General features: G+C 71.0%; 207 protein-coding genes, 1 tRNA gene and 3 rRNA genes (2 of these 211 cut by a window edge). 178 read left to right on the top strand and 33 right to left on the bottom strand.

The genetic code is table 11. The features are described 5' to 3' along the window. From ABG090_RS08925 to ABG090_RS08840, 18 genes are all read left to right on the top strand, one after another. Positions 1–243, top strand: partial view of a F0F1 ATP synthase subunit B gene (locus ABG090_RS08925; protein ID WP_347754132.1) — the end only. The gene continues 300 nt to the left of window position 1, outside the view; only the last 243 of its 543 coding nucleotides appear in the window; its start codon lies off the left edge, out of view; its stop codon occupies positions 241–243. Then, complete coding sequence (locus ABG090_RS08920; RefSeq protein ID WP_347754131.1) at positions 243–1028, top strand: F0F1 ATP synthase subunit delta; 786 nt, start codon at positions 243–245, stop codon at positions 1026–1028. Before ABG090_RS08925 ends, ABG090_RS08920 begins: the two co-directional genes overlap by 1 nt. A gap of 26 nt (positions 1029–1054) precedes the next feature. Then, positions 1055–2689, top strand: a complete 1635-nt coding sequence (gene atpA / locus ABG090_RS08915; RefSeq protein WP_347754130.1) for a F0F1 ATP synthase subunit alpha — start codon at positions 1055–1057, stop codon at positions 2687–2689. Between the two features lie 20 nt (positions 2690–2709). Beyond that, the gene (locus tag ABG090_RS08910; protein ID WP_347754129.1) at positions 2710–3594 is read left to right on the top strand and encodes a F0F1 ATP synthase subunit gamma; all 885 of its coding nucleotides are present in this window, start codon (positions 2710–2712) and stop codon (positions 3592–3594) included. A gap of 18 nt (positions 3595–3612) precedes the next feature. Beyond that, entirely contained in the window at positions 3613–5076 is a 1464-nt protein-coding gene (gene atpD, locus ABG090_RS08905; protein ID WP_347754128.1) for a F0F1 ATP synthase subunit beta, read from the top strand. Beyond that, positions 5076–5336: a F0F1 ATP synthase subunit epsilon gene (locus tag ABG090_RS08900; protein WP_347754127.1), complete on the top strand. Its 261-nt coding sequence runs from the start codon at positions 5076–5078 to the stop codon at positions 5334–5336. The genes atpD and ABG090_RS08900 overlap by 1 nt, the downstream gene beginning before the upstream one ends. Next, positions 5333–6064 carry a peroxide stress protein YaaA gene (yaaA, locus tag ABG090_RS08895; protein WP_347754126.1) on the top strand — a complete coding sequence of 244 codons (732 nt, stop codon included), beginning with the start codon at positions 5333–5335 and terminating at the stop codon, positions 6062–6064. Before ABG090_RS08900 ends, yaaA begins: the two co-directional genes overlap by 4 nt. Positions 6065–6208: 144 nt before the next feature. Beyond that, positions 6209–7807: a DUF222 domain-containing protein gene (locus ABG090_RS08890; RefSeq protein WP_347754125.1), complete on the top strand. Its 1599-nt coding sequence runs from the start codon at positions 6209–6211 to the stop codon at positions 7805–7807. Beyond that, positions 7740–8995, top strand: a protein-coding gene (locus ABG090_RS08885) for an IS3 family transposase (protein ID WP_347754124.1) whose coding sequence is annotated in 2 segments (ribosomal slippage) — positions 7740–8010 and positions 8010–8995 — 1257 coding nt in all. Because the reading frame shifts where the segments join, the coding sequence is not laid out codon by codon here. The genes ABG090_RS08890 and ABG090_RS08885 overlap by 68 nt, the downstream gene beginning before the upstream one ends. Before the next feature lie 249 nt (positions 8996–9244). Further along, positions 9245–9637: a TfoX/Sxy family protein gene (locus ABG090_RS08880; protein ID WP_347754123.1), complete on the top strand. Its 393-nt coding sequence runs from the start codon at positions 9245–9247 to the stop codon at positions 9635–9637. Positions 9638–9778: 141 nt separating this feature from the next. Beyond that, entirely contained in the window at positions 9779–10504 is a 726-nt protein-coding gene (locus ABG090_RS08875) for a response regulator transcription factor (protein ID WP_347754122.1), read from the top strand. Further along, positions 10501–11940, top strand: a complete 1440-nt coding sequence (locus ABG090_RS08870) for an ATP-binding protein (protein WP_347754121.1) — start codon at positions 10501–10503, stop codon at positions 11938–11940. Before ABG090_RS08875 ends, ABG090_RS08870 begins: the two co-directional genes overlap by 4 nt. Positions 11941–12087: 147 nt before the next feature. Further along, positions 12088–13005, top strand: coding sequence for a phosphodiester glycosidase family protein (locus ABG090_RS08865; RefSeq protein ID WP_347754120.1), 918 nt, complete (start codon positions 12088–12090; stop codon positions 13003–13005). A 2-nt stretch (positions 13006–13007) separates the two neighbouring features. After that, a complete protein-coding gene (locus ABG090_RS08860) occupies positions 13008–14108 on the top strand; it encodes a glycosyltransferase family 2 protein (protein ID WP_347754119.1) in 1101 nt (366 codons plus the stop codon). Next, the gene (locus ABG090_RS08855) at positions 14105–14674 is read left to right on the top strand and encodes a DUF4956 domain-containing protein (RefSeq protein WP_347754118.1); all 570 of its coding nucleotides are present in this window, start codon (positions 14105–14107) and stop codon (positions 14672–14674) included. The genes ABG090_RS08860 and ABG090_RS08855 overlap by 4 nt, the downstream gene beginning before the upstream one ends. Then, positions 14671–15444, top strand: a complete 774-nt coding sequence (locus ABG090_RS08850; protein ID WP_347754117.1) for a polyphosphate polymerase domain-containing protein — start codon at positions 14671–14673, stop codon at positions 15442–15444. The genes ABG090_RS08855 and ABG090_RS08850 overlap by 4 nt, the downstream gene beginning before the upstream one ends. Beyond that, positions 15441–17153, top strand: a complete 1713-nt coding sequence (locus ABG090_RS08845; RefSeq protein ID WP_347754116.1) for a carbohydrate-binding domain-containing protein — start codon at positions 15441–15443, stop codon at positions 17151–17153. The genes ABG090_RS08850 and ABG090_RS08845 overlap by 4 nt, the downstream gene beginning before the upstream one ends. A gap of 45 nt (positions 17154–17198) precedes the next feature. Continuing rightward, the gene (locus tag ABG090_RS08840) at positions 17199–18152 is read left to right on the top strand and encodes an aldo/keto reductase (protein WP_347754115.1); all 954 of its coding nucleotides are present in this window, start codon (positions 17199–17201) and stop codon (positions 18150–18152) included. 4 nt (positions 18153–18156) lie between these two features. Here the strand turns inward: ABG090_RS08840 and ABG090_RS08835 are convergent, their stop codons facing one another. Genes ABG090_RS08835 through ABG090_RS08825 form a run of 3 tightly spaced genes read right to left on the bottom strand, consistent with a single transcriptional unit; the run spans position 18157 to position 23041 of the window. Further along, a complete protein-coding gene (locus ABG090_RS08835; RefSeq protein ID WP_347754114.1) occupies positions 18157–19158 on the bottom strand; it encodes an LCP family protein in 1002 nt (333 codons plus the stop codon). A 9-nt stretch (positions 19159–19167) separates the two neighbouring features. Next, the gene (locus tag ABG090_RS08830; RefSeq protein ID WP_347754113.1) at positions 19168–20889 is read right to left on the bottom strand and encodes a gamma-glutamyltransferase; all 1722 of its coding nucleotides are present in this window, start codon (positions 20887–20889) and stop codon (positions 19168–19170) included. Between the two features lie 25 nt (positions 20890–20914). Next, entirely contained in the window at positions 20915–23041 is a 2127-nt protein-coding gene (locus ABG090_RS08825) for a heavy metal translocating P-type ATPase (protein ID WP_347754112.1), read from the bottom strand. 135 nt (positions 23042–23176) lie between these two features. Here ABG090_RS08825 and ABG090_RS08820 point away from each other — a divergent pair, with 135 nt between their 5' ends. The 9 genes from ABG090_RS08820 to ABG090_RS08780 all read left to right on the top strand — a co-directional run bounded on the left by ABG090_RS08820 (position 23177) and on the right by ABG090_RS08780 (position 40422). Further along, positions 23177–24241 carry a hypothetical protein gene (locus ABG090_RS08820; RefSeq protein WP_347754111.1) on the top strand — a complete coding sequence of 355 codons (1065 nt, stop codon included), beginning with the start codon at positions 23177–23179 and terminating at the stop codon, positions 24239–24241. Next, positions 24238–25422: an FAD/NAD(P)-binding oxidoreductase gene (locus ABG090_RS08815; RefSeq protein ID WP_347754110.1), complete on the top strand. Its 1185-nt coding sequence runs from the start codon at positions 24238–24240 to the stop codon at positions 25420–25422. The genes ABG090_RS08820 and ABG090_RS08815 overlap by 4 nt, the downstream gene beginning before the upstream one ends. Before the next feature lie 59 nt (positions 25423–25481). Further along, positions 25482–26324 (top strand): protein phosphatase 2C domain-containing protein, encoded by an 843-nt coding sequence (locus tag ABG090_RS08810; RefSeq protein ID WP_347754109.1) that lies wholly within the window; start codon positions 25482–25484, stop codon positions 26322–26324. Continuing rightward, positions 26324–27685 carry a serine/threonine-protein kinase gene (locus tag ABG090_RS08805; protein ID WP_347754108.1) on the top strand — a complete coding sequence of 454 codons (1362 nt, stop codon included), beginning with the start codon at positions 26324–26326 and terminating at the stop codon, positions 27683–27685. Before ABG090_RS08810 ends, ABG090_RS08805 begins: the two co-directional genes overlap by 1 nt. After that, a complete protein-coding gene (locus ABG090_RS08800; protein WP_347754107.1) occupies positions 27682–33408 on the top strand; it encodes an Ig-like domain-containing protein in 5727 nt (1908 codons plus the stop codon). Before ABG090_RS08805 ends, ABG090_RS08800 begins: the two co-directional genes overlap by 4 nt. Positions 33409–33425: 17 nt before the next feature. Further along, complete coding sequence (locus ABG090_RS08795; RefSeq protein ID WP_347754106.1) at positions 33426–34376, top strand: MoxR family ATPase; 951 nt, start codon at positions 33426–33428, stop codon at positions 34374–34376. A gap of 1 nt (position 34377) precedes the next feature. Then, on the top strand, positions 34378–35556 hold the full coding sequence (locus ABG090_RS08790; protein ID WP_347754105.1) for a DUF58 domain-containing protein: 1179 nt from the start codon (positions 34378–34380) through the stop codon (positions 35554–35556). Beyond that, positions 35553–37700: a transglutaminase domain-containing protein gene (locus ABG090_RS08785; RefSeq protein WP_347754104.1), complete on the top strand. Its 2148-nt coding sequence runs from the start codon at positions 35553–35555 to the stop codon at positions 37698–37700. The genes ABG090_RS08790 and ABG090_RS08785 overlap by 4 nt, the downstream gene beginning before the upstream one ends. A 67-nt stretch (positions 37701–37767) precedes the next feature. Continuing rightward, the gene (locus tag ABG090_RS08780) at positions 37768–40422 is read left to right on the top strand and encodes an FtsK/SpoIIIE domain-containing protein (RefSeq protein WP_347754103.1); all 2655 of its coding nucleotides are present in this window, start codon (positions 37768–37770) and stop codon (positions 40420–40422) included. On the opposite strand, the gene ald is transcribed toward ABG090_RS08780, so the two are convergent. After that, positions 40389–41501: an alanine dehydrogenase gene (gene ald / locus ABG090_RS08775; RefSeq protein ID WP_347754102.1), complete on the bottom strand. Its 1113-nt coding sequence runs from the start codon at positions 41499–41501 to the stop codon at positions 40389–40391. The two genes, ABG090_RS08780 and ald, sit on opposite strands and share 34 nt — an antisense overlap. Beyond that, on the bottom strand, positions 41501–42835 hold the full coding sequence (locus ABG090_RS08770) for an aminotransferase class III-fold pyridoxal phosphate-dependent enzyme (protein WP_347754101.1): 1335 nt from the start codon (positions 42833–42835) through the stop codon (positions 41501–41503). Before ABG090_RS08770 ends, ald begins: the two co-directional genes overlap by 1 nt. A gap of 113 nt (positions 42836–42948) precedes the next feature. Here ABG090_RS08770 and ABG090_RS08765 point away from each other — a divergent pair, with 113 nt between their 5' ends. Both ABG090_RS08765 and dxr read left to right on the top strand, forming a co-directional pair. Beyond that, positions 42949–43449, top strand: a complete 501-nt coding sequence (locus ABG090_RS08765) for an OsmC family protein (protein ID WP_347754100.1) — start codon at positions 42949–42951, stop codon at positions 43447–43449. 68 nt (positions 43450–43517) lie between these two features. Next, positions 43518–44585: a 1-deoxy-D-xylulose-5-phosphate reductoisomerase gene (gene dxr, locus ABG090_RS08760; protein WP_347757573.1), complete on the top strand. Its 1068-nt coding sequence runs from the start codon at positions 43518–43520 to the stop codon at positions 44583–44585. 27 nt (positions 44586–44612) lie between these two features. Here the strand turns inward: dxr and ABG090_RS08755 are convergent, their stop codons facing one another. Further along, positions 44613–45233 carry a peptidase M23 gene (locus ABG090_RS08755; protein WP_347754099.1) on the bottom strand — a complete coding sequence of 207 codons (621 nt, stop codon included), beginning with the start codon at positions 45231–45233 and terminating at the stop codon, positions 44613–44615. 47 nt (positions 45234–45280) lie between these two features. On the opposite strand from ABG090_RS08755, the gene ABG090_RS08750 reads away from it, so the two are divergent. Further along, positions 45281–46609, top strand: a complete 1329-nt coding sequence (locus ABG090_RS08750) for a site-2 protease family protein (protein WP_347754098.1) — start codon at positions 45281–45283, stop codon at positions 46607–46609. A gap of 183 nt (positions 46610–46792) precedes the next feature. On the opposite strand, the gene ABG090_RS08745 is transcribed toward ABG090_RS08750, so the two are convergent. After that, a complete protein-coding gene (locus tag ABG090_RS08745; protein WP_347754097.1) occupies positions 46793–47863 on the bottom strand; it encodes a ribonuclease HI family protein in 1071 nt (356 codons plus the stop codon). A 138-nt stretch (positions 47864–48001) separates the two neighbouring features. Between ABG090_RS08745 and ispG the strand changes: the two genes are divergently transcribed. The 9 genes from ispG (at position 48002) to ABG090_RS08700 (ending at position 57381) form a co-directional block, all read left to right on the top strand. After that, positions 48002–49144: a flavodoxin-dependent (E)-4-hydroxy-3-methylbut-2-enyl-diphosphate synthase gene (gene ispG, locus ABG090_RS08740; protein ID WP_347754096.1), complete on the top strand. Its 1143-nt coding sequence runs from the start codon at positions 48002–48004 to the stop codon at positions 49142–49144. A 38-nt stretch (positions 49145–49182) separates the two neighbouring features. After that, positions 49183–50442, top strand: a complete 1260-nt coding sequence (locus ABG090_RS08735; protein ID WP_347754095.1) for an MFS transporter — start codon at positions 49183–49185, stop codon at positions 50440–50442. Positions 50443–50506: 64 nt separating this feature from the next. Next, positions 50507–51514, top strand: coding sequence for a MoxR family ATPase (locus tag ABG090_RS08730; RefSeq protein ID WP_347754094.1), 1008 nt, complete (start codon positions 50507–50509; stop codon positions 51512–51514). 8 nt (positions 51515–51522) lie between these two features. Further along, positions 51523–52410, top strand: a complete 888-nt coding sequence (locus tag ABG090_RS08725; protein ID WP_347754093.1) for a DUF58 domain-containing protein — start codon at positions 51523–51525, stop codon at positions 52408–52410. After that, on the top strand, positions 52397–52885 hold the full coding sequence (locus tag ABG090_RS08720) for a hypothetical protein (RefSeq protein ID WP_347754092.1): 489 nt from the start codon (positions 52397–52399) through the stop codon (positions 52883–52885). Before ABG090_RS08725 ends, ABG090_RS08720 begins: the two co-directional genes overlap by 14 nt. Then, a complete protein-coding gene (locus tag ABG090_RS08715) occupies positions 52876–53865 on the top strand; it encodes a hypothetical protein (RefSeq protein WP_347754091.1) in 990 nt (329 codons plus the stop codon). Before ABG090_RS08720 ends, ABG090_RS08715 begins: the two co-directional genes overlap by 10 nt. Further along, positions 53865–54857, top strand: coding sequence for a VWA domain-containing protein (locus ABG090_RS08710; RefSeq protein WP_347757571.1), 993 nt, complete (start codon positions 53865–53867; stop codon positions 54855–54857). Before ABG090_RS08715 ends, ABG090_RS08710 begins: the two co-directional genes overlap by 1 nt. Further along, positions 54854–55597, top strand: a complete 744-nt coding sequence (locus tag ABG090_RS08705; RefSeq protein WP_347754090.1) for a hypothetical protein — start codon at positions 54854–54856, stop codon at positions 55595–55597. Before ABG090_RS08710 ends, ABG090_RS08705 begins: the two co-directional genes overlap by 4 nt. Before the next feature lie 20 nt (positions 55598–55617). Beyond that, positions 55618–57381: a proline--tRNA ligase gene (locus ABG090_RS08700; RefSeq protein ID WP_347754089.1), complete on the top strand. Its 1764-nt coding sequence runs from the start codon at positions 55618–55620 to the stop codon at positions 57379–57381. A 63-nt stretch (positions 57382–57444) separates the two neighbouring features. Here ABG090_RS08700 and ABG090_RS08695 read toward each other — a convergent pair whose 3' ends face one another. Continuing rightward, positions 57445–58920: an alanine/glycine:cation symporter family protein gene (locus tag ABG090_RS08695; protein WP_347754088.1), complete on the bottom strand. Its 1476-nt coding sequence runs from the start codon at positions 58918–58920 to the stop codon at positions 57445–57447. A gap of 152 nt (positions 58921–59072) precedes the next feature. Here ABG090_RS08695 and nusA point away from each other — a divergent pair, with 152 nt between their 5' ends. From nusA to rbfA, 3 genes are all read left to right on the top strand, one after another. Beyond that, positions 59073–60062: a transcription termination factor NusA gene (nusA, locus tag ABG090_RS08690; protein ID WP_347754087.1), complete on the top strand. Its 990-nt coding sequence runs from the start codon at positions 59073–59075 to the stop codon at positions 60060–60062. Between the two features lie 585 nt (positions 60063–60647). Continuing rightward, positions 60648–63392: a translation initiation factor IF-2 gene (gene infB, locus ABG090_RS08685; protein WP_347754086.1), complete on the top strand. Its 2745-nt coding sequence runs from the start codon at positions 60648–60650 to the stop codon at positions 63390–63392. A 67-nt stretch (positions 63393–63459) separates the two neighbouring features. Beyond that, a complete protein-coding gene (rbfA, locus tag ABG090_RS08680; protein WP_347754085.1) occupies positions 63460–63894 on the top strand; it encodes a 30S ribosome-binding factor RbfA in 435 nt (144 codons plus the stop codon). Between the two features lie 141 nt (positions 63895–64035). On the opposite strand, the gene ABG090_RS08675 is transcribed toward rbfA, so the two are convergent. Further along, entirely contained in the window at positions 64036–65448 is a 1413-nt protein-coding gene (locus ABG090_RS08675) for an RNB domain-containing ribonuclease (RefSeq protein ID WP_347754084.1), read from the bottom strand. A gap of 163 nt (positions 65449–65611) precedes the next feature. Next, positions 65612–66484 (bottom strand): A/G-specific adenine glycosylase, encoded by an 873-nt coding sequence (locus ABG090_RS08670; RefSeq protein WP_347754083.1) that lies wholly within the window; start codon positions 66482–66484, stop codon positions 65612–65614. A 37-nt stretch (positions 66485–66521) separates the two neighbouring features. Between ABG090_RS08670 and ABG090_RS08665 the strand changes: the two genes are divergently transcribed. After that, positions 66522–67829: a DUF418 domain-containing protein gene (locus ABG090_RS08665; protein WP_347754082.1), complete on the top strand. Its 1308-nt coding sequence runs from the start codon at positions 66522–66524 to the stop codon at positions 67827–67829. Positions 67830–67876: 47 nt separating this feature from the next. Continuing rightward, on the top strand, positions 67877–68578 hold the full coding sequence (locus ABG090_RS08660) for a uridine kinase (RefSeq protein WP_347754081.1): 702 nt from the start codon (positions 67877–67879) through the stop codon (positions 68576–68578). Between the two features lie 154 nt (positions 68579–68732). Here the strand turns inward: ABG090_RS08660 and ABG090_RS08655 are convergent, their stop codons facing one another. After that, on the bottom strand, positions 68733–69737 hold the full coding sequence (locus tag ABG090_RS08655) for a 2-dehydropantoate 2-reductase (RefSeq protein WP_347754080.1): 1005 nt from the start codon (positions 69735–69737) through the stop codon (positions 68733–68735). 33 nt (positions 69738–69770) lie between these two features. Between ABG090_RS08655 and truB the strand changes: the two genes are divergently transcribed. The 8 genes from truB to ABG090_RS08615 all read left to right on the top strand — a co-directional run bounded on the left by truB (position 69771) and on the right by ABG090_RS08615 (position 76957). After that, the gene (truB, locus tag ABG090_RS08650) at positions 69771–70664 is read left to right on the top strand and encodes a tRNA pseudouridine(55) synthase TruB (RefSeq protein WP_347754079.1); all 894 of its coding nucleotides are present in this window, start codon (positions 69771–69773) and stop codon (positions 70662–70664) included. A gap of 9 nt (positions 70665–70673) precedes the next feature. Beyond that, positions 70674–71045: a hypothetical protein gene (locus tag ABG090_RS08645; RefSeq protein ID WP_347754078.1), complete on the top strand. Its 372-nt coding sequence runs from the start codon at positions 70674–70676 to the stop codon at positions 71043–71045. 120 nt (positions 71046–71165) lie between these two features. Beyond that, the gene (locus ABG090_RS08640; protein WP_347754077.1) at positions 71166–71570 is read left to right on the top strand and encodes a hypothetical protein; all 405 of its coding nucleotides are present in this window, start codon (positions 71166–71168) and stop codon (positions 71568–71570) included. Further along, positions 71567–72520, top strand: a complete 954-nt coding sequence (locus ABG090_RS08635) for a bifunctional riboflavin kinase/FAD synthetase (RefSeq protein WP_347754076.1) — start codon at positions 71567–71569, stop codon at positions 72518–72520. The genes ABG090_RS08640 and ABG090_RS08635 overlap by 4 nt, the downstream gene beginning before the upstream one ends. 118 nt (positions 72521–72638) lie before the next feature. Further along, the gene (gene deoC / locus ABG090_RS08630; RefSeq protein ID WP_347754075.1) at positions 72639–73649 is read left to right on the top strand and encodes a deoxyribose-phosphate aldolase; all 1011 of its coding nucleotides are present in this window, start codon (positions 72639–72641) and stop codon (positions 73647–73649) included. A 7-nt stretch (positions 73650–73656) separates the two neighbouring features. Beyond that, positions 73657–75096, top strand: a complete 1440-nt coding sequence (locus ABG090_RS08625) for an aldehyde dehydrogenase family protein (RefSeq protein ID WP_347754074.1) — start codon at positions 73657–73659, stop codon at positions 75094–75096. Beyond that, positions 75096–76007 (top strand): aldehyde dehydrogenase family protein, encoded by a 912-nt coding sequence (locus ABG090_RS08620; RefSeq protein WP_347754073.1) that lies wholly within the window; start codon positions 75096–75098, stop codon positions 76005–76007. Before ABG090_RS08625 ends, ABG090_RS08620 begins: the two co-directional genes overlap by 1 nt. Before the next feature lie 8 nt (positions 76008–76015). Further along, the gene (locus tag ABG090_RS08615) at positions 76016–76957 is read left to right on the top strand and encodes a cation diffusion facilitator family transporter (RefSeq protein WP_347754072.1); all 942 of its coding nucleotides are present in this window, start codon (positions 76016–76018) and stop codon (positions 76955–76957) included. A 365-nt stretch (positions 76958–77322) separates the two neighbouring features. On the opposite strand, the gene ABG090_RS08610 is transcribed toward ABG090_RS08615, so the two are convergent. After that, complete coding sequence (locus ABG090_RS08610) at positions 77323–78636, bottom strand: M20/M25/M40 family metallo-hydrolase (RefSeq protein WP_347754071.1); 1314 nt, start codon at positions 78634–78636, stop codon at positions 77323–77325. Positions 78637–78660: 24 nt separating this feature from the next. Here ABG090_RS08610 and ABG090_RS08605 point away from each other — a divergent pair, with 24 nt between their 5' ends. From ABG090_RS08605 to ABG090_RS08560, 10 genes are all read left to right on the top strand, one after another. Continuing rightward, the gene (locus ABG090_RS08605; protein ID WP_347754070.1) at positions 78661–79461 is read left to right on the top strand and encodes a HemK/PrmC family methyltransferase; all 801 of its coding nucleotides are present in this window, start codon (positions 78661–78663) and stop codon (positions 79459–79461) included. Positions 79462–79507: 46 nt separating this feature from the next. Beyond that, positions 79508–80377, top strand: coding sequence for a tryptophan 2,3-dioxygenase family protein (locus tag ABG090_RS08600; RefSeq protein ID WP_347754069.1), 870 nt, complete (start codon positions 79508–79510; stop codon positions 80375–80377). Beyond that, the gene (locus tag ABG090_RS08595; RefSeq protein ID WP_347754068.1) at positions 80374–81405 is read left to right on the top strand and encodes a hydrolase; all 1032 of its coding nucleotides are present in this window, start codon (positions 80374–80376) and stop codon (positions 81403–81405) included. Before ABG090_RS08600 ends, ABG090_RS08595 begins: the two co-directional genes overlap by 4 nt. Further along, positions 81402–82646 (top strand): aminotransferase class V-fold PLP-dependent enzyme, encoded by a 1245-nt coding sequence (locus ABG090_RS08590; protein ID WP_347754067.1) that lies wholly within the window; start codon positions 81402–81404, stop codon positions 82644–82646. The genes ABG090_RS08595 and ABG090_RS08590 overlap by 4 nt, the downstream gene beginning before the upstream one ends. 201 nt (positions 82647–82847) lie before the next feature. After that, positions 82848–84272 carry an aspartate ammonia-lyase gene (locus tag ABG090_RS08585; RefSeq protein ID WP_347757569.1) on the top strand — a complete coding sequence of 475 codons (1425 nt, stop codon included), beginning with the start codon at positions 82848–82850 and terminating at the stop codon, positions 84270–84272. 44 nt (positions 84273–84316) lie between these two features. After that, on the top strand, positions 84317–85579 hold the full coding sequence (locus tag ABG090_RS08580) for a PrsW family intramembrane metalloprotease (protein ID WP_347754066.1): 1263 nt from the start codon (positions 84317–84319) through the stop codon (positions 85577–85579). Positions 85580–85699: 120 nt separating this feature from the next. Then, the gene (gene rpsO / locus ABG090_RS08575; protein WP_347754065.1) at positions 85700–85969 is read left to right on the top strand and encodes a 30S ribosomal protein S15; all 270 of its coding nucleotides are present in this window, start codon (positions 85700–85702) and stop codon (positions 85967–85969) included. Positions 85970–86251: 282 nt separating this feature from the next. After that, positions 86252–88513, top strand: coding sequence for a polyribonucleotide nucleotidyltransferase (locus ABG090_RS08570; protein WP_347754064.1), 2262 nt, complete (start codon positions 86252–86254; stop codon positions 88511–88513). A gap of 85 nt (positions 88514–88598) precedes the next feature. Next, entirely contained in the window at positions 88599–89972 is a 1374-nt protein-coding gene (locus ABG090_RS08565) for a pitrilysin family protein (RefSeq protein ID WP_347754063.1), read from the top strand. Between the two features lie 70 nt (positions 89973–90042). Next, positions 90043–90645 (top strand): histidine phosphatase family protein, encoded by a 603-nt coding sequence (locus ABG090_RS08560; protein ID WP_347754062.1) that lies wholly within the window; start codon positions 90043–90045, stop codon positions 90643–90645. 103 nt (positions 90646–90748) lie between these two features. Here the strand turns inward: ABG090_RS08560 and ABG090_RS08555 are convergent, their stop codons facing one another. Continuing rightward, a complete protein-coding gene (locus ABG090_RS08555) occupies positions 90749–91213 on the bottom strand; it encodes a GNAT family N-acetyltransferase (protein ID WP_347754061.1) in 465 nt (154 codons plus the stop codon). Positions 91214–91290: 77 nt separating this feature from the next. Here ABG090_RS08555 and dapB point away from each other — a divergent pair, with 77 nt between their 5' ends. From dapB to dapF, 17 genes are all read left to right on the top strand, one after another. Continuing rightward, positions 91291–91995, top strand: a complete 705-nt coding sequence (gene dapB, locus ABG090_RS08550) for a 4-hydroxy-tetrahydrodipicolinate reductase (RefSeq protein WP_347754060.1) — start codon at positions 91291–91293, stop codon at positions 91993–91995. After that, on the top strand, positions 91992–92474 hold the full coding sequence (locus ABG090_RS08545) for a hypothetical protein (protein ID WP_347754059.1): 483 nt from the start codon (positions 91992–91994) through the stop codon (positions 92472–92474). Before dapB ends, ABG090_RS08545 begins: the two co-directional genes overlap by 4 nt. Then, entirely contained in the window at positions 92474–93292 is an 819-nt protein-coding gene (locus tag ABG090_RS08540; RefSeq protein ID WP_347754058.1) for a thymidylate synthase, read from the top strand. The genes ABG090_RS08545 and ABG090_RS08540 overlap by 1 nt, the downstream gene beginning before the upstream one ends. Positions 93293–93318: 26 nt before the next feature. Next, on the top strand, positions 93319–93894 hold the full coding sequence (locus ABG090_RS08535) for a dihydrofolate reductase (RefSeq protein ID WP_347754057.1): 576 nt from the start codon (positions 93319–93321) through the stop codon (positions 93892–93894). Positions 93895–94071: 177 nt separating this feature from the next. After that, positions 94072–95043 carry a 4-hydroxy-tetrahydrodipicolinate synthase gene (gene dapA / locus ABG090_RS08530; protein WP_347754056.1) on the top strand — a complete coding sequence of 324 codons (972 nt, stop codon included), beginning with the start codon at positions 94072–94074 and terminating at the stop codon, positions 95041–95043. A 174-nt stretch (positions 95044–95217) separates the two neighbouring features. Next, a complete protein-coding gene (locus tag ABG090_RS08525; RefSeq protein WP_347757567.1) occupies positions 95218–96804 on the top strand; it encodes a ribonuclease J in 1587 nt (528 codons plus the stop codon). Between the two features lie 340 nt (positions 96805–97144). Further along, entirely contained in the window at positions 97145–99886 is a 2742-nt protein-coding gene (locus tag ABG090_RS08520; RefSeq protein ID WP_347757565.1) for a DNA translocase FtsK 4TM domain-containing protein, read from the top strand. Between the two features lie 26 nt (positions 99887–99912). Next, positions 99913–100515, top strand: coding sequence for a CDP-diacylglycerol--glycerol-3-phosphate 3-phosphatidyltransferase (pgsA, locus tag ABG090_RS08515; protein ID WP_347754055.1), 603 nt, complete (start codon positions 99913–99915; stop codon positions 100513–100515). Next, positions 100512–101102, top strand: coding sequence for a CinA family protein (locus tag ABG090_RS08510; RefSeq protein ID WP_347754054.1), 591 nt, complete (start codon positions 100512–100514; stop codon positions 101100–101102). The genes pgsA and ABG090_RS08510 overlap by 4 nt, the downstream gene beginning before the upstream one ends. Before the next feature lie 121 nt (positions 101103–101223). Further along, positions 101224–101553 carry a helix-turn-helix transcriptional regulator gene (locus tag ABG090_RS08505; RefSeq protein WP_347757563.1) on the top strand — a complete coding sequence of 110 codons (330 nt, stop codon included), beginning with the start codon at positions 101224–101226 and terminating at the stop codon, positions 101551–101553. Positions 101554–101562: 9 nt separating this feature from the next. Then, positions 101563–101784, top strand: coding sequence for a DUF3046 domain-containing protein (locus tag ABG090_RS08500; protein WP_347754053.1), 222 nt, complete (start codon positions 101563–101565; stop codon positions 101782–101784). Positions 101785–101993: 209 nt separating this feature from the next. Further along, positions 101994–103070: a recombinase RecA gene (recA, locus tag ABG090_RS08495; protein ID WP_347754052.1), complete on the top strand. Its 1077-nt coding sequence runs from the start codon at positions 101994–101996 to the stop codon at positions 103068–103070. Next, positions 103067–103648, top strand: coding sequence for a regulatory protein RecX (locus ABG090_RS08490; protein WP_347754051.1), 582 nt, complete (start codon positions 103067–103069; stop codon positions 103646–103648). Before recA ends, ABG090_RS08490 begins: the two co-directional genes overlap by 4 nt. Positions 103649–103729: 81 nt before the next feature. Further along, entirely contained in the window at positions 103730–104242 is a 513-nt protein-coding gene (locus ABG090_RS08485; protein ID WP_347754050.1) for a hypothetical protein, read from the top strand. A gap of 70 nt (positions 104243–104312) precedes the next feature. Continuing rightward, positions 104313–105812 (top strand): tRNA (N6-isopentenyl adenosine(37)-C2)-methylthiotransferase MiaB, encoded by a 1500-nt coding sequence (gene miaB, locus ABG090_RS08480; RefSeq protein ID WP_347754049.1) that lies wholly within the window; start codon positions 104313–104315, stop codon positions 105810–105812. Continuing rightward, complete coding sequence (miaA, locus tag ABG090_RS08475) at positions 105809–106717, top strand: tRNA (adenosine(37)-N6)-dimethylallyltransferase MiaA (protein ID WP_347754048.1); 909 nt, start codon at positions 105809–105811, stop codon at positions 106715–106717. The genes miaB and miaA overlap by 4 nt, the downstream gene beginning before the upstream one ends. Next, entirely contained in the window at positions 106714–107592 is an 879-nt protein-coding gene (gene dapF, locus ABG090_RS08470; RefSeq protein WP_347754047.1) for a diaminopimelate epimerase, read from the top strand. The genes miaA and dapF overlap by 4 nt, the downstream gene beginning before the upstream one ends. On the opposite strand, the gene ABG090_RS08465 is transcribed toward dapF, so the two are convergent. Then, a complete protein-coding gene (locus tag ABG090_RS08465) occupies positions 107576–108181 on the bottom strand; it encodes a methyltransferase (RefSeq protein ID WP_347754046.1) in 606 nt (201 codons plus the stop codon). The two genes, dapF and ABG090_RS08465, sit on opposite strands and share 17 nt — an antisense overlap. Before the next feature lie 27 nt (positions 108182–108208). Between ABG090_RS08465 and hflX the strand changes: the two genes are divergently transcribed. Further along, complete coding sequence (hflX, locus tag ABG090_RS08460; RefSeq protein WP_347754045.1) at positions 108209–109708, top strand: GTPase HflX; 1500 nt, start codon at positions 108209–108211, stop codon at positions 109706–109708. Positions 109709–109775: 67 nt separating this feature from the next. Here the strand turns inward: hflX and lexA are convergent, their stop codons facing one another. Then, positions 109776–110399 (bottom strand): transcriptional repressor LexA, encoded by a 624-nt coding sequence (lexA, locus tag ABG090_RS08455; RefSeq protein WP_347754044.1) that lies wholly within the window; start codon positions 110397–110399, stop codon positions 109776–109778. Positions 110400–110654: 255 nt separating this feature from the next. On the opposite strand from lexA, the gene ABG090_RS08450 reads away from it, so the two are divergent. From ABG090_RS08450 to ABG090_RS08425, 6 genes are all read left to right on the top strand, one after another. Then, positions 110655–111050, top strand: coding sequence for a hypothetical protein (locus tag ABG090_RS08450; protein ID WP_347754043.1), 396 nt, complete (start codon positions 110655–110657; stop codon positions 111048–111050). A 73-nt stretch (positions 111051–111123) separates the two neighbouring features. After that, positions 111124–112203 carry a histidinol-phosphate transaminase gene (locus tag ABG090_RS08445; RefSeq protein WP_347754042.1) on the top strand — a complete coding sequence of 360 codons (1080 nt, stop codon included), beginning with the start codon at positions 111124–111126 and terminating at the stop codon, positions 112201–112203. Positions 112204–112213: 10 nt separating this feature from the next. Next, positions 112214–112813 carry an imidazoleglycerol-phosphate dehydratase HisB gene (gene hisB, locus ABG090_RS08440; protein ID WP_347754041.1) on the top strand — a complete coding sequence of 200 codons (600 nt, stop codon included), beginning with the start codon at positions 112214–112216 and terminating at the stop codon, positions 112811–112813. Then, positions 112813–113466 carry an imidazole glycerol phosphate synthase subunit HisH gene (hisH, locus tag ABG090_RS08435; RefSeq protein ID WP_347754040.1) on the top strand — a complete coding sequence of 218 codons (654 nt, stop codon included), beginning with the start codon at positions 112813–112815 and terminating at the stop codon, positions 113464–113466. The genes hisB and hisH overlap by 1 nt, the downstream gene beginning before the upstream one ends. 77 nt (positions 113467–113543) lie before the next feature. After that, positions 113544–114293: a bifunctional 1-(5-phosphoribosyl)-5-((5-phosphoribosylamino)methylideneamino)imidazole-4-carboxamide isomerase/phosphoribosylanthranilate isomerase PriA gene (priA, locus tag ABG090_RS08430; protein WP_347754039.1), complete on the top strand. Its 750-nt coding sequence runs from the start codon at positions 113544–113546 to the stop codon at positions 114291–114293. A gap of 8 nt (positions 114294–114301) precedes the next feature. Next, a complete protein-coding gene (locus ABG090_RS08425) occupies positions 114302–115129 on the top strand; it encodes an SseB family protein (RefSeq protein WP_347754038.1) in 828 nt (275 codons plus the stop codon). Positions 115130–115133: 4 nt separating this feature from the next. Here ABG090_RS08425 and ABG090_RS08420 read toward each other — a convergent pair whose 3' ends face one another. After that, complete coding sequence (locus ABG090_RS08420) at positions 115134–115493, bottom strand: DUF1844 domain-containing protein (protein WP_347754037.1); 360 nt, start codon at positions 115491–115493, stop codon at positions 115134–115136. Positions 115494–115716: 223 nt separating this feature from the next. On the opposite strand from ABG090_RS08420, the gene infC reads away from it, so the two are divergent. From infC to der, 39 genes are all read left to right on the top strand, one after another. After that, on the top strand, positions 115717–116835 hold the full coding sequence (gene infC, locus ABG090_RS08415; RefSeq protein WP_347757561.1) for a translation initiation factor IF-3: 1119 nt from the start codon (positions 115717–115719) through the stop codon (positions 116833–116835). A 9-nt stretch (positions 116836–116844) separates the two neighbouring features. Next, positions 116845–117039 (top strand): 50S ribosomal protein L35, encoded by a 195-nt coding sequence (gene rpmI / locus ABG090_RS08410; RefSeq protein ID WP_347754036.1) that lies wholly within the window; start codon positions 116845–116847, stop codon positions 117037–117039. A 36-nt stretch (positions 117040–117075) separates the two neighbouring features. Next, on the top strand, positions 117076–117462 hold the full coding sequence (gene rplT / locus ABG090_RS08405) for a 50S ribosomal protein L20 (protein WP_347754035.1): 387 nt from the start codon (positions 117076–117078) through the stop codon (positions 117460–117462). Position 117463: 1 nt separating this feature from the next. Beyond that, entirely contained in the window at positions 117464–118276 is an 813-nt protein-coding gene (locus ABG090_RS08400) for an RNA methyltransferase (protein WP_347754034.1), read from the top strand. A 76-nt stretch (positions 118277–118352) separates the two neighbouring features. Further along, positions 118353–119090 carry an amino acid ABC transporter ATP-binding protein gene (locus tag ABG090_RS08395; protein ID WP_347754033.1) on the top strand — a complete coding sequence of 246 codons (738 nt, stop codon included), beginning with the start codon at positions 118353–118355 and terminating at the stop codon, positions 119088–119090. Positions 119091–119122: 32 nt separating this feature from the next. Beyond that, positions 119123–120001: a glutamate ABC transporter substrate-binding protein gene (locus ABG090_RS08390; protein ID WP_347754032.1), complete on the top strand. Its 879-nt coding sequence runs from the start codon at positions 119123–119125 to the stop codon at positions 119999–120001. 71 nt (positions 120002–120072) lie between these two features. Next, positions 120073–120723: an amino acid ABC transporter permease gene (locus ABG090_RS08385; protein ID WP_347754031.1), complete on the top strand. Its 651-nt coding sequence runs from the start codon at positions 120073–120075 to the stop codon at positions 120721–120723. Next, on the top strand, positions 120720–121658 hold the full coding sequence (locus tag ABG090_RS08380; RefSeq protein ID WP_347754030.1) for an amino acid ABC transporter permease: 939 nt from the start codon (positions 120720–120722) through the stop codon (positions 121656–121658). The genes ABG090_RS08385 and ABG090_RS08380 overlap by 4 nt, the downstream gene beginning before the upstream one ends. A gap of 20 nt (positions 121659–121678) precedes the next feature. After that, a complete protein-coding gene (gene pheS, locus ABG090_RS08375) occupies positions 121679–122725 on the top strand; it encodes a phenylalanine--tRNA ligase subunit alpha (protein ID WP_347754029.1) in 1047 nt (348 codons plus the stop codon). Further along, positions 122725–125211, top strand: coding sequence for a phenylalanine--tRNA ligase subunit beta (gene pheT / locus ABG090_RS08370; RefSeq protein ID WP_347754028.1), 2487 nt, complete (start codon positions 122725–122727; stop codon positions 125209–125211). Before pheS ends, pheT begins: the two co-directional genes overlap by 1 nt. A gap of 34 nt (positions 125212–125245) precedes the next feature. Next, a complete protein-coding gene (locus ABG090_RS08365; protein WP_347754027.1) occupies positions 125246–125932 on the top strand; it encodes an SIMPL domain-containing protein in 687 nt (228 codons plus the stop codon). A 10-nt stretch (positions 125933–125942) separates the two neighbouring features. After that, a complete protein-coding gene (argC, locus tag ABG090_RS08360; protein WP_347754026.1) occupies positions 125943–126989 on the top strand; it encodes an N-acetyl-gamma-glutamyl-phosphate reductase in 1047 nt (348 codons plus the stop codon). Then, the gene (gene argJ / locus ABG090_RS08355; RefSeq protein ID WP_347754025.1) at positions 126986–128149 is read left to right on the top strand and encodes a bifunctional glutamate N-acetyltransferase/amino-acid acetyltransferase ArgJ; all 1164 of its coding nucleotides are present in this window, start codon (positions 126986–126988) and stop codon (positions 128147–128149) included. The genes argC and argJ overlap by 4 nt, the downstream gene beginning before the upstream one ends. Then, positions 128139–129107: an acetylglutamate kinase gene (argB, locus tag ABG090_RS08350; RefSeq protein ID WP_347754024.1), complete on the top strand. Its 969-nt coding sequence runs from the start codon at positions 128139–128141 to the stop codon at positions 129105–129107. The genes argJ and argB overlap by 11 nt, the downstream gene beginning before the upstream one ends. After that, entirely contained in the window at positions 129104–130033 is a 930-nt protein-coding gene (argF, locus tag ABG090_RS08345; RefSeq protein WP_347754023.1) for an ornithine carbamoyltransferase, read from the top strand. Before argB ends, argF begins: the two co-directional genes overlap by 4 nt. Continuing rightward, the gene (gene argH, locus ABG090_RS08340) at positions 130030–131475 is read left to right on the top strand and encodes an argininosuccinate lyase (RefSeq protein WP_347754022.1); all 1446 of its coding nucleotides are present in this window, start codon (positions 130030–130032) and stop codon (positions 131473–131475) included. The genes argF and argH overlap by 4 nt, the downstream gene beginning before the upstream one ends. Before the next feature lie 9 nt (positions 131476–131484). Continuing rightward, positions 131485–132807 carry a tyrosine--tRNA ligase gene (gene tyrS / locus ABG090_RS08335; protein WP_347754021.1) on the top strand — a complete coding sequence of 441 codons (1323 nt, stop codon included), beginning with the start codon at positions 131485–131487 and terminating at the stop codon, positions 132805–132807. A 697-nt stretch (positions 132808–133504) separates the two neighbouring features. Then, a 16S ribosomal RNA gene (locus ABG090_RS08330) occupies positions 133505–135027 on the top strand. 402 nt (positions 135028–135429) lie between these two features. Beyond that, positions 135430–138540, top strand: a 23S ribosomal RNA gene (locus ABG090_RS08325). Between the two features lie 112 nt (positions 138541–138652). After that, positions 138653–138769: ribosomal RNA gene (rrf, locus tag ABG090_RS08320) — 5S ribosomal RNA — on the top strand. The 16S, 23S and 5S rRNA genes sit together here, the layout of an rRNA operon. A gap of 133 nt (positions 138770–138902) precedes the next feature. Then, positions 138903–139892 (top strand): hypothetical protein, encoded by a 990-nt coding sequence (locus ABG090_RS08315; RefSeq protein WP_347754020.1) that lies wholly within the window; start codon positions 138903–138905, stop codon positions 139890–139892. Further along, complete coding sequence (locus ABG090_RS08310; RefSeq protein WP_347754019.1) at positions 139808–140860, top strand: hypothetical protein; 1053 nt, start codon at positions 139808–139810, stop codon at positions 140858–140860. The genes ABG090_RS08315 and ABG090_RS08310 overlap by 85 nt, the downstream gene beginning before the upstream one ends. Further along, positions 140860–141882, top strand: a complete 1023-nt coding sequence (locus ABG090_RS08305; protein ID WP_347754018.1) for an HAD-IIA family hydrolase — start codon at positions 140860–140862, stop codon at positions 141880–141882. The genes ABG090_RS08310 and ABG090_RS08305 overlap by 1 nt, the downstream gene beginning before the upstream one ends. Positions 141883–142115: 233 nt before the next feature. Further along, positions 142116–142457: a hypothetical protein gene (locus tag ABG090_RS08300; protein ID WP_347754017.1), complete on the top strand. Its 342-nt coding sequence runs from the start codon at positions 142116–142118 to the stop codon at positions 142455–142457. A gap of 29 nt (positions 142458–142486) precedes the next feature. Beyond that, positions 142487–142639, top strand: coding sequence for a hypothetical protein (locus ABG090_RS08295; RefSeq protein WP_347754016.1), 153 nt, complete (start codon positions 142487–142489; stop codon positions 142637–142639). Between the two features lie 11 nt (positions 142640–142650). Then, complete coding sequence (locus ABG090_RS08290; protein WP_347757559.1) at positions 142651–143433, top strand: TlyA family RNA methyltransferase; 783 nt, start codon at positions 142651–142653, stop codon at positions 143431–143433. Next, entirely contained in the window at positions 143430–144332 is a 903-nt protein-coding gene (locus ABG090_RS08285; protein WP_347754015.1) for an NAD kinase, read from the top strand. Before ABG090_RS08290 ends, ABG090_RS08285 begins: the two co-directional genes overlap by 4 nt. Continuing rightward, positions 144329–146050, top strand: coding sequence for a DNA repair protein RecN (gene recN, locus ABG090_RS08280; protein ID WP_347754014.1), 1722 nt, complete (start codon positions 144329–144331; stop codon positions 146048–146050). The genes ABG090_RS08285 and recN overlap by 4 nt, the downstream gene beginning before the upstream one ends. A 119-nt stretch (positions 146051–146169) precedes the next feature. Then, the gene (locus ABG090_RS08275; RefSeq protein WP_347757557.1) at positions 146170–147840 is read left to right on the top strand and encodes a CTP synthase; all 1671 of its coding nucleotides are present in this window, start codon (positions 146170–146172) and stop codon (positions 147838–147840) included. A gap of 10 nt (positions 147841–147850) precedes the next feature. Then, positions 147851–148489, top strand: a complete 639-nt coding sequence (locus ABG090_RS08270; protein ID WP_347754013.1) for an NUDIX hydrolase — start codon at positions 147851–147853, stop codon at positions 148487–148489. Continuing rightward, positions 148486–149418, top strand: coding sequence for a site-specific tyrosine recombinase XerD (locus ABG090_RS08265; RefSeq protein WP_347754012.1), 933 nt, complete (start codon positions 148486–148488; stop codon positions 149416–149418). The genes ABG090_RS08270 and ABG090_RS08265 overlap by 4 nt, the downstream gene beginning before the upstream one ends. A 54-nt stretch (positions 149419–149472) precedes the next feature. Beyond that, positions 149473–149868, top strand: coding sequence for a VOC family protein (locus ABG090_RS08260; protein WP_347754011.1), 396 nt, complete (start codon positions 149473–149475; stop codon positions 149866–149868). 307 nt (positions 149869–150175) lie between these two features. Next, a complete protein-coding gene (locus ABG090_RS08255; protein WP_347757555.1) occupies positions 150176–151024 on the top strand; it encodes a ParA family protein in 849 nt (282 codons plus the stop codon). A gap of 80 nt (positions 151025–151104) precedes the next feature. Further along, on the top strand, positions 151105–151929 hold the full coding sequence (locus ABG090_RS08250; protein WP_347754010.1) for a segregation/condensation protein A: 825 nt from the start codon (positions 151105–151107) through the stop codon (positions 151927–151929). Further along, entirely contained in the window at positions 151916–152560 is a 645-nt protein-coding gene (gene scpB / locus ABG090_RS08245) for an SMC-Scp complex subunit ScpB (RefSeq protein WP_347754009.1), read from the top strand. Before ABG090_RS08250 ends, scpB begins: the two co-directional genes overlap by 14 nt. Continuing rightward, positions 152557–153303: a pseudouridine synthase gene (locus ABG090_RS08240; protein ID WP_347754008.1), complete on the top strand. Its 747-nt coding sequence runs from the start codon at positions 152557–152559 to the stop codon at positions 153301–153303. Before scpB ends, ABG090_RS08240 begins: the two co-directional genes overlap by 4 nt. Positions 153304–153317: 14 nt before the next feature. Continuing rightward, entirely contained in the window at positions 153318–154397 is a 1080-nt protein-coding gene (locus tag ABG090_RS08235; protein WP_347754007.1) for a prephenate dehydrogenase, read from the top strand. Further along, positions 154394–155080 carry a (d)CMP kinase gene (gene cmk, locus ABG090_RS08230; protein WP_347754006.1) on the top strand — a complete coding sequence of 229 codons (687 nt, stop codon included), beginning with the start codon at positions 154394–154396 and terminating at the stop codon, positions 155078–155080. Before ABG090_RS08235 ends, cmk begins: the two co-directional genes overlap by 4 nt. After that, positions 155073–156635 (top strand): ribosome biogenesis GTPase Der, encoded by a 1563-nt coding sequence (gene der, locus ABG090_RS08225; protein WP_347754005.1) that lies wholly within the window; start codon positions 155073–155075, stop codon positions 156633–156635. The genes cmk and der overlap by 8 nt, the downstream gene beginning before the upstream one ends. A 125-nt stretch (positions 156636–156760) precedes the next feature. On the opposite strand, the gene pdxY is transcribed toward der, so the two are convergent. The 4 genes from pdxY to ABG090_RS08205 are packed head-to-tail and all read right to left on the bottom strand — an operon-like array spanning position 156761 to position 159776. After that, positions 156761–157627, bottom strand: coding sequence for a pyridoxal kinase PdxY (pdxY, locus tag ABG090_RS08220; RefSeq protein WP_347754004.1), 867 nt, complete (start codon positions 157625–157627; stop codon positions 156761–156763). 55 nt (positions 157628–157682) lie between these two features. After that, positions 157683–158153: a DUF2017 family protein gene (locus ABG090_RS08215; RefSeq protein WP_347754003.1), complete on the bottom strand. Its 471-nt coding sequence runs from the start codon at positions 158151–158153 to the stop codon at positions 157683–157685. Between the two features lie 38 nt (positions 158154–158191). After that, positions 158192–158515 (bottom strand): ATP-dependent Clp protease adaptor ClpS, encoded by a 324-nt coding sequence (locus ABG090_RS08210; protein WP_347754002.1) that lies wholly within the window; start codon positions 158513–158515, stop codon positions 158192–158194. After that, positions 158502–159776: an MFS transporter gene (locus ABG090_RS08205; RefSeq protein WP_347754001.1), complete on the bottom strand. Its 1275-nt coding sequence runs from the start codon at positions 159774–159776 to the stop codon at positions 158502–158504. Before ABG090_RS08205 ends, ABG090_RS08210 begins: the two co-directional genes overlap by 14 nt. Positions 159777–159890: 114 nt before the next feature. Between ABG090_RS08205 and ABG090_RS08200 the strand changes: the two genes are divergently transcribed. The 7 genes from ABG090_RS08200 to ABG090_RS08170 all read left to right on the top strand — a co-directional run bounded on the left by ABG090_RS08200 (position 159891) and on the right by ABG090_RS08170 (position 166684). Then, positions 159891–160688, top strand: a complete 798-nt coding sequence (locus tag ABG090_RS08200; protein WP_347754000.1) for a siderophore-interacting protein — start codon at positions 159891–159893, stop codon at positions 160686–160688. Between the two features lie 103 nt (positions 160689–160791). Beyond that, positions 160792–162234 (top strand): glyceraldehyde-3-phosphate dehydrogenase, encoded by a 1443-nt coding sequence (locus ABG090_RS08195; protein WP_347753999.1) that lies wholly within the window; start codon positions 160792–160794, stop codon positions 162232–162234. Positions 162235–162375: 141 nt separating this feature from the next. Then, a complete protein-coding gene (locus ABG090_RS08190) occupies positions 162376–162867 on the top strand; it encodes an FBP domain-containing protein (RefSeq protein WP_347753998.1) in 492 nt (163 codons plus the stop codon). 66 nt (positions 162868–162933) lie between these two features. Further along, a complete protein-coding gene (locus tag ABG090_RS08185; RefSeq protein WP_347753997.1) occupies positions 162934–164130 on the top strand; it encodes an acetyl-CoA C-acetyltransferase in 1197 nt (398 codons plus the stop codon). 22 nt (positions 164131–164152) lie between these two features. After that, entirely contained in the window at positions 164153–165640 is a 1488-nt protein-coding gene (locus tag ABG090_RS08180; protein ID WP_347753996.1) for a peptidase S10, read from the top strand. Between the two features lie 72 nt (positions 165641–165712). Continuing rightward, positions 165713–165786, top strand: a tRNA-Pro gene (locus tag ABG090_RS08175). A gap of 166 nt (positions 165787–165952) precedes the next feature. Then, positions 165953–166684, top strand: coding sequence for a hypothetical protein (locus tag ABG090_RS08170; RefSeq protein ID WP_347753995.1), 732 nt, complete (start codon positions 165953–165955; stop codon positions 166682–166684). Positions 166685–166867: 183 nt separating this feature from the next. Here ABG090_RS08170 and ABG090_RS08165 read toward each other — a convergent pair whose 3' ends face one another. Then, positions 166868–167761, bottom strand: a complete 894-nt coding sequence (locus tag ABG090_RS08165; RefSeq protein ID WP_347753994.1) for an Lrp/AsnC family transcriptional regulator — start codon at positions 167759–167761, stop codon at positions 166868–166870. Positions 167762–167970: 209 nt separating this feature from the next. On the opposite strand from ABG090_RS08165, the gene ABG090_RS08160 reads away from it, so the two are divergent. From ABG090_RS08160 to ABG090_RS08130, 7 genes are all read left to right on the top strand, one after another. Then, entirely contained in the window at positions 167971–169308 is a 1338-nt protein-coding gene (locus ABG090_RS08160; protein WP_347753993.1) for an MFS transporter, read from the top strand. Then, complete coding sequence (locus ABG090_RS08155; protein ID WP_347753992.1) at positions 169305–170921, top strand: thiamine pyrophosphate-dependent enzyme; 1617 nt, start codon at positions 169305–169307, stop codon at positions 170919–170921. The genes ABG090_RS08160 and ABG090_RS08155 overlap by 4 nt, the downstream gene beginning before the upstream one ends. A gap of 50 nt (positions 170922–170971) precedes the next feature. Then, the gene (gene speB / locus ABG090_RS08150) at positions 170972–171931 is read left to right on the top strand and encodes an agmatinase (RefSeq protein ID WP_347753991.1); all 960 of its coding nucleotides are present in this window, start codon (positions 170972–170974) and stop codon (positions 171929–171931) included. A 91-nt stretch (positions 171932–172022) separates the two neighbouring features. Then, positions 172023–173750, top strand: a complete 1728-nt coding sequence (locus tag ABG090_RS08145; protein WP_347753990.1) for a carbon starvation protein A — start codon at positions 172023–172025, stop codon at positions 173748–173750. Between the two features lie 4 nt (positions 173751–173754). Beyond that, the gene (locus tag ABG090_RS08140; protein ID WP_347753988.1) at positions 173755–174051 is read left to right on the top strand and encodes a cory-CC-star protein; all 297 of its coding nucleotides are present in this window, start codon (positions 173755–173757) and stop codon (positions 174049–174051) included. Next, a complete protein-coding gene (locus ABG090_RS08135) occupies positions 174042–175016 on the top strand; it encodes an ArsA family ATPase (RefSeq protein WP_347753987.1) in 975 nt (324 codons plus the stop codon). Before ABG090_RS08140 ends, ABG090_RS08135 begins: the two co-directional genes overlap by 10 nt. A gap of 130 nt (positions 175017–175146) precedes the next feature. Next, complete coding sequence (locus ABG090_RS08130; RefSeq protein WP_347753985.1) at positions 175147–175992, top strand: formate/nitrite transporter family protein; 846 nt, start codon at positions 175147–175149, stop codon at positions 175990–175992. Positions 175993–176028: 36 nt separating this feature from the next. Here ABG090_RS08130 and ABG090_RS08125 read toward each other — a convergent pair whose 3' ends face one another. Beyond that, the gene (locus ABG090_RS08125; RefSeq protein ID WP_347753984.1) at positions 176029–176283 is read right to left on the bottom strand and encodes a glutaredoxin domain-containing protein; all 255 of its coding nucleotides are present in this window, start codon (positions 176281–176283) and stop codon (positions 176029–176031) included. A 75-nt stretch (positions 176284–176358) separates the two neighbouring features. On the opposite strand from ABG090_RS08125, the gene ABG090_RS08120 reads away from it, so the two are divergent. The 3 genes from ABG090_RS08120 to ABG090_RS08110 all read left to right on the top strand — a co-directional run bounded on the left by ABG090_RS08120 (position 176359) and on the right by ABG090_RS08110 (position 178656). Next, the gene (locus ABG090_RS08120) at positions 176359–176799 is read left to right on the top strand and encodes a DoxX family membrane protein (protein ID WP_347753983.1); all 441 of its coding nucleotides are present in this window, start codon (positions 176359–176361) and stop codon (positions 176797–176799) included. A 41-nt stretch (positions 176800–176840) separates the two neighbouring features. After that, entirely contained in the window at positions 176841–177818 is a 978-nt protein-coding gene (locus ABG090_RS08115) for a zinc-binding dehydrogenase (RefSeq protein WP_347753982.1), read from the top strand. 76 nt (positions 177819–177894) lie between these two features. Then, entirely contained in the window at positions 177895–178656 is a 762-nt protein-coding gene (locus tag ABG090_RS08110; RefSeq protein WP_347753980.1) for a phosphatase PAP2 family protein, read from the top strand. Positions 178657–178676: 20 nt separating this feature from the next. Here ABG090_RS08110 and ABG090_RS08105 read toward each other — a convergent pair whose 3' ends face one another. Beyond that, positions 178677–179090, bottom strand: coding sequence for a DUF3054 domain-containing protein (locus ABG090_RS08105; RefSeq protein WP_347753979.1), 414 nt, complete (start codon positions 179088–179090; stop codon positions 178677–178679). Between the two features lie 268 nt (positions 179091–179358). Between ABG090_RS08105 and ABG090_RS08100 the strand changes: the two genes are divergently transcribed. Continuing rightward, entirely contained in the window at positions 179359–181329 is a 1971-nt protein-coding gene (locus tag ABG090_RS08100) for an ATP-binding protein (RefSeq protein WP_347753977.1), read from the top strand. Positions 181330–181332: 3 nt separating this feature from the next. On the opposite strand, the gene ABG090_RS08095 is transcribed toward ABG090_RS08100, so the two are convergent. Together ABG090_RS08095 and ABG090_RS08090 are read right to left on the bottom strand one after the other, a co-directional pair. Then, positions 181333–182520 (bottom strand): PLP-dependent aspartate aminotransferase family protein, encoded by a 1188-nt coding sequence (locus ABG090_RS08095; protein ID WP_347753976.1) that lies wholly within the window; start codon positions 182518–182520, stop codon positions 181333–181335. Between the two features lie 64 nt (positions 182521–182584). Continuing rightward, positions 182585–183829 carry a hypothetical protein gene (locus ABG090_RS08090; RefSeq protein WP_347753974.1) on the bottom strand — a complete coding sequence of 415 codons (1245 nt, stop codon included), beginning with the start codon at positions 183827–183829 and terminating at the stop codon, positions 182585–182587. Positions 183830–183952: 123 nt separating this feature from the next. Between ABG090_RS08090 and ABG090_RS08085 the strand changes: the two genes are divergently transcribed. Both ABG090_RS08085 and ABG090_RS08080 read left to right on the top strand, forming a co-directional pair. Next, positions 183953–185923: an NAD(P)-binding protein gene (locus tag ABG090_RS08085; protein WP_347753972.1), complete on the top strand. Its 1971-nt coding sequence runs from the start codon at positions 183953–183955 to the stop codon at positions 185921–185923. 83 nt (positions 185924–186006) lie between these two features. After that, entirely contained in the window at positions 186007–186432 is a 426-nt protein-coding gene (locus tag ABG090_RS08080; protein ID WP_347753971.1) for a VOC family protein, read from the top strand. Positions 186433–186455: 23 nt separating this feature from the next. Here ABG090_RS08080 and ABG090_RS08075 read toward each other — a convergent pair whose 3' ends face one another. Further along, positions 186456–186638, bottom strand: coding sequence for a hypothetical protein (locus ABG090_RS08075; RefSeq protein WP_347753969.1), 183 nt, complete (start codon positions 186636–186638; stop codon positions 186456–186458). Positions 186639–186781: 143 nt separating this feature from the next. Here ABG090_RS08075 and ABG090_RS08070 point away from each other — a divergent pair, with 143 nt between their 5' ends. Then, a complete protein-coding gene (locus ABG090_RS08070; RefSeq protein WP_347753967.1) occupies positions 186782–187960 on the top strand; it encodes an acetyl-CoA C-acyltransferase in 1179 nt (392 codons plus the stop codon). Positions 187961–188046: 86 nt separating this feature from the next. Next, positions 188047–189045: an LLM class flavin-dependent oxidoreductase gene (locus ABG090_RS08065; RefSeq protein WP_347753965.1), complete on the top strand. Its 999-nt coding sequence runs from the start codon at positions 188047–188049 to the stop codon at positions 189043–189045. Between the two features lie 3 nt (positions 189046–189048). Here the strand turns inward: ABG090_RS08065 and ABG090_RS08060 are convergent, their stop codons facing one another. Genes ABG090_RS08060 through ABG090_RS08050 form a run of 3 tightly spaced genes read right to left on the bottom strand, consistent with a single transcriptional unit; the run spans position 189049 to position 191515 of the window. After that, positions 189049–190182 carry a glycerate kinase gene (locus ABG090_RS08060; RefSeq protein ID WP_347753964.1) on the bottom strand — a complete coding sequence of 378 codons (1134 nt, stop codon included), beginning with the start codon at positions 190180–190182 and terminating at the stop codon, positions 189049–189051. Beyond that, positions 190179–190880, bottom strand: a complete 702-nt coding sequence (locus ABG090_RS08055; protein WP_347753963.1) for a gamma-glutamyl-gamma-aminobutyrate hydrolase family protein — start codon at positions 190878–190880, stop codon at positions 190179–190181. Before ABG090_RS08055 ends, ABG090_RS08060 begins: the two co-directional genes overlap by 4 nt. A 14-nt stretch (positions 190881–190894) precedes the next feature. Beyond that, positions 190895–191515 (bottom strand): DNA-3-methyladenine glycosylase I, encoded by a 621-nt coding sequence (locus tag ABG090_RS08050; protein WP_347753962.1) that lies wholly within the window; start codon positions 191513–191515, stop codon positions 190895–190897. A 57-nt stretch (positions 191516–191572) separates the two neighbouring features. Here ABG090_RS08050 and ABG090_RS08045 point away from each other — a divergent pair, with 57 nt between their 5' ends. From ABG090_RS08045 to ABG090_RS08025, 5 genes are all read left to right on the top strand, one after another. Next, positions 191573–192301: an AzlC family ABC transporter permease gene (locus tag ABG090_RS08045; protein ID WP_347753960.1), complete on the top strand. Its 729-nt coding sequence runs from the start codon at positions 191573–191575 to the stop codon at positions 192299–192301. Next, positions 192298–192612, top strand: a complete 315-nt coding sequence (locus ABG090_RS08040) for an AzlD domain-containing protein (RefSeq protein WP_347753958.1) — start codon at positions 192298–192300, stop codon at positions 192610–192612. The genes ABG090_RS08045 and ABG090_RS08040 overlap by 4 nt, the downstream gene beginning before the upstream one ends. 142 nt (positions 192613–192754) lie before the next feature. After that, positions 192755–193210 carry an FHA domain-containing protein gene (locus ABG090_RS08035; protein WP_347753957.1) on the top strand — a complete coding sequence of 152 codons (456 nt, stop codon included), beginning with the start codon at positions 192755–192757 and terminating at the stop codon, positions 193208–193210. Further along, positions 193207–193890: a MerR family transcriptional regulator gene (locus ABG090_RS08030; protein ID WP_347753955.1), complete on the top strand. Its 684-nt coding sequence runs from the start codon at positions 193207–193209 to the stop codon at positions 193888–193890. Before ABG090_RS08035 ends, ABG090_RS08030 begins: the two co-directional genes overlap by 4 nt. A gap of 161 nt (positions 193891–194051) precedes the next feature. Further along, on the top strand, positions 194052–194615 hold the full coding sequence (locus ABG090_RS08025) for a MerR family transcriptional regulator (protein ID WP_347753953.1): 564 nt from the start codon (positions 194052–194054) through the stop codon (positions 194613–194615). A gap of 50 nt (positions 194616–194665) precedes the next feature. Here the strand turns inward: ABG090_RS08025 and ABG090_RS08020 are convergent, their stop codons facing one another. Then, positions 194666–195601, bottom strand: a complete 936-nt coding sequence (locus tag ABG090_RS08020; RefSeq protein WP_347753952.1) for a ParA family protein — start codon at positions 195599–195601, stop codon at positions 194666–194668. A gap of 63 nt (positions 195602–195664) precedes the next feature. On the opposite strand from ABG090_RS08020, the gene ABG090_RS08015 reads away from it, so the two are divergent. Next, positions 195665–199069 carry a pyruvate carboxylase gene (locus ABG090_RS08015; protein ID WP_347753950.1) on the top strand — a complete coding sequence of 1135 codons (3405 nt, stop codon included), beginning with the start codon at positions 195665–195667 and terminating at the stop codon, positions 199067–199069. After that, positions 199066–199557 (top strand): peptide deformylase, encoded by a 492-nt coding sequence (locus tag ABG090_RS08010; RefSeq protein ID WP_347753948.1) that lies wholly within the window; start codon positions 199066–199068, stop codon positions 199555–199557. Before ABG090_RS08015 ends, ABG090_RS08010 begins: the two co-directional genes overlap by 4 nt. A gap of 51 nt (positions 199558–199608) precedes the next feature. On the opposite strand, the gene ABG090_RS08005 is transcribed toward ABG090_RS08010, so the two are convergent. Continuing rightward, on the bottom strand, positions 199609–201444 hold the full coding sequence (locus ABG090_RS08005; protein WP_347753946.1) for a long-chain fatty acid--CoA ligase: 1836 nt from the start codon (positions 201442–201444) through the stop codon (positions 199609–199611). Between the two features lie 141 nt (positions 201445–201585). Between ABG090_RS08005 and ABG090_RS08000 the strand changes: the two genes are divergently transcribed. Both ABG090_RS08000 and ABG090_RS07995 read left to right on the top strand, forming a co-directional pair. Continuing rightward, positions 201586–202293: a lysophospholipid acyltransferase family protein gene (locus ABG090_RS08000; protein ID WP_347753945.1), complete on the top strand. Its 708-nt coding sequence runs from the start codon at positions 201586–201588 to the stop codon at positions 202291–202293. Positions 202294–202357: 64 nt separating this feature from the next. Next, on the top strand, positions 202358–203755 hold the full coding sequence (locus tag ABG090_RS07995; protein WP_347753944.1) for a 3-deoxy-7-phosphoheptulonate synthase class II: 1398 nt from the start codon (positions 202358–202360) through the stop codon (positions 203753–203755). 16 nt (positions 203756–203771) lie between these two features. Here ABG090_RS07995 and pknB read toward each other — a convergent pair whose 3' ends face one another. Beyond that, positions 203772–205682, bottom strand: coding sequence for a Stk1 family PASTA domain-containing Ser/Thr kinase (gene pknB / locus ABG090_RS07990; RefSeq protein WP_347753942.1), 1911 nt, complete (start codon positions 205680–205682; stop codon positions 203772–203774). A gap of 78 nt (positions 205683–205760) precedes the next feature. Here pknB and ABG090_RS07985 point away from each other — a divergent pair, with 78 nt between their 5' ends. Then, positions 205761–206123, top strand: coding sequence for an Rv2175c family DNA-binding protein (locus ABG090_RS07985; protein ID WP_347753940.1), 363 nt, complete (start codon positions 205761–205763; stop codon positions 206121–206123). Between the two features lie 30 nt (positions 206124–206153). On the opposite strand, the gene ABG090_RS07980 is transcribed toward ABG090_RS07985, so the two are convergent. After that, complete coding sequence (locus ABG090_RS07980; RefSeq protein WP_347753939.1) at positions 206154–207266, bottom strand: polyprenyl synthetase family protein; 1113 nt, start codon at positions 207264–207266, stop codon at positions 206154–206156. Positions 207267–207352: 86 nt separating this feature from the next. On the opposite strand from ABG090_RS07980, the gene ABG090_RS07975 reads away from it, so the two are divergent. From ABG090_RS07975 to dnaE, 21 genes are all read left to right on the top strand, one after another. Continuing rightward, entirely contained in the window at positions 207353–207733 is a 381-nt protein-coding gene (locus ABG090_RS07975) for a DUF3040 domain-containing protein (protein ID WP_347753937.1), read from the top strand. 296 nt (positions 207734–208029) lie between these two features. Beyond that, positions 208030–208461 (top strand): division/cell wall cluster transcriptional repressor MraZ, encoded by a 432-nt coding sequence (gene mraZ / locus ABG090_RS07970; protein ID WP_347753936.1) that lies wholly within the window; start codon positions 208030–208032, stop codon positions 208459–208461. A 96-nt stretch (positions 208462–208557) separates the two neighbouring features. Then, entirely contained in the window at positions 208558–209562 is a 1005-nt protein-coding gene (gene rsmH / locus ABG090_RS07965) for a 16S rRNA (cytosine(1402)-N(4))-methyltransferase RsmH (RefSeq protein ID WP_347753935.1), read from the top strand. Next, the gene (locus tag ABG090_RS07960) at positions 209559–210194 is read left to right on the top strand and encodes a hypothetical protein (protein ID WP_347753933.1); all 636 of its coding nucleotides are present in this window, start codon (positions 209559–209561) and stop codon (positions 210192–210194) included. The genes rsmH and ABG090_RS07960 overlap by 4 nt, the downstream gene beginning before the upstream one ends. Positions 210195–210304: 110 nt before the next feature. Beyond that, positions 210305–212089 carry a penicillin-binding protein 2 gene (locus ABG090_RS07955; RefSeq protein WP_347753931.1) on the top strand — a complete coding sequence of 595 codons (1785 nt, stop codon included), beginning with the start codon at positions 210305–210307 and terminating at the stop codon, positions 212087–212089. 93 nt (positions 212090–212182) lie between these two features. After that, entirely contained in the window at positions 212183–213769 is a 1587-nt protein-coding gene (locus ABG090_RS07950) for a UDP-N-acetylmuramoyl-L-alanyl-D-glutamate--2,6-diaminopimelate ligase (RefSeq protein ID WP_347753929.1), read from the top strand. Positions 213770–213782: 13 nt separating this feature from the next. Further along, positions 213783–215186: a UDP-N-acetylmuramoyl-tripeptide--D-alanyl-D-alanine ligase gene (gene murF / locus ABG090_RS07945; protein WP_347753928.1), complete on the top strand. Its 1404-nt coding sequence runs from the start codon at positions 213783–213785 to the stop codon at positions 215184–215186. Then, positions 215186–216274 (top strand): phospho-N-acetylmuramoyl-pentapeptide-transferase, encoded by a 1089-nt coding sequence (gene mraY, locus ABG090_RS07940; RefSeq protein ID WP_347753926.1) that lies wholly within the window; start codon positions 215186–215188, stop codon positions 216272–216274. Before murF ends, mraY begins: the two co-directional genes overlap by 1 nt. Then, on the top strand, positions 216274–217773 hold the full coding sequence (murD, locus tag ABG090_RS07935; protein WP_347753925.1) for a UDP-N-acetylmuramoyl-L-alanine--D-glutamate ligase: 1500 nt from the start codon (positions 216274–216276) through the stop codon (positions 217771–217773). Before mraY ends, murD begins: the two co-directional genes overlap by 1 nt. Continuing rightward, entirely contained in the window at positions 217736–218995 is a 1260-nt protein-coding gene (gene ftsW, locus ABG090_RS07930) for a putative lipid II flippase FtsW (protein WP_347753924.1), read from the top strand. Before murD ends, ftsW begins: the two co-directional genes overlap by 38 nt. Positions 218996–218998: 3 nt before the next feature. After that, the gene (gene murG, locus ABG090_RS07925) at positions 218999–220081 is read left to right on the top strand and encodes an undecaprenyldiphospho-muramoylpentapeptide beta-N-acetylglucosaminyltransferase (RefSeq protein ID WP_347753922.1); all 1083 of its coding nucleotides are present in this window, start codon (positions 218999–219001) and stop codon (positions 220079–220081) included. Next, positions 220078–221493, top strand: a complete 1416-nt coding sequence (murC, locus tag ABG090_RS07920; protein ID WP_347753920.1) for a UDP-N-acetylmuramate--L-alanine ligase — start codon at positions 220078–220080, stop codon at positions 221491–221493. The genes murG and murC overlap by 4 nt, the downstream gene beginning before the upstream one ends. Next, complete coding sequence (locus tag ABG090_RS07915; protein WP_347753919.1) at positions 221490–222707, top strand: FtsQ-type POTRA domain-containing protein; 1218 nt, start codon at positions 221490–221492, stop codon at positions 222705–222707. Before murC ends, ABG090_RS07915 begins: the two co-directional genes overlap by 4 nt. A 179-nt stretch (positions 222708–222886) precedes the next feature. Then, a complete protein-coding gene (gene ftsZ / locus ABG090_RS07910) occupies positions 222887–224059 on the top strand; it encodes a cell division protein FtsZ (RefSeq protein ID WP_347753918.1) in 1173 nt (390 codons plus the stop codon). Between the two features lie 10 nt (positions 224060–224069). Next, positions 224070–224744 carry a YggS family pyridoxal phosphate-dependent enzyme gene (locus tag ABG090_RS07905; RefSeq protein ID WP_347753917.1) on the top strand — a complete coding sequence of 225 codons (675 nt, stop codon included), beginning with the start codon at positions 224070–224072 and terminating at the stop codon, positions 224742–224744. 28 nt (positions 224745–224772) lie between these two features. Then, positions 224773–225240, top strand: coding sequence for a cell division protein SepF (sepF, locus tag ABG090_RS07900; RefSeq protein WP_347753916.1), 468 nt, complete (start codon positions 224773–224775; stop codon positions 225238–225240). A 4-nt stretch (positions 225241–225244) separates the two neighbouring features. Next, a complete protein-coding gene (locus ABG090_RS07895) occupies positions 225245–225547 on the top strand; it encodes a YggT family protein (protein WP_347753914.1) in 303 nt (100 codons plus the stop codon). Between the two features lie 129 nt (positions 225548–225676). Then, entirely contained in the window at positions 225677–226483 is an 807-nt protein-coding gene (locus tag ABG090_RS07890; protein ID WP_347753912.1) for a DivIVA domain-containing protein, read from the top strand. Between the two features lie 8 nt (positions 226484–226491). Then, on the top strand, positions 226492–227115 hold the full coding sequence (lspA, locus tag ABG090_RS07885) for a signal peptidase II (RefSeq protein ID WP_347753911.1): 624 nt from the start codon (positions 226492–226494) through the stop codon (positions 227113–227115). Continuing rightward, positions 227115–228035, top strand: a complete 921-nt coding sequence (locus ABG090_RS07880; protein ID WP_347753909.1) for an RluA family pseudouridine synthase — start codon at positions 227115–227117, stop codon at positions 228033–228035. The genes lspA and ABG090_RS07880 overlap by 1 nt, the downstream gene beginning before the upstream one ends. A gap of 46 nt (positions 228036–228081) precedes the next feature. Continuing rightward, positions 228082–230686 carry the 5' portion of a DNA polymerase III subunit alpha gene (gene dnaE / locus ABG090_RS07875; protein WP_347753908.1) on the top strand. 905 nt of this gene lie beyond the right edge of the window, so the window shows 2605 of its 3510 coding nt (coding positions 1–2605); its start codon is at positions 228082–228084; its stop codon lies beyond the right edge, outside the window.

The following is a 230686-nucleotide window of genomic DNA, read 5'->3' as shown; positions in this document are numbered from 1 at the left end:
GCCAAGATCGAGGCCGACCTCAAGGCACGTGCCGTCGAGGACGCCGAGCGCATCACCGCGCAGGCGCAGCAGCGCATCGAGCAGGAGCGCCAGGCGGCGTTCTCCTCGCTGAAGTCCGAGGTCGGCACGCTCGCCCTCGACCTCAGCGAGAAGGTCGTCGGCGAGTCGATGGACGACGCGCGCTCGGCGAGCATCGTCGATCGCTTCCTGGCTGACCTCGAGCGCGAGGGAGCGAAGCACTAGTGGGCAGCGCGACCAGCCAGGCACGAGCCGGCATCGACGAGGCGCTCCGGGCGCAGCCCCAGGCCGGGCTCGAGGACGCACGGGAGCTCTTCCGAGCCTCGCGCGCCATCGAGCGCAGCCCGCAGGTGCTCTCCGCGCTCGCCGACTCGGTCTCGACGCCGGATGCGCGTGCGGCCCTGGCCGAGCGCGTGCTCGGGCAGCTGGGGTCTGCGACGGTCTCGATCGTCGCGCACCTGGCCCGCCAGCGCTGGTCGAGCGCCGACGACATCCTCACCGCGATCGACAGCGCGGGCATCCGCGTCGCCGTCCAGGCTGCGGGGAACGCGGATGTCGCGGGTGAGATCGCCTCCTTCCAGCGGATCGTCGCGTCCGACCCCGAGCTGGAGCTGGCCCTCGGCGGCCTGCGCGGCTCGGGCGACGACAAGGCACGGCTCGTGGAGCGCCTGCTCGCGGGCAAGTCGAGCGACGCCGCCGCGACGATCCTCGAGCACCTCGTGCGCACACCGCGCGGCCGTCGCATCGGCGCGCTGCTCCGCGGTGCGGCCACGGAGGTGGCCTCGGCCGCCGGCCGCTCGCTCGCGACCGTCACGACGGCTCGTGAGATCCCGGCCGGGCAGCTCGACCGACTCCGCGTCGGCCTCGAGCAGCAGTACGGCCGCTCGCTGCAGCTGCAGCAGATCGTCGACCCGGCAGTCCTTGGCGGACTCCGCGTCGCGATCGGCGACGACATCATCGACGGCACCGTCCGTTCCAAGTTCACCGACCTCCGCCTGAAGCTCGGCTAGGTCGAAAGCCCCAAAGAGGAAGACACATGTCAGAGCTCACCATCAGCCCAGACGAGATCAAGGGCGCCCTCGCCGACTTCGTCTCGTCCTACGAGGCATCCACCTCGACGACGGCCGAGGTCGGTCACGTCCTCGACGCCGCCGACGGCATCGCGCACGTCGAGGGCCTGCCCGGCGTCATGGCGAACGAGCTCGTCCGCTTCGCGGACGGCACCCTCGGTCTCGCGCAGAACCTGGACGAGACCGAGATCGGCGTCGTCGTGCTCGGTGAGTTCGACGGCATCGTGGCCGGCATGGAGGTGACCCGCACCGGTGAGGTCCTCTCCGTCCCGATCGGCGAGGGCTACCTCGGGCGCGTCGTCGACCCGCTCGGCATGCCGATCGACGGCCTGGGCGACATCGCGTCGAGCGGCCGTCGCGCCCTCGAGCTGCAGGCGCCCGGCGTCATGCAGCGCAAGTCGGTGCACGAGCCGCTGCAGACCGGCATCAAGGCGATCGACGCCATGATCCCCGTCGGCCGCGGGCAGCGCCAGCTGATCATCGGCGACCGCCAGACCGGCAAGACGGCACTGGCGATCGACACGATCATCAACCAGAAGGCCAACTGGGATTCGGGCGACGTCAACAAGCAGGTGCGCTGCATCTACGTCGCCGTCGGCCAGAAGGGTTCGACCATCGCCTCGGTGAAGGGCGCCCTCGAGGACGCCGGCGCGATGGAGTACACCACCATCGTCGCCTCGCCCGCCTCCGACCCGGCCGGCTTCAAGTACCTCGCCCCCTACACGGGCTCGGCCATCGGCCAGCACTGGATGTACGAGGGCAAGCACGTCCTGATCATCTTCGATGACCTGTCCAAGCAGGCAGAGGCCTACCGCGCCGTCTCGCTGCTGCTGCGCCGCCCGCCGGGCCGCGAGGCATACCCGGGTGACGTCTTCTACCTGCACTCGCGTCTGCTCGAGCGCTGCGCGAAGCTCTCCGACGAGCTCGGCGCCGGCTCGATGACGGGTCTGCCGATCATCGAGACGAAGGCCAACGACGTCTCGGCGTACATCCCGACCAACGTGATCTCGATCACCGACGGCCAGATCTTCCTGCAGTCCGACCTGTTCAACGCCAACCAGCGTCCCGCGGTCGATGTGGGCATCTCGGTCTCGCGAGTCGGTGGCGACGCGCAGGTCAAGTCGATCAAGTCGGTCTCCGGAACGCTCAAGCTCGAGCTCGCCCAGTACCGCTCGCTCGAGGCCTTCGCGATGTTCGCATCCGACCTCGACGCCACGTCGCGTCGTCAGCTCGCTCGCGGCGCTCGCCTCACCGAGCTGCTGAAGCAGCCGCAGTACTCGCCGTACCCGGTGGAGGAGCAGGTCGTCTCGATCTGGGCCGGCACCAACGGCAAGTTCGACGACGTCGAGGTCAGCCAGGTGCTGCAGTTCGAGTCCGAGCTGCTCGAGCACCTGCGCAACAACAGCACGCTGCTCGGCACCATCCGCGACGCCGCCAAGCTGGACGACGAGACCAAGGCTCAGCTCGAGTCCGAGGTCGACGAGTTCGCCAAGAACTGGCAGGGCAAGGATGCGCCGAGCATCACCGATCCCGGCACCGAGGCCAACAACCCGATGGTCGAGGACGTCAACCAGGAGCAGATCGTCAAGGGTCGTCGCTGACCTACGCTTAAGGAGGCGTCATGGGAGCCCAGCTCCGGGTCTATACGCAGAAGATCAAGTCTGCGCAGTCGACCAAGAAGATCACGAAGGCGATGGAGCTCATCGCTGCATCGCGCATCCAGAAGGCACTCGTGCGCGTGAAGGCGTCGAACCCGTACGCTCGCGCGCTCACGCGCGCCGTCAGCGCGGTCGCCACGTACTCGAACGAGGCGCACCCGCTAACCGTCGAGCGCGATGAGCTCAAGCGTGCCGCGATCGTCGTCCTGACGAGCGACCGCGGCCTTGCAGGAGCGTTCAACTCGCAGATCATCCGCGAGGTGGGCGAGCTGCGGGCGAAGCTTGAGTCTGAGGGCAAGGAGGTCGACCACTACCTGATCGGCAACAAGGCCGTCGGCTACTTCAAGTTCCGCCAGCGCCCCTACATCAGGGAGTGGACGGGCATCTCCGATGTCCCGACGCCCGAGGTCGCGCAGGAGATCGCGGAGGCGGTGCTCGAGGCATACGTCTCGGAGCAGGTCGACGAGATCCACGTCGTCTACAACCGCTTCGTCAGCATGATGACGCAGGACCCGACGTCGGTCCGCCTGCTGCCCCTCGAGGTCGTGGAGGCGGAGGACGCCAGCACTGCCGAGCACCTCCCGCTGTACGAGTTCGAGCCCGAGCCGGCCCAGGTGCTCGACGCACTGCTGCCGGTCTACGTCGAGAGCCGCATCTTCAACGCGCTGCTGCAGTCGGCTGCCGCCAAGCAGGCCGCCACGCAGAAGGCGATGAAGTCGGCCTCCGACAACGCCGACAAGCTCATCACCGACTACACCCGCCTGCGCAACAATGCGCGACAGGCCGAGATCACGACGCAGATCTCCGAGATCGTGGGCGGCGCGGACGCCCTCGCCTCGGCGAAGTAGCCACGAAAGGCAATCACCATGACCATCACTGACACCCCCGCTGCCTCGCAGACGCAGGCCGGCGTCGGTCGCGTCGCTCGCGTGACCGGGCCCGTCGTCGACATCGAGTTCCCGCACGACGCGATCCCCGGCATCTACAACGCGCTCAAGACCACGGTCGACTTCGGCGACGGCACGCCGACGCAGGAGATCACGCTCGAGGTCGCGCAGCACCTCGGCGACGACCTCGTCCGCGCCATCGCCCTGAAGCCCACGGACGGCCTCGTCCGCGGCCAGGAGGTGCGCGACACCGGCGAGTCGATCACGGTTCCCGTCGGCGACGTCACCAAGGGCAAGGTCTTCAACGTCATCGGCGAGGCGCTGAACCTCGAAGAGGGCGAGACCCTCGAGGTCACCGAACGCTGGGGCATCCACCGCGCGGCGCCGTCGTTCGACCAGCTCGAGTCGAAGACGCAGCTGTTCGAGACCGGCATCAAGGTCATCGACCTGCTGACGCCGTACGTGCTCGGCGGCAAGATCGGCCTGTTCGGCGGTGCCGGTGTCGGCAAGACCGTCCTCATCCAGGAGATGATCCAGCGCGTGGCGTCCGACCACGGCGGTGTCTCCGTGTTCGCCGGTGTCGGCGAGCGCACCCGTGAGGGCAACGACCTCATCCACGAGATGGAGGAGGCGGGCGTCTTCGACAAGACCGCCCTCGTCTTCGGTCAGATGGATGAGCCCCCGGGCACGCGTCTTCGCGTCGCGCTGAGCGCGCTGACGATGGCGGAGTACTTCCGCGACGTGCAGCAGCAGGATGTGCTGCTGTTCATCGACAACATCTTCCGCTTCACGCAGGCCGGCTCCGAGGTCTCGACGCTGCTGGGCCGCATGCCCAGCGCCGTCGGCTACCAGCCGAACCTCGCCGACGAGATGGGTGTGCTCCAGGAGCGCATCACGTCGACCCGCGGTCACTCGATCACGTCGCTGCAGGCCATCTACGTGCCCGCCGATGACTACACCGACCCGGCCCCGGCCACGACGTTCGCGCACCTCGACGCCACGACCGAGCTCTCGCGTGAGATCGCGTCGAAGGGTCTCTACCCGGCCGTCGACCCGCTGACGTCGACCAGCCGCATCCTCGACCCCCGCTACCTGGGCGACGACCACTACCGCGTGGCGACGACGGTCAAGCAGATCCTCCAGAAGAACAAGGAGCTGCAGGAGATCATCGCCATCCTCGGTGTCGACGAGCTGTCCGAGGAGGACAAGATCGTCGTGAACCGTGCGCGCCGCATCCAGCAGTTCCTCTCGCAGAACACCTACATGGCGAAGAAGTTCACCGGTGTCGAGGGCTCCACGGTGCCGCTCAAGGAGACGATCGAGTCGTTCGACGCGATCGCCAAGGGCGACTTCGACCACGTGGCCGAGCAGGCGTTCTTCAACGTCGGCGGCATCTCGGATGTCGAGGAGAAGTGGGCGCAGATCCAGAAGGACAACGGCTGATGCCGCTCACCGTCAGCATTGTCTCCGCCGAGGACGAGGTCTGGACCGGCGAGGCCTCGCAGGTCATCGCCAAGACCACCGAGGGCGAGATCGGCATCCTGGCGGGTCACGAGCCGGTGCTCGCCGTGCTCGCCGATGAGGGTCAGGTCCGCGTGACCGACGCCTCGGGCACCGTGCACCGCGTCGACGCTGCCGACGGCTTCCTCTCGGTCGACCACGACCGCGTCGAGATCGTCGCTCGGAACGCCAAGCTCGCGTGATCGTCCTGCTGCCGCCCAGCGAGACGAAAGCGGCAGGCGGGATCGGCGCTAGCCTCACGACGGCCAGCCAGGGTCTTCCCAATCTGGGATTCCCCGGGCTGGCCGTCGCCCGTTCCCGGGCACTGGCAGCGCTCGACCGCCTGGTCGCAGCGGGGCAGGACGTCTCGACGCCCGCGAAGGCGCGCGCCGCGGCTGACAACGCCGCCGTGCGCACCTCGCCGACGATGCCCGCCATCGAGCGCTACACGGGCGTGCTGTTCGATGCCCTCGATGCAGCCTCGCTCGCCCCGGAGGAGCGCGCCTGGGTCGATGCCCATGTCGTGATCCAGTCGGCCCTGTTCGGCTTCGTGCGCGCATCCGACCCGATCCCGGCCTACAAGGTCTCGGCGACCTCGAAGCTGCCGGGGGAGCGGATGCGCGAGCTGTGGTCGGACGCCGGTCACGTGATCGAGGGCTTCGCGCTCGATCTGCGGTCGAAGGCCTACGCGCAGCTCGCGCCGGTGCCGGCCGCTGTGCCGGTGGACGTCGTCGCGCCCGATGGTGCGGCGCTGAACCACTGGAACAAGGCGGGCAAGGGTGCGTTCGTGCGTGCCCTCGCGCAGGCGGGCGCCCAGGCGGACTCCGCAGATGCGCTGGTGTCCTGGGCCGAGTCGGCCGACGTGCCGCTGTCGCGCACCACCACCGGCGTGCGCCTCACCGTCCACGACCCCCGCCTCGCCCCCGCCTAACCCCCCTCCGCAGGTCGAGGAGCGCACCTCCCCCGTAGGTCGAGGAGCGCGCGCCGCAGGCGCGCGCGTCACGAGACCGGTACCCGTGACCGGCCCCCTGTGGACAACCCGTCCCATGTCAGTGGCCCATGGTCTCCTTCGCCCATGGACACCCGGGAGATCGATGGCGAGGACTACATCGCCGCGGTCCGCGCGGGCGCGATCGACCCCTTCGGTCACACCGCGGCCGAGCTGCAGGCGTCGCTGGATGCCTACGACCGGGAGTGGGGTGAGCGGCTCGCGGCGCTGTCCGACGACGAGCTCGACGCGGTGGTCGCGGGCCGCATGATGGTGCCGCAGCTGCCGGGCCCTGCCGAGTCGGACTACACCGCCCATCTGCGGGCCGAGGCCGCGTTCGTGGGCCGCATGCGGGCGCTGGAGGCGCAGACGGCCCGGCTGGAGGCGGAGCAGCGGGAGGTCCTCGCCGCGCGCCTGTCGGCGGTACTCGCCGCCGGCGGCAACATCGACACCGCGCGCCGCGAGAGCGCGTCGGTGCTCGCGGCCGAGCTGCACCTGTCCGACCGCACGATCGAGCAGCGCATGACCGGCGCCTGGCAGCTCGTGCACGAACTCCCCGCCGCGCACGAGGCCCACAAGGCCGGCCGCATCACCGCCGGGCACCTGCGCACCATCGAGCAGGCCACCCGCACGCTGCGCCTCGACGACGCCGTCTCCGCGACCGACAGAACCCGCATCGAGGCCGAGCTCGTGGAGCTGGCAGAGCGGACCACGCCCGGCCAGCTGCGCTCGCGTGCGCCCCGGATCGTAGACCGGGTCCTCACCGCGCCGCTGCAGCAGCGGTTCGACGCCGCCCGCGAGCAGAGGGCGGCGTGGGTGTCCGACGCCGGCGACGGCATGGTCGACATCGGCGCGCGCGTGCCCGCCGCGTTCGGCTACGGCGTCTTCGACCGGCTCACCCAGGCCGCGCGAGGGAAGGCGAAGGACGATCCGCGCACGTTCGACCAATATCGCGCCGACGCGTTCCTCGAACTGCTGCTGTGCGGGCAGGTGCCAGAAGACCTCACCGGCGTCTCCGCGTTCACCGCCACCATCGCCGTCACCATCCCCGCCACCGCCCTCCTCCGCGATGACCCGCTCAATGCCGGCGCCGGCGGGGCCGACGGCGAGGGCGAGTCGGATCCAGAGCTGCGGTTTCCGGCCATGCTCGACGGCCGCATCCTGGTCGACCCCGACACCATCCGTGACCTCGCCACCGACACGGTCACCTGGGAGCGGCTCTTCCTCCACCCGGTCACCGGCATCCCCATCACCGTCGACACCTACCAGCCCACCCGCGCCATGCGCCGCTGGCTGAAAGCCCGCGATGGCCGCTGCCGCTGGCCCGGCTGCAACCACCCCGTCACCCGCGCCGACACCGACCACACCCGCGCCTACGCCAACGGCGGCACCACCGCCCTCACCAACCTCGCTCACCTCTGCCGGCGCCACCACACCATGAAGCACGCCACCCGCTGGACCGTCCAACAACTCGCAGGCGGCGTCCTCGAATGGACCAGCCCCCTCGGCGACACCATCCGCGACGACCCCGAGCCCCAAGGCCCACGCTTCACCACCACCCTGAACCGTCCCCTGTTTGATGCCGGTTCCTTTCGAGTCTGGAAGGAAGATAGTCATCATGCCGAAGCAGATCCCGGAGGAGACGAAGCAGCGAGCGATCCGGCTCGTGCTCGACCATCTCGATGAGTACCCGAACCTGACGACCGCGTGCGAGACGGTCTCGAAACGGCTCGGCTTCGGGGCCGAGTCGCTGCGCCGATGGGTGCGGCAGGCTCAGATCGACGCCGGCGAACGGCAGGGCGCCTCGACGAGCGAGTCGGAGCGGGTGCGGCGGCTTGAGCGGGAGAACCGTGAGCTGCGTGAGGCGAACGCGATCCTGCGCGACGCGGCGGTTTTCTTCGCCGGGGAACTCGACCCCCGACGCCGCTGATCGTCGGCTTCATCGACGAGCAGCGAGCCAAGGGCCGCGCGGTCGAGTCGATCTGCCAGGTCCTGCGGGAGCAGGGTGTGGAGGTCGCCGCGCGAACCTACCGGGCGTGGAAGCGCGCCCAGCCCAGCAACCGCGCTGTGGATGACGCGGTGGTGATCGACGCGCTGCTGGCGACGGTCGGCACGCCGGAGGGCATGTACGGGCGGCGGAAGATGACCACGCATCTGCGACGTGCCGGCCACGACGTGTCCCAGCGGCGGGTGGACCGGCTGATGCGGGATCTCGGCCTCAACGGCCGGGTGCGCGGGCGTGGCGTGCGCACGACCGTCCCGGATCGGAACGCCGAGCGCGCACCGGATCTGCTCGAGCGGGACTTCACCGCGCCCGCGCCGAACCAGCGCTGGGTGGCGGACTTCACCTACGTGCGCACCTGGGCCGGGTTCGCGTACGTGTCGTTCGTGATCGACTGCTTCTCACGCGCGATCGTCGGCTGGCAGGCCGCGACCACGAAGACGACACCGTTGGTGACCACGGCGCTGCGGATGGGCCTGTGGCGGCGCGACCGAGCCGGCCGCCCGGCGCTCGACGGACTGGTCCATCACAGCGATGCCGGGTCTCAATTCACGTCCGTGAGCTTCGCCGAGACGCTCGCCCTGGAGGGCATCGCTGCGTCGATCGGCTCGATCGGCGACGCGTATGACAATGCTCTCGCCGAGTCGACGATCGGGCTGTTCAAGACCGAAGCGATTCGCGACGACTCGCCCTTCCGGACCGGTCCGCTCAAGCAGCTGGAGGACGTCGAATGGGTCACCGCTGAATGGGTCGACTGGTACAACGCCAGGCGCCTGCATTCCACCCTCGGCGACGTCCCTCCCGAGGAGTTCGAGGCCGCGTACTACGCTGACCTCGAAACGCCATCACACCCGGTGCTGGCACCCGCATAGGAGCGGCAGAGAACCGGGGACGGTTCACCCCGGCGGCCGAAGACCAGCCATGGGGCACCCACCCCCGCGGCGAACCGGAACAATCGAACGCACCACCAGCGACCATGCCCTTCTGAGTTGCACGGCCTGTCGATGCGGGCAGACCCGCCCGGCCCGAGATCCGGACTCGACCCGAGCTCGAGGTCCGGACTCGACCCGAGCTCGAGATACGGACTCCACCCGAGCTCGCCTGCGTGCCATGCTCGCTGCATGCCGAACCGACCAGAGACGCTCGAGCGCATCCGGGAGGCGTTCGAGCCATTGCCGATCCGGCTGCATCCGTTGTTCGGCCAGCACGCCATCTACTGCGACGACCGCATCTTCGGCTTCATCTGCGACGACACGCTGCTGCTCAAGCTGGTGCCCGAGGCCACCGAGCTCACCGAGCACCTTCCGCGCGGCGAGGCCTACCCGGGCTCGAAGCTCTACGGCATCGTCGACGACGACGCGATCGCAGACATCGACTGGCTGCACGAGGTGGCGCAGACGATCGCCGCGACACAGACGTCGAAGCCGAAGCCGAAGCCGAAGCAGAAGCCGAAGGCGAAGCCAAAGCCGAAGCCGAAGCCGAAGCCGAAGCCTCAGAAGCGCCTCGACGGCTGAACCTCGGGCGACCGGACGCGCCCGCGCTTACCTCCCTCCAAGGAAGCGTGATGGTGGTGCTCGTGATCTCGCGGCACGATGCCGAACGGGATCCGCCTCCGGATTCCTCACCGACGCTTGAGAATCGGGTTGACTATGACCATGACTCCGCCGACGCCGCGCGCGACGCTCCTGCGCCCCGACGGCATGCCCGTGCGCGCTCTGGTCGTCGACGACGAGGCGAACCTCAGCGAGCTGCTGCGCATGGCCCTGGCGAACGAGGGCTGGGAGGCCCGCACGGCCGGCAACGGCCAGGACGCGCTCAACGCGGTGCGCGAGTTCCAGCCCGACATCATCGTGCTGGACATCATGCTGCCGGGGCTCGACGGCATGGAGGTGCTGCGTCGGATCCGCGCGAACGGCAGCACCGTGCCGGTGCTCTTCCTCACTGCCAAGGATGCGGTCGAAGACAGGATCGCCGGCATCGAGGAGGGCGGCGACGACTACCTCACCAAGCCGTTCAACCTCGAGGAGGTCGTCGCACGCCTGCGTCGCATGGCGCGCCGCCACATCGCGATCGCGGATGCAGACCCACGCCTGCGGGTCGGCGATCTGGTGCTCGACGAGGAGACCTACGACGTCGAGCGAGCCGGCACGACGATCAGCCTCACCGCCAAGGAGTTCGAGCTGCTGCGCTTCCTGATGCGCAACCCCCGCCGGGTGCTGAGCAAGGCGCAGATCCTCGACGGCGTGTGGAGCTACGACTTCGGCGGCAAGTCGAGCATCGTCGAGATCTACATCTCCTACCTCCGCAAGAAGATCGACGCGGTCGGTGAGCCGATGATCCACACCGTGCGCGGCGTCGGCTACACGATCAAGCCGGCGTGACGCTTCGTCGAGCCTGGACCCTGCGCCGCACACTCGTGACCGGTGCGGCCATCCTCGTCGCGCTCGCCTTCCTCGTCACCAGCATCACGACCGTGGCGACGCTCCGATCGGCCGTGCTGGAGCGCCTCGACGAGCAGGTGCTGGCCGGGCTCGACTTCGCGGCCGCCCCACGCGAGGAGCCGACCGACGGGCAGGGCGGACCGCCCGGCGGCAGCGAGGGGCCGGCGGCACGCGTCGGCACCCTGCAGGCGGTCTTCGACAGCGCAGGAGCAGTCGAGAGCGCCGCCTACACGGGGGTCGATGGCGAGGAGATCCCGCTCGCCACCTCGCAGATCGAGGCGCTGCGAGCGGCAGAGCTGACCGAGCGCACGCCGGTCACGCTCGATCTCGGCGGCGAGCTCGGCACCTTCCGCGTCGCCGCTGATACGCGCGGTGATCGCACCGTCGTCTCCGGCAGCTCGCTCGACGAGGTGGACGCGACCACCGGGGCGATCTCGGCGATCCTCGCCGGAGTCATGGGCGCCGCGCTGCTGCTGGTGGTGATCGGGCTGTCGGTCGTGGTCGCACGCGCGCTGCGCCCGCTCGACCGCGTGGCGCGCACCGCCCAGCGCGTCTCCGAGCGCCCACTGGACGTCGGCGAGGTCGAGCTGCCCGAGCGCGTGGCCGCTGCCGATACCGACTCGCGCACGGAGGTCGGCCGAGTCGGTCTCGCGCTCAACACCCTGCTCACGCACGTCGAGGCATCCCTCTCGGCTCGGCACCGCAGCGAGGAGCAGCTGCGACGCTTCATCGCGGATGCGAGCCACGAGCTGCGCACGCCGCTCGCCTCGATCCGCGGCTACGCCCAGCTCTCGCAGGGCGAGGGGGCTCCGATGACGCCCACGCAGGCGCGATCCCTCGACCGCATCGGCGCGGAGGCCGTGCGCATGAGCTCGCTCGTCGACGACCTGCTGCTGCTGGCGCGCCTCGACGCCGGCCAGCAGCTGCGGCGCGAACGCGTCGACCTCGCGCTGGTGCTCATCGACGCCGTGAGCGACGCCCATGCCGCCTCGCCCGACCACGAATGGCTGCTGGACGTCGAGGAGGCGGTCGAGATCATCGGCGACGAGGACAGGATCCGCCAGGTGATCGTCAACCTGCTCGGCAACGCGCGCGCCCACACCCCTGCTGGCACTGCCGTGACGGCATCGCTCACGCACGACGCTGCGCACGCCACCATCCGCATCACCGACGACGGACCCGGCATCGACCCCGAGCTGCGTGAGCGCCTGTTCCAGCGCTTCGCGCGCGGGGATCAGGCACGGCAGCGCAGCGAGGGCAGCACGGGGCTCGGCCTCTCCATCTCGCAGGCGATCGTGATCGCGCACGGGGGCACCATCGACATCGAGAGCGAACCGGGTCTCACGCAGGTCAGCGTGCACCTGCCGCTGCGCTGAGCCCAACTCGCCGTTCGCCTCGGCGCCGCCGCGCCATGGCGTGATAGGTGACGCACAGCGAACGCACTGCGCGCTGCTGTGAGCCGCTCATGCTGGACCAAGCATCGCTTCCGACCCGGTTAGGGCGCGGTGCGTATCTCTAGAGGTATGCACTCCGCACCCACCGCAGCCGCCGCCTCCCGCCGCCGCCGCTCGCTGCGCATCCGCGCCGCGATCGCCGCTGGACTGGTCGTCGGCACGGTCGCGACCGGTGGGCTCGCCTGGGCGCTCGACCGCTTCGTGGTCGAGCATGTCGAGCTGGTCGGCGCATCCTCCCTGCAGAGCGACTCGACCGCGACGGGTACGGAGGCGGCGAGCTTCACCGTCGCCACCGAGAGCATCGGCAGCGGGGCGGATGCCGCGGTCGTGACCACCGCGATCGTCGACCCCGACGACATGACGCAGCTGCGCAGCGCCTTCGCCGACGACGCCTACGGCGAGAACATCACCGAGCTGCCGAGCGTCATCGCCGAGCAGGTCGGCGCGAGCCTCGCGATCAACGGCGACTACTACGGCTTCCGCGACACCGGCATCGTCATCCGCAACGGCGTGCTCTACCGCGACGAGGGCGCGCGCGAGGCGCTCGTGCTCTACCGCGACGGGTCGGCTGCCATCGTCGACGAGACGACCACCTCCGGCGAGCAGCTGCTCGACGACGGCGCCTGGCAGACGCTCTCGTTCGGCCCGGCGCTGGTCGAAGACGGCGAGATCGTCGCGGGCATCGACAGCGTCGAGATCGACACCAACTTCGGCAACCACTCGATCCAAGGCGACCAGCCGCGCACCGCGGTGGCGATCCTCGACGACGGCAGCATCGCGTTCGTGGTGGTCGACGGCCGCAGCGACGCCAGCGCCGGCATGACGCTCACGGAGCTCGCCGACACGCTGCAGTCCCTCGGCGCCATCACCGCCTACAACCTCGACGGCGGCGGATCCTCCACCATGGTCGTCGACGGCGAGGTCGTGAACACGCCATCGAACGGCGGCGAGCGCGCCACCAGCGACATCCTCTACGTGGTGGGCTGAGCATGGCCGTCGTCCTGATCTGCGCGCTCGGCCCCGACCAGCGCCTGGTGGCCCTCGTCGAGGCACTCGCGCCCCGCACCGTGGTCGTCGTCGACGACGGCAGTCGGCCGAGTGCCGCCGCCGCCTTCACCGAGGTCGCCCGGCTGGGCGCCACGGTGCTCCACCACCAGCGCAATCTCGGCAAGGGAGCCGCGCTCCGCACGGGCATCGCCCACATCATGGCCGCCCACCCGGGCGAGCATATCGTCACCGCCGACTGCGACGGCCAGCACCGGCCCGACGATGTCGCGGCTGTCGAGATGGCACTCGAGTCGGGTGCGCACAGCGGCGCCATCGTGCTCGGGGAGCGATGCTTCACCGGTGTCGTGCCGGCGCGCAGCCGCATCGGCAATGCCGTCTCGCGCACCCTCTTCGCCCTCGCGTCCGGTGTGCGGGTGGGCGACGCGCAGACTGGACTCCGCGGGCTGCCGGCGGATGCCCTGCACTGGATCGTCGCCGTGCCCGGCGACCGCTTCGAGCACGAGCAGCGCGTGCTGCTCGACGCCGCGCGGCGCCGCGTGCCGCTGCACGGCGTGCCGATCGCAACGGTCTACCTGGATCAGAACGCCTCGTCGCACTTCCGCCCGCTCAGCGATTCCGCGCGGATCGCCGGCCCGCTGCTGGCTCCGATCGCGCGGTTCACCGCGCTCGGCATCTCCTGCTTCCTGCTCGACGCCGTGCTGGTCGTCGTGCTCACCGGCGTCCTCGGCGCTGCCGGGCTCGCCGCCCTGCTCGCGAGGGGCGTCAGCGCGACCGCGCACTTCCTGATCGGCCGTCGCTGGATCTTCCACGCGGAGGGCTCGCTGCGCGAGCAAGCCCGTCGCTACGCGATCCTGGCCGTGGTCGTCGCCGCTGTCGGAGCCCTCGCCCTGCAGATCGCCGTCACGGCAGGCGCCGCCCTGCTGCCGGCAAAGCTCGGCATCGACGCCGCGCTCGCCGCACTCACCTACCTGGCCCAGCGCTTCGGCGTCTTCAGCGTCGCGCCTCGACCGCGCGCCGCCGGTGCGCTGCAGCTGGCCGCTCTCCGTCCGACCGAACCGCAGAACCGCTTGGAGCTCCCGTGAACGACCTCATCATGATCGGCATCGACGCACTCGCCATCGCCGTGATGGCCTACGGCATCTACTTCCGACGCCACCGACGCCGTGACCTGCTGGTCGCCTTCGTCGGGGTCAACATCGGCGTCCTCGCCGTGAGCCTCGTGCTTGCCAGCGTCACGGCATCCATCGGTGTCGGTCTCGGCCTCTTCGGGGTGCTCTCGATCATCCGACTCCGCTCGACCGAGATCTCGCAGCGCGAGGTCGCTTACTACTTCGCCTCGCTCGCGATCGGTCTCGTCACCGGGCTCGGCGGCGACAGCCTTCCCATGGCAGTCGTCCTCGTCGCGCTCGTCGTCGGGGCGATGGCGATCGTGGATCATCCTCGGATGCTCGCCGCCGCTCGGCACCAGCAGGTGCGGCTCGACCGCGCGATCGTCGACGATGCAGAGCTCATCGAGCACCTCGAGCTGCTGCTGGGCGGCCGCGTGCGGCAAGCCACGGTGGTCGAGCTCGACCTCATCAACGACGCCACCCGCGTCGACGTGCGCTGGGATGCCCCGACGGTCGCGCGCAAGCAGGTGACGGCATGATCGCCACGGATCACGCGATCGACCGGCTCGACCCGGTCACGCTCGACGAGCTCACCGTGTCGGCCGCGCTGCTCACCAGGGTCGACCGCAAGTATGCGCTCGATCCGGCGGCCGCCGCACGCATGCTCGAGCAGCTGCCGACGGGCACGCGCGCGCTCGAGATCGACGGCGAGCGCTCGCTCGCCTACGCCTCGACCTACTTCGACTCCGACGACCTGCTCGCCTACCGGCTGGCCGCCCACGGCCGCAGGCGTCGCTTCAAGCTGCGCACGCGCACCTACGTCGACGCGAACCTCGCCTTCCTCGAGCTGAAGACGCGCGGCGGTCGCGGCACGACGGTGAAGGAGCGGATGCCGTACCCGCCGGAGCAGCGCGAGGTGCTCACGGCCGACGCGCGGGAGTACGCCGAGGAGGGACTGGCGGCAGCCGGCATCGACGCGCCACCGCTGGCCCCCGTGCTCGAGACCCGCTATCGACGCTCGACGCTGCTGCTGCCCGATGGCGGCACGCGAGCGACGGTCGACACCGACCTCGCGTGGCAGCTCGGCGACGGCACGACGCTCCGCACCCCCGGCCTCGTGATCGTCGAGACGAAGTCCGCCGGCGGGCCCGGCGCGATCGACCGGTTGCTCTGGCGAGCCGGGCACCGACCCGATCGCATCAGCAAGTTCGCCACCGGCCTCGCCGCGCTGCGGCCAGAGCTGCCCTCGAACCGCTGGCACGGCGTGCTGCGCCGCTGCTTCGCCGACGCCGAGCGGAGCGCCGCATGAACGCCGGCGACCAGACCACCACCAATACCCACATCCAGACCCAGACCCAGACCCAGACCCAGACCCAGGAGAACACCATGGAGACCAACGCCTTCCGACGACCCGCGCGCACGCGCATCCGCCGCCTCGCGCCCGTGATGGCCATCGTTGCCGGGGGAGTGCTGCTCGCCGGCTGCACCGCCGCGGGCACCGGCCTCGTGCAGGCAGCATCCGAGACCGGCTCGAGCGGCGCCACCAGCAGCACCGCATCCGCGGCCGTCAGCACCACGCTCGAGGAGCTCGCGAGCGCCAACCAGGACGGCACGGTCGTCCGGGAGGACGAGTGGTCGATCGACGACGCGATCGACGTGACGCTGAGCGGCAGCGCTGCGACCGCCGACAGCGGCGTCTCGAGCGCCGACGGCGTCGTCACCATCACGGAAGCAGGCGTCTACCGGCTCTCCGGCTCGCTCGACGGCAGGATCGTGGTCGCGGCGGCCGACGACGCGCAGGTCGTGCTCGTGCTCGACGACGCATCCATCACCTCGGGCGACGGGCCCGCGATCGAGGTGCAGACGGCCGACGACGTCGCCGTGCACCTCGCTGACGGCAGTCAGAGCACGATCGTCGACACGAGCGCCTATGGCGACGATGCGGACGCGAACGCCGCGATCTTCTCCGAGCAGGACCTGACGATCTCGGGTGCGGGATCGCTGAGCGTTGCGGCGTCGAACGACGGCATCACGAGCGAGGACGACCTGGCGATCATCGGCGGCACGATCGATGTCGTCGCGGCCGACGAGGCGCTGCGCGGCAAGGACTCCATTCAGGTCGAGGGCGGCACGCTCACGCTCGAAGCCGGCGGCGATGCGCTGCAGAGCGACAACACCGATGAGGCCGATCGCGGTTGGATCCGGGTGGAGGGCGGCACGATCTCGGCCGCGGCCGGTGACGACGGCTTCGACGCCGCCACCGACCTCCTGATCAGCGGCGGCACGATCTCGGTCGACGTCGCAGGCGACGGCCTCCACGGCGATGTCGCGCTCGCCATCGCCGACGGCACGGTCACCGTCGCGGGATCGAACGAGGGCCTCGAGTCGGCGCTCGTGCAGATCGATGGCGGCGTCATCGACGTGACCGCGGTCGACGACGGCATCAACGGCGCCTCGGGCGGCGGGGGACAGCCGGGCGCCGAAGGCGAGATCGACTCGGGCGAGCTCATCGCGATCACGGGCGGCTCCCTGACGCTGCACACCGACAGCGATGGGATCGACTCGAACGGCTCGATCGAGATCTCCGGTGGCGAGATCGTCGTGTGGGGCCCGACCACGGAGCGCGAGGGCGCGCTGGACGCGAACGTCGACATCACCATCTCCGGCGGCACCGTGCTCGCGGTGGGCGCGAGCGGCATGGCGCAGGCCCCGAGCGACACCTCCTCGCAGCCGTGGCTGCAGGGCCTCGCGACCGGCGAGGAGGGCTCGACGATCGAGATCCGCGGCACGGACGGCGAGGTGCTCGCGACCTACGCGGCGGAGAGCGCGTTCTCGAACGTCGTCTTCTCGAGCGCCGAGCTCTCCGGCGACAGCGCGACCGTGATGGTCGACGGGGTCGAGACCGAGGTCGAGCTCGGTGTCGCGGTCGGCGCCAGCATGGGCGGACCCGGCGGGGCAGCGGACGGCGGCATGGGCGGTCCCGGCGGCGCAGGCGGCATGCCGCCGGCACGACCCTAGCGTCGGCTGAGAGGCCTCGATGCACGCCGGATCTAGGGTGGAGCCATGACGCGCACACTCGGATCCAGCCGCATCGAGGTCTCTCCCATCGGCCTCGGATGCAACAACTTCGGCCGAAGGGGCACGCGGACCGAGGACCAGTCGGGCACCGACGCGGTCATCCACGCGGCCATCGATCACGGCATCACGCTGTTCGACACCGCAGACATCTACGGCAACCCGGCGACGACCTCGGAGGCGCTCATGGGCGTCACCCTCGCGAAGGCCGGCAGCGCTGCCCGCGACAAGCTGGTGATCGCGACCAAGTGGGGACACCAGCAGTTCGCGATCGAGGGCACCGAGGAGTGGGGCGCGAAGGGCGCCCGAGGCTACATCCGCAACGCCGTCGAAGCATCGCTGCGCCGCCTCCAGACCGATCGCATCGACCTCTACCAGATGCACACGCCTGACCCCGAGACGCCGATCGAGGAGACCGTTCGCGCCCTCGATGAGCTCGTCGACGAGGGCAAGATCCTCGCCTACGGCCACTCCAACTTCACGCCCGAGCAGATCGCCGCGGCAGCGGCGGTCGAGACGCCCAACGGCTTCGTCTCGGCTCAGGACGAGTACTCGCTCGTCGCCCGCGACGTCGAGCGCGAGGTGCTCCCGGCGGTGCTCGAGACCGGCATCGGCTTCCTGCCCTACTTCCCGCTCGCCAACGGCCTGCTCTCGGGCAAGTACTCCGGCGGCACGGGCCCGGCCGACGGGCGCCTGACGGCGCTCAAGCCGCAGCTGCTCGAGGGCGTGGACTGGGCGCGCATCGACCGCTACGAGCGGATCGCTCGCGATGCCGGCCGCTCGATGCTCGAGACCACATTCCAGTGGCTGCTCGCGCAGCCCGCCGTCACGAGCGTCATCGCCGGAGCCACGAGCCCCGAGCAGATCGCGCAAAACGCGGCCGCCGGCAACGGCTCGCTCGATGACGCGACCGTGGAAGAGATCAGCGAGCTCTTCTCCTAGGCGCTCAGTAGCCGGTGCCGTACCGGTCGACGTAGGGCTGGATGTCGCCCTGCCGCAGGGCGTCGCCGAGCGCAGCGGTCTGGGACTGATCGACGGTGTTGACCGATTGTCCGCCGATCGTGCCGAAGCCGGTGATCGGCGCCATCAGGCTGACGACGTCGTCGCGCTCGAGAGTGCTGCTCAGGTCGCTGAGCGCGAGCATGTCGTCGATCGACAGGCCGCCGGTGATCTTGAGGCGGGCGGCGAAGTGGCCGAAGACGGTCATGAGCTCCGCGGGATCCGCGGTCGCGATCTCGTCGATGCGCTCGAGCATCCCGATCACGGCGGATCGCTGCCGCTCGGTGCGGTCGAGGTCGCCCTGCGGCAACCCCTTGCGCTGCCGCACGTAGATGAGGCCGTCGGTGCCCGCGAGGTGCACGGGGTCCGCCGTGAAGTCGACCACCCGGCCGGTGCTGTTGACCGTCACCCGCGTGGGGTGCTGGTTCTCGGCGTCGAAGCCGTCGAGCGCGCGCGTGAGGGCGATGAACCCCTCGAAGTCCGACTGCACCACGTAGTCGATGTCGAGCCCGCCGAACATGGCCGAGACCGTCTCCACCATCACCGACGTGCCACCGCGGGCGAACGCGGAGTTGATCTTGCCGGAGCCGAGGCCGCCGGCGAGCGGCACCCAGGAATCGCGCGTGATCGACACGAGCGAGAGCGACTCGCGGTCTGCAGAGATCTGGGCGAGCATGATCGCGTCGGCCTGGCCGGTCATGCTGCCCGGGGTGCGGGAGTCGGTGCCCAGCAGCAGTGCGGTGACGGCGCCCTCTGGCAGCGGGTCGGCGGGCGCTGCCGACGTCGGAGAGGGAGTCGGCGTCGGAGTCGGCGTCGGCGTGGGGGCGACCGCGCTCGGTGTGGTCGACGACGTCGGCTGCGGCTGGCGATCCGGACCGCAGCCCGTGAGGGCGAGGGCGGCGACGAGGGTCAGGGATGCCCATCGTGCCGTGCGCGCGTGCCGGGTCATCGATCGCATCTAGCGCACGACCGCGTAGCCCTGCTCGCCCCGCGGATTGGCCGCCGCCCGGATCGTGCCGTCGGCGTCGAAGGAGGCGAACGACAGGCGACCGAGCGACCAGGGCCCGGCATCGGTCACGTCATGCCCGCGACGGCGCAGCTCGGCGATCGTCGCGTCGCCGAGCCGCGACTCGACGTGCAGGCCGCCCGGCTCCCACACCCGCGGCTCGAACGACGAGACGAGATGCGTGATGTGCCAGGCGGGCGCGTCGATCGCCGCCTGCGGGGTGAGGCCGAGCACGCGCATCCCCAGCAGCATCGAGAGCTGCCACTGATCCTGCTGGTCGCCGCCGGGAGTGCCGAGCGCCGCGACCGCGCCGTCATCGTCGACGAGCATCGTCGGCGACAGCGTGGTGCGCGGGCGGATGCCGGGAGCCAGGCTCGTGGGCAGACCCGGTTCCAGCCACAGCATCTGCGCCCGCGTGCCCAGGCAGAAGCCGAGCTCGGCGATCGCGGGGCTCGACTGCAGCCATCCGCCCGACGGCGTCGCCGAGATGACCATGCCGTCGCGATCCACGACGTCGATGTGGCATGTGTCGCCGCGCGTCGGCTCGCCCGCGCCGTCGGGTGTCTCCGCCTCATCCGCGGTCTGCACCCGCGGCATCCGCGGCTCGCCGCGCAGCGCGCCGGGCCGCAGCTCGAGCGACGCCTCCGCGCCGATGAGCGCTCGCCGCTCGGCGAGGTAGTCGGGCGCGAGCAGCCGCGACAGGTCAGCACCGTCGCCGAACCACGCGTCGCGATCGGCGAACGCGAGCTTCGCCGCCTCGGTCGCGAGGTGCACGAGGTCGGCATCGAACGCATCCGCCGTCTCGGGCAGCAGCGGCTCGAGCATGCCGAGCTGTGCGAGGAGCGCCGGGCCCTGTGACCACGCACCCACCTTGTGCACGGTCGTGCCGCGCCAGGGCAGCGCGAGCGTGTCCTCCCAGGTCGGACGCCAGGTGGCGAGGTCGTCGCCGGTCAGCAGTCCCGCGTGCGCGTCGCCGGAGGAGTCCATGGTGGCGGCGCGGCTGTGGCGGTCGATCGCCTCGGCGACGAAGCCCTCGCTCCAGGCGGCGATCGCCGCATCGCACGCGGCCTCGCGGTCCTTGCCGCGACCGGCGTCGGCCAGCCGGCGGTAGGTCTCGGCGAGCGCGGGGTTGCGGATCATCGCCCAGTCGGCAGGCGCGGGGTCTGCCCAAAGCTGTGCGGAAGCCGGCCAGTGCTCGCGGAAGTAGTCGGCGCGGCCCGCGATCGTGCGTGCGACGCGCGGCAGCACCCGATGGCCGCGGTCGGCGAGCTCGATGGCGAACGACAGCACGTCGGCCGGAGCCCAGGTGCCGTGCTCACGCAGCAGCGTGAGCCACGCGGGCACCGCACCCGGCACGACGGCGGAGAGGAGACCGGTGCCGGGGATGTGCTCGACGGCCTCGGCGCGCATCCGCTCGATCGTCGCGGCCGCCGGGGTCACGCCCTGGCCGCACAGCACCCGCGGCTCGGCCCCGGGGACGCGCACGATGAGCGGCAGGTCGCCGCCGGGGCCGTTGAGGTGCGGCTCGACCACGTGCAGCACGAAGCCCGCCGCAGCCGCCGCGTCGGCGGCGTTGCCGCCGCGCTCCAGCACCGCCATGCCGCTCGACGACGCGAGCCAGTGGGTGGAGGCGACGGCGCCGAAGGAACCGGTGAGCTCTGGGCGAGTGCGCATCACCCCACGCTAGCGACCTGGACTGCTAGCGATCTGCGAGCACCGACGCTGCCGAGCGCGCGGGATCGAGGTCGAGGCGACGCAGCAGCTGCGCGTTGAGCGCCACCACCACGGTCGACGCCGACATGAGCAGCGCGCCCACCGACATCGGCAGCACGAACCCGATCGGCGCCAGGATGCCGGCGGCGAGGGGCACGGAGATCAGGTTGTAGCCGGCGGCCCACCAGAGGTTCTGCACCATCTTCTTGGCGCTGGCCCGCGACAGCTGCACGACCGACAGCACGCTGCGCGGGTCGGAGCTTGCGAGGATCACGTCGGCCGACGCGATCGCGACATCCGTGCCCGCGCCGATGGCGAGGCCCACGTCGGCGCGAGCGAGTGCCGGCGCATCGTTCACGCCGTCTCCCACGAACGCCACCGTGCGGCCGGCCTCCTGCAGCTGCGCGACCTCGCGCTCCTTGTGCTCCGGTCGCACGCCGGCCGAGACGCGATCGATCCCGAGCTCCTTGGCGACCGACTGCGCCACCGCCTCGGCATCGCCGGTGATCATGCCGACCTCGATGCCCAGCGCGTGGAGCGCATCGACCGCCTGTCGCGACTCCGCTCGGATCTCGTCGGCCAGGCGCAGCGCCCCCGCGACCTCGCCGTCGACGACGACGTGCAGGATGATCGCGCCCTCCGCCCTCCATGCCTCGACCTCCGGCAGCTCGCTCGCGCGCTCCTCGTCGAGCATGTGGGGGCCGCCGACGCGCACGCGGTGGCCATCGACCGTGGCGGTGACGCCGACGGCGGGGGAGGAGGTGAAGTCGTCGGCATCGGCCACCGGCAGCTGCGCCTGCTCTGCCGCGCGCGTGATCGCCCTGGCCAGCGGGTGCTCGCTCGGCGACTCGGCGGCTGCGGCGAGCCGGAGGAGGCGGTCGGAGTCGCCGTCGACGGCGATCAGCTCGATCACCGCGGGCTCTCCTGCCGTCAGCGTGCCGGTCTTGTCGAACAGCACGATCTCCACCTGCCGCATGGTCTCGAGCGCGAGCCGGTCGGCGACGAGGACACCCCCGCGGGCGGCGCGCTCGGTCGCGATCGACACGACGAGTGGGATGGCGAGACCGAGGGCGTGGGGGCAGGCGATCACGAGCACGGTGACGGCTCGCACGACGGCGGCGTCGGGCATGCCGACCACCGTCCAGACGATCGCCGTGATGATGCCGGCGCCCAGCGCGAACCAGAAGAGCCAGCCCGCGGCGCGGTCCGCGAGCCGCTGCGCGCGGGAGCTGGAGGCCTGCGCGTCGGCGACGAGCTTGCGGATGCCCGCGAGCGCGGTGTCGTCGCCGACCGCGTCGACGCGCACGCGCACGCCGGAGTCGGTCGCGACGGTGCCCGCCACGACCCGATCGCCGACGCCGCGCGCGCTGGGCCGCGACTCGCCGGTGATCATCGACTCGTCGAAGCTCGCCGAGCCGTCCACGATCACCCCGTCCGCTGGCACTCGCGCGCCGGGGCGCACGATGACCACGTCGTCCAGGCGCAGATCATCGGGCGAGACCCGCTCGATGCCGCCATCGACGACGCGCTCGGCCTCATCGGGCAGCAGCGCGGCCAGCGAGTCGAGCGCGGAGGAGGTCTGGGCGAGCGAGCGCATCTCGATCCAGTGACCGAAGAGCATGATCGTGACGAGCAGTGCCAGCTCCCACCAGAACTCGAGCTCGTGGTCGGCGAAGCCGAGCGACGAGGCCCAGGACGCGACGAACGCGACCGTGATCGCGAGCCCGATGAGGAGCATCATCCCGGGCTTCCGGGCCCTGAGCTCGTCGACGGCACCGGTCAGGAAGGGCCGCCCGCCGACGACGTAGATGACGGTGCCGAGCACGGGCGAGATCCACGGCAGCCACGACCAATCGGGCAGGCTGTAGCCGACGATCGAGGCGAACATGCCGCTGAGCAGCACGGTCGGCACCGTGAGCGCCAGCATCCACCAGAACAGGCGCCGGAAGATGGCGACGTGGTCGCTGTGGTCGCCGTGTCCGCTGTGGTCGGTGTGATTGCTGTGATCGCCGTGATCGCCGTGATCGCCGTGATCGCCGTGGTCGGTGTGCGCGTCGCTGTCGCCGCGCCCGTGGTCGGCGTGCCGGAACGCGGATCGGTTGGTGTCGCTCATGGCGCGACCATATACCCCCAGGGGGTATGCCGCAAGCGATCATCGCGGGCAGCGTGGGGCGCCACAGCAGGGACTCTCCACAGGCGTCGCGCGGAGCGCAGCGAACCACGCCCGAGGTGGCGCATCCTGCCGCCCATGGAGACCGTTCGCCTTCGCACACCACAGTCCCTGCTGCGCCTGCTGCCGCGCCTCGTCGGGCAGGATGCGGCGCCCTCGCTCGCCGCACTGCCGTTCACGGCGGGCCGATCGGGCATGCCGATGCTGCTCGATCTTCCTGGCCGCCGTGATGTCGCCGTGACCGCGAACACCATCCGCGCAGCGATGCAGGGCGGCGACGCGGTGGTGCTCATCGCATGCCTCGATGCGCCGCTCGGCCCCGGCCCGCTGCCGCTGCGCATCGAGCTGCGCCGGGTGTCCGAGCGATTGGCACGCTGGGGCATCGCGACGCTCGAGCTGCTCGCGCTCGCCCCCGATGCCTGGGGCGACTACGCGCATCCCGACGGGGCTCGGGGGCCGCTGGCCGAGCTCGACCTGCTCGAGGACCCGCTGCCGACGGTGCCGGTGCCCGCGCCGATCCCCGGCGTGCCCGGCGACGAGTGCAGCGCTGCCACCTCGGCGGTCGCCGAGTGGCTGCAGCAGCTCGGGCCCGCCGATCTGGAGGCCGCGCACGCCGATCCGATCCCGCTGCTCGAGCGCGCCGTCGCGCTCTCGACGAGCCTCGACGGGGCGTCGGAGGCACTCGACCGGGAGGTCGCCAGGACGGTGGCGCTCGCGAGCATGCTCGTCGGCAGCCCCGCGATGCGAGACCTCGCCATCGAGCTCGCGATCGATGGCGAGGCGGCCGCGACGGCGACGCTGGCCGCGATCGAGCGGGGGTCGCCGCTCGCCGTCGAAGCCGCCGCGAATCGCTTCATGGGCACCGGACCCGCACCCGACCCGGCGATCCTGCACGATCGCCTGCGCCGCTGGGCGGCCATCGCCGCGGCGGTGCCGCTGGAGGCGCGCGCCCCGCTGCTCGTGATCGTGGGGTTCCTGCAGTTCTTCGTCGGCAGGAGCCGCACGGCCGGCCGCTGCGCCGAGCTGGCGATGGCGATCGACGCGACGCTCACGATGGCGCCGCTGCTGCGCGACCTCATCGACGCACGAGGCGCGCCGGACTGGGTGCTCACACAGCGCCGCGGGGGTAGCGTCGCGACATGACGAGCGAACACGTGCACGATGTCCTGGTGGTCGGCGGCGGCAACGGGGGGCTGTCGGCAGCGGCGCACCTGCTGCGCAGGGGAAGCGAGGACGTCGGCCTGATCGAGCCGGCCGAGCGGCACGTCTACAAGCCGCTGCAGCACTACGTCGGCACCGGCCTCGCCGACTTCGATGCGCTGTCGAGGCCGCAGGCCTCGCTGATCCCGGACGGGGTGGTGTGGCATCGCACCGCGGCGGTGTCGGTCGATCCGGTGCGTCGCGTCGTGCGCTGCGCCGATGGCAGCGAGGTGCGCGGGCGAGACATCCTGCTCGCGCCTGGCGCGCGCATCGACTGGGATCGACTGCCGGGCGCGGCCGAGGCCCTCGCCGCGGGCACGGCCATCACGACCTTCGTCGAGGACGGACTCGCGGACGCCCACGCGAAGATCGAGGCCATGACGAGCGGTCGCGCCGTGTTCCACGTGCATGAGCAGCCGGCGTCGGGGCAGGAGACCGCGTTCAAGCCGCTCTTCATCGCGTGCGACATGTGGCAGGCCGGGGGGGTGCTCGACCGCATCCACGTCGTGCTGGTCCATGAGGGCGCGCGGCTGCATGCCGTCGAGCCGATCGAGCGGGAGATCCGCCGGCACCTCGATGCCTACGGCGTCGACGTGCGCCTCGACACGCGCATCGAGCGCATCGATGGCGGTGCGGTCGCGCTCGCTGGGCCGGACGGCACCACCGTCGAGCATGCCGACTTCGTCGCGCTGCACCCGCCGTACGCCGCCCCGCAGCTGATCGCCGACTCCGGACTCGACGGCGAGCGCACCGGGGGCTTCATCGCGATCGATCCCGAGACGCTCCGCCACAGGGAGCACCCGCGCATCTGGGCCGTCGGCGACGGCGCCGACCTCGGATCCGGCCGCACGGGGGGAGCCCTGCGCGAGCAGGTGAAGATCGCCGTCGAGAACATCCGCCGCGCTCGCGGAGGACTGCCGCTGCAGCGCTACGACGGGTACACCGTCGCACCCATCGCGACCTCCAGGCGCAGCCTGTCGTTCGGCGAGTACGACCGGGCACTGCGCGTGCGGCACAGCCTGCCGGTGCCCGATCAGATCAGGTCGACGCCGCTGTGGCACGTGCTCGACCGCTACGCGCTGCCGCGTGCGTACTGGCATCGCATCCTGCAGGGGAAGCTCTAGCGCGAGCCCTGCCGCGCGCGATGCGCGGCGGACGCGCACGGCATGGGAGACTGGAAGACGTGACCCATATCGGAGCGGCGACCGGCGAGTACGCCACACAGGGGCCTGAAGGCACTCGGTTCGCCGTGCGCTGGGCAGGCATGACCGACACAGGCTTCCGCCGTCAGCACAACGAGGACTCCCTCGTGACGCAGCCGCCGATCTTCGCGGTCGCCGACGGCATGGGCGGGCACTCGCACGGCGACCTCGCGAGCCGGTCGGTCGCGGAGCACCTCGGCGAGCTGCAGGGCATGGACGCGGTCGAGCCGATCGACGTCGTCGACGCGCTCCGCCAGGCGACCGACGAGATCGAGAAGCTGGGCGACGGCGAGGGCGCGGCGGGCACGACCGTCACCGGCTGCGCGTTCGCGCTGCACGACGGCGCACCGCACTTCGCGGTGTTCAACGTCGGCGACTCGCGCACGTACGCGATGCTCGGCGAGCGTCTGACGCGCATCACGATCGACCACTCGGTGGTGCAGGAGCTGATCGACGCCGGTCTGCTCACCGAGGAGGAGGCGGAGACGCACCCGGAGGCGAACGTGGTCACGCGCGGCGTCGGCGCCGGCATCGATCCGGTGCCCGACTACTTCCTGCTGCCGATCATGCCGCAGCTGCGCCTGCTCGTGTGCTCCGACGGCCTCACCAAGGAGGTGCGCGACGTCGACATCGAGCGGCTGCTGTGGGAGCACGAGAACCCGGCAGACGCCGCGAGCGCGCTCGTCGCCGCTGCGCTCGACAACGGGGGTCGCGACAACGTGACCGTCATCGTCGTCGACGTCACGAAGGCTCCCACGGTCGACGACGTCGACCGCACGGTGCCGCGCACGACGCTGCGCGACGAGGAGACCAGGCGGTCCTGATGGCCAGGCGGCTCCCCTCCGCGCCGCCGGTGCTGCCCGGCTTCTCGCATCTCCACGTGCTCGGCACGGGCGGGTACGCCGATGTCTTCCTGTACGAGCAGGCGCTGCCACGGCGGCCCGTCGCCGTGAAGGTGCTGCTCGCCGAGCTCGTCGATGAGGAGGTGCGCAGCGCGTTCCGCTCGGAGGTCAACCTCATGGGCCGCCTCTCCTCGCACCCGGGCATCCTGACGGTCTACAGCGCTTCCGTCGCGAGCGACGGCCGCCCCTACCTGGTGATGGAGCTTGCGAGCCCCGATCTCGGCGAACGGTTCCGCACCGAGCCGCTCGCGCCCGAGGCGGCGCTGCGCATCGCCATCCGCATCGGCGCCGCCATCGAGACCGCCCACCGCGCCGGCGTGCTGCACCGCGACATCAAGCCCGCGAACATCCTGACCACCTCGTTCGGGCATCCGGTGCTGAGCGACTTCGGCATCGCGGGCCTCCAGCACGACGCCTCCGAAGCCGCGGGGGTCTCGGTGCCGTGGGCTGCGCCGGAGGTGCTGCGCGGCGAGACCGGCGGCACGGTCGCCACCGAGGTGTGGTCGCTGGCGGCGACCCTCTTCTCGCTCATCGCCGGCCGCAGCCCCGCCGAGCAGCCGGGGAGGACGAACAGCCACGACGCGCTCAGCGCTCGGATCATCGCCCACGACCTGCTGCCCTCGCGCAGCATCCCGCAGCCGCTGCGGGCGGTGCTCGACAAGGCGCTTTCCGCGAAGCCGGGCGACCGCTACGAGTCGGTGCAGGCGATGCTGGTGGCCCTGCAGGCCGCGCAGCGCGAGCTCGGGTTCGCCGAGACGCCGATCGAGGTCGAGATCGATGCGTGGGCCGCGGCCCCCGCGCCGGAGCCGACGCCGAAGACCGATCCGGATGCGCTCCGGCTGCGGCAGCGCCGCTCGCGGCGGTCCCCGGGCATCACCGGCAGCCGCGTGGACATCTCGCAGTCGACCGGCCGTCGGCAGCCGCAGAAGCCGAAGCGCATCGCGGTGGGCGTGGGCGTCGGCGTCGCGAGCGTCGTCGTGCTCGGCATCGTCGCGGTGGCGGCGATGGCGCTCTCGAGCGTCTCCCAGCAGATCCCGGTCGTCACCGAGATCGCGGCGGTGCCCGAGTCGGGCAGGGTCGTCTTCACCTGGACGGATCCAGGGCTCATCGACACCGACACCTATCACGTTCGCGTGCCCTCCACCGGGGATGCGCTCATCCAGGGCGGGCGCGACTTCACGCTCACGGGTGCCCCGGATGAACGGCTCTGCATCACGGTCGCGGTGAACCGCGACGGCTCCACGGGGGAGCCCACCGAGGCCTGCGCGGAGCCGCTGCCGTGAAGCGCGGCACCGCGGGCGCTGCGCTCGGCACGCTGCTCGTCGCCGGCGTCGTCGCCGGGGCTGTGCTCTCCCCGGGCTACGCGGCGGTCGAACCAGCGATCGACGGCTCGAGCATCTGGGTCGCGAACGACGAGCAGGGCGTGATCGGGCTGGCGAACACCGCCAACGCCACGATCGAGCGGGTCGTGCGCGTCGGTGTGGCCGACGAGGCGATCACCGCGGCCGACGGCACCGTCATCGTCGACCGTGACGCCTCCACCGTCCGGGTGGTGCGTGAGGGGGCGACGCAGGCGGGGCCAGCGGTGCCCATCGCAGCGGGCGCCGTCGTGGGCGTCCGCGACGACCGCGTCGTCGTCACATCGCCCACGACGGGCGATGTCTGGCGCTCGACGACCGGTGCCCTCGCCGAGGGTGCACCGCTCGGCGATCCCGTGGTCGCGCTCGGGCGCGGCGGTGTCGCGGTGCTCGCCGAGCAGGATCTGCTCGCCGCCTCGCCCGGGCTGGGCCGCGTGCTGCGCGTCGACCGGGCGGGAGAGATCATCGCGAGCGATCGCGCGCCGGTGTCTCCTGCGGCACCGTCCCTCCAGCTCACCGCGCTCGGCGACGACTGGGTGCTCTACGACGCGGGATCCGGGGTGCTCTCGACCAGCACCTGGCAGACCACGCTCGGCGCCACCGGCGTCCGCCTGCAGGCGCCGGGGGAGGCCTCCTCCTCGCTGGTCTACGGCACCGACGACTCGCTCGTGCGGCAGCAGCTCGGCATCGCCGGATCGTCGGTGCTCGCCTCGGGAGCGCGCGGCGCCGCGGCGAGTCCCGTCGTGAGCAACGGCTGCACCTTCGCGATCTGGCATGACGGCACCGCCTGGCGATCCTGCGAGGGGGAGGAGCCGGTCGTGCTCTCGCTGGACGGCGTGGCAGCGGATGCCGACCTGCGGATCCGACAGCGCGGCAGCGCGACCGCCGCCGTCGACCCCGGCTCCGGCGACAGCTGGGCGCTCGATCGCAACGGCGAGCGCATCACCGGCTGGCAGCTGAGCGACGAGCAGCCGGCACCGGAGACGCCTGCGGCGGGGGAGACGATCGAGGAGACGGTCGCTGCCGAGCCGCAGCCGCCGGTCGCGGTCGACGACGAGCTCGGCGCCCGCCCCGGCGCCGCGACGGTGCTCCCGGTGCTGCTGAACGACTCCGACGCGAACGGCGATCCGATCGTGATCACCGAGGCTTCCGTCGACCGCCAGGACGCCTCCGTGAGCCTGACGCCGGACGGCCGTGGCATCCGCCTCGCGGCCCCGGCGGAGGGGGACGCGGTCGTCAGGTACGAGATATCGGATGGCACCGACTCGGCCGCCGCGACCGCGACCGTGACGGTTCGAGCCGGGAACGATGCCCCCGAGCTCGTGCGTCCGCAGCAGGCCACGCTCGAGGCCGGCGGCGAGATCGTGCTCGACGCCCTCGACGGCTGGGTCGATCCCGACGGCGACCCGCTCGCGGTCGTCGCGGCAGAGGCAGAGGCGCCCGACCGGGTCACGGTGCGGCCAGACGGACGGCTGGAGTTCCGGGACGGCCGCATCGGGGCGCAGCGCGAGGTACTCGTGACCGTCACCGACGGCACCACCGAGACGACCGCGCCGATCCAGCTCACGGTGCACGCGGGCGCGGTGCCCATCAGCGCCCAGCCGGTGACCGCCACCACGCGCGCCGGGCAGGAGCTCGTGCTCGAGCCGCTGCTGTCGGCCCGCGGCGGCACGGGGGAGCTCAGCCTCCACAACGTCGTCGCGAACGATCTGCCGGTCGAGCCCAACTTCTCGGACGGCACGATCCGCGTGACCCCGTCCGAGCCGGGGCTGCTGCGCTTCGCCTACGTGGTCACCGATGGTGCGACGACGATGCAGGGCCGCGTCGTCGTGCGCGTGCTCGAGGGCGCCGACGCATCCTCGGCCCCCGTGACCCTTCCCGTCCGCGCAGCCATCCCCGCGATCAGCGCGATCGAGCTCGCTGTCGAGGACCTCGCCTACGACCCCGCCGGCGGCGTCATCGCGCTTACAGGGGCGAGCGACACCGCACCCGGGGTGCGGGCCGAGGTGATCGACGGCGAACGGCTGCGGCTGGCCCTCACCGACGACCTCGAGGCCGCGACCGCGATCGAGTACACCGTGACCAATGGCATCGCGACCTCCACGGGCGTGCTGCTGGCGTCGCAGGCGGGCGTCGCGGCCGTGCAGCCGCCCATCGCTCGCGACGACGTCGTCTCCGTGCGCCCCGGCGGTCTGGTCGAGATCCCGGTGCTCGCCAACGATGAGCAGCCCGACGGCCTGCCGATCGAGCTCGACCCGAAGCTGGTGACCGCACCAGAAGCCGGTCTCCTGTTCGCCGACGGCGACCGGATGCGGTACATCGCAGACAGCGAACCGGGCACGTTCACGGCTGCCTACGCCGTGATCGGACCGGACGGCCAGACCGCGAGCGCGGAGGTGACGCTGCGCGTGGTCGCCGCGACACAGACCACGAACGCCGCCCCCATCGCGCCGACCGTGGACGCACGCGTGATCGCCGGCGCGAGCGTCGACCTCGCGCTCCCGCTCTCGCACGCGGATCCGAACGGTGACCCCGTGCAGCTGCTCGGACCGTCGACCGCCCCGGCGCTCGGGTTCGTCACGCAGCCCGGCCGCTCCACGCTCCGCTATCAGGCGGGCGAGTACTCGCCGGGCACCGACGAGTTCCGCTACCGCATCGTGGACGACCTCGGCGCGGTCGCCGAGGGCACGGTGCGCGTCGCCGTCGTGCCGTCCGGTCCCGCCCTGCCGCCCGTGCTGGTCGCCGACGAGGCGCAGATGCGGCCCGACTCGACCCTCGTCGTGCCGGTGCTCGACAACGACCGCGACCCCGCGGGGCTGCCGCTCGAGATCGTCTCGCTCGAGGTCGTCACGCCCGGAGCCGCGGCCGAGCAGCGCGAGGACGCGGTGATGGTGACCGCGAGCGCCGACCCCGACGACATCGGCGTCCTCGTCACCGTGGCGAATGCCGCAGGCTCCACCTCCACCAGCTGGCTGCGGATCGACGTCGATCCCGCGGCGCCGCCCCCGGCGCCCGACGTCGACGACGTGCAGGTGGCCATCGAGTCGATCGCCCAGGCCGACAGCGTCGTGATCGATCCGCTCGCGCATGCGTCCGTGCGCGATGGGCGCAGCGACGTGCTGCAGGCGACGCTGCCGCTGCCGAGCCCCGGCGTGGAGCTGCGCGACGACGGGGCGCTGGAGATCGAGGTCGGCGACCGCACGCGCTTCGTGCCCTACGCGATCGCGAGGACCGACGATCCCGCCGCCGCGGCGATGGCCGTCATCGCCGTGCCTGGCCGACTCGATGCGCTGCCGCAGCTGCGCCCCGGCGTCGCCCCGCTGACGGTGCAGGCGGGCCAGACGCTGGAGATCGCGATCGATGACGTGGTCGCGACCGTGGACGGCGACGGCGCGCTGATCACCGACGCCAGCACCGTGGATGCAGCGCCCTCCGACGGCAGCAACCCGGTCATCGACGCCCGCACGCTCCGCTACGTGCCGCCAGCGGGCTACTACGGTCCCGCGAGCATCGCCTTCGAGGTCACGGACGGTGATTCGCCCACCGATCCGGACGGGCGCGTCGGCGCCATCGTGCTGCCGATCGAGGTGGTCGCGGGCGACGACGTGCCGCTGAGCGTGCTCGGCTCGTTCGTGCAGCTCGAGCCCGGCAACTCGCGCGACATCGATCTCGGCCGCATCACGAGGGCATCCGTCGAGACACGGCTGGCGGATGCGGTCTGGTCGATCGAGGGGGCGGTGCCGGCCGGGTTCCGCGCCTCGATCCAGGGATCGACGCTCACGGTCGAGGCGCTCGCCGACACGCCGCCCGGCACGGCGGAGCAGCTGCAGGTCGGAGTGAGCGACGCGGCCGGCGCCGGCGTGCCGGGGCCGATCAGGCTCGCGGTCATCACGACCACCAAGCCGAAGGTCGCGCCCGGCGCAGACACGGTCACCGTGCAGCGCGGCCAGAGCGCGACCGTCGATCCGCTCGTCAACGACGAGGCGTCGAACCCCTTCCCGTCGTCGCCGCTGCGCATCGCCGCGATCAGCGAGGACGGCGCTGCGGCACGCGGAGTGAGCGCGACCCTCAACGGCGACCGCGTCACGGTCTCCGTCTCGGACGGAGCGGTGATCGGCACCACGATCGTGCGCGTGCTGGTGCTCGACGTGACCGGTGACCCGCGGCGCGGCGTCTGGAGCCCGATCACGGTCACCGTGCAGGATGTCCCGGATGCGCCAGAGCCGCCGGTGCAGGCCTTCGACGAGCACATCGACGGCGTGGTAACGATGACGATCGAGCCTCCGGCGGCGAACGGCAGCCCGATCACTGGCTATCGCATCGTGGGCAACGGACTCAGCTATGACTGCGGCGCCGAGCCCCGATGCCGCATCGAGGGGCTGCCGGCGGGCGTCGAGCTCAGGCTGAGCGCCGTCGCTGTCAACGCGCTCGGCGAGAGCCAGCGCTCCGCGCCCTCCGATCCGGTGCACGCCGACCGACGGCCCGAGCTCGTCAGAGGCGTGACGGCGACACCGTCCGTCGCCCCGGGCTCGGTACGCATCGCCTGGCAGGGTGTGCAGCAGCCGCAGGGCGGCACGCCGATCGAGGGCTACCTCGTGCGCGTGACCGGCAACGGCGCCGATCGCATCATCCGCACCGGGGCGAGTGAGCGATCGACGGTGGTCAGCGACCTCAGCCCCGGCCTCGCCTACAGCGTCGCGGTGGCGGCCGTCAACGCTGCCGGTGTGCCCGACGAGGGCTGGCGGTGGCCCACCGCTCCGGTGCCGTTCACGGCCGTGGGCGAGCCTGCCACCACGACGGTGCTGATCACCGGCCGCACGGCGAGCACGGTGACCGCGACCTGGTCGCGGGTGGACGCGGGCGGCGCATCCAGCGTCGGCTACACCATGCGGATCGTGCCGGTCGATGATCTCGGATCGCTCACGTGCAGCAGTGCGGGCGGCGGCGCGCCCGCCGGCGGCGTGGGGCTGAGCGGCTCGCGGGCCGTGAGCGAGGGCTCTCGCGTGGTGGTCGCCGTCATCGCCGACAACGGCTGGCACTGCTCCGTCTCCACCTCCGATCCGGTCTTCGGCAAGCCCGCGCCGGTCGCCCCGTCGGCCGTCACGGTCGCCGCGGGAGCAGGCCAGGTGCGCGACGACGCCCTCGACCTGCGGCTCACGGCCGTGCCGACACTGCCGCAGGGCCAGTGGTTCGAGGCGCGCATCCGTCAGTCCCCGCAGGCCACGGAGCCGGTCTGGGCGCGCGTCAGCCAGGGGTCGTGGCTCACACCCACGACCACGTCGTTCGCCTACGGACGCATGGCGGCGGTCGACTTGCGGGTCTGCGCACCATCGGGCGCGGGCGACGGCTCGATCTGCTCCGACTCGACGACGGTCGGCAGCGAGATGCCGTTGAATCTGGAGGCCACCGTCGACGAGTGCGTGCCGCTCGTGCCGCTGCGCGCCACGGCGCCCGGCAACGCCGACCCGCAGATCCAAGCATCGGTCGTCGCCTCGTACCGGGTCAACGGCGAGTGGACGCCCGAGCAACCGGCATCCGAGCCCGTTCCGGCGGGGGCGACACAGGTGGAAGCCTGGGGGGTCGTAACCTATCTGGAGTCCGGGCCCCACCGAGACCTCGCGCCGACCGTCGCGGGCTGCGGGCTGTGAGCAGGGAGGAGCCCGTCGTGAACGTCGATGTCGCGAGCGTCCAAGAGCTGGCGGAGCTGATCGTCGAGCGGGTCGAGCGCGTGCTCGTCGGCAAGCCGCTCGCGGTGCAGCTCTCGCTGACAGCCATGCTCAGCCACGGCCACCTGCTGATCGAGGACAACCCGGGCACCGGCAAGACCTCGCTCGCCCGCGCGCTTGCGGCCACGATCGACGGCACCGCCAGCCGCATCCAGTTCACCCCCGACCTGCTGCCGGGCGACATTACGGGCGTGAGCGTCTGGAGCCAGGGGCGCAGCGAGTTCGAGTACCGACCGGGCCCCGTCTTCGCCAACATCGTGCTCGCGGACGAGATCAACCGCGCCAGCCCGAAGACGCAGTCCGCGCTGCTCGAGGTCATGCAGGAGGGGCACGTCACCGTCGACGGCATCACGCATGCCGTGCCGCAGCCGTTCATGGTGATCGCCACCCAGAACCCGATCGAGCATGCCGGCACCTACCAGCTGCCCGAGGCGCAGCTCGATCGCTTCGCGCTCAAGGCGTCCATCGGCTATCCCGACCACGCCTCGACCCTGCGCATCCTGACGGACTCGGGCGACGAGGTGCGACCGGAGGACATCGCTCCGGTGACGGATTCCCGGGCCATCCAGGCGATGGCCGCGACGATCCGCAAGGTGCACGTCGAGGCGTCGATCGTCGACTACGTCGCACGCTTGGTCGAGGCGACGCGCGAGGCCGACGAGGTGCGCCTGGGCGTCTCGGTGCGCGGTGCGCTCGCGCTCGTCCGCACCGCTCGCGCGTGGGCGGCCATCCACGGCCGCGACTACGTCACACCCGACGATGTCAAGGCGCTCACCGTGCCCGCGCTCGCGCATCGCCTGGTGCTGCAGCCTGAGGCGGAGTTCGACGACGTGCGCCCCGAGAGCATCGTGCAGCAGCTCATGCTGACCGTGGCGCCGCCCAGGCGCTGACATGCGCTGGCTCGACGCCGCCCTGCGCGCGATCACCCCGTGGGGGTGGACGCTGCTCGCGGTCGTGCTGGGGGGCACCGTGCTGGCGCGGACGATGGGGTGGACCGAGGCGATCGTGGCGGCCGTGGCCGCCGCCGTGCTCGTCGTCGCGGCGATCCCGTGGATCATCGGCGAGCGCTGGGCGCGTGCGCGCATCGGCCTGAGCGCCGAGCGCGTCCCGGTGGGCGCCGACGCGCTCGCCCTCGTGGAGGTCTCGCGCCCGACCCGCGCCGCCACCCCCACCCAGGTCGACCTCGACATCGGCGACGAGGAGGCGGTGCTCGAGATCCCGGCCATCGAGATCGGCGGACGCGTGGTGCGCACGGTGCCGCTCGACACCTCGCGCCGGGGCTTGCGGACCATCGGGCCGGCGACGATCATGCGCACCGATCCCTTCGGCGTGCTGGAGCGACGGCACCGGCTCACCGAGTCGCGCACGCTCGTCGTGCATCCGCGCGTCGTGCGCCTGCCCGGCGGCGCCGGCGGCATCGTGCGCGATCTCGACGGCGAGGCCGCGGCCGAGCGCACCGCCGACGACGTCTCCTTCCACAGCCTGCGCGAATACAGCCCCGGCGACGACCGGCGGCTCGTGCACTGGCGCTCCAGCGCCCGCCACGGCGCGCTGCTCGTGCGGCAGTTCGAGCCGTCCCGGCGCGCCGACACGCTCATCGTCCTCTCCACCGACCCGAGCGAGTACGACGGCGACGACTTCGAGCTCGCGCTCTCGCTCGTCGGCACGCTCGGCCTGGCCGCCATGTCGGATCGCCGCAGGCTGCGCGTCGTCGAGAGCCCGAAGACCGAGCGCGGCGAGGCTCCGGTCGTCGATGCCGTGACGCGCGACCGGCTGCTCGACGCGCTCGCGGTGCTCGAGCCGACGCGTCCGCACGGCATCGCTCCGGCCGCCCGCGCCTCCCGCGGCACCGCGGCCGGCAGCCTCGCCTGGCTCGTCACCGGCTCGCAGGTGTCGCCGCGCACGCTCCGCACGGCCGCGAACGGCATGCCCGCGGGCGTCGTCTCCGTCGTGGTGCGCGCCGCGGTCGGCGCGCTGCCGTTGCGCTCGCGGCTCGGGGATGCGGATGTCGTCACGGTCGGCGCGATCGAGGATCTCAGCCGCGGCATCGGGCAGCTGAGGCAGCGATGATCCAGCGCGCCCCCGCCGTCGGCGTCCTGCTGGTCGCGATCGCCGCCGCGTGCGTGCCGATGTGGTGGATCTTCGGCACGCTGCAGCTCGTCGTCGCCCTCGCGGTCGTGATGCTCGTCGGGACGGGGATCGCCTGGCTCGGTGCCGTGCGCAGGTGGAGCGCCCTGCTGCTCATCATCACCGGGTTGACGGCGATCGCGCTGCTGGCGGTGCCGCTGTCGGCGCCGCAGCAGATCCCGCGCGGCGCGTGGCTGCCCGCCTTCGGCGATGCGATGGCGGCGATCGTGCTGTCGTGGCGACGGCTGTTGACGATCGGGCTGCCGGTCGGCATCGGCGATTCGCTGCTCATGGCGCCCGTGGTGCTGGTGCTCGTCGCCACCGTGATCGGCGTCACCGTCGCGCTCCGCTCCAAGCGGGCGGAGACGGCGGCGCTCGCCCCGGCGCTGATCGGCGTGTGGTCGATCCTCTGGGGACCGCGCGACCTGCCGGAACCGTGGCTGAGCGGCCTCGTCATGCTGGTGCCGATCGCGGGCTACGTCGCCCTCGTGCGGCAGGCCCGCCGTCGCAGTCGCGCCCCCAGAGCGCTCTCCTCGCTCGCGCGACGCGTGGGCTCCGGCATCCTCGTCGCCATCCTCGCCGTCAGCGCCGCATCCGCCGCGGGCGCCGCCCTGCAGCTGCCGGAGCGGGTCGTGCTGCGTGGCGACAGCCCGACATCGGTCGACCTGCAGGGCGCGTCGCCGCTGTCCGCCTACCGCGCGTACTGGTCGGCGCAGGGGCGTGCCGCGACGCAGCTGACAGCCACCGGCCTCGAGCCCGGCGACCGCATCCGTCTGGCCGTGCTCGATCGCTACGACGGCGAGGTGCTGGGCGTCGGCCGCTCGCCGTTCGAGCGCGTCGCGGCAGCCGAGCCCGGTGATGGCCGGGTCGTCGGGGTCACGATCGGCGAGCTCTCGAGCCAGTGGCTGCCGGTCGTCGGCAGGCCGTCCGCGATCCGCTTCGTCGGCCCGCGCTCCGAGACGCTGGCCGCCGATCTGCATCGCAGCACCGCACTCAACGCCTACGTGATCGGCAGCGGGCTCGAGCGCGGGGACGGCTACCAGATGCTCGCCCAGTCGGCCGGCCCGGTCGCCGCGGCCGAGGATGTCGCGGCGCTCGAGCCCGCCGACCCGCGGCAGGGCTCGGAGACGCTCCCCGACGCGATGCTCACGGCGCTCGCCGGCTGGACCGGCGGCGAGACGAGCCCCGGTGAGCGCCTCGCGGCGATGCTCGCCGGCATCCGCGCCGACGGCTACGTCAGCCACGGCGTCGGCGACGAGGCGCCGTCGCGCCCGGGCCATTCGCTCGTGCGGCTCGAGGAGCTCTTCACCGAGCCGATGATCGGCGACGCCGAGCAGTACGCGACCGCGGCGATGCTGCTGGCTCGACAGCTCGACTTCGACGCGCGCGTGGTGGTCGGCTTCACGCCCGCGATCGAGAGCGGCCAGCCCACCGCGGTCGTGGGCTCGGATGCGGAGGCATGGATCGAGGTGCGCACCACAACCGGCTGGGTGGGCCTCGACGTCGTCCCGGACGTGCGCCCCATCCCCGAGCAGGAGCAGCAGGCGCCCACCGTCGTCGAGGAGCCGCCCGTGCTGCAGGCGCCGGCGCCCGCGCCCGGAGGTCAGATCGACGGCGCCGATCCCGCCGCGCCGAGCGCGCCGACCGATACCGACGACGGGGGAGCGCGGCTGCTGCGCGCGATCGCCGCGATCGGGGGCGTGCTGGGCCTCATCGCGCTGATCGCCGCGATCCCCGTCGGCCTCGTGCTCGCGAAGGTCGTCCGCCGTCGGCGGCGGCGCAATGCCGAGGCTCCCCGCGAGCAGGCCGAGGGGGCCTGGGCCGAGGTGGTCGACGGGCTGCGCGACCGCGGCGAGACACTGCCGCCATCTGGCACCCGGGTCGAGCAGGCGGGGGAGGACGGGCGCATGCGCGAGCTGGCCCACCGCGTCGATCGAGCCGTCTTCGCCGCCGCGCAGCCGACCGAGCGCGAGGTCGCGACCGCCTGGGAGCTGGGCGCCGCCGTGCTCGGCGAGCGCGACCGGCGCGAGGGCCAGCTGCGGCCCGTGCTCGCGAAGCTGAATCCGGCCTCGCTCGTGCAGCGCTGACGGCGCCTCTCCACAGCCCGCCGCCGCCTCGCAGCCGGGCGATCCCCGCGCGCCGCATGCTTCCGCCATGCAGACGCGCATCGACCTGCCCAGACCGCCGACCGACCCGGAGCCTGCCCCGTTCCCCCTGTTCGCAAGCCTCGCGCCCGTGCTGGGCGCCGGTGCCCTGTGGCTGCTGCTGCAGACGCCCACGGTGCTGGCCTTCGCGCTGCTCGGCCCCGTCATCGCCGTCGCGGGCCTCGGCGACGGCCGGCGCACGCGTCGCAGGCGACGCCGGCGCGAGGCGGACCGCTGGCGGGTCGAGCTCGCCGAGGTCGCCGGCTCCGTGGATGCTGCCCTCGACGAGCGGCGCGCGGCGCTGATCGCCGAGCACCCGGGACCGCGAGCGGTCGCCGCTCGCCCACCGCACGATCCGCACCGCTGGCGCCGCGCGGACGATGCTCCGGTGGCGGTGGTGCTGGGCACGGGACCGCTGCCGTCAGGGATCGCGCTGGAGGGCACCGTGCCCGCATCCGATCCCGCGGTGCGGCGACTGGCGGCTGCGCCGGCGGTGGATCGCCTGCGCACGGCCGCCGCCGTCGTCGACGGCCCGATCGTCGTCGATGCGCGGGAGGGGATCGGCGTCGTCGGCCCGCCGCTCGTGGCGCTCGCGCTCGCGCGCGCCGCGCTGGTGCAGATCCTGGATGCCGTGCCTCCCGACGCGGCGGAGGCGATCGTGCCCGACGACCCGCGCTGGGACTGGTTCGACGCCCTCCCGCACGTGCTGCATCGCGAGCCTGGCTCTGCGGTGCGCCTGGTCGGCGACGGGCTCGAGGTGACCGTCGCGCTGGCGGAGCGCGCCGACGGGCTGCCGCGCGAGTGCAGGGTCGTCGTGCACGCGGCACTCGACGATGCCAGGGTGGGCGAGCGTCCGTGCCGGCCGGTCGCGCTGAGCGAACGGGAGGCCCGAGCGGCGATCGAGACGCTCGCGGGCGCTGCCGCGCATGCGGGGTTCCGCCGCGCGGGCTCGCTGCCGGCGAGCGTCGGACTCGAGGAGCTGCCCGTCGCGCAGGGCGGGCTCTCCGCCGTGTTCCTCGTCGCTGACGAGCCGATCGAGCTCGACCTCGTGCGCGACGGCCCGCACGCGGTGGTGGGCGGCACGACGGGCTCCGGCAAGAGCGAGCTGCTGATCGCCTGGGTCGCGGCGCTCGCTGCGCGGCGCTCGACGGCCGAGGTGTCGTTCCTGCTGGTCGACTTCAAGGGAGGTGCCTCGTTCGCGCCGCTGCACGGCCTGGCGCACTGCGTCGGGGTCATGACCGACCTCGATCAGGCCGGCGCGCTGCGCGCGATCGAGAGCCTCCGGGCGGAGCTGCGGCGTCGAGAGCGGCTGCTCGCCGAGCAGGGCGTCAGGGCGATCGAGGCGGCGACGGGCGTTCCCCGGCTGGTGATCGTGGTCGACGAGTTCGCGGCGATGCTGCAGGAGCTGCCCGACCTGCATCGCCTGTTCGTCGACCTGGCGGCGCGCGGCCGCTCCCTGGGTGTGCACCTGGTGCTCTGCACGCAGCGGCCCGCCGAGGCGGTGCGCGACTCGCTGCTCGCCAACTGCGGCATCCGCATCTCGCTGCGCGTGACGGACGAGCACGATGCGGTCGCGGTGACCGGCTCGCCCTCGGCTGCGGCCATCCCGCTCGCTGCGCGCGGGCGCTGCGTGGTGCGCATCAGCGGCGGCGCGACCCGGTCGGCGCAGGCGGCGCTCGCGAGCCCCGAGCACCTGCGGGCGCTCGTCGCCGCCGCGGCCGGTCAGCCGCGGGCCGCGCGACCCTGGCGCGAGCCGCTCCCGCGCTCGCTGCCGGTCACGGAGGTGCACGCCGAGGGCATCCGTCTCGGGCTCGTCGACCGGCCGGCCGAGCAGCGCATCGCGCCCGTGGCCTGGCGCCCGGAGGTCGAGGGGCCGCTGCTGGTGATCGGCGGTGCGGCAAGCGGTCGGACGGCGCTCGCCGACCTGGTGGCGGGGCAGCTCGGCGCCGCCGTCGTCGACCGCGAGGATGCGCTCTGGGATGCGCTGCAGGAGCCCGGCCCGCTGGTCGTCGACGACCTCGACCTGCAGCTGGCGCGCCTCAGCGACGAGCAGCAGGCCTCGGCCGCGCACGCCATCGCCCGGCGGATGCGCGAGGGCCAGCCCGTCGCGGTGACCGCGCGGCGCGTCTCGACGGCCATGGGACCGCTGGCGGCGCTCGCCGAGCTGCGCATCCTGCTGCGGATCGCGAGCCGCCAGGAGCACCTCGTCGCAGGCGGGGAGGGGCGGCTGCACGACAGCGAACTGCCGGCCGGTGCCGGGTGGCTGCGCGACGAGCGCATCCAGCTCGCGCTGCCGGACGCGGCCGCGCCGCGCCGAGCACCCCGCTTCGTGCCGCTGCCGCGGGGCGCCGTCGCGGTCGTCCTCGGTCCGGGCGCGCGGGCGCCCGATGCGCTGGCTGGATCCGCGGCGAAGCCCGGCCAGGATGCGGGAGCGGCGCTCGTGATCGGCTCCGTCGCGGAATGGGAGGCCGCGTGGGGCGAGCTCGACCGGCTGCGCGCCGAGCGCTCCGTGGTGGTGCTCGGGGTCGACGAGCGCGCCCTGCGGCAGGTGCTCAGGCATGCGCCGCCGCCGCCGCCCATGCGCGAAGCGCCCGCCTGGGTGCTCCAGGACGGGCGCTTCGAGCGGGTCCGCTACGCCAGCAGCGACGCGACCGGGGTCGCCTGAGCGTCGAGTGCGGTGGCGACCGCACGGTTGCCGATGCGGCCGCCGGACGTGTTGAGCCCCTGCGCCAGGCCGTCGTCCGCCCGCAGCGCGTCGCGCCAGCCGAGATCGGCGAGCCGCAGGGTGGCGTGCAGGGTCGCGTTCGTGAACGCCTCGGTCGCGGTGCGGGGCACGGCGCCCGGAAGGTTCGCAACGCACGCGAAGACCGTCTCGTGCACGCGGAACGTCGGATCGTGATGCGTGGTGGGCACCGAATCCGCGAAGCAGCCGCCCTGGTCGATCGCGATGTCCACCAGCACCGAGCCGGGCCGCATGCCTGCGACCAGCTCGTTCGAGACGAGCTTCGGTGCTTTCGCGCCGGGGATGAGCACCGAGCCGATCACGAGGTCGGCATCCCGCACCGCCTGGTCGACGGTGACGCGGTTGGAGTGCAGCGTCTGCACGCGACCGCCGTAGACGGTGTCGAACTGGCGCAGGCGGGGGAGCGAGACATCCAGCACCGTGACGCGGGAGCCGAGTCCCACGGCCATCTCGACCGCTGCCGTGCCGGCGACGCCGCCGCCGAGCACGACCGTGTGACCGGCGCGGGTGCCCGGCACGCCGCCCAGCAGCAGGCCCGCGCCGCCGGCCGGTGCGGTGAGGAGGCGCGCGCCCTGCACGACCGACAGCCGGCCCGCGACCTCGCTCATGGGTGCGAGCATCGGCAGCGACCCGTCGGGCGCCCGCACGGTCTCGTAGGCGATCGCGGTGGTGCCGCGCTCGAGCAGCACCTGCGCGAGCTCGGGAGCCGCCGCGAGGTGCAGGTAGGCGAAGAGGGTGAGGTCGTCGCGCAGGAACTCGAACTCCCGCGCGATCGGCTCCTTCACCTTGAGCACGAGCTCCGCGGCCCACGCCTCGGCGGCGGTCGGGACGATGCGCGCGCCCGCCTCCTCGAAGGCCGCATCCGGGATCCCGCTGCCCACGCCGGCGCCGGACTCGACGACGACCTCGTGCCCGCGAGCGATCAGCTCGGTCGCGCCCGTGGCAGTGAGCGCGACCCGCGCTTCGTCGGCCTTGACCTCGCGCGGGACCCCGATCAGCATCAGCCGGCGCTCTTCACCGACTCGATGGCGCGGTCGATGACCTCGACCGCTTCGCGCAGCTGGTCATCGGTGATCTGCAGGCTGGGCAGGAAGCGCAGCACGTTGTAGTCGGTGCCCGCGGTCAGCACGAGCACGCCGTCCTTGCCAGCCGCCTGCGAGATCGGTGCGGTGGGGATGGGGGCGCCCGAGTCCGGGTCGATGAACTCGATCGCGAGCATCGCGCCCTTGCCGCGCACCTCGATGATCTCCGGGTACTTCTCGGCGAGGCCGTCGAGCAGCGGGCGCAGCACGCGCTCGACGCGCACCGCCTCACCGTTCAGGTCAGCGGCCTCGATCTGCTCGAAGACCGCCACGGCCGCCGCGCAGGCGACGGGGTTGCCGCCGAAGGTGCCGCCGATGCCGCCGGTGTGCACGGAGTCCATGATCTCGGCGCGGGCCGTGACGCCGGCGAGCGGCAGTCCGCCCGCGATGCCCTTGGCCGAGAGCACCATGTCGGGCACCCAGCCGAAGTGGTCGGAGGCGAAGGTCCTGCCGGTGCGGCAGATGCCCGACTGCACCTCGTCGGCGATCATGACGACGCCGTTCGCGGTGCACCACTCCTGCATGGCGGGCAGGTAGCCGTCGGCCGGCACGATGAAGCCGCCCTCGCCCTGGATGGGCTCGATGACGAGGCAGGCGAGGTCGCTCACGCCCACGTGCTTGTCGAGGTAGTACTGGGTGCGCTCGGCAGCCTCGGCGCCCGTCAGGCCGTCCTGCAGCGGGTACGAGCCCGGCGCGTGGAAGATGTCGGAGGCGAGCGGCCCCATGCCGGTCGCGTAGGGCGCCGGCTTGTAGTTCATGGTCATCGTCAGGTTGGTGCGGCCGTGGTAGCCGTGCTCGACGACGGCCACCGCGCGGCGACCCGTGAACTTGCGGGCGATCTTCACGCCGTTCTCGACGGCCTCCGAGCCGGAGTTGATGAAGAACGACTTCTTGTGGTGGTCGCCGGGGGTGTGCTGCTGCAGGTACTCGGCCACGCGCACGTAGGGCTCGTAGGGCGTGGTGCCGAACAGCGAGTGGGTGAGCTTGCCGACCTGCTCGCGCACCGCGGCGACGACAGCGTCGTTGGTGTGGCCGACGGTGGTGACGCCGATGCCGCAGCCCAGGTCGATGAAGCGGTTGCCGTCGACGTCGGTGATGATCGCGTCGTGCGCCTCGGCGATGAAGACCGGCAGCTGGTGCGGGATGCCCTGCGCGACCGCCTGCTCCTTGCGCTCCAGGAGCGCACGAGAATTCGGGCCGGGGATCTCGGTCACGAGGGAGCGGGAAGCAGCGGGAGCAGCGATGTCAGTCATGCTCGAATCCTACGCCGAGCGGGATGCTTCCCGACAGCCGACGGCGATGGCGAGTCGTCGGTGCCGCCCGCCCGTCCGCGCCGCTCGCAGCCGCTCACGCCTAGGCTGGCTGCATGCCGATGCAGCACGCGTACACCGTCGAGGTGGAATGGACCGGAGCGGGCGAAGCGGGCACCGCCACCTACCGCTCGTACACGCGCGATCACGTGGTCCGCATCGAGGGGCTGCCCGACATCCTGGGCTCCGCCGACAAGACCTTCCGCGGCGACGCCGCGCGGCACAATCCCGAGCAGCTGCTGGTGACCGCGCTCGCGCAGTGCCACATGCTCAGCTACCTGCACCAGGCGGCCAGCCGCGGCATCGTCGTGACCGCCTACAGCGACAGCGCGATCGGCACGATGGAGACGGCGGGCACGGGCGGCCGCTTCACCCGCGTCGTGCTGCGGCCGGTGGTGACGATCGCGGATGCGTCGCAGGCGGCGGATGCGCTGGACGCGCACGTGCAGGCCGGCACCGACTGCTTCATCGCATCCTCGGTGAACTTCCCGGTGCTGCACGCCCCCACGATCGTCGCGGACGGCGAGACCGTCGCCGCGGGGGAGGCCCACACATGAGCACCGCACAGGCATCCGCGAGCGGCCCGGCAGCCGACGCCCGCGACGCTCCCGGCCGCCGCCGCGTCATGCTGCTCGGCTCCACCGGCTCCATCGGCGTGCAGACGCTCGACGTGATCCGCGCGAACCCCGACCGCTTCCAGGTCGTCGGCCTCGTCGCCGGCAGCGATCGCGCCGGGCTCGAGGCGCAGCAGTCGGAGTTCGGCGGCGAGGCGGCGCTCGGTGCGGACGCCGCGGTCACGATGATCGAGTCCGTCGAGTGCGATGTGGTCGTCAACGGCATCACCGGCTCCGTCGGCCTCGCGCCGACGCTCGCCGCCCTCGACGCCGGTCGCACGCTCGCGCTCGCCAACAAGGAGTCGCTCATCGCCGGCGGCGACCTCGTGATGGCCAAGGCGCGGCCGGGCCAGATCGTGCCGGTCGACTCGGAGCACTCGGCCATCGCGCAGTGCCTGCTCGCCGGCACGCACGGCGAGGTGCGCAGGCTCGTGCTGACGGCATCGGGTGGCCCGTTCCGCGGGTGGAGCCGACAGCGGATGGCCGATGTCGCCCCTGCGGCGGCGCTCGCGCATCCGACCTGGGACATGGGGCCGATGGTCACCACCAACTCGGCGACCATGGTGAACAAGGGGCTCGAGGTGATCGAGGCGCACCTGCTGTTCGACGTGCCGTTCGATCGGATCGCCGTGACGGTGCACCCGCAGTCGATCGTGCACTCGATGGTCGAGTTCGTGGACGGCTCGACGATCGTGCAGGCCTCGCCGCCCGACATGCGGCTGCCGCTCTCGCTCGGCCTCGACTGGCCGAACCGCATCGAGGGCGTCGGCGCACCGCTCGACTGGACGACCGCGTCGAGCTGGACGTTCGAGCCGCTCGACGAGGAGGCGTTCCCGGCGGTGGCGCTCGCGAAGCGCGTCGGGCGGCTGGGCTCGACCTACCCGGCGGTGTTCAACGCGGCGAACGAGCAGGCGGTGCATGCCTTCCACCGGGGCGACATCGGCTTCCTCGACATCATCCCCACGATCGAGCGGGTGCTGGAGCAGCACGAGCCGGGCGAGCTGACGCTCGAGCGCGTGCTGTCCGCCGAGCGCTGGGCGCGCCGCGTCGCCGACGAGGTCGCCGGCGTCAACCGCTAGCCCGCCGCGCGCGTCACGAGACCGGAACTACGCCCGCGGCTCCACCACGACCACCGCGCCCGAGCGATCGATCGCCGCCACCACATCCCCTGCGTCAGCCCACCACCTCGCGTAGTGCTCCGGATCCCGGTTGATCTGCACCGCATGCGCGACCCTCGTGGGCGCGAGCCCCTCCCGCCCGTCGAGCCGCGCGAGCGCGCGGTAGAAGAGCACGGCCGAGCCGTACGCATCCATCCGCACCTCGTAGTCGCCCCACCCGGTGCGCTGCTGGAACAGCCCACGCGAATCCGGCCCCGCCTCGTCGCCGAAGTCGACCACGCGCAGGCTCGATTCGCCCATGGCGGTCATGACGCCGATGCGCACGTCGCGCTCCGACAGCCCAAGGTCGCGCCCCGCCTGCATGACGATGGCCGCGTTCTCGAGCTGCCGCCCGCTCCACTCGCCGACCGAGCCGGGCAGCGTGCCCTCCACGTGCGCCGTCTGCGCGACCGGGTCGGGCGCGGGGCGGGTCACGATCCACGCCAGCACCACGATCAGCAGCACCCCGATGGCACCCAGCACGATGCCGCGTCCGTCGGATGCCGTGCGAGACACGCGCTCCGTCGCGGGCCGCCGAGCGGCGGGGCGTCGCGCAGGGCTGGGGGACATGCTCGCCAGCGTAGGCACATTGCCTATGGCATTAGCCTTGACCGCTGATGGACGCCGTTCTCCTCTACATCGTTGGCGTGCTCGTCGTCGTGGTCGGCCTTGCCGTCTCGATCGGCCTGCACGAGCTCGGGCACCTGTGGCCCGCGAAGCTCTTCGGCGTGCGCGTCGGGCAGTGGATGATCGGGTTCGGGCCGACGATCTTCTCGTTCCGCCGCGGCGAGACCGAGTACGGCATGAAGTGGATCCCGCTCGGCGGCTACATCTCCATGTCGGGCATGTTCCCGCCGCTGCGACCAGGCGGGGAGTCGAGGGATGCGTCCACGGGCTTCCTCGACACGCTGGTGCAGGATGCACGGGACTCGAGCGCCGACACGATCCACGACGGCGAGGAGGAGCGGGCCTTCTGGCGCCTCGCGACCTGGAAGCGCATCATCATCATGCTCGGCGGACCGTTCATGAACCTGGTGATCGCGGTCGTCCTCTACGGGGTCGTGCTCTCGGGCTTCGGCATCGCCGTGCCGTCGACCACGATCGCGAGCGTCTCCGAGTGCGTCATCGCCGCATCCGCCGACCGCACCGAGTGCGAGTCGGACGATCCGCTGGCGCCCGCCGCCGAGGCGGGCATCGAGCCGGGCGACACGATCGTGCAGATCGCGGGGCAGCCGGTCGATGACTGGACCGCGATCCAGACCGCGATCCGCGATCTGGCCGGGCAGCGGGTTCCGTTCGTGGTGGAGCGGGACGGGCAGCAGCTGGCGCTGCAGGTCACGCCGCTCGAGACCGAGCGCTACGTCATCGACGACGTCGGGCAGATCGTCGAGGCCGGAGGCGAGCCGGTCACCGAGACGATCGGGTTCGTCGGCGTGGGCCCGCAGTACGTGGTCGAGCAGCAGCCGCTCAGCGCCGTGCTGCCAGCGGTCGGCGACAACGTGGCGCGCGTGGGCGAGCTCATCCTCAACCTGCCGCAGCGGCTCGTGGATGTGGCGGAGGCGGCCTTCGGGCCGGGCGAGCGCGACCCGAACGGGCCCATCTCGGTCGTGGGCGTCGGGCGCATGGCGGGCGAGATCGCCTCGCTCGACCAGGTGCCGATCCTCGAGCGCATCAGCGCCATGGTGCAGCTGCTGGCGAGCCTGAACGTGGCGCTGTTCGTCTTCAACCTCATCCCGCTCATGCCGCTCGACGGCGGCCACGTGCTGGGTGCGCTCGTCGATGCGGTGCGACGGGGCTGGGCGAAGCTGCGCGGCAAGGTCGCGACGCCGCTCGACACCGCCAAGTGGGTGCCGGTGACGCTCGCGGTCACGGCGGTGCTCGGCGTCATGAGCGTGCTGCTCATCTACGCCGACATCGTCAAGCCCGTCAGCATCTTCGGCGGCTGACGCGACCGCCGCCGCGAGCTGCGCCCGGCGCGTCACCGGCGGAGGACAGATCCGCGATCTGCGCCGAGCAGAGGACGCATTGTCCTCTCCTGGGCACATCTCCTCGATTCGGAGCGCGCGTGCGCGTCGCGTGGCGCGGCGGCCTGCGCGGCGCGCGGCCTGCGCGGCGCGCGTGCCCCGCGCCTACGCCTCGCGCGTGCCCTGGTGGAAGCGCTGCAGCCACCGGGTGCCGGAGCGCTCCCACAGCGAGCTGCGGAGGGCCGGTGCGTCGCCGACGGATCGCCAGACCAGCAGGCACGCGTCGTGCGAGAGCTCGTGGGTCGACAGCAGCTCGAGCTCGACCGGCTGGGGCAGGGGAGCGATCTCGGCGAGGAGCTCCTCGCGGCTCCAGCGCCTGCCGGATGCGCCGATCTCCTCCCACTGCGGATGCAGCAGCGCCGCCACCGACGCCGGGTCGGAGCGCACCTCGTCGGTGAGCAGCGCGCGCTCCAGCCGCACCGCCTCGGCCTCGACCGGCTCGTCGGCCAGGAAGTCGAAGCCGTCGAAGAGGTCTGGGTCGGATGCGGTCTCGTGATGCGATCGGCCTGCGACCGAGCGCTCCTCGACCTGCGCGTGCGGGGCGGATGCGGTCTTGTGACGCGATCGGCCTGCGGCCGAGCGCTCCTCGACCTGCGGGTCGGGTGCGGCGCCGCCGTCGGTCGAGGAGGCCGGCGCAGCCGGCCGTCTCGAGACCACATCGGCCGAGCCCGCCGCCGCATCCGCCGAGAGCCCGGCCACCGCATCCGCCGAGAACCCCGGCCCCGCATCCGGCACCGCACCCCGCTGGTACGCGACCGCGGCGCCGTTCGCCAGCCGATCGGCCGCCTCGTTCAGCGGATGCCCCGCGTGCCCCTTCACCCACTCGAAGCGCACGGCGCCGCCCGCCGCCCGCCGCGCCGACATCAGCTTGTCGAGCTCCTGCATCAGCTCGCGGTTGAGCACCGGCTTGCCGTCGGCCTTCTTCCAGCCCTTGCGCTTCCAGCCCGGCATCCACTTCGTGATCGAGTCGATGACGTACTTGCTATCGCACAGGATCAACAGCTCGTCGACGTCGCCGGTCTGCTGCAGCAGGTCGATGACCGCCGACAGCTCGCCGATGTTGTTCGTGCCCTGCCGCTGCCCGCCCGCTGCCCAGCGCTCGTCGTCGATGTACCAGCCCCAGCCGGTCGGGCCAGGGTTGCCGAGGGAGGAGCCGTCTGCCGCTGCGGTGATCACCCGACGATCCTGCCAGCCCTGCCGACGCCCGTCCGTCAACCGGCCCTGTGGCGTGGCAAGCGAGTATTCCGGCCGCCGCACCACAGGCCCGGTCGACGAACACGGCGGGCGGAGGCGGGGGCCGCGTAGGCTGGGGGCATGGCAGCCATCAACCTCGGCAAGCCCGAGCCCCTCACGCTCGCGCCCCGCCGCAAGAGCCGACAGATCAAGGTCGGCAAGGTGCTCGTCGGCGGCGACGCACCGGTGTCGGTGCAGTCGATGACCACGACGAAGACCACCGACATCAACGCGACCCTGCAGCAGATCGCCGAGCTGACGGCCACGGGATGCGACATCGTGCGCGTCGCCGTGCCGAGCCAGGACGACGCCGATGTGCTGCACATCATCGCGAAGAAGAGCCAGATCCCGGTCATCGCCGACATCCACTTCCAGCCCAAGTACGTCTTCCAGGCGATCGACGCGGGCTGCGCCGCAGTGCGCGTGAACCCCGGCAACATCCGCAAGTTCGACGACAAGGTCGGCGAGATCGCGAAGGCCGCGAAGGACGCGGGCACGTCGCTGCGCATCGGCGTGAACGCCGGCAGCCTCGACCCGCGCCTGCTGGAGAAGTACGGCAAGGCGACGCCCGAGGCGCTCGTCGAGTCTGCAGTCTGGGAGGCGAGCCTGTTCGAGGAGCACGACTTCCACGACTTCAAGATCTCGGTCAAGCACAACGACCCGGTGGTGATGGTGAAGACCTACCGGATGCTGGCGGAGCGCGGCGATTGGCCGCTGCACCTCGGCGTCACCGAGGCCGGGCCCGCGTTCCAGGGCACCATCAAGTCGGCGACCGCGTTCGGCATCCTGCTGGCCGAGGGCATCGGCGACACGATTCGCGTCTCCCTCTCGGCACCGCCGGTGGAGGAGATCAAGGTGGGCATGCAGATCCTGCAGTCGCTCAACCTGCGCGAGCGCAAGCTCGAGATCGTCTCCTGCCCGTCGTGCGGCCGCGCACAGGTCGACGTGTACTCACTGGCGGATGCCGTCACCGAGGGCCTCAAGGACGTGCAGGTGCCGCTGCGCGTCGCGGTCATGGGCTGCGTCGTGAACGGACCGGGCGAGGCTCGCGAGGCCGACCTCGGCGTCGCCTCCGGCAACGGCAAGGGGCAGATCTTCATCAAGGGCGAGGTCGTCAAGACGGTGCCGGAGGCCGATATCGTCGCCACGCTCATCGAAGAGGCGCGTCGCATCGCCGACGAGGAGGGCCTGCCCTCGGGCGAGGCCGAGATCGTCACGGCCTGACCGGGCGTGGCGAGCGGAACCGGCGCGATGATGCGCGCATGACGGCGGTGTCCGACGTCGACGTCCGTGCCGTGCAGCGGCGCACGCTCGCCGTGCTCTCCGCCGGGCAGGCGCTGGGCGGCCTGTCGAACGGCGTCGCGCTCGGCGTCGGTTCGCTGCTGGTCGAGCAGGTGACGGGCGATCCCGCCCTCGCCGGTCTCGCCGCCACCATGCTGACGCTCGGCGGTGCGCTGCTCGCCGTGCCGCTCGCGCGGCTCGCCGACCGCCGCGGGCGCCGCATCTCGCTCACCACCGGCGCCCTCATCGCGCTGCTGGGGGCCATCACGCTCGTGGTCGGCGGATCACTGAACAGCGCGCTGATCGTGCTGCCGGGCTTCGCCATCCTCGGCGCGAGCATGGCCATCAACCTGCAGTCGCGCTTCGCCGCCACGGACCTGTCGTCGCCCAAGCGCCGCGGCCGCGACCTCTCGCTCGTGGTGTGGATGACCACGATCGGCGTCATCGTCGGGCCGAACCTGATCCCCGCGGGCGATGCGCTCGGCACCGCACTCGGCCTGCCGCACCTCGTGGGCGCCTACCTCATCTCCGCGGCGACGCTCGTCCTCGCTGCCGTGATGCTCTGGGCGGGGCTCCGACCCGACCCGCTGCTGACGGCACGCGGCATGGTCGCGCCGACCGACCGCGCCATCCCGCGCCTGCGCCTGCTGCAGCATCCGCGCGCCCTCGCCGCGGTCATCACGATCGCCGGCGGCCAAGCGGTGATGGTCGGCGTGATGGCGCTCACCCCCGTGCATCTCGGCCACGACGGCCACGGCTTGCCGATGATCGGGCTCACGATGAGCGCGCACACCGCCGGCATGTACGCGCTCTCGCCGGTCTTCGGCTGGTTGACCGACCGGATCGGCGGACGCAGCGTGGTCATCGCCGGAGCCGCCATGCTCACCGCTGCCGTGCTCTCGGGCGTGGCGCTCGACTCCGGCCTGGCACCGATCCCGCTGGCGCTGCTCGGCCTCGGCTGGAGCGCGGTGACCGTCGCGGGATCGACCGTCGTCGCCGGTGCCGTGCCCGCCGATCTGCGGCCCGCACTGCAGGGCCGCAGCGACCTCTTCATGGGGCTCGCAGGCGCATCCGCGGGCGCGCTCGCCGGCCCGGTGCTCGGCCTGGTCGGGTATGCCGGGCTGAACCTCTCGATGCTGCCGGTGATCGCCATCATCGTCATCGCGGCAGTCATGGCGACACGCGCCGCGCCCGTCAGCAGTGACTCCACAGCGGCCACCGTGGACGAGCAGATACCGTGACCGAGGCGAGAGCCAGTCAGACCCAGCCGCGGCGCCCGCGGCGATCGAGCCCAAGGAGCAACGCGTGACCTCTGCAGTCCCCGGACGCGACCCCATCACGCCAGAGGAGCTGGAGCGCGCGAAGGCGATCATCCGCTCGATCGAGCAGGCCTTCCAGTCGACGGTCGTCGGCCAGCACCAGCTGCTGCGCTCGCTGCTCGTCGCGCTCCTGACGGGCGGCCACGTGCTCATGGAGTCGGTGCCAGGCCTTGCGAAGACGACGGCCGCCGCCACCCTCGCGCGGTCCGTGAACGCCTCGTTCCACCGCATCCAGTGCACGCCCGACCTGCTGCCCAGCGACATCGTCGGCACGCAGATCTACGACCAGCACTCGGGCGAGTTCCGCACGCAGCTGGGACCGGTGCACGCGAACTTCGTGCTGCTCGACGAGATCAACCGCTCGAGCGCCAAGACCCAGTCGGCGATGCTCGAGGCGATGCAGGAGCGGCAGACCTCGATCGGCGGCGAGACGCATCCGCTGCCGGCGCCCTTCATCGTGCTCGCCACGCAGAACCCGATCGAGCAGGAGGGCACGTACACGCTGCCCGAGGCGCAGCTCGACCGCTTCCTGCTCAAGGAGGTGCTCACCTACCCGTCGCCGACGGAGGAGGCCGAGATCGTGCGCCGCGCCGAGGCGGGCGTCTTCGACGACGGGCACGATCAGCCCGTCGCGACGCTCGAGGACGTGCGCTTCCTGCAGGGCCTGGTGAAGCGTGTCTACGTCGATCAGGCGATCACCAACTACGTCGTGCAGCTCATGTACGTGACCCGCCACGCCCAGGACTACATCGGAGCCCAGCTGGCCGGCTACATCGAGTACGGCGCGAGCCCCCGCGGGTCGCTCTCGTTCGCGCAGGCATCCAGGGCACTCGCGCTCGTGCAGGGCCGCGACTGGGTGATCCCGGAAGACGTCAAGGACCTGCGGCACCCGATCCTGCGCCACCGCATCATCCTCGGCTACGAGGCGGAGGCGGATGGCGTGAGCAGCGAGCAGATCATCGACGCCGTCTTCGGCGCCGTGCGGACCCCGTAGGACTCGCCATGGAGCGGCGGCTGCGCAAGGTGAAGACGACCATGTCGATTCACGCGCATCGTCGCACCCTCGAGCTGCTCGACGGCGAGTACGCGTCCATCCACCACGGCCGCAGCCACGACTTCGACGACCTCCGCGAGTACCAGCCGGGCGACGATGTCAAGGACATCGACTGGAAGGCCACCGCGCGCAGCCACGTGCCGCTCGTCAAGCGCTACATCGCCTCCCGCCAGCACAACGTGCTACTGGTCGTCGACTCCGGCCGCAACATGGCGGCGACGGCGGAGTCGGGGGAGTCGAAGCGCGAGCTCGCGATCCTCGCCGCGGGCATCCTCGGCTACCTGGCGACGCGCCACGGCGACCGCGTCGCCCTGCTCATGGGCGACCGGGAGCGGCGGCAGGACATGCAGGAGGGCGGCTCCGAGGCGCACCTCGAGCGCATGCTGCGGCGCATCCACGAGGCGATCGCCGTCGACGGTCCGCACTCCGACCTGGAGGCGGTGCTCGAGCATGCGGTGCGACGGATGCGCCGGCGCTCGCTCATCATCGTGATCGCCGACGACCTCGCCTACACGCACGACCTCGACGTGCACCTCGGCCGCCTGCACGCACGGCACGAGGTGCTGTGGGTGTCGGTCGGCGACGCCGATCTGATGGCGCGCGCGGGCGACCACCGCGAGCTCGTCGGCGTCGACACCGGCGTCGGGCTGCCCGCGTTCCTGCGCCGCGATCGCGGCCTGCGCCGCGCCTTCGACGGCGCGAGCGCCGAGCGGCGCGCGCGGCTCGAAGCCGGGCTCCGCTCCCTCGGCATCGCATCCACCCGCATCGCATCGTCGACCACCACGATCGCCGCGCTCTTCACGCTGCTCGAGAGGCACCGCCGTGCGCGCCGCTGACCTCGCGCTGCTGCCAGCGCCCGACACCTACGGGCCGTTCGGCTACGGCCCGTGGTGGGTGCTGGGCGCGAGCGCGATCCTGCTCGTCGTCGCCGCCTACGCCTTCGGCTGGCTGTGGACGCGGCCGCGCGGCATCCTCGAGCCGCCGCCGCCGCCGCCCGTGCCGATCGACGTGCGCAGCGTGAAGGAGAAGTACCTGGGCCTGATCGATGAGGTCGCTGCCGAGCACGCGGCCGGCGACCTCGGCCCGCGCGAGCTGGCACAGCGGCTCAGCCTGGTGCTGCGCTTCTTCGCGCACGAGTCGACCGGCGTCGTGGCGGAGGTCATGACGCTGCGCGACCTCGGTGAGGCCGACCTCCCCTCCGTCGAGGGCGCGGTCTCGCAGTACTACCCGTCGTCGTTCCGCCGCGCCGCCAAGCACGACCCGGACGCCGCCATCTCGGCCGCCAGGCAGGTGGTGGCGACATGGATGTGATGCTGCTGTGGCCGTGGATGCTCGGCGCGCTCATCGTCGTGGCGATCGTGCTCGCGGCGCTCGGCCTCTGGCTGCCGCGCCGCAAGCGCGATCAGGGCCTGCCGGTCGCGCACGTCGATCGGATGACGGCGCTCGCCGCCTTCCGCAGCGCGCTGCTGCGCTATCGGCTGTGGATCGGCGGTGCGCTGCTGCTCTCGCTGCTCGGCGCGGGTGTCGCGGGCACGGTCGGCGCCCGGCCGTCGGGCATCCACGCCAACCAGGAGGACGACTACAAGCGCGACATCATGCTCTGCCTCGACGTGTCGGGCTCGATGGTCGACGTCGATGCCGAGATCCTCGGCGTCTACCAGCAGATCGCCTCGGAGCTCGACGGTGAGCGCATCGGCATGCGCATCTTCGACGCCTCCAGCGTCATGTCGTTCCCGCTCACGAGCGACTACGACTACATCGCCGACCAGCTGGGCCGCTACCAGCGGGCCCTCAGCGGCACGCTCGGCCCCGACGAGCAGTTCAACTACCTCGCGGGCACCGCGAACGGCCTCGGCGCCTCGCTCGTCGGCGACGGCCTGGCCTCCTGCGTGCTCGACTTCGCCGACCTGGAGGCGAGCGAGCGGCCGCGGTCGATCATCCTCGCCACCGACAACGTCGTGAACGGGCAGCAGATCTTCTCGCTGCCGCAGGCGGGCCAGCTCGCCGTCGACCACGAGGTGCGCGTCTACGCCATCAACCCCTTCGACTGGGGCGGCGACATGGAGTCGCAGGAGCTGCGCGACACGGCGGAGGGCACCGGCGGGGCGTACTTCGCACTCGACTTCGCGCAGACCGTGCCGCAGATCGTCGACCGCGTCAACGCCATCGAGGCCGGCTACATCGAGACCCCGCCGCAGATCCAGGTGGTCGACCGTCCGGGCTCGCTGCCGCTGGTCGTGCTCGTCATCGTGGCCGCGCTATGCGCCGTGGCCTGGAGGGTGCGCCTGTGATGCTCTCGTTCGAACCCACGCTCCCGATCCTGGTGGCCGTCATCGGCGTGCTCGCGCTCGGCCTCTGCGCGTGGCAGCTCGCCGTCGCCCGCGGCCGCAGGCTCGCCTGGATCCGCCGCACCCTGCTCGTGCTGCTGGCGATCGCGATGGCCTTCCGGCCGGCGCTGCCCGGCGGTGAGGTGCCGACCGCCTCGATCCAGGCGCGCGTGTTCGTGCTGGTCGACACCTCGCAGTCGGTCGCCGCCGAGGATTGGGGCACCGATCCACGCCTCGCCGGCATGCAGGCCGACGTCGTCGAGATCGCCCGCTCGTTCGCGGGCGCCGACATCTCGGTCATCTCCTTCGACTCGCAGGCGACGCTGCGCGTGCCGCTCACCGACGACGGCTCCGCGGTCATCGAGATGGTGCGGGCGCTGAAGCCCGAGATCGCCCAGCAGTCGCGCGGCACCTCGGTCGCGGCCGCCCACGACCTGCTGCTGTCCGAGCTCGAGCGCACCGAGGCCGCGGATCCCTCCTCGCCCGCGATCGTGTTCTACCTCGGCGACGGCGAGCACACGGCCGACGGGGAGCCGCAGTCGTTCGCGGATGTCGCCGGTCACGTCGACCGCGGCCTGGTGCTCGGCTACGGCACCGAGGAGGGCGGCCGCATGCGCGTCTCCAGCTTCGATCCCGCGCAGCAGGAGCAGTACCTGCAGGATCCGGCCGGCGGCGACGCCGTCAGCCGCATCGACGAGGGGCGGCTGCGCGGCATCGCCGACCAGCTCGGCATCAGCTACCTGCATCGCGCGCCCGCACTGCCGATCGAGGATGCGCTCGGCCCGATGGCGGCGCTCGATGGCGAGGCCGACCTGAACCGCACCGAGGAGGCGCGGCTCGAGGTGGCGTGGATCCTCGGGATCCCGATCGCGCTGCTGCTCGCCGCGGAGGGCTTCAGTCTCGCCCGCTCGCTGCGCACGACGCGGGGTCTGACCGAGCGGCAGGGCGTGCGATGAGCCAGCCCCGGGCCCCGCGCCGCGCGCTCACAGACGCGCGGCGCCGCACGCTGCGCTGGTGGATCATGCTCGGCCTGATCCCGGTGGCCATCGCCGCGCTCGTGCTCGGCGGCAAGCTCATCAGCGTGAACGTGCTCTCCCAGTCCACGATCGACCGCTTCGACTCGCGCGCCTACGCCCAGGGGGCCGAAACCGCGCGCGGGCTCGAGTTCTGGAACTGGGTGGAGCCGTGGAAGGCGCCCTTCGCGCTGGGCGTGCACCTCACGATGGCCGGCACGCTCGACGAGGGGCGCGCCGCGATCGAGCAGGCGCTCGCGCTGCACGGCGAGCCGGAGACCGCGGGAGAGCTGCACGAGCACTGCGTGATGATCGCCTCGCTCACCACGGCGATCGAGAAGCAGGGTGACGTCGCGCGCGAGGCGCAGGACACGCAGACCGCGAACGGCCTCTACAGAGAGGCGCTCGCGCTCATCGACGCGCAGCCGGAGGGCTGCTTCGACGAGCCGCTGCCTGCCGAGGCCGACACCGCAGCGCAGTTCGAGGCCGCGGTGCCGCGCATCGAGTCGAAGATCGAGGACGGGTCCGGCGACGGCGAGGGCGAGGAGCAGAGCGAGGAGACCCCGCAGGACCAGCTGGAGGAGCAGAACCAGGAGGCGCAGGAGGAGCAGCAGCAGCAGGATCAGTTCGACGAGGGTGAGCCGGGCGAGGGCGGAGGCCCCAGCGTCGAGCAGCCCTGGTGAGGCGATCTAGACTCGGGGTCGTGATCCGCCTCTCCCAGCTCTTCTTCACGACCCTGCGCGAGGACCCGGCCGAGGCCGAGGTTGCGAGCCACCGCCTGCTGCTGCGCGCCGGCTACATCCGCCGCTCCGGTGCCGGTCTCTACTCGTGGCTGCCGCTGGGCCTGCGCGTGCGCCGCAATATCGAGCGCATCGTGCGGGAGGAGATGGAGGCGGCGGGCGCCCAGGAGGTGCTGTTCCCCGGGCTGCTGCCGCGTGAGCCCTACGAGCGCACCGGCCGCTGGACCGAGTACGGCGACGGCATCTTCCGGCTGCAGGACCGCAAGGGTGCCGACCACCTGCTCGCGCCCACGCACGAGGAGGTCTTCACGCTGCTCGTGCAGGACCTGGTCTCGAGTTACAAGTCGCTACCGCTGACGATCTTCCAGATCCAGGACAAGTACCGGGATGAGGCGCGGCCGCGCGCCGGGCTGCTGCGCGCCCGGGAGTTCTCGATGAAGGACGCGTACTCGTTCGACATCTCCGACGAGGCGCTCGAGGCCAGCTATCAGCGCCAGCGGGACGCCTACGAGCGCATCTTCGACCGGCTCGGCCTCGAGTACGTCATCGTCGCCGCCGACGCGGGAGCGATGGGCGGCTCGAAGTCGGAGGAGTTCCTGCACCCGACGCCGGTCGGCGAGGACACGATCGTGCGCTCGGCCGGCGGCTACGCGGTCAACGTCGAGGCGTTCGAGACGGTCGCGCCCGCAGCGCTGCCCATCGAGGGGCAGCCAGCGGCGGTCGTGCGCGAGACGCCGGACACGCCGACGATCGATACGCTCGTCGCCGACGCCAACGCGCGCTTCCCGCGCGAGGACGGCCGCGACTGGACCGCCGCGGACACCCTCAAGAACGTCGTGCTGCGCCTCACGCACCTGGATGGCACGCGCGAGCTCGCCGTCGTCGGCATCCCGGGCGACCGCGAGATCGACGAGAAGCGCGTCGAGGTCGCCTTCCAGCCCGCTGCCGTCACGGCCGCGGACGAGGACGACTTCAAGGCCAACCCGGGGCTCGTCAAGGGCTACATCGGGCCCTGGACCGCATCCGGCGCCGTGCTGGGCGAGGAGTCGACCACCGGCATCCGCTACCTGCTCGACAAGCGCGTCGTCGACGGCACGAGCTGGATCACGGGCGCGAACGAGCCGGGCAGGCACGTGTTCGGCCTGATCGCGGGCCGCGACTTCACCGGCGACGGATGGGTCGAGGCCGCCGACGTGCGGGCCGGCGATCCCGCGCCCGACGGCTCGGGCCCGGTGACCCTGGAGCGCGGCATGGAGGTCGGCCACGTGTTCCAGCTGGGCCGCAAGTACGCAGAGGCGCTGGGCCTCAAGGTGCTGGACGAGAACGGCAAGCTCGTCACCGTCACGATGGGCTCGTACGGCATCGGCGTGACGCGCAACCTGGCCGCGATCGCCGAGGTCAGCCACGACGAGAAGGGCCTCGTCTGGCCCCGCGAGGTCGCCCCGTTCGACGTGCACGTCGTCGCGACCGGTCGCGATGCCGCCATCTTCGAGGTCGCCGAGACGGTCGTCGCCGACCTCGAGCGCCGCGGACTCGAGGTGCTCTTCGACGACCGCCCCAAGGTGTCGCCGGGGGTGAAGTTCGGCGACGCCGAGCTCATCGGCGTGCCGCAGATCGTCGTCGTCGGCCGTGATGCCGTGGAGGGCAGCGTCGAGGTGTGGGATCGCGCGACCGGGGAGCGGTCCACCGTCGAGATCGCGCAGCTCGAGAGCGCGCTCGGCCGCTGACGCCGTCACGAACGCCGCAGGGCGCTGCTCCGTGTGGAGGCAGCGCCCTGCGGCGTCTCGCGGTCAGCGGGTCTGCGACGTCGCCTGCGGGTCGACCGCCTCCCACTGGCCGGTGACCGACTCGACGCTCTCCCACACCTCGATGCCCTGCACCTCCGGCAGCATGTCGCGGGTGAAGACCGGATCCTTGCCGGCCCTGCGCTGCTCGTCGAAGTTCTTCAGCAGCTTGAACGCGACACCCGAGAGCAGCCCGATCGCGATCAGGTTCACGACCGCCATGAAGCCCATGAGCGTGTCTGCGGTGTCCCACACCACGCCGGTCGCCACGACCGAGCCGCCCAGCACCGCCAGCACCGCGAGCATTCGATAGGCCAGCAGCGCGAGCGGGTGCTCGGTGATGAACTCGATGTTCGACTCGCCGTAGTAGTAGTTGCCGATGATCGACGAGAACGCCAGCAGGAACACGATGACCGACAGCAGGATGCCGGCCCAGGGACCCAGCTGCGCCGTGACGGCATCGAACGTCAGGCCGATCCCGCCTTCCGCGCCGGTGAGGTCGGGCGTCGAGACCAGGATGATGAACGCGGTGATCGAGCAGACCAGGAAGGTGTCGAAGTAGACGCCGAGCGTCTGCACGAGCCCTTGCTTCGCCGGGTGGGTGACGGCGGCGGATGCCCCGGCATTCGGCGCCGATCCGAGGCCGGCCTCGTTCGAGAACATGCCGCGCTTGACGCCCTGCATGATGATGACCCCGAGCGCGCCGCCCGCGACCTGCTGGAACCCGAAGGCACCGGCGTAGATCTCGCCGATCACGCGGGGCACCTCGGTGATGTTCATCGCGACGATGATGATGCCGAGTGCCAGGTAGAGCAGCGCCATGGTCGGCACGAGCGCCTCGGTGACCTTGGCGATGCGGCGCACGCCACCGAAGACGATGAGCGACGTGAGCGCGGCGACGACGATGCCGATCACCCACGCCAGCCATGCGACCTCGGTGCCGACCGTCGACGAGACGGTCGCGACGATCGTGTTCGCCTGCAGCGACGAGAACGCGAACGGGAAGCAGAGGATGAGCAGCACGGCGAAGAGGATGCCCATCCAGCGCTGCCCGAGGCCGCGCTGCATGTAGTACGCGGGCCCGCCGCGGAACCCGTCGGAGTCGCGGTGCTTGTAGAGCTGCGCGAGGGTGGACTCGATGAACGCCGAGGCGCCGCCGATGAACGCCATCGTCCACATCCAGAACACCGCGCCCGGGCCGCCGAAGGCGATCGCGGTCGCGACGCCGGCGATGTTGCCGACGCCCACGCGGCTGGCGGCCGAGATCGTGAACGCCTGGAACGACGAGACCGACTGCGCGCTGCCGTCGCGAGCCTTCGGGGTCTTGTCCCGGAGCACGCGGAACATCGCGGGCACCAGGCGCAGCTGCACGACGCCCGAGCGGACCGTGAAGTAGATGCCGAGCACCGCGAGGATCGGCAGCACGACCCACGTCCACCAGAAGTCTCCGGCGCTGAGGATCAGATCGTTGAGGACGTCCATGAGGCAACACGCTAGACCTCCACGGCGGCAGGAGGTGCATCGGCTCGGAGCGGCGCGCTGATCCGCTCGCCGAGACGATGGCGGCCGAGGCGGTAGACTGACCGGTCGGCATTCGTTGCCGCACGAATCGCAGGAACAAGAGGAGCCCACAAGTGAAGATCGAACTGAGCGTGCTGAAGACCGTCGAGCGCGAGCGGGAGATCTCCCAGGATGACCTCATCCGCATCATCGAGCAGGCCATCCTGCAGGCGCACCTGCGGTCGGGCGAGAAGGTCGACCCCGCCGCCCCGCAGCCGCGCGTCGAGGTGGATCGCAAGACCGGCGAGGTCACGCTGTACGAGCCCGAGCTCGACGAGGACGGCAACCGCATCGGCGAGTCCGTCGCGACCACCGACGACTTCAGCCGCATCGCCGCGACGGCAGCGAAGCAGGTCATCTTCCAGGCGCTGCGCGACAAGAGCGACGAGAGCGTGCTGGGCGTCTACAAGGATCGCGAGGGCGACATCATCGCCGGCGTCGTGCAGCAGGGCACCAACCCGCGCATGGTGCAGGTCAAGCTCGGCGACGACATGGAGGCGCTGCTGCCGCCCGAGGAGCAGGTGCCGGGCGAGGAGTACAAGCACGGCAAGCGCATGCGCGTCTTCATCACGAAGGTGGAGCGCGGCCAGCGCGGACCGCAGGTCACCGTCAGCCGCACGCACCCGTCGCTCGTCCGCAGGCTCTTCGCGCTCGAGGTGCCCGAGATCGCGGCCGGCACGGTCGAGATCGTCGCGATCGCCCGCGAAGCCGGCCACCGCTCGAAGATCGCCGTACGGGCGACCGAGCCGGGCATCAACGCCAAGGGCGCGTGCATCGGTGAGATGGGCTCACGCGTGCGGGCCGTGCAGGCAGAGCTCGGCGAGGAGAAGGTCGACATCGTCGACTTCTCCGAGGACCTGCCGGCCTTCGTGGCGAGCGCCCTGAGCCCGGCACGGGTGTCGGATGCGTTCCTGCTCGACGAGAAGACAAGGGCGGTGCGCGCGCTCGTGCCCGACTTCCAGCTCTCGCTCGCGATCGGTCGCGAAGGTCAGAACGCGCGGCTGGCGGCAAAGCTGACGGGCGCGAAGATCGACATCCAACCCGACTCCGTAATGGAGGATTGAGCGCGCAGCGCGCAATGCGGCGAAGCCGCGTTGCCCGCGGAGCGCTCAAGGTCGAGGAGCGCGCGAAGCGCGCGTCACGAGACCTCGCCGCAGCAGCCGACCGCCCCGGAAGCGCTGAGCTTCAGCGCGATACCGACGCTCGAGACGGGCGTCGGGGCTGGCGTCGCAGCGGAGCCGCGAAAGCGGCTCCGCTCTCAGCTCCAGCGCCCGGGCGTGTCGTCCTGTAGAGTGGTCAGCATCCGTACGTGTCTTGGCTGTCGCGCGCGCACCGAACCCGCACTTCTGGTGCGGATCGCTGCGCAGGGCGGTGAGGCGGTCGTCGACCATGATCGACGGCTTCCTGGCAGAGGCGCGTGGGTGCATCCGACGCAGCGATGCGTGGAACGGGCGCTCCGCGCTGTTCCACGAGCACTGCGGCATCAGCGCCTGGATACGACGTCCATCGCACGATGGGCACAGGACGGGCTCGACCCGAGCCCCGACCGAAGGAACGAAACACACATGGACAACTGATGAGCAGCTCGAAATGAGACCCGTCAGCAATTGACGTCCGCCCTGTTCTGGGTGGACCAGGACAGGAGAAATGTGGCAAACCCACGCGTTCACGAGATCGCCGCCGAAGTAGGCGTCGAGAGCAAGGTCGCTCTGGCCAAGCTCAAGGAGATGGGCGAGTTCGTCAAGGGACCCGCCTCGGCAGTCGCGCCCCCGGTGGCTCGCAAGCTCAAGGCCGCCCTCGAGGCTGAAGGCCTCGGCGGCGCAGCAGCGGAGACCGCACCGGCAGCGAAGGCGCCCGCGAAGCCGGCCGCCAAGTCGCCTGCCGCACGCAAGCCCGCAGCGGCCCCCAAGACCGAGGGTGCGCCGGCGACGCCGGCAGCGCCCGCCCCCACGCCCGCTGCCGCACCGAAGGCAGCGCCGGCTCCGCAGGCAGCGCCCGAGGCGGCCCAGGCCCCCGCGGCCGAGCAGCCCGCGCAGCCTGCCGCGCCCGCACAGGCCGAGACGCCGGCACAGGCCGAGACGCCGAAGCCGGACGGCGACGCGCCGACGCCCAACGCGATCCCGCGACCGATGGCGCGCCCCGGCGCACCCCGGCCCGGCAACAACCCGTTCGCCTCCAGCCAGGGCATGGGTCGACCGCGCGGCGGCAACAACCCCTTCACGAGCAAGCAGGGCGGCAGCCCGCGTCCGGCGGCCCCGCGTCCCGGCGCACCGCGGCCCGGCGCTCCCCGTCCCGGCGCTCCGCGTCCGGGCGCCCCGCGCGGCGGTGGCGCTGGGCGCCCCGGCGCCGGTGGCGGTCCTGGCGGCTTCCAGCGTCCCGGGCAGGGCGCGCCCAGCCGTGGCGCTCCCGGTCGTGGCGGTCCCGCATTCGCGGGCCGTGGCGGCGGTCGTGGTCGCGGCGGCACTGCCGGCGCGTTCGGCAAGGGCGGCGCCAAGGGCAAGTCGCGCAAGTCGAAGCGCACGAAGCGGCTCGAGTTCGAGATGCGCGAGGCGCCGTCGATCGGTGGCGTCAAGGTCCGTCGTGGCGACGGCACGACCGTCGTCCGCATGCGCCGCGGTGCCTCGATCGCCGACTTCGCCGAGAAGATCGACGCGATGCCCGGTGACCTCGTCACCGTGCTGTTCCACCTCGGTGAGATGGCGACGGCGACGGAGTCCCTCGACGAGGGCACCTTCGAGCTGCTCGGTGCGGAGCTCGGCTACCGCATCCAGATCGTCAGCCCCGAGGACGAGGACAAGGAGCTCCTCGAGGGCTTCGACATCGACCTCGCGCAGGAGCTCGAGGACGAGTCGGACGAAGAGCTCGAGTACCGCTCGCCCGTCGTCACCGTCATGGGTCACGTCGACCACGGCAAGACGCGCCTGCTCGACGCGATCCGCGGCGCGAACGTCATCGACGGCGAAGCCGGCGGCATCACCCAGCACATCGGCGCCTACCAGGTCTGGCAGGAGCACGAGGGCGAGGACCGCGCGATCACCTTCATCGACACCCCGGGTCACGAGGCGTTCACCGCCATGCGTGCACGTGGTGCGCAGGTGACCGACATCGCGATCCTCGTGGTCGCCGCCGACGACGGCATCATGCCGCAGACGGTGGAGGCGCTGAACCACGCGCAGGCCGCGGGCGTGCCGATCGTGGTCGCGGTGAACAAGGTCGACAAGCCCGACGCCAACCCGGCGAAGGTGCGTCAGCAGCTCACCGAGTACGGCCTCATCACCGAGGAGTACGGCGGCGACACCATGTTCGTCGACGTCTCGGCGCTGGCGAACACCGGTATCGAGGATCTGCTGGAGGCCGTGCTGCTCACGGCCGACGCCGGCCTCGACCTGCGCGCGAACCCGAACAAGGAAGCGCGCGGCGTCGCCATCGAGGCGAAGCTCGACAAGGGCCGCGGCTCCGTGGCCACCGTGCTCATCCAGTCCGGAACGCTGCGCGTCGGCGACGCCATCGTGGCGGGTACGGCCTACGGCCGCGTCCGTGCGATGGTCGACGACCGCGGTGACCTGGTGCAGGAGGCCGGTCCCTCGATGCCCGTGCAGGTGCAGGGCCTCTCGAGCGTGCCGCGAGCCGGTGACACCTTCATCTCCACCGAGGAGGACCGCACCGCCCGCCAGATCGCCGAGAAGCGTGAGGCCGTCGAGCGCAACGCCCAGCTGGCGAAGGCACGCAAGCGCCTGTCGCTCGAGGATTGGAAGACCGCGCTTGAGCAGGGCAAGGTCGAGACACTCAACCTCATCATCAAGGGTGACGTCTCCGGTGCCGTCGAGGCGCTGGAGGAGTCGCTGCTGAAGATCGAGATCGACGACAGTGTCGACCTGCGGATCATCCACCGCGGTGTCGGTGCGGTCACCGAATCCGACGTGAACCTGGCGACGGTCGACGACGCCGTGATCATCGGCTTCAACGTGCGCCCCGACCCGAAGGCCCGCGAGCGCGCGGCGCGCGAGGGTGTCGACGTGCGGTTCTACAACGTGATCTACGGTGCGATCGACGACATCGAGAACTCGCTGAAGGGCATGCTCAAGCCTGAGTACGAAGAGGTCCAGTCCGGTGTGGCCGAGATCCGCGAGGTGTTCCGCTCCTCGAAGTTCGGCAACATCGCTGGTTCCATCGTCCGCTCCGGCACGATCACCCGCAACGCGAAGGCCCGCATCATCCGCGACGGCATCGTGCTCGCCGATGGCCTGGCCATCGAGTCGCTGCGCCGCTTCAAGGACGACGTCACCGAGGTGCGGACCGACTACGAGTGCGGCATCGGCCTCGGCAAGTTCAACGATCTGCAGATCGGCGACGAGATCGAGACCATCGAGATGGTGGAGAAGCCGCGAGTCTGATCGCGCGGTGAGTATGGGGCGGCTTCGGTCGCCCCATACTCGTCTCTGAGGAACAAGGAGAAACGACATGGCAGAGAACCCCAGGGCCAGGAAGATCGCTGACCGCATCCGCGAGATCACCGTCAACGCGCTCGAGCGCGAGGTCAAGGACCCGCGGCTCGGATTCGTGACGATCACGGATGTGCGGGTCACGGGTGACCTGCAGCACGCGTCGATCTTCTACACGGTGCTCGGCACCGATGAGGAGCGTGAGGAGACGACGAGGGCGCTCACGAGCGCCAAGGGCGTCGTGCGACGCGAGATCGGCAAGGGGCTATCGCTGCGACTGACCCCCTCGATCGAGTTCTTCCTCGACGCGCTGCCCGAGAACGCGGCGTCGATCGAGCACCTGCTCGACGAGGCGCGCGTGCGCGACAAGGCGGCGCAGGAGTCGGCGGCGGCGGCGAAGTACGCCGGCGAGGCCGACCCGTACCGGAAGCCGCGCGAGCTCGACGAGGACTGAACGCCAGATTTGTCACGAACGGTCCTCTCCAGCACTCGGAGACGACCGTTCGTGACATTTCTGTGTGGAGATCCCGGCGCGAGGCCCCGCTGATCGAGGAGCGTGCGGCCCACGGCCGCCCGCGTCACGAGATCGAGCCCGCTACACCTCGGTGAAGCGCAGCCGGCGCGCGCCCAGGTCGGCCTCCGTCAACCGCACCCGGATGCGCTCGCCCGGCTCCGCATCCGTGTCGCACGCCGCCTCGGTGGGCGGGTCGATCAGCTGGATGGTCGCGCCGCTCTTGCGGGCGTCGACGACCACCGCATCGAATTCGTCGCCGATGCGTGGCTGCAGCACCGCGATCTCGACGGCGTCGATCGACTCCCGCTCCAGCGTGCTCGCCAGCTGACCGGAGCTCTGCATGATCTCCTCGAGCCCCTCCAGGCCGTCGGCCGCCCACTGCGGGATCTCGCGCCCGTTCGCGATCGCCTCGCAGTGCACGAGCACGTAGCGGTCGACCAGTCGGCGCAGGGGAGCGGTGGTGTGCGCGTAGGGCGCGCCGATGGCGGCCTGCTCGAACTCCGACGCATCCGACCCGTCGTGCAGCACGTCGTAGCCCGCGCCCCGGAACAGCCGTCGCGCTGTCTGCAGGATCGCGAGCGTCGTGGGCTTCGACCGGTCGAGCCTGCGCAGGAAGGCGCCGTAGTGCTCGCCCTCCGCCCACTCCTCGCCGATCGCCCGCACCTCCTTGCGGAAGCGCTTGACGTCGCCGGCGGGCGGCTGCGGCATGGTGCGCAGGATGCCGCGCTTCGCGCGCAGCATCAGGTTCGCCGCCTCCATGCCGGTCATGAGCGAGACCTGGGCGTTCCAGCGCTCCACAGGCAGCAGCTCGCGCCGTTCGATCAGGTACGCGTCGCCGTCGCGGACGACCTGCTCCTCCGGCATGTCGAGGCTCGCGCCATCGCGCGCCTCTTCGAGCGCGATCCGCAGCTCACCGACGTCGCGCAGCAGCCCGAGCATCGCGTCGCCGTCGTCGATCCGTCGCTGCGCCGACTCGTAGGTCAGCTGCTCGCGCGATCGCACCCGCGCGCTCTCGAGCGTGGTTCCGGTGACGTCGCCGGCCGCATCCAGGCGCATGGTCCAGACGTAGGCGCCGCGCTCTTGCCCCTCGAGCAGGCTGGCGGCGCCTTCGCTGACGACCGGCGGATGCAGCGGCACGCGACCATCAGGCGTATACATCGTCTGGCCGCGGCGGCGCGCCTCGACGTCGATCGGTCCGCCGGGGGAGATGAAGGCGGGCACGTCGGCGATCGCGTAACGGACGATGTAGCCGTCGCCGTCGCGCTCGAGATAGAGCGCCTGGTCGAGGTCGGTCGAGCCCTCCGGGTCGATGGTGACGAATGCGACATGGGTGCGGTCGGCGTCGGGCAGCTGCGGATCGGCGGCGAACGCCTCGGCCTCGGCGACCGCGTCCGCGGGGAACTCGGCGGTGAGGCCCAGCTCGTCCCGGATCGCGGCGAGCGCCGCGTCGAGCTCGTCGGTGGTCTCGGCCAGTCTCTGGTGGCGTGCGGGCATGGCCCCAACCTAATCGTCGCCGCCTGGGCGGCCGCGTCGCGAAGCATCGTCGGTCGAGGAGCGTGCGGCCCAGCCGCGCGCGTCACGAGACCCCGCCATTCGGTCTCGTGACGGCCGCGGGCTGCGCCCGCGGCCTCCTCGACCGACGAAAGCACGAGACCCGTCAGTCGGGCAGGCGGACGGCGCCCGACTCCCGCACGATCAGACCGTCGTCTGCGAGGGATCCGACCGCCCGTGCCAGCTGCTCCGCATCCGGCCACAGCTGCGCGACCTCCGCGTCCGTCAGCGGCACGTCGATGCCGCGCAGCGCCCGCAGCACCGTGCCGCGCGCCTGTCGATCGCTGCCCGCGAAGGTCGACTGCTTCGGCGCACGCTTGCCCTCGTATGGCGGATATCCGGCGCGACGCCACGCGCACGCCTCCGCGATCGGGCACGCCCCGCAGAGGGGCGCCCTCGCGACGCAGACGAGCGCCCCGAGCTCCATGAGCGCGATCGAGATGACGGATGCGTCGTTCGGCTCCGCAGGCAGGAGCGCCTCGACGTCCGCCAGATCCCGCCTCTTCGCGGGCCCCGCCTCGCCCTGCCCGTGCACAGCCCTGGCCACCACCCGTCGCACGTTCGTGTCGACCACCGGGTGCCGATCGCCGAAGTGGAAGACCGCGACGGCGCGTGCCGTGTAGTCGCCGATCCCCGGCAGCGCCAGCAGCGCATCCACCTCCCGCGGCACCTCGCCCCCGTGGCGCTCGACGATCGCTCGCGCCGTGTCCTGCAGCCGCAGCGCCCTCCGGGGGTAGCCGAGCGTGCCCCACTGGCGCAGCACCTCGTGCGTGGGCGCGTCGGCGAGATCCGCGGGCGTCGGCCACCGATCGAGCCAGCGGTCGATCTCGACCGCGACGCGCGAGGCCTGCGTCTGCTGCAGCATGATCTCGCTCACCACGGTGCCCCAGGCATCGAACTCCGGGCGTCGCCACGGAAGGTCGCGGGCATGCTCCCGATACCAGGCGGCAAGCGCCTGCAGGGTTCCGTCGCCGAGCATCTAGTCAGCGTAGATGCGCGGTCGATAGCGTCGAGCCGTGACCGAGCCTCCCGACCGCGGCCCGACCGGGTCAGTGCCGCAATCCGCGCCGCACTCCGCGCCGCAGCTCGACCCGATCGTCGACCACGCTGCCGCCGCGACCGCCGCGCACGGACGCAGCCTCGCGCCCGACCTGGCTCGCGGCATCATGCTGCTGCTCATCGCGCTCGCCAACGTGCCGTGGTGGCTCGCGGTCGCCGAGCGCGGCGTCACGAACGCGCATGGACGGGGCTTCACGGGCGGCGACTACGTCTACCAACTGGTCTCCCTGGTCGCGATCGATGGCCGCATCTATCCGCTCTTCTCCTTCCTGTTCGGCTACGGGATCTGGCAGATGTACAGCCGCCAGGCAGCCGCGGGAGCGCCATGGCGCGAGGTTCGGCGCGTGCTGCAGATCCGTCACGGCTGGATGGTCGCGTTCGGCGCCGTGCACGCGCTGCTGCTCTGGTTCGGCGACATCGTCGGCGCCTACGGCCTCGTGGGCCTGCTCGTCACCTGGCTGCTGCTGCGCCGCAGCGACCGTGCCCTGCGGGTGGTGGCGTGGGTGTTCGCGGGACTCCTGGGCGCCTCCGCGCTCTTCTCGATCGTCAGCGGCGCAGTGCTGAGCACCGGCATCGCGGGCGACCCGAGCGCCATGGCCGCGCCAGCCATCGAGTACCCAACCGGGCAGAGCAACTACCTGCTGTTCATGCTGCAGAGCTTCGGCCTCTGGGCGCTGGCGACGCCGCTCCAGGCGATCACGCTGACGGTGCCGCTGTCGGTGGTGCTGGGCGTCCTGGCCGCGCGCCGCGGCTTGCTCGACCGCCCGCGCGAGCATGGGGCGCTGCTCGTCCGCATCGCCGTCGGCGGCATCGCGATCGGCTGGCTCGGCGGGGCGCTGGCGGCGATGCAGTTCGCCGGGCTGGTCTTCGACCCGGCGATCTCCTGGGCCACGATGGGCGCATCGAGTCTCGCGGGCGTGGCAGGCGGCATCGGCTACGCCGCGCTCATTGCGCTGGTCGCGGGGCGGCTCGGTGACCGGCACGGCATTGTCACGCGCGCCGTCACCGCCGTCGGCAAGCGCTCGCTGACGAGCTACCTGCTGCAGTCGGTGCTGTTCGCCCCGTTGCTCGCCGCCTGGGGCTTCGGCCTCGGCGCCACGCTGACGCCGCTGGGCGCGGCCGGTCTCGCGGTCGGCGTCTGGTTCATCACGGCCGTCGTGGCGCTCATCCTCGACCTGCGCGGCAAGCGCGGCCCTGCGGAGGCGCTGCTGCGGCACCTCGCCTACGGTCGTCGCCCCGTCGCGGCGCCGACGCCTGTCTCCTGAGGGCGAACCGGCTGCGATGCGGCGCGACCTCCGCCTAGGCTGGCGGCATGGTCGACAGCGCACTCCTCATGCGGGCCGCATCGTGGACGCCCGAGCAGAAGGACCTCTACACGCGGCTCACCGAGCTCATGCTGCGCCGAAACCCGCGCGGACGGCGCCTGATCGCGGTCGAGGGCCGCGACGGCGCGGGCAAGACGCACTTCGCGGATGCGCTGCAGGTGGCCTTCGCGCGCGCTGGGGTCGAGGCGTTCCGCGCCTCGGTCGACGACTTCCACCGTGCCGAAGCCTTCCGCTACCGCCAGGGGCGGCACTCGCCGAAGGGCTACTACGAGGATGCCTTCGACATCGAGCTGCTCGACCGCGTGCTGCTGCAGCCGTTCCGCATGGGCGGCTCCACCGGCTTCCAGACCGCCGCCTTCGACCTGCATCGCGATGCTCCGGTCGAGATGGAGTGGGAGACGGCGGGACCGGATGCGGTGCTGATCGTCGACGGCGTGTTCCTGCAGCGCCCCGCGCTGGCCGGCAAGTGGCACGCGGTCGTTTATCTCGACACGGAGGACCGCGTGCGCGGTGAGCGCCTGCGGGCGCGCGACGGCGTGCATCCGGATGTCCACCATCCGTCCCACGCGCGCTACCGCGAGGCGCATGACCTCTACGAGCAGGCGAGCGAGCCGCGCCGCAAGGCGGCCTTCATCGTCGACAACACCGATTGGCGGAAGCCCTTCCAGTCCTTCGCCGACTCGTGTTGAGTCCGCAGGCCGCAGTGCCGCGAAGCGGCGTTGCGGCCGGAGGGCTCAAGGTCGAGGAGCGCGCGCCATTGGCGCGCGCGTCACGAGACCCAGCATCCTCGTAGGTCGAGGAGCGTGCGGCCTTAGGCCGCCCGCGTCACGAGACCGGACCCGATCACGCCAGCTGCCGCACCGCACTCGGCAGCATGAACTCGCCCCTGCGCTCCACCTCATGCACCAGCTCGACGAGCGCCGCATTCACGGGCGCCTCCAGGCCGAGCCGGGCCGCCTCGGCGACGACGGCACCGTTGATCGCATCCACCTCGGTCAGCTGCCCGCGCCGGATCGACTGCTGCGTCGAGCCCATGTTCGGCACATCGCCCAGGCGTTCCCGGATGCGCAGCGGCACCTGCTGCGCGATGCGCCGCGGCGCGAAGGCGACCACCCGCACGAGCAGGGGAGTGAGCCCCTGCAGCGGCTGGAACCGCACGTCGGCCGCGAGCCCGGTGCGCGCGGTCTCGCGCATCGAGGCGAGCATCACGCGCCGCAGCCCCGGGTCGCGGATGACGTCCTGCACCGAGTGCCCGACGATGGCGGGGATCGCGTTGACCATGTTGATGAGCAGCTTCGTCCACTGCGCCCCCTCGATGGAGGGGGTCTCGCTGGTCGGCAGCGCCTCAGCCAGCAGCGCGGCGAAGCGCCTGCCCTCCGTGCCCCCGACGATCGTGTCGCCATCGGCGGTCACGGTGACGACGCCGGGCTCCAGCGAGTTCGCGGCCATCAGCGAGATGCCGCCCGCGACACGCTCGTGACCCAGCAGCCGAGCGGCGGCGCGCTCGCCGCCGAGCCCGTTCTGCACCACCAGCAGCGGCACATCCTCGAGCGCAGCCCGGTTCGCCTCGAGCGCCTCGACCGCTCCGGTGGCCTTGACCGCCAGGATCGCGAGATCCGGGGCCTCGGTCAGCGCCTCGAGCGCCCTCACCTGGGCCGTATGCGCGCCGAACGCGCCCTTGAGCTGCAGCCCGTGCTCGCGGATCGCCGCCAGGTTCTCGCCCCGCGCGGTGACGGTCACCTCGTGACCGACAGCGTCCAGGCGCGCAGCGATCGTGCCGCCGATCGCGCCGGCACCGATCACCGCGATGCGCTGCCGTGCGGGGGTCTGCTCGCTCGTCGCCGCCATATCGGCCAGGCTAGCCGCCGGTAGGCTCGCAGGGTGTCAGCCGCCCCCACCAGCCCCGACGGCATCCTGCTCGTCGACAAGCCGCGAGGCATCACGAGCCACACCGCGGTGAGCCGCGCGCGCCGCGCCCTCGGCACCCGCAAGGTCGGTCACGCCGGCACCCTCGACCCGATGGCGACGGGCCTGCTGATCCTCGGCATCGGGCCTTCGACGCGCCTCCTCACCCACATGGTCGGCCTCGACAAGACCTACACGGCGACCATTGCGCTCGGGGCGGCGACGACCACGGATGACGCCGAGGGCGAGGAGACGACGACGGCGGATGCGTCGCACGTCTCGGGCGATGACCTCTCGGCCCCGATGGCGGCGCTCACGGGCGACATCGAGCAGGTGCCCTCGTCGGTCAGCGCGATCAAGGTCGACGGCGAGCGCGCCTACAACCGCGTGCGGGCGGGGGAGCAGGTCGAGCTCAAGGCGCGCGCAGTGACGGTCTCGCGCTTCGAGCTGCTCGAATTCCGCCCCGGGTCGCGTGCGGAGGTCGACGTGATCGTCGACTGCTCGAGCGGCACCTACATCCGTGCGCTCGCCCGTGACCTGGGCGAGGCGCTCGGCGTCGGCGGGCATCTGACGGCACTGCGCCGCACCCATGTCGGCCCGTTCGAGGTCGACGGTGCGCCGATCGCCGACGCGCTGCCGGAGGAGGGCGCGGCCGAGCTGCTGGTGCCGCCGGCGGTCGCGGCCGCGCGCATCCTGCCCGTCGCGCAGCTCGACGACGAGCGGGCGGCGAACCTCGCGCACGGCCGCAAGACGCCGTCGCTGGAGGGCGAAGCCGGCATCGTCGCCGCGGTGCACGGCGATCGGCTCATCGGCATCGCCCGCGTCTCGGGCAACCGTCTCCTGCCCGTGACCAACTTCCCGACCGACTGAGGTGCACGGATGATCAGCTGGCTCATGCTCGCGCAGGCGATCGGCCTGGGCGTGATCGGCGCGGGCGTCGCGGTCGTCGGCTTCGCACGCAAGCCCTTCAACGACTGGATCCTCGCCGCCGCGGCGATCACCTTCCTCACGCTCATCGTGCAGGCCGTCGCATCGTTCATCGCCCCGATCGCGGGCGGCGGCCCGACGGGTGATCTGCTCGAGTACTGGGTCTACCTGATCTCGGCACTGCTGATCCCGCCGGCCGCCGTGATGTGGGCGCTCATCGACAAGCGGGGCGAGTGGCAGACGCTCGTGGTGGGCATCGCGATCCTCGCCTGCGCGGTGATGGTCTATCGGATGCACCAGATCTGGTTCGTGCAGATCGCCTGACGGCAGTGTCCGCCTCCGTAGGTTGAGGAGGCTGCGCGCCGCAGGCGCGCGGACGTCACGAAACCGGAGCGGCGGGCGCCAGGGCGCTCGAAACGCCCGGGAGCGAATAGAATCGACCGAGTGAGCGAGCGTAGGCATGCAGGTATCGGGCGGGTCCTCATCGCGGTGTACGCGGTGCTGGCGCTCGCGGCGACCGGTCGGTCATTCGTGCAGATCCTCCAGCGCTTCGACGAGGCACCGCTCGCATACGCGCTGAGCGCCGTCGCCGCGGTCGTCTACATCGTCGCGACCGTCGCGCTCGCGATGCAGGGCAGCGAGACCGCCCGCACGGTGGCCCTGGCAGCCGTCTGCTTCGAGCTCATCGGCGTGCTCGTGGTCGGCACCCTCTCGCTCGTGACACCTGCGCTCTTCGGCCACGACTCCGTCTGGAGCTACTTCGGCTCCGGCTACCTCTTCATCCCCGCGCTGCTGCCGTTCCTCGGCCTCTGGTGGCTGCGGGTCAGCCGGGAGCGGGTGCCGGCGTGAGCGCATCCGCCCCCGACCCCATGGCGTGGCTCCACGAGCTGGAGGCGGCGCCGAGCGCCGTCACGATCGGCAAGTTCGACGGCGTGCACATCGGCCACCAGCGCATCCTCGAACAGCTGCGTGCGCTCGCCGAGCCGGAGGGATTGGCGACCACCGTCGTCACCTTCGACCGCAACCCCCTCGAGGTCGTGAGCCCCGACATCGCACCCGTGCCGCTCGTCTCGCTCGCGCACAAGATCGCGCTGCTCGAGGCCGCTGGCGCTGACCGGGTCGTGGTCATTCCGTTCACGAAGGCGGCCGCGGCACAACCGGCAGAGGAGTTCGTCGAGCGCGTGCTCCTCGACGGCCTGGGGGCGCGGGTGCTGCTCGTCGGCGACGACTTCCGATTCGGCTTCAAGGGTGCTGGCACGCCCGCGCTGCTCCGCGAGCTCGCCGAGCCGCGCGGCGTGCGCGTCGAGTCGATCGACGACATCTGCTTCACCGACGGCCGCCGCGTCTCGTCGACCTGGATCCGCGAAGCACTCGACCTCGGTCGGATCACCGAGGCGAACGAGATGCTCGGCCGCCGCCACCTGCTGCGGGGCACGGTCGTGCGCGGCTTCCAGCGAGGCCGAGCGCTCGGATTCCCGACCGCGAACCTGGGTGTGCCCGTCGAGGGATTCATCCCCGCCGACGGCGTGTATGCCGCCATCGCGCGCGTCGACGCGGGCACCTTCGCCGCAGCGGTCTCCATCGGCCACAACCCCACCTTCGAGGGCGTGCAGGCGAAGACGGTCGAGGCCTACCTGCTCGACGTCGACCTCGACCTCTACGACCGGCCGATCGAACTCGAGCTCGTGGACTTCGTGCGCCCCATGCACCGCTTCGACGGACTCGAGCAGCTCATCGAGCAGATGCATCGCGACGTCGAGCAGACGCGCGAGTCGACCGCTCCGCTCGTGCACGACTGACCCTCGCTCGCAGCCTCCGTCCCGCGGCGATCGTCGGCCCTGGGTAGACTGCCCTGCACAGCAAGCCGCGAACCACCTGGCGGGAATCCGCACCGCAGCTTCAGCATGAAGGATCAGCGTGACCACACCCAGTCAAGCGCTCGCCCCCGCGCAGCGCGCAATCCAGCTGCTCGGCGGCGACCTCTCAGAGGTCGCGCTCCGCAGGCACCTCGAGGGCCTCGCGCCGGTCGACGCCGTCGGTCTCGAATCGCGCGCCGCGAAGTTCGGCACGCGCTCCATCAAGACCACGTCGAAGGCATCGGCGCTCGACCTCATCATCCGCATGATCGACCTGACGACGCTGCAGGGCTCCGACACCCGCGGCAAGGTGCGCTCGCTGGTCGCGAAGGCGCTCGTGCCCGACGCCTCCGACCTCACCACCCCGCGCCCGGCCGCCGTGTGCGTGTATGGCGACATGGTCGGCAACGCCGTCGAGGCGCTCGGATCGGCCTGGAGCGCAGGCAAGGACACCGGCATCAACGTCGCCGCCGTCGCCACGGCGTTCCCGTCCGGCCGCGCGAGCCTCGCCGTGAAGCTCATGGACACGCGCGACGCGGTCGCCGACGGTGCCGATGAGATCGACATGGTCATCGATCGCGGCGCGTTCCTCGAAGGCAACTACGGCAAGGTCTTCGACGAGATCGTGCAGACCAAGGAAGCGTGCCGGCGCGACGACGGCACCTACGCGCACCTGAAGGTCATCCTCGAGACCGGCGAGCTCGTCACCTACGACAACGTGCGCCGCGCATCGTGGCTCTCGATCCTCGCTGGCGGCGACTTCATCAAGACCTCCACAGGCAAGGTGCAGCCCGCTGCCACGCTGCCGGTGACGACGCTCATGCTGCAGGTCGTGCGCGACTGGGAGCGGCTCACCGGCGAGCGCATCGGCGTCAAGCCCGCCGGCGGCATCTCGACCTCGAAGGACGCGATCAAGTACCTCGTCGCGGTCGCCGAGACCTGCGGCGAGGCATGGCTCGACCCGGATCTGTTCCGCTTCGGCGCCTCCAGCCTGCTGAACGACGTGCTGCTGCAGCGACAGAAGCTCACCACCGGCCGCTACTCCGGCCCCGACTACGTCACGATCGACTGAGGCCTCCATGACATTCCTCGAATACGCACCGGCCCCCGAGTCGACCTCCATCCTCAACCTCCGCGACGAGTACAGCCTCTTCATCGGCGGCGAGTGGACGCGCGGCGGCGGCACGAGCTTCGCCTCGATCGCACCGTCCACCGAGCAGCGCATCGCCACCTTCGCCTCCGCCGACGAGGGCGACGTGGATGCGGCGGTCAAGGCGGCGCGCAAGGCATTCCGTGAGACGTGGGGCCCGATGTCGGGCCGCGACCGCGGCAAGTACCTCTTCCGCATCGCTCGCATCCTGCAGGAGCGGGCGCGCGAGCTCGCGGTGGCGGAGTCGCTCGACAACGGCAAGCCGATCCGTGAGACGCGCGACGCCGACGTGCCGCTCGTCGCGCAGTGGTTCTTCCACTGCGCCGGCTGGGCCGACAAGCTCGACTGGGTGGGCCTCGGCGCAGCCCCGCAGCCGCACGGCGTCGCCGCACAGGTCATCCCGTGGAACTTCCCGCTGCTGATGCTGGCGTGGAAGGTCGCCCCGGCGCTCGCCGCGGGCAACACCGTGGTGCTGAAGCCCGCCGAGACCACCCCGCTCACCGCCATGCTCTTCGCCGAGATCTGCGAGCAGGCTGGCCTGCCCGCCGGCGTCGTGAACCTCGTCACGGGCGCGGGCGAGACGGGCGCGGCGCTCGTGCGTCACCCCGACGTCGACAAGGTGGCCTTCACCGGCTCCACCGCCGTGGGCCGAGAGATCGCCAAGGCGCTCGCCGGCACGAACAAGAAGCTCACGCTCGAGCTGGGCGGCAAGGGCGCCAACATCGTCTTCGACGACGCCCCGCTCGACCAGGCCATCGAGGGCATCGTCGACGGCATCTTCTTCAACCAGGGTCAGGTGTGCTGCGCGGGCAGCCGACTGCTGGTGCAGGAGAGCATGCACGACACGGTCATGGAGCGGCTGAAGGAGCGCATGTCGACGCTGCGCGTCGGCGACCCGCTCGACAAGAACACCGACGTCGGCGCGATCAACTCGAGCGAGCAGCTCGAGCGCATCACCCGGCTGGTGGAGACGGGCGTCGCCGAGGGCGGTGACGCCTGGAGCCCCGCGTGCGAGCTGCCCAAGGAGGGCTACTGGTTCGCGCCCACCGTGGTGACCGGCGTCGAGGCATCCTCCACCATCGCTCGCGAGGAGATCTTCGGACCCGTCCTGTCGGTGCTCACCTTCCGCACCCCTGACGAGGCGATCGCGAAGGCGAACAACTCGCCCTACGGCCTCTCGGCCGGCGTCTGGACCGACAAGGGATCCAGGGCACTGGCCGTCGCCGACAAGCTGCGCGCCGGCGTCGTCTGGACCAACACGTTCAACAAGTTCGACCCCACGAGCCCGTTCGGCGGCTACAAGGAGTCGGGCTACGGCCGCGAGGGCGGCCGCCAGGGCATGCAGGCATACCTGAAGGCAGGCAAGTGATGGCGACCACGAAGACCGCGACGACGACCGCCGCGAAGGCACCGGCGAAGTCCGCCAGCGCCCGGCTCGACGTGCCGAAGACCTACAAGCTGTTCATCGGCGGCGCCTTCCCGCGCTCAGAGTCCGGGCGCGTCACCGAGGTCACGGATGCCCGTGGCCGCTTCGTCGCGAACGTCGCGAAGGCATCCAGGAAGGATGCCCGCGAGGCCGTGCGCGCCGCCCGCAAGGCGCAGCCGGGCTGGGCGGGCGCGACCGCGTACAACCGCGGCCAGGTGCTCTACCGTGTCGCCGAAGTTCTCGAGGGCCGCAAGGCGCAGTTCATCGACGAGCTCCAGAAGTCCGAGGGCCTGACCGCCGCGCGGGCCGCGAAGCAGGTCGAGGACACCATCGACCTCTGGGTGTGGCACGCGGGCTGGACCGACAAGATCGCGCAGATCGGCGGCAACGCCAACCCGGTCGCCGGCCCCTACTTCAACCTCTCGGTGCCCGAGCCCACGGGCGTCGTCGCGGCCGTCGCGCCGCAGAGCCAGGGCCTGCTCGGCCTCACCTCGGTGATCGCGCCGGCGCTCGTCGCGGGCAACGCGATCGTCGTCGTGCCCAGCGCCTCATCGCCGCTCGTGGCGATCTCGCTCGGCGAGGTGCTCGCGACCAGCGACCTGCCAGGGGGCGTCGTCAACGTGCTCACGGGTGACCCCGCAGAGCTCGCGCCGTGGCTCGCGGGTCATGCCGACGTGAACGCGCTCGACCTCACGGGTGCTGGCGAGCTGGACTGGGTCGAGCTCGAGCAGATCGCGGCCGACACGCTCAAGCGCCTGCTGCGGCCCGAGCCGGGCATTGCGCCCGAGACGCCGCAGCGCATCCTCGCCCTCACCGAGACCAAGACCGTCTGGCACACGAAGTCGCGCCTGTAGGACTCGCGGTGTCGGGTGGTCACGCGCACGGCGCTGCAGGGCACGGTGCTGGAGGGCACGGTGCTGGCGCGTCGACCACCCGCATCGCTGTCGCGTTCGGGATCACCGCCGCGCTGCTGATCGCGCAGGTGGTGGGGTCGATCCTCACCGGGTCGCTCGCGCTGCTGGTCGACACCGTGCACATGCTGACGGATGTCGCCGGCCTCGGCGTCGCGCTCACGGCGCAGTGGCTGCTGCGCAGGCCGCCCACGGGCAGGCGCACCTGGGGCCTCGTGCGGGTTGAGGTGCTGGCGGCTGCCGCGCAGGCGGCCGCGCTGCTCGTGGTCGCGCTGCTCGTCGTCGTGGAGGGCGTGCGGCGGCTGGGCGAGCCCACCGACGTGCCGGGGCCGTTGCTGCTCGTGTTCGGCATCGTGGGGCTGGTCGGCAACCTCGTCTCGCTCGCGGTGCTCGCCGGCGGCAGGGGAACGAGCCTCAATCTGCGCGCCGCGTTCCTCGAGGTGCTGAACGACGCGATCGGCTCGGTCGCGGTGATCGCCGCCGCGGTGGCGATCTGGCTCTGGGGCTTCCAGCAGGCCGACCTGATCGCGAGCGCGCTCGTCGCCGCGCTCATCGTGCCGCGGTCGATCGTGCTGCTGCGCGACACCGGCCGCATCCTGCTGGAGGCGGCCCCGGAGGAGCTGGACCTTGACGACGTGCGCGCGCACCTGATGGAGATCGAGCACGTCGTCGAGGTGCACGACTTGCATGCTTCCACGCTCGGCACCGGGCTGCACCAGCTGACCGCGCATGTGGTGATCGAGGAGTCGTGCTTCACCGACGGGCACGCGCCGCGCGTGCTCGACCTGCTGCAGGAGTGCGCTGCCGAGCACTTCCCGCTCGCGCTCGAGCACGCCACCTTCCAGCTCGAGCCGCCAGGCCACGCCGAGCACGAGCCGCACCTCCACGCCTGACCCTTGCGCCTCGCCCGCACTCGTGGGTCGAGGAGCGGGCGGCCGGAGGTCGCTCGCGTCACGAGACCGAGCGGCCACCGGTCTCGTGACGCGTCGCGCTGCGCGCGCTGCTCCTCGACCTGCGGGAGGTTGTGCGCGGTCTCGACCTGCGGGAGGCGGTGCGGTGCCACCGCGCGACGGACGCGGCCCTCGTAGGTCGAGGAGCGGGCGGCCGGAGGTCGCTCGCGTCACGAGACCGAGCGGTCACCGGTCTCGTGACGCGTCGCGCTGCGCGCGCGCCGCTCCTCGACCTGCGGGAGGTTGCGCGCGCCGCTCCGCGTCCTGCGGGAGGTTGTGCGCGCCGCTCCTCGACCTCCGCGGTGTCCTCAGCAGCTCGTCTCGATGAGGTCCGCGTACCAGCGGCAGCCGGCGAGCCACGTGTCGATGCGGATGCGCTCGTCGCGCGCATGCAGCGTCAGCCGCTCCTCGGCCGTCATCTCGAACGGCGTGAAGCGATAGACGCGATCCGTGATCCGGTGCGCGTGCCGGCCATCCGTTCCCCCGAGCATCACGTACGGCACCGTCAGCACGTCGGGCCGGAGGCGCGCGATCGCAGCCTCGATCGCATCCCAGCCGGGCCCCTCCGCCGGGCTCTCGGCGCTCGGCTCGTGCCCGTGCAGCACCTCGAGGTCGACGGCGTCGTCGGCGATCGCGCGGCGGATGTGCTCCACCGTCTCCTCGACGCTCGAGCCGAGCGCGATGCGGGCGTTCACGACCGCCGTCGCCTCCTCCGCGAGCGCGTTCGCGGCCGCAGCGCCCGAGAGCTGCGTCACCACCGCAGTGGTCGCGAGCATCGCGCGCGTCTCGTCCTGCCGCGCCAGGATCCGCTCGACGAGCGGACGCGCGCGCCGCACCCTGCGCAGCACGGCGCCCTGGGCGCCGGACGCCTCGGCGCCGAGCAGCTCGAGCATGCGGAGCGCCGGCTCCGGCAGCGACCGCGGCCAGGTGGAGAAGTCGAGCCGCCGGATGGCCCGCGCCAGCCGCGAGGTCGCCGGCAGCCGCGGCGGCGTCGATGCGTGACCGCCCACCTGCGCCACGCGCAGCCGCACATTCGCGAAGCCCTTCTCGGCGACCCCCACTACGGCGACATCGCGCGTGACACCCGCGATCGGCGGCTCGATGATGGCGCCGCCCTCGTCGAGCGCCCACGCGGGGCGCACGCCGCGCCGGTCGAGCTCGGCGATGGCGGTCTGGGCGCCCGTGCCCATCGTCTCCTCGTCGTGGCCGAACAGCAGCCACACGTCGCGCTCCGGCGTGAAGCCGGCCTCCAGCAGCGACTCCACGGCCACGCAGATCCCCACGAGCGAGCCCTTGTCGTCGAGCGTGCCGCGGCCCCAGACGTGCGTCTCATCGCGATGCCCGGAGTAGGGCGGATGCGTCCACCCTGCGCCCGCCTCGTCCGCGTCGGGGGCGGGCACGACGTCCTGATGCGCCATCAGCAGCGTCGACGGCCCAGCTGCGTCGCGGCCCGACCACCGCGCCAGCAGCGTGTCGCCGAGCTCCTCCACCTCCAGCGCGGCGAACAGGCGGGGGAAGCGCTCGCGCAGCGCCGCACGGAACGCAGACAGCTGGTCCGGCTGCTCGGTGGGCACGCGCACCAGCGCGATCAGGTGGTCGAGGCTCGTCTCGGCGATCTGCACCCGCGCAGGCTATCGTCGCCGGTGATGGAGATGCGGGATGGCGAGGCGCTGGTGGCCGCGCTGCGCGGCTCTGGCAGCGTCTTCGCCGAGCAGGAGCTCGCCGAGCTGCAGCGAGCGGCGGACGAGAGCGATGTGCTCGAGGCGATCGAGATGTTCGTCGAGCGACGCACGCTGGGCGAGCCCATCGAGCACATCGTCGGCAGCGCGCGCTTCGCCGAGCTGCGCATCATCGTGCACCCGTGGGTGTTCGTGCCCCGCCGCCGCACCGAGCTCGTCGCGACAATCGTCGCCGACCGCCTGGGGGAGCTCGCGGGCGCGAACGGCACGCCCCGCCTGCTCGACTTCGGCTGCGGCAGCGGGGCGATCGCCGCGCTCGCCACCCACCGCGTCCCCGGCATCGAGGTCGTCGCGGTCGACGCCGAGCCGAACGCCGTCGCCTGCGCGCGCGTCAACCTGCCCGCGGCGCTCGTGGTGCACGCGTCAGGGCCCGACGCGCTCGACGACCACCGTGCATCCGAGCCCTTCGACGTCGTCGCCGCGAACCTGCCGTACGTCCCGACCGCCGAGCTCGCGCTCATGCCGCACGAGGCGCGCACCTTCGAGCCGCAGCTGGCGCTCGACGGCGGCCGCGACGGCCTCGACCCGCTCCGAGCGCACGCACCCGCGATCGTCCAGCGGCTGCGCGTCGGCGGCATCGCCGTCACGGAGGTCGCGCCGCACCAGGTCGCGGCCGCGTCGGCGATCCTGACCGGCGTGGGATTCGCGAGCGTCGCAGCGCGCACCGACGAACGGATCGGAGCGACGGCCCTCGTGGCGACGCGATGACCGCGGTCGGGCGTTACCGTTGAGGCCGAGCAGCGAGGAGGCCGCAGTGGCAGTCGAGGACAACACCCGGGAGATCGAGGACGGCGTCGTCACCGACCTGAGCGAGCGCATGACCTACGGGTCGTATCTCGGCCTCGACACGCTGCTCGCCTCCCAGCATCCCAAGAGCCAGCCCGAGCACCACGACGAGCTGCTGTTCATCATCCAGCACCAGACCACCGAGCTGTGGCTGAAGCTCGTCATCCACGAGCTCGACGACGCCCGCACGCTGCTGGCGGCCGACGATCTGGGCGGGGCGCTCAAGCGCATCGCCCGCGTCAAGCACATCCAGGAGGTGCTGACCCAGCAGTGGTCGGTGCTGGCCACGCTCACGCCCACCGAGTACGCGCAGTTCCGCGGCTTCCTCGCCAACGCCTCCGGCTTCCAGAGCGCGCAGTACCGCATGGTCGAGTTCGCGCTCGGCAACAAGCACGCGCGCATGCTGCAGGTCTTCGAGTCGGAACCCGCAGACCACGCCGCGCTCGAGGCCGAGCTGCACCGCCCGAGCCTCTACGACGAGTTCCTGCGCCACCTCGCCCGCCGCGGCCACGCGGTGCCCGAAGCGCTGCTCGATCGCGACGTGACGAAGGCGCACGTCTACACCGAGGAGCTCGTGCCCGTCTTCCAGGCGATCTATGAGGATGCCGGCCGGCCGGAGGGCGGCGAGGACTGGCGCGCGTACGAAGCCTGCGAGGAGCTCGTCGACCTGGAGGACAACTTCCAGTTCTGGCGCTTCCGTCACCTGCGCACCGTGACGCGCACGATCGGCATGAAGCACGGCACCGGCGGCTCGAGCGGCGTCGGCTTCCTGCAGCGCGCGCTCGAGCTCACGTTCTTCCCCGAGCTCTACGCCGTCCGCACCCGGATCCGGGAGTGAGCGCGCCGCTCATCGCCCGCGTCGCCCGTGCGCGCATCGCCGGGCAGTGGGTGACGGATGCGGTGGTCGAGCTGCGCGACACCGGCATGCGGCTCATGCACGAGCACGAGGCCCCGGCGAGGATTCGCACGCGCATCGACCGCACCCTGCTGCCGCCCATCACCGACGCCCACGTGCACCTCGGCCTCGCCGATGCCGCGCTGCCGGAGCCCACTGCGCTCGCCCGCGTGCTCGATCTCGGCTGGGCGCCCGCGGCGCTGCCGAGCCTCATCGATGCGGTCACCCGCGCCCACCGAGGCCTCGACGTGCGCTTCGCCGGGCCCTTCCACGCCGCGGTCGGCGGCTACCCCTCCGGCCGGGACTGGTCGGCGCCCGGCGCCGTCTCCGAGCTCGCCGACGCCGCCGATGCGGCGCGCTCGATCCGAGCGCAGGTCGCGGCCGGCGCATCCGTCATCAAGGTGACGCTCAACGCCGAGTCGGGTCCCGTGCCCGACGACGCGCTGCTGGCTGCCATCGCGGAGGAGACCCACGGCGCCGGCCTGCTGCTCGTCGCCCACGTGCAGGGCGCGGGGCAGACCGAGCGGGCGCTCGCGGCCGGCGTCGACGTGCTGGCGCACACGCCATGGACCGAGCGGCTGAGCGACGCCGTCGTGCAGGCCGCGGCGGGCAGGCAGATCTGGATCTCGACGCTGGCGATGCATCAGCGCGACGGGGATGCGCGCGCCTCGGCACGCGCGATCGACAATCTCGCGCGGTTCGCTGCCGCCGGGGGAGCGATCGCCTACGGCACCGACCTCGGCAACGGTCTCGCAGCGTTCGACATCGACGCCCTCGAGCTCGACGCGCTGCGGCAGGCCGGCCTCGGCGACACGGCCATCGTCGACGCGCTGCTCGCCGAGCCGCTGCTGAGCGCCGGCCCGAGCTGCAGCAGCTTCCCGGCGCACGTCGACAGCGACGCCGCCGTCATCGCCACCCTGCACCGCTCGAAGCCGGTGCACCGCAGCTGGTTCGAACCGGAGGACGCATGACCGACACCGCACCCCGCCAGACCGCCGCCACCGCGGCAGCGCTCGACGCCGCCGACCCGCTCGCCGCGCACACGAGCGCCTTCGTGCGCACCGGCGACGTCGTCGCCTATCTGGACGGCAACTCGCTCGGCCGTCCGCTCGCGTCGCTGCCCGAGCGCTTCGCCGACTTCATCGGCGAGGATTGGGGCACGCGCCTCATCCGCTCCTGGGACGAGCAGTGGATGCGTCGGCCCTACGACCTCGGCGACCGCATCGGGGCGCTCGTCGGCGCTGCGCCAGGGCAGACGCTCGTCGGCGACTCGACCACCGTGCTGCTCTACAAGCTGGTGCGCGCCGCGGTCGACGCGCAGGCCGCGGCCGATCCGTCGCGCCGCGAGATCGTCGTCGACGACGACAACTTCCCGACCGACCGCTTCATCGTCGAGGGCGTCGCGGCCGAGCGCGACATGACGATCCGCTGGATCGAGGCCGACCCCGCCAGCGGCGTCACCCTCGAGCAGGTCGAGCAGGCGGTGAGCGAGCGCACCGCGCTCGTGCTGCTCAGCCACGTCGCCTACCGCTCCGGCTTCGTCGCCGACATGGCGGGGATCACCGCCGCTGCGCACCGCGCAGGCGCGCTCGTCCTGTGGGATCTCTCGCACGCGACCGGCGTCATCCCCGCTGCGCTCGACGCCTGCGACGTCGATGTCGCCGTCGGCTGCACCTACAAGTACCTGAACGGCGGCCCCGGCTCGCCCGCATTCGGCTACGTCGCCCAGCGTCTGCAGGCGATGCTGTCGCAGCCGATCCAGGGCTGGATGGGCGCCGCGGACGTCTTCGCGATGGGGCCGCGGTTCGAGGCCGCTGGCGACATCCGCGGCTTCGCGAGCGGCACCCCGCCGGTGCTCGCCACCGTCGCGCTCGAGGCGATGCTCGAGCTGCTGGAGCAGGTCGGCATGGCGGCGGTGCGCGCGAAGTCGATCGCGCTCACCGACTTCGCCGAGGCCGCGCTGCGCGAGCACGTGCTGCCGCTCGGCGCCGAGTTGGCGAGCCCGCCGGCGGGCGAGCACCGCGGCGGCCACCTGACGCTCACGCATCCGTCGTTCTCCGCCGTGAACGCGAAGCTCTGGGAGCGGGGCGTGATCGGTGACTTCCGCGCGCCGGACGGCATCCGCCTCGGGCTCTCGCCGCTGTCGACGACCTTCGCGGAGGTCGAGGTCGGCATCGTCGCGCTGGGGGAGGAGCTGCGGGCGCAGCTGTGACGGCGGGCGCAGGCGTGTCGGCGGGTGCCCCGGCGCCAGGATGCACCGCGGGCTAGGCTCGTGGCGCGGGCATCCCCCGCACGGAGACACCCGCCGCCCACAAGGCATCCGACGGCAATGGAGCCAGCAATGACCGATGTTCCCTCGTACAAGCTCGACCCCGCCCCGCAGGGGGAGCACACCTCGTCTGGCCCGACGCGCATGGAGCGCGACTCGCTCGGCGAGCTGCCCGTGCCGGCGGACGCCTACTGGGGCATCCACACCGAGCGCGCGCTGATCAACTTCCCGATCACGGGCCGCTCGATCTCCGTCTACTCCGACCTCGTGAACGCGCTCGCGGTCGTGAAGCAGGCATGCGCGCGCGCCAACAAGGAGATCGGCTCCCTCGAGCCCGAGAAGGCCGACCTGATCGACCAGATCTGCCGCCGCATCCAGGCCGGCGAGCTGCACGACCAGTTCAAGGTGGGCGTCATCCAGGGCGGCGCCGGCACCTCCACGAACATGAACACCAACGAGGTGATCGCCAACGCCGCGCTCGTCGAGCTCGGCCACCCCAAGGGCGCGTACGAGCACTTCAGCCCGATCGACGACGTGAACCGCTCGCAGTCGACGAACGACACCTATCCGACCTCGATCAAGGTCGCCATGTCGTTCACGCTGCGCCGGCTGCTCGACGAGCTCACGAGGCTGACGGATGCGCTCGACGCGAAGGCGACCGAGTTCCGGGGCGTGCTCAAGGTGGGTCGCACGCAGCTGCAGGATGCCGTGCCGATGACGCTCGGGCAGGAGTTCCACGGCTTCGCCGTGACGCTGCGCGAGGACTACGACCGGTTGGAGGAGACCATCAAGTGGCTCTCCGAGGTCAACCTGGGCGCCACCGCGATCGGCACCGGCATCACCGCCGACCCGCGCTACGCCGAGGCCGCCAGCCGGCACCTCGCCGAGCTCACGCACCTGCCGATCGTCACCGCGAGCGACCTGATCGAGGCGACCAGCGACACGGGCGTCTTCATGACCCTCTCCGGTGCGCTGAAGCGCTGCGCCGTCAAGCTCTCGAAGATCTGCAACGACCTGCGCCTGCTCTCCTCCGGACCGCAGGCGGGGTTCGGTGAGATCTCGCTGCCGGCCAAGGCGGCCGGCTCGTCGATCATGCCCGGCAAGGTCAACCCCGTGATCCCCGAAGTCGTGAACCAGGTCGCGTTCGCGGTCATCGGGTCGGATGCGACGGTCACCGCCGCCTCGGAAGCCGGGCAGCTGCAGCTGAACGCCTTCGAACCGGTCATCGCGCACCAGATCCTGCAGAGCCTGCACTGGATGACGCAGGCGTGCATGACGCTGCGCGTCAACTGCATCGACGGCATCGAGGCGAACCGCGACCGGCTCGACGTCATGGTCGGCTCCTCCGTCGGCGTCGTCACCGCGCTCACGCCCTACCTCGGCTACGCCGACTCGGCGAAGCTCGCGCACGAGGCGCTCACGAGCCACAAGTCGATCGCCGATCTGGTGGTGGACAGCGGGCTGATGGATCGCGAGCGGGTCGAGAAGCTGCTGCAGCCCGCCAGGCTCTCGGGCCTCGAGCCGGTCACGCAGGCGATGCCGATCATCAGCATCGACGACGAGGTCTGACCGAGGCTGGCGCGGGCGGGGGTGCTCCCGGGTACGATCCCCGAGTGAGTGCCCCCGTTCCGCTGTCTCCGCTCGCCCGAGCCAAGGGCCCCGACGTCGGCCTGATCGTCGGCGTGATCGGCGTCGTCGTGCTGGCGCTCGCGTCCTTCGCGGTGATCTTCATCCTGGCGGGGGCGATCGGCGACGCCACCCTCGTCGCCACGTCCGGGCTGATGGCGCTCTTCCCGCTCGCGTTCGTCATCTGGGCGGTGCTCGCGATCGACCGCTGGGAGCCTGAGCCGCGCATCGCGCTGTGGTTCGCGGCGCTGTGGGGCGGCGTCGGGGCGGTGCTCCTGACCCTCTGGCTCAACGAGGCGGTGCTGCAGCCGCTGGTGATCCCGCTGCTGCAGACGCCGGAGCAGTTCGAGTTCTACGCCACGGTCATCCAGGCGCCCTTCACGGAGGAGCTGTGGAAGGCGGTGCCGGTGGTGCTGATGTTCCTGTTCTTCCGCAAGACCTTCGACGGCCCGGTCGACGGCATCGTGTTCGCGGCGCTGTCCGCAGCCGGCTTCGCCTTCACCGAGAACATCCTCTACTTCGGCACGTCGATCAGCGAGACCGGCGACGGCGCCTTCATCTTCTTCATGCGCGGCATCATGAGCCCGCTGACGCATGCCATCTTCACCGCGGTCGGCATCGGGCTGGCGCTCGGCTTCGCCGCTCGGCTGCGCTCGCGCTGGTGGATCCTGCTCGCGTTCCCGGCCGGCCACCTGGTCTCCGCGCTGCTCCACGCGCTGTGGAACTCGGCGAGCTGGTGGGTGCCGGGCGGCACCGTCGGCTTCTTCGCCTACTACCTGCTCGTGCAGGTGCCGCTGTGCGTGATCGCCGCAGGCCTCGTCTGGCTGCTGCTGCGGCAGGAGATCAAGATCACCCGTGCCAGGCTGCACGACTACGGCCGCGCGGGCTGGTTCAGCCCGGAGGAGGTCGAGCGGCTCGCCTCCGGCGACGGGCGGGCGCTGCTGCTCGACTGGGCCAAGCGACGGGGGCTGCGCGCACCGATGCAGCAGTACATCCGCACGGCCACGAGGCTCGCGAACCACCGGCAGCGGGCGCTCGTCGGTCGCGACAAGGCGAAGCACGTCGCCGACGAGGCGACGCTGCTGGCGCAGCTGCTGCACGGCCGGCGCACCATGGCGAGCGCGGTGATGGGCGAACCGGTGCCCATGCAGCAGGGGAGCGCGATGCCGCTGCCGAGCGGCGGCGCCGCGGGCGGGCAGCGCGTGCAGCGCTTCGGCGATCTCGACGCCGCCTGGCCGGTGCGCCGCTGAGCGCTGCCACGGCAGGCACCAGACCTGGTAGTCTTGGCCGGTTGCCGTGAATCGGCCGCGGATCAAGAGCGCTCGTGCATTCGGCACGGGCACCGCGCTGCGAGGAGAAAGGGGCCCCATATGAGCCTGAACGCAGATGTCAAGAAGGCCATCATCGAGGAGTACGCCACGCACGAGGGCGACACCGGGAGCCCCGAGGTGCAGGTCGCGATGCTGTCGCGCCGCATCCTCGACCTCACGGAGCACCTGAAGGAGCACAAGCACGACCACCACTCGCGTCGTGGCCTGCTGCTGCTCGTCGGTCAGCGTCGCCGTCTGCTCGGCTACCTGCAGGACGTCGACATCGAGCGCTACCGCACGCTGATCGGTCGCCTCGGCCTCCGTCGCTGACGCCTTCCGAAGCATTCGAGGCAGGGCCGTCCCCATCCGGGGCGGCCCTGTTTCGCATTCCGCGCGGAGTTCCGGGCCATTTCGGCATGCGGCTGATAGTCTGCACGAGGCCGCAGCACGTTTTGGCGGCCATCGTGCATCCGCAGACGAGACCGAGAGGCCGGTCGTTGGTGGAGGATGCCGAAGCGGAGCTTCGACCTCCCCCACTGATGACCGCCTCCTCGAGACGCCGATGCCCGATCATCGACAGCGCGTTCGCGCGCCCACGAGAGGAGTGACCCTATGGAGGGTCCAGAGATCACATTCGCCGAAGCCGTGCTCGACAACGGCCGCTTCGGCAAGCGCACCATTCGCTTCGAGACCGGCCGCCTCGCGCAGCAGGCTCAGGGCTCTGCGGTCGCGTACATCGACGAGGAGACCATGCTGCTGAGCGCGACGAGCGTCGGCAAGCACCCCAAGGACAACTTCGACTTCTTCCCGCTGACGGTGGATGTCGAGGAGCGCATGTACGCAGCGGGCCGCATCCCCGGCTCGTTCTTCCGCCGCGAGGGCCGCCCCTCGACCGACGCCATCCTGACCTGCCGCCTGATCGACCGGCCGCTGCGCCCGTCGTTCGTCGAGGGCATCCGCAACGAGGTGCAGGTCGTCGTGACCGTGCTCTCGATCGAGCCCGACGAGCTCTACGACGTGCTCGCGATCAACGCCGCGTCCATGTCGACGCAGCTGAGCGGTCTGCCCTTCGACGGCCCGATCGGCGGCGTCCGCGTCGCACTGATCGACGGCCAGTGGGTCGCCTTCCCCAAGCACTCGCAGCTCGAGCAGGCCGTGTTCAACATGGTCGTCGCCGGCCGCGTGGTCACCGACGCCGCAGGCGTCGAGGATGTCGCGATCATGATGGTCGAGGCCGAGGCCACCGACAACGCCTGGGAGCTCATCCAGGGCGGCGCCGTGAAGCCGACCGAGGAGATCGTCTCCGAGGGCCTCGAGGCATCGAAGCCGTTCATCAAGCAGCTCGTCGCAGCGCAGGCCGAGGTCGCCAAGACCGCAGCCAAGGAGACGCAGCAGTACCCGCTCTTCCCGCCCTACTCGGACGAGGCGCTGGAGGCCGTCCGCGGCATCGCCAAGGACCGCCTGGCCGAGGTCTACCGCATCGCCGGCAAGATCGAGCGCCAGGACGCCGACGACGCGCTCAAGGAGCAGGTCAAGCAGGAGATCAACGCACGCGTCGAGCGCGGCGAGCTGGAGCCCGCCATCGCGACGCAGGTCTCTGGCGCCTACAAGGCCGTGACGAAGGAGGTCGTCCGCGGCCGCATCCTCACGGAGCAGGTCCGCATGGACGGCCGTGGCCTCGCCGACATCCGTCCCCTCGACGCAGAGGTCGCCGTCGTGCCGCGCGTGCACGGCTCCGCGATCTTCCAGCGCGGCGAGACGCAGATCATGGGCATCACCACGCTCAACATGCTCAAGCTCGAGCAGCAGATCGACTCGCTGAGCCCTGTCACGACGAAGCGCTACATGCACAACTACAACTTCCCGCCGTACTCGACCGGTGAGACGGGCCGCGTCGGTAGCCCGAAGCGCCGCGAGATCGGTCACGGCGCCCTGGCTGAGCGTGCGCTCATGCCGGTGCTGCCGAGCCGCGAGGACTTCCCCTACGCGATCCGCCAGGTCTCGGAGGCGCTGGGCTCGAACGGCTCGACGTCGATGGGCTCGGTCTGCGCCTCGACGCTCGCGCTGCTCAACGCCGGTGTGCCGCTCAAGGCGCCGGTCGCGGGCATCGCGATGGGCCTGGTCAGCGACACGGTCGACGGTGAGACCCGCTACGCGGCGCTCACCGACATCCTGGGCGCAGAGGACGCGCTCGGCGACATGGACTTCAAGGTCGCGGGCACGCCGGAGTTCATCACGGCGATCCAGCTCGACACCAAGCTCTCCGGCCTGCCGGCCTCGGTGCTGCACGGTGCGCTCACGCAGGCGAAGGAGGCGCGCACCAAGATCCTCGAGGTGCTCAACGCCGCCATCGACGCTCCCGACGAGATGGCGCCCACGGCGCCGCGCGTCATCAGCGTGCAGATCCCGATCGACAAGATCGGCGAGCTGATCGGCCCGAAGGGCAAGACGATCAACCAGATCCAGGACGACACGGGCGCCCAGATCTCGATCGAGGACTCGGGTGTCGTCTACATCGGCGCCGTCGACGGTCCTTCGGCCGAGGCTGCCCGGGCCGCGGTCAACGCGATCGCGAACCCCTCGAACCCGGAGATCGGCGAGCGCTTCCTCGGCACCGTCGTGAAGATCGCGTCGTTCGGCGCGTTCGTCTCGCTGATGCCGGGCCGCGACGGCCTGCTGCACGTGACGGCCATGCGTGCGCTCAACGGCGGCAAGCGCATCGAGGCCGTCGAGGACGTCGTCTCGGTCGGCCAGAAGGTCCAGGTCGAGATCACGAAGATCGATGACCGCGGCAAGCTCTCGCTCGACGTGGTCGACGAGAACGCGCCGGCTGCTGCCGACGAGGAGACTGTCTCGGCGGGCACCGCCGAGTAGGACACTCGCTGCACGACGATGCCCCCGCACCCGATGAGGTGTGGGGGCATCGTCGTGTCCGGGCCCGCTCAACTAGGATCGTCGGATGCCTGCCGTCGCCCTCCCGCTCGAGACTCCCGAGATCATCATCAACGCATCCGGCGACTCGGTGGTCCGCCGCAGCGTGCTGCCGAGCGGCGTGCGCGTGCTCAGCGAGCAGGTGCCGGGCGCCGTGAGCGCCTCGATCGGCTTCTGGGTGCCCATCGGCTCGCGCGACGAGCGCGAGGACGCCCTCGGCGCCACCCACTTCCTCGAGCACCTGCTGTTCAAGGGCACGCGCACCCGCACGGCCTTCGACATCGCTGTCGCGTTCGACGAGGTCGGCGGCGAGCACAACGCCCTCACCGCCAAGGAGCACACCTGCTACTACGCCAAGGTGCGCGACCGCGACCTGGGCATGGCCGTCGACGTGCTCGCCGACATGGTGACGTCGTCGCTGCTCGACGAGGCGGAGTTCGAGCACGAGCGCGAGGTCATACTGGAGGAGCTCGCGATGGCCGACGATGACCCCGGCGACGTTGCGGGGGAGCGACTGAGCGAGCTCGTCCACGGCCTCGACGCACCGCTGGGCCGGCCGATCGGCGGCACCACCGCATCCATCCGTGCCGTCTCGCGCGACCGGGTCGCCGAGCACTACCGGGAGCACTACGACGCCAGCGACCTCGTGGTCACCGTCGCGGGTGCGGTCGACCACGACGTGGTCGTGGAGCAGCTGCAGGAGGCGCTGAGCCGCTATGGCTGGGCGCTCAGCCAGGGCAAGCCGAAGGATCGCCGCGGCCAGGAAGCGCAGCCGTACACCCACGGCGGGCTCACGGTCGTGCGCCGCCCGCTCGAGCAGGTGAGCCTGATGCTCGGCGTGCCGGGGCTGACGGCGAACGACCCGCGGCGCAGCACCATGGCGGTGCTGAACGCGGTGCTCGGCGCCGGCATGTCGTCGCGGCTGTTCCAGGAGATCCGCGAGAAGCGCGGGCTGGCCTACTCCGTCTACTCGTTCGCGGCCGGGTACGCCGATGCGGGGCTCATGGGCATGGCGGCCGCCTGCCAGCCGCACAAGACGCTCGAGGTCGCGGGCCTGATGCTGTCGGAGCTCGAGCGGCTCGCCGACGGCGCCAGCGATGAGGAGCTGCGCCGCGCGAAGGGGCAGCTCGCGGGCGGCTCCGCGCTGGCGCTGGAGGAGAGCGACACGCGCATGTCGCGGCTCGGTCGCGCCGAGCTGACGCTGGGGGAGTTCCTCGACATCGACGCGACCCTCGAGCGCATCGACCGCGTCACCGACGCCGATGTGCGGCAGCTCGCGGCAGAGCTCGCGGCCTCGCCGCGCTCGATCGCGGCGGTCGGTCAGGTGCCGCACGGGCTCGAGCTGCTGGTGTCCTCAGCGGGGGCCGATACGGTGGGTGCAGCGGCCCCAGCCGCTCGCTAGTCACAGCGGCGCGCTCGCGCGCTCAGCGAAGTCACAACCGGGCGCATCGTCGCGTCCACACGGAGGCACGATGGCCCACCTGCTCTACTTGGTCCGACACGGAGAGCAGCTCGATGCAGAGCACGGCGTCGACGACGGCAAGCTCTCCGGGCGCGGCGTCCGACAGGCGCAGGCGATCGCCCAGCGGCTCTCGGGCGTCGACTTCGATCACGCGTGGACGTCGCCGCTGCTGCGTGCGACGGAGACGGCCGCGATCATGCAGGAGCGCCTGACCGCCGTCGAGTTCGAGAAGTCGGCGCTGCTGCTCGACTGCATCCCCTCAGGGCTCACCGAGGAGACCCCGGTGGGCTTCCACCGATTCCTGAAGAGCGTCAGGCCGGAAGAGGCCGAGGCAGGGGCCGCACAGATGCAGGACGCGGGCTCGCAGTGGCTGCGGCCGTCGCGCGGCGACGTGAACGAGCTGCTGGTGACCCACAACTTCGTCATCGGCTGGTTCGTGCGCGAGGTCATGCAGTCGCCCGAGTGGCAGTGGATGAGCCTCAACCAGGCCAACTGCGGCCTGACGATCATCCGTCGACGCAGCGGCAAGCCGCCCCAGCTGGTCGTGCACAACGACCTGGGCCACCTGCCGGTCGAGGACCGCACGGGCATGCCCCTGCCCCAGCCCTACTGATCCGCGCGGCCGCCGGCCGCGCCCATCCGCCGATCGAGGAGCGTCCGGCCGCAGGCCGCACCCACCCGTTGATCGAGGAGCGTCCGGCCGGAGGCCGCACGCGTCACGAGATCCCCAGCCGCTTCAGGAACCAGCTCGTCGCGTTCGGGTTGTCGTTGTACGGCTCGATGGCGGCGTACCCGCGGCTCGCATAGAGGCCGTTCGCAGCCTCCAGCGCGCTGTTGGTGTCGAGCACGACCTCGGTCGCTCCCAGCTCGACGGCGCGCGCTTCGAGCGCCTGCAGCAGCGCGGCACCGGTTCCCTGGCCACGCCCGGCGGGCGCGACGTACAGGTGCTTCACCTCGAAGCGGTGCGGCTCGAGCCTGCGGAGCGCGCCGCAGCCCACCGGCTGCTCGCCGCTCCACGCCACGAGGAACGCACCCTGCGGCGCGCGCAGCGTCTCAGGATCGGCCGGCTTCGGCGTGTACACGCCGCCGATGAACGTGATGGCGCGGTCGGTGAAGTAGGCCCGCAGCAGCGACTGCGCGACCTCCGTCGCGGGATCCTCGGGGACGATCGTGATGCTCACCCGCTCACTCTAGAACCGCCTCCGCCGCGCCCGCGCGCACACGGCCGAGCATCGGCGCACACCGTAGGCTGGATCCCATGGCAGGCACCAGGCGCGTCGGTATCGCAGGCTCCACCGGACGGCTCGGCTCACTCGCGCTGCGGCTCGTGCAGGAGGCTGACGATCTCGAGCCCGTCGAGGTGGATGTGCGCGAAGCGCCCGACCTCGACGGCCTCGACGTGATCTTCGACGCGACCGTGCTCGGCGCCAGCGCGAAGCTCGTGACAGCGGCGGTCGATGCCGGCGTGCCAGTGGTCGTCGGCACCAGCGGCTGGACCGACGAGCGCGTCGAGAGCCTCCGCGATCGGGGAGCGGAGCGCATCCGCATCGTCCCCAACTTCTCGCTCGGCAGCGTGCTCGAGACCCACCTGGCGACCATCGCCGCCCAGCACTTCGAGGCGGTCGAGATCGTCGAGGCCCACCACGACCGCAAGCGCGACGCGCCCAGCGGCACCGCCACCCGCACCGCCGAGGCGATCGGCGCGGTGCGCGGCTTCCAGCCCGCGACGCCCGATGAGCCCGGCCGCGGCACGATCATCTCGGGCGTGCCCGTGCATGCGATCCGGCTGCCGGGGATCGTCGCACGGCAGGAGGTCGTCTTCGGCGGCCTCGGCGAGACGCTGACGATTCGCCACGACACCACCTCGAGCGAGTCCTACGCGGCGGGCATCCTGCTGGCGCTGCGCGCCGAGCCGCTGCCGGGCGTCACCGTCGGCATCGGCGACCTGCTGGGTCTCGCGTGAGCGCACGCAGGGCGCCCGCAGGCATCGGCATGACGCTCGCGCTCGTGATGGCCGGCGCGCTCGCGCTCTACCTCGTGCTCGCGGGTGACCGAGCCGTGCGGCTGATCGCATCGGGCGAGGTCGTCGGCATCGTCATCGGCGTCGCGCTCATCGTCTTCTTCCTCGCCGGCGCGTGGTCGCTGGGCCGCGAGCTCGTCTTCGGCGCGCGACTCGATCGTGCGGTGCGCGCGCTCGACGCCGAGGGCGGGATGCCCGCGCCGCTGCCCGCCATGCCGTCGGGTCGCGCCGACAATGACGCCGCCGAGCAGGCATTCCCGATCGCGAAGGCCGACGTCGAGGCGCATCCGCAGGCATGGCAGTCGTGGCTGCGGCTCTCGATGGCCTACGACGCCGCCCGTGACCGCAAGCGCGCCCGCATGGCGGCGCGCAAGTCCCTCGACCTCCGCAAGCTGCGGGAGACTGGAGCGCAGGAGGCATGATGAACCCCAACGAGCGCGGCGCCGCACACCCCTACGAGGCGCTCCTCGCCGACGTCTTCGCGAACGGCGAGCACAAGGGCGACCGCACCGGCACGGGCACCAGGTCGGTGTTCGGCCGACAGCTGCGCTACGACCTCTCGCAGGGCTTCCCGCTCATCACCACCAAGCGCGTGCACTTCAAGTCGATCGCGCTCGAGCTGCTCTGGTTCCTGCGCGGCGAGTCCAACGTGCGCTGGCTGCAGGAGCAGGGCGTCACCATCTGGGACGAGTGGGCGGATGCGGACGGTGAGCTCGGCCCGGTCTACGGCGTGCAGTGGCGCTCCTGGCCGAACCCCCACGGTAGCTCGATCGACCAGATCAGCCAGGTCGTGGAGTCGATCCGCACGAACCCCGACTCGCGTCGCCACATCGTCTCGGCATGGAACCCCGCCGACATCCCGCAGATGGCGCTCGCTCCCTGCCACGCGTTCTTCCAGTTCGACGTCACCGACGGCCGCCTCAGCTGCCAGCTCTACCAGCGCTCGGCCGACATGTTCCTCGGCGTGCCCTTCAACATCGCCAGCTACGCGCTGCTGACGCACATGGTCGCGCAGCAGACGGGTCTCGAGGTCGGCGACTTCGTCTGGACCGGCGGCGACTGCCACATCTACGACAACCACGTCGAGCAGGTCGAGCGGCAGCTCGCCCGCGAGCCCTTCGCGCTCCCGACGCTGCGCATCACCCGCACACCCGACTCGATCCTCGACTACACGCTCGACGACTTCGAGGTCGTCGGCTACGAGCACCACCCCGGCATCAAGGCGCCGGTCGCGGTCTGAGCGGGGGAGCGGGACGGATGCTGGGCATGATCTGGGCGCAGGCCCGAGGCGGCGTGATCGGCGAGGCAGGCGACATGCCCTGGCGGCTGCCGGAGGACATGGCGCGATTCAAGGCGATCACCTCCGGCCACCCGGTGGTGATGGGCCGTCGCACGTGGGAGTCGTTCCCCGAGCGGTTCCGGCCGCTGCCGGGCCGCGACAACATTGTCATCACCTCGAACCCGGACTTCGTCGCGCCGGGCGCGCGCGTCGTCGGCAGCCTCGAGGAGGCGCTCGCGGCGGCGCGTGCGCTGCTCGACGACCCCGACGACGAGATCTGGGTGATCGGCGGCGGACGCGTCTACCGCGACGCCCTGCCCGCCGCCGACCGGCTCGAGATCACCGACATCGACCTCGACGCATCCGGTGACACGATCGCACCCGACCCCGCCGCCCCCGACTCCGCGGCCTCCGACACCGACGCGCGCAACGCAAGCCTGCGGGGTGCGCCGTGGCGCGAGATCGCGCGCGACCCGGCGACCGGCTGGCACGTCAGCCGCACGGGCTTGCGCTACGCCTACCGCACCCTCGAGCGCGTCGCGCAGCCCGGCGCGACCGAGTAGCGGTCGCCAGCAGAGGACGGATGCGCGTTCCGTCACGACGGGAGGACGGATCGTCCTCCTCCCGGACCATCACCTCCGCCCGAGACCTGACCGCAGCTGCCCCGCAGCTGCGCCGCCGGCATGGTCCTCCCGGCACGCGCGGTGCGCCCGCGATAGCGGGCGCGCTAGCCTGGTTCTGTGACAGACAACCCCTTCGGACAGGTCCTCGTCGCGCTCGTCACCCCGTTCCGCGCCGACGGCGAGGTCGACTGGGATGACGTCGAGCGGCTCATCGACGACGTCGTCAGCAACGGCGCCGACGGCATCGTCGTCTCCGGCACCACGGGTGAGACATCGACCCTGACTGACCCGGAGAAGATCAAGCTCGTCGAGGTCGCGAAGTCGGTCGCGGGCGACCGCGCGAAGGTGATCCAGGGCGGCGGCTCCAACGAGACGGCCCACGCCATCGATCTGAACCAGCAGGCCGAGGCTGCCGGCGCCGACGGCGTCATGATCGTCACGCCGTACTACAACAAGCCCACGCAGGCGGGCGTGCTCACGCACTTCCGGATGATCGCCGACGCGACCGACCTGCCCGTGATCCTCTACGACATCCCCGGCCGCTCCGGCATCCCGATCCGATTCGAGACGCTGCTCCGCGCCGCGAAGCACCCCAACATCCTCGCCGTGAAGGACGCCAAGGGCGACTTCGCTGAAGTCAGTCGGGTGCTCAACCAGACCGACCTGCTCTACTTCTCGGGCGACGACGCGAACGTGCTCCCGCACCTGGCGATCGGCGCCTCCGGCCTCATCGGCGTGACCGCCAACGTGGCCCCGAAGCCCTACCGCACGATCATCGACGCCGTGAACGCCGGCGACCTGCACACCGCCCAGGCGCAGCACAAGGCGCTCGAACCGCTGGTTCGCGCTACCATGACGCATGTACCGGGCACCGTTGCCGCGAAGTACATCCTTCACGGCCTCGGCCGCATCGGCAGTCCGTGCGTGCGGCTGCCCCTGGTCGGACCGGAGGACACGGAGGCGGCGCTCATCGAGGACGAGCTCGCGCTCGTCACGGGCGTCGACGGACTCGACCTGAGTCGTTTCCGCCCCGACCGCAACGCGGCAGCCGGCGGTGCACTGCCACAGGTGCACGGCACCACCAGGTAGCCGGCACACACAGACATCCATGCGCGCGAGGTGCGCGCACCCCACAACAGCTCGCAGCACTGCGTGCCACATATGTAAGGAGGGCCATTGACGGCCATCAACCCGCCTGCCCCGCTCAAGGCAGGCACACTCCGCTTCTTCCCACTCGGCGGCCTCGGCGAGGTCGGTCGCAACATGACGGTCTACGAGCAGGACGGCAAGCTGCTCATCGTCGACTGCGGCGTGCTCTTCCCCGAGGAGCACCAGCCCGGCGTCGACCTGATCCTGCCCGACTTCGGGCCCATCCGCGACCGCCTCGACGACGTCGTCGGCATCGTGCTCACGCACGGCCACGAGGACCACATCGGCGCCGTGCCCTACCTGCTGCGCCTCAAGGCCGACATCCCCCTGCTCGGCTCCAAACTGACGCTCGCCCTCATCGAGGCGAAGCTCAAGGAGCACCGCATCAAGCCCTACACGCACACCGTGCGGGAGGGCCAGATCGAGCAGCTCGGCCCGTTCGAGACCGAGTACATCGCGGTCAACCACTCCATCCCCGACGCGCTCGCGGTCGCGATCCGCACGAGCGCCGGCCTCGTGCTGCACACCGGCGACTTCAAGATGGATCAGCTGCCGCTCGACGACCGCATCACCGACCTGCGCGCCTTCGCGCGCCTCGGTGAAGAGGGCGTGGATGCGTTCCTGGTCGACTCGACCAACGCCGACGTTCCGGGCTTCACGGCTCCGGAGCGCGAGATCGGCCCCGTGCTGTCGCAGGTGATCGCGAAGACCACCGGCCTCGTCGTCGTCGCCTCGTTCTCGAGCCACGTGCACCGCGTGCAGCAGGTGCTCGACGCCGCCGCCGACAACGGCCGGAAGGTCGCCTTCGTCGGCCGCTCGATGGTGCGCAACATGGGCATCGCCGCCGATCTCGGCTACCTGCACGTGCCCGACGGCGTCGTGGTGGCCCAGAAGACGGCCGAGAACATGCCGCCCGAGCAGGTCGTCTACATGTCGACCGGCTCGCAGGGCGAACCGATGGCCGTGCTGAGCCGCATCGTCAACCGCGAGCACCGCATCGAGGTGGGCGAGGGCGACACGGTCATCCTCGCCTCGAGCCTGATCCCGGGCAACGAGAACGCAGTCTTCCGCATCATCAACGGCCTCATGCAGCTGGGCGCGAAGGTCGTGCACAAGGGCTCCGCCAAGGTGCACGTCTCCGGTCACGCGAGCGCCGGCGAGCTCATCTACTGCTACAACATCCTGGAGCCCGAGAACGTGATCCCGGTGCACGGCGAGTACCGCCACCTGCATGCGGCCGCGCAGCTCGCGATCGACACGGGCGTGCCGCGCTCGAACGCGTTCGTGGGCGAGAACGGCACGGTCTGGGACCTGAAGGACCACCAGGTCACGGTCGCCGGTCAGCACGAGATCGGCTTCGTCTACGTCGACGGCTCGTCCGTCGGACGCATCGACGAGGCAGACCTCAAGGATCGCCGCATCCTCGCCGAGGAGGGCTTCATCTCGATCTTCATCGCGCTGGAGTCGCAGACCGGCAAGGTCATCGTCGGCCCCGAGATCCACGCGCGCGGCTTCGCCGAGGAGGACTCGATCTTCGACGACATCCGCCCCAAGATCGTCAAGGCGCTCGCCGAGGCGGGCGAGCAGGGCGTGCGCGACCAGCACCAGTACCAGCAGGTCGTGCGCCGCACGGTCGGCCGCTGGATGGGCACGCGCATCCGCCGCCGCCCGATGATCGTCCCGGTGGTCATCGAGGCCTAGTCTCGCCCGCCCGCTGGTCGAGGTGCGCGCCTCGGCGCGCGTCACGAGACCCCCGGCGCCGACGCATCCGCACGCACGACGCGCGGATGCGTCGGCGCCGTTCTGCGCGGGATTGCCGTCGATCCGGAGTGCCTTCCGGGCCGTGTGGCCGCCTGGATCTAGGGTGTCCGCTATGTCCACGACCAAGCCGACGCGCCCGGTGACGCCCAAGTCCGCGCCCAAGCAGCCCGCGAAGGGCTCGTCGACCGGCGCCACCACGAAGGTCCAGCGGCAGACCCGCGCGACCAAGGCGCAGCCCGCCTTCGAGGACGACACCCCCGGTCTCGGTCAGCGCGCCTGGATGGGCCTCGCCCACGCCACCGGCGGTGCTGCCCGCGTGTTCGGCCGCGAGCAGCTCGCGAAGGACGAGCGCCGCGACGGCGTGCCCTTCTTCCTCACGATCCTGGCCGTCTTCGGCGCCATCGTCGAGTGGATCCTGCCCGCCAACCAGGTCGCCCAGGCGATCTCGGCGTACACCTTCGGCGGCCTCTTCGGCCAGGTGGCCATCGCGCTGCCCGTGGTCTTCGTGCTGCTCGCCCTGTGGATGTTCCGCCACCCCGCCTCCGTCAGCGACAACGGTCGCGTCGGTGTCGGCCTCTCGCTGCTGCTGATCTCGGTCGCCGGCCTCACCCACGTGCTCGCAGGGCTCCCGGATGCGTCGCTCGGCATGCCGGCGCTCGCCGACGCCGGCGGCATCCTCGGCTGGGTCGCCTCCGCGCCGCTCGCCGCGCTGCTGACGCCCATCGGCGCCGGCATCGTGTGCGGCATCGTCGCCGCGCTCGCCGTGCTGGTCGTCACGCGCACCGCCCCGAACCGCATCCCCGCACGCCTCACCGAGCTCTACGGCTACCTGTTCGGCGTCGACACCGGCACCGAGGAGGAGCGCGAGGAGGCTCGTCGCGCGCGCAAGGAGGCGAAGGAGCTCGCGAAGGTCGAGGCCGCCGAGGAGGAGCCCGTCGACGGTGCCGAGTCACTGCCCTTCTGGCGCCGCAACGCGACCGGCCGCGAGGTCGACCCTCCCTACGAGGGCATCGAGGGGCTCGACCTGGGCGGCGCGCACGAGCAGGCCTATGACAGCCCCGTCGTGGTCGACCGCGACCAGCCGACCACCCACGTCGACGCGGTCCCGGCCGCGCCCGTCGAGCCGCTGCCGCCCGACGGCTCCGATGCCGAGCACGACGACTACGCCACCGCGGTGCTGGCCTCGCTCGAGCAGGCGGAGGAGGCGATGCGCAAGCACACCGGCGAGGTCGAGGGTGCCGCCGTCGCGGCCCCGGCCGCGGCCCCCGCACCGGTGCGCGAGCGCCCCTACCGACTCCCGTCGATCTCCTCGCTCGGCCAGGGCGACCCGCCCAAGGCGCGCTCGCAGGCGAACGACGACATCGTCGCGGCCATCACCCAGGTGCTCTCCTCGTTCAACGTCGACGCGAAGGTCACCGGCTTCTCCCGCGGCCCGACCGTCACCCGCTACGAGGTCGAGGTCGCGCCCGGCGTGAAGGTCGAGCGCGTCACGGCGCTCTCCAAGAACCTCTCGTACGCGGTCGCCTCGAACGAGGTGCGCATCCTCTCGCCCATTCCCGGCAAGAGCGCGATCGGCATCGAGATCCCCAACCCCGACCGCGAGACCGTGAAGCTCGGCGACGTGCTGCGCTCCCGCGCCTCCGCCGACTCGAAGCACCCCATGACCATCGGCATCGGCAAGGACGTCGAGGGCGGCTACGTGGTCGCGAACCTCGCGAAGATGCCCCACCTGCTGGTCGCCGGCTCGACCGGATCCGGCAAGTCGTCGTTCGTCAACTCGATGATCACGAGCCTGCTCATGCGCGCCTCGCCGTCCGAGGTGCGGATGGTGCTGGTCGACCCGAAGCGCGTCGAGCTCACGGCCTACCAGGGCGTGCCGCACCTGATCACCCCCATCATCACGAACCCCAAAAAGGCGGCCGAGGCGCTGCAGTGGGTCGTGAAGGAGATGGACATGCGCTACGACGACCTCGCGTCGTTCGGCTACAAGCACATCGACGACTTCAACGCCGCCGTGCGCGCCGACGAGATCGTGCTGCCAGCCGGCAGCCAGCGCACGCTGAAGCCCTACCCGTACCTGCTGGTCGTCGTCGACGAGCTCGCCGACCTCATGATGGTCGCGCCGCGCGACGTCGAGGATTCGATCGTGCGCATCACGCAGCTCGCTCGCGCCGCCGGCATCCACCTCGTGCTCGCCACCCAGCGACCGTCGGTGGATGTCGTCACCGGGCTCATCAAGGCCAACGTGCCGAGCCGCTTCGCCTTCGCGGTCTCGTCGGTCACCGACTCCCGCGTCATCCTCGACCAGCCGGGCGCCGACAAGCTGATCGGCCAGGGCGACGGCCTGTTCCTGCCCATGGGCGCGAACAAGTCGATGCGCGTGCAGGGCGCATGGGTCGAGGAGGCGGAGATCCAGCGGGTCGTGCAGCACGTCACCGGCCAGGCGAAGCCCGAGTACCGCGATGACGTCGCAGAGGTCGCCGAGAAGCGCGAGATCGACGCCGACATCGGCGACGACCTGGAAGACCTGTGCGCGGCGGCCGAGCTCGTCATCTCGACCCAGTTCGGCTCGACCTCGATGCTGCAGCGCAAGCTGCGGGTCGGCTTCGCCAAGGCTGGGCGTCTCATGGACCTCATGGAGTCGCGCGAGATCGTCGGCCCCTCCGAGGGCTCGAAGGCGCGCGACGTGCTGGTGCCGCCGGACGGGCTCGCAGCGGTGCTCGCGTCGCTGCGCGGCGAGGGTCCGGCGGCGACCCCGGCTCCCGCTCCGGCAGCGAGCGCCCCGGCGCCGCAGGCCGCACCGCCGACCGAGCACGGCGCCGCGGCAGACCTGGGCGACGAGGACGCCGGCGGCTGGACGGCCGACACCGACGCCGACGACGACGATGACCGGAGCGCGTGGGTCGACGCCGATGACCGCTACGCGGATCCCTTCGACGAGGCCAACCGGGCCGGGCTCGAGGTCGTGGAGGCCGAGGGCGACGACGATGACGACGCGTGGTCGCTGACCGGTCGAGACTGATCAGCCGGACTCGGTAGCCTGCACCCATGGGGATCCTGAGGCCGTGGCGCGGTCGCGTCTGGCGCCGGGGCGATGCGCCCGCGAGCGTCGCGAGCGTGCCGAACCTCATCTCGGTCGTGCGCATCCTGCTGACGCCCGTCTTCATCGTCGTGGCGCTCACCAACCCGGAGCCCGGCACCGCCCGCACGCTCGGCGCGCTGCTGTTCGTCGTGCTCATCGCGACCGACTTCGTCGACGGGATGATCGCGCGCAGTCGCAACCTCGTGACCGACTTCGGGAAGCTCATCGACCCGATCGCCGACAAGGCGATCACCGGCAGCGCCTTCGTGGTGCTGTCGGTGCTCGGCGAGCTGCCGTGGTGGATCACGATCGTGGTGCTGCTGCGCGAGTGGGGGATCACCGTCTACCGGCTGCTGGTGGCGAGCCAGGTCGTGATCGCCGCCGACTGGGCGGGCAAGGCGAAGACCATGGCGCAGGCGATCGCGCTGCCGCTCGCCCTCGTGCCGCTGCAGGCGTGGATCGGCGACCCGGGCGTCTGGATCTGCGTCGTCACGATGTCGATCGCCGTCGCACTGACCATCTACTCGGGCCTCGAGTTCGTGGTGCTCGCCGTGCGGGGGAAGCGATGACGGATGCGCGCGGGCGCCCGGGCCCCGACCCCGCCGCCCTCGCCGCTGTGCGCCAGATCGGGGAGCTCTCCGGCTCGATCGTCGCCAGGGCCGCGGCGCGGGGCGTGACGATCGCGGTCGCGGAGTCGCTCACGGGCGGCCTCGTCGCCGCCACGCTCGTGCGCACGCCCGGCGCATCCGGCGTGCTTCGGCTCGGTGTCGTCGCCTACGCGACCGCCATGAAGCACGAGGTGCTGCGCGTGCCCGCGGCGCTGCTGGCCGAGCGCTCTCCGGTGGACCCGGATGTGGCGATCGCGATGGCGCGCGGCGTGCGACAGCTGGCTGCCCTCGACCGCGCCGAGTGCACGATCGGCGTCGCCACCACCGGCGTTGCGGGCCCGGGCGCCCAGGACGGGCACCCGCCGGGCGAGTTCCACATCGGCATCGAGATGCGCACGAGGGACGGCATCGTCGCGGAGTCGTCGTCGCAGACGGTGCGCGGCGACCGCGAGGCCGTGCGAGCCGCGGCGCTGCTGGCGGCGCTGCAGCAGCTCGACGCGGCGCTCGAGCGCACCGACCTGCACACGCACAGCGAATCCACAACGTGACCAGGGCCGTCTGCGGAATGCCTGCGATCGGATGGGCGTTATCACCACCGTGAGCATTGGAGGAGATCGCAGGCAAGCTGCGACTAGGCTGATGCATCCGACCACGGTGAAGGGGGAGACCATGGTGCTGGTACGACAGGAGATCGGCGACGTGCTGCGTGACACGCGGCTGCGTCAGGGCAGGACGCTGCGTCAGGTGGCATCACGTGCCTCGGTGGCGCTGGGCTACCTCAGCGAGGTGGAGCGCGGCCAGAAGGAAGCCTCCAGCGAGATTCTCGCGTCCGTCGCGGACGCACTCGAGGTGCCGCTGTCGAGCGTGCTGCGAGAGGTGGGGGACCGTCTCGCTGTGCTCGAGGGGCTCACCTTCGGCGAGCTCGACTCGCTGCACACCACGGTGCCCGACACGCTGCCAGCCGACATGGTGGCGGAGTTCGACTCGGCCGTCCACTGACGGCGGCGCATGCGCACGAGTGAGCTGCAGACCGCGCTGTCCGAGGAGTTCGGAGCGCTCGGGTCGGTCCTCATGAGCGACCTGACGCTCCGCAGCCTCGGCGGCCGCACGGGCGCTGAGGCGCTGGCCGCCGGCGTGCCCGCGCGCGAGATCTGGCGAGCGCTCTGCGACGCGAAGGACGTGCCGGCCGAGCGCCGCCACGGCCGCGGCCTGCGCGAACCCCAGCGCTGACGCGCGGCGTCCGTGCAGGTGATCGCGGGCCGAGCAGTGGCGCGCGACACGCCGTCTGTCGTTCGAAGATGCGTTCGATCAGCGCGTAGGCTGGATCCGCACGACCGATCCGTCATCCACAGGCGGGCACCCGGGCCGCACGCATGTCAGTGGCCCGACATACCGTGAGCGCAACACACCAGCCACGCACGGCGAACGGAAGGCCAGCAATGCCCACACCAGCAGACCGCGAGAAGTCGCTCGAGGCGGCGCTCGCCCAGATCGACCGTCAGTTCGGCAAGGGATCGGTGATGCGCCTCGGCAGCGAGGAGCGCGCACCGGTCGAGGTCATCCCCACCGGCTCCATCGCGCTCGACGTGGCGCTCGGCGTCGGCGGCCTGCCGCGCGGCCGCATCATCGAGATCTACGGCCCGGAGTCGTCCGGCAAGACGACGCTGACGCTCCACGCGATCGCCAATGCGCAGCGCAACGGCGGCATCGCAGCCTTCATCGACGCTGAGCACGCGCTCGACCCCGAGTACGCCAAGAAGCTCGGCGTCGACATCGACGCGCTGCTCGTGTCGCAGCCCGACACCGGCGAGCAGGCGCTCGAGATCGCCGACATGCTCGTGCGCTCCGGCTCGATCGACCTGATCGTCATCGACTCCGTGGCGGCACTCGTGCCCCGCGCCGAGATCGAGGGCGAGATGGGCGACAGCCACGTCGGCCTGCAGGCTCGCCTCATGTCGCAGGCATTGCGCAAGCTCACCGGTGGCCTCAACCAGACGCAGACCACGATGATCTTCATCAACCAGCTGCGCGAGAAGATCGGTGTCTTCTTCGGCAGCCCCGAGACCACCGCGGGCGGCAAGGCGCTGAAGTTCTACGCCTCGGTGCGCCTCGACATCCGTCGCATCGAGACGCTCAAGGACGGCACCGACGCAGTCGGCAACCGCACTCGCGTCAAGGTGGTCAAGAACAAGATGGCGCCGCCGTTCAAGCAGGCCGAGTTCGACATCCTCTACGGCACCGGCATCTCGCGCGAGGGCAGCCTGATCGACTTCGGCGTCGAGCACGCCATCGTGCGCAAGTCCGGCGCCTGGTACACCTACGACGGTGACCAGCTGGGGCAGGGCAAGGAGAAGGCACGCCAGTTCCTGCTCGACAACCCCGACCTGGCGGCGCAGATCGAGCGCCAGATCCTCGGCAAGCTCGGCGTCGGCGCCGCAGGCAAGGCAGCTGCGGCCGAGCAGCAGGCAGCGGTCGAGTCGCTCGACGCCCGTCGCCAGGAGCGCCAGGGCGCGTGAGCGACACCGACCGCCTGGCCGGCGTCACGGCGCTCTCCACCTGGATCGCCTCGCGAGACGAGGATCCGGTCGCGGAGCCGCATGACGCCGGTGAGGCGGACGCAGCCGGCGAGCGCGTCGACGAGGATGCGGCCCGCTCGATCGCGCTGCGTGCGCTCGGGCGGAAGGCGGCGAGTCGGCAGGAGCTCGACCGCACGCTCGAGCGCCGCGACGTCGAGCCCGAGGTGCGCGAGGCGGTGCTGGATCGCCTCGCGGCGGAGGGGCTGGTGGACGACGCCCAGCTCGCGCAGGATCTCGCGGAACGGCTCCGCGAGCGGAAGCACCTGGGGGAGCGCGGCATCTCCGCAGAGCTGCGCAAGCGCGGCCTCGACCCGGAGGTCATCGAGCCCAGTGATGGCGACGAGGAGCTGCAGCGTGCCATCGACGCGGCCGCCGATCGGCGCAAGCGCATGGGCAGCCTCGACGACGAGACGGCGGAGCGACGGCTGTACGGCTTCCTCCAGCGACGCGGCTTCGGCGGGTCCGCGGTGCGCACCGCGATCGAGCGCACCCGTCCGCGGGGCCCGCGCTTCCGCTGAGCAGGCGCAGTGCGGGGAACCTTCGGCCCTGCTGAGCACTCATGCAGTCTCCGCGTGCGCGAAAGGGCTAGGTTTGAGCGCATGAACACCACCAGGATCCTTGCCGGACCGGCAATCGCGGCCGCGGCGCTGCTGGCCCTGACGGGCTGCATCCAGCTGCCCCCGGTCGTCGGCGGCGACGGCACGACCACCGAGCCCTCGACCGACGGCGGCTCCACCGACGGCGGCACCACCGATGGCGGCACCACCGATGGCGATACCGGCTCCGAAGATCTCGCTGGCACGACCTGGACGGGCGGTGAGCTCGGTCCCGATGGCGAGACGTTCGCGGCCATGGAGTTCACGCTGAACGCCGACGGCACGGTCGACATCAGCGACTGGAACAACGGCGACGGCGGTCCGTTCGACAGCCCCGCCGACGTCTGGTCCGGCGATCCGAGCAACCTGTCGATCACCATCACCGAACTGGCCGATCAGAACACCCAGGACGAGGCGTTCGACATCACCTTCACCGGCACCGCCACCGAGGGAGTGATGAGCCTCACGGGTGATGGGCCCGACGGCACCTGGATGCTCACCGCGACCGAGGGCTGACGCCCGAGTACGAGCAGCAGCCGCCCGCGAGCGCCGGGCGGCTGCTGCGCGCGCCGGTACGATGGAGCCCATGCTCAGCACGCTCGCGCCGCGCACCTACGAGGTGAAGACCTTCGGCTGCCAGATGAACGTGCACGACTCCGAACGACTCCGCGGCTCGCTCGAGGCGGCCGGCTACACCGAGGCGCAGGACGGCGCCCCCGACGTCATCGTCATCAACACCTGCGCGGTGCGCGAGAACGCCGGTCAGAAGCTCTACGGCACGCTCGGGCAGCTGGCGAAGACGAAGCGGGAGCGCGACGGCTTCCAGATCGCCGTCGGCGGCTGCCTGGCGCAGAAGGATCGCTCGACGATCGTCGAGCGCGCCCCCTGGGTGGATGTCGTCTTCGGCACCCACAACATCGGCTCGCTGCCGACGCTGCTGGAGCGCAGTCGCCACAACGGCGCAGCAGCGGTGGAGATCCTCGAGGCGCTCGAGGTCTTCCCGTCGACGCTGCCGACGAAGCGCGAGTCCACCTACGCCGGCTGGGTCTCCATCTCGGTCGGCTGCAACAACACCTGCACCTTCTGCATCGTGCCCTCGCTGCGCGGCAAGGAGCGCGATCGGCGCCCAGGGGAGATCCTCTCCGAGGTGCAGGCGCTCGTCGACGACGGCGCCATCGAGGTGACGCTGCTGGGCCAGAACGTGAACTCCTACGGTGTCGAGTTCGGCGATCGGCTCGCGTTCGGCAAGCTGCTGCGCGCCGCGGGCGAGATCGATGGGCTCGAGCGCATCCGCTTCACGAGTCCGCATCCGGCGGCGTTCACCGACGACGTGATCGACGCGATGGCAGAGACGCCGGCGGTGATGCCGCAGCTGCACATGCCGCTGCAGTCGGGATCGGATCGCATCCTGAAGGCCATGCGCCGCTCGTATCGGTCGACGAGGTTCCTCGGCATCCTGGACAAGGTGCGCGAGCGGATCCCGCACGCGGCCATCACGACCGACATCATCGTCGGCTTCCCCGGTGAGACCGAAGAGGACTTCGCCGAGACGCTGCGTGTCGTCGAGGCATCGCGCTTCGCGTCGGCCTTCACCTTCCAGTACTCGATCCGGCCGGGCACGCCCGCCGCGACGATGCCCGACCAGGTGCCGAAGGAGGTCGTGCAGGCGCGGTTCGAGCGGCTCGTCGCGCTGCAGGATCGCATCTCGCACGAGGAGAACCAGCGCCAGGTGGGTCGCGCTGCCGAGGTCATGGTGGCGGCCGCCGAGGGCAAGCGGCACGCGGAGACCCATCGGCTCACCGGCCGCGCCGAGGACAACCGCCTCGTGCACTTCGCCCCGGGCTCGCATCAGCCGCGCCCTGGCGACATCGTCACCGTCGAGGTGACCCAGGCGGCGCCGTTCCACCTGATCGCCGACGGCGAGCCGCTCGCGCTCCGCGCGACGCGCGCGGGCGACGCGTGGGATCGAGCGCAGGCCGACTCGTGCGCGGTGCCCGCGGCCGGCGACGCTCCCGTTCGCGCCGGAGGCCCCGTGTCGCTCGGGCTGCCGGTGCTCCGACCGCAGCCGGTCGCCTCCGAGGCATGACGCTGATCGCCGTGGTCGGCGCGACCGGCACCGGCAAGACGTCGCTGTCGCTCGACGTCGCGGACGCGGTCGTGCGGCTCGGCGGCAGCGCCGAGATCGTGAACTGCGACGCCATGCAGCTCTACCGCGGCATGGACATCGGCACCGCGAAGGCGAGTGTGGAAGAGCGCCGCGGCCATTCGCACCACCTGCTGGACGTGCTGGAGCCGTGGCAGGATGCGGCGGTGGCCGCCTATCGCGAGGCCGCGCTCGCCGCTCTGGACGGCATCGAGCAACGGGGAGCGGTGCCGATCCTGGTCGGGGGCAGCGGGCTCTACGCCTCCAGCGTGCTGTACGACTTCGCGTTCCCCGCGACCGACGAGACGCTGCGCGCCGAGCTCGAGTCGGCGCTCGAGCGCGACGGCGCGGCGGCGATGCACGCTCGCCTGCTCGCCGTCGACGCGGCCGCCGCCGCGGCGATCGGACCGCACAACGGGCGCAGGCTCGTGCGCGCGCTGGAGGCGGTGACGCTCACCGGCATGCCCTTCCGGGTCGGGCTGCCGCCGGAGGAATCGCTGCTGCGGCCGACGGTGATCCAGCACGTGCGCGTGGATCGCGCGGCGCTCGTCGCGCGACTGGACGCGCGGGTGACGCGGATGTGGGAGCTCGGCATCGTGGCAGAGGCGCGCGCTCTGCGCGCCGCGGGCATCGAGCGCGGCTCGACCGCGCAGCAGGCGATCGGCTACCGGCAGGCGCTCGACCAGCTCGACGGCGCCCTCACCGAGGCCGAGGCGATCGCGCGCACGCAGGCGCTGACGCGTCGGTACGCGAGGCGCCAGGTGTCCTGGTTCCAGCGCTACCCGGCATCCCCCGCGACGGATCCGACGGCGATGGCGCGAAAAGCGCTCGATAGCCTGGGCGCATGACACCGCTCGGCACAGGCGCATTCACCAAGGGACACGGGACCGGCAACGACTTCGTGCTGGTCGCCGACCCCGACGGCGCAGCGCCGCTCACGGCCGAGCGGGTGCGGGCGCTCGCCGACCGCCGCTACGGCATCGGGGGCGACGGCGTGATCCGAGCCGTGCGCACCGGTGCCAGCGGCGACCCGACGCTCGACGCCGCGCCCGCGGGCACGTGGGCGATGGACTACTGGAACGCCGACGGCAGCACAAGCGAGATGTGCGGCAACGGCGTCCGTGTGTTCGTGCGGTTCCTGCTCGAGGCAGGCCTCGTGGAGCTCGGCGACGGCGAGGCGATGGACGTCGCCACGCGCGCGGGCCTCAAGCGTGTCATCCGCCAGGGCCCGCTGTTCGCCGTGGACCTCGGTCCGTACGAGCTGGGCGGCGACCGGCTGGTCGCGGCCCACGGCATCGATGTCGCCCGCCCCGGCCTGGACGTGTCGACGGGCAATCCGCACGTCGTGGTCGCGCTGGCGAGCGCCGAGGAGCTCGCCGCGCTCGACCTCCACCGCGCACCCGTGCTCGACCCGGTGCCGGACGACGGGGCGAACGTCGAGTTCGTCGTGCCGGGCTCCATCGCCGATGGCGTCGGCGCCATCCGCATGCGCGTCCACGAGCGGGGCTCCGGCGAGACGCTCTCCTGCGGCACCGGAGCCGTCGCCGCAGCGCTGGCGACCCGGCACTGGTCGGGCGACGCGGCGGATCGCTGGATCGTCGACGTGCCAGGGGGCAGGCTCGAGGTGGAGATCGATGAGCGCGGGCATGCCTGGCTCACGGGTCCCGCAGAGCTCGTCTTCCGCGGTGAGGAGATCGACCGGGGAGTCAGTCAGGCGCCGTGACGGCGATGATCCGGTACGTCCGCTTCGAGTCGGCACGCTCGACATCGAAGCCCTCGAAGCGCTCCGTCAGCCATCGCAGCAGCGAGTCGGCGCCCAGGTGCTTCTGCACCACGAGCCACGCCGTGCCGCCGGGTTCGAGCCGCGGGATCCAGGTCTCGAGCAACTCGTGCAGCTGCGGCTTGCCGATCCGGATGGGCGGATTCGACCAGATCGTCGCGAACCGCACGTCGGTCGGCACCCGGTCAGGAGTCGCCGGGGTGATGTTCGATAGACTGAGCAGCTCGGCATTCCGCTCCACGAGCGAGAGCGCACGGGCGTTGACGTCGACCGCCCAGACATGCGCGGCCGGGGAACGGGTCGCGAGGGTCGCGGCGATGGGTCCCCAGCCGCAGCCGAGATCGAGCAGCTCCCCGGTCTCGGGAGGCGCGGGAACCGCATCCAGCAGCACCTCGGTGCCGACATCGAGTCGGTCCCCGGAGAACACCCCGGTCGCCGTGACCATCTCACGCTCGCGGCCATCGATCGGCACCAGGATCGTCCGGAACGATCTCGGCGCAACGGGATCGGGTGAGAAGTAGTGGTCCGGCACGGACTCGACAGTAGCGAAGGACAGACCATGGCAGAACCGCAGGACACCACCGAGGGCGGAGGGCGCGCGACGGAGCGCATCCTCCGGTGGGCGCAGCCGGCCGACGGCGAGGTGCTCTCGGCGCGCGCGCAGGCGCTGCAGGCCGACCACGGATCGAGCGACAGCGATGGCGCGCAGTACGAGCGCGACGAGCGTGCGGCGCTGCGTCGCGTCGACGGACTGCGCACCGAGCTCGAGGACATCACCGAGGTCGAGTACCGCGAGCTTCGCCTCGAGAACGTGGTGCTCGTGGGCGTCTACTCGGGCAGCGCCACCGACGCGGAGAACTCGATGCGCGAGCTCGCCGCGCTGGCGGAGACCGCCGGCGCGCAGGTGCTCGACGGCGTGCTGCAGCGCAGGCCCAACCCGGATCCGGCCACCTACGTCGGCAGCGGCAAGGCGGATGCGCTGGCCGAGATGGTGAAGGAGCTCGGTGCCGACACGGTGGTGGCCGACAGCGAGCTCTCGCCCAGCCAGCGACGTGCGCTGGAGGACCGGGTCAAGGTGAAGGTCATCGACCGCACCGCCGTGATCCTCGACATCTTCAGCCAGCACGCCAAGAGCCGCGAGGGCAAGGCGCAGGTCGAGCTCGCGCAGCTGGAGTACCTGCTGCCGCGACTGCGCGGCTGGGGCGACTCGATGTCGCGCCAGGCCGGTGGTCAGGTCGGCGGGCAGGGCGCAGGCATGGGCTCGCGCGGACCGGGTGAGACGAAGATCGAGCTCGACCGTCGCCGCATCCACACGCGGATGGCACGGCTGCGCAAGCAGATCAAGGGCTTCGCGCCCGCGCGCCAGGCGAAGCGCGCCAACCGCGACCGGTTCGAGGTGCCGGGCGTGGCGATCGCGGGCTACACGAACGCCGGCAAGTCGTCGCTGCTGAACCGGATCACCGGTGCGGGCGTGCTGGTGGAGAACGCGCTGTTCGCGACCCTCGACGCCACCGTCCGCCGCGCGGTCACGCCGGACGGGCGCGAGTTCACCATCGCCGACACGGTCGGCTTCGTGCGCAACCTGCCGCACCAGCTGGTCGAGGCGTTCCGCTCGACGCTCGAGGAGGTCGCCGAGTCGGAGCTCATCGTGCACGTCGTCGATGCCAGCCACCCCGACCCCGCTTCGCAGATCGCCACGGTGCGCGATGTGCTGGGGGAGACGGGCGCGCGCACCATCCCGGAGATCGTGGTGTTCAACAAGGCCGACCTGATCGGTGATGACGAGCGACTGGTGCTGCGGGGACTGCAGCCGGACGCCATCTTCGCCTCGGCACGCACGGGCGCCGGCGTGGACGAGATCCTCGCGCGCATCGCCGAGCTGCTGCCGAGGCCAGAGGTGCCGGTGTCGCTGCTGGTGCCCTTCGAGCGCGGCGATGTGATCGCCATGCTCCACGACCGCTTCGACGTCGTGAGCGAGCGCTACGAGGAGGCCGGCACGCGCATCGATGCGCTGGTCTCCGACGCCGTGCTCGACCAGCTCGCCGAGTTCCGCATCTGACACGCGGTCCCACGACAGGAGGCGCCGAGCCGCGTGAGCGGTCCGGCGCCTCGTGTCGTCTCGGGGCTCAGATGGAGCGCAGCACCGCCACGACCTTGCCCAGCACCTCGGCCTCGTCACCCACGATCGGCTCGAACGCGGAGTTGCGGGGCAGCAGCCAGGTGTGGCCGTCGCGCTGCTTGAACACCTTCACCGTGGCCTCCTCGTCGAGCATCGCCGCCACGATGTCGCCGTTGACCGCATCGCGCTGCTGTCGCACCACGACCCAGTCGCCGTCGCAGATCGCAGCATCGATCATCGAGTCGCCGACCACCTTGAGCATGAAGAGGTCGCCGCCGCCGACGAGCTCCTTCGGCAGCGGATAGACCTCGTCGATCTGCTCCTCGGCGGTGATCGGGATGCCGGCTGCGATGCGGCCGACCATCGGCACGAAGGTCGCCTGCTCCATGCTGCCCACAGACGGGTCCAGCTCGTCGGGCACGAGCACCTCGATCGCACGCGGGCGCGCAGGGTCGCGGCGGATCATGCCGGCGAGCTCGAGCTGCCCGAGCTGGTGCGTCACGCTCGAGAGCGAGGAGAGCCCGACCGCATCGCCGATCTCTCGGTAGCTCGGCGGATAGCCGCGCTGGCGCACCGCCTTCTGGATGACCTGCAGGATGGCCTGCTGCTTCTCGGTCAGCTGCCTCGTCATACCGCTCCGCTCCCGTCGCTCCGGTGCCGCCCGGTGCCCGAGACGGGCGTGTGGGTGGCCTGGGATTGACTGCTCCTGGTTCGAAAGCGTATCCGACAGGGCGCTCGAATCAAACGGATGTTCGAGCGTGTCGTGGAGAAAACCCGCAAAAGGGCTTGACGCATCCGAAGAATCGAAGATAGGTTCGAAACAGAGATTCGCAGGCGGTGCTCCCGGCCGAGCATCGCCTGCGGATCCCAATCGGAAGGAGCAACGATGACTGCCATCGCCACCACCGCATGGATCCCCGCCGCGACGCCCGTCGCGACGCCCGCCGCTCCCGCAGCTCGCAGTCGGCTCCGCATGACCGTCCGCGGTCGCCGTGCGCTGGCGCTGCTCGTCGCCGCCCCCGTCATCGCCACCGGCGCACTCGCCGGCGTCGGCGTGCTGGGCGACGCCCTCGCTGGGGCGGTCGCCTCCTCGACCAGCGGCTCCGTCGACTTCGAGTACGTCACCGTCATGCCTGGCCAGTCGCTGTGGCAGATCGCGCACGCCATCGCGCCCGAGGCCGACCCGCGCGACGTGATCGCGGAGATCGAGATGCTCAACGGCATCGGCGGCGCCATCCAGCCGGGCGAGCAGCTCGCCATCCCGACCCACTACACGAGCTGACGCCGCACACCGCCAGACCGCAGGCGTGCTGCCCGCGCGTGCAGGAGATCAGACAGCGTCCTAGGCTGGTGCAGTGACGAGTCTCGACGACCTGCCCATCCGCGCCGACCTGCGCGGCCTGACGCCCTACGGCGCACCGCAGCTCGAGGTTCCCGTGCGGCTCAACGTCAACGAGAACGCCTACCGAGTGCCGGAGGCAGTGGCCCTCGACATCGTCCAGGAGATCGCTCGTGCGCTGCCGGAGGCCAACCGGTACCCCGACCGCGAATTCGACGTGCTGCGCCAGGGCTTCGCCGACTACCTCGGCCGCGGCCTGACTGCCGAGCAGATCTGGGCGGGCAACGGCTCGAACGAGGTGCTGCAGCACGTGCTGCAGGCCTTCGGCGGCCCGGGCCGCTCGCTGCTGTCGTTCACGCCCACCTACTCGATGTACCCGCTGCTGGCGCAGGGCGTCGGCATGGCATGGGTGCCGGTGCCGCGCGCCGACGACTTCACGCTCACGCCGAGCGCCGTGCGCGACGCGATCGAGGAGCACGATCCCGACGTGGTCTTCCTCTGCTCGCCGAACAACCCGACCGGCACGGCGATCGGGCTGGACGTGATCGAGGCAGCGTGCACGAGCGCCCGCGGGATCGTGCTGGTCGACGAGGCCTACGCCGAGTTCGCGCACGATCGCGACCAGACGGCGCTGGCGCTCCTCGAGCGCTACCCGCGCCTGCTGGTCTCGCGCACCATGAGCAAGGCGTTCGCCTTCGCGGGCATCCGGGTCGGCTACCTCGCCGCGGATCCGGCGGTCATCGATGCGCTCCGCCTGGTGCGCCTGCCCTACCACCTGTCGGCGATCACGCAGGCGGCCGCGATCGCGGCGCTGCGGCACAGCGGCGAGATGCTCGCACGCGTCGACGCGCTGCGGCAGCAGCGCGATCGCATCGTCGATGAGCTCACCGCGCTGGGCCTCGCGCCCTACCCGTCCGACTCCAACTTCGTGCTCGTCGGCGGCATCCGCGACCCGAAGGCGACGTTCCAGGCACTGCTCGACCGCGGCATCCTGGTCCGCGACGTCGGCCTGCCCGGAACGCTCCGCATCACCGCCGGCACGCCGGCCGAGACCACCGCGCTGCTCGCCGCCATGGCTGAGCTCACCGCAGAATAGGATCGAACCCATGGCCCGCACCGCAACGATCGAGCGCTCCACGAGCGAGTCGACCATCCGGCTCTCGCTGGATCTCGACGGCTCCGGCAGCTCGTCGATCTCGACCACCGTGCCGTTCTTCGATCACATGCTGACGGCGTTCTCGAAGCACTCGCTCATCGATCTCGACGTGCAGTCGACGGGCGACACCGACATCGATGCGCACCACACGGTGGAGGACACGGCGATCGCGCTCGGCCTCGCGCTGCGCGACGCGCTCGGCGACAAGGCGGGCGTGCGCCGCTACGGCGACGCGACCGTGCCGCTCGACGAGGCACTCGCCCGCGCGGTCGTCGATCTCTCCGGCCGACCCTTCCTCGTGCACGGCGGCGAGCCCGCCGGATTCGAGCTGCACCGCATCGGCGGCCACTTCACCGGCTCGCTCGTGCGCCACGTCTTCGAGGCGATCACGCTCAACGCGCGCATCACGGCGCACGTGGACGTGCTCGCCGGTCGCGACCCGCACCACATCGCCGAGGCGGAGTTCAAGGCCTTCGCCCGCGCCATGCGCATGGCCGTCGAGCCCGACCCGCGCGTGACGGGCGTGCCGTCCACGAAGGGCGCTCTCTGATGCCCGGCTCGGCAACGGGGTCGTCGCGCCCGACCGTCGCGCTGCTCGACTACGGCCTCGGCAACGTGCACTCCGCGGCGAAGGCCCTGGAGGCCGCCGGCGCGAACGTCTCGCTGACGGCTGACCGCACGACGGTCATGGAGGCCGACGGCCTGGTGGTGCCCGGCGTCGGCTCGATCGCTGCGTGCATGGCCGGCATCCAGGCCATCCGCGGTGGTGAGCTCATCGGTCGTCGGCTGGCCGGCAGCCGACCGGTGCTCGGCATCTGCGTGGGCATGCAGGTGCTCTTCACGGCGGGCGAGGAGGGCGGCGTGCACACCGACGCGCTCGACGAGTGGCCGGGCACCGTGCGCCGCCTGCAGGCCGACGTGCTGCCCCACATGGGGTGGGCAGAGGTCGAGGCGCCGGAGGACTCCGAGCTCTTCGCGGGCATCCGAGACGAGCGCTTCTACTTCGTGCACTCCTACGCGGCGACCGAGTGGAGCATCGACCCTCACCCGCGCATCCGGCAGCCGCGCGTCACCTGGGCCACGCACGGGGAGCGCTTCCTCGCCGCGGTCGAGAACGGCCCGCTGAGCGCGACGCAGTTCCACCCGGAGAAGTCGGGGGAGGCGGGCATTGCCCTGCTGGCGAACTGGGTTCGCGGCCTCTGACTCTGCCGAGTAGCATTCCACCGGCTGGTCGAACCGGCTGATCGCACCGCCAAGCATCCCGAGAGGGCATCCTCACCATGACCGATTTCAACCAGTCGCCCAAGCTGCAGCTGCTGCCCGCCATCGATGTCGCCGGCGGCAAGGCCGTGCGGCTGACGCAGGGCGAGGCGGGCACGGAGACCTCCTTCGGCTCGCCCATCGATGCGGCCGAGGACTGGGTGCGCCAGGGCGCCGAGTGGATCCACCTCGTCGACCTCGACGCCGCGTTCGGTCGCGGCGACAACCGCGCCATCATCAAGAAGGTGATCAAGGCGGTCAAGGGCAACGTGCAGGTCGAGCTCTCCGGCGGCATCCGCGACGAGGCATCGCTGGAGGCCGCACTCGCCACGGGCGTGAAGCGCATCAACCTCGGCACCGCCGCGCTCGAGAACCCCGAGTGGACGGCATCGGTCATCTCCGAATACGGCGACCAGATCGCCGTCGGCCTCGACGTGCGCGGCACGACGCTCGCCGCACGCGGATGGACGCAGGATGGCGGCGACCTCTGGCACGTGCTCGACCGCCTGGAGGCGGCTGGCTGCAGCCGCTACGTCGTCACCGATGTCACGAAGGACGGCACGCTGCAGGGACCCAACATCGAGCTGCTGCGGCAGGTCGCCGAGCGCACGCAGAAGCCCATCGTCGCCTCCGGCGGCGTCGCGAGCCTCGACGACATCGCGGCGCTGCGCGAGCTCGTGCCGCACGGCGTCGAGGGCGCCATCGTCGGCAAGGCGCTCTACGCCGGCGCCTTCACGCTGGTCGCGGCGCTGGACGTCGCGGGCCAGTAAGGCCCGCGGTGAGCCGCGAGGCGGACTCGGCGGGGCGGCCCTGGGAGGGCCGCTCGTTCCAGCACCACGACACCGCCTACGCGGGCGATGACGGATCGGCGCCCGCGGCATACCTGGAAGCGGTCGCGGGTCTCGCCGCAGGCGCGTCCGGTCGCGCGCTCGTGGTCGACGCGCTCCGCGGCGAGCGGCTGCTCGTGCCGCTGCTGGCGGCGGCAGGCGAGACCGGGCTCGATGACCGCGGCCGCACGATCGACAAGACGCAGGAGCTCTCGATCGTCGAGGTGCAGGCGCCGGACGGCGGCACGATCCTGCCGATATTCTCGCACGTGACCGCGATGCAGGCCTGGAACCGGCAGGCACGACCCGTGCCCACGAGCGTGCAGCGCGCCGCCGCGGCCGCACTCGACGGGCCTGCGCGCGTGGTCGTCGACCCCGGCGCCGAGAGCGAGTTCGTGCTCACGCGCGCGATGCTGGAAGCGCTGCTCGCGGACGCCGCCTGGTCGTGGGGCGTCGAGGATCAGGCGGTGCATGCCGCGGTCGCCGACGCGCTCTTCGCACAGCCGGCGGTGCAGGCCGTGGTGCTCGCCACCGGCGACCCCCGCAGCCGCCTCGCCGGGCCGGAGCTCGAGGTGCACGCGCTCGTCGACGACGACGTGGACGCACCGGAGCAGGTGCAGGCGGCGGCAGCGCAGATCGCCGCGGCGCCGGTCGTGCGCGCGAGCATCGCGAGCGTCGTCGTGCGGCTGCACCGCTGGAACGGGGGAGCGGCGCAGCTGCCGCTCGCGGCGCCTGCGGCGCTCGCCCGCACGCGCGACGACTGGGCCGCCGCGCGCTGACCGGTCAGACGACCGAGCCGGTCCACTTCTCGCCGGGGCCCTTGCCGGGCGCGTCGGGCATCGAGCTCGCCTCGCGGAAGGCGAGCTGCACCGAGCGCAGCCCGTCGCGCAGCGGCGCCGCGTGCACGCCGCCGATCTCGGGTGCCGCCGCGGTCACGAGGCCGGCGAGCGCGTTGATGAGCTTGCGCGCCTCGTCGAGGTCGACCTGCTGCTCAGGGTCGTCCGCAAGGCCGACCTTCACGGCCGCGGCACTCAGCAGGTGGATCGCGACGGTGTTGATGAGCTCGACCGCCGGCACGTCGGCGATGTCGCGCGTCTGCTCGAGGGCGTCATCGCCGTGGGTGTGCTCGCCGAGCTCGGTCATCGCAGTCTTCTCCTGAGGAATCGTCTCTGGTAGGGTTGTGCAGGTTTCGGGCTCTCGCCCGGAGGTGAAAGAGGAGCAATCCCACCCGCAGCCGCTTCCAGGCTACCGGGTCAGCAGCATCGGACGTTCGTCGTCACGGATGCTGAGCCACGCGGCCGCGATCGCGTTCTGGCTTCTCTCTCGCCGTGCATCAGCACACAGCAGATTCGAGAAGGAGCCCGCGATCAGCGATCCCCGCACCAATGAGCGCATCCGCGTCCCCGAAGTCCGACTGGTTGGACCTGCAGGCGAGCAGGTCGGTGTCGTCCGGGTCGAGGATGCACTTCGTCTTGCCCGTGAAGCAGAGCTCGACCTCGTCGAGGTCGCACCCGAGGCGCGCCCGCCCGTGGTCAAGATCATGGACTACGGCAAGTTCAAGTACGAGCAGGCGCAGAAGGCCAAGGATGCACGTCGCAACCAGGCGAACACGGTCCTCAAGGAGGTCCGCTTCCGCCTGAAGATCGACGAGCACGACTACGAGACCAAGCGCAAGCGTGCGCAGGGCTTCCTCGAGGGCGGCGACAAGGTCAAGGCGATGATCCTCTTCCGCGGCCGCGAGCAGTCGCGCCCCGAGCTGGGCGTGAAGCTGCTGCAGCGCTTCGCCGAGGACATCCAGGAGTACGGCTCGGTCGAGTCGTCGCCGACCATCGACGGTCGCAACATGGTGATGATCGTCGGTCCGTCGCGCTCCAAGTCGGATGCCAAGGCAGAGCAGAACGCTGCCCGCATCGCGCACAAGAAGGAAGAGCAGGAGAAGCGCCGCCTGGAGGCTGAGAAGCAGGCCGCGTACCAGGCAGCGATCGAGGCCGAGCGCCCCGCCCGCCCGGCCGTGCCCGCGCAGAGCCGCGTGCGCAGCCAGCCGGAGCCGGTGCGCTCCAGCCGTCCCGCGTCGTCCTCGTCGCGCCCGTCGTCCTCGTCGTCCTCGAGCGCGTCGTCGCGTCCCAAGTCCGAGCCCCGCTCGGAGCCGCGTTCCGAGCCGCGTTCGGAGCCGCGCTCCGACTCGCGCCCCAAGCAGACCGCTCGCACGGTCCAGCCCACTCCGGCAGGCGCCCCGCGTCCCGCCGGTGCCCCCCGGCCCGCTGCCGCTCCCGCGGCATCGACCTCCGCTGCGCCCGCCGCCGCGGCCAAGCCTGCTGCGGGTTCCGCAGCGGCCAAGCCCGCGACGCCTGCAGCGTCCAAGCCCGCCGCGAAGCCCGGCGCCCCGAAGCCTGCTGGCAAGCCCGCAGCGCCCTCGGCGGCGGCCAAGCCCGCGACGCCCAAGGCCAAGCCGGCGGCTTCACCCGCCAGCGAGCCATCCGAGTAGGAGACAAGAATGCCCAAGCAGAAGACGCACTCCGGTGCGAAGAAGCGCTTCAAGGTCACCGGCAGCGGCAAGGTCCGCTCGCAGCAGTCCGGCATGCGCCACAACCTCGAGGTGAAGTCGGGTGGCCAGAAGCGCCGCCTCAACCGGGACAAGATCCTGGCCCCGGCCGACGCCAAGGTCATCAAGAAGCTCCTCGGGCGCTGACGCGCGCGACGAAGAAGAGATAGAGAGAACACACTCATGGCACGTGTCAAGAGAGCAGTCAACGCCCACAAGAAGCGTCGGGTCATCCTCGAGCAGGCTTCGGGCTACCGTGGACAGCGCTCGCGCCTGTACCGCAAGGCGAAGGAGCAGCTGCTCCACTCGCACGTCTACGCCTTCCGTGACCGCAAGGCGAAGAAGGGCGACTTCCGCCGCCTGTGGATCCAGCGCATCAACGCTGCCTCCCGCCAGAACGGCCTGACCTACAACCGCCTCATCCAGGGCCTCGGCCTGGCTGGCATCGAGGTCGACCGCCGCATGCTGGCCGATCTGGCGATCAACGATGCCGCCACGTTCACGGCGCTCGTCGAGGCAGCCAAGGCTGCGCTGCCGACCGACACGTCGGCTCCGTCGAACGCGGCCTGACGTGCTCGACAGCCCCCGTGCGCCGCGCGTGCGAGAGGCTGCCAAGCTCCAGCAGCGAACAGCCCGGTCTCAGACCGGGCTGTTCCTGTTGGAGGGCCCGGCGGCGCTCGACGAGATCGTGCGCTGGCAGCCCGCGCTGCTCGTCGACGTCTTCGCCACCCCGACAGCGCGCGAGCGCCACAGCGAGCTGATCGCCGCCGCGGCGCAGCACGCGCCCATCACCGACGTCTCCGACCGCGCGCTCGCGGCGATCGCCGACACCGTGCACCCGCAGGGCGTGGTGGCCGTCGCCAAGCAGGCGCCGGTGCGGCTCGAGGATGCGATCGCGCGGGCCGTCGAGGCGGCGCACCCGCTGATCGCGATCCTGCACGAGGTGCGGGACCCCGGCAACCTCGGCACCATCCTGCGCGCCGCAGACGCGGCGGGGGCATCCGCGGTCATCGTCACCGCCAACTCCGTCGACCCCTTCAGCCCCAAGGTGGTGCGCGCCACCACCGGCTCGCTGTTCCACCTCGACGTCTCCGTGGGTGCCGGCACGAGCGATGCGATCGACGCGGCCGCCGCGGCCGGCCTCACCGTGCTCGCGGCGGATGTGGCGGGGGAGGACCTGCTCGCGCTGCAGGCCGACGGCGTGCTGGCCCGCCCCACGGCGTGGCTCTTCGGCAACGAGGCGCGCGGCCTGGATGCCGATACCGCCCGGCTGGCCGACCGGTCGGTGCGGCTGCCGGTCTACGGCCACGCGGAGTCGCTGAACCTCGCCACCGCCGCATCCGTCTGCCTCTACCAGAGCGCCTTCGCCCAGCGGGGTCGGTAATGACCGTCGTGTAACCGTTTCATTGCGATTCCACGCGCCCGCCGATCAGTCGGCGGGCGCATGGTTGTATGTCGACATGCAGCCCCTCGTCGAGATCGTCAATGTGGACAAGCACTATGGCGAGTTCCAAGCGCTGAAGAACATCAACCTCACCGTCGGCAAGGGCGAGGTGGTGGTCGTCATCGGCCCCTCCGGCTCTGGCAAGTCGACGCTCTGCCGCGCGATCAACCGGCTCGAGACCATCAGCTCCGGCTCCATCTCGATCGACGGCAAGGAGCTGCCCAAGGAGGGCAAGGGCCTGGCTGCCCTGCGCGCCGACGTCGGCATGGTGTTCCAGTCGTTCAATCTCTTCGCCCACAAGTCGATCCTCGAGAACGTCACGCTCGGCCCCATCAAGGTGCGCGGCCTGAAGAAGGCGGAAGCCGTCAAGGAGGCGCACGCGCTGCTCGAGCGCGTCGGTGTCGCCCAGCAGGAGTCGAAGCTGCCCGCGCAGCTCTCCGGCGGCCAGCAGCAGCGCGTCGCGATCGCGCGCGCCCTGGCGATGAAGCCCAAGGTCATGCTCTTCGACGAGCCCACGAGCGCGCTCGACCCGGAGATGATCAACGAGGTGCTCGACGTCATGGTCGGCCTCGCCAAGGAGGGCATGACGATGGTCGTCGTGACCCACGAGATGGGCTTCGCACGCAAGGCCGCCGACCGGGTGGTCTTCATGGCCGAGGGCGAGATCGTCGAAGAGGCGACCCCGGAGGAGTTCTTCACGAACCCGCGGAGCAGCCGGGCCAAGGACTTCCTCTCCAAGCTCATCACCCACTGAGCTGGCATCACTCACCACATAAAGGAGACACCATGCGTAGGACACGACTCTCAGCGGCGGTCGCACTCAGCGCCGCCGCGGCCGTCGCGCTCGTCGGCTGTGCCGAGGGCGGCGATGGCGCGACCGGCGACCAGCCGTTCGAGGTCGCATCGGACGTGCAGCTCGAGGGCTCGCCCACGTTCGACGCGATGAGCGATGCCGGCACCGTCCGCATCGGCGTCAAGGAGGACCAGCCCAACCTCGGCTTCCTCGACGCCACCACCGACACGCGCAGCGGCTTCGACGTCGACATCGCGCGCTGGGTCGCGGCATCGCTCGGCTTCGACGAGGACGCGATCGAGTTCCAGTCGATCCCCTCGGCCAACCGCGAGCAGGCGCTCGTGAACGGCGACATCGACTACTACGTCGGCACCTACTCGATCACCGACGGACGCAAGGAGCAGATCGACTTCGCCGGTCCGTACTTCATCACAGGCCAGGGCCTGCTGGTCGCGTCCGACTCCGACATCGCTTCCGAGGAAGACCTCGTCGCGGGCGTGAACGTGTGCTCTGCTACCGGCTCGACGCCGATCCAGAACATCCGCGACAACTACCCGGATGTCGAGACCACCGAGTTCGACACGTACTCGCAGTGCGTCGAGGCGCTCATCAACGACCAGGTGGATGCCGTCACGACCGACCAGGCGATCCTGATCGGCTACGCCGCGCAGAACCCGGACGAGCTGATGGTCGTGGGTGAGCCCTTCACCGAGGAGCGCTACGGCATCGGCATCCCGAAGGGCGATGACGCGCTCCGCGAGCACATCAACACGCTGCTCGAGGAGAACCCCGACATCTGGCAGGCCATCTACGACAACAACCTGGGTGACTCCGGCGTCGAGGGCACGCAGCCCGAGGTCGACCGCTACTGATCGATTGCCACGATCCGTCGCGAGGCGGCGGGCTTGACGCCCGCCGCCTCGCGTGACGGAAGGAGACATGCGTGTTCGCCACCATCTTCGACAACCTCGACCTCTGGGGTCAGGCCCTCGTCGGCACCCTCGTGCTGTTCTTCGGCGGCGGCGCGATCGCGCTGGTGCTGGGGTTCATCGTGGGCGCCATGCGCGTCTCTCCGATTCCGATCGCGCGGGCGGTCGGCACCGCCTACGTCAACCTCATCCGCAACACGCCGCTGACGCTGCTGTTCTTCTTCTTCGCGCTCGGCGTGCCGGTGCTCGCGGGCTCACGCATGGACTTCATGGTGCTCGCGGTGCTCGCGCTGGGCATCTACACCGCCACCTACGTGGCAGAGACGCTGCGCTCCGGCATCAACACCGTGCCCGTCGGCCAGGCCGAAGCGGCTCGCGCGATCGGCCTCCCGTTCGGCCAGGTGATGACCCTCGTCGTGCTGCCGCAGGCCGGCCGTGCCGTCATCCCGCCGATGATGAGCGTGCTCATCGCGCTCCTGAAGAACACCACGGTCGCCGCCGGCTTCTCGGTGCTGAACCTCGGCTCGATCCGGAACAACCTCTCAGAGCGAGGCGAGAACGCCATGTTCGTCCTGCTCTGGGTCGCCATCGCCTTCGTGGTGCTGGTCGCCTTCCTCTCCTGGCTGCAGCGAACGCTCGAGAACAAGTGGAGGGTCGCACGATGAGCCAGGCCTCAGTCCTGTACGACGTCCCCGGACCGCGCGCCGTCGCTCGCAACAAGACGTTCGGTGCCGTCACGATCGTGGTGATCGTCGGCCTGTTCGCGCTGCTGCTGTGGCGCATGGCGGCGACCGGCCAGTTCGAGGCGTCCAAGTGGGAAGCGTTCGGCTACGCCGCCATCTGGCGGTTGATCGGCGAAGGCCTGCTCAACACCCTGACGGCGTTCGCGCTGGCTGCGATCGGCGCGATCGCGCTCGGCCTCGTGCTCGCCATCGGCCGGCTCAGCGATCACGCCTGGGTGAGCGTGCCGGTCGCGTGGATCACCGAGCTGCTGCGCGCGGTCCCCGTGCTCGTGTTCATGATGCTGCTGTACTACGCGATGCCCTCGATCGGGGTGCGCTTCTCACCCTTCGAAGCGGTCGTCATCGCGCTCATCGCGTACAACGGCTCGGTGCTCGCCGAGGTCATCCGCGCCGGTGTGGAGTCACTGCCTCGCGGGCAGGGCGAAGCCGGGTACGCGGTAGGGCTGCGGAAGGCCGGGGTCATGCGCCTCATCCTGCTGCCGCAGGCGATCCGCGCGATGATGCCGGTGATCATCTCGCAGCTCGTGGTGACGCTGAAGGACACCGCGCTCGGCTTCATCATCACATTCGAGGAGCTGCTGTACACGGCGAAGCTCATCGGCAGCCAGGCGCAGCTCGACCGCCCGATCATCCAGGCGGCCATCGTCGTCGGCGCGATCTACATCGCGATCTGCATGCTCATGTCGTGGGTCGCGTACTTCGTGCAGCGACGCACCGAGTCGTCGCCGAAGGCGAAGGGCGAGCAGAAGCCGAAGAATGACGACAACGTGACCGACACGCAGCTGCTGCTGACGCAGCGCGGCGTCGACGGACTCACCGGCAATGAAGGCGGGGGCGGCGGGTTCGGTCGTCGCTGAGGGCTCGGTAGGATCGTCGGGTGCCACACCCCGACGAGAACGCTGACCTCGGCGCGCGCGTCGACGCCGCGGTAGCCGCGGCGCTCGCCGCCATCGATGCCGCCACGACCACGTCTGAGCTGCAGGCCGCGAAGGCCGCGCACAACGGGCAGGGGAGCGAGCTCGCCGCCCTGAACGGCGGGCTGCGCGACGTCCCACCCGAGGATCGCAAAGCCGCGGGCCAGCTGATCGGCGCGGGCCGCGGCCGGGTCGCAGAAGCGATCGCCGCGCGCCAGCGCGAGCTCGCCGAGGCGGAGGAGCGCGCGCAGCTCGAGGCCGAGCGCGTCGACGTGACCGCACTGCCGCGCATCCGCACGGCCGGTGGCAGGCACCCGCTCACCATGCTCATCGATGAGATGAGCGACGTCTTCGTCGGCATGGGGTGGGAGGTCGCCGAGGGTCCCGAGCTCGAGCACGAGTGGTACAACTTCGACGCGCTGAACGTCGACCCCGACCACCCAGCGCGCGGCGAATCCGACACCTTCTACATCGCGCCCGCCGACCGGCACATGGTGCTGCGCACGCAGACCAGCCCCGTGCAGATGCGGTCGATGCTCACGCGCGACCTCCCGATCTACATCGTCGCCCCCGGCCGCGTCTACCGCACTGACGACATCGACGCCACGCACCTGCCGGTCTTCACCCAGATCGAGGGACTGGCGGTCGACAAGGGCATCACCATGGCGAACCTGCGCGGCACGCTCGAGCACCTCGCCCGCGTGATGTTCGGCGACGAGGCGAAAATCCGCCTGCGCCCCAACTACTTCCCCTTCACCGAGCCGAGCGCCGAGATGGATGTCTGGCACCCCGGCATGCGCGGCGGCCCGCGCTGGGTCGAGTGGGGCGGCTGCGGCATGGTCAACCCCAATGTGCTGCGCGCAGCAGGGATCGACCCGGACGTCTACTCCGGCTTCGCGTTCGGCATGGGCATCGAGCGCACGCTGCAGTTCCGCTACCAGCTCGACGACATGCGCGACATGATCGAGGGCGATGTGCGCTTCACGGAGCAGTTCGGGATGGTGATCTGATGCGGATTCCGCTGTCATGGCTCGCAGAGCACGTCGACCTCCCCAAGGAGGACACCGCCGACTGGCTGCACGCGCAGCTCGTGCGCGTCGGCTTCGAGGAGGAGATGGTGCACGGCGGCGAGCTGCGCGGTCCGATCGTCGTCGGCCGGGTGCTCGAAATCGCCTCGGAGCCGCAGAAGAACGGCAAGACCATCCGCTACGCGCAGGTCGACGTCGGCGAGGCCAACGGTGGCGTGCGCGGCATCGTGTGCGGCGCGCTCAACTTCGTCGTCGGCGACCGGGTCGTCGTGACGCTGCCGGGGTCCGCGCTGCCGGGCGGCTTCGAGATCGCCGCGCGCAAGACCTACGGCCACGTCTCCGACGGCATGATCGCCTCCGAGCGCGAGCTCGGCCTCGGCGATGACCACGACGGCATCATGCGGCTCGACGAGCTCGGCATCCCCGGCGAGGTGGGCGAGGACGCGCTGCGGATCCTGGGCCTGGACGACCAGGCGGTCGAGATCAACGTCACGCCCGACCGCGGCTACGCGCTCTCGATCCGCGGCGTGGCCCGCGAGCTCGCCTCCTCCGTCGGGGCGCCCTTCACCGACCCGGCCGCGACCGCGCGAGCCGCGGTCGACGTCGGCACGCCCACCGGCTTCCCGCTCGCGATCGCGGACGAGGCGCCGATCCGCGGCCGCATCGGCTGCTCGCGCTTCATCGCACGCATCGTGCGCGGCATCGACCAGTCGCGCCAGACTCCGGCGTGGATGGTCTCGCGCCTGCGGCTGGCGGGCATGCGCTCGGTCTCGATCGGCGTCGACATCACCAACTACGTGATGCTCGAGCTCGGTCAGCCGACGCACGCCTACGACCTCGGCAAGCTGCAGGGCGGCATCACCGTCCGGCGTGCGCACCCTGACGAGCGCCTCACGACGCTCGACGACGTCGATCGTGCGCTGCACCCGGAGGATCTGCTCATCACCGACGACCGCGGCGCCATCGGCATCGCTGGCGTCATGGGCGGCGCCGAGACCGAGATGGATGCCTCGACCACCGAGGTGCTCATCGAGGCCGCCACGTTCGACGCCGTGTCGATCGGTCGCGCCTCCCGCAGGCACCGGCTGATCTCCGAGGCATCGAAGCGCTTCGAGCGCGGCGTCGACCCGGCCGTCGCGGACGCCGCAGCCGCACGCGTGGCGCAACTGCTGGTCGAGCTGGCCGGCGGCACCATCGACACCGAGCTGGGCGCAGAGGTCGGCGGCGTGCCCGAGATGCAGCCCATCGCTATCCCGGTCGGCTTCTGGAGCACGCTCACGGGCGCCGACTACACGACCGACGAGGCGCGCGACGCGCTCGTCTCGATCGGCGCCGTCATCGACGAGGCGCCGGATGCCTGGACGGTGACGCCACCCACATGGCGGCCCGACATCGTCGACCGGGAGAGCCTGGTGGAGGAGGTCGCGCGCATCGTCGGCTTCGACCGCATCCCCTCGGCGCTGCCGGTCGCCCCTCCTGGCCGCGGCTTCACACGCGCCCAGCGCCTGCGCCGCAGCGTGGCCAATGGTCTCGCCGCAGCCGGCCTGACCGAGGTGCTGGTCGCGCCGTTCGTCACCGAGGCGCAGGCGCGCATGACGGGAGAGGAGCCGCTGCGGCTCGAGAACCCGCTCGATGGCGAGCGCCCCTGGCTGCGCACCGCGCTGGTGCCGGCGATGCTCGACACCGCCCACCGCAACCTCGGCCGTGGGCTGACGGATCTCGCGATGTTCGAGCTCGGCCGCGTCTTCCACGCCGTCGACGGCCAGGGCACGGATGCGCTGCCGACCGCCGAGGCGCGTCCCGCCGACGACGTGCTCGAGAGCCTCGACCGCCTGCCCGAGCAGCCGGACCACGCGGGTGTGCTGCTGGTCGGGGAGCGCGTCGGCAAGCAGCCGGGTCGCGCCGCGGAGCGCTATGGCATCGCCGACGCGATCGAGGCCGCCGAGCGCGTCGCCCGCACGCTCGGGCTGGAGCTCGACGTGCGGCAGGCGCAGCGCGACTGGCTGCACCCTGGCCGGGCCGCCGAGCTGCTGGTCGGAGATGCGGTCGTCGGCGTCGCCGGCGAACTGCTGCCGGCGATCGCCGCAGCGACCGACCTGCCCCGCGTGGTCGCGGTCGCCGAGCTGGACCTCAGCGCACTCATCGCGCGCGCCCGAGTCACGCTCGAGACGCGAGTGATCGCTCCGGTGCCGGCGGCGACGCAGGATCTCTCCACGGTCGTGCCGGTCGACGTGCCCGCCGCCGACGTGCGCCGGGCCGTGCGCGAGGGCGCGGGTGTGCTGCTGGAGCACATCGTGCTCGTCGACGACTACCGCGGTGCCGGGCTGACGGAGGGCGAGAAGTCGCTCACCTTCGCGCTGCGCTTCCGCGCGACCGACAGGACGCTCACGGCGGCCGAGGCCTCGGAGGCGAAGCTCGCCGGGCTCGCCGTCGCGACCGAGCGGTTCGGCGCCCGGCTGCGCGAGTAGGCCCGCGCCAGCCGGCCGGGGTAGCATCCGCAGCATGGTGGAGATCACGGTCTGCGGCGAGGCGGTCGAGCGCGCGAGCGCAGAGCGCGCCACGGTCACGGTGCACTCGCGCTGGGGCGCCTCGAGCGCCGAAGCCGCAATGCGGGTGGTGGCCGACGCGCACGAGCGCCTGGTGGCGGAGGCGACCTCGCACGTCGACGCCGGTGCGGCCGAGTCCTGGCAGGCCGACCGCGTCGGCATCTCGCACAGCCAGGAATGGGTGGGCGAGGGCGAGCCCCGCCGATCCGTCTACACCGCCTCCGCCTCCGTGACCGTGCGCTTCATCGACTTCGAGGCGCTCGGCATGTGGATCGGCCGGGTCGGGATGCACGACGTGCACGAGGTGGGCGGCATCCAGTGGTCGCTGTCGGAGCAGACCGAGCGCGATCGCGCTCGCGCCGCCCGAACGCGCGCGGTCGCCGATGCGGTCGAGCGCGCCGCGGACTACGCGGCGGCCGCGGCCCTGGGCGCGCCGGTGGTCGACAGCATCCAGGAGCCCGGCACGACACCCCCGGTTCCGCTCGCGCGCGGCGTCCGCATGGAGGCGATGGCGCTCGCCGGTGCACCCGGCGCCGCGCCCGCCATCTCGTTCGAGGCGGGCGTGATCGAGGTGCATGCGGCAGTGGAGGTGCGGTTCGTGGCAGAGCCGCTGCGGCACATGCAGGGATCGACAGCCCAGTAGCCTGGAGAGCATGAGCCTCTCCGTCGCCGTCGCAGGCGCGAGCGGATACGCAGGTGGCGAGCTGCTGCGGCTGCTCGCGCAGCACCCCGAGCTGGAGGTGCGCACGGTCACCGCGCACTCCAATGCCGGGCAGCCCCTCGTCTCCGTGCACCCCAACCTGCGATCCCTCGCCTCCCTGACCTTCCAGGAGACCACGCCGGAGGTCCTCGCAGGCCACGACGTCGTCTTCCTCGCGCTGCCGCACGGGCACTCCGGCGCGCTCGCTGCCCGGCTGCCGGAGTCGACGCTCGTGGTCGATGCGGGCGCCGACCACCGGCTGGAGAGCGCCGATCAGTGGCAGGCCTTCTACGGCTCCGAGCACTCGGGCACCTGGCCCTACGGCATGCCGGAGCTGATCCTGGCCGATGGTGGACGCCAGCGCCGTGAGCTCCGAGCCGCGCGGCGAATCGCGGTGCCCGGCTGCAACGCCACGGCCGTCACCCTCGCGCTCGCGCCCGGCGTCGCCGCCGGCATCGTCGACACCACCGAGATCACCTCGGTGCTCGCTGTCGGATCGTCCGGCGCCGGTCGCGCCGCGAAGACCCACCTGCTGGCTGCCGAGCTCACCGGATCGGCCACGCCCTACGGGGTCGGCGGCACGCACCGCCACCTGCCGGAGATCGCGCAGAACCTGCGAGCCGCCGGCGGCGGCGACATCCGCCACTCGTTCACCCCCGTGCTCGTGCCGATGGCGCGCGGCATCCTCGCGACCGTGACCGCGCCGCTCGTCGGCGATGCCACGGCCGAGCAGGTGCGCTCCGCATGGCTGACCGCCTACGGCGACGAGACGTTCATCCACGTCACGGATGCGGGCCACTACCCGCGCACGGCGGATGTCGTGGGATCGAACTCGGTGCACCTGGGCATCGGCCTGGACGAGGCCGCCGGCCGCGTCGTGGTGATCGCCGCGATCGACAACCTCGGCAAGGGCACCGCCGGCGCGGCGATCCAGTCGGCGAACATCGCACTCGGCTTCAACGAGGATCTCGGGCTCTCCATCGACGGAGTCGCGCCGTGAGCGTGACCGCTGCCGCCGGATTCCGCGCCGCAGGCGTCGCAGCCGGGTTGAAGTCGACCGGCGCCCTCGACGTGGCGCTGGTCGTCAACGACGGCCCGCTCTCGGCCGCCGCGGGCGTCTTCACGGCCAACCGCGCCAAGGCGAACCCCGTGCTGTGGAGCGAGCAGGCGCTGCGGTCCGGCAGCGCTCGCGCGGTGATCCTCAACTCCGGCGGCGCCAACTGCTTCACCGGATCCTTCGGCTTCCAGACCACGCACCAGACCGCGGAGCGCGTCGCCGAGCGGTTGGCGATCGGCGCCATCGACGTGCAGGTCTGCTCGACCGGGCTGATCGGCATCGGTGACGAGACGTTCCGCCAGGGCGTGCTGGCGGGGGTCGACGCGGCCGCGGCGGCGCTCGCCGACGACGAGGCGGCGGGTCTGCGCGCGGCCCAGGCGATCATGACCACCGATTCGGTGCCGAAGCAGGCGGTCGCCACTGGCGCCGGATTCACGGTCGGCGGCATGGCGAAGGGCGCCGGCATGCTCGCGCCGGGCCTTGCGACCATGCTCGTCGTCATCACCACCGACGCAGTCGCCGAGCCCGACGTGCTCGATCGCGCGCTGCGCGCGGCGACGCGCGTCACCTTCGACCGCCTCGACTCCGACGGCTGCATGTCGACGAACGACACCGTGCTGCTGCTCGCCTCCGGCGCCTCCGGCACCGCGGCCGACGAGGCCGAGCTCACCGCCACGGTGGCGGCCGTGTGCGACGACCTCGCGCAGCAGCTGCAGCTCGACGCCGAGGGCGCGAGCCACGACATCACCATCGAGGTGCGCTCCGCCGCCACCGAGGACGACGCCGTGACGGTTGCCCGCTCGGTCGCCCGCTCCAACCTGTTCAAGGCGGCGATCTTCGGCAACGACCCGAACTGGGGGCGCGTGCTGGCCGCGATGGGCACCACCGATGCGGCCTTCGACCCGTACGTCGTCGACGTCACCTTCAACGGTGTGCGCATGTGTCACGCCGGCACGCCCGATCGGCCCCGCGACGAGGTGGATCTGACGCCGCGCGCGACCCATATCGGCATCGACCTTTTCGCGGGAGAGGCGACCGCCAGCATCCGCACCAACGACCTCACCCACGACTACGTGCACGAGAACTCGGCCTATGCGAGCTAGAGCAGGGGACGTCGCCCACAAGGCCGAGACGCTCATCGAGTCACTGCCGTGGCTCGAGCGATTCCGCGGCGCGACGATGGTCGTGAAGTACGGCGGCAACGCCATGGTCAGCGACGAGCTGCAGCGCGCCTTCGCCGAGGACATGGTGTACCTCCGCCACGTGGGCATCTCGCCCGTGGTGGTGCACGGCGGTGGCCCGCAGATCAGCGAGGCGCTGCGCATCCACGGGATCGAGAGCGAGTTCCGCGGTGGCTACCGCGTGACCAGCCGTGCGGCCATGGATGTCGTGCGGATGGTGCTCACGGGCCAGGTGGCGCGCACGCTCGTCTCGCTCATCAACCGGCACGGACCGCTCGCGGCGACGCTCTCCGGCGAGGACGCGGGGCTCTTCACGGGTCGCCGACGCGGCACCGTGGTGGACGGCGAGGACATCGACCTCGGCCAGGTCGGCGACGTCGTCGCCGTCGATCCGACGCCCGTGCAGCGGCTGCTCGACGCGGGGCTCATCCCGGTCGTCTCCTCGATCGCGCCCGACGGGGACGCGCCGGGGGAGTCGCTCAACGTGAACGCCGACGCCGCCGCCGCAGCGCTCGCGGCGGCGCTGGGCGCGCAGAAGCTCGTCATCCTCACCGACGTCGAGGGGCTCTACCGCGACTGGCCCGACCGGGGCTCGCTCATCAGCGAGATCACCGACGTCGAGCTCGAGGCGCTGCTGCCGAGCCTGGAGTCGGGGATGATCCCGAAGATGCAGGCGTGCCTCACCGCCGTGCGCGCTGGCGTGCCGAAGGCGGCGATCATCGACGGCCGCGCGCCGCACTCGATCCTCGCCGAGATCTTCACGACCGCCGGCTCCGGCACCGAGGTGGTGCGGGCATCCGACACCGCGGCTCCCGACATCGCATCCCCAGATAGCACCGCACTGCCACAGACCCCGATCTCCGACAAGGAGCACGCATGACGCGCCACTTCCTCCGCGACGACGACCTGAGCCCCGCCGAGCAGCGCGAGGTGCTCGAGCGAGCCGTGCGCATGAAGCGGGATCGCTGGGCCGAGCGCCCGCTCGAGGGCCCGCAGACGGTCGCGGTCATCTTCGACAAGTCGTCGACCCGCACGCGGGTCTCGTTCCACGTCGGCATCTCCGACATGGGTGGTTCGCCGCTCATCATCTCGACGGCCTCGAGCCAGCTGGGCGGCAAGGAGACGGCGGCCGACACCGCCCGCGTGCTCGAGCGCCAGGTCGCGGCCATCGTCTGGCGCACCTATGCGCAGGCGGGCCTCGAGGAGATGGCGGCGACCACGACGGTGCCGGTCGTGAACGCGCTCTCGGACGACTTCCACCCGTGCCAGCTGCTCGCCGATCTGCTGACGATCCAGGAGCACAAGGGCGAGCTCGCCGGGCTCACGGTCGCCTTCGTCGGCGACGGCCGCTCGAACATGGGGCAGTCCTACCTGCTCGCCTGCGCGACCGCGGGCATGCACGTGCGCGTCGGCTCGCCCGCCGAGCACTCGCCCGAGCCCGACGTCGTCGCCGACGCCCAGCGGATCGCGGCCGAGACCGGCGGCAGCGCCGTGGTCGTGAGCAGCGCATCCGAGGCCGTCGCGGATGCCGACGTGGTGGTCACCGACACCTGGGTCTCGATGGGCAAGGAGGACGAGAAGGCCGAGCGGGTCGCCACCTTCGGCGACTTCAAGGTCGATCAGGCGCTCATGGATCAGGCCAAGCCCGACGCGGCCTTCATGCACTGCCTGCCGGCGGATCGCGGATTCGAGGTGGCGGCGGATGTCATCGATGGCCCGCAGTCGATCATCTGGGACGAGGCGGAGAACCGCCTGCACGCGCAGAAGGCGCTGCTCGCATGGCTCCTCGAGCAGGCAGACGCATGAGCGCCGAGCAGGGTCAGCCCGGCCGCGGCGCCACCGAGGGCTCGCACGGCACCAACGAGGGGTCGCTGTGGGGCGGCCGCTTCGCCTCGGGGCCGAGCCCCGAGATGGCGAGGCTCTCGAAGTCGACGCACTTCGACTGGCGGCTCGCGCAGCTCGACATCCGCGGCTCCAAGGCCCACGCGACCGCGCTGCACGCCGCCGGCCTGCTCGACGACGAGCAGCTGGCAGCCATGCGCAGCGCGCTCGACGAGCTGAGCGAGCGGGTGCGCACCGGCGCCTTCGCCGCGGCGGAGTCCGACGAGGATGTGCACGGTGCGCTCGAGCGCGGGCTCATCGAGATCGCCGGGCCCGACCTGGGCGGCCGCCTGCGCGCCGGCCGCTCGCGCAACGACCAGATCGCGACGCTCGTGCGGGTGTGGATGCTCGAGGAGACCGAGGAGGTCGCTCGCGGCATCCGCGCCGTCATCGAGGCGCTGCGGATGCAGGCCGACGCGCACCCCGACGCACCGATGCCGGGACGCACGCACCTGCAGCACGCGCAGCCGGTGCTGCTCTCGCACCACCTGCTCGCGCACGCGTGGCCGCTGCTGCGCGACCTCGAGCGGCTCGCCGACTGGCGGCTGCGCGCGGGGGAGTCGCCCTACGGCGCGGGGGCACTGGCCGGCTCCACCCTCGGGCTCGATCCCGCGCTCGTCGCGCGCGAGCTCGGCCTCGCGACGCCCAGCCCCAACTCGATCGACGCCACGGCGGCGCGCGATGTCGTGGCAGAGCTGACCTTCGTGCTGACCATGACGGCCATCGACCTCTCGCGCCTCGCCGAAGAGGTCATCTTCTGGTCGACCCGCGACGTCGGCTTCGCCAAGCTGCACGACGGCTTCTCGACCGGCTCCTCGATCATGCCGCAGAAGAAGAATCCCGACATCGCGGAGCTGGCGCGCGGCAAGGCGGGCCGACTGATCGGCGACCACGTGGGGCTCCTGGCGACGCTGAAGGCCCTGCCGCTCGCCTACAACCGCGATCTGCAGGAGGACAAGGAGCCGGTCTTCGACGCGGTCGATCAGCTGCAGGTGCTGCTGCCCGCCTTCGCGGGGATGGTGGCGACGCTCGACTTCGACGAGGCGCGGATGCGCGCGGGTGCGGCGGCCGGCTACGCGCTCGCGACCGACGTGGCCGAGTGGCTCGTGCGCCGCCGCGTGCCGTTCCGCGATGCGCACGAGATCTCGGGCGAGCTCGTGCGGCTGTGCGAGCAGCGCGGCATCGAGCTCGATGAGGCGAGCGACGAGGACTATCGCTCGATCTCCGAGCACCTGACCCCGGAGGTGCGCGAGGTGCTCACCGTCGACGGCGCGATCGCCTCTCGCTCCGGCATCGGTGGCACGGCCGGCACGGCGGTCGCGGCGCAGCGCCGCGCGCTGGACGAGCGGCTCGAGCGGCTCGGGTAGATTTGTCGAGTGATCGAACCCGCCGCCATCCAACTCGACCCAGCATTCGACAGTGTCTGGGACGAGCTGCAGTATCGCGGCAGCGTGCATGTCTCCACCGATCCCGAGGCACTCGCTGAGGCCCTCGCGGGCGAGCCGATCACCTTCTACTGCGGCTTCGACCCGAGCGCGCCGAGCCTGCACCTCGGCAACCTGGCACAGCTGATCATCATGCGGCGCCTGCAGCTCGCGGGGCACCGGCCGCTCGCGCTCGTCGGCGGTTCGACCGGGCTGATCGGCGACCCGAAGCCGACGAGCGAGCGCCAGCTGAACGAGCGAGAGACCGTCGCCGAGTGGGTCACCTACCTGGGCGAGCAGACGATGCGCTTCCTCTCCGCCGAGGGCGACAACGCGGTGCGGCTCGTGAACAACCTCGACTGGACGGCGCCGATGTCGACCGTCGACTTCCTCCGCGAGATCGGCAAGCACTTCCGCGTCGGCACGATGCTGAAGAAGGACGCCGTCGCCTCGCGCATGGAATCCGACGAGGGCATCTCCTACGCCGAGTTCAGCTACCAGGTGCTGCAAGGGCTCGACTTCCGGGAGCTCTACCTGCGCTACGGATGCACGATGCAGCTCGGCGGCAGCGATCAGTGGGGCAACCTCACCGCCGGCACCGAGCTGATCCGCAAGGCGGAGGGCGCGCACGCGCACGCGTTCGGCTCGCCCCTCATCACCGACGCCGACGGGAAGAAGTTCGGCAAGAGCGAGGGCAATGCTGTCTGGCTCGATCCGAAGCTCACGACGCCGTATGCGATGTACCAGTTCTGGCTCAACCAGGACGACGCGATCGTGGTGCAGCTGCTGAAGTCGTTCACGTTCCTGCCCTCGTCCCGCATCGAGCAGCTGGCGCAGGTGACTGCCGATGCGCCGTTCCGGCGCGAGGCGCAGCGCGAGCTGGCGATCCAGGCGACGACGTTCATCCACGGCCCCGAGGCGACGCAGCAGGCGATCGATGCTTCGCAGGCACTGTTCGGATCGGGCGATCTCGGTGCTCTCGACGAGCCGACGCTGGCTGCCGCGGTGGCTTCGCTCGACAAGCACGCGACCGCCACCCCTGATGCGCCGGTGCTGCAGCTGCTGCTGGAGACAGGGCTGGTCGACACGCTCTCGGACGGCCGGCGCGCGATCGCGCAGGGCGGGGTCAGCGTCAACAACGAGCGCATCGACGACGCCGCGGCCACCCTGGAGGGGCGACTGCTGCACACCAGATTCGCGATCCTGCGACGCGGCAAGAAGACACTCGCAGGTGTCGACACCGCGATCGACGCGAACACCACGACGGGGGCCTGAGGGCCCCCGTCGCCGTTTTACGCAGAAAGACGGCGAGACACGCCCGGGATGCAGGCGTTTTGCGCACCACGGGCTGCCTGCCTGTAATGTTTCTACCTGTCACCCCAAAGACGCAGAGCCGAGAGGCCAGCGGATCAAGAGGGACCACCTCCTCGCCGCAAGGCACCGCGCAGTTTGCGTGCTGAGCCGGACAGCGAGTATGGTGACAATCCACTTCAATGGTGAAAGTGCGGAGCGCACGTCGGCAGCAACAGCAGCCGGCAGCGCGACACGCCGACTTGACAGTCGCTCCGGATCGCGTAACCTAGACAGGTTGCCACAACCCGGAACGAACTCGAAAGCCAGGCAGAAGCCGACTTGACAGTCACTCCGGATCGTGTAACCTAGACAGGTTGCCACGAACCGGGACTGAAGATCCGGTGGGAGTCAAGCTCCGCACGGCGTGTCGAATTGACACTCGCCAGGAAGTGGTTACGATAGAGAAGTTGCCTCGGCGCTGACCCGGAAGGGAAAGCACGAGAGCGTCCGATCCTTGAGAACTCAACAGCGTGCACAATGTCAAATGCCAAATTATTAACTCGTCCTGTCTTCGGACAGAACGATTCCTTTGGATAAGACAGATTGTCAGTAGACAGTCTATTTTGTCAGCATCAAACTCGCTGCCATCCGGTTTTCCCCGGTTGGTACGCAACTTTTCTTTACGGAGAGTTTGATCCTGGCTCAGGACGAACGCTGGCGGCGTGCTTAACACATGCAAGTCGAACGATGAAGGAGGAGCTTGCTCCTCTGGATTAGTGGCGAACGGGTGAGTAACACGTGAGCAATGTGCCCTTGACTCTGGAATAAGCGCTGGAAACGGCGTCTAATACCGGATACGACCCTCGGAGGCATCTCCAGGGGGTGGAAAGAACTTCGGTCAAGGATCAGCTCACGGCCTATCAGTTAGTTGGTGAGGTAACGGCTCACCAAGACGACGACGGGTAGCCGGCCTGAGAGGGTGACCGGCCACACTGGGACTGAGACACGGCCCAGACTCCTACGGGAGGCAGCAGTGGGGAATATTGCACAATGGGCGCAAGCCTGATGCAGCAACGCCGCGTGAGGGACGACGGCCTTCGGGTTGTAAACCTCTTTTAGCAGGGAAGAAGCGAAAGTGACGGTACCTGCAGAAAAAGCACCGGCTAACTACGTGCCAGCAGCCGCGGTAATACGTAGGGTGCAAGCGTTGTCCGGAATTATTGGGCGTAAAGAGCTCGTAGGCGGTTTGTCACGTCTGCTGTGAAATCCCGAGGCTCAACCTCGGGCTTGCAGTGGGTACGGGCAGACTAGAGTGCGGTAGGGGAGATTGGAATTCCTGGTGTAGCGGTGGAATGCGCAGATATCAGGAGGAACACCGATGGCGAAGGCAGATCTCTGGGCCGTAACTGACGCTGAGGAGCGAAAGCATGGGGAGCAAACAGGCTTAGATACCCTGGTAGTCCATGCCGTAAACGTTGGGAACTAGATGTGGGGACCATTCCACGGTCTCCGTGTCGTAGCTAACGCATTAAGTTCCCCGCCTGGGGAGTACGGCCGCAAGGCTAAAACTCAAAGGAATTGACGGGGGCCCGCACAAGCGGCGGAGCATGCGGATTAATTCGATGCAACGCGAAGAACCTTACCAAGGCTTGACATATACGAGAACGCACTGGAGACAGTGAACTCTTTGGACACTCGTATACAGGTGGTGCATGGTTGTCGTCAGCTCGTGTCGTGAGATGTTGGGTTAAGTCCCGCAACGAGCGCAACCCTCGTCCTATGTTGCCAGCACGTAATGGTGGGAACTCATGGGATACTGCCGGGGTCAACTCGGAGGAAGGTGGGGATGAGGTCAAATCATCATGCCCCTTATGTCTTGGGCTTCACGCATGCTACAATGGCCAGTACAATGGGCTGCGATACCGTAAGGTGGAGCGAATCCCAAAAAGCTGGTCTCAGTTCGGATTGAGGTCTGCAACTCGACCTCATGAAGTCGGAGTCGCTAGTAATCGTAGATCAGCAACGCTACGGTGAATACGTTCCCGGGCCTTGTACACACCGCCCGTCAAGTCATGAAAGTCGGTAACACCCGAAGCCGGTGGCCTAACCTTTTGGAGGGAGCCGTCGAAGGTGGGATCGGTAATTAGGACTAAGTCGTAACAAGGTAGCCGTACCGGAAGGTGCGGCTGGATCACCTCCTTTCTAAGGAGCATCTCGCCGGCACAGCCGGCGCAGAGCCACTTCGGTCGCATACGTCGACCGGTGGTCAGCTCATGGGTGGAACATTGACATTGGCACTCGATTGATCGAGTCCAGCTCAGTACAGCTGCTTAGGCAGCTCGGAACCGCGGGACTCAGGAGATCGGGTGCATGCACGCTGTTGGGTCCTGAGGGACCGGACGGCGCCTTTTGGCGTCGGAAGAACCCTCGGACCGGCCGGCTGACGCGCATAGCGCTGAAGTCGTCGGTACCGACCGTAAATTGAGAACTACACAGTGGACGCGAGCATCTTAGATTCGAGCTTCGGCTCGGATCACAAGATCTAATAATTAGATCATTGGTCAGCAGCCTTCGGGCTGCCGATTAACCAATACTCATGTATGTGGTCAAGTTTCTAAGAGCAAACGGTGGATGCCTTGGCATCTGGAGCCGATGAAGGACGTAGTAATCTGCGATAATCCTCGGGGAGCTGATAAACGAGCTTTGATCCGAGGGTCTCCGAATGGGGAAACCCCGCTGGGCAGCGTGCTGACCCAGTGACTCCCGCCTGAATATATAGGGCGGGTAGAGGGAACGTGGGGAAGTGAAACATCTCAGTACCCACAGGAAGAGAAAACAACAGTGATTCCGTAAGTAGTGGCGAGCGAACGCGGAAGAGGCTAAACCGATCGTGTGTGATAGCCGGCAGGCGTTGCACGATCGGGGTTGTGGGACATCTCAGTTGATCTGCCGATCAGCAAACGTTACAGACCGCGGTAGGCGAAGGACTTGGAAAGGTCCATCACAGAGGGTGACAATCCCGTAGCCGAAACTGCGCAATGGCGTGAGGTTCATCCCAAGTAGCACGGGGCCCGAGAAATCCCGTGTGAATCAGCCAGGACCACCTGGTAAGCCTAAATACTCCCAGATGACCGATAGCGGACAAGTACCGTGAGGGAAAGGTGAAAAGTACCCCGGGAGGGGAGTGAAATAGTACCTGAAACCGTTTGCTTACAAACCGTTGGAGCAGCCTTGGTAGCTGTGACAGCGTGCCTTTTGAAGAATGAGCCTGCGAGTTAGCGATATGTGGCGAGGTTAACCCGTGTGGGGTAGCCGTAGCGAAAGCGAGTCTGAATAGGGCGATTCAGTCGCATGTCCTAGACCCGAAGCGAAGTGATCTATCCATGGCCAGGTTGAAGCGAGGGTAAGACCTCGTGGAGGACCGAACCCACTTAGGTTGAAAACTGAGGGGATGAGCTGTGGATAGGGGTGAAAGGCCAATCAAACTTCGTGATAGCTGGTTCTCTCCGAAATGCATTTAGGTGCAGCGTTGCGTGTTTCTTGCCGGAGGTAGAGCTACTGGATGGCCGATGGGCCCCAAAAGGTTACTGACGTCAGCCAAACTCCGAATGCCGGTAAGTGAGAGCGCAGCAGTGAGACGGTGGGGGATAAGCTTCATCGTCGAGAGGGAAACAACCCAGACCACCGACTAAGGTCCCCAAGCGCGTGCTAAGTGGAAAAGGATGTGAAGTTGCTTAGACAACCAGGAGGTTGGCTTAGAAGCAGCCACCCTTGAAAGAGTGCGTAATAGCTCACTGGTCAAGTGATTTTGCGCCGACAATGTAACGGGGCTCAAGCACGCCACCGAAGTCGTGGAATTCGTACAACAGCTCGGCAGCTTGTCTGTCCAGGCGTACGGATTGGTAGGAGAGCGTCGTGTGGCGAGTGAAGCGGCGGAGTAATCCAGCCGTGGACGCCACACGAGTGAGAATGCAGGCATGAGTAGCGAAAGACTGGCGAGAAACCAGTCCTCCGAAAGACCAAGGTTTCCAGGGTCAAGCTAATCTTCCCTGGGTAAGCCGGGACCTAAGGCGAGGCCGACAGGCGTAGTCGATGGACATCAGGTTGATAATCCTGAGCTGACGAAAAACCGCCCAAGCTAAACCAGTAATGCTAAGAGTCTGAATCCTTGGACCGATCCCTTCGGGGTGACGTCCTTGGCCTAGCACTCGACCCTATGCTGGGGCGGCTAGCGTATTAACAGGTGTGACGCAGGAAGGTAGCAGAACCGGGCCGATGGTTGAGTCCGGGTAAGCCGTAGGGCGTGGGATAGGCAAATCCGTCCCACATTAAGCCTGAGAGCTTTGCCGAACCCTAGAGGGAAGTCTGTGATCCTATGCTGCCAAGAAAAGCATCGACGCGAGGTTTTAGTCACCCGTACCCCAAACCAACTCAGGTGGTCAGGTAGAGAATACTAAGGAGATCGAGAGAATCGTGGTTAAGGAACTCGGCAAAATGCCCCCGTAACTTCGGGAGAAGGGGGGCCTGAGGCGTGACGGCACTAGCTGCCCGAGCGTTTGAAGGCCGCAGAGACCAGTGGGAAGCGACTGTTTACTAAAAACACAGGTCCGTGCGAAGACGCAAGTCGATGTATACGGACTGACGCCTGCCCGGTGCTGGAAGGTTAAGAGGAAGGGTTAGCGTAAGCGAAGCTCAGAATTTAAGCCCCAGTAAACGGCGGTGGTAACTATAACCATCCTAAGGTAGCGAAATTCCTTGTCGGGTAAGTTCCGACCTGCACGAATGGCGTAACGACTTCCCAGCTGTCTCAACCGCGAACTCGGCGAAATTGCACTACGAGTAAAGATGCTCGTTACGCGCAGCAGGACGGAAAGACCCCGTGACCTTTACTACAGCTTGGTATTGGTGTTCGGTGTGGCTTGTGTAGGATAGGTGGGAGACTGTGAAGCTCGGACGCTAGTTCGGGTGGAGTCATTGTTGAAATACCACTCTGGTCACTCTGGATATCTAACTTCGAACCGTAATCCGGTTCAGGGACAGTGCCTGGTGGGTAGTTTAACTGGGGCGGTTGCCTCCCAAAAAGTAACGGAGGCGCCCAAAGGTTCCCTCAACCTGGTTGGCAATCAGGTGTCGAGTGTAAGTGCACAAGGGAGCTTGACTGTGACAGTGACAACTGGAGCAGGGACGAAAGTCGGGACTAGTGATCCGGCAGTGGCTTGTGGAAGCGCTGTCGCTCAACGGATAAAAGGTACCTCGGGGATAACAGGCTGATCTTGCCCAAGAGTCCATATCGACGGCATGGTTTGGCACCTCGATGTCGGCTCGTCGCATCCTGGGGCTGGAGTAGGTCCCAAGGGTTGGGCTGTTCGCCCATTAAAGCGGCACGCGAGCTGGGTTTAGAACGTCGTGAGACAGTTCGGTCCCTATCCGCTGCGCGCGTTGGAAGTTTGAGAGGATCTGACCCTAGTACGAGAGGACCGGGTTGGACGAACCTCTGGTGTGTCAGTTGTTCCGCCAGGAGCACCGCTGATTAGCTACGTTCGGGATGGATAACCGCTGAAAGCATCTAAGCGGGAAGCCGGCCTCAAGATGAGACTTCCATGCCTTCGGGCGAGAGGCTCCCAGCTAGACTACTGGGTTGATAGGCCGGATGTGGAAGTGGGGACTACAGACCCATGAAGCTGACCGGTACTAATAAGCCGATGACTTGATAACATATATATGAGCTTGCTGCTCGCGTCCACTTTGTGGTTCTCGATGTACGGTCGAGAACCGCAGCCCTTCGCTGCAATGCGAAGAGCTGTGCAGATCGAAACATCAATAGTGTTTCGGCGGCCATAGCGAGAGGGAAACGCCCGGTCACATTCCGAACCCGGAAGCTAAGGCTCTCAGCGCCGATGGTACTGCAGGGGGGACCCTGTGGGAGAGTAGGACACCGCCGGACTTCTTTTGGAAAGGGGCCCCAGATTCGTCTGGGGCCCCTTTTTTCATTTGTCCCCACCAATGAGAGCATGGAGCCATGAACGACGAGGCAGACCGCAACTCCGGTCGGGACCACGACCGCCGCCGCACATCCGGTGACGCAGGTCGACCACCCGGGGACGGGGATCGCCGATTCGGCGATCGCAAGCCTCCGCGCGACGGCGACCGCCGGCCTCCTCGTGACGGCGAGCGTCGCTTTGGCGACCGTGACTCGCGTCCGCAGCGCGATGGCGATCGTCGTCCCGCCGGCGACAGCGAGCGCAAGCTCCGCCCCGGTGACCGCGGCTATCGGCCCGACGGTGCTCGGCCCTCGAGCGAGGGCGATCGTCGCCCGCAGCGCGATGGTGACCGCCGCCCGCAGCGCGATGGCGATCGTCGTCCAGCGCGTGATGGCGACCGTCGCTTCGGCGACCGCGACCAGCGTCCACAGCGTGACGGCGACCGGAAGTTCGGCGACCGGAAGCCCCAGCGTGATGGTGAGCGTCGCTTCGGTGACCGCGACCAGCGTCCGCAGCGTGACGGCGACCGGAAGTTCGGCGACCGGAAGCCGCAGCGTGATGGTGAGCGTCGTTTCGGTGACCGCGATCAGCGCCCGCAGCGCGACGGCGAGCGTCGCTTCGGCGACCGCGACCAGCGTCCGCAGCGTGACGGCGACCGGAAGTTCGGCGACCGGAAGCCGCAGCGTGATGGTGAGCGTCGTTTCGGTGACCGCGATCAGCGCCCGCAGCGCGATGGCGAGCGTCGCTTCGGCGACCGCGACCAGCGTCCGCAGCGTGACGGCGACCGGAAGTTCAGCGACCGGAAGCCCCAGCGCGATGGCGAGCGCCGCTCCAGCGACCGTGACCGACGCCCCCAGCGTGATGGCGAAGGCTTCGGCCGCGGCGATCAGCGTCGTCGCGACGATCAGCGCGAGCGCAACCAGGGTCCGCAGCGCGACGCCGCGCGTCCGGGACGCGACTTCGAGCATCGAGGCGACGGCTCAGGCGAGAGCTTCAAGCAGGTGCGCGATGACGACTTCATCGCGCCCGACCTGCCCGAAGACATCCAGGCCGAAGATCTCGACATCGGCGCCCGCGCGCAGCTGAAGACGCTCACGAAGGACAACGCCGATTACGTTGCGAAGCACATGGCCCGGGCATCCGAGCTGATCGACGAGAATCCTGAGCTGGCGCACCAGCACGCGCTGGCCGCGGCCCGACGCGCCGGCCGCATCGGCGTGGTGCGCGAGACGCTCGCGATCACCGCCTACCAGCTGGGCGACTTCACGCTCGCGCTCCGCGAGCTGCGCACGTATCGACGCATCACGGGTCGTGACGACCAGGTGCCGCTGATGGCCGACTGCGAGCGCGGCCTGGGCCGTCCCGAGAAGGCGCTCGAGCTGGCGCGCTCCGTCGACGCGTCCACGCTGGAGGCAGCGGTGCGCGTCGAGCTCGCGATCGTCAAGTCCGGCGCGCGCCTCGACCTCGGCCAGAAGGATGCCGCGCTCGAGGAGCTGCGGATCCCTGAGCTGCGGCGCGACAAGGCCTTCGAGTACAGCCCGGCGCTGTTCGCGAGCTTCGCCGGCGTGCTCGAGGAGCTTGGGCGTGACGACGAGGCGGCGGAATGGTTCGCGCTCGCCGACCGTGCGATCGAGGCACTGGAGGCAGCGATGGCTCCCGGCGAGCTCGAATCGATGGGCATCGTCACCGAGCGGCTGGAGACCGACGACGCCGAAGAGGACGAGGGCGTCGAGTTCGACGGCTCGCTCGAGGGCGTCGAGGACGCGAGCGCCGTCCAGGGCGCCGCGGTCGAAGCAGCAGCCGTGCCGGAGCCGGATGCGACGGTCGAGGCCGCTGCGTCGGAGTCGGCTGCGTCGGCGGAGAGCGCTGCGTCCACGCCCGAGGCTGCGTCCACGCCCGAGGCTGCGTCCACGCCGGACGCCGGCGCCCCGGATGCCGTGGCGTTCGACGAGGCCGACGCCCTGTTCGGCGACGCGCTCTTCGGTGACGACCTGGTCGCAGACGACACGGCGGGGGAGGCCGACCCCGCGCAGCGCGACGGCGACGATCGCTGATGGGGCTGTTCCGCAGGACGCCGCAGCAGGAGCCCACGCCGATCGACGGCGTCGACTGCCTGTACCTCGATCTGGACGGCGTCGTGTACAAGGGCCCGGACGCGATCCCGCATGCCGTCGAGAGCATCCGCAGCGTCGGTGTGCGGTCGGTCTACCTGACGAACAACGCCTCTCGCACCGATGCCGAAGTCGCGGAGCACCTGTCGTCCTTCGGGCTCGAGGTCGGTGCGGATGACGTCGTGACGAGTCCGCAGGCCGCGATGCGGCTGCTGGCAGCGCACCTGGAACCCGGCGACCCCGTGCTCGTGGTCGGCGGCGCCGGCATCGTCGTGGAGGTCGAGGCGTGCGGCTGGCAGGTCGTGCGCACCGCCGCGGAGCAGCCGAAGGCGGTCGTGCAGGGCTTCCACCCCTCGGTGGGCTGGCGCGAGCTCGCCGAAGCCTCGTTCGCGCTGCATACGGGCATCCCCTGGGTCGCCACCAACGGCGACTGGACGATTCCGGTCGCCGGCGGTATCGCGCCGGGCAACGGCACCCTGGTGTCTGCCGTCCACACCGCCGTGGGACGCCTGGCGGAGTTCGCGGGCAAGCCCGAGCGCCACATGTACGACGTGGCGACCGAGCGCTATGGCGCCGCAGCGCCCCTGATGGTGGGCGACCGACTCGACACCGACATCCTGGGCGCGCGCCGTGCAGGCATCACCTCTGCCATGGTGCTCACGGGCGTCGACCGCGGCGCCAGCCTCATCGGTGCCGACGCGTCGATGCGCCCCGACCACATCATCGAGGACCTGCGCGGCCTCGCGGAGCCGATCGCGCCGCTGCGCGAGACGCTCGAGACGTCGACGCGCGACACCTACTTCGAGGTCGGCAGGGCGGCCGTGCGCCGCAGCGGCATCGACATCACGCTGGTGCGCGCCGGCGAGCGGCCCGTCGACACGATCCGTGCAGCCTGCGCCGCCGTGTGGAGCGCCGACCGGCCCGTGCTGGGGCTGCGCATCGCCGACGAGCTGCTGGCGCTCTGAGCAGTCGGCCCTCCGAGCAGTCGGCCCTCTGAGCCGCGGCCGCAGAGCCTGCCTTGCGCCTCCCTGAAACCGGGGTCTTGATGCGCCCATCGGGCGTCGGTACTGTGCGGCTACGCCCGGACCATCCGGCCTGGCGTCCGCAGGGAGCTCGGCATCAGGTCGGGAGATGAGATCGGGCCGAAGCCTCGATCGACCGGGGATCCAGCCGGGTCTCCGAACGGGAGATGATCCTGATGCCCTTCGTCTGGAACAAAGAAGTCACGTCCTACAAGGTGGATGTCTTCGCCGCCAGCACGCTCAGCTACGACCGGAGCATCAGGCTGGAGCTGGTCGATGGCGACACGGTCGCGGTCAGCTTCCCGGGCTCGCCACCCAGCGACTACGTCTCGATCGGCAGCAGCTTCCATCAGGTGCAGCTGGCCTCGCACAAGTTCGACGAGATCTATCACATGCTGCAGACCGAGAATCCCGTGTACTTCACTGCCTACGAGACCGGGTCGCCCGCGATCCGATTCGTGGGATTCAGCACCTCGACCGAGTCGGTCGGAGAGGGCTTCGTCGACAGCGACGCCTGAGCGGGCTTCGATTCGCTAGCCTCGCTCCTATGACCGAAGCGCAGGACTCCGTGGACGACGCCACCGACGGGCTCGTCGACGAGCTCGAGCTGCTGGAGCAGCAGCCGCTCGACGAGCGCGCCGGTCAGCTCGCCCGCATCCACGATCGGCTGCAGTCCGAGCTCGGCGCGGTCCGAGCGTGACGGACGGCCCGCTGCCGATCCGACTCGACCAGGCGCTGGTCGAGCGCGGCCTCGCCCGCAGCCGCACGCAGGCGCAGCAGCACATCGCGGCCGGGCTCGTCTCGGTCGACGGTCGCGGCGTCCTCAAGCCCAGCCACAGGGTCGGACCGGACACCGAGCTCTCGATCGAGGGCGGCGACCCGTGGGTCTCGCGCGCCGCGCACAAGCTGCTCGCCGCGCTCGACACGTTCCAGGTCGACCCGGCAGGTCGCGTCGCGCTCGATGCCGGCGCCTCCACGGGCGGCTTCACGCAGGTGCTGCTCGCGCGCGGCGCCGCGCACGTGACCGCGCTGGATGTCGGCCACGGCCAGTTCCAGCTCGATGTCGACGCGCATCCCGTCACCCTCATCGAGGGGCAGAACGTGCGCGATCTCCAACCCGGCTCGCTGGACCCTGCACCGTCGATCGTCACCGCCGACCTCTCGTTCATCTCGCTCTCGCTCGCGATCGGCCCGCTGGCCGGCGTCGCTGCGGCGGATGCCGACTGGATCGTGCTGATCAAGCCCCAGTTCGAGGTCGGTCGCACAGGCGTGCGAGAGGGCATCGTGCTCGACCCGACGCTGCGCGCGCAGGCCATCGAGCAGGTGCTCTGGGCCGCGTGGGATGCGGGCCTCGGCACCGCGGGCCTCATGGGCAGCCCGATCGTCGGCGGCCGCGGCAACATCGAGTACCTCGCCCACCTCTCGGCGAGCACCGGGACGAATCCGACAGAATGGCTGGAGGAGTCCGTCAGGCTGTCGAAGGAGGCGTGGTGAGCGATCGCAGGTTCCTGCTCGCGTTCCACCCCGGACGCGCGGCGGCCGTCGAGGCAGCCGCCACGATCGCACGGCGACTGCTCGCGGAGTCGGTGACGCCGGTGGTGCTCGCGGAGGATCGCGCGGTGCTGCTCGAGGTCCGTGACGGGCTGGACGCGGTCGAGCCCTATGGCGAGCCGCACCTGCCGGAGATCGAGCTGATCATGACGCTGGGCGGCGACGGCACGATCCTGCGCGCCGCCGAGCTGCAGCGCGCCATCGACGCGCCCCTGCTGGGCATCAACCTCGGGCACGTGGGCTTCCTCGCCGAGGCCGAGGTCGCCGACACCGCAGAGGTCGTGGAGCGCGCACTGCGCCGCGACTACGAGGTCGAGCACCGGCTCGTGCTGCGCGTGCGGGTGTTCCAGGGCGACACGCTCATGCACGAGACCTGGGCGATCAACGAGGCCTCGATCGAGAAGGCCGGGTCCGGCCGCATGATCTCGACCCTGCTGGAGATCGACGGGCGCCCGATCTCGTCGTACGGCACCGATGCGGTGCTGCTGGCGACGCCCACCGGCTCCACCGCCTACTCCTTCTCCGCCGGCGGCCCGATCGTGTGGCCGACCGCCGAGGTGCTGCTGATGGTGCCGCTGGGCGCACACGCGCTCTTCACGCGGCCCCTGGTGGTCGCGCCGACCTCGACGATGTCGGTCACGATCGCCGACGACTCCTCGAGCCCCGCGATGCTGTGGTGCGACTCGCGGCGCTCGTTCGGCCTGCCGCAGGGCTCGCGCATCGAGGGCACGCGCGACGAGCGCCCGCTGCGCCTCGCGCGCCTGTCTCGCGCGCCCTTCGCCGACCGATTGGTCGCCAAGTTCCACCTGCCCGTCGAGGGCTTCCGGCGGAAGCGCGCATGACGCGACTCGACGAGCTCACGATCCGCTCGCTGGGCGTGATCGACGAGGCACGGGTGCCCTTCGGCCCGGGCTTCACCGCGATCACCGGCGAGACCGGCGCGGGCAAGACGATGGTCGTGCAGGCGCTCGCGCTGCTGCGCGGGGAGCGCGCCGATGCCGGTGTGATCCGCGCCGGTGAGGACCGCGCCGCCGTGCAGGGCGTGTGGGTGGTCGACGATGCGGACGCCGTCACGCTCGTCGAGGACGCCGGTGGCAGCCTCGACGAGGACGAGCTGATCCTCGGCCGTGCGCTCTCGCGCGGGCAGGACGGCGCCGCTCGCTCTCGCGCCCAGGCCGGGGGAGCCGCGGTGCCCGCCGGGCTGCTGCGTGAGCTCGCCGACCGGCTGGTGGCTGTGCACGGCCAGGCCGATCAGCAGCGGCTGCGGTCGGCGGATGCGCAGGCGGCAGCGCTCGATCGCGCCGCCGGGCCCGCCCTGCAGTCGCTGCTGGCGGAGTATCGGCAGGAGCACGCGGCGTGGCTCGAGGCGCGCGAAGCGGCCGAGCGCATCCGCACCCAGCACGACGCCCGAGCCGAGGAGGCTGCCGCGATCCGCGCCGACCTCGAGGAGCTCGAGGCCTTCGACCCGCAGCCGGGGGAGCAGCAGGAGCTCGCCGCGATCGCGAACCGACTGGAGCACTCGGAGGGTCTGCGTGCTGAGCTCGCGGAGGCGCACGCGGCGCTCGCGGGCGACGATGCGCTCGAGGCCGTGACCCCGGGTGGCATCGCGCAGGGCGCCATCACGCAGGCCGGCGTCGCCCGGCGGCTCGTCGAGCGCGCCGCCGGCGACGATGCGGCGCTCGCGGAGTCGCTGGAGCTGCTCGTGCAGGCGGATGCGCTGCTGCAGGAGGCATCCGCATCGATCGTCAAGGCGCTGGATGACCTCGAGCGCCCGGAGCGCAGCCTCGACGAGGTGCAGGACCGGCGCGCAGACCTCTCCGGTCTCGAGCGCAGGCTCGGGCGCCCGCTCGATGTGGCGCTCGAGCAGGCGCCGCAGGCCGCGCTGCGGCTCGTGGAGCTCGAAGGCGACGACCAGGAGCTCGCGCGCCTCGCCGACGAGGAGCAGCGGCACCTCGACACGGCGACGACGATCGCCGATCGCCTGACCGAGCTGCGCCGGGCAGCGGCCCGCGCGCTCGAGGACGCGGTCGGGGCCGAGCTGCAGGCGCTCGCGATGCCGAACGCCAGGCTGGTGGTCGAGATCGAGCAGAGCGACACGCTCGGCGCCAACGGTCGCGATCGCGTGACGATGCTGCTCGCACCCCACCCGGGCGCGACCCCGCGCCCGGTGCAGAAGGGCGCTTCGGGCGGCGAGCTGAGCCGCATCATGCTCGCGCTCGAGGTGGCGCTCGCCGACGAGAGCGTGCCGACCATGGTCTTCGACGAGGTCGACGCCGGCGTCGGCGGCGCCGCGGCGATCGAGATCGGTCGGCGCCTCGCGCGGCTGGCCGAGCACTGCCAGGTCGTCGTCGTCACGCACCTCGCGCAGGTCGCGGCCTTCGCCCAGCAGCACGTGCGCGTCGAGAAGGGCACCGACGGCCGCATCACCGCATCGCAGGTCACCCGGGTCGATGGCGACGCGCGGCTCGCCGAGCTCGCCCGCATGCTCTCGGGCACCGCATCCGAGACCGCACTCGCCCATGCCCGCGAGTTGCTCGAAGATGCGCGCGTGGTGGGATAGGCTCGAAGCCCGTGAACCTCGTTGCGCAAGACGCCGACCAGCAGCCCACGGAAACCACGGCTTCCGCCTCGGAGACCGCTCCGGTCACCGCCGATGTCGCGGCCGATGTCGCGGCCAAGGTGACCAAGCAGATCTTCGTCACCGGCGGGGTCGTCTCGTCGCTCGGCAAGGGCCTGACCGCCGCCTCGCTCGGCAACCTGCTCACCGCGCGCGGACTGCACGTGGTGATGCAGAAGCTCGATCCGTACCTCAACGTGGATCCGGGCACCATGAACCCGTTCCAGCACGGCGAGGTGTTCGTCACCGACGACGGCGCCGAGACCGACCTGGACATCGGCCACTACGAGCGCTTCCTCGACGTGAACCTCTCGCAGGCTGCCAACGTCACGACCGGCCAGATCTACTCGCGCGTCATCGAGCGCGAGCGCCGCGGTGAGTACCTGGGCGACACGGTGCAGGTCATCCCGCACATCTCCGATGAGATCAAGCGCCGCATGCGACTGCAGGCAGAGCAGGATCCGCAGCCCGACGTCATCATCACCGAGATCGGCGGCACGGTCGGCGATATCGAGTCACAGCCGTTCATCGAGTCGGCCCGGCAGCTGCGCCACGAGCTCGGCCGCGGCAACGTCTTCTTCGTGCACGTGTCGCTCGTGCCGTTCCTGGGCGCCTCCGGCGAGCAGAAGACCAAGCCGACGCAGCACTCGGTCGCGACGCTCCGCTCCATCGGCATCCAGCCCGACGCGCTCGTGCTGCGCAGCGACCGTCCGGTCTCGGACTCGAACCGCAAGAAGATCGCGCTCATGTGCGACGTCGAGGAGGAGGCGGTCGTCAACGCGGTCGACATGCCCTCCATCTACGACATCCCCACCATGCTCACCGAGCAGGGGCTCGACTCCTACCTCATCGGCCAGCTCGGCCTCACCGCGGGCGAGGTCGACTGGTCGCGCTGGCAGCCGGTGCTCGACGCCGTGCACAAGCCCAAGCACGAGGTGACGATCGGCCTGGTCGGCAAGTACATCGACCTGCCGGATGCGTACCTGTCGGTGACCGAGGCGGTCAAGGCCGGCGGATTCGCGAACCAGACCAAGGTCAACCTGCGCTGGATCCCTTCGGACGCCTGCCAGACGCCCGAAGGCGCCGCTGCGCAGCTCGGCGAGCTCGACGGCATCGTGGTGCCCGGCGGGTTCGGCATCCGCGGCATCGAGGGCAAGCTCGGCGCGCTGAAGTTCACGCGCGAGAACGAGATCCCGACGCTCGGCATCTGCCTCGGCCTGCAGTGCATGGTGATCGAGGCCGCGCGCAACCTGGCTGGCATCGAGGGCGCATCCTCGACCGAGTTCGACGAGGCGGCGCCCGCGCCCGTGATCGCGACCATGGCCGAGCAGCAGCAGCACATCCACGGCGGCGACCTGGGCGGCACGATGCGCCTGGGCCTGTACGAGGCGCGGCTCGACGAGGGCTCGCTCGCCGCGCGGCTCTACGGCGAGACGGTCTCGCACGAGCGCCACCGGCACCGCTACGAGGTCAACAACGCCTACCGCGACCAGATCGCCGAGGCCGGGCTCGCCTTCTCTGGCCTCTCGCCCGACGGGAAGCTCGTCGAGTACGTCGAGCTGCCCGACCACCCCTTCTACATCGCCACGCAGGCCCACCCGGAGCTGCGCAGCCGGCCCAACCGCGCGCATCCGCTCTTCCGCGGCCTGGTCGAGGCGTCGCTCGACCGGCAGCGCGCGTCGAAGCTCTTCGACGAGACCGACGAGACCACCGACGCGGTCTCGACCGAGTGACGGCGCCCCGATGATCGCGGACGCGCTCGGCGCGCAGCCGGTGCTCGCTCGCGAGCGGCTGTTCGACGGGCGCGTCTGGGATGTCGATGCCGAGGAGTTCGAGCTCGGTGGCGCGCGCATCCGCCGCGAGGTCATCGTGCACCCGGGCGCCGTCGCGGTGGTGGCGCTGAACGACGCCGACGAGGTCATGCTCGTCCACCAGTACCGGCACCCCGCGGGCGGCACGCTGTGGGAGCTGCCTGCCGGACTGCTCGACATCGAGGGGGAGAGCCCGCTCGTCGGCGCGCAGCGCGAGCTCGCCGAGGAGGTCGATCTCGAGGCCGACACCTGGCAGACGCTCATCGACGTCTCCACCAGCGGCGGCGGGTCGACCGAGTGGATCCGCGTCTATCTCGCCACCGGCGTGCGGGAGCTCCCGGACGCCTTCGAGCGTGAGGCTGAGGAGGCCGAGATGGAGCGCCGCTGGGTGCCGCTCGCCGAGGTGCTCGGCGCTGCCGCGAGCATGCGGCTGCACAACGCGACGCTGCTGTCGGCGATGCTCGCGCTCACGCAGCTGCGGGCGGCGGGCGCGACGGCGCATCCGGCGGAGACGCCGTTCGACTGGCATCCGGCCTCGCGGGCGCGGACCGAGCCGAATTCCGGAGCGTGACCCCGCAGCAGGCCGTCGATCGACTGCTGCGGCAGCTCGCGATCGAGCGCGGTCTGTCGAAGCACACCGTCGCCGCCTACCGGCGCGACCTGACGGGATACCTGTCGGTGCTCGAGGCGCGGGGCGTCACCGATGCGTCTGCCATCACCGGCGAGGATGTCGCGGCATTCCGCGGCGCGCTCGCCGACCGCGGGCTCGCCGCCTCCTCCGTGGCACGGCACCTCTCCGCAGTGAAGGCACTGCACCGGTGGCTCGTCGACGAGCTGGTCGCGGCCGAAGACGTCGCGAAGGACCAGCGGCCGCCGAAGCTGCCGCAGCGCCTGCCGAAGGCGATCTCGGTGTCGCAGATGCAGCGGCTGCTCGAGACCGTGGGAGGCGCGGCCGCCGATGACGCCGGCGGCGCCGCGACCGACCCGGCCAACCTGCGCGACCGGGCGCTGCTGGAGCTGCTGTACGCCACCGGCGCGCGCATCTCGGAGCTCATCGCGCTCGACGTCGACGACCTGTCGTCGCTCGAGGAGCACGGGCTCATGCGCGTGACGGGCAAGGGCGCGAAGCAGCGGCTCGTGCCGGTCGGCTCCTACGCCAGGACGGCGGTGGATGCGTGGCTCGTGCGCGGGAGGGCGGCGCTCGCGGCGAAGGGGCGCGGGAGCCCCGCACTGCTGCTCGGCGCTCGCGGCGGGCGGCTGAGCCGCCAGGCGGCGTGGGAGATCATCCAGCGGGTTGCCGAGGAGGCGGGCATCCCGCACGTCTCGCCGCACACCTTCCGCCACTCGTTCGCGACCCACCTGCTCGAGGGCGGCGCGGATGTGCGGGTGGTGCAGGAGCTGCTCGGGCACGCCTCGGTGGCGACCACGCAGATCTACACCCACGTCACCGCCGACACGCTGCGCGACATGTACACGACCGCGCATCCGCGGGCGCGCTGAGCGCTTTCCGGCGGCAGGGTGCCGATGGTGGCCGGCGGGCGTACCGTGGCGCCCATGATCACCTTCGACGCCATCGGCACGGTCGTGCGCGACATGGCCAGCACGCTCCCCTTCTACCGCGCGCTCGGGCTCGAGATCCCGGCGGAGGCGGATGCGGCTCCGCACGCCGAGGCCGTGCTGCCCGGCGGGATGCGGCTCATGTGGGACACCGAGGAGACCATCCGCTCCTTCGATCCCGACTACCAGCGAGCGCCGGGCCAGAGCCACACGCTTGCGGCCCGCTGCGACTCGCCCGCGGAGGTCGACGCGACGGTCGAGCGGCTCGCGGGGCTCGGCCATCGCGTGGTGCGGGAGCCCTGGAACGCGGCATGGGGGCAGCGCTACGCGACCGTGCAGGACCCGGACGGCTACAGCGTCGACATCTACGCCGCGCTCGACGGGGCCGCCTGAGCTGCCGTTCGCGTGAGGGCTTGTTCCGGAACGAGGAGATTCGGCTCAGAATGTCGAGTTGATCCTCTGCTGGGGACGGATCGCCAGATCGTCCTCTGTTCGTGACCGGGCTTCGGTTCGTGACGCGCTGCGCGGCTCCTCGACGGGCGGATGGGCTCCTGGGCGGCGGATGGGCTCCTCGGGCGGCGCGGGACGGGCGCGGAGCCTCAACCAGAGGTTGAGATACACGCCGCACCCGGCTACCGGAGAAGTCGGCGCGGGTTCCTAGACTCGGGGCGTGAGCAACAGCACCGAGACCCTGGCCGGCATGGAGACGCCCACGCTCGGGCCGACCGGGCGCCCCGAGCGGGACTTCGCCGTGCCCGAGCCGCTCAAGAGCCACGGCCCCGCGCGCATCATCACGATGTGCAACCAGAAGGGCGGCGTGGGCAAGACCACCACGTCGATCAACCTGGGCGCCGCCGTGGCCGAGTACGGCCGCCGTGTGCTGGCCATCGACTTCGACCCGCAGGGCGCGCTGAGCGCTGGCCTCGGCGTCGACAACCACGACGCCACGACGATCTACGACCTGCTCCTCAACCCGAAGCTCGACCCGCGCGAGGCCATCCAGACCACGAGCGTCGAGGGGCTCGACGTCATCCCCGCGAACATCGACCTCTCGGCCGCCGAGGTGCACCTCGTCAACGAGGTCGCGCGTGAGCAGATCCTCGCCCGCGTGCTGCGCCGGGTCTCCGACGACTACGACCTCATCCTCATCGACTGCCAGCCCTCCCTCGGCCTACTGACCGTCAACGCGCTCACGGCCGCGCACGGCGTGCTCATCCCGCTCGAGAGCGAGTTCTTCGCGCTCCGCGGCGTCGCGCTCCTCAAGGAGACGATCGAGAAGGTGCAGGACCGCCTGAACCCGGCGCTCGAGCTCGACGGCATCCTCGTGACGATGTTCGACTCCCGCACCCTGCACGCCCGCGAGGTCATGGATCGCGTCGTGCAGGCCTTCGGCGACACCGTGCTGCACACCGTCGTGCGCCGCACGGTGAAGTTCCCCGACGCATCCGTCGCCGGTGTGCCCGTGACGCAGTTCGCCCCCGAGCACGCGGCGGCCGAGGTGCACCGCCAGCTCGCGCGCGAGCTGATCGCGCGCGGCGCGATCGCCTGATCGGCACCGTGGCACCGTCTGACGCCGCGCCATCGCCCGGCGGCGTTGCACCGTCCGGCGCCGCGCCACCGCCCGGCGGCGTGGCACCGTCTGACGCCGCGCCGGCCGAAGCAGACGACCAGAGCGGATTCCGCCTCGCGCTCGACAACTTCGACGGCCCATTCGACCTGCTGCTGACGCTCATCGGCAACCGGTCGATGGATGTCACCGAGATCGCCCTCTCGCGCGTCACGAACGAGTTCATCGCCTACGTGCGCACGCTCGACACCCAGGAGGAGCTCGAGCAGGCGAGCGAGTTCATCGTGGTCGCCGCGACGCTGCTCGACCTGAAGATCGCCTCGCTGCTGCCCGCCGGCGACGTGGTCGACAGCGAGGACGTCGCGCTGCTGGAAGCGCGCGACCTGCTCTTCGCCCGACTGCTCCAGTACCGCGCGTTCAAGCAGGCGGCGCTGTGGGCCGCCGAGCGCATCGGCGAGGAGTCGCGCCGCCACGCGCGCTCGGTGCGGCTCGAGGATCGGTTCCGGCAGCGCACGCCCGAGCTCAAGTGGACGCTGTCGCCCGAGGACTTCGCCGCGCTCGCGCTGCTCGCGATGACGCCCAAGGAGGTGCCGACCGTCGGGCTCACGCACCTGCACGCACCGCTCGTGTCGATCCGCGAGCAGGCGGCGCACATCGTCGCGTCGCTGCGGTCGACGGGCACCACCACGTTCCGCGAGCTGATCGCGGGCGAGGCGACGCGGGGCGTGATCGTGGCGCGGTTCCTCGCCGTGCTCGAGCTCTACCGCCACGCCGCCATCACCTTCGAGCAGCTCGAACCGCTCGGCGAGCTCTCCATCAGCTGGACCGGCCACGACTTCCGCGACGAGGATCTCGTGAGCTTGGGGGCAGACTATGACCATGCATGAGACGGATGCGGCGGGGGCCGAGGCGCGCGAGCCCACGACCGTCGACCCGGCCGCACCCGAGGATCGCTCGCACCTGCCGCTCGAGCGCCGCATCGAGGCGATCCTGATGGTCGCCGACGAGCCGCAGGGGGCCGTGCACCTCGCGACAGCGCTGCGCACGCCCGTCAAGGCCGTCAAGGCCGCCATCGAGACGCTCCGCGACGACTACGACGGCAACGCGGTGGGGGATCGGCCCGCGGGCCCGGAGCGCGGCTTCGAGCTGCGCGAGGTCGGGGGCGGCTGGCGCATCTACGTGCGCGCCGCCTACGACACCGACGCCGCCGACTTCGTGCTCACCCAGACGCCCACGAAGCTGTCGCAGGCCGCGCTCGAGACGCTCGCCGTGATCGCCTACAAGCAGCCCATCACGCGCGGCGCGGTGGCGGCCATCCGTGCCGTCAACGTCGACTCGGTGGTGCGCACGCTGCTCAGCCGCGGACTCATCCGCGAGGCCTTCGCCGACTCCGAGACCGGCGCCATCAACTACGAGACCACGGAGCTGCTGCTCACCCAGCTCGGCCTCAACTCGCTCGACGAGCTGCCGCCGATCTCGCCGCTGCTGCCCGATGGGGAAGAGGATGTATTCGCATGAGTGACGCAAGCAGCGAGGGGGAGCGGCTCCAGAAGGTGCTCGCCGCGGCAGGCGTCGCCAGTCGCCGCGTGGTCGAGGACATGATCGTCGCGGGCCGCATCACGGTCGACGGCCGAGTCGTCACGGAGCTCGGCACGCGCATCCAGCCCGACGCGATGGTGACGGTCGACGGCACGGCGGTGCAGCTCGACACCTCCAAGCGCTACCTGATGCTCAACAAGCCGACCGGCGTGGTCTCGACCATGTCCGATGAGCGCGGCCGCCCCGACCTGCGGGAGTTCGTCGCCGAGATCCCCGAGCGCGTCTACAACGTCGGCCGTCTCGACGCCGACACCTCCGGCCTGCTGATCCTGACGAACGATGGCGATCTCGCGCACGTGCTCGCGCATCCGTCCTTCGGCGTCGAGAAGACGTACGTCGCGAAGGTGCGCGGGCGCGTCGACCAGCGCGTCATCCGCAGCCTGCTCGCCGGCATCGAGCTCGAGGACGGCGAGATCCACGCGGATGCCGCCCGCATCATCGGCACCCCGTCGGGGAACTACTCGATGGTCGAGCTCACGCTGCACTCGGGCCGCAATCGCATCGTGCGGCGGATGCTCGAGCACGCCGGCCACCCGGTGGTCGAGCTCGTGCGCCGCTCGTTCGGGCCCCTGCACCTCGGCACGCTCCGGTCGGGCCGGGTGCGCGAACTCAGTACGATGGAGCGCGGTGCCATCCTCACGCTCTCGAGGCCGGCGCCGTAGCTGAAGGAGCGCTCGTGACTCACCGACTGCGCGGGCCTGTCCGCATCGTCGGCACGGGCCTGCTCGGCACCTCCATCGGCCTCGGGCTCGTCGCCCGCGGCGTCGAGGTGCAGCTCGACGACGCCTCGCCGACCGCGATGCGGCTCGCCGCCGACTACGGCGCGGGCCGACTGGCCGCGCCCGGCGACGCCCCGGAGCTCATCGTGGTGGCCGTGCCGCCGGATGTCACCGCGCAGGTCGTCGCCGCGCAGCTGCAGGCGTTCCCGGATGCGGTGGTGACCGACGTCGCATCCGTCAAGGCCGTGCCGCTCGCGCAGCTGCGCGAGCTGGGCGCCGACATCAGCCGCTACCTCGGCACGCACCCGATGGCGGGGCGCGAGAAGAGCGGCGCCATCGCCGGCGCCGGCGACCTGTTCGTCGGCCGACCGTGGGTGATCGCCGGCCACGACGGCATCTCGTACGAGCGCGGCAGCCTCATCGACGACCTGATCCTGGATCTCGGCGGCGTGCCGATCGAGTCGACGCCGGACGAGCACGATCGCGCCGTCGCGATCGTCAGCCACGTGCCGCAGCTCGTCTCCTCGCTCATGGCCGCGCGCCTGGCCGACGCGCCCGACGAGGCGCTGCGCCTCGCCGGCGGCGGGGTGCGCGACGTGACGCGCGTCGCGGCCAGCGACCCGGCGCTCTGGATCCAGATCCTGGGCGCCAACGCGCCAGCGGTGGTCGAGCAGCTGCGCGCCCTGCAGGTCGACCTGCAGACGCTCGTCGCCGCGCTCGACGCGCCCGACGCGCCCGGCAACCGGAAGACGGTCGCGGATGCGCTGCGCGCCGGCAACGAGGGCGTCTCCCGACTGCCGGGCAAGCACGGCACGCACACGCGCTTCACGCCCGTGCAGGTGCGCGTCGACGACCGCCCCGGGCAGCTCGCCCGGCTGCTCGCCGACATCGGCGACGCGGGCGTCAACCTCGAGGATCTGCGGCTCGAGCACGCCGAGGGCGCGCAGTTCGGCGTCGCCGAGATCACGCTGCTGCCGGAGGCCGTCGTCCACCTGCACGAGACGCTCGAGCGGCTCGGATGGCAGGTGGTCGCATGAGCATCGACACCTCGACCGGCCGCGGCATCGTGATCGCGATCGACGGACCCGCCGGCAGCGGGAAGTCGTCGGTCGCGCGCGCCGTCGCGCGAGCGCTCGGCTTCCAGTTCCTCGACACCGGTGCCGCCTACCGGGCGCTCACCTGGCTCATCCTCGAGCGCGGTGGCGACACCGACGATGAGGCGACTGTGGTCGGCAGCCTGGGCGCGCTCGACTCGCTCGAGCTCACGGTCGACGCCGGTGGCCAGCACGTCGCCATCGAGGGCGCCGACGTCACCGAAGCGATCCGCAGCGAGCGCATCTCCGGCGCGGTCTCGGGCGTCGCGCGCACGATCGCCGCACGCGAGGCCGTCAATGTGCGCTTCCGCGAGATCATCGCCGACGCGGCGCCCGGCATCGTCGCCGAGGGACGAGACATCACGACCGTCGTCGCGCCCGACGCCGACGTGCGCGTGCTGCTGACGGCCGACGAATCCGTGCGCATCCGGCGCCGCTTCGGCGACGTCGGCGGCGACCAGTACCAGGTGGGTGCGAGCCTCGCGGCTCGCGACGCCTCCGATTCCCGGGTGGTCGACTTCCTCAACGCCGCAGACGGCGTGACGGTCGTCGATTCCACCGACCTGACCTTCGACGAGACGGTCGACGCGATCGTCCGTCTCGCGACCAAGGAGCACCATGACTGACCAGAGCGGCTTCGAGCCGGACACCACCGACGACGGCTTCGAGCCGGACACCGCCGAGACGGGCTTCGAGCCGGACGCCGGCGACGACGTCGAGGTCGAGCAGCTCGACTTCGAGACCGACGAGGCGCGCGTCAACGCGCTGCGCGCAGGACTCGAGGGCTACGAGCTCGACGAGGAGGACGCCGCGCTGCTCGAGCTCGCGGAGTTCGACCCTGACGCCATCCGTGTGCTGCCGGCGCTGCCGGTGCTCGCCATCGTCGGGCGCCCGAACGTGGGCAAGTCGGCGCTCGTGAACCGCATCCTGGGCCGCCGCGAGGCCGTCGTCGAGGACACGCCCGGCGTCACGCGCGACCGGGTCTCGTACAAGGCGGAGTGGAACGGCCGCCGGTTCACGATCGTCGACACCGGCGGCTGGGAGCCCGACGCGCGCGGCATCGACCGCTCGGTCGCGCAGCAGGCGGAGATCGCCATCGAGCTCGCCGACGCCGTGCTGTTCGTCGTCGACGTCAACGTCGGCCCGACCTCGACCGACGAGCACGTCGTGCGGATGCTGCGGCAGTCGAACCGTCCCGTCATCCTGGTCGCGAACAAGGCCGACGACGCGCGCCGCGACCTGGAGGCATCGTCGCTCTGGAGCCTCGGGCTCGGCGAGCCGCTGCCCGTCTCCGCCGCGCACGGCCGCGGCGTCGCCGACATGCTCGACATCGCCATGGAGAAGCTGCCCGAGGTCTCGGCCGTGGCCAAGGAGGAGCTCGGCGGGCCCCGCCGCGTCGCGCTGCTGGGACGCCCGAACGTGGGCAAGTCGAGCCTGCTGAATAAGGCGGCCGGCGAGGAGCGCGTGGTCGTCAACGAGGTCGCCGGCACCACGCGCGACCCCATCGACGAGCAGATCGAGCTCGGCGGCAGGGTGTGGCGCTTCGTCGACACCGCCGGCATCCGTCGCCGTGTCCACCTGCAGCAGGGCGCCGACTTCTATGCCACGCTCCGCACCCAGGCGGCGCTCGAGAAGGCCGAGGTGGCCGTCGTGCTGCTCGACGTCACCGAGCCGCTCAGCGAGCAGGATGTGCGCATCATCGACCTCGTGCTCGAGTCGGGCCGTGCGCTCGTGCTGGCGTTCAACAAGTGGGATCAGCTCGACGACGAGCGCCGCCGCTATCTCGAGCGCGAGATCGAGAAGGATCTGGCCCACGTCGACTGGGCGCCGCGCGTCAACATCTCGGCACGCACCGGTCGGCACCTCGAGAAGCTGGTGCCGGCGCTCGAGACCGCGCTCGACGCGTGGGACACGCGCATCCCGACCGGCAAGCTCAACGGCTTCATCGCCGAGCTGACGGCCGCCCACCCGCACCCGCTGCGCGGTGGCAAGCAGCCGCGCATCCTGTTCGCGACGCAGGCGTCGACCAGGCCGCCGACCTTCGTGCTGTTCACGACCGGCTTCCTCGACCCGCAGTACCGCCGCTTCATCCAGCGCCGTCTGCGCGAGGACTACGGCTTCACGGGCACGCCGATCGTCGTGAACATGCGCGTGCGCGAGAAGCGCACCCGCCGCACGTAGGGGCTGCTCGCTGCCTCCGGTCTCGTGACGGATGCGGCTGCGCCGCATCCTCCTCGACCTACGGAGATCGTTGATCGAGGAGTGGGCGGCGGAGCCGCGCGCGTCACGAGATCACGTGATGAGCGTCAGCGCACCTGGCGGGCGCTGAACTGCATGCGCGGGTTCGCGAAGGCGTCCTGCGCCTGCACGATGCGCAGCTCCCGCTCGCCCGAGTCGATCGTCGCCTGCAGCAGGTCGAACACGCTCGACGCCGTGCGCTCGAGCGCCGTCGCTGCTGAGCCCGTCTCGCCATAGTGCGCCGTGAAGAGCGCGCTCGTGGCATCGCCGGAGCCGTTCGCCTTGATCGGCAGCCGGGGCGTCTGCACGATCCAAGCGCCGGCGTCGTCGACCGCGAGCATCTCGATGGTGTCGGTGCCGTCCTCGAGCGTCTCGCGGTCGGGGCGCAGCACGCTCGTGACGAGCACGGTGCGGGGGCCCAGGTCTCGTGCGCGGTCCGCCGACGCGAGCGTCGCGTCGAGCGTCTCGGGCTCGGTGTGGGTCATGTAGCCGAGCTCGAACTGGTTCGGCGTGATGATGTCGGCGTGCGGCACGACGCGCTCGCGGATGAGCGGCGGGATGGTCGGGGCCACGAAGCAGCCGGAGGTCGCGTTGCCCATCACCGGGTCGCAGGTGAAGGTCGCCCCGGGGTTCTGCGCCTTCACGCGCGCCACGGCATCCACGACCACGTCGACGATGTCCTCGCCGCCCAGATAGCCGGACAGCACGCCGTCGACGCTGCCGAGCACGCCGCGATCGGCGATGCCGTTCACGACGGCGCGCACGTCGGCGGCCGGGATCGCGGGGCCGCCCCACGCGCCGTAGCCGGTGTGGTTCGAGAAGTTGACGGTGAGCACCGGCCACACCTCGTGGCCGATGCGCTGCAGCGGGAAGACGGCGGCGGAGTTGCCGACGTGCCCGTAGGCGACGTGCGACTGGATCGACAGGAACCTCATCCTTCGATTCTTCCACTCTCGACTGCTCCTGCGCTGGGTGCCGGAGCGGTGCCGGCTACTCGAGCGCCTCCAGCAGCGTCGACTGCGCGAAGCCCAACCAGTCGACCACATCGCGCAGCTGCGCGATGTCCTCATCGGTGACGTCGGGCGCGAGCGCCGACCGGTGCTGGGTGGTGCGCACGTGGAGCACCAGCCGCACCTCGCCGAGCGACCGCAGCCACGCCTCCGCGCCCTCCTCGTCGACGGTGATCCGCAGGTCCGCGTCGACGCGGTCGTCGTCCTCCGCGGGCAGCGCCGTCTCCAGGTCGACGACCATGCGCATCATCGACTGGATGCGGTCGGTCGCGATATCGGGGGCCGCGAGCCTGCGGAACTCCGCGGCATCCTCGATGCTGCCGTAGGCGCTGGGGTAGAGGCGCTCCATCACGGGATCCTCGAGCGCCGCCTGCCGATCGATGACCGCGCGGTGCAGCCCGACCACCTGGCGGCCGAGGTTCGCGAGCATGTCGGCCTCATCGGGCAGCATCGCGCACATCACGCCTTCGCCATCCCGTCGCCAGGCCTTCACGCGGAGACCCGCTCGAGCGTCGCGATCAGCCCGTCGGCATGCAGCCCGACGACGTGCATCTCCTGCTCCTCGCGCGCACCGTGGGCGACGGCCGTGCGACCGTCGCGCTCGGCCAGCACCATGAGCTCGTGCGCACGCGCACGGCTGTAGCCGAATCGACGCATGAGCACCCGCACGACGTACGGCTGCAGGGTGATCGGATCGTCCCAGAGCATCGTCGCCCACTCGGCGCCGAGCGTTGCATCGTCCGGCTCCGCGGTGGCATCGACGTGCGGCTGCGCGGTGGCGCCGGCGTGCGGCTGCCCCTCAGTCGCGTGCATGGTCGACCACCTCGATGCCGGCGGTGGTGGGGCCCAGCACGGTCGCGATGATGGAGTGCGCGGCCGTGTCGGGGCCACCGCGGTCGATGGCGAGGCTCCACAGCGCCAGCAGGAAGCCCGCGCTCGCGAGCGCGACGCCGATCCAGGCGGGCGCCAGGTAGCCGAAGCCGGCCGCGATCACGGCGCCGCCGAGCGCAGCGCCGAGCGCGTTGCCGACGTTGAACGCCGCATGGTTGGTGGCGGCGCCCAGCAGCTCGGCATCGCCCGCGATGCGCATGATCCGTGCCTGGATGGCGGGGTTGAGCACCGATCCGGTGCCGCCGATCAGGAACGCGATGGCGAACATGGCCACCGGATGCGAGCCCAGCAGCGCGAACAGCGCGAGCGAGACGATGTAGAGCGGGAACGCGATCGTGATCGTGCGCCGCAGGCTCCGATCGGCCGCCCAGCCGCCGATCACATTGCCGACGGTCATGCCGACGCCGATGGTCGCGAGCAGCCAGGCGATCGCCGACTGCGGCAGCTCGGCGACGCGCGTCACGATCTCTGCCGCATAGGAGTAGACGGCGAAGAAGCCGCCGAAGCCGATGCAGCCGACCGCCACCATGAGCCACAGCCGCGGGCTGCGGAAGGCGCTCAGCTCGCGCTTGGCGCTGCGGTTCGGATCGCCCGGCACGTGCGGCAGCACCAGCCAGGCGAGGGCCAGCGTCGTCAGGAAGATGATCGCGACGGCGACGTAGGTCCAGCGCCAGCCCGCTGCCTGGCCGAGCCAGGTGCCCAGCGGCACACCGATGATGTTCGCGATCGTGAGGCCGGAGAGGGCCAGCGCCACGCCCGCGCCCTGCCTGCCAGGGCCCATGATGCGCGCCGCCAGCAGCGACGCGACGCCGAAGTAGGCGCCGTGCGGGAGTCCGGAGACGAAGCGGGCCAGCATCGTGAGCTCGAAGCTCGGCATCAGGCCGCTCGCGAGGTTGGCGACGGTGAAGCCGGCGACCAGCAGCAGCACGAGCGTGCGCTGCGACATCCGCGCCGCCAAGACCGAGACCAGCGGCGCGCCCACCACGACGCCGAGCGCATACGCCGAGATCATCCAGCCCGCCTGTGCGATACCGGTGGCCGGGTCGGCCTCGAAGCCGGGCACGAGCTCGGTCGCAGCCAGCGGCAGGATCCCCATGGTGGCGAACTCGGTCGTGCCGATGCCGAAGCCGCCGAGGGCCAGGGTGAAGAGCGCCAGGAGCCTGCGCGCGGGAGAGAGTTGCATGCTGCTGACGATGCTACGCGGGTGCACCGCTGCGGAGACGTTGCTACATTGGTCAGGTAAGGCTTGCCTCACCTCGAGGTCGGCGGCGGATCGAAGGCGCATCGGAGGAAGCGGATGGCGGGACCGGAGCGCGTGGCAGCGGTCGCACCCAGGTTCATCGAGCTCGAGGTGCTGACGAACCAGCAGCTGTCGCCGCACATCCGCCGCGTGACGCTGGGCGGCGACGAGGTCTCCGCGATGACACCGCAGGGCTTCGACCAGTGGTTCCGCTTCTTCATGCGCCGGGAGGGGCAGCAGGAGCTGTGCTTGCCGACGAGCCCGAGCACGTGGTTCCCGCAGTACCTGGCGATGCAGGCGTCGAGCCGGCCCTGGGTGCGCAACTACACGGTGCGCGACATCCGGCTGGAGGCGGGCGAGCTCGACATCGATTTCGTCTGCCACGAGGATCCGGGCCCGGGCGCCGCGTGGGCGGGTCGAGCCGAGCGCGGCGAGCGCGCCGTGCTGCTCGACGAGGGCCTGCTGTACAACGACGACGGACTGCCCGGTGACGTGCTGCTGGTCGGTGACGAGTCGGCGATGCCGGCGATCGCCGGGATCTGCGGCTCACTCGAGCGCTCGGTGCGCGGCGTCGCCGTCATCGAGGTGGGCCACCACGACGACATCCAGCCCTTCCATCGTCCCGCTGGCGTCGACGTGCGCTGGATCGAGCGCGGCAGCGCCCGAGCGGGGGAGGCGGGGCTCGAGGAGCTGCGCGGGCTCCGGCTCTCCGGCGACCTCGGCTATGCGTACTCCGCGGGAGAGCAGTTGCTCGCCACGGGCACGCGGCGCCACCTCGTGCGCGACCGCGGGATGGACAAGCAGCGCATCACCTTCACCGGCTACTGGAAGCTCGGCAAGGCCTACGTGTCCTGACAGAGGGCGAAAGTTCCGCTGAATTTTCACCTCTGTCACGTTGGTGGCAACCTCACGCGCGATCTGGCCGAGTGGCGCCCACTCGCTTGCCTATCGTGAAGATGTGCCAACCGCTGAACCCCTGCCCGTCGACAGCGCCCACCAGGCGTGGCTCGACCGCGTCGCCCTTGCCGAGCAGGCCGTGCCGATCCTCGGTCGCCTCTACCGCGAGCGTGACGTCGTCACGCACGTGCATGGCAAGAAGCTGGTGAATCAGTCGCCGATCGACATCCTGAAGGCACACAAGTGGGCGCGCCGCGTGGGCGAGCGCGTGCTCGACGTCGAGGACTCGATGGCGGTGCTGCGCATCGCCGATGAGATCGAGCTGCGCGGCGTCTCGCTCGATCTCGGCAGGCTGCTGGTCGACGCGCCCGCGGACGGCTTCGAGGACTGGGTGCGGCAGCAGCTCGCCGACCTGCCCTCGTGGTCGCAGGACGAGCCGACCGACGTCGTGCTCTACGGCTTCGGCCGCATCGGTCGGCTGCTCGCGCGCATCCTCATCGGCCATGCCGGCAGCGGCCTCGGCCTGCGCCTGCGGGCCATCGTCGTGCGCAGGAGCGGTGACGACGACCTCGAGAAGCGCGCCAGCCTGCTGCGCCGCGACTCCGTCCACGGCGCCTTCCTCGGCACCATCGACGTCGACCGCGAGCAGAACACGATCCTCGCGAACGGCACCCTCATCCAGGTCATCTACTCGGATGACCCCACGGCGGTCGACTACACCGAGTACGGCATCCAGCGCGCGATCGTCGTCGACAACACGGGTCGCTGGCGCGATGAGGATGGGCTCGCGCAGCACCTGGCCCGTCCGGGCGTCGAGCGGGTCGTGCTGACCGCGCCCGGCAAGAGCCCGCTGAAGAACATCGTCTTCGGCGTCAACCACGAGACGATCGGCACGGACGACGCCATCGTCACGGCCGCTTCCTGCACCACCAACGCCATCACGCCCGTGCTGCAGATCATCAACGACGCCTACGGCATCGAGCACGGCCACGTCGAGACCGTGCACTCGTACACGAACGACCAGAACCTCATCGACAACTTCCACAAGGGCGCCCGTCGCGGCCGCTCTGCGGCGCTCAACATGGTGCTCACCGAGACCGGTGCCGCGAAGGCCGTCGCGAAGGCGCTGCCCGAGCTCGAGGGCAAGCTGACGGGCAACGCGATCCGCGTGCCGACGCCCAACGTGTCGATGGCGATCCTGAACCTCAACCTCGAGCAGCCGGTCGACCGCGACGCGGTCAACGAGCTGCTGCGCCAGACCTCGCTCACCGGTGCGCTGCGGGCGCAGCTCGACTTCACCGACTCCGCGGAGGTGGTCTCGACCGACTTCGTCGGCAACAACCGCGCCGGCATCGTCGACGGCCTCGCGACCATCGCCACCGGCAAGCACCTGGTGCTCTACGTCTGGTACGACAACGAGTACGGCTACTCCTCGCAGGTCATCCGCGTCATCGAGCACATGGCCGACCAGATGGCCAAGGCCCGGCAGCTGCAGCCGGCCTGACACAGACTTGCCGCCGTCGGGACTCTCCTGGGTGGAAGCCCGGCGGCGGCAAACCCCTTCGCGTTCGTGCACGCACGCATGTGCGGACGTGCGTGCCCTGCCTCCGAGCGTTCGCACGCGCGCATCCGATACCGTCGAAGCATGCGCGAGGTGACAGAGACCGAGCTGCGGGAGTGCTTCGTGAACGCGACGCGAGGCGAGCTCGAGCAGCTGCCGATCCCCGGTCTGCACGAGACCATCTGGGGTGAGCGCGAGTTCCTCGGCTGGCGCGACCCGCGGTTCCGGCGGCTGGGCTACCTCGTGCACTGGCGCGGGGATCAGCTCATCGGCGTCGTGCTGCGCGGTGCCCCCGGCGGGCTGCGCGCCGGCATCGCCGCGATGTGCTCGATGTGCCACTCCACGCAGCCCGCGACGCAGGTGCGCATGTTCAGCGCCCGGCTCGCCGACCTCGACGGCCACACCGGCAGCTCGGTGGGCACCTACATCTGCGAGGCACTCGACTGCTCGCACATCATCCGCACCGGTCCGCCGCATCTGCTGACCGCGGAGCGCCTCGCCTCCAGGTCGGAGGCCCTGCTCGAGCGGGTCGTCAGCTTCACGGGCCGCATCGAGCGCGCCATCCGGGAGCGCTGACGGTGCGCAGGCTCGGCGGCGGACGACCGCTGCACCAAGCACCGACGACAGACCCCGGAGGTCACCATGGCTGACGCCTTCATCCTGGACGCCCTGCGCACGCCCCGCGGCCGTCGCCGCGGTGCGCTCGCCGAGGTGCATCCCGTGCAGCTCGCGGGCGGTCTGCTCGGTGCGCTCGAAGGCCGCGGCGTCGCCGCCGACCGCATCGACGACGTCGTGCTCGGCACGGTCTCGGCGGTCGGCGAGCAGGGCGGCGTGCTCGCGCGCTCCGCCGTGCACGCCGCCGGGCTGCCCGACTCGGTGCCGGGCATGCAGGTCAACCGCTACTGCGCCTCCGGTCTCGAAGCGGTTACGGCCGCCGCCGGTCGCGTGGCCGCGGGCTTCGACGAGCTCATCGTCGCCGGTGGTGTCGAGTCGATGTCGCGCGTGCCGCTCGGCTCCGACGGGGGCCCCTACGCGGTCGATCCCGGCAACCTGGTGCCGTGGAGTCTCATCCCGCAGGGTGTGAGCGCCGACGCGATCGCGACGAAGGACGGCGTCTCGCGCGCCGAGGTCGACGCTTACGCGCTGCAGTCGCAGCAGCGTGCCGCGGACGCCTGGGACGAAGGCCGCTTCTCGCGCTCGATCGTTCCCGTCTCGACGCCTGACGGCATGCTGCTGCTGGATCGTGACGAGCACCCGCGGCCCGACACGACGGCGGGGGCGCTGGCCGGCCTGGCACCCGCGTTCGCGACCTTCGGCACGGCGGGCTTCGACGCCGTCGTGCGGCGCGCGCACCCGGAGATCACCCGCATCGAGCACGTGCACACGGCCGGCAACTCCTCCGGCATCGTCGATGGCGCGGGTCTGGTCGTGGTCGGCAGCGAGGCCTCCGCGTCGTCGCTCGGGATGGCGCCGCGCGCCCGCATCGTGGCGGCCACGTCGGTGGGGTCCGACCCGACGCTGATGCTCACCGGGCCGGTCGCCGCCACCGGGAAGGTGCTCGCGCGTGCCGGGCTCACCCACGACGACATCGACCTGTACGAGATCAACGAGGCCTTCGCATCCGTCGTGCTCCACTGGCTGCGCGAGACGGGCGTCGACCCGGCTCGCACGAACGTCTCGGGTGGCGCGATCGCCATGGGGCACCCGCTGGGTGCCACGGGCGCGATGCTCATCGGCACGGCGCTCGACGAGCTCGAGCGGCGTGACCAGCAGCGGGCGCTCGTCTCGCTCTGCGTCGGCGGCGGCATGGCCTCGGCGATGATCATCGAGCGCGTCTGAGCCCTCGGGTAGGGTCGCTCGGGTGAGTGATGACGCCGCGACGACCGAGACCGCCAAGCCCGCGACCATTGATGCCGAGCCGTCGGTCACCGACGAGCTCGTGACCACGCAGCACACGCTGTCGACACCCGATGGCGAGCTGGCCTACACGGCGCGCGCCGGCCGCGTGGTGCTGTGGGAGGAGAAGGTCGAGGACGACGTCTTCCGCGGCCGCAAGGCCCGCGCGCAGGTCGCCATCGCGTCGTACACGCTCGACGGCGCCGATCCCACGACGCGGCCGGTGACCTTCGCCTTCAACGGCGGGCCGGGCTCGGCGAGCGTGTGGCTGCACATGGGCGTCCTGGGACCGCGGCGCGTGGTCATGGGCGATGCGGGTGAGCTCGCGCCGCCGCCCTACGCGGTGATCGACAACCCGGAGTCGCTGCTGACGGTGAGCGACCTGGTGTTCATCGACCCGGTGTCGACGGGGCGCTCGCGGCCGGTCGAGGGGCAGAAGGCGAAGGACTTCCACGGCTTCACCGCCGACATCGAGTCGGTCGCCGAGATCATCCGCCAGTGGGTCACCGCCGAGGGGCGCTGGCTGAGCCCGAAGTTCCTGGCGGGGGAGTCCTATGGCACCACGCGTGCCGCCGGCCTCGCCCAGCACCTGCAGGAGGGGCTCGGGATGTACCTCAACGGGCTGCTGCTGATCTCGAGCGTGCTCGACTTCTCCACCGCCAACTTCGCGCAGGGCGGCGACCGCGCACACGCGCTCTACCTGCCGTTCTACGCCGCGACCGCATGGCAGCACGGCTTCCACGAGGGTCGCGAACTCGAGGATGTCGTTGACGAGGCACGCACCTACGCCGCTCGCGACTACCCGTACGTGCTGGGGCGCGGCTCGCGGCTCACGCAGGAGGAGCGCGCGGATGCCGTGGCGACGATCGCGCGCCTCACGGGGCTATCGGCGTCGTACGTGGACCGGGCGAACCTGCGCATCGAGCACTGGCGCTACTTCGGCGAGCTGCTGCGCGACCGCGGGCTGAGCGTCGGCCGGCTCGACTCGCGCTTCACGGGGCCGGCGGCGAGCGGCATCGCCGAGCACATGGACGCCGACCCGTCGATGGACGCCATCCTCGGCCCGTACGCCGCCGCGTACCAGCACTCGCTGCACCACGATCTGGGCGTGCGCGACACGGGACCGTTCCACGTGTTCGGCAAGAACGTCAACGAGCAGTGGAGCTACAAGGAGTTCGAGAACGCGCCGGTCTACGTGATCGACAAACTCTCGCGCGCGATGCGGCAGAACCCGCACCTCGCCGTGCACTTCGCCTACGGCTGGTTCGACGGCGCCACGCCGTTCTCGGCCGCCGAGGACTCGGTCGCGCACCTGCAGATCCCCGAATCGCTGCGCGAGAACATCGAGCACCGTTACTACGAGGCCGGCCACATGATGTACGTGCACGAGCCCTCGCGCCTCGCGCAGTCGGCGGATCTCGCCGACTTCGTGCGACGCCGCTCTGGTCGCTGAGGCGGCGCCTGGCGGTGCTCGGATGCGCTAGTCTGTGTTGGTTGCCTTCGGGCACCTCGATCGCAAGATCGACGGGCTGTGGCGCAGCTTGGTAGCGCACCTGACTGGGGGTCAGGGGGTCGCAGGTTCAAATCCTGTCAGCCCGACTGAGAGGTCCCGGAAGCTGAAAGGTTTCCGGGACTTTCTGGTGGGTAAGACGTGATCGGCCACCGAAAATTCATCGCTTCGACGACGATGCTCCGGTTTGTCGAGTCGGACGCTGGCAGAACCGCCTAACGGCGCGATGTGGGTAGCCGGAACTATGGTCCGCCCATGGCGCGGCGACGGACGTACACCGACGAACAGCTCGCGGACGCGATTGCGGCTTCCGAATCATGGCGGGGATGCCTGCGCGAACTCGGTCTTGTAGCGACGTCGTCGGGCGCGATGAGATCACTTCGCTCGCGTGCCGATCAGCTCGCTATCGACTATCTCCATTTTCGGGGGCAACGTCGTTGGACGGACGACGGTCTCCGTGCCGCCGTAGCCGCCTCCGCAACTTGGAGTGATGTAGCTGTACAGCTCAACCTCGGCGGTACGTCGTCCGTTGCCGCGGTCAAGGGCCATGCAGCACGGCTCGGCCTCGACGTCGTGCATCTCTCGCCTCAAGGGAAGACTCCGGTTGCTCCTCCGCAACCGGACGTGAATCGTCTACCTCGCGCCGGATCACTTCTCGCCGCTGCTTGGTACACGCTCTGTGGATTCGACGTGTCGTGGCCACTCGAACCCACGTGCTACGACTTGCTCGTTTCTGGAGCGTCGGGCACTCGCCGCGTGCAGGTGAAAACAACGACCACGCGAACAGGCAAACAGTGGAAGGTCTATTTGTCTACGAGCGGACGCGAGCGCCAGGCATACGATCCGGACGAGATCGACGCGTTCTTCGTGATTGACGGAGAACTCCGCTACTACGAAATCCCGATTGCCGCTGTAGGTGGTCTACACGCGATTCATCTGGGTGCGTATGCCGAGTACCGCGTGCCTGAGGCGAGATCAGCGATGTGACGCCCACTGCCGTCAGCCTTCACTGAGCCGCAAGCATCACGCCGACGCTTGCGACGGGATGGTGGAGCGGAAGCATCGTCGGTCGTTGATCGTGGCGCTGCCAGCCTTGCGCTTGCCGAGTCCGTGGCTCTTCGAGTGACGGCGCAGACGAGCATGTTGCTCGCCGCGGGCCCGGTCAAGGGACTACGACCGCGCGGGCCGCAGGCTGCGCGTGTAGTCCTCCTTCAGCACCGCCAGGTGCAGCCAGGACTCGATGCGCTCCACGCCGGGGTCAGCACGGATGCGCTCGAGGCTCGCGTAGAGGTCTCCCGCCGAGGGCTGGACCAGGGTTGCGACGAGATCGAACCTGCCGACCGTGCGGGTGGCGAAGTCGACGCCGCGCGACTCGCGCAGGGCCTCGATCATCCGCTCGTCGTTGCCACGCATGCTGAGGCCGACGCCCATCGACAGCTGCCGGTGCGCGAGACCGCGGGTTTCGACGGCGCTGATCTTGATCACCCCGCGGCTGATGAGCCGATGCACGCGCGTCGTGACCGCCGATGCGGAGAGCCGCACGGCGTCGCCCAGGGCTCGATAGCTCATCCGCCCATCGCGCTGCAGCAGCTCGATGAGCGAGACATCGGTGTCGTCCAGCGTCACCGCGCCGCGGTACTCCGACACGAAGAAGCCCTTGATGACCGTCGTGTAGACGAGCGTGCTGACCGAGGCGACACCGGGCAGGTCGCGAATCTGACCGAGGCGGTCCTGCAGCTCTGGCATCGACCCCACGCGCAGCTCGGCGACGATGTCGAAGGTGCCCCCGACCGCCGAGACCAGCACCGTGTCGGGCATGCTGCGCAGCTGCGCGCCGACCGGACCGACCGCGCCGTCGGTCTGCACCGACAGGTGCGCGAGCACGTGCTGCCTGAGGAACGACGGATCGACGGCCGCGATGACGCGCACCTCGCCCTCCGCGAGCAGACGGCGCACGCGAGCCGAGACGACCGCGCGAGGATGACCGAGACGAGTCGCGAGTTCGCTGATGCTCGCCCGCCCGTCGTCCTGCAGGGCGCGCACGAGTGCCGCGTCGAGGTCCATCTCTCCACCTCCTCGGAATTCCCGGGATCGCACTGCCGAGCGCGCAGATCCCCGGTAGCAGGCGTCCCACAGCATCACATTGCAGAGGTTCGATGCCACAGACGCGCAGAACACCAGTCTAGCCGCCCATGGACGAACGATCAGTGCTTGGCAGGCCGTCGCGAGACTCGTACGCTCCAACGCAGATCCCCATCCGCAAAGGAGCGGCCATGACTTCGAACGACACGCGGTCCACGACCAGCAGGGCCCGCAGGGCCGGCATCGCGGCCTTCGTCGGCACCACCATCGAGTGGTACGACTTCTACGTCTACGCGACCGCTGCGGCGCTCGTGTTCGGACCGATCTTCTTCCCCAGCGACGATCCGCTCGCCGAGACGGCTTCGGCATTCGCCACCTTCGCGGTCGCGTTCCTCGTGCGTCCCATCGGCGGCATCCTGTTCGGGCACATCGGCGACAAGTTCGGGCGCCGAGTCTCGCTCGTGATGACCCTGCTCCTGATGGGCGTCGCGACGGTGCTGGTCGGCTGCCTGCCGACCCACAGCGACGTCGGCATCCTCGCACCCATCCTGCTCATCGCGCTGCGAGCGCTGCAGGGCCTGGCCGTCGGCGGGGAGTGGGGCGGGGCCGTGCTCATGAGCGTCGAGCACGCACCCGAGAAGTCGAAGACCTTCTACGGCGGCTTCACGCAGCTCGGCAACCCGGCAGGCGCCCTGCTGGCATCCGGCATCTTCGCGATCATGGCGCGCATGGGCGATGACTTCATCATCGACGGCGGCTGGCGGATCCCGTTCCTGGCCTCGATCGTGCTGATCGGCGTCGGCTTCTGGGTGCGCTATCGGGTTGAGGAGTCGCCCGTCTTCGCCAGCAAGGTCGAGGGCCGCAAGCAGTCCATGCCGCTCGCCTTCGCACTTCGTCGCAACTGGAAGCCGATCCTGCTGGGCATCGGCATCCTGCCGATCTCCACCGGCGGCTACTACCTCGCCACCACCTTCGCGACCGCGTACGCCACGAACGAGCCGATCCTGCTGGACGAGCGGGTCATCCTCGACGCCATGACCGTCGCATCGTTCGTCGAGTTCCTGGTGACGCTGCCGATCGCCTGGCTCGGCGACAAGTGGGGCCGCAAGAACATCATGTACATCGGCCTCGTCACGTCGCTGCTCACCTTCGCGCCGTTCCTGCTGATCATGCCGGGCCAGATCGAGCCGCTCATCTTCCTCTTCGCCTCGCTGGTGCGCATCGTGATGAGTGCCACGTACGCGCCGATCGCCGCGATCCTCGCCCAGATGTTCCGCCCGCAGGCGAGGTACACCTCGATCTCGCTGTCGTACGGCTTGGGTGCCGCCATCTGGGCGGGCTTCTCGCCCTGGTTCGCGACCATGCTCGTGCAGTGGACCGGATCGATCTGGTCGGTGATCGTGATGTTCGCCGGCATGGCGGCCATCGCCTTCGCCTGCACGTGGTTCGCGCCGCAGCACTCCGACGAGGCGCCCGTGACCGAGTCGTTCACGCCTCGCACCGACACGACCGCGAACCCGCTGCCGTGACGGGAGCAGCCGCAACCGACGACCGCTACACGGACACCACGGCCCGCGCGGTGCTCGAGACGATCCGCGCCTACGGGGTGACGGCCGTGTTCGGCATCCCCGGCACCCACAATCTCGAGCTCTACCGTCCGCTGCAGGCGCTGGGCATGCGCGCGGTCACCAATCGGCACGAGCAGGGTTCGGGCTACGGGGCCGACGGATGGGCGCAGCAGACCGGGCTACCGGGCGTCGTCATCACCACCTCCGGCCCCGGCCTGCAGAATGCGATGAGCGCCGTCGGCACCGCGTTCTGCGAGTCGCGGCCCATGATCGTGCTGTCGCCGGGCGTCGCGCTCGGAGCCGAGTTCGCCGACGTCGGGACGCTGCACGAGACGAAGGACGCCTCGGCCATGGCCGACGCGGTCGCGGCATGGTCGCGCCGCGTCACGACCGCGGCGGAGGCGGTCGACGCCGTGCACGACGCATTCGCGCTGTTCCGCAGCGGCCGTCCGCGCCCCGTGCACATCGAGATCCCGCTCGACGTGCTCGAGGCAGCGGCCGACGTGCCGAGCGCAGCGCGTGCGGCACGGCCCGCACCCGAGGCAGCGGCGGGCGAGCGCAGCGCGGTGCTCGAAGCCGCCTCGCTGCTGGAGCACGCCGCAGCCCCCGTCATCATCGCGGGCGGCGGCGCGACGAGCGCTGCGCGAGCAGTGACCTCGCTCGCGGAGCGCCTCGGCGCTCCGGTGCTCACCACCCTGAACGGCAAGGGCACCCTCGACGAGCACCACCCGCTCTCGCTCGGCTCGAACCTGCGCCTCGAGGCCGCGCGCTTGGTCGCGGAGGCGGCGGATGTGCTGGTGGTGGTGGGTTCGAAGCTGGGCGAGGCCGAGCTGTGGGCCCCGTCGCTCGAGGCGCGCGGTCGGGTCATCCGCATCGACATCGAGGCGACGCAGCTGCACAAGAACCTGGCGGCCACGGTCGGCATCGTCGGCGACGCGAGCGCCGTGCTCGCGGCGATCCTCGACGCGCTGCCCGACTCGGGCGCGGCGGCTCCTGGCCTCACCGCGGTGCGCGAGGCGATCGAGGCGGAGGTGCGCCAAGCGCTGCCGGAGACGGTGGCGCTCGCGAAGGTGATCGCCTCGGCGCTGCCGGAGGACGCGATCGTCGCCGGCGACTCCTCGCAGATCGTCTACCTGGCGCTGGCAAACGTGCTGCGCCAGTCGCGCCCGCACTCGCTGCTCTACACGCCGACCTACGCGACCCTCGGCTACGGCCTTCCCGCGGCGATCGGTGCCCGCGTGGCGCAGACGCAGCGTCCCGTGGTCACGGTCATCGGCGACGGCGCGCTGATGTTCTGCGTCAACGAGCTCGCGACCGCCATCGAGCAGCGACTCGACCTCACGATCGTCTGCGTCGACAACGGTGGCTACGCCGAGATCAAGCAGAACGAGCTCGATCGGGGCATCGCCCCCATCGGCGTCGACCTCGTGCAGCCCGACTGGGCGGCGCTCGCGACCGCCTTCGGTGCGACGGGCACGCGGGTCGCGACCGCCGCCGACATCCCGGATGCGATCCGAGCCGCGGTCGCCGCCGGCGGCGTGCAGCTCATCCACATCCCGCAGCGGCAGCTCTGAGCGGCCCGGCGACGCCCGCCGCGCCCGCACCCACCAAGGAGGACCAACCCATGACCGAGCCCATCGGCCCCGTCGACGCATCCGTCAACCCCCGCTACTCCGGGATCGCCACCTTCGCGCGCCTGCCGCGCATCGAGGAGGTGCCGCGCGCGGACATCGCCATCGTCGGCATCCCGTTCGACACCGGGGTGAGCTACCGCCCCGGCACGCGGTTCGGGCCATCGCATGTGCGGGAGTCGTCGCGCCTGCTGCGCCCCTACAACCCGGCGCAGGATGCCTCGCCGTTCGCGGACGCGCAGGTCGTCGACGCCGGGGACATCCCGGTGAACCCCTTCGACATCGCCGAGGCGGTCACCGAGGTCGAGCGCGCCGCGACCGAGCTGGGGGAGCGGGCTGACCGGATCGTCGCGATCGGCGGCGACCACACCATGGCCCTGCCGCTCCTGCGGGCGGTCGCGAAGCAGCACGGACCGGTCGCGGTGCTGCACTTCGACGCGCACCTCGACACCTGGGACACCTACTTCGGCGCCCCCATCACGCACGGCACGCCCTTCCGTCGCGCGAGCGAGGAGGGCCTGATCGACCTGACGGCCTCCTGCCACGTCGGCACCCGCGGCCCGCTCTACTCGAAGCAGGATCTCGAGGACGACGCGCGGCTCGGCTTCTCGATCATCACCAGCGAGTACCTGGAGGAGCACGGCGTGGCCGCGGCGATCGAGCGGATGCGCGAGCGGGTCGGTGACAAGCCGCTCTACATCTCGATCGACATCGACGTGCTGGACCCAGCGCACGCGCCGGGGACGGGGACGCCGGAGGCAGGCGGCATGACGAGCCGCGAGCTGCTGCGGATGCTGCGCAGCCTCGCCGACAAGGCGATCGTCGGCGCCGACGTGGTGGAGGTCTCGCCGGCCTATGATCACGCGCAGATGACCGGCATCGCCGCGAGCCACGCGATCTATGAACTGGTGACGCTGCTGTCGCGGCAGAGCGCGCGCCTGCGTCGATCCTGAGCAGATCCGCAGTTTCCACTAGGGTCGTGTGCAAGGCACGAGGGTGCCGGATCGGTTCCGCGACGGTGCGGCGACAGAAGGGGAGAACTCGATGGGTTCCCTGGTGCTCATGCTCATCGGCCTGGCGATGTTCGCCGCCGGCTACTTCATCTACTCCAAGTACCTCGCGAATCGGGTGTACCGGCTCGACCCGGCATTCCGGACGCCGGCTCACGAGCTGCGCGATGGCGTCGACTACATGCCGACGAACAAGTTCATCCTCTGGGGCCATCACTTCACGTCGGTCGCGGGCGCAGCCCCGATCGTCGGCCCCGCAATCGCCGTCATCTGGGGTTGGCTGCCGGCACTGCTGTGGGTGACGATCGGCACGGTCTTCTTCGCCGGCATGCACGACCTCGGCACGCTGTGGGCGTCCATGCGCAACAAGGGCCGCTCGATCGGCGCGCTCTCGGGCCGCTACATCGGCAAGCGCGGCGCCAACCTGTTCCTGATCGTTATCTTCCTGCTGCTGCTGATGGTCATCGCCGCCTTCGCCGTGGTGATCAAGAACCTGCTCATCGGCACGCCGACCGCCGTCATCCCGACCTGGGGCGCGATCATCGTCGCACTGCTCGTCGGCGTCGCCGTCTACCGCATGCGCTGGCCGCTCATCCCCGTCACGGTCGTGGGCGTGGTGGCGCTGTACGGGCTGATCGTGATCGGCAGCGCCAACCCCGTCGTGCTGCCCGAGTCGTTCCTCGGCATGACGCCGGCGACGTTCTGGATCCTGGCGCTGTTCGTCTACGGCGCGATCGCGTCGCTGCTGCCCGTCTGGGTGCTGCTGCAGCCGCGCGACTACATCAATGGCGTGCAGCTCTTCGTCGGGCTCATCCTGCTCTTCGGTTCGGTCGTGATCGCCACGCTGTTCGGCGATATCAAGCCCGACATCGTCGCCCCGATGATCAACATGAACCTGCCAGAGGGCACGCCCAGCATGATCCCGCTGCTCTTCGTCACCATCGCGTGCGGCGCCATCTCCGGCTTCCACGGCATGGTCTCCTCCGGCACGACGTCGAAGCAGATCGACAAGGAGACGGATGCTCGGTTCGTCGGCTACTTCGGCGCCGTCGGCGAGGGACTGCTCTCGCTCGGCACGATCCTCGCGGTGGTCGGCGGCATCCAGTCGACCGCTGCCTGGGAGGAGATCTACAGCTCCTTCGGTGCCGGCGGCGTCAACGCCTTCGTGCAGGGTGGTGGCGCGCTCATGGAGAACGGTCTCGGGCTGCCCGCCGCGCTGAGCGCCACCGTGCTCGCCACGATGGCGGTGCTGTTCGCCGCCACCACGATGGACACCGGCATGCGACTGCTGCGATTCATCGTGCAGGAGATCGGCGACGCGGTGAAGGTCAAGATCGGGAAGATCCCCGCGACCCTCGTCGTCGTGGTCGTCGGCCTCGGGCTGACGTTCTCGCAGGGGCTGGGCGGCGAGGGCGGCCTGCGCATCTGGCCGCTGTTCGGCACCACGAACCAGCTGATGGCCTCGCTCTCGCTGTCGATCATCGCCGTGATGCTCATTCGCAAGCGACGCAACCCGCTGCCGGCGCTCATCCCGCTCGTGCTCGTCTTCGCGATGTCGTTCTGGGCCGCGATCGAGCAGCTCTTCAGCTTCACGGCGCCCGGCAACGAGGACTGGCTGCTGTTCGCGCTCGACGTCGTCATCATCGTGGCGAGCGTGTGGGTGGCGGTCGAGGCGGTCATGGCAATGCGCCGGGCAGCGAAGGCGCCCGCGGAGCTCGAGCACGAGGACGCCGAGCTCGAGACAGCGCGCGAGCGCGTCTGATCGCATGGCCTCGACGGACGACCGAGCCCAGCGCCGGGAGCACCGCTCTCGGCGCTGGGCCGCGTTCCGCGACGGCCTCCACGAGTTCTACGTCGGCCCCTACCGGCAGACGCTGCTGCGCGAGCAGCGCGACGAGGACGACCTGTTCATGATCGTGGTGCTGGGGGAGGCGCTGGGCGTTCCCGACCCGGCCGCCTACTACTCGGCAGAGCTCGCACCGGCGGTCTGGGGCGACTTCCATGCCTGGCATCGCCGCATCGGGATCCCGTCGTCGCCCTTGGACCACGTCGCATGCTGCTGAACCTCGCGCGCTCGCGCCGCATCCTCTTCGTCGGCGGCAAGGGCGGGGTCGGCAAGACGTCGGTCTCGGCTGCGCTCGCCCTGGCGCGTGCCCGCGACGGCGGCCGGGTCTTGCTGGTCTCGACCGACCCGGCGCACAACCTCGGCCAGGTGTGGGATCGGGTGCTGTCGGATGCGCCGACGCGCGTGTGCACCCATGGTGCCGGCTACGTCGATGCCGTCGAGATCGACCCGCACGCCACCATCGAGCGTCATTTCGCGAACGTCGCCGACACGATGCGGCGGCTGCTGCCCGATCGGCTGCACGCGCAGGCGCGGCAGCACCTCGAGCAGGCGAAGGCGGCCCCGGGCAGCCACGAGTCTGCGGTGCTCGAGCGCATCGCGGAGCTGATCGATTCCAGCCGCGACAGCCACGACCTGGTGCTCTTCGACACCGCACCCTCCGGGCACACGCTGCGGCTGCTCGCGCTGCCCGCGCAGCTGACGACCTGGATGGAGACGCTGCTCGCGAGCCGCGACCGGTCGGAGCGCTTCGCCGCCGCCGCGCGCAGCGTCGTCGGCAGGGGTGACGAGGCGCCGAGCGCAGATGCCGAGCTGCGGCGCACGCTCCTGGCGCGCCGCGATCGCTTCTCGCTCATGGGCCGCCTCGTGACCGACCCGGCGCAGACCTCGTTCATCGTGGTGAGCGTGGCGGAACGACTGCCGGTCGCGGAGTCCATCGACGTCGTCCGACAGCTCACGGCGCTCGCCATCGACCCCGCGGCGATCGTGGTGAATCGCCGGTCGCCCGCGGATGCGGGCGCGCTGCTCGCCGAGCGCCGCGAGCAGGAGGAGCGCCACCTGGAGCGCCTGCGCGAGGCGGTCGACGGCATCCCGATCGTGCAGACGCCGCTGCTGCCTGGCGACCTCGCCGGCGCCGAGGCGCTCGGGCTGCTGGCGGACCACCTCGTCGAGTCGGCAGTGTGAGCCGCTCCCATCTTCGGCGCGCTGATGCTCGCTAGCCTTGGCTCGGCGAACGGGGAACCAGCATGAGGGATGACACGGTGGCGGGCGATCGGATGCCCGTGCGAGACGCGGGACGCGCGGCGGTGCGGCCGTGAGGGACGACCACGAGCGGCGCGCGCAGCAGCGGCGAGAGGACGGTGCCAACGACGGCCCGGTCGAGGAGACGCTCGAGGCGGAGTTCGAGGACGTCGTCGGCGAAGGCGCGGAGCGCCTGCACCGGACGTTCCGCGCGACCGCGATCACCGGGCTGCTCGGCGGCATCGAGGTCGGGGTCGGCGTGATCGCCTACCTGGGCACGCTCCACGCCACCGGTGACGAGCTGCTCGCCGGGCTCGCCTTCAGCATCGGCCTGATCGCGCTCCTCATGGCCCACAGCGAGCTGTTCACCGAGAACTTCCTCATGCCGATCGCCGCGCTCGTGGCTCGCGACGGCACGCCCGGTCAGCTCGCCAAGCTGTGGGCAGGAACGCTCTTGGGCAACCTGGTCGGCGGCTGGATGATGATGGGCCTCGTCGCGCTCGCATTCCCGGACTGGCACGCGCTGCTGGGCGAGACCGCCATGCACTTCCTCGATGCCCCGATCGACGGCGAGTTCGTCGCCCTGTCGCTGCTGGGCGGCGCCGTCATCACGCTGATGACCAGGATGCAGGAGGGCACCGAGTCGGAGCCGGCGAAGATCGTCGCGGCCGTCGCAGGCGGGTTCATCCTCGCCGGGTTCCAGCTCTTCCACTCGATCCTCGACACGCTCTTCGCCTTCGCGGCGATCCTGAGCGGCGCCGACATTACCTACCTCGACTGGCTGCTGTGGTTCTTCCCGGTGCTGCTGCTCAACCTCTTGGGCGGCGTGCTGCTCGTGACGGCGCTGCGCATCGTGCGGACGGGCGAGCTGTTCAAGTACCGCCGGCGCAACGAGCGGTCAGAGGACGACGCGGCGTGAATGCTGCGCGACGCTTCTGACGAGCGCCGCGACCGGTCAGAGGAGCGCGAGCTCCCGCAGCTTCGCCTCGACGTCGGCGTTCGACGGCTCGACATGGTGCGTGCCGTCGGGGAAGACCACGACGGGGATGTTCATGCGGCCCGAGATGCGCTGCGCTTCGGCGGCGGCAGCCTCGTCCAGCTCCAGGTCGATGTACTCGTAGTCCAGCTCGAGGCCATCGAACTGCTGCTTCGTGCGGCGGCAGTCGCGGCACCAGTCGGCGCCGAAGACGCGGATCTTCTCGTTCTGCATCCATCCACCGTAAGCCAGCGGCGAGTGCTGCCGCACGTTGGCGCGCCGAGCGCATGCGGCCGTAACCTGGTGGAGATGACCCATCAGCCCGTTTCGCTCGCGCAGCACATCGTGCGCGTGCTGCTCGGGCTGTCGCTCGTCTTCGCCGGGGTCGGACACCTCACCTTCGCTCGCCAGGAGTTCCAGGCGCAGGTGCCCCCGTGGCTGCCGCTCGACCCTGACTTCGTCGTGGTCGCCTCCGGCGTGGTGGAGATCGCGCTCGGGCTCGCGCTGATCGCGCTGCTGCGGTACCGCGTCGTGGTCGGGCTCATCGTCGCGGCCTTCTTCGTCGCGGTGTTCCCCGGCAACGTGTCGCAGTGGCTGCAGGAGCGCGACGGCTTCGGTCTCGACAGCGACGCGGCCCGCTTCGGTCGGCTCTTCTTTCAGCCCGTGCTCATCGCGCTCGCCCTCTGGTCGACCGGCGCCTGGGATGCGCTGCGACGCCGCTGGCGGGCACGCACGCGCCGCGAGCAGTGAGTGCTGCGTTCGCCCATCCGCCCAGATCGAGAGGAGCACGCATGCGTGCCATCGTCCATGACCAGTTCGGCGAGCCGGAGGACGTGCTGCGCGTCGCAGACCGGCCCGTGCCCGAGCCCGGCCCGGGGGAGGTTCGCGTGCGCACCACCCTCGCCAGCATCCACAACCACGACCTCTGGACGGTGCGCGGCACCTACGGCTTCGTGCCAGCGCTGCCCGCGCCGAGCGGCACCGAGGCAGCCGGTGTTGTGGAGGCGCTCGGCGAGGGCGTCGACACCCTCGCGGCCGGCGATCGCGTGATCGCCGGCGGCATCTTCGGCGTGTGGGCCGAGCAGTTCGTGGCGAAGGCCACCGCGCTCATCCCCGCGCCCGAGGGTCTGCCGGATGAGGCCGCCGCGCAGCTGGTGGCGATGCCGTTCAGTGCCGTGAGCCTGCTGCACAGCCTCGCGCTCGAGCCGGGGCAGTGGCTGGTGCAGAACGCCGCGAACGGCGCCGTCGGTCGCATGGTCGCGCAGCTCGCCCGTGGGCGCGGCATCCGTGTCGTCGGCCTCGTCCGAAGGGCCGAGGCGATCGACGAGCTGCGAGCGGCGGGCATCGGAGACATCGTCGCGACCTCCGAGGAGGGATGGCGCGACCGGGTGGCGGCCATCACCGACGGCGCGGAGATCGCTGCGGGCGTCGATTCGGTCGGCGGCGCGGCAGCGGGCGAGATGCTCTCGGTGCTCGGCACCGGCGGCACGCTCGTCGCGTTCGGGGCCATGGGCGCATCGACGCTCGAGCTCGCGGTCAGCGACGTGATTTTCAAGCAGGCCACGGTGCGCGGATTCTGGGGCAGCGCCGTGAGCCGCGACATGGATCCGGCCGTGCGCGGCGCGCTGTTCGCCGAGCTCTCGGAACGACTCGCCGCGGGCGACCTCACGCTGCCCGTCTCGAGCATCCATGGCTTCGACGACGTGCGTGAGGCAGTGCTCGCGAGCCTGACGCCCGGCCGGGTCGGCAAGGTGCTGCTGCGCCCCTGATCGCGCTCTCGGCGTTCCGGGGATCGGCCGTGAGACGATCGGGCGCCGATCGACGACGACCCCGGATGGTGCCAGCATGACACTCACGCGACGCGAACGTCTGCGGGAACTGCACACGAAGTTCCTCGTGGAGGAGCGCCATCTGGATGCCGCCGCGCGCAGGCGGCTCTACGTGACCGCCGGCGTGCTCACGACGGTGGGTCTCGTCGGCTTCATCGTGCTGCTGGTCGGCGTCGTCACGCAGACCGGGGTGGAGCGGCTGGACCAGCCGGTGAACACCTACTTCGACAGCCTGCGCTCACCGTCGACGACGCCGTTCATGATCGCGCTGGCGGTGATCTTCGGCCCCGTCGCGCTGCCCATCATCGTGCTGGCCGTCACGGTGACCTGGTCCATCGTCGCCAAGCATCTCTGGCGTCCCATCCTGCTCGCCGGCGGCATGCTGACCGGCGTGGTGCTGGCGCAGGTGATCGCGCCGATCGTGCAGCATCCGCGCCCTCCGGTCGAGGACATGCTGTTCGGGCCCGACCACTCCTTCTCGTTCCCCTCCGGGCACGTGCTGGGCGCCTCCAACTTCTTCCTGCTGCTGGCGTTCCTGCTCGCGAGCCGGTTGCAGAAGACGTGGTTCACGGCGCTCGCGGTGACCGTCGCGATCGTCATGGTCGTCACGCAGGCAGCCGGGCGCATCTACCTCGGCTACCACTACATCAGCGACACCATGGCGTCGGTCACGCTCGCCATGATCATCCTCGGCTGCGTGATCGCGATCGATACGCGGCGCACGGTCAGGGTGCCGCCGGAGGAGCTGGAGGAGACGACGATCGTGCCCGACGCCTGACGGCTCGGCGAGGCGTGCTGCTACGCCTCGGTGCGCCCGCGAGCATGCCGCCGCGCGAGCGAGCTCGCAGCCGCGCGCCATCCGACCAGCAGCACCAGCAGGGTCAGCGCCGCGACGATCACGAACGGGAGCGCGGTGCCCTGCCCGGTCGCGAAGCGCAGCAGCATGCCGCCCGTCAGGGTTACCAGCCAGATCGGCAGTCCGGTGCGGATCGGCGCGAGCGGCGCCCGCCAGAGCCGACCGACCAGCCAGCCGAGCATCAGCGCGACCAGGAACGGCATGGCGGTGGTGGCGATGGCCATGCCGCCGGCGGAGAGCACCCCGCTGCCGTGGCTCGCGAGCCCCGCGGCGGCGAAGCCGAGCACGAGCGCCGCGTCGAGCGCCAGCGCGAGCAGGATCGAGGTGGCGGATGTCGTGGGTCGAGTCGTTCGCATGCCCCGACCGTAGTGGCGGTGCGGTGGGCCCCGGTTGCCGCGGCCGCGGCTGCGCGTCGCGAACGGAGGAGATGTCGCGGGGCGAGGACGATCTGTCCTCCGCTGGGGACATGTGGCCGATCTGTCCTCCGCTGGGGACATGTGGCCGATCCGTCCTCGGCTCGGGCGAGCGGGCGAGCGGGCGAGCGGGCGAGCGGGCGAGCGGGCGAGCGGGCGTCGCCGGGCGGCGCTGCTGGGCAGATCGCACTTCGGTGCGTACGTTGGGGGCGTGAGCATCGCTGACGATGGACAGGCGCCCTACGCCGACCGTCAGGCTGCACCGCGCCCGACGCTGTCCTGGTGGTCGTGGCTCGTGGCGGCGCTCGCCATCTTCTTGACCGCGGTGTTCGGCGTCGTCTTCGCGCCGGCGGGCACGACGGTCGCCGTGTGGTGGCCGGCCGCGGGACTCTCGGTGCTGCTCGCGCTGCTGCAGCCTCCGGCTCGGCTGCCGCACGTGGTGCTGCTGGTGCTCGGCGTCACGATCCTGGCGAATGCGGCGAGCGGCAGACCGTGGGATGTATCGGTGGTGTTCGGCTTCGCGAACGCGGCGGAGGTCGCGGTGATCGGCGCGATCCTCTTCGGGCGCGCTGGGCGATTCGAGCTGTCGTCGCTGCGCGCCGGTCTGCGATTCGTCGTTGCCGTCGCAGCCGGGGCCGCGGTGGTCGGCCTGCTCGCGGCCGCGGGCCTCGCGGCGCTGGACGGCAGGGCCTTCTGGCCCACGCTGCCGCTGGTCGCCGCCTCGCACGCGGCAGCCGTGAGCCTGCTCGCGCCCATCGGGGCGCTGCCTCGTCCGATCCCGGTGCAGGCGGGCCGGATCGAGATGGTGGTGCAGAGCGCGATCCTCGCAGCGGTCGTCGTGCTGGTCTTCCAGCCAGAGGCGACCCTGCCGTTCGCGTTCGCGCCATTCCCGATCCTCGCGTGGGCAGCGCTGCGGTTCCCGATCCGCTTCGTGCTCATCCAGACCATCGCGGCCTCGCTGCTGATGCTCGTGCTCACGCTCGACAGCGGCGGGCCCTTCCGTCAGCTGGTGCTCGACCTGACGGGCCGCGTCGCGATGTTCGAGCTGCTGCTCGTCACTGTGGCCGCCACCGTGGTGGTGCTCTCGTCGGCGCAGTACGAGCTGCGCGCGCTCGCGCGGCAGGTGGAGGCCGCCAACCGGCTGCTGACGGGCGGCGTGATCGACGCCAGCATCGGTCTCGTCATCGCCGAGCGCGCCGACGATGCGACGCGGGTGCGCTGGGTGAACCGCACCGGCAGCGCGATGCTGGCTGCCGAGCTGAGCGACGGGGTCTGGAACGGGCCGCTGCGCACCGCCGCGGCGGCGGCACTGCGGTCGGGCGAGCAGGTGACCGTCACCACCGACCGGGGCCGCACGATCACCGTCGCGGCCAACGCCGTGGTCGGCGGCGACCACCGGATCACCGTGCAGATGCTCGACGTCACGACGATCCTGCGCGCGCGTCAGATGCAGATCGAGGCCGAGGTCGAGCGCGAGGCCGCGAAGTCGATCCGCGCAGAGCTGGAGCGGCAGCGGGACGACTTCCTCATCACCACCAGCCACGAGCTGCGCACCCCGATCACCAGCATCGTCGGCTACGCGGGCCTGCTCTCCGATGGCGCCGAGCTGAGCGATCTCGAGCGCGGCTGGGTGCAGGTGATCGCGCGGAACGCGGAGCGCCTGTCGGAGCTCGTCGAGGATCTGCTGACCTTCAGCCGGCTCTCCGGCGGCGCGGCACAGGTGCACCCGGAGCGCGTGCGCACGGACGAGCTGTTCAGCGAGGTCGCGGCGAACCTGCAGGTGGTGAGCGAGCGGAAGCGCATCGCCGTGCGCATGGCGCCGGGCGACCACGTCGTCTTCGCGGCCCGCCACGATGCCAGCCGCATGCTCTCCAACCTGCTCGTGAACGCGTGCAAGTTCACCCCCGAGGGCGGGCGCATCGACCTGACCGCGCACCAGGAGGGCGACGCGGTGCGCATGGTGGTCGCTGACAGTGGGCCGGGCATGCGCGACGAGGAGATCGAGCACGCCTTCGAGCGCTTCTACCGAGCGCCGAGCGCCGAGCGCGACAACGTCGAGGGCACGGGCCTCGGTCTGGCGATCGTCTCGGAGCTCGCGCGCCGCAACAGCGGATCGGTGCGCCTGCGGGCGGGGGACAGCGGCGGTCTCACCGCCGAGCTGCTGCTGCCCGCGGCGCTCTGACGGCTAGGCGCTCGCGAGCGCCTGCTCGAGGTCGGCGATCAGATCCAGCGGATCCTCCAGCCCGATCGAGAGCCGCAGCACGCTCGCGTTCGGCTTCGCCTCCGCGGCGACCGGTCGGTGCGTGAGCGAGGCGGGGTGCTGGATGAGCGAGTCGACGCTGCCGAGCGAGACCGCGTGCGTGAACAGCCGCACGCCCTCGGCCACGGCGGCGGCGCGCCCCGGGGAGCCGACGTCGATCGACAGCATCGAGCCCGGACCGGACATCTGCCGGCCCTCGCCGACCAACCCTGCGGGGTCGCTGGCGGCGAAGCCCGGGTAGCGCACCTCGCGCACGCCCGCCATGGCGGCGAGCGCTTCGGCGACCCGCTGGGCGTTCGCCTGCTGGGCCCGCACGCGCAGCGGCAGCGTCTGCAGGCCGCGATGCATCAGATACGCGCTGAACGGATGCGCGATGGCGCCGGTGATGGCGCGGACGGGCCGGATCGCCTGCGCCCACTGCTCGTCGCAGGCGACGACACCGCCCATGACGTCGCCGTGGCCGCCGATGTACTTGGTCGCCGAGTGGAGCGAGAGCGCGACCCCGTGCTCGAGCGGGCGCTGCAGGACCGGGGTGGCGAACGTGTTGTCGACCAGGACCGGGGCGTCACCGGCCGCGGCGACGAGCGCCGCCAGGTCGACGAGCTCCAGCGTGGGGTTCGCCGGCGTCTCGGCCACCACGAGGCCCGTATCGGCGCGCACCGCGCGCTCCACCTGCTCCAGCGAATCCACGAACGTCGTCTCGGTGCCGAGCAGGCCGGTAGCGAGCAGATGGTCGGTGCCGCCGTAGAGCGGACGCACGGCCACTACGTGGTTGCCGCGACGCTGCTTCGCCGCGGTGAGCACCGCGGTCGTGGTCGCCATGCCGGTCGCGAAGGCGACCGCGGCCTCTGCGCCCTCGAGCGCGGCGAAGGCGCGCTCGAAGCGCGCCACGGTCGGGTTCCAGAGCCGCTGGTAGACGGCGCTGGAGTCCGACGGGTCGCCGCCGGTGGCGCCGATCTCGTACGCGTCTCCACCGGAGTCGACGCCCGGGAGGGGGTTCGTGGTGGAGAAGTCGATCGGGGTTGCGTGCACGCCCAGCGACTGGAAGTCCTCGCGGCCGGCATGCACCGCGAGCGAGTCGAGTCGGAGGCGAGCGTCATTGCTCGTCGTCATGCCTTCGATCATGCCGCAAACCTCGGCTGTTGGTCGACGGCACCCGGTGCGTTGCCCGGTCGCGCTAGGGCGTCGGTGCGGTCGGCGGGTCGGGCAGCGGGGGGAGCGGCTCGGGCTCGCCCGAAGGCGCCGGTTCCATCGATGGCTCCGGCTCCGGCTCCGGAGGCGGCGTCGGGGTCGGGGTCGACCCGGCGGTCTCCTCCGGGGGCGCGCCGGGCGATGCGGTCGGCGGTGCCGGCGCGACCGCCGTCGGACTCGGCTGCGGGTCGAGTGCGGAGCCGGACGGCGGAGCGGCCGGCGCGGGGGTCGGCGACTTCGGCAGCGCGACCGGTCGGGAGCTGCCGGTCGCGACCGCCTCCCGTGCCTGCTGCGACTGCGCCGCCAGCGCAGCGGACGCCTCGACGTCGCCCTCCGCCTCGAGCTGCCAGGCCTCGGTCATCCAGACGGCAGCGACGTGCAGGGTGATGCCCTCCACGAGATCGAGCACCGCCGAGGGAGAGGGCTCTCCGGCGACGATCGCGAGCAGCGCCGTCAGGTGCCGGTCGGCGTCTCGCAGGCTCGCCTTCGCGTGCTCGGGGGCGAGTGGGAGCGACGACTGCAGCGCGGGCAGCTCGGTGCGGCGCTGCGCCAGGGCCACGGCCGAGCGCTCGAGGCTGGCGATCGCGGCCTCGAACCGGTCGATGCGGGCGTCGTCGAAATCCCTGGGGTCGCCGAGCGCACGCAGCTGCTGCGCGAGCGCGTCGGCACGCTCGGCCGTCACCCCCGTGATCGGCTCGCGCTGGGCGGCGGCGGCGGTGACGCACTCCTCCACGAGGTCGAACCGCGAGGGGTCGTCGGATGCGGCCGCGCGCGACTGCCAGGCATCGGCCAGCTCCCGGTCGTCCTCCGAGACGAACCCGTCCGCCTCGATGGACGTCAGGATGCTCTGGCGGTCCTGCTCGAACGCCGACCGGTCGGAGGACGGGAGCACCCACTCGGCACCGGCGACGTGCTGCGCAGCCGTGAGCACGTCCTGAGCCCGGCGCTCGAGCGCCACGGTCCGCACGATGCGGTCGGCGAGCTCGCAGCCGGCGAGCTCGTGCTCCAGGTGCCAGGCCTCGATCCGGTCGGCGATGTCGCCCGCGCGCGCCTGCGCACTCCAGGCGACGACGGAGCCGGCGATGATGACCGCCGATGCGGCGGCAGCGGCGATGCCGACCGTCCAGCGCCGGTGGCGCCGGCGACGATGCAGCTCGGCGAGCGTCGCGACGCGACGTCGTGCCTCGGCCTCCGCAGAACCCGACGGCCCGCGCTCCGGTTGCTCGTCCACCCGTGAAGACCTCGCGTTCGTGCTGGATGTGCACCTCCATGATACGGGAGCGATGACCGGTGCCGGGGTACATGCGCGCGGGTGCGGAGCCGCGCGCTGGGGGGTGGGTGCTTGGATCGAGGGGTGAACCTCCTCGCTCAGCCGCTGCGCATCGGCAGCTTCCAGGCACCGAACCGCATCATGCAGGCCGCGCACTCGAAGCAGTTCTCCGACCGGGTCGAATCCGATCGCGAGACCGCCTACTTCGTGCGCCGCGCGCAGGGCGGCTGCGGGCTCTTCGTCGCGGGCAACCACCTCGTGCATCCCACGGCGTCGACGCGCGGGTTCGAGGACGCCTGGCGACCCGAGGCGGTCGACGCCAACCGGCGCATGACCGATGCGATCCACGAGGCGGGCGCCCGCGTCGTCGTGCAGCTCAACCACCACGGCGCGCAGGCCGCTCCGGAGGGACCGGACGGGCCGCGACCGGTCTTCGCGCCGAGCCGCATCCTTTCTCCCTCCACGGGCGTCGCGACCCGAGCTGCCAGCGCGCGCGACATCGCCGGCTTCGTGGAGGCGTGGGCGGATGCCGCGGAGCGATCGCGGCTGGGCGGGTTCGACGGTGTGGAGATCCACCTCGCGCACGGCTACCTGCTGCACCAGTTCCTCAGCCCGCTCTACAACCGGCGCACCGACGCCTACGGCGGCGACGTCGAGGGGCGCACGCGGTTCCCGCGCGAGGTGCTGCGGGCCGTGCGCGACCGCGTCGGCGAGGACTTCACCGTCGGCATCCGCATCGTGGTGAACGAGCACAACGACGCTGGCCTCGACGCCGCGGCCTGCCGCGAGATCGTCCAGGCGCTGCGGGCAGAGGCGAGCATCGACTTCCTCGACACCGCGGCCGGCGGCTATCACGACGTGCACTGGGTCTTCCCGTCGTCGGCGATGCCGGCCGCGTGGCTGCGCGACGACGTCGCCGCGCTCAAGCAGGCGAACCCGGATATCCCGGTCTTCGGGGTGGGCAGCGCGACGAGCGTCGAGGAGGCCGAGGAAGTGCTCGCGAGCGGCATCGCCGACATGGTGGCGCTCACGCGCGGGCAGCTCGCCGACCCGGATCTGGCGAGCAGGCTGCTCACCGGAGCGACCGAGGGCATCCGCCACTGCATCCGCTTGAACCAGGGATGCCTGGGCCGGGGCAGCCAGGGCCTGGCGGTCTCGTGCACGGTCAACCCCGCCGCCGGTCGCGAGCTTGAGCAGCGACCGGAGCGCGCGGCGGCGCCGGCTCGCTGGACGGTCGTCGGCGGAGGGCCCGCCGGGCTGCGCGCGGCGATCGACCTCGCCGGGCTCGGGCACACGGTGACGCTGCTGGAGCGCGAGGAGCACCTGGGAGGGCAGCTGCTGCGCGCCGCCCGGGTGCCGGGGCGCGGATCGGTGTCGCTGCTGGTCGCCGATCTCGAGCGCGATGCACGCGCCGCCGGCGTCGAGCTGCGGCTCGGCACCGCCGCAACGGTCGAGACGATCGCCGCGACCGAGCCGGCCGGGGTGCTGCTGGCGACCGGTGCCGTCGCGCCGGCGACGAGCGCGCTCGCGATCGACGGCGCGTTCTCGGGCCGGCGGCCCGCGACCGTCGATGCGTTCACGGCCATGGACGACCCGGCGAGCCTGGGCGATCACGTGCTGGTGGTCGACGACGACGGCACGGCGTATGCCTCTGGCGTGCTGCTGCGCCTGGTCGCCTCCGGCGCTGCCGTGCAGGTGGTGACGCCGTTCGAGCAGCTGCTGCCGCACGTCGGCACGGGCTACGAGCGGCAGCTCGTGCTGCGCACGCTCGCCGATGGTCGGTTCGATCGGGTCACGAGCGCCACCGTGCGGGTGGAGGGCGAGACGCCGGTCGCCGTCGATCTGCTCACGGGCGGGACCCTGCCGCTCGTCTCGCCCAGCGCGATCGTCGCCCTCACGCCGCGGGCATCGGTCACCGTCGACGGCCTGACCACCGAGGCGCTCGAAGCGGCGCTCGACATCCCGGTCGCCGCCGTCGGCGACGCGGTCGCACCGCGCGGCATCGACGCAGCCATCGCCGAGGGCTGGCGCTTCGCGCTCACCACCGCGGGCTGAATCGCCCGGCCGGCGCTGGTGACAGCCCTGGTGCTGCGCCATGCTGGAGCCGGCGGCCGCGCGGCCACCGAGAGGAGCCGACCATGACGACGGTGCTGAACCCCTACCTGGCCTTCCAGCGCGAGGCGCGCGAGGCCATGAACTTCTATCACGGCGTCTTCGGCGGCGACCTGGTCACGACGACCTTCGCCGAGGGTGGGATGCCGCACGCTCCCGAGGACGCGTATCGGGTGATGCACGCGCAGCTGACCTCCGCGGAGGGGCACACCCTGATGGCGAGCGACTCGCTCGTGCACGGGCAGCTCGCGCCGCAGGGCCAGCAGGTCTCGCTCTCGGGTGATGACGCCGAGCGGCTCACCCGCTACTGGGAGGCGCTCAGCGAGGGCGGGCGCGTCGTCGAGCCGCTCGAGCGCGCGCCCTGGGGCGACGCGTTCGGCATGCTCGTCGACCGTTGGGGCGTGACCTGGCTGGTGAACATCGCAGGGACGGCCGCGCCCGCCGACGCCTAGCGCTGCCGGTCAGGCGGGACCGGTCAGGCGGGACCGCCGGAGGCGGTGTCCCCTTCGGTCTCCGGGTCGTGCATGGAGTCGGAGTTGGTCTCGCGCTCGTGCGTCTCGGTGTGCTCGTGCGTCTCGGTGCGCTCGTGCTCCACGTGCGCGCCGTCGTCGGTGTGCTCCGTGTGCTCGTGCTCCTCGTGGTGCTCGTGCTCGCTCATCGTTGGTCTCCTGTCGTCGGGCTTCCATGTCTATCGGGAACCCGGCGCGCAGGCGAGTCCCGACCGGCCGGGTCGTCCACCGCAGTCGCGCGCGCCGCGAGTACGCTGGCGTGGTCGTACCCCACCCGCGAAGGAGCAGCCCCATGCCAGAGACGATCATCGCCGGCTACGCCCGCACACCGTTCGCCAAGTTCCTCGGGCAGCTGGCGCAGACGCCCTCGACGGAGCTGGGCGCGCACGCCGCGAAGCACGCGCTCGAGAAGGCCGGGGTCGATGCCGCCGCGGTCGACGCCGTGGTCGTCGGCCAGGTGCTGCAGGCGACGGTGGGCCAGAACCCGCCGCGGCAGACGGCTGTCGGTGCGGGCATCCCGATGACCGTGCCGGCCCTCGGCGTCAACGCGGTGTGCCTGTCGGGCACCGAGGCGATCGTCGCCGGGCACCGCATGATTCAGCTCGGCGAGGCCGAGGTGGTCGTCGCCGTCGGCCAGGAGTCGATGACCCTCGCGCCGCATGCGGCACCGATGCGGGCCGGCAGCAAGTTCGGCAGCACGAACCTGATCGACACCATGCAGTTCGACGGGTTGACGGATGCCTTCGATCGGGTCGCGATGGGCGAGTCGACCGATCAGTACAACACCGAGTTCGACATCACCCGCGAGCAGCAGGACGAGTTCGCGGCAGCATCGCACGCGCGGCTCGCGCGCGCACAGGGCAACGGCTCGCTCGACGACGAGATCGTGCCGATCGAGGCGAAGGCGGGCCGCAAGCTCGTCACCGTCGCCGCCGACGACGGTGTGCGGGCCGACACCACCGCGGAGTCGCTCGCTGGCCTGCGGCCGGCGTTCACGCCCGACGGCACCGTGACCGCCGGCAACGCATCGCAGATCACGGATGGCGCTGCCGCCGTCGTGCTCGTCTCCGACACCTACGCGGCCGAGCACGGCATCGCTGGGCTCGCCAAGATCCTCGCCACCGGCTTCGTCGCGGGCGCGGACGTCTCGCTGCACTCGCAGCCCGCGGACGCCATCGAGCGGGCGCTCGAGCGAGCGGGCAAGTCGACGAGCGACCTGCAGGCGGTCGAGATCAACGAGGCGTTCGCCGCCGTCGGCATCGCATCGACGCGGCAGCTGGGCGTCGACCCCGAGATCGTGAACGCGAACGGCGGCGCGATCTCGATGGGGCACCCCATCGGCGCGTCCGGTCTGCGCATCGTCGGACACCTCGCTCGCCGGCTGCAGCAGCTGGGCTCCGGCTCGATCGGTGCCAGCGGCATCTGCGGCGGCGGCGGCCAGGGCTCCGCGGTGGTGCTCGAAGCCATCTGAGCGCTCGGTCTGGGTCTTCCGCCTGGGTCTTCCGCCCAGAGCGGATCGACAGCAGGCGGCGCACCCGCCCGGCATAGGCTGGGCGGGTGCGTCTGTCTGTGCTGGATCTTGCCCCCATCCACCCGGGAGAGACGGCGGCGCAGAGCCTCGCCGGCTCCGTCGAGCTCGCGCAGGCCGCGGAACGGCTCGGCTTCGCGCGCGTCTGGTATGCCGAGCACCACAACATGGCGACGATCGCTTCGAGCGCCACGAGCGTGCTCATCGCCCACGTGGCCGCGCACACCACGAGCATCCGGCTCGGCGCCGGAGGCGTCATGCTGCCGAACCACTCGCCGCTCGTGATCGCCGAGCAGTTCGGCACGCTCGCCGAGCTGCATCCGGGCCGCATCGACCTCGGTCTCGGTCGGGCGCCCGGCACCGACCAGCGCACCTGGGCAGCGCTGCGCCGCGACATCCGCGCCTCCGAGCAGTTCCCGCAGGACGTCGTGGAGCTGCGCGGCTACCTCGCAGGAGCGTCGGTCGTGCCCGGCATCACCGCCGTGCCCGGCCACGGCACCAAGGTGCCGCTGACCATCCTCGGCTCCTCGCTCTTCGGTGCGCAGCTCGCGGCCGCGCTCGGTCTGCCCTACGCCTTCGCGTCGCACTTCGCGCCCGATGCGCTGCAGCAGGCCGTGGCTGTCTACCGCGAGCGCTTCGAGCCCAGCGAGCAGCTGGAGGCGCCCTCCGTGATCGCTGGCATCAATGCCGTCGTGGCGGACACCCGCGAGGCCGCGGAGACGATGCAGCGCGAGGCGATCCGCGCTCGCGTGCGCGGGATCCTGCTGCGCGACAGCCCGGTGGCGCAGCAGGTGAGCGACGACGAGCTCGACGCCCTCGCGCGCAGCCCCCAGGCCGCGGGCATCATGAAGATGGCGCAGCACACCGCGATGGGCACCGGCGACCAGGCGGTCAGCACCCTGCGCCGGTTCCAGATCGAGGCCGACGCCGACGAGCTCATCATGGCGGTGCACGGCCAGACGGCGCAGCGCGTGCGCGCGCTCGAGCTCATCGAGGCGGCTGGCGGCCTGGCCGACGCTGCGGCGTAGCGTTCAGCGTTGGCTGCTTGCCAGCCTCGCGACGGATGCAGCGGTGGCAGCGATCAGGTCACCGGCGCCGCGCTGCAGCTCCGCCAGAGTCGCGGGTCCTGCCGCGAGTGAGAAGGCCGGGACGCCCAGCTGCTCCGCCGCAGGCGCATCGACGGCGCCAGCGATGACCACGAGCGGCACGCCGTGGTGCCGGCAGGCGGCGTGCACGGCCGAGACGACCTTCCCATCGGCCGACTGCGCGTCGAAGCTGCCCTCTCCGGAGAGCACGAGATCGGCGTTGGCGATGGCGGCGTCGAGGCCGACGAGCGCCGCGAACCAGGCACTGCCAGCGACGATCTCGCCGCCCGTCGCCGCGCGTAGCACGCTCGCGACACCCCCCGCGGCTCCCGCGCCCGGCAGGTCGGCGACCGATTCGACAGCGACACCCATCGCCTCCGCTCCGATGCGCGCGAAGCGTGCGAGCGCGGCATCGAGCAGCGCCACGTCGTCGGAGCTCGCGCCCTTCTGCGGTCCGAACACGGCCGCCGCGCCCCGTGGGCCCACCAGCGGCGCATCGACGTCGGTCACGAAGCGCCAGGTCGCGGTGAGCGCGCGCGGATCGATGCCCGCAGTGTCGACACGCGCGATCGTCGACAGGCCGCCGCCACCCGGGCCGACGGGTGCGCCCGCCGCATCCGTGAGCGCCGCGCCGAGAGCGGTGAGGATGCCGGCGCCGCCGTCCGTGGTGGCCGACCCGCCCAGCAGCAGGGTGAGCTCGGTCGCGCCACGGTCGAGCGCCTCGAGCACGACCCGGCCGACGCCCGCGGTGGATGCCGCGAGCGGCTGCAACGCGACATCGGCGACCTGCGGTAGTCCCGCCGCCTGCGCGAGCTCGATGACCGCATGCGTGCCGTCGAGCGCCCATCGCGCTCGCGCCGGACGCCCGATCGCGTCGACCGTGTCCGTCACGACCTCCCTGCCGCCGCGCGCGAGCAGGGCATCCAGGGATCCCTCACCGCCGTCGGCCATCGGCACCGCGACGACGACCGCGCCGGGCAGGGCGGAGCGGATGCCGCGCGCGGCAGCCTCGCACGCCTCCGCTGCGGTCAGGCTGCCCTTGAACGAGTCGAAGGCGACCACTGCCCGCAGCGACGTCATCGCGTCAGCCCGTAGCGCTCGCTGAAGCGAGCGAGGATCGTCTGCGGGTGCGCGACCTGCGCGGCCCGGCCCGCCTCGACGAGGTCGTCGACCTCTTCCGGGGAGAAGTAGCCGTGATCGCGGTAGGTGCGGATGCGCTGCTCCAGCCCCGCGCTGTCCAGCTCCGGGTGGAACTGCGTGCCGACCACGTGCTGGCCGACGCGCAGCATGTGCACGCAGGTGGCGGAGACCGCGAGCGTCGTCGCACCCTCCGGTGCCTCGGCGATGCCCTCCTTGTGGCCGCCGAACGCGGTGAAGGCCCGCGGCAGGCCGTCGGTGAGCCAGTCGTTGCCGACCAGGCTCACCTCCACCGGCGCCACCGACTCCGCGATGCCGCGCACCATGCGGTCGCCGAGCGCATGCACCAGGGCGCCCAGCCCCAGGCATGCGCCCAGGTAGGGAACGTCGTCGCGGATCACCTGGCGTGCGAGGTCGGTGAGCCAGGTGATCGTCCTGGCATGGGAGGGGTCCCGCCCGTGCTCGTCGCTGAAGTTGGGCGGCCCGCCGCCGACCAGCACGCCGTCCACGGCGCGCAGATCGATCGTCGGCTGCTCCCGGTCGAGCCGCAACCGCTGCACGCGGGCCTCGTCGAGCCCGCCGAAGCGCACCATGGCCTCGAGCTCCGCGTCGGCGACCGCATCCTCCGGTCGCGACTGCACGATCAGGATCCTTCTCACTGGCTGCCTCGCTTTGCTCGGGTTCCGTCCGCCGCCCAGATGCCGCTCGCGCCACGCCGATACGAGCCGAGCAGGTGGGTGTCGACGATGCCGACCGCCTCCATGAGCGCGAACATGGTCGTGGGCCCCACGTGCGCGAAGCCGCGTCGTCGCAGCTCCTTCGCGAGCGCGATCGACTCCGGGCTCGTCGTGGGCACGTCGGCGGCGGTCTCGGGCCTCGGCGTCGTGGCGGGCTGGAACGACCAGATGAGGCCCGCGAGCCCGGGGCCGTCACGGAGGTCGATCGTGGCGCGCGCGTTCTGGATCGTGGCGTCGATCTTCCGCCGGTTGCGCACGATGCCGGTGTCCGCCATCAGGCGCGCGGCATCGGTCTCGTCGAAGCGCGCGACGGCATCCGGATTGAAGCCCGCGAACGCCTCGCGGAACGCGGGTCGCTTGCGCAGGATCGTGGCCCACGACAGCCCCGACTGGAATGCTTCCAGCGACAGGCGCTCGAACAGTCCGGTCTCGTCGCGCACCGGCATGCCCCACTCGTGGTCGTAGTACTCGCGCAGCATCGGGTCGACCGCGGCCCAGGTCGGGCGCGAGAGGCCGTCCTCGCCGACGATCGGATGCATGCCGTCCAGGCTAGCCGCGCAGCGAGCCCGTGCACGCCGCGCGCATAGGCTGGTTCGGTGCAGACGGATGCGGCGGGCCGCGCCTGGAAGGAAGGCCTCTCGGTCGCTGTGGCGACGAGCGCATACGGCCTCTCCTTCGGCGCGCTCGCGATCGTCAGCGGGCTGGACCTGTGGCAGACGATGGTGCTGAGCCTGCTGATGTTCTCGGGCGGCTCGCAGTTCGCCTTCATCGGCGTCGTCGCCTCCGGCGGCGCGCTCGCGGGCGTTGCGAGCGCGGCCATGCTCGGCCTGCGGAACGGCCTCTACGGCATGAGCATGCGAGGCGTGCTGCAGCCGCGGCCGGCCATGGTGCCGCTGACCGCGCACGTCACGATCGACGAGTCCACCGCGGTGGCGCTCGCGCAGACAGGGCAACGGGCGCAGCGCGTGGGGTTCTGGGTGACCGGCATCGGCATCTACCTCGGCTGGAACGCCGCCACGCTCGCGGGCGCGCTGCTCGGCGACGCGCTCGGCGACCCCACGCGGTGGGGGCTCGACGCGGCAGCGGCCGCGGCATTCGTGGGACTGCTGTGGCCGCGGCTGCGAAGCCGCCAAGCCATCGCGGTCGCGGGTGCCAGCGCGGTGCTCGCGGCTGCCCTGCTGCCCGCGCTGCCCGCCGGCATGCCGGTGATCGTCGCTGCATCCGTGGGCATCGTCATCGGCCTGACGAACTGGTTCGGTCCCAGGCACGAGTCGGCGCTGCCCGACCCGGGCGGGCGGGACCATCCGGGAGGGAAGCACGCATGACCCTCTGGCACGCCATCCTGCTCGCATCCATCGCGGTGCTCGCGATCAAGCTCGTCGGCTACGCGGTGCCGCAGCGCATCTTCGAGCAGCCGCGCCCGCGACGCACGCTCGAGCTGCTGACGGTGTCGCTCTTGGCCGGCCTCGTCGCGGTGCAGTCGCTGGGTGGCACAGGGGGGATCGTGCTCGATGCGCGCATCCCTGCGGTGCTCGTCGCCGCCGGCCTGTTCGCGGTGCGAGCGCCGTTCATCGTCGCCGTGATCGCGGCCGCCGTGGTCGCCGCGCTGCTGCGTCGCTTCGCGGGGCTCGCCTGAGGCGACGCGCCGCTCCAGCGTTCGCTAGGGTGGCCTCTCAGGCGATGAGCGCCTGCCGTTCCGGCATCGCTGGAGCACAGGCTCGATCGCTATGCTGATCGTCCGCCGGCACTCGCCGGCACCGTCCGCGTGGAGGAAACGCATGACTGAGCACGACGCCCGGAAGCCGGGCAGGGACGGCGAGAGCACGCAGTCGTGGGGTGACGACTACCGCGCGCAGCTGGCAGCCATGATCGAAGGCACCACCGCTGAGGATCGGGACGCCGTCGCGTCGCTGCCCTCGGGCTCAGCGATCCTCGTCGTGCGCCGCGGCCCCAACGTCGGGGCCCGCTTCCTCCTCGACCAGGACTCGACGGTCGCCGGACGCCACCCGGACGCCGACATCTTCCTCGACGACGTCACCGTCTCCCGCCGGCACGCGGAGTTCGTGCGCACCGGCACGGACTTCGCACTGCGCGACCTCGGTTCGCTCAACGGCACCTATCACGACGGCGAGCGCGTCGACGCGGTCGAGCTGCGGGACGGCGCGGAGGTGCAGGTCGGCAAGTTCCGTCTGACCTTCTACCGCTCGCGCCTCGACCTCGAGCAGCGAGCGTGAGCGCGCAGGCTGCGCGGAAGCCCGCGGGCCTGCTCTCGATCGGGCAGGTGCTGGCGAAGCTCGGCCCCGAGTTCCCGGACCTGTCGCCGTCGAAGCTGCGATTCCTCGAGGACCAGGGGCTCATCTCGCCGCAGCGCACCGCCAGCGGCTACCGCAAGTTCGATGCCGCGGATCTCGAGCGGCTCCGCTACATCCTCACGCTGCAGCGCGACCACTACCTGCCGCTGAAGGTGATCCTCGGGCATCTCGAGGACATCGACGCTGGTCGCACCCCGCAGGTGCCCGGCGCCAACGTGCGCGTCGAGGCGCCCTCGATCCTGGCCGTCGACCGCAGGCTCTCGCGTGCGGAGCTGCAGGCCGAGGCGGGGGCGACCAAGCAGCTGCTCACCGACGCGATCTCCGCGCAGCTGCTCCCCGGCTCCGAGCCGTTCGGCGACGCCGCCGTGCAGTCGCTCAAGGCGCTCGTGGAGCTGCAGCGCTTCGGCATCGAGCCCCGGCACCTCCGTGGCATGCGGCAGTCGGCGCAGCGCGAGGCGGCGCTCATCGAGTCGGCGCTCAAGCCCATGCGCGGTCGCCGGGAGACAGGCAGCCAGGCGAAGGCTGCGGAGGCGGCGCGCGACCTCGCGAGCCAGATCCAGTCGGTGCGCGACCTGCTCACGCGCGAGGCGCTCGGGGCATGACGCACCGCGCGCCCCTGTCTCTCGTCGGAGGCAGGGCGTAGACTCGGCCCGACACGCCGCGCCGACCGTCGGATGCACGATCTCGGGGCATCGAGTCGATACGGTGGGCCAACACTCAACCACGACTTGAAGGTTGAGTTCGGCAGAGCGAAGGGACGGCCATGCGCGACGGCATCGAAGACCAGGGCGGCCAGAGCGGCCAGGACCTCGGTCTGCTGTTCACCGACGGCCTTCCGCAGGAGCGTGACGCCGTTGGCTACAAGGGTGCCATCGCCGCGGACGCCGCGGGCATCACCTACCGGCAGCTCGACTACTGGGCCCGCACCGGGCTCGTCGAGCCGACGATCCGGCCCGCGCACGGCTCCGGCAGCCAGCGCCTCTACTCGTTCCGCGACATCCTGGTGCTCAAGCTCGTCAAGCGCCTGCTCGACACCGGCATCTCGCTGCAGCAGATCCGCGTCGCCATCCAGCAGCTGCATGACGCCGGTGTGCGCGACCTGACGCAGACGACCCTGATCTCCGACGGCGCGAGCGTCTACCTCTGCACCTCCAGCGACGAGGTGATCGACCTGCTCGGCCGCGGCCAGGGCGTGTTCGGCATCGCTGTCGGCAAGGTGCTCCGCGAGGTGGAGACGCAGCTGATCGAGCTCGAGGTCACGCCCGTCGAGCAGCAGCCAGTCGACGAGCTCGCCGCGCGCCGCGCTCGCAGGAGCCGCACGGCCTGATCGGCCTGGCTGCGGCTGCGGCTGCGGCTACGGCTACTGCGTGGCTGCGGCTACGGCTTGGAGGAGTCGGCCGAGCCGTGCTCGGCGCCCTCGGCCTCGGCTGCGTCGGCAGCAGCGGCCTCGTCGAGTTCCGCGGCTGCGGTCGCGTCGACGGCAGCCGTCGGCGCGGGGATCCTGCGCCCGGAGGCAGCCTCGTCACCCATGCGCCCGGCGGAGGTGAGCACCGTCTGCAGCAGCTCGTCGAACTGCAGCGCCATCTCCTGCGCGCCCTCGCCGGGCCACACGTGCAACGGCCGGGCAGCGCCCTGCGCCTGCTGCATGGAGGTGCGCTCCGGCAGCACCGTGTCGAGCACGAGCGGCCCGAACATGTCCTTCAGCTCCTGGATGCGGTACTGGTGCTCGAGCGACTGCGGGCGCGCGCGGTTCACGACGATGCCGAGCGGCTGCAGGCGCGGGCTGAGGCCGCGGCGGATCTCCTCGATCGCGCGCAGTGCGCGGTCGGCGGCGGCGACCGAGAACAGGCCAGGCTCCGTCACCACGAGCACGCGGTCGGAGGCAGCCCACGCGGTGCGGGTGAGCGCGTTCAGCGAGGGGGCGCAGTCGACCAGCACGATGTCGTAGTCGTTCTCGACGGTCGTCAGCGCCGTCTCGAGCTTCCAGATGTCCTTGATGGTCGGGTGCGGACCGTCGAAGTTGATCGCGGAGGGGCTGCCGATCAGCACGTCGATCGTGCCGCCGTGGCCGTGCGTCCAGCCCGAGGGCGAGATCGCCTGCTGGACGACCTTGTCCTTCGGGTTCGAGAGCACATCGGCGATGTTCAGCCGCCCCTCGATCTCGATGTCCATGCCCGTCGAGGCATCGGACTGCGGGTCGAGGTCCACCACAAGCGTGCGGAGGCCCTTCGCGAATGCGGCGGAGGCGAGACCGAGCGTCACGGTGGTCTTGCCGACGCCGCCCTTGAGAGAGCTGATGGAGAGTACGTGCACGGCGGCTAAGCCTAGCGGCACTACATTGGAGGCCAAGCGCGCCACACCTCGGAGGTATCCCTGATGTTCACGAAGCTGCTCGTCGCCAACCGCGGCGAGATCGCGATCCGCGCCTTCCGGGCGGCCAACGAACTCGGCGTGAAGACCGTCGCGGTCTACGCTCACGAGGACCGCAACTCGCTGCACTGCCAGAAGGCCGACGAGGCCTACCAGATCGGTGAACCGGGTCGCCCGGTGCGCGCCTACCTGACGGTGAGCGAGATCATCCGGGTCGCGCAGGACGCGGGAGCGGATGCCATCTACCCCGGCTACGGCTTCCTGAGCGAGAACCCGGAGCTGGCCACCGCGGCCGCCGCCGCCGGCATCACGTTCATCGGGCCCGGCCCGTCGGTGCTCGCGATGGCCGGCAACAAGGTGACCGCCAAGGAGCACGCGATCGCCGCCGGCGTCCCGGTGCTGCGCTCCACTCCGGCGACCAACGACCTCGACGTGCTGATCTCCGGTGCCGACGAGATCGGCTTCCCGGTCTTCTGCAAGGCGGTCGCCGGTGGCGGCGGGCGAGGGATGCGGCTGGTGCAGCGGCGCGAGGATCTCCGGGAGGCGCTCGAGGCCGCGATGCGCGAGGCGGACAGCGCCTTCGGCGACGACACGATGTTCATCGAGCAGGCGGTCGTGCGCCCCCGCCACATCGAGGTGCAGATCCTCGCCGACGCGACGGGTGAGACGGTGCACCTGTTTGAGCGCGACTGCTCGGTGCAGCGACGGCATCAGAAGGTGGTCGAGATCGCGCCGGCGCCGAACCTGAGCGACGAGCAGCGCGCGAACCTCTACCGGGATGCGGTGGCGTTCGCGAAGTCGATCGGCTACGTCAACGCCGGCACCGTCGAGTTCCTGCTCGACACCGCCGGCGAGCGAGCCGGCGAGCACGTGTTCATCGAGATGAACCCGCGCATCCAGGTGGAGCACACCGTCACGGAGGAGATCACCGACGTCGACCTGGTCGGCAGCCAGATCCGCATCGCCGCGGGGGAGACGCTGGCAGAGCTTGGCCTGCTGCAGGAGAGCATCGAGATGCACGGCGCCGCGCTGCAGTGCCGCGTGACGACCGAGAACCCCGCCGACGGCTTCCGTCCCGACACCGGGCGCATCACGGCCTACCGCTCGCCCGGCGGCGCGGGCGTCCGCCTCGACGGCGGCACGATCAATCCCGGCACCGAGGTCAGCCCGCACTTCGACTCGATGCTCGCGAAGGTCACCTGCCGCGGGCGCGACCTCGACACCGCGATCCGGCGCGCGCACCGCGCCGTGAGCGAGTTCCGCATCCGCGGCGTGGCCTCGAACATCCCGTTCCTGCTCAACCTGCTCGACAACCAGGAGTTCCGCGACGGCGACGTCTCGACGAACTTCATCGATGAGCACCCGGAGCTGACGCGCATCAACCCGCCGAAGGATCGCGCATCCAAGGTGCTGTCCTGGCTGGCCGACGTGACGGTCAACAAGCCGCACGGCTCGGCCGACGGTGCGATCAACCCGGCGATCAAGCTGCCGGCGATCGATCTCGACTCGCCCGAGCCGGACGGCGAGCGCCAGCGGCTGCTGGAGCTCGGCCCGGCGGGCTGGGCGAGCGCGCTGCGAGAGCGCACCTCGCTCGCGGTGACCGAGACGACGTTCCGCGACGCCCACCAGTCGCTGCTCGCGACCCGCGTGCGCACCGCCGACCTGGTCGCCGTCGCGCCGTACGTCGCGCGCATGACGCCGCGGCTGCTCTCGATGGAGGCGTGGGGCGGCGCCACGTACGACGTCGCGCTCCGCTTCCTGAGCGAGGATCCGTGGGAGCGCCTGGCGCGCCTGCGCGAGGCGATGCCCAACATTCCGCTGCAGATGCTGCTGCGCGGCCGCAACACGGTCGGCTACACGCCCTACCCGACCGAGGTGACGACGGCGTTCGTGCAGGAGGCGGCCGCGACCGGCATCGACGTCTTCCGCATCTTCGACGCGCTCAACGACGTGGATCAGATGCGCCCCGCGATCGATGCGGTGCTCGAGACCGGCACCTCGGTCGCGGAGGTGGCGCTGTGCTACTCCGGCGACCTGCTCGACCCGGCCGAGGACCTCTACACGCTCGACTACTACCTGCGCCTCGCCGAGCGCATCGTCGACGCCGGCGCGCACGTGCTGGCGATCAAGGACATGGCCGGCCTGCTGCGGGCGGGAGGGGCCTCGACCCTGGTCGCCGCGCTGCGCGAGCGCTTCGACCTGCCCGTGCACCTGCACACGCACGACACCGCCGGCGGCCAGCTCGCCACGCTGCTGGCCGCGTCGGCCGCGGGAGTCGACGCGGTGGACGTCGCGAGCGCGCCCATGGCGGGCACCACCAGCCAGCCCTCGTTCTCCGCGCTCGTCGCGGCCGTGGCGCACACCGAGCGCGACACGGGCATGTCGCTGGGTGCCGTGAGCGACCTCGAGCCCTACTGGGAGGCCGTGCGACGGCTGTACAAGCCGTTCGAGTCGGGCCTGCCAGGACCCACCGGCCGCGTCTACCACCACGAGATCCCCGGCGGCCAGCTCTCCAACCTGCGCCAGCAGGCGATCGCGCTCGGGATGGCCGACGACTTCGAGAAGATCGAGGACTGGTACGCGGCGGCGTCGCGCATCCTCGGTCGTCCCACCAAGGTCACGCCCTCCTCGAAGGTCGTCGGCGATCTGGCGCTGCAGCTCGTGGCGCAGAATGTCGACCCGGAGGAGTTCGAGCGCGACCCGCGCAAGTTCGACATCCCTGACTCCGTGATCGGATTCATGGCCGGCGAGCTCGGCGATCTGCCCGGCGGCTGGCCGGAGCCGTTCCGCTCGAAGGTGCTCGAGGGCCGCACCGTCGACATCTCCGTCACCCCGCTCGAGCCCGCGCAGGCCGAGCGCCTGCAGACGCCCGGCGCCGACCGGCAGCACGCGCTCAACGAGCTGCTGTTCCCCGGCCCCACGCAGGCGTTCGACGAGAGCCGCGAGCAGTACGGCGACCTCGGCGTCGTCGACACGATCGACTACCTCTACGGCATGCAGGCGGGGGAGGAGCACCAGGTCGGCATCGGCCGCGGCGTCACCCTCAACGTGGAGCTGGAGGCGGTGGGCGAGCCCGACGACGACGGCATGGTGACCGTCATGACGGTGCTCAACGGCCAGCTGCGTCCGGTCTACGTGCGCGACCGCAGCGTCACGGTCGACAAGCCGAAGGCCGAGAAGGCGGATGCGCAGGTGCCGGGTCAGGTCGCCGCGCCGTTCGCCGGTGCGGTCACCGTCAAGGTCTCCGAGGGCGACACGCTCGAGGCAGGCGACGCGGTGGCGACGATCGAGGCCATGAAGATGGAGGCCGCGATCACGACGCCCGTGGCTGGCACGGTGCAGCGACTCGCGCTCTCCGGCACGACGCCCGTCGAGGCTGGCGATCTCATCGTGGTGGTGCAGCCGGCGTGAGCGTCCGCGAGATCCGGATCTTCGGCGACCCGGTGCTGCGCGAGCGCGCCAGCCGGGTCGACCCCACGTCCGCCAGCACCGCAGCGCTCGTGCAGGACCTGCTCGACACCGTGCAGGTGCCGGGTCGCGCCGGCGTCGCCGGCTGTCAGATCGGCGTGGCGAAGGCGGCATTCGCCTACCTCGTCGACGGGGAGCTCGGCTACATCCTGAACCCGCGCATCGACGAGGTGCGGGGAGAGCCCGAGCTGGTCGACGAGGGCTGCCTGTCGGTGCCGGAGCTCGGCTTCCCCACGCCGCGCCACCCGTTCTGCCGTGTGATCGGCGTCGACACCGCGGGCGACGAAGTGGTGCTGGAGGGCGAGGGGCTCATGGCGCAGATGCTGCAGCACGAGATGGGTCACCTCGACGGCCGTCTCTACCTGCAGGCTCTCGACAAGGACATGCGTCGGGTCGCCATGGCGGAGGTCCGCAAGGCCGACTGGTACTGAACACGACGAAGGGGCCCCTGCGTCGGCAGGGGCCCCTTCGTGCTCAGCGCATCACTCGCCGACGTCGTGCGCGGTCGAGTTCGACGCGTAGATGTCCTCGATCTGCGAGGAGAAGTCCTGCAGGATGTTGTGCCGCTTGATCGACATCTTCGGCGTCAGGTGGCCGTTCGCCTCGACGAACTCCACCGGCAGGATCGCGAACCTGCGCACCGACTCCGCGCGCGAGACCTGCTTGTTGGCGCGCTGGATGGCGGATCGCACCTCGTCGATCACCGGCGGGAACGCCGCGGCCTCCTCCAACGACATCGAGGCGTCGTGGCCGTGGTTCTGCAACCAGGTGGCGAGCATGTCGGCGTCGAGCGTGATGAGGGCGGCGATGAACTTGCGCTGATCGCCGACGATGACCGGCTGACCGATGATCGTGTTCGAGCGGATCGGGTCCTCGAGCGTGTTCGGGGCGACGTTCTTGCCGCCGGCGGTGACGATGAGCTCCTTCTTGCGGCCCGTGATGGTGAGGTAGCCGTCCTCGTCGAGCTGACCGATGTCGCCGGTGTGGAACCAGCCGTCCTCGGTGAACGATTCCTTCGTGGCCGCGTCGTTCTGCCAGTAGCCGGGGAACACCGCGAAGCCCTTGCCCAGGATCTCGCCATCCTCCGCGATCTTCACGCCGTTGCCGGGCAGCGCGGGCCCGACCGTGCCGATCTTGAACTTCGAGGGCACGTTGACCGTCAGCGGTGCGGTGGTCTCGGTGAGCCCGTAGCCCTCCAGGATCTGGATGCCGAGCGAGCGGTAGAAGTGCGCCAGGAACGAGCCGAGCGGTGCGGAGCCGGAGACGGCGTACTTGACGTTGCCGCCAAGCGCGACGCGCAGTTTCTTCAGCACCAGCGCGTCGAGCACCGCGAAGCGCAGCTTGAGGCCCAGCGGCACCGAGCCGGCATCCAGCGCCTTGGAGTGCTCCACGGCGGCCTGCGCCGCGGCGCGGAAGATCTTGCCCTTGCCGCCCGCCTCGGCCTTCTGCTCGCTGGCGTTGTAGACCTTCTCGAACACGCGCGGCACCGCGAGGAAGAACGTGGGCTTGAAGGACGCCATCGACGGCAGCAGCTTCGTGGTGTCGCACTGGTGGCCGACGCGCACGCCGGAGGCGATGCCGAGCACCGAGATGAAGCGCGCGAACACGTGCGCCTGGGTGACGAACAGCAGGGTCGACGCGCCGGGAGAGACGACCTCGGCCATCTCGTGCTTCGCGTTGCGGCAGAGCTCGACGAAGTTGGAGTGGGTGAGGATCGTGCCCTTGGGGCGGCCGGTGGAGCCGGACGTGTAGATGAGGGTGGCGAGGTCGCTGCCGACATCCTTGCTGCGGCGACGCTCGATCTCCTCGTCGGAGACCTCGGCCCCCTGCTCGACGAGCCGGTCGAGGTCGCCGCGGTCGATGCGCCACACGTCGGTCACGTTCGGCAGGTCGCCGTGCGCCTCGTCGAAGCGCGCGAGCAGGTCGGCGTCCTCCAGGATGACGCGGTTGGCGCCGCTGTCGGAGAGGATCCACTGGATCTGCGACGGCGCCGAGGTCTCGTAGACCGGCACCATGTGCGCGCCGGCGTAGAAGAGCGCGAAGTCCACGAGCGAGAACTCGTAGCGCACCTTGCACATGAAGCCCACGCCGTCACCGGGCTGCACGCCCGCGGCGACGAAGCCCTTGGCGAGCGCGATGACCTGGCGGCGGAACTCCGCTGCGGAGATGTCGCGCCAGCCCTCGCCGTCCGGCACCGCGAAGAGCGGGGTGTCGGGCGTGGCCCGCACGGTGTCCTCGAGCAGGTCGGTGATGTTCGCGTCCGGGTCGGGTGCGACGACAGGAGGGATGACACCCTCGGGGGCGGTGAACTGAGGCACTTGGACTCCTTCGGCGGTCGTGCGTTGGCATCAGTCTACGGTCGGACGGCCGAGGATCTCTCACGGGCGTGCTCGTCCGTGCCCGGCATGTCGGTGCGGGTGAGCGGCCTGCCCTAGGCTCGACTGCCAAAGGAGGTGGCGATGATCTACTGGCTGCTGCGGCATTGGGTCGTCGGCCCCTACATGACCCGCGTGTTCCGGCCGTGGGTCGTCGGCCTGGACAACGTGCCCGAGCAGGGCGGCGCGATCATCGCCGGCAACCACCTCTCCGTCATCGACTCGTTCCTCATGCCGCTCGTGCTCCATCGGCGGGTGTACTTCCTCGCCAAGTCCGACTACTTCAACGGCAAGGGCGTCAAGGGCCGGCTCCTGCGCTGGTTCTTCCTGGCGGTCGGGCAGCTGCCGATGGATCGCTCCGGTGGCGAGAAGAGCTCGCAGAGCCTGAACGCGGCGCTCGAGCACCTGCAGGGCGGGCAGCTGATCGGGATCTACCCCGAGGGCACCCGCAGCCCCGACGGCAAGCTCTACCGCGGCCGCACGGGCGTGGCGCGCATGGTGCTCGACGCGCGAGTCCCGGTCATCCCGTGCGTCATGGTCGACACCGAGAAGATCATGCCCATCGGTCGTCGGCTCCCGCGCGTCGGACGGATCGGGATGATCTTCGGCGAGCCGATCGACTTCTCGCGCTACTACAACCTCGAGGGCGACCGCTTCGTGCTCCGCTCCATCACGGACGAGATCATGGTCACCATCAACCGGCTCTCCGACCAGGAGTACGTCGATGCCTATGCCTCGAGCGTGAAGGCTCGCGTCGAGGCGGAGCGCAAGGCGCTGGCCGACCGACGCTGACGCACGTGCGCGCCGGTAGACTGGAGCGTGGTGCAGAGCGCGCCGCGAGAGCATTGAGGCATGCATGACTGACGCGATCACGATCCCCGAACTCCTGGAGAGCGGCTTCGGCGAGCCCTCCGCGATCGAGCGGGGCCTGGATGCGTATCGCGCGCTGCCGGTCAAGCAGCAGCCGACGTGGCAGGACGAGGACGCCATCGAGCGGGTGCGCCGAGAGCTGCGCAGCGCGCCGCCGCTGGTGTTCGCCGGCGAGGTCGACATGCTGCGCGACCGGCTCGCGGCAGCCGCTCGCGGCGAGGCCTTCCTGCTGCAGGGCGGCGACTGCGCCGAGACCTTCGCGGGCGCCACGGCCGACAACATCCGCAACCGTGTCAAGACCATCCTGCAGATGGCGGTCGTGCTGACCTACGGCGCCGCCATGCCCGTCATCAAGATGGGCCGCATGGCCGGGCAGTTCGCCAAGCCCCGCTCGAGCGACAGCGAGACGCGCGGCGACCTCACGCTGCCGGCGTACCGCGGCGACATCGTCAACGGCTTCGACTTCACGCCGGAGTCGCGCGCGGCCGACCCGCAGCGCATCCTGCGCGGCTACCACATGGCCGCATCGACGCTGAACCTGGTTCGCGCGTTCACGCAGGGTGGCTTCGCCGACCTGCGCCAGGTGCACTCGTGGAACAAGGGCTTCGCCGAGAACCCCTCCTTCGCCCGCTACGAGGCGCTCGCCGGTGAGATCGACCGGGCGGTGCGCTTCATGGAGGCCGCCGGCGCCAACTTCGACGAGCTCAAGGGCGTCGAGTTCTTCACCGGGCACGAGGGCCTGCTGCTCGACTACGAGCGCCCCCTGACGCGCATCGACTCGCGCACGGGCCTGGCCTACAACACCTCCAGCCACTTCCAGTGGATCGGTGAGCGCACGCGCGAGCTCGATGGCGCGCACGTCGACTTCTTCTCGCGGGTGCGCAACCCCATCGGCATCAAGCTCGGACCGACGACGACGCCCGCCGACATGGAGGCGCTGGTCGACAAGCTCGATCCCGAGCGCGAGCCGGGCCGGCTGACGTTCATCACCCGCATGGGCGCCGGCAGGATCCGCGACGTGCTGCCGGGCCTGCTCGAGGCCTCGAAGTCGCTCGAGTCGACCCCGCTGTGGGTCACCGACCCCATGCACGGCAACGGCATCACCACCAAGAACGGCTACAAGTCGCGTCGCTTCGACGACGTGGTCGACGAGGTGCGCGGCTTCTTCGAGGCGCACAAGCAGGTCGGCACGTTCCCGGGCGGCATCCACGTCGAGCTCACGGGCGACGACGTGACCGAGTGCCTGGGCGGCTCCTCCGAGATCGACGAGATCGCCCTGGAGAGCCGCTACGAGTCGCTGTGCGACCCGCGCCTGAACCACATGCAGTCGCTGGAGCTCGCGTTCCTGGTCGCCGAGGAGCTGCGCGCCGCATCCCGTCCGTGACGGTGCGGCCGCGCGATCAGTAGGTCGCGTCGAGCGCCACGGTCGCGTTCTCCTCGACCGAGGTGCCGGGCTCGGTGCCCTGCGAGCGGATGTTCGAGCCGGGGAAGCTCCACAGCGGTTCCGGGATGTTCGTCTCGAGCTCCGGCACGAGTCCTGCGGCACGGAGCTCCTCGAGCGCCTCGGGGATGGGCTTGCCCACGACATCCGGCACCGTGACCATGCGCGGCCCGAGCGAGACGACGCCGGAGACGGTCTCGCCCGTGCGGATCAGCCCCTCCGGGATGCTCACGCGGATGAGGTGGCCCGTCGGCACCTCGGTGGAGTGCTCCTCGGCGCTGAAGTCGGCCTCGAGCCCCGCGGCCTCGAGGGCGGCCCGCGCGTCGTCGGCGGGCTGCCCCGCGGCCACCGGGATCGATCCGAGCGACACCCGCATCGCGATCGGCGAGCGCTCCTCGAGGGTCTCCAGCTGGCTGATGTCGGTGCCGTCGGCGTAGGCGGCGATGACCGTGCCGGCGGCCGAGTCGTGGAAGACCTCGTCGAGCTCGTCAGCGACCGTGAAGCCCGCGTCGGCGATGGCGGTGCGAGCCTCATCGACGGGTGTGCCGGCCACGGCCGGCAGCGGCAGCTGGCGACGGCCCGAGGAGAGCACGAGCTGCACGGGATCGCCTCTGCCGAGCACGGCGCCGGCGGCGGGGTCGGTGCGCAGCGCGCGCCCGACGGGGGTGTCGTAGTCGTGGTCGGTGACGACCTCGACCTCGTAGTCCTCCAGCAGCGCGAGCGCCGCCTGCTCGGTCTCGCCCGCGACCGGCGGCACCGTCACGTCGCCGCCGGGCCCGAGGTTGAACCACCAGCCGACCCCGGCGGCGAGCAGCGCGCCCAGCAGCACGAGGCCCAGCCACAGCATGCCGCGCCTGCGACGCACGGTCACTCGGCGCGTCAGCGCGGTCGTCGCGACGCCGTCGCCGGCGTCCTGCACGACCGCGGGCGCGGCGGCCATCGTGCGGCGCGGCTTCCTCGGCCGCTCGATCACGGTCGTCGAGCGGTCGTCCTCCGAGAGGAACGGCAGCGCCGTCGTCGGCACGTGCATGCCCCGCTCGCGGATCGCGTGCAGCTCTGCGAGCATCTCGCCCGCATCCGCCGGCCGCAGGTTCGCATCGCGCTGGGTCGCCCAGTGCACGAGGGAGTCGAGCGCCTCCGGGATGCCGCCGGCGACGCTCGACGGCAGCGGCACCTCGTCGTTCGCGTGCTGGTAGGCGATCTGCATCGGCTCGTCGCCCGTGAACGGCTGCGTGCCGGTGAGCATCTCGAACAGCATGATGCCGACCGCGTAGATGTCGCTGCGGGTGTCGGCGATGCCGCGCGTCACGAGCTCGGGGGAGAGGTACGCGATCGTGCCCAGCAGTGCCTTCCCGGTCGCGGTGTTCGCGCTCGCCGCGCGAGCCAGCCCGAAGTCGCCGATCTTGATGCGGCCGTCGTGGGCGAGCAGGATGTTCTCGGGCTTCAGGTCGCGGTGCACGATCCCGGCGCGGTGCGCCGCCGCGAGACCCGCGAGCACCGCCTCCAGCACGTCGAGCGACTGCTCGGCGGTGATGCGGCCGCGCTCGGCGAGCAGGTCGCGCAGCGTGATCGAGGGCACGAGCTCCATCACCAGCCAGGCCAGGTCGCCGTCCTCGCCCTGGTCGTAGGTGTTGACGACGTTCGGGTGCGCCAGCCGTGCCGCGGCCTTCGCCTCCTGGATGAAGCGCTCGCGGAACTCCGGGTCGTCGCCCAGATGCGGGTGCATGACCTTGACCGCCACCTTGCGGTCGAGTCGCAGGTCGAGCCCGATGTACACGCTCGCCATGCCGCCGCGCGCGATCCGATCGCCCACCTCGTAGCGACGGTCGATCGTCCGTCCGATGACGGGATCGCGGGAGTCGACGGGCACGCAGCGAGACTAGGCGCTGCGGGGCCGATCTGCGGTGCTCCACGCCGACCGGCTGCCGAGTCAAGGCATGATGGAGGGGTGACGCACGACCCACTGACCCAGGACACCGCCAACCCCGAGCCCGAGTGGCTCACCGTGCCCGACCTGGTCGAGATCCTCGGCCAGCCCGTTGGCCGCATCCACCGCCTGATCGAGGAGCATCGGCTTCCGGCGACGCGCAGGAACGGGCCGGTCCAGGTGCCGGCCGCGGTGCTGCGCGACGGCGAGCCCATGAGTGAGGTGCGGGGCACGCTGCTCGTGCTGCTCGATCTGGGGTTCACCGAGGAAGAGGCGATCGACTGGCTGATCGGCGAGGACGACGCGCTCGGTACGACGCCGCTCGCCGCGATGCGCCAGGGCCGCAAGGCCGAGGTCCGTCGCGCCGCGCAGCTGCAGGGCTAGCCTCGCTCGGGTTGCGGCTGCAGCGCCGGGCTAGCGGTCGCGCTTCGCGACCGTGTCGGCCAGTCGCTCGAGCTCGAGCACGGCCGCGCGCGACAGCTCCACCTCGTGCAGCGACTCGAGCGCTTCGCCGACCGCGCGGTCGATGAGCGCCTCGATGCGCTCCGGCGCCTCGGAGCGCTGGATGGCATCCTGCAGCAGCGCGATCTGGCGCTCGTCGAGCTCCCGGTCGCCGAGCAGCTCGTCGAGCATGGTGCGCACGCCGGAGGAGAGCCGCTGCCGCGCGATCTCGATCAGCACCGTGCGCTTGCCCTCGCGGAGATCGTCGCCGGCGGGCTTGCCCGTCACCTCCGGGTCGCCGAAGACCCCCAGCAGGTCGTCGCGCATCTGGAAGGCGACGCCGACCGGCAGCCCGTAGCCGGCGAGCGCGTCGAGCTGCGCGGGCGCGGCGCCCGCGAGCAGCGCGCCGAGGGTGAGCGGCGCCTCGACCGAGTACTTCGCCGACTTGTAGACCGCGACGGTGTGCGCACGGTCCAGCAGCGCGGTCGACTCCTGGCGGATCCACGCGGCCTCCTCGAGCACGTCGAGGTACTGCCCGAAGGTGACCTCCTCGCGCATGCGGCGGTAGGCGTCGTGCACCGCGTCGCCGTGCATCGCGCCGCGGCAGGCGAGCAGCATCCGGTCGTCCGCCCAGTTGAGCAGCAGATCGCCGACCAGCACCGCGGCATGCTCGCCCCAGGCGCCGGCCGTGCCGACCCATTCGCCGTCACGGTGCATCGCCTCGAGCGCGCGATGCATCGCCGGCTTGCCCCTGCGGGTGTCGGACTGGTCGATGATGTCGTCGTGCACGAGCGCCGCCGCGTGGAAGAGCTCCATCGCGGTCGCGATGCCGATCACGTCGGCCCACTCGGGATCCTGCTCCGTGCCGGCGGTGTGGGATGCGTCGGGCGCTGCGCCGCGGACGGCGCGCCAGCCCCAGAGCACGAAGGCGCTCCGCACCCGCTTGCCGCCCGAGACCATCTCGCGCACCAGGGCCAGCAGCGGCGCGGCATCGGCCGAGATCTCGCGCAGCGCGCGCTCGCGCTCGTCCAGGTAGGCGTGGATGGCGGCCTCGACGGCCAGGGCGAAGCGCTGCTGTGCTGACACAGGCACCATGCTATTGAGCCACATGCGATTGACAGCCGAACCACGTAGACTGAACAACCGCACCGGTTGACCGAAGGGGGTGCGAGATGGGCCTCTCAGAGCACGAGCAGCGATTGCTCGACGAGATGGAGCGCAATCTCTACAAGCACGAGGCAGACATCGTCAACACCTCGTCGGGTCCGCGCACCGTCGACTACACAAAGGTGGCCGTCGGGCTGCTCGGCGTCGTCGTCGGCCTGGTGCTCATCGTCGTCGGCGTCAGCATGAAGCTCGCCCTCATCGGCGTCGCCGGATTCGCGGTCGCCGTGGTGGGCGCGCTCTGGGCGCTCTCGGCCTCGCGGCCGGCCACCGGCGAGGAAGCAGCCGCTGGCGGGCAGGCGGCGAAGGGGCCGGCAGCGCCGAAGCAGTCGCAGAGCCTGATGGACCGTCTCTCGCAGGAGTGGGACGACCGCAACCAGCAGCGGTAGCCGCCACTCCACTTCGCTCCACACGAAGGGTCGACTCGAGCAGAGTCGGCCCTTTCTCGTTGCCGCAGCACAGTCCGCGCCCGACTCCCGGAGGGCGACGCAAGCGAGGCCACGCCCGCAGGGCATTCGCGCGCCCGCAACTCGGCAGAGTTCCTCCACCGAGTTTCTCCCGACGAATACAGGGAACACGCCGCAAATATGACGCAGTTCTCTGTCCGAGTGGCGGGAAGTGGAGTACGGTGGAGGAAATCGGCAGACGTCGGTGGATCTCTTGAGGCCGGACGAGAGGGGGCGATGTGTTCCTCGGCACCCATACGCCCAAGCTCGACGACAAGGGCCGCGTCATTCTCCCCGCCCGCTTCCGGCAGGAGCTCGAGGGCGGACTCGTGCTCACGCGCGGTCAGGAGCGCTGCGTCTACGTCTTCTCGATGCGCGAGTTCGAGCGCGTCCACGACCAGATCCGCCAGGCACCGCTCACCTCGGCCGGTGCGCGCGACTTCCTGCGACTCTTCCTCTCCGGCGCCTCCAGCGAGCAGCCCGACAGCCAGCACCGCGTGACGATCCCGGCGAACCTGCGCGACTACGCCGGCCTCGGCCGCGACCTCACGGTGATCGGTGCCGGCAGCCGCGCCGAGATCTGGGACACGCAGGCCTGGAACGACTACTACGCGGCAAAGGAAGCCGACTTCGCGAGCACGACGGAGGAGGTGATCCCCGGCATCTTCTGACTCGGCTCGTGACCCTCAGCTGGGCGCCGCGACACACCTTCCCCGGTGTCGCGTCGCGCGGATGGGGATCAGGAGCCGAGACGGGACGGGAACGACATGGACGCATCCGCACTCCACACCCCGGTCATGCTCGAGCGCACGCTCAAGCTGCTAGCACCCGCCATCGACACGGCGGTCGCCGCCGGTCGTACCCCCGTCGTCGTCGACGGCACCCTCGGCATGGGCGGCCACACCGAGGCGATGCTCGCCGCGCACCCGACCCTGGTGGTCGCCGGCATCGACCGCGACCCGGACGCCATCCGGCTCGCCGGCGCGCGGCTCGCTCGCTTCGGCGACCGGTTCCGCCCGGTCGAGACCACCTACGACCGCATCGACCTCGCCGTCGCTGCCGCCAGCGTCGACGCCGCGGACGGGATCCTGCTCGACCTCGGCGTCTCCAGCCTGCAGCTCGACGCCGCCGACCGAGGCTTCGCCTACGCCAAGGATGCGCCGCTCGACATGCGCATGGGCCAGGCGGGCGACGTGACCGCCGCCTCGATCCTCGCCGAGCGCAGCGATCGCGAGCTCTCCCGGCTGTTCAAGGTCTACGGCGACGAGAAGCTCGCCGACCGCTACGCCCGGGCGATCGTCGCCGCGCGCGCCGAGGCGCCCATCGAGACCTCGGCGCAGCTGGTCGACATCCTGCAGGCCGCGACGCCGCGCGCGCTCGCCAACCAGGGGCACCCGGCGAAGCGCGTCTTCCAGGCGCTGCGCATCGAGGTCAACCAGGAGCTCGCGATCCTCGAGCGCACGATGCCCGCGGCGATCGACGCGCTCGCGGTCGGCGGGCGCCTGGTCGTGCTCGCCTACCAGTCGCTCGAGGATCGCATCGTCAAGCGCGCGCTGCAGGCCGCGGCCAGCTCGACCTCGCCCCGCGACCTGCCGGTCGAGCTGCCCGAGCACGCCCCGCACCTGACCCTGCTCGTGCGCGGCGCCGAGCTCGCCGATGAGGCGGAGCGCGCCGCCAACCCGCGCTCCACGCCCGTGCGGCTGCGCGCCGCCGAGCGCATCCGACCCGCAGCATCGCACCCCTCCAGCCAGAACCGAAGGAAGCAGCCATGAGCACCGTCGCCATCGCCAGCATCCAGGCCGCGCCCCAGCCGCAGCACCAGCCGACGCGCGAGCGCCACCTCAGGGCGGTCGCGGCGCCGAGCGTGCGGCGCGCGCCGCGGCTCGTGCACGGCGTGCTCGCGCTGGCGGGGCTCACCGGCATCGTCATCGTGCAGCTCGGGCTCACCGTGGTGATCAGCGAGGGTGCCTACACGCTCTCGGCGCTGCAGGGGGAGTCGAGCGCGCTCGCGCGCACCGAGCAGTCGCTCGCCGAGGATGTCGCGGTGCTGTCATCGCCGCAGCACGTGGCGGTCGCGGCGGACGAGTTGGGGATGCTCGCCGGCCAGCCCTCCCAGTTCCTGACCCTCTCCGGCGTCGCCACCGCCGGCGGCCCGGATGCGCTGCACATGCAGGCACCGGCCCTGGATCAGTTCGGCATGTACGTGCCGAACGCGCTCCTCGAGACGCAGCCGCAGGCCGCGGCCGTCGTGCAGGAGGTCGCGGCCGCCGCCGTGCGTCCGCACCCCGGCATGCTGCTGCCGGCGGGCGAGGTCGCGACCCCGGCAGCGCCCGCGCCGGCCCCGGCCGAGACCGTCGAGCAGGCGGCGCCCGGCACGCTGCTGCCGACCGCCGCGGCGGAGTGAGGGCGTGGCGGCGCCGATGATGGCTCGCCGGTGGATACCGTGCCCTGGACCGCGGTCGCGGTCATGATCGACGACGACTCGCGGCGCGAGAGATGGCAGGGGTGACGGTGGTGAGCAAGCGGAAGCGATCCCGCACCGCGGTGCGCACGGCGATGGTCGCGATCCTGACCTTCGCGCTGCTGGCGACGTTCATGGTGCGCCTGGCAGACATCCAGCTCGTCCGCGCCGAGGCGCTCAACGACGAGGCGGATGGGCGCCGCGGGGTCTCGCAGACCCTGTTCGGCACGCGCGGACAGATCGTGGACGCGTCCGGCAGCGTGCTCGCCGAGAGCGTCGACCGCTGGGACCTCACGGTGTCGCCGCGCTACACGCGCGATCTCCAGCCCGGCGTCGACGGCGTGGATGAGACGCTCACCGTCGGCGACGCGCTCATCCGCATCGCCGGCATCACCGGCGACGACCCCCACGACCTGCAGGCGCAGATCTATGCGGAGCTCGATCGCAACCCCGACTCGGACTACATGATGCTCACGACGGGGCTGGATGTGCGGCAGTACGAGGCGGTGCGCGACCTCGGCATCCCGTGGGTCTACCTGCGCCTCAACCCGCAGCGCGTCTACCCGTCGGGCGCCGTCGCCGGCAACCTGGTCGGCTTCATGGGCACCGACGACCCGCTCGCGGGCGTCGAGCGCAGCCAGGACGCCTGCCTCGCCGCGGAGTCGGGCTCGCGCACCTTCGACCGCTCGGCCGACGGCACCCCGATCCCCGGATCGGTGCTCACCGACCCCGCGGTCGACGGCGGCACGGTGGAGCTCACGATCGACGCCGACGTGCAGTACCAGGTGCAGCAGCTCACGGCGCAGTACACCTCGCAGCTGCGCGCGCGCAGCGGCACGACCGTCATCATGCGCACCGACGGCAGCGTGGTCGCCGTCGCCGAGTCGCCCACCGTGGACCCGAACGACCCGACGGCCGCAGCGAGCCGTGACCGCGGCTCGCGGGCGTTCACCGCTGCCTACGAGCCCGGCTCCATCTTCAAGACCTTCGCCTGGGCGGCGATGCTGGATCTCGGGCTGATCGAGCGCACGCAGGAGCTGAGCGTGCCATGGGTGTACGAGGCCGGTGGCGCGCGCGTGCGCGACGCGCACTCGCACCCGGTCGAGCAGTGGACGGCCGCGGGCATCCTCGTCAACTCCTCCAACTCGGGCATGTCGCGGCTGGCGGAGACCATGGACCGCGTCGACTACTACGACTACCTCGACCGGTTCGGCTTCGGCGAGCGCACCGAGGTCGGCTTCGCGGGCGAGCAGGCGGGCGTCGTGCACGACCCGACCGGGCTCGACCCGCAGACCAGCCTCACATCGCTGTTCGGGCAGGGCATCGCGGCGACGCCGATGCAGCTGGCGTCGGCCTACCAGGCGATGGCGAACGGCGGCGTGCGGCTGCCGGTGCAGCTGATCGCGGGATGCACGAGCGCCGATGGCGAGGTCACCCAGCCGGAGCAGGCCCAGGGCGAGCGCGTCGTCAGCCAGCAGACCGCGACGCAGACGCTCGAGGTGCTGGAGCACGTGGTCACCGACTACGGCTACGACACCTTCCCGATCGAGGGCTACCGGATCGCGGCGAAGACGGGCACCGCGCAGATGGCGTACGAGAACGGCAGCGGCTACGACCCCAGCCGCATGATGATCTCGGTGGCGGGCGTCTTCCCGGTCGACGATCCCGAATTCGTGATCGTCACGCTGTACGACAGCCCGCAGACCGAGCGCACCAGCGCGGGGGCGATCCCCGCCTTCCACGATATGGTGAACCTTCTGATCCGCCAGTACGACATCCCTCCGAGCACGACGCCAGCATCGAACGTGCCGCTGGAGTGGACAGCGGATCAGCCCTAGACACCGATCGGCAGACAGGGTGATGGACGACACATGCCGAGCGGCATCTGCCGACCGCGACCTGCCGGCCGACACATGGAGGAGAAGATGTCCGTGGCGGGCGTGACCCCGAGGATCCTGCGACCCGAGCATCCCGCACCCCGGCCCCTTGCGGGCCTCGTGGAGGAGTTCGGCCTCGACGTCGGCGGAGACCTGGATGGCATCGAGGTCTCCGGGATCACGAACGACTCCTCCGACGTGCAGCCGGGCGACCTGTTCGCGGCGCTGCCGGGCGCGAAGCGGCACGGCGCGGAGTTCGCCGGTGCCGCGATCGAGCGGGGAGCCAGCGCGGTCGTCACCGACGCCGCCGGCGCCGCGCTGCTCGAGACCGCCACGCCCGTGATCGTGGTCGACGACCCGCGTGCCGCGCTCGGCGAGATCGCGGCCTGGGTCTACCGCACCAGCGAGCAGCCGCCGAAGCTCTTCGGCATCACCGGCACGAACGGCAAGACGTCGACCTCGTTCATGCTCGAGGGGCTGCTGGCCGATCTCGGCTTCGTCACCGGGCTCTCCACCACCGCCGAGCGCCACGTCGGCGATCTCGTCGTCACATCCAAGCTGACGACGCCGGAGGCGAGCGAGCTGCACGCGCTGCTGGCGCGCATGCAGGAGGCAGGGGTCCGCGCCGCCGTGCTCGAGGTGAGCGCGCAGGCCATCGAGCGCCATCGGGTCGACGGTGTGCTCTTCGACGTGGTGGGGTTCACGAACCTCAGCCACGATCACCTCGACGACTACGGCACGATGGAGGCGTACTTCGACGTCAAGCTCGCGCTCTTCAGCCCCGACCGCGCGGTGCGCGGCGTCGTGTGCGTCGACACCGACTGGGGTGCGCGGATCGCGGAGCGCAGCCGCATCCCCGTCACGACCGTCACGAGCGACCCCGAGCGATCCGCCGACTGGCGCATCGACATCTGGGAGGAGACGCCCGTCTCGACCTCGTTCACGCTCACGGGCATCGACGGCGGCGCCATCGAGGTGCAGGTGCCGTTCATCGGCCGCCACATGGCGGTGGATGCGGCGATCGCCATCCTCATGCTGGTCGAGGACGGCTTCGAGCTCGAGGCCATCGCCGAGACGATCGACCGCGGCATGCGCAACACGCTGCCGGGGCGCATCGAGCGCGTCTCCGGCGCGGAGGGCCCCGCGGTCTTCGTCGACTACGGGCACAGTCCTGACGCCTTCGAGCAGACGCTGACGGCGCTGCGCCGCGTCACCGAGGGCCGACTCATCATGCTCTTCGGGGCGGACGGCGACCGCGACGCCACGAAGCGGGCCGACATGGGTCGCATCGCGGCCGAGCTCGCCGACGTGGTGATCGTCACCGACTTCAACCCGCGCTCCGAGGATGCCGCCACGATCCGCGCGCAGGTGATCCAGGGCGCCCGCGCGGCCGCCGGTGACAAGCCCGTGCTCGAGTCGTCGCCGGAGGAGGCTGCCATCCGGCAGGCGCTCGAGCTGGCCGAGCCGGGCGACACCGTGCTGTGGGCCGGGCCCGGCGATGCCGACTACCGCGAGGTCGCGGGCGTGCGCCAGCCGTTCGTGGCGCGCGACGAGGCGAGGCTCGCACTGCACGAGGCCGGCTGGTCGACCGACGCCGACCGGCGCCGCGACCAGGACTCCCCGTTCGGGGACAAGCGCTGATGGGCGGCTGCTGATGCTGCGGATGCGCGCGAGCGAGATCGCGTCGGCCGTCGACGGTGCGCTCCACGGCGAGGACGTGCTGGTGACGGGTTCCGTCGAGACCGACTCGCGGCTCGTGAGCGCCGGCGGCGTCTTCTTCGCCATGCCCGGCGAGGCGACCGATGGGCACCGCTTCATCGACGCGGCCATCGCGCAGGGGGCGGCGCTCATCGTCGCCGAGCGCCCGCTCGACCAGGATGTGCCGCACGTGCTCGTCGCGGAGGGCGTCGTGGCGCTCGGCGCGCTCGCCGCCGCCGTCATCCGCCGGGTGCGCGAGCCCGGGTCGCTCACCGTCGTGGGTGTCACGGGCTCGAACGGCAAGACCACCACCAAGAACATGCTGCAGTCGATCCTGGAGCAGCACGGGCCGACCGTCACGCCCGTCAAGTCGTTCAACAACGAGGTCGGCGCGCCGATGACGATGCTCCGCATCGACGAGTCGACGCGCTACCTGGTGCTGGAGATGGGCGCGAGCGTCGAGGGCGACATCGCTCGACTGACGGCCATGTCGCATCCGGATGTCGGGGTCGTGCTCAAGGTCGGGCTCGCGCACGCCGGCGAGTTCGGCGGCATCGAGACGACCACGCGCGCCAAGACCGAGATGGTGCGCGACCTGTCGGAGGACGGCATCGCCGTGCTCAACCGCGACGACGAGCGGGTGCGCGGCATGGCCCGGGCGACGCGCGCCCGGATCGCCTGGTTCGGCACCGAGCCGGGGCCGGTCGACGCGCCGAGCACCCTCTGGGCCGACGGTGTCGACTCCACGCTCCAGGGCACGGTCGCCACGATCCATCGGGGCGAGGAGTCCTGGCCGCTGCGCATGCGGATCCTCGGCGAGCACCACGTCATGAACGCGCTGGCAGCGCTCACGGTCGCGGACGCGCTCGGCATCCCGCTGGCTCCGGCGATCGAGACGCTCGCCGGCATGCAGCGCGCCGAGCGCGGCCGCATGGAGCTGCTCGAGCCCGGCGGTGGCATCACCGTCATCAACGACGCCTACAACGCCAGCCCGGATTCGACCGCGGCGGCGCTGCGCTCGCTCGCGCACATGACGCGGCAGGCCGGCCGCCGCTCCGTCGCCGTGCTCGGCGAGATGGCCGAGCTGGGCCCGCACGCGGTCGAGGAGCACGATCGCCTCGGACGCCAGGCGGTGCGGCTGCGCATCGACCGGCTCGTGGTGGTCGGCGCCGGCGCCAAGGCGATCCACGACGCCGCAGAGCTCGAATCGTCCTTCGGCCAGGAGACCACCTGGGTCGCGACCGCCGACGAGGCCGAGGCGCTGCTGCGCGGCGAGCTGCGCGAGGGCGACGTCGTACTCTTCAAGTCATCGAACGTGTCGGGGCTCCAGGCCCTGGCGGAGCGGATCGGGGGCCTCTGATGCTCGTACTGCTGGCATCCGCAGGCATCGCGCTGCTCGTCTCGCTGCTCGCGACACCGCTGTTCATCCGCGGCTTCGCGCGCATCGGCTGGGGACAGTTCATCCGCGACGACGGCCCGCAGTCGCACCACGTGAAGCGCGGCACGCCCACGATGGGCGGCCTCATCTTCATCGTGGCGACCCTGCTGGGCTACTTCGGCGGCAAGCTGCTCGGGCAGGACGCGCCCACGCAGCCGGCACTGCTCATCCTGCTGCTGATGGTCGGCATGGGCGCAGTCGGCTTCGTCGACGACTTCCTGAAGATCTCCAACCAGCGCTCGCTCGGCCTCGGCGGCTGGGCGAAGATCGCCGGACAGGTCGTGGTGTCGGTGGTGTTCGGCGCGCTCGCGATCACGCAGTCCTACCGCGGTGGGGAGCGCACGGTCGTGAACCCGGCGATCTCCGGCCTGCGCGACATCGCCTGGCTCGACTTCACCGCCTGGGGCGCGCTCGGCGGGATCCTCTTCGTGGTCTGGATCCTGATCATGAACGTCTCGGCGTCGAACGCCGTGAACGTCACGGACGGGTTGGACGGCCTCGCCACCGGTGCCGTCATCCTGTCGACGATGGGCTTCGCGTTCGTGGCCTTCTGGCAGTTCAACCAGTCGTGCTTCACCGCCGACGCCGGCCCCGGCTGCTACGACGTGCTGCAGCCGCTGGACGTGGCGACGCTCGCGGCGACGGTCGTCGCGGCGCTCATCGGCTTCCTGTGGTGGAACACCAGCCCGGCGCAGATCTTCATGGGCGACGTCGGCTCGCTCGCCCTCGGCGGCGCCCTCGCTGGCTTCGCGATCATGACCGACACGCACCTGCTGCTCATCCTCATGGCGGGCCTGCCCATCATCGTCACCGGCAGCGTCATCGTGCAGCGCGCCTACTTCAAGGCGACGGGCGGCAAGCGCGTGTTCCTCATGACCCCGCTGCACCACCACTTCGAGCTCAAGGGCTGGGCGGAGGTGACGATCGTGGTGCGCTTCTGGATCGTCGCCGGCCTGTTCGTCGCCTCCGGCCTGGGCCTGTTCTACTTCGAGTGGGCGCTGCGCAGCTGATGGATCGACTCGAGAGCCTCACTTCCTGGCACGCCGACTGGACGGGCCTGCGCGTCGCGGTGCTCGGCCTCGGCGTCACCGGCTTCGCCGCCGCCGACACGCTCGCGGAGCTGGGCGCCGCGGTGACCGTGGTCGCCGAAGCGGTCGACGACGAACGTCGCACGATCCTCGACGTGCTCGCGGTCCCCGTCGTCGAGGCTGGAGCCGCAGAGCTGCCAGAGGCGATCACCGAGGCGGAGGTCGTGGTCGCCTCGCCCGGCCTGCGCCCGGATCACCCGTGGCTCGCCGCCGCCGCAGCGCGCGGCATCGCGGTCTGGGGCGACATCGAGCTCGCCTGGCGCGTGCGCGACAAGGTCGCCGCCGCCGAGTGGATCCTGGTCACCGGCACGAACGGCAAGACCACCACGACGCAGCTCACCGCGCACATGCTGCGCGAGGCCGGCTTCCGCGTCGCGCCGGTCGGCAACATCGGCACGCCGGTGCTCGACGCGGTGCGCGACCCGGCCGGCTTCGACGTGCTGGTGGTCGAGCTCTCGAGCTTCCAGCTGCACGCCATCGCCGGCGCGGGCGCCGGCGCGCTCTGGCCGCACTCCGCCGCGGTGCTGAACATCGACGACGACCACATCGACTGGCACGGCTCCGCTGCCGCGTACCGGGCGGCGAAGGCGAAGGTCTACGCGAACGCCCGCGTCGCCGCGGTCTACAACGGTGACGACGCCGTCACGATGCACATGGTGGAGGACGCGGAGGTGGTGGAGGGCTGCCGCGCCATCGGCTTCTCCCTCGGCGTCCCCGGTCCGAGCGACCTCGGGATGGTCGAGGACGTGCTCGTCGACCGGGCATTCCTCGATGCGCGGCACACGCAGGCGCTCGAGCTCGCGAGCCTCGCCGACCTCGAGCCCGCGGGGCTCCGCTCGCCGCACATGACGCGCAACGTGCTCGCGGCGGCGGCACTCGCCCGCGCGTTCGGTGCCGAGCCCGCGCACGTGCGGGACGCGATCCGCTCCTTCTCGCTCGACCGCCACCGCACCGAGCTCGTCGCCGAGCAGGGCGGCGTGCGCTTCGTCGACGACTCCAAGGCCACGAACCCGCACGCGGCCGAGGGCAGCCTGAGCGCGTTCGACCGCGTGGTGTGGATCGTCGGCGGGCTCTTCAAGGGCGCCGACGTCGCGCCGCTGGTCGAGCGGCACGCGTCGCGCATCGTCGCTGCCGTGGCGATCGGCGTCGACCGCGGCCCCGTGCGCGAGGCGTTCGCGCGACACGCGCCCGGCATCCCGCTGGTCGAGGTCGACACGGCGGACACTGGTGCGGTGATGCGACTGGCCCTGGAGGCGGCCGCATCGCACGCCGCGCCCGGCGTGACGGTCCTGCTGGCGCCGGCGGCGGCATCCATGGACCAGTTCAAGGACTACGCGGAGCGCGGCGATCGATTCGCCGACGCGGTCCGGGAGAGGGGAGCCCATGGCCACGACGACGGCACCCCGACCCAGCGCGCCTGACCGACCCAGCGCCGCTGAGCTCCACGTCGGGCGCGCGGAGCGGATGGGCAGGCGCGCGCTGGTGCGCGTGCGCTCCATCTTCGGCGCCCCGACGCTCAATGCCGCGCTGCTCATGGGCACGACGCTCTTCCTGGTCGTCTTCGGGCTGATCATGGTGCTCTCCTCCTCGTCGGTCGAGAGCTACGTCGCGAACAACTCGTTCTTCACCGACTTCGTGAAGCAGGCCGCGTTCGCGTCGATCGGCATCGTGCTGATGCTGATCGCCTCGCGCATGCCCGCCAGCACCTGGCAGCGCGTCGCCTGGGCCGCGATCATGCTGGGCATCGCGCTGCAGATACTGGTCTTCACCCCGCTCGGCTTCGGCGCGAACGGCAACCGCAACTGGATCGGCATCGGTGGCTTCTCGCTGCAGCCGTCGGAGTTCGTCAAGGTCGCGCTGTGCGTGTGGCTGGCGATGATCATGACGCGCAAGCAGAAGCACATCGACAGCTTCTGGCAGGCGTGGATCCCGGCGGCTCCCGTCGCGGGCCTCTCCATCGGCCTCGTGCTGCTCGGCAGCGACCTCGGCACCGTGGTGATCATGGTGGCGCTCGCCTTCGGCGCGCTGTGGTTCGCCGGCGTGCGATGGTGGCACCTGCTGCTGCCGGTCGCGGGTCTCGTCGTGCTCGCCGTGCCGGTGGTGCTCTCGAGCCCCTCGCGCGTGCGCCGCATCAGCGCCTTCGTGCAGGGCTGCACGGACGCCGACTACTACTCCGGCTGCTGGCAGCAGCTGCACGGCACGTGGGCGCTGTCGGCCGGCGGCCTCTTCGGCGTAGGGCTCGGCAACTCGCGCGCGAAGTGGTCCTGGCTCCCGGAAGCCGACAACGACTACATCTACGCGATCATCGGCGAGGAGCTGGGGCTGCTGGGCGCCGTCGTCGTGCTCGCGCTGTTCGCGCTGCTGGCGTGGACGCTGCTGCGCATCGTGCGCCAGGCGCGCTCGCAGATGACGCGCGTCGTCACCGGCGCCGCCATGGTCTGGCTGGTCGGCCAAGCACTGGTCAACATCGGGGTCGTGCTCGGCCTGCTGCCGGTGCTCGGCGTGCCGCTCCCGTTCATCTCCTCCGGCGGCTCGCAGCTCATCGCCGCGCTGCTCATCGTCGGCATCGTCCTCTCGCTCGAGCGGGTCGACAATCCCAAGGTCAGGGGCGAGAGACCCGCGACCGCTGCGATGAAGGACTGACGGATGCGCGTGCTCCTTGCCGGCGGTGGCACCGCCGGCCATGTCAATCCGCTGCTGGCGACCGCCCAGCGGCTGCGCGACCGTCATCCCGACGTCGAGATCACCGTGCTCGGCACCGCGGAGGGGCTCGAGCGCGAGCTCGTGCCGCGCGCCGGCCTGGAGCTCGTCACGATCGCCAAGCTCCCCTTCCCGCGCAGACCCGACGGTGCTGCGCTGCGGTTCCCGAGCCGATGGCGACGGGCCGTTCGGGAGGTTCGCGCGCTGCTCCGCGAGCGCGGCTTCGATGTGGTGGTGGGCTTCGGCGGCTATGCCGCCGCTCCCGCGTATCGGGCCGCGCACCTCGAGCGCGTGCCGATCGCCATCCACGAGGCGAATGCGAAGCCCGGGATGGCGAACGTGCTCGGCGCGCGCTGGAGTGACTTCGTCGGGCTCTCCTACCGATCGACCACGCTCGCAGGCGAGCTCGTCGGCATGCCGCTGCGCCCCGAGATCACGAGCCTGGATCGCGTGGGCCTGCGCGCCGAGGCCGTCGTCGAGCTCGGCCTCGACCCGCAGCGGCCCACGCTGCTCGTCACGGGCGGCTCGCAGGGAGCCCGCTCGATCAACCGCACGATCGTCGCCGCGGCGCAGGCGATCGTGGACGCGGGCTGGCAGATCCTGCACCTCTCCGGCGGCCGGCAGACCGACTTCGAGCCCGCCACGATCGACTACTACGTCGCGATCGAGTACCTCGATCGCATGCACTTGGCGCTCGCCGCCGCCGACCTGGTCGTCTGCCGTGCCGGCAGCCTCACCGTCTCCGAACTCATGGCCGTCGGCCTGCCCGCGATCTACGTGCCGCTGCCCTACGGCAACGGCGAGCAGGGCATGAATGCCGCCGACCAGGTTTCCGCTGGTGGCGCACTGCTGGTCGACGACGGCGCGTTCACGGCAGAATGGGTCGAGGCGCAGCTCGTGCCGCTGCTGCGGGACGCCGATCGTCTCGCCGAGATGGCCTCCGCGAGTGCGGGAGCCGGAGCGATCGACGGCAGCGACCGCATGTGCGATCTCATCGAGCGGGCCGCAGCCACGAGGAGGCAGTCGTGATCGAACCGGACTTCACCCAGCCCATCCCTGAGCGGATCCAACGGGTCCACTTCATCGGCATCGGCGGCTCCGGCATGTCCGGCATCGCCCACATGATGCTCGACGAGTCCATCGCGGTCTCGGGCTCCGACCGGTCCGGCTCGGCGACCGTCGACCGGCTCATCGAGCGCGGCGCGACGATCGCGGTCGGCCACGCGGCCGAGCACGTCCCCGTCGAGGGGGAGGAGCGCGTCGACGCCGTGGTCGTCACGAGTGCCCTGTGGCCTGACAACCCGGAGCTGCTCGCCGCGCGCGAGCACGGCATCCCGGTGCTGCATCGATCGCAGGCGCTGCACGTGCTCGCGCGCGGCAAGCGCGTCGTCGCCGTCGGCGGCGCGCACGGCAAGACCACCACGACGGGCATGCTCGTCGTCGGCCTGCACGGGCTCGGCGTCGACGCCGGCTTCGTGAACGGCGGCGTGATCGCCGGACTCGACACCTCCAGCGGCCACGGCACCTCCGACATGTTCGTGCTCGAGGCGGATGAGTCCGACGGCTCCTTCCTGCTCTATGACGTGGCCGTCGCGCTCATCACCAACGTCGACACCGATCACCTCGATCACTACGGCACGCCGGAGGCGTTCGACGAGGCGTTCGCGGCGTTCGCAAACCGGGCGAGCGAGGCCGTGGTGATCTCTGCCGACGACGAGGGCGCACAGCGGCTGCGCCGGCTGATCCAGCACGAGCGCGTCGTGACCTTCGGCGATCATGAGGACGCGGATGTGCGGATCCTCGAGATCCGCACCGGCACGACCGCGTCGTGCGCGCTGTCGGTCGGTGGCGAACGCATCGAGCTCGAGGTGGGGGTGCCGGGGCGCCACAACGCCGTGAACGCCGCCGGCGCCCTCGCCACCCTGCTCGCGCTCGGTTTCGCGCCAGCCGACATCGCGCACGCGCTCGCCGCCTTCCGCGGCACCGGGCGACGCTTCGAGCTCCACGGCGAGCGCCGCGGCGTGCGGGTCTTCGACGACTACGCGCACCACCCGGCGGAGGTCGACGCCGCGCTCACCGCGGCCCGCACCGTCATCGGCTCCGGCCGCATCATCGCCATCCACCAGCCGCACCTCTACACGCGCACCCGCGACATGGCGGGCGAGTTCGCCGCCGTCTACGAGCGCGTCGCCGACCACACGGTCGTGCTCGACGTGTACGGCGCCCGCGAGGACCCGATCCCGGGCGTCACGGGGGCGCTGGTCGCCGACCGCTTCTCCGATGCGACGGATGTCGACTTCCTGCCCGACTGGCAGGCGGCCGCCGAGCGCGCCGCGGCGATCGCGCAGGAGGGCGACATCATCGTCACCCTCTCGTGCGGCGACGTCTACCGGATCATCCCGCAGGTGCTGTCGGCCCTCGAGGGCGGCGACGACGCGTGAGGCGCCCCGACGGCTTCGATCGCCCGGACGACGAGCCGGCGGCCGCGCAGCGGTCGCCGGAGCCGTCCCGGCGCGACGTGGCCGCCGAGGTGCGCGAGGTCGTGCGGCTGGAGGCGCTCCGGCGCCGCCGCGAGCAGGCGGAGCTGCCTGCGCAGGAGGACGAGGAGCCGCGCCGCTGGGCGCTGAGCGCCTACGCCGACCTGGACGATGCTGACCCGGACGATGCTGGCCAGGGCGATGCCGACCAGGAGGCCGGCGACACGGTCGAGCTCGGCGCGCATGACCTCGGCGCGCGTGCTCGCGGCGCGGACGACGGGGTCGCGAGCGGTCCCGGCGCCGCCGCAGCCACCGGTGCCGCGTCGGGGGAGCGCGGCTCGCACGCGCAGCGGGTCGACCGAGCGTGGCGGCTCGCCCAGCGGGAGCAGCGCAGGCTCGATCGCGAGGAGCTCAAGGACAGCCGGCGGGAGGCCAGGGCAGCCAAGCGCGCCCGCATCCGCGCGGAGCGTGCCGAGGTCCGCCGCTTCACCGCGGCCCGACGACGGCAGCTGCGCGTTGCGCTGCTCTCGGTCGGGGGACTCGTGCTCGCGATGCTGCTGCTCGTCGGGCTGGTCTGGTCGCCGCTGATGTCGGTGCGCGACGTGCAGGTGGAGGGCGCCGAGCGGATCGACCCCGCGGTCGTGCAGGCTGCGCTCGCCGATCAGCTGGGGGAGCCCATCGCGACCATCACCGAGGCCGAGGTCGCCGAGCGGCTGCGCGCCATCCCGCAGATCGAGTCCTTCCGCCTCGACGTCGTCCCGCCCTCGTCGGTCATCGTGCGGCTCGTCGAGCGGCGCCCGGTGGCGATCGTCGACGGGGCACAGGGGCCATCGGTCATCGATGCGGCCGGCGTGGTGCTCGGCACGGTGGACGCCGAGAGCGATGCGCTCCCGCGCCTGGTCGACGTGGAGCTCGGCTCGCCCGAGTTCGACGCCGTTGCGACGGTGCTGGTCTCGGTACCGAGCGACGTGCTGCTGCAGACCGAGACCATCGAGGCGTCGACACCGTCTGACATCCGCCTCACCCTCACCACCGGGCAGACCGTGCAGTGGGGCGGCGCCGAGCAGAGCCCGCTGAAGGCGGATGTGGTTGCCGCGCTGATGGCCACGCAGGACCCGTCGGCCGCCGCCGTGCTCGACGTGCGCGCCCCGGAGCACCCCGTGGTGCGCGGGTCCTGAGCGTCCTCGCGACGCCGTCGAACCTGACGATTCTTTTTCTTGCCGGATCCGGTCGCGACACGCCCCGTCAGTCCCGAGCTCGTGCCATGCGCGCCCGTACCGTCGGAGTTGTCAGCATGAAATGAGGAATTCTCTAAACTTCAAGTAGAGGTTGAGAGTTCGATCGAGGGGCCGGGCACGTGACTTCCAACAACAACTACCTCGCCGTCATCAAGGTGGTCGGCGTAGGCGGTGGCGGTGTGAACGCCGTCAACCGCATGATCGATCTGGGCCTGCGAGGCGTCGAGTTCATCGCCATCAACACCGACGCGCAGGCGCTGCTGCTCAGCGACGCCGACGTCAAGCTCGACGTCGGCCGCGAGCTCACGAAGGGTCTCGGCGCTGGTGCCGACCCGGAGGTGGGCAGGCGGGCAGCCGAGGACCACGCGGAGGAGATCGAGGAGGCGCTCTCGGGCGCCGACATGGTCTTCGTCACCGCGGGCGAGGGCGGCGGCACCGGCACGGGCGGCGCCCCGGTCGTGGCGCGCATCGCGAAGAGCCTCGGCGCGCTCACCGTCGGTGTGGTGACCAAGCCGTTCTCGTTCGAGGGCCGCCGTCGGCAGGCGCAGGCCGAGACCGGCGTCGAAGCGCTCAAGAACGAGGTCGACACGCTCATCGTGGTGCCGAACGACCGACTGCTCGAGATCTCCGACATGGGCATCTCGATGGTGGAGGCGTTCGAGACCGCCGACCAGGTGCTGCTCGCGGGCGTCCAGGGCATCACCGACCTGATCACCACGCCGGGCCTCATCAACGTCGACTTCGCTGACGTGAAGTCGGTCATGCAGGGCGCGGGCAGCGCCCTCATGGGCATCGGCTCCTCGCGCGGCGCGGACCGCGCGATCAAGGCGGCGGAGCTCGCCGTCGCCAGCCCGCTGCTGGAGGCCAAGATCGACGGTGCGCACGGCGTGCTGCTGTCGATCCAGGCCGGCAGCAACCTGGGCATCCATGAGACCTACGACGCAGCGAAGCTCGTGCAGGAGGCCGTGCACCCCGAGGCGAACATCATCTTCGGCACGGTCATCGACGACACGCTCGGCGACGAGGTGCGCGTGACGGTCATCGCTGCGGGCTTCGACGGCACCGGACCGGTCGTGAAGGACGACGACTCGGTCATCCGCACCGCCGCGCGCGAGGAGATGGGACTGCGCGCCTCGGCGCCCAGCACGCCGTCGGCGCCCCGCGTCGAAGAGCCGGCCGAGCGCCGCGCGGTGCCCGCACCGCCGGTCGCCGACCACCTCACGGGACCCGTGCAGCCGCTGACCCAGGTGGACGAGGAGGAGGACGAGTTCCTCCCCGACTTCCTGCGCTGACGACACCGACGTGACCGACACCCCCGCCGCGCGCCTGGCCGCCTTCCTCGAGGATCTCGAGCAGGCGCGCCAGGCGCGCGACGTCACGGTGGTGGTGGTCACGAAGTTCCACCCGGTCGAGCTCGTGCGCGCGCTCGCCGAGACCGGGCACCGCCACTTCGGCGAGAACCGTCACCCGGAGGCGCGCGACAAGGCCGCCGCGCTCACCGACCTCGACCTGACCTGGCACTTCCTCGGGCAGCTCCAGCGCAAGAAGGCCCGACAGGTCGCCCGCTATGCGGACGTGCTGCACTCGGTCGATTCCATCGAGCTCGTCGACGCGCTGGAGGGCGGGGAGCCGGAGGCCGATCGCCCCGTGCGCGACGCACTGGTGCAGATCAACCTGACGAACGACCCCGCACGCGGGGGCGTCGACCCCGCCGGCCTGGAAGCGCTGGCGGAGCGCGTCGCCGCCGCCGAGCACCTGCGCCTGCGCGGCGTCATGGCCGTCGCGCCGCTCGACGAGGAGCCCGGCGCCGCCTTCGAGCGGCTCGCATCGTACGCCGAGCGCGTCCGCGCCGTCGAGCCGACGGCCGAGTGGATCTCGGCCGGCATGAGCGGCGACTGGCGAGCGGCGCTCCAGCATGGCGCGACACACCTGAGAATCGGTACCGCAATCACGGGAAACCGCCCACTCGGCGGATAGCGTGAACGCACGCCACGAGGAGGATCCCATGAGCAACGCACTGAAGAAGGCGGCGATCTACTTCGGCTTCGCCGAGGAAGATGAGCTGACCCAGGAGGTCCGACCTGTCGAGCGGGCCGAGGAGCACGAGCGTGCTCCGCAGCAGCCGCGCGAACGCGTCGAGGAGCCGCGCCGTGCACCCGTCACCAAGCTCCGCACAGCACAGAAGGTGAGCGACATGAGCGAGATCCTGACCGTGCATCCGCGGCAGTACAAGGACGCGAAGGCCATTGCGGAGGCGTTCCGCGACGGCACCCCCGTGATCATCAACCTGTCGCAGATGACTGACGGCGACGCCCGTCGCCTGATCGACTTCTCCGCAGGACTGACGCAGGGCCTGGAGGGCCGCATCGAGCGCGTCACGACCAAGGTCTACCTGCTGACGCCGGAGCACATCGCGGTCTCCGGAGGCCGCGGCGTCGACGAGGACGCGGACGCAGCCGTCTTCGCCCACTGACGCGGTGACGATCGTCTCGATCCTCGCCTGGGTCGTCCACACTGCACTGCTGGTCGCGTTCTACGTCCTCTGGGCGCGGATCATCCTCGACTTCGTCCGGCAGATCAGGCGCGACTGGCGGCCGACCGGCTTCTGGCTGCTCATCTCGGTGTGGCTGCTGCGGCTCACCGATCCTCCGCTGCGCTTCGTGCGCCGCTTCGTGAAGCCGGTGCGCATCGGCGGCGCGATGCTCGACATCGCGATGCTGGTGCTGCTGCTGGCGCTGCTCCTCCTGACGACCATCGTCAGCCCGTTCCGCTTCGTCTAGGCGGGCGCGGCTGCATCGTGGAGCGCGCCGGGAGCACGCGGCGCTACGATCTCGGAAGCGAACCACGCCGGGTACAGTGAACGTGTGCTGTCTGCCTCCCGGCATGACCCTGACCTAGAAAGGCACGCCATGGCTCTCACTCCTGATGACGTCGTCCACAAGCGCTTCGAGACGACGCGCTTCCGGGACGGCTACGACCAGGACGAGGTCGACGACTTCCTCGACGAGGTCGTGACGGAGCTTCGCCGCCTGACGGAGGAGAACGAGACGCTCCGCGCCGAGAACGAGCAGCTCAAGTCGGGCGGCGCCGCTGCCGCACCCGTCGCCGCGCCCGAGCAGGACGACAAGCAGGCCAGCAAGCAGGCCAGCGCCGAGCAGGCGAGCGCCGAGCAGGCGGAGGCCGCGCAGGCCGACGCCGCAGAGCTCGAGCGCCTGCGCGCCGAGAACGAGCGCCTCGCGAAGGAGCTCGCCGACCGCGACGCGGCCGCAGCGCAGGCAGCGGCAGAGCGCGAGCAGGCCGGTTCGGAGCAGTCCGCGCCCGAGGCCGATGCGCCCGTGGCGGCCGCCGACGCCCCCGAGCAGGGTGCTTCGCAGTCCGTGGGGAACGCCGACAGCCTCCTCGCCCTCGCGCAGCGCGTGCACGACGAGCACGTCGCCGCCGGTGAGCAGAAGCGCGACGAGCTGATCGCGGCCGCCGAGGCGCGCGCGCAGGAGATCGAGGACGCCGCCGAGCAGCGCAAGGTCGTGCTGCAGGGCGAGTTCGACGACAAGAAGGCCAAGCTCGACGAGGTCAAGGCAGGCCTCGAGACGAAGATCGACGAGCTGAAGAGCTTCGAGCGCGACTACCGACTGAAGCTCCGCGGCTACATCGAGAGCCAGCTGCGCGACCTCGACCGGTCGTCCTCGCTCGCCTTCGGCGGGCAGAGCGGCAACTGAGCCGCTCGGTGACGCACGAGCGCCCACCCGGCCACAGCGCAGCGGCGGTCCCGCGCACGACCACCTGGCGGATGCTGGGTCTCGTGCTCGCGACCGCCGTCGTCGCGTGGGTGGCCGACTTCCTCTCGAAGGAGTGGGTCCTCTCGTCGATGACGGAGGGCGAGCAGCGCCAGGTGCTCGGGGAAGTGCTGCAGTGGCACTTCGTGCGCAACCCCGGCGCCGCGTTCTCCTTCGCGGAGGGGTCGACCTGGATCTTCACGATCCTGGCCGCCGCGGTCGTGGTGTTCATCGTCACCCAGCTGCGGCGCATCCGCTCCGTCCGCTGGGCGATCGCCTTCGGCGGCCTGCTGGGCGGCACGCTCGGCAACCTGACCGACCGTCTGACGCGGGAGCCCGGGTTCTTCGTGGGCCACGTGATCGACTTCATCCAGGTCTGGGGCTTCCCGGCGATCTTCAACATCGCCGACATCAGCATCGTCGGGTCGATGATCGGCGTCGTGCTGCTGGTGCTGGCGAACGTCGGGCTCGACGGCGCGCGCCACACGGACGAGCCGAAGCTCGCCGAGGCCGAGGCAGACGCCGAGGCCGACCCCGACGCGACGCAGCCGCTCGACCCGGACGACCGGCCCTGATGGAGACGCGCTTCCTGCAGGTGCCGCCCGGGCTCGACGGCGCGCGCGCCGACGCGGGCCTGGCCAAGCTGCTGGGCCTGTCGCGCACCGCGGTGGTCGGGATGCTGGATGCCGGCGGGGCGGTGCAGGACGGCTCGGTGCTCGGCAAGTCCGACCGCTTGCACGGCGACGCGTGGCTCGACCTGTCGTGGCAGCCGCGCGAGGAGCCGAGGATCGTCCCGACTCCCGTGCCGGATCTCGGCATCGTGCATGACGACGACGACATCGTGGTCGTCGACAAGCCCGCGGGCGTTGCGGCGCACCCCTCGGTCGGTTGGCAGGGGCCCACCGTCGTCGGTGCGCTCGCCGCCGCGGGCTTCCAGATCGCCACCTCCGGCGCCGCCGAGCGGCAGGGGGTCGTGCACCGGCTCGACGCCGGCACGAGCGGACTGATGGTGGTGGCGAAGAGCGAGCGCGCCTACACGCACCTCAAGGCCGCGTTCCACGACCGCAAGGTCTCGAAGATCTACCACGCGGCCGTGCAGGGTCACCCCGACCCGTTCACGGGCACGATCGACGCGCCGGTCGGCCGGCACCCCAGCCACGAGTGGCGCTTCGCGGTCGTCTCCAGCGGCAAGCACGCGGTGACCCACTACGAGACGCTCGAGGCCTACCGCGGCGGCAGCCTGCTGGAGGTGAATCTCGAGACCGGGCGCACGCACCAGATCCGCGTGCACATGGCGGCCAGGAAGCATCCGTGCCTCGGCGACGCGATGTACGGCGCCGACCCGACCGTGAGCGAGCGGCTGGGGCTGCACCGCCAGTGGCTGCACGCCCTGCGGCTGGGCTTCGCGCACCCGGCGACGGGGGAGCAGGTGCGCTTCGAATCGGCGTACCCGCCGGAGCTCGCGCACGCGCTCGAGGTGCTCCGCGAGGAGTAGCGCCTCGGCGCAGCGCGTGGGCCCCGCGAAGTAGGATCGACGTGCCATGGCAGAGAACTTCGCGCACCTCCACGTCCACACCGAATACTCGATGCTGGATGGCGCTGCCCGCATCAAGGACCTGATGCAGGCGGTCGAGGACGAGGGGATGCCGGCGGTCGCGATGACCGACCACGGGAACGTCTTCGGCGCCTTCGAGTTCTGGAAGGCCGCGAAGGCGCAGGGCGTGAAGCCGATCATCGGCACCGAGGCCTACATCACCCCCGGCACGCACCGCAGCGAGAAGACGCGGGTGAAGTGGGGCGACCAGAGCACCGCCTCCGGCGACGACGTCTCCGGTGGCGGCGCCTACACGCACATGACGCTGCTGGCCGAGAACAACGAGGGGCTGCACAACCTCTTCCGGCTCTCCTCCTACGCCTCCATGGAGGGCTTCTACTTCAAGCCCCGCATGGATCGCGAGCTGCTCGAGCAGTACTCGAGCGGGCTCATCGCGACCACCGGCTGCCCCTCCGGCGAGGTGCAGACGCGCCTGCGCCTCGGGCAGTTCGACGAGGCGCTCGCGGCGGCCGCCTCGTACCGCGACCTGTTCGGCGCCGACAACTACTTCCTCGAGCTCATGGATCACGGGCTCGAGATCGAGCGCCGCGTGAAGCAGGGACTGCTCGACATCGGCAAGCAGCTCGGCCTGCCGCTGCTGGCCACGAACGACCTGCACTACACGCGCGCCGACGACGCCAAGAGCCACGACGCGCTGCTGTGCGTGCAGTCGGGCTCGACCATGGACGATCCGAATCGGTTCCGGCTCGACGGCGGCGGCTACTACGTGAAGTCGGCCGCCGAGATGCGGCACCTCTTCCGCGACTTCCCCGAGGCGTGCGACAACACGCTGCTGATCGCCGAGCGCTGCGAGGTCGAGTTCGACACCAGCGCGAACTACATGCCGCGCTTCCCGGTGCCGGAGGGCCACGACGAGCACACCTGGTTCCGGCACGAGGTGCAGGCGGGGCTCGAGCGCCGCTACCCCAGCGGCATCCCGGATGCCGTGCAGACGCAGGCGGAGTACGAGATCGGCGTGATCTCTGGCATGGGGTTCCCCGGCTACTTCCTGGTCGTCGCCGACTTCATCAACTGGGCGAAGGACAACGGCATCCGCGTCGGCCCCGGTCGCGGCTCGGGTGCGGGCTCGATGGCCGCGTACGCCATGCGCATCACCGACCTCGACCCGCTCGAGCACGGCCTCATCTTTGAGCGGTTCCTGAACCCCGATCGCGTCTCGATGCCCGACTTCGACATCGACTTCGATGATCGCCGTCGCGGCGAGGTGATCCGCTACGTGACCGAGAAGTACGGCTCGGAGCGCGTCGCGCAGATCGTCACCTACGGCACCATCAAGCAGAAGCAGGCGCTCAAGGACGCCAGCCGCGTGCTCGGGTTCCCGTTCGGGATGGGCGACAAGCTCACCAAGGCCATGCCTCCGGCGATCATGGCGAAGGACATCCCGCTCGCGGGAATCACCGATCCGACGCACGAGCGCTACAAGGAGGCGGGCGACTTCCGCGCGCTCATCGAGTCGGACCCCGAGGCGAAGACCGTCTACGAGACGGCGCTGGGGCTCGAGAACCTGAAGCGGCAGTGGGGCGTGCACGCGGCTGGCGTCATCATGTCCTCCGACCCGCTCATCAACATCATCCCGATCATGAAGCGCGAGCAGGACGGCGCGATCATCACCCAGTTCGACTACCCGGCCTGCGAGTCGCTGGGGCTCATTAAGATGGACTTCCTGGGACTGCGCAACCTCACCATCGTCTCCGACGCGCTCGACAACATCCGCGCGAACCGCGGCGAGGAGATCGACCTCGAGACGCTGGCGCTCGACGACCGCGGCGCCTACGAGCTGCTGGGCCGCGGCGACACGCTCGGCGTCTTCCAGCTCGACGGCGGCCCGCTGCGCTCGCTGCTGCGGCTCATGAAGCCCGACAACTTCGGCGACATCTCGGCCGTCATCGCGCTGTACCGCCCGGGCCCGATGGGCGCCGACTCGCACACCAACTACGCGCTGCGCAAGAACGGGCAGCAGGCGATCACGCCCATCCACCCGGAGCTCGAGGAGCCGCTGGCCGAGATCCTCTCGGAGTCCTACGGCCTCATCATCTACCAGGAGCAGGTGATGGCGGTCGCGCAGAAGGTCGCCGGCTACTCGCTCGGCCAAGCCGACATCCTGCGCCGCGCGATGGGCAAGAAGAAGAAGGAGGAGCTCGACAAGCAGTTCGAGGCCTTCTCCGGCGGCATGCTCGAGCGGGGCTACTCGGCCGCGGCGGTCAAGGCGCTGTGGGACATCCTGCTGCCCTTCTCCGACTACGCGTTCAACAAGGCGCACTCTGCCGCCTATGGCGTCATCTCCTACTGGACGGCCTTCCTCAAGGCGCACTACCCGGCCGAGTACATGGCCGCGCTGCTGACGAGCGTCGGCGACTCCAAGGACAAGATGGCCATCTACCTCTCGGAGTGCCGCCGCATGGGCATCACGGTGCTGCCGCCGGATGTCAACGAGTCGACCCTCTACTTCACGGCGGTCGGCGACGACATCCGCTTCGGCCTCGGCGCCGTGCGCAACGTCGGCGACGGCGTCGTCGACGGCATCATCGCTG

The sequence above is a fragment of the Agrococcus sp. ProA11 genome (assembly GCF_039880525.1).
Taxonomy (GTDB): domain Bacteria; phylum Actinomycetota; class Actinomycetes; order Actinomycetales; family Microbacteriaceae; genus Agrococcus; species Agrococcus chionoecetis.
This window is presented reverse-complemented; position numbering and strand designations above follow the sequence as displayed.

Bases quoted from the DNA above. Each gene is read 5' to 3' on its own strand.
- ABG090_RS08675 (WP_347754084.1), bottom strand. From the start codon at position 65,448: ATGCCCGCACGCCACCAGAGACTGGCCGAGACCACCGACGAGCTCGAC.
- rpmI (WP_347754036.1), top strand. From the start codon at position 116,845: ATGCCCAAGCAGAAGACGCACTCCGGTGCGAAGAAGCGCTTCAAGGTC.
- ABG090_RS08820 (WP_347754111.1), top strand. From the start codon at position 23,177: ATGGAGACCGTTCGCCTTCGCACACCACAGTCCCTGCTGCGCCTGCTG.
- ABG090_RS08365 (WP_347754027.1), top strand. From the start codon at position 125,246: ATGGTGGAGATCACGGTCTGCGGCGAGGCGGTCGAGCGCGCGAGCGCA.
- ABG090_RS08525 (WP_347757567.1), top strand. From the start codon at position 95,218: ATGACGGTCTACGAGCAGGACGGCAAGCTGCTCATCGTCGACTGCGGC.
- ABG090_RS08815 (WP_347754110.1), top strand. From the start codon at position 24,238: ATGACGAGCGAACACGTGCACGATGTCCTGGTGGTCGGCGGCGGCAAC.
- atpA (WP_347754130.1), top strand. From the start codon at position 1,055: ATGTCAGAGCTCACCATCAGCCCAGACGAGATCAAGGGCGCCCTCGCC.
- ABG090_RS08095 (WP_347753976.1), bottom strand. From the start codon at position 182,520: ATGACGACGAGCAATGACGCTCGCCTCCGACTCGACTCGCTCGCGGTG.
- ABG090_RS08645 (WP_347754078.1), top strand. From the start codon at position 70,674: ATGATCAGCTGGCTCATGCTCGCGCAGGCGATCGGCCTGGGCGTGATC.
- ABG090_RS08505 (WP_347757563.1), top strand. From the start codon at position 101,224: ATGGTGCTGGTACGACAGGAGATCGGCGACGTGCTGCGTGACACGCGG.
- cmk (WP_347754006.1), top strand. From the start codon at position 154,394: ATGAGCATCGACACCTCGACCGGCCGCGGCATCGTGATCGCGATCGAC.
- ABG090_RS08750 (WP_347754098.1), top strand. From the start codon at position 45,281: ATGGACGCCGTTCTCCTCTACATCGTTGGCGTGCTCGTCGTCGTGGTC.
- ald (WP_347754102.1), bottom strand. From the start codon at position 41,501: ATGCTGATCGGGGTCCCGCGCGAGGTCAAGGCCGACGAAGCGCGGGTC.
- ABG090_RS08835 (WP_347754114.1), bottom strand. From the start codon at position 19,158: ATGACCCGGCACGCGCGCACGGCACGATGGGCATCCCTGACCCTCGTC.
- ABG090_RS08585 (WP_347757569.1), top strand. From the start codon at position 82,848: ATGGAGCGCGACTCGCTCGGCGAGCTGCCCGTGCCGGCGGACGCCTAC.
- ABG090_RS08790 (WP_347754105.1), top strand. From the start codon at position 34,378: ATGCGCTGGCTCGACGCCGCCCTGCGCGCGATCACCCCGTGGGGGTGG.
- dxr (WP_347757573.1), top strand. From the start codon at position 43,518: ATGCTGCTCGGCTCCACCGGCTCCATCGGCGTGCAGACGCTCGACGTG.
- rbfA (WP_347754085.1), top strand. From the start codon at position 63,460: ATGGCAGAGAACCCCAGGGCCAGGAAGATCGCTGACCGCATCCGCGAG.
- ABG090_RS08500 (WP_347754053.1), top strand. From the start codon at position 101,563: ATGCGCACGAGTGAGCTGCAGACCGCGCTGTCCGAGGAGTTCGGAGCG.
- speB (WP_347753991.1), top strand. From the start codon at position 170,972: ATGACCGAGCCCATCGGCCCCGTCGACGCATCCGTCAACCCCCGCTAC.
- ABG090_RS08805 (WP_347754108.1), top strand. From the start codon at position 26,324: ATGGCCAGGCGGCTCCCCTCCGCGCCGCCGGTGCTGCCCGGCTTCTCG.
- ABG090_RS08255 (WP_347757555.1), top strand. From the start codon at position 150,176: ATGGAGACGCCCACGCTCGGGCCGACCGGGCGCCCCGAGCGGGACTTC.
- priA (WP_347754039.1), top strand. From the start codon at position 113,544: ATGACCGATTTCAACCAGTCGCCCAAGCTGCAGCTGCTGCCCGCCATC.
- ABG090_RS08830 (WP_347754113.1), bottom strand. From the start codon at position 20,889: ATGCGCACTCGCCCAGAGCTCACCGGTTCCTTCGGCGCCGTCGCCTCC.
- recA (WP_347754052.1), top strand. From the start codon at position 101,994: ATGCCCACACCAGCAGACCGCGAGAAGTCGCTCGAGGCGGCGCTCGCC.
- ABG090_RS08785 (WP_347754104.1), top strand. From the start codon at position 35,553: ATGATCCAGCGCGCCCCCGCCGTCGGCGTCCTGCTGGTCGCGATCGCC.
- ABG090_RS08140 (WP_347753988.1), top strand. From the start codon at position 173,755: ATGGCCTCGACGGACGACCGAGCCCAGCGCCGGGAGCACCGCTCTCGG.
- ABG090_RS08850 (WP_347754117.1), top strand. From the start codon at position 14,671: ATGATCGCCACGGATCACGCGATCGACCGGCTCGACCCGGTCACGCTC.
- ABG090_RS08725 (WP_347754093.1), top strand. From the start codon at position 51,523: ATGGAGCGGCGGCTGCGCAAGGTGAAGACGACCATGTCGATTCACGCG.
- ABG090_RS08765 (WP_347754100.1), top strand. From the start codon at position 42,949: ATGCCGATGCAGCACGCGTACACCGTCGAGGTGGAATGGACCGGAGCG.
- ABG090_RS08200 (WP_347754000.1), top strand. From the start codon at position 159,891: ATGGCGGGACCGGAGCGCGTGGCAGCGGTCGCACCCAGGTTCATCGAG.
- ABG090_RS08270 (WP_347754013.1), top strand. From the start codon at position 147,851: ATGATCGCGGACGCGCTCGGCGCGCAGCCGGTGCTCGCTCGCGAGCGG.
- ABG090_RS08035 (WP_347753957.1), top strand. From the start codon at position 192,755: ATGACTGAGCACGACGCCCGGAAGCCGGGCAGGGACGGCGAGAGCACG.
- ABG090_RS08900 (WP_347754127.1), top strand. From the start codon at position 5,076: ATGCCGCTCACCGTCAGCATTGTCTCCGCCGAGGACGAGGTCTGGACC.
- ABG090_RS08170 (WP_347753995.1), top strand. From the start codon at position 165,953: ATGGCGCGGCGACGGACGTACACCGACGAACAGCTCGCGGACGCGATT.
- ABG090_RS08040 (WP_347753958.1), top strand. From the start codon at position 192,298: ATGACCCTCTGGCACGCCATCCTGCTCGCATCCATCGCGGTGCTCGCG.
- ABG090_RS08875 (WP_347754122.1), top strand. From the start codon at position 9,779: ATGACTCCGCCGACGCCGCGCGCGACGCTCCTGCGCCCCGACGGCATG.
- ABG090_RS08620 (WP_347754073.1), top strand. From the start codon at position 75,096: ATGGCGACCACGAAGACCGCGACGACGACCGCCGCGAAGGCACCGGCG.
- ABG090_RS08190 (WP_347753998.1), top strand. From the start codon at position 162,376: ATGCGCGAGGTGACAGAGACCGAGCTGCGGGAGTGCTTCGTGAACGCG.
- ABG090_RS08105 (WP_347753979.1), bottom strand. From the start codon at position 179,090: ATGCGAACGACTCGACCCACGACATCCGCCACCTCGATCCTGCTCGCG.
- atpD (WP_347754128.1), top strand. From the start codon at position 3,613: ATGACCATCACTGACACCCCCGCTGCCTCGCAGACGCAGGCCGGCGTC.
- ABG090_RS08165 (WP_347753994.1), bottom strand. From the start codon at position 167,761: ATGGACCTCGACGCGGCACTCGTGCGCGCCCTGCAGGACGACGGGCGG.
- ABG090_RS08735 (WP_347754095.1), top strand. From the start codon at position 49,183: ATGACGGCGGTGTCCGACGTCGACGTCCGTGCCGTGCAGCGGCGCACG.
- murD (WP_347753925.1), top strand. From the start codon at position 216,274: ATGGATCGACTCGAGAGCCTCACTTCCTGGCACGCCGACTGGACGGGC.
- ABG090_RS08695 (WP_347754088.1), bottom strand. From the start codon at position 58,920: ATGGACGTCCTCAACGATCTGATCCTCAGCGCCGGAGACTTCTGGTGG.
- ABG090_RS08565 (WP_347754063.1), top strand. From the start codon at position 88,599: ATGCCTGCCGTCGCCCTCCCGCTCGAGACTCCCGAGATCATCATCAAC.
- ABG090_RS08075 (WP_347753969.1), bottom strand. From the start codon at position 186,638: ATGAGCGAGCACGAGCACCACGAGGAGCACGAGCACACGGAGCACACC.
- ABG090_RS08660 (WP_347754081.1), top strand. From the start codon at position 67,877: ATGGTCGACAGCGCACTCCTCATGCGGGCCGCATCGTGGACGCCCGAG.
- recN (WP_347754014.1), top strand. From the start codon at position 144,329: ATGACGCGACTCGACGAGCTCACGATCCGCTCGCTGGGCGTGATCGAC.
- ABG090_RS08295 (WP_347754016.1), top strand. From the start codon at position 142,487: ATGACCGAAGCGCAGGACTCCGTGGACGACGCCACCGACGGGCTCGTC.
- ABG090_RS08705 (WP_347754090.1), top strand. From the start codon at position 54,854: ATGAGCCAGCCCCGGGCCCCGCGCCGCGCGCTCACAGACGCGCGGCGC.
- ABG090_RS08780 (WP_347754103.1), top strand. From the start codon at position 37,768: ATGCAGACGCGCATCGACCTGCCCAGACCGCCGACCGACCCGGAGCCT.
- rsmH (WP_347753935.1), top strand. From the start codon at position 208,558: ATGGACGCATCCGCACTCCACACCCCGGTCATGCTCGAGCGCACGCTC.
- ABG090_RS08120 (WP_347753983.1), top strand. From the start codon at position 176,359: ATGACCCATCAGCCCGTTTCGCTCGCGCAGCACATCGTGCGCGTGCTG.
- ABG090_RS08890 (WP_347754125.1), top strand. From the start codon at position 6,209: ATGGACACCCGGGAGATCGATGGCGAGGACTACATCGCCGCGGTCCGC.
- ABG090_RS08845 (WP_347754116.1), top strand. From the start codon at position 15,441: ATGAACGCCGGCGACCAGACCACCACCAATACCCACATCCAGACCCAG.
- ABG090_RS08510 (WP_347754054.1), top strand. From the start codon at position 100,512: ATGACGGATGCGCGCGGGCGCCCGGGCCCCGACCCCGCCGCCCTCGCC.
- ABG090_RS08710 (WP_347757571.1), top strand. From the start codon at position 53,865: ATGCTCTCGTTCGAACCCACGCTCCCGATCCTGGTGGCCGTCATCGGC.
- dapB (WP_347754060.1), top strand. From the start codon at position 91,291: ATGGCAGGCACCAGGCGCGTCGGTATCGCAGGCTCCACCGGACGGCTC.
- ABG090_RS08825 (WP_347754112.1), bottom strand. From the start codon at position 23,041: ATGAGCGACACCAACCGATCCGCGTTCCGGCACGCCGACCACGGGCGC.
- ABG090_RS08060 (WP_347753964.1), bottom strand. From the start codon at position 190,182: ATGACGTCGCTGCGGGCAGTGGTCGCCTTCGACTCGTTCAAGGGCAGC.
- ABG090_RS08210 (WP_347754002.1), bottom strand. From the start codon at position 158,515: ATGCACGCGACTGAGGGGCAGCCGCACGCCGGCGCCACCGCGCAGCCG.
- ABG090_RS08025 (WP_347753953.1), top strand. From the start codon at position 194,052: ATGCGCGACGGCATCGAAGACCAGGGCGGCCAGAGCGGCCAGGACCTC.
- ABG090_RS08560 (WP_347754062.1), top strand. From the start codon at position 90,043: ATGGCCCACCTGCTCTACTTGGTCCGACACGGAGAGCAGCTCGATGCA.
- sepF (WP_347753916.1), top strand. From the start codon at position 224,773: ATGAGCAACGCACTGAAGAAGGCGGCGATCTACTTCGGCTTCGCCGAG.
- ABG090_RS08395 (WP_347754033.1), top strand. From the start codon at position 118,353: ATGCAGCCCCTCGTCGAGATCGTCAATGTGGACAAGCACTATGGCGAG.
- ABG090_RS08520 (WP_347757565.1), top strand. From the start codon at position 97,145: ATGGGCCTCGCCCACGCCACCGGCGGTGCTGCCCGCGTGTTCGGCCGC.
- ABG090_RS08865 (WP_347754120.1), top strand. From the start codon at position 12,088: ATGCACTCCGCACCCACCGCAGCCGCCGCCTCCCGCCGCCGCCGCTCG.
- ABG090_RS08390 (WP_347754032.1), top strand. From the start codon at position 119,123: ATGCGTAGGACACGACTCTCAGCGGCGGTCGCACTCAGCGCCGCCGCG.
- hisB (WP_347754041.1), top strand. From the start codon at position 112,214: ATGGCCCGCACCGCAACGATCGAGCGCTCCACGAGCGAGTCGACCATC.
- pgsA (WP_347754055.1), top strand. From the start codon at position 99,913: ATGGGGATCCTGAGGCCGTGGCGCGGTCGCGTCTGGCGCCGGGGCGAT.
- ABG090_RS07890 (WP_347753912.1), top strand. From the start codon at position 225,677: ATGGCTCTCACTCCTGATGACGTCGTCCACAAGCGCTTCGAGACGACG.
- rplT (WP_347754035.1), top strand. From the start codon at position 117,076: ATGGCACGTGTCAAGAGAGCAGTCAACGCCCACAAGAAGCGTCGGGTC.
- argF (WP_347754023.1), top strand. From the start codon at position 129,104: ATGACGCGCCACTTCCTCCGCGACGACGACCTGAGCCCCGCCGAGCAG.
- ispG (WP_347754096.1), top strand. From the start codon at position 48,002: ATGGCAGCCATCAACCTCGGCAAGCCCGAGCCCCTCACGCTCGCGCCC.
- lexA (WP_347754044.1), bottom strand. From the start codon at position 110,399: ATGACGAGGCAGCTGACCGAGAAGCAGCAGGCCATCCTGCAGGTCATC.
- ABG090_RS08015 (WP_347753950.1), top strand. From the start codon at position 195,665: ATGTTCACGAAGCTGCTCGTCGCCAACCGCGGCGAGATCGCGATCCGC.
- ABG090_RS08880 (WP_347754123.1), top strand. From the start codon at position 9,245: ATGCCGAACCGACCAGAGACGCTCGAGCGCATCCGGGAGGCGTTCGAG.
- hflX (WP_347754045.1), top strand. From the start codon at position 108,209: ATGGCAGAACCGCAGGACACCACCGAGGGCGGAGGGCGCGCGACGGAG.
- pdxY (WP_347754004.1), bottom strand. From the start codon at position 157,627: ATGAGGTTCCTGTCGATCCAGTCGCACGTCGCCTACGGGCACGTCGGC.
- scpB (WP_347754009.1), top strand. From the start codon at position 151,916: ATGACCATGCATGAGACGGATGCGGCGGGGGCCGAGGCGCGCGAGCCC.
- mraY (WP_347753926.1), top strand. From the start codon at position 215,186: ATGCTCGTACTGCTGGCATCCGCAGGCATCGCGCTGCTCGTCTCGCTG.
- ABG090_RS08000 (WP_347753945.1), top strand. From the start codon at position 201,586: ATGATCTACTGGCTGCTGCGGCATTGGGTCGTCGGCCCCTACATGACC.
- murG (WP_347753922.1), top strand. From the start codon at position 218,999: ATGCGCGTGCTCCTTGCCGGCGGTGGCACCGCCGGCCATGTCAATCCG.
- ABG090_RS08135 (WP_347753987.1), top strand. From the start codon at position 174,042: ATGCTGCTGAACCTCGCGCGCTCGCGCCGCATCCTCTTCGTCGGCGGC.
- ABG090_RS08450 (WP_347754043.1), top strand. From the start codon at position 110,655: ATGACTGCCATCGCCACCACCGCATGGATCCCCGCCGCGACGCCCGTC.
- ABG090_RS08770 (WP_347754101.1), bottom strand. From the start codon at position 42,835: ATGACTGACATCGCTGCTCCCGCTGCTTCCCGCTCCCTCGTGACCGAG.
- ABG090_RS08160 (WP_347753993.1), top strand. From the start codon at position 167,971: ATGACTTCGAACGACACGCGGTCCACGACCAGCAGGGCCCGCAGGGCC.
- ABG090_RS08205 (WP_347754001.1), bottom strand. From the start codon at position 159,776: ATGCAACTCTCTCCCGCGCGCAGGCTCCTGGCGCTCTTCACCCTGGCC.
- ABG090_RS08300 (WP_347754017.1), top strand. From the start codon at position 142,116: ATGCCCTTCGTCTGGAACAAAGAAGTCACGTCCTACAAGGTGGATGTC.
- der (WP_347754005.1), top strand. From the start codon at position 155,073: ATGACTGACCAGAGCGGCTTCGAGCCGGACACCACCGACGACGGCTTC.
- ABG090_RS07880 (WP_347753909.1), top strand. From the start codon at position 227,115: ATGGAGACGCGCTTCCTGCAGGTGCCGCCCGGGCTCGACGGCGCGCGC.
- argH (WP_347754022.1), top strand. From the start codon at position 130,030: ATGAGCGCCGAGCAGGGTCAGCCCGGCCGCGGCGCCACCGAGGGCTCG.
- ABG090_RS08910 (WP_347754129.1), top strand. From the start codon at position 2,710: ATGGGAGCCCAGCTCCGGGTCTATACGCAGAAGATCAAGTCTGCGCAG.
- ABG090_RS08860 (WP_347754119.1), top strand. From the start codon at position 13,008: ATGGCCGTCGTCCTGATCTGCGCGCTCGGCCCCGACCAGCGCCTGGTG.
- ABG090_RS08080 (WP_347753971.1), top strand. From the start codon at position 186,007: ATGACGACGGTGCTGAACCCCTACCTGGCCTTCCAGCGCGAGGCGCGC.
- ABG090_RS07975 (WP_347753937.1), top strand. From the start codon at position 207,353: ATGGGCCTCTCAGAGCACGAGCAGCGATTGCTCGACGAGATGGAGCGC.
- ABG090_RS08655 (WP_347754080.1), bottom strand. From the start codon at position 69,737: ATGGCGGCGACGAGCGAGCAGACCCCCGCACGGCAGCGCATCGCGGTG.
- ABG090_RS08605 (WP_347754070.1), top strand. From the start codon at position 78,661: ATGGAGATGCGGGATGGCGAGGCGCTGGTGGCCGCGCTGCGCGGCTCT.
- ABG090_RS08420 (WP_347754037.1), bottom strand. From the start codon at position 115,493: ATGACCGAGCTCGGCGAGCACACCCACGGCGATGACGCCCTCGAGCAG.
- ABG090_RS08050 (WP_347753962.1), bottom strand. From the start codon at position 191,515: ATGCATCCGATCGTCGGCGAGGACGGCCTCTCGCGCCCGACCTGGGCC.
- ABG090_RS08125 (WP_347753984.1), bottom strand. From the start codon at position 176,283: ATGCAGAACGAGAAGATCCGCGTCTTCGGCGCCGACTGGTGCCGCGAC.
- ABG090_RS07960 (WP_347753933.1), top strand. From the start codon at position 209,559: ATGAGCACCGTCGCCATCGCCAGCATCCAGGCCGCGCCCCAGCCGCAG.
- ABG090_RS08305 (WP_347754018.1), top strand. From the start codon at position 140,860: ATGGGGCTGTTCCGCAGGACGCCGCAGCAGGAGCCCACGCCGATCGAC.
- ABG090_RS08260 (WP_347754011.1), top strand. From the start codon at position 149,473: ATGATCACCTTCGACGCCATCGGCACGGTCGTGCGCGACATGGCCAGC.
- miaA (WP_347754048.1), top strand. From the start codon at position 105,809: ATGACGCTGATCGCCGTGGTCGGCGCGACCGGCACCGGCAAGACGTCG.
- ABG090_RS08715 (WP_347754091.1), top strand. From the start codon at position 52,876: ATGGATGTGATGCTGCTGTGGCCGTGGATGCTCGGCGCGCTCATCGTC.
- ABG090_RS08755 (WP_347754099.1), bottom strand. From the start codon at position 45,233: ATGTCCCCCAGCCCTGCGCGACGCCCCGCCGCTCGGCGGCCCGCGACG.
- ABG090_RS08240 (WP_347754008.1), top strand. From the start codon at position 152,557: ATGAGTGACGCAAGCAGCGAGGGGGAGCGGCTCCAGAAGGTGCTCGCC.
- ABG090_RS08535 (WP_347754057.1), top strand. From the start codon at position 93,319: ATGATCTGGGCGCAGGCCCGAGGCGGCGTGATCGGCGAGGCAGGCGAC.
- ABG090_RS07995 (WP_347753944.1), top strand. From the start codon at position 202,358: ATGACTGACGCGATCACGATCCCCGAACTCCTGGAGAGCGGCTTCGGC.
- argB (WP_347754024.1), top strand. From the start codon at position 128,139: ATGCGAGCTAGAGCAGGGGACGTCGCCCACAAGGCCGAGACGCTCATC.
- ABG090_RS08540 (WP_347754058.1), top strand. From the start codon at position 92,474: ATGAACCCCAACGAGCGCGGCGCCGCACACCCCTACGAGGCGCTCCTC.
- ABG090_RS08590 (WP_347754067.1), top strand. From the start codon at position 81,402: ATGACCGACACCGCACCCCGCCAGACCGCCGCCACCGCGGCAGCGCTC.
- murF (WP_347753928.1), top strand. From the start codon at position 213,783: ATGCTGCGGATGCGCGCGAGCGAGATCGCGTCGGCCGTCGACGGTGCG.
- pheT (WP_347754028.1), top strand. From the start codon at position 122,725: ATGCGGATTCCGCTGTCATGGCTCGCAGAGCACGTCGACCTCCCCAAG.
- ABG090_RS08070 (WP_347753967.1), top strand. From the start codon at position 186,782: ATGCCAGAGACGATCATCGCCGGCTACGCCCGCACACCGTTCGCCAAG.
- dapF (WP_347754047.1), top strand. From the start codon at position 106,714: ATGACACCGCTCGGCACAGGCGCATTCACCAAGGGACACGGGACCGGC.
- hisH (WP_347754040.1), top strand. From the start codon at position 112,813: ATGCCCGGCTCGGCAACGGGGTCGTCGCGCCCGACCGTCGCGCTGCTC.
- ABG090_RS08840 (WP_347754115.1), top strand. From the start codon at position 17,199: ATGACGCGCACACTCGGATCCAGCCGCATCGAGGTCTCTCCCATCGGC.
- rpsO (WP_347754065.1), top strand. From the start codon at position 85,700: ATGAGCCTGAACGCAGATGTCAAGAAGGCCATCATCGAGGAGTACGCC.
- ABG090_RS08380 (WP_347754030.1), top strand. From the start codon at position 120,720: ATGAGCCAGGCCTCAGTCCTGTACGACGTCCCCGGACCGCGCGCCGTC.
- ABG090_RS08185 (WP_347753997.1), top strand. From the start codon at position 162,934: ATGGCTGACGCCTTCATCCTGGACGCCCTGCGCACGCCCCGCGGCCGT.
- ABG090_RS08115 (WP_347753982.1), top strand. From the start codon at position 176,841: ATGCGTGCCATCGTCCATGACCAGTTCGGCGAGCCGGAGGACGTGCTG.
- ABG090_RS08215 (WP_347754003.1), bottom strand. From the start codon at position 158,153: ATGCTGCCCGATGAGGCCGACATGCTCGCGAACCTCGGCCGCCAGGTG.
- ABG090_RS08485 (WP_347754050.1), top strand. From the start codon at position 103,730: ATGAACACCACCAGGATCCTTGCCGGACCGGCAATCGCGGCCGCGGCG.
- miaB (WP_347754049.1), top strand. From the start codon at position 104,313: ATGCTCAGCACGCTCGCGCCGCGCACCTACGAGGTGAAGACCTTCGGC.
- ftsW (WP_347753924.1), top strand. From the start codon at position 217,736: ATGGCCACGACGACGGCACCCCGACCCAGCGCGCCTGACCGACCCAGC.
- ABG090_RS08110 (WP_347753980.1), top strand. From the start codon at position 177,895: ATGACACTCACGCGACGCGAACGTCTGCGGGAACTGCACACGAAGTTC.
- ABG090_RS08625 (WP_347754074.1), top strand. From the start codon at position 73,657: ATGACATTCCTCGAATACGCACCGGCCCCCGAGTCGACCTCCATCCTC.
- argC (WP_347754026.1), top strand. From the start codon at position 125,943: ATGAGCCTCTCCGTCGCCGTCGCAGGCGCGAGCGGATACGCAGGTGGC.
- ABG090_RS08145 (WP_347753990.1), top strand. From the start codon at position 172,023: ATGGGTTCCCTGGTGCTCATGCTCATCGGCCTGGCGATGTTCGCCGCC.
- ABG090_RS08570 (WP_347754064.1), top strand. From the start codon at position 86,252: ATGGAGGGTCCAGAGATCACATTCGCCGAAGCCGTGCTCGACAACGGC.
- ABG090_RS08670 (WP_347754083.1), bottom strand. From the start codon at position 66,484: ATGCTCGGCGACGGAACCCTGCAGGCGCTTGCCGCCTGGTATCGGGAG.